This is a genomic window from Flavobacterium tegetincola DSM 22377, assembly GCF_000425485.1.
Lineage (GTDB): Bacteria > Bacteroidota > Bacteroidia > Flavobacteriales > Flavobacteriaceae > Flavobacterium > Flavobacterium tegetincola.
On the sequence record NZ_KE384383.1, the window covers coordinates 124,117 to 327,885 of the forward strand.

173 protein-coding genes and 1 pseudogene are annotated in these 203,769 nt (G+C 34.9%); 86 read left to right on the forward strand and 88 right to left on the reverse strand.

What is annotated here, in order from left to right; translation table 11 throughout:
• Positions 1 to 211 precede the first annotated feature (211 nt).
• Positions 212 to 3,259, forward strand: coding sequence for a DNA polymerase III subunit alpha (locus H602_RS0110225; protein ID WP_026977907.1), 3,048 nt, complete (start codon positions 212 to 214; stop codon positions 3,257 to 3,259).
• A gap of 38 nt (positions 3,260 to 3,297) precedes the next feature.
• On the opposite strand, the gene H602_RS0110230 is transcribed toward H602_RS0110225, so the two are convergent.
• Positions 3,298 to 3,954 (reverse strand): acetyltransferase, encoded by a 657-nt coding sequence (locus H602_RS0110230; RefSeq protein ID WP_035759425.1) that lies wholly within the window; start codon positions 3,952 to 3,954, stop codon positions 3,298 to 3,300.
• A 290-nt stretch (positions 3,955 to 4,244) separates the two neighbouring features.
• Between H602_RS0110230 and H602_RS0110235 the strand changes: the two genes are divergently transcribed.
• The 7 genes from H602_RS0110235 (at position 4,245) to H602_RS18685 (ending at position 9,835) form a co-directional block, all read left to right on the forward strand.
• A complete protein-coding gene (locus tag H602_RS0110235; protein WP_245574939.1) occupies positions 4,245 to 4,487 on the forward strand; it encodes an acyl carrier protein in 243 nt (80 codons plus the stop codon).
• Positions 4,488 to 4,561: 74 nt separating this feature from the next.
• Entirely contained in the window at positions 4,562 to 5,356 is a 795-nt protein-coding gene (locus tag H602_RS0110240) for an enoyl-ACP reductase FabI (protein WP_026977910.1), read from the forward strand.
• A gap of 13 nt (positions 5,357 to 5,369) precedes the next feature.
• Entirely contained in the window at positions 5,370 to 5,819 is a 450-nt protein-coding gene (locus H602_RS0110245) for a 3-hydroxyacyl-ACP dehydratase FabZ family protein (protein WP_026977911.1), read from the forward strand.
• Positions 5,816 to 7,093, forward strand: coding sequence for a beta-ketoacyl-[acyl-carrier-protein] synthase family protein (locus tag H602_RS0110250; RefSeq protein WP_026977912.1), 1,278 nt, complete (start codon positions 5,816 to 5,818; stop codon positions 7,091 to 7,093). The genes H602_RS0110245 and H602_RS0110250 overlap by 4 nt, the downstream gene beginning before the upstream one ends.
• A 25-nt stretch (positions 7,094 to 7,118) precedes the next feature.
• Positions 7,119 to 7,682 (forward strand): 4'-phosphopantetheinyl transferase family protein, encoded by a 564-nt coding sequence (locus H602_RS0110255; protein WP_026977913.1) that lies wholly within the window; start codon positions 7,119 to 7,121, stop codon positions 7,680 to 7,682.
• Between the two features lie 6 nt (positions 7,683 to 7,688).
• On the forward strand, positions 7,689 to 8,288 hold the full coding sequence (locus H602_RS0110260; RefSeq protein WP_026977914.1) for an acyltransferase: 600 nt from the start codon (positions 7,689 to 7,691) through the stop codon (positions 8,286 to 8,288).
• Between the two features lie 251 nt (positions 8,289 to 8,539).
• A complete protein-coding gene (locus H602_RS18685; protein WP_051224374.1) occupies positions 8,540 to 9,835 on the forward strand; it encodes a DEAD/DEAH box helicase in 1,296 nt (431 codons plus the stop codon).
• A gap of 476 nt (positions 9,836 to 10,311) precedes the next feature.
• On the opposite strand, the gene H602_RS0110275 is transcribed toward H602_RS18685, so the two are convergent.
• The gene (locus H602_RS0110275) at positions 10,312 to 12,624 is read right to left on the reverse strand and encodes an SGNH/GDSL hydrolase family protein (RefSeq protein WP_026977915.1); all 2,313 of its coding nucleotides are present in this window, start codon (positions 12,622 to 12,624) and stop codon (positions 10,312 to 10,314) included.
• Positions 12,625 to 13,214: 590 nt separating this feature from the next.
• Complete coding sequence (locus H602_RS0110280; RefSeq protein WP_026977916.1) at positions 13,215 to 14,213, reverse strand: YhdH/YhfP family quinone oxidoreductase; 999 nt, start codon at positions 14,211 to 14,213, stop codon at positions 13,215 to 13,217.
• A 142-nt stretch (positions 14,214 to 14,355) separates the two neighbouring features.
• On the opposite strand from H602_RS0110280, the gene H602_RS0110285 reads away from it, so the two are divergent.
• Positions 14,356 to 14,673 (forward strand): winged helix-turn-helix transcriptional regulator, encoded by a 318-nt coding sequence (locus H602_RS0110285; RefSeq protein WP_026977917.1) that lies wholly within the window; start codon positions 14,356 to 14,358, stop codon positions 14,671 to 14,673.
• A gap of 54 nt (positions 14,674 to 14,727) precedes the next feature.
• Here the strand turns inward: H602_RS0110285 and H602_RS0110290 are convergent, their stop codons facing one another.
• The gene (locus H602_RS0110290) at positions 14,728 to 15,513 is read right to left on the reverse strand and encodes a DUF3050 domain-containing protein (RefSeq protein ID WP_026977918.1); all 786 of its coding nucleotides are present in this window, start codon (positions 15,511 to 15,513) and stop codon (positions 14,728 to 14,730) included.
• Positions 15,514 to 16,032: 519 nt separating this feature from the next.
• Between H602_RS0110290 and H602_RS0110300 the strand changes: the two genes are divergently transcribed.
• Positions 16,033 to 16,839: a T9SS type A sorting domain-containing protein gene (locus tag H602_RS0110300; RefSeq protein ID WP_026977919.1), complete on the forward strand. Its 807-nt coding sequence runs from the start codon at positions 16,033 to 16,035 to the stop codon at positions 16,837 to 16,839.
• 199 nt (positions 16,840 to 17,038) lie between these two features.
• Here the strand turns inward: H602_RS0110300 and H602_RS0110305 are convergent, their stop codons facing one another.
• From H602_RS0110305 to H602_RS0110385, 15 genes are all read right to left on the reverse strand, one after another.
• Positions 17,039 to 18,361 (reverse strand): hypothetical protein, encoded by a 1,323-nt coding sequence (locus tag H602_RS0110305; protein WP_026977920.1) that lies wholly within the window; start codon positions 18,359 to 18,361, stop codon positions 17,039 to 17,041.
• Between the two features lie 411 nt (positions 18,362 to 18,772).
• Positions 18,773 to 19,759, reverse strand: coding sequence for a DUF6624 domain-containing protein (locus tag H602_RS0110315; protein ID WP_026977921.1), 987 nt, complete (start codon positions 19,757 to 19,759; stop codon positions 18,773 to 18,775).
• Positions 19,760 to 19,986: 227 nt separating this feature from the next.
• Positions 19,987 to 21,390 carry a hypothetical protein gene (locus tag H602_RS0110320; RefSeq protein ID WP_157505029.1) on the reverse strand — a complete coding sequence of 468 codons (1,404 nt, stop codon included), beginning with the start codon at positions 21,388 to 21,390 and terminating at the stop codon, positions 19,987 to 19,989.
• Positions 21,391 to 21,780: 390 nt separating this feature from the next.
• Positions 21,781 to 22,335, reverse strand: coding sequence for an LURP-one-related/scramblase family protein (locus H602_RS0110325; RefSeq protein ID WP_026977923.1), 555 nt, complete (start codon positions 22,333 to 22,335; stop codon positions 21,781 to 21,783).
• A gap of 233 nt (positions 22,336 to 22,568) precedes the next feature.
• Complete coding sequence (locus H602_RS0110330; protein ID WP_035759430.1) at positions 22,569 to 23,258, reverse strand: metallophosphoesterase family protein; 690 nt, start codon at positions 23,256 to 23,258, stop codon at positions 22,569 to 22,571.
• A gap of 75 nt (positions 23,259 to 23,333) precedes the next feature.
• On the reverse strand, positions 23,334 to 24,077 hold the full coding sequence (locus H602_RS20220; protein WP_211224080.1) for a hypothetical protein: 744 nt from the start codon (positions 24,075 to 24,077) through the stop codon (positions 23,334 to 23,336).
• A gap of 21 nt (positions 24,078 to 24,098) precedes the next feature.
• Positions 24,099 to 24,674, reverse strand: a complete 576-nt coding sequence (locus H602_RS0110340) for a Crp/Fnr family transcriptional regulator (protein WP_026977925.1) — start codon at positions 24,672 to 24,674, stop codon at positions 24,099 to 24,101.
• Positions 24,675 to 25,337 (reverse strand): 3,4-dihydroxy-2-butanone-4-phosphate synthase, encoded by a 663-nt coding sequence (ribB, locus tag H602_RS0110345; protein ID WP_051224378.1) that lies wholly within the window; start codon positions 25,335 to 25,337, stop codon positions 24,675 to 24,677.
• A 443-nt stretch (positions 25,338 to 25,780) separates the two neighbouring features.
• On the reverse strand, positions 25,781 to 26,002 hold the full coding sequence (locus H602_RS0110350) for a hypothetical protein (RefSeq protein WP_026977927.1): 222 nt from the start codon (positions 26,000 to 26,002) through the stop codon (positions 25,781 to 25,783).
• 491 nt (positions 26,003 to 26,493) lie between these two features.
• Positions 26,494 to 27,129, reverse strand: coding sequence for a hypothetical protein (locus H602_RS0110355; protein ID WP_026977928.1), 636 nt, complete (start codon positions 27,127 to 27,129; stop codon positions 26,494 to 26,496).
• Positions 27,130 to 27,567: 438 nt separating this feature from the next.
• Positions 27,568 to 28,122 (reverse strand): REP-associated tyrosine transposase, encoded by a 555-nt coding sequence (locus H602_RS0110360; RefSeq protein WP_026977929.1) that lies wholly within the window; start codon positions 28,120 to 28,122, stop codon positions 27,568 to 27,570.
• Between the two features lie 364 nt (positions 28,123 to 28,486).
• Positions 28,487 to 28,966, reverse strand: a complete 480-nt coding sequence (locus tag H602_RS0110365; protein ID WP_026977930.1) for a hypothetical protein — start codon at positions 28,964 to 28,966, stop codon at positions 28,487 to 28,489.
• 155 nt (positions 28,967 to 29,121) lie between these two features.
• Entirely contained in the window at positions 29,122 to 29,703 is a 582-nt protein-coding gene (locus H602_RS20225; RefSeq protein ID WP_211224082.1) for a hypothetical protein, read from the reverse strand.
• Between the two features lie 863 nt (positions 29,704 to 30,566).
• Positions 30,567 to 31,070, reverse strand: a complete 504-nt coding sequence (locus H602_RS0110380) for a GreA/GreB family elongation factor (RefSeq protein WP_026977931.1) — start codon at positions 31,068 to 31,070, stop codon at positions 30,567 to 30,569.
• 228 nt (positions 31,071 to 31,298) lie between these two features.
• Complete coding sequence (locus H602_RS0110385) at positions 31,299 to 36,650, reverse strand: T9SS type A sorting domain-containing protein (RefSeq protein ID WP_026977932.1); 5,352 nt, start codon at positions 36,648 to 36,650, stop codon at positions 31,299 to 31,301.
• A 373-nt stretch (positions 36,651 to 37,023) separates the two neighbouring features.
• Between H602_RS0110385 and H602_RS0110390 the strand changes: the two genes are divergently transcribed.
• Complete coding sequence (locus tag H602_RS0110390; protein WP_026977933.1) at positions 37,024 to 38,481, forward strand: glycosyltransferase family 2 protein; 1,458 nt, start codon at positions 37,024 to 37,026, stop codon at positions 38,479 to 38,481.
• 66 nt (positions 38,482 to 38,547) lie between these two features.
• Here the strand turns inward: H602_RS0110390 and H602_RS0110395 are convergent, their stop codons facing one another.
• Positions 38,548 to 39,105 (reverse strand): DUF6642 family protein, encoded by a 558-nt coding sequence (locus H602_RS0110395; RefSeq protein WP_026977934.1) that lies wholly within the window; start codon positions 39,103 to 39,105, stop codon positions 38,548 to 38,550.
• A gap of 92 nt (positions 39,106 to 39,197) precedes the next feature.
• Here H602_RS0110395 and H602_RS0110400 point away from each other — a divergent pair, with 92 nt between their 5' ends.
• Positions 39,198 to 40,934 carry a DUF885 domain-containing protein gene (locus tag H602_RS0110400; protein ID WP_026977935.1) on the forward strand — a complete coding sequence of 579 codons (1,737 nt, stop codon included), beginning with the start codon at positions 39,198 to 39,200 and terminating at the stop codon, positions 40,932 to 40,934.
• A 218-nt stretch (positions 40,935 to 41,152) separates the two neighbouring features.
• Here H602_RS0110400 and H602_RS19920 read toward each other — a convergent pair whose 3' ends face one another.
• The 8 genes from H602_RS19920 to panB form a co-directional block, all read right to left on the reverse strand.
• Positions 41,153 to 41,326 (reverse strand): hypothetical protein, encoded by a 174-nt coding sequence (locus H602_RS19920; protein ID WP_157505031.1) that lies wholly within the window; start codon positions 41,324 to 41,326, stop codon positions 41,153 to 41,155.
• A gap of 107 nt (positions 41,327 to 41,433) precedes the next feature.
• Complete coding sequence (gene ypfJ / locus H602_RS0110410; protein WP_026977936.1) at positions 41,434 to 42,291, reverse strand: KPN_02809 family neutral zinc metallopeptidase; 858 nt, start codon at positions 42,289 to 42,291, stop codon at positions 41,434 to 41,436.
• Between the two features lie 90 nt (positions 42,292 to 42,381).
• On the reverse strand, positions 42,382 to 45,366 hold the full coding sequence (locus H602_RS19380) for a PAS domain S-box protein (RefSeq protein ID WP_051224381.1): 2,985 nt from the start codon (positions 45,364 to 45,366) through the stop codon (positions 42,382 to 42,384).
• A gap of 208 nt (positions 45,367 to 45,574) precedes the next feature.
• On the reverse strand, positions 45,575 to 46,393 hold the full coding sequence (locus tag H602_RS0110420) for a hypothetical protein (RefSeq protein ID WP_026977937.1): 819 nt from the start codon (positions 46,391 to 46,393) through the stop codon (positions 45,575 to 45,577).
• Positions 46,394 to 46,461: 68 nt separating this feature from the next.
• Positions 46,462 to 47,790, reverse strand: coding sequence for an aldehyde dehydrogenase (locus tag H602_RS0110425; RefSeq protein ID WP_026977938.1), 1,329 nt, complete (start codon positions 47,788 to 47,790; stop codon positions 46,462 to 46,464).
• Positions 47,791 to 47,847: 57 nt separating this feature from the next.
• A complete protein-coding gene (locus H602_RS0110430) occupies positions 47,848 to 49,191 on the reverse strand; it encodes a DUF5723 family protein (RefSeq protein ID WP_026977939.1) in 1,344 nt (447 codons plus the stop codon).
• Between the two features lie 85 nt (positions 49,192 to 49,276).
• Positions 49,277 to 49,972, reverse strand: coding sequence for an RluA family pseudouridine synthase (locus H602_RS0110435; protein ID WP_026977940.1), 696 nt, complete (start codon positions 49,970 to 49,972; stop codon positions 49,277 to 49,279).
• A 30-nt stretch (positions 49,973 to 50,002) separates the two neighbouring features.
• Positions 50,003 to 50,821: a 3-methyl-2-oxobutanoate hydroxymethyltransferase gene (gene panB, locus H602_RS0110440; RefSeq protein ID WP_026977941.1), complete on the reverse strand. Its 819-nt coding sequence runs from the start codon at positions 50,819 to 50,821 to the stop codon at positions 50,003 to 50,005.
• Between the two features lie 176 nt (positions 50,822 to 50,997).
• Here panB and H602_RS20425 point away from each other — a divergent pair, with 176 nt between their 5' ends.
• Entirely contained in the window at positions 50,998 to 51,126 is a 129-nt protein-coding gene (locus H602_RS20425; protein WP_281170778.1) for a hypothetical protein, read from the forward strand.
• A 217-nt stretch (positions 51,127 to 51,343) separates the two neighbouring features.
• Here the strand turns inward: H602_RS20425 and H602_RS0110445 are convergent, their stop codons facing one another.
• Positions 51,344 to 52,768 carry an L-serine ammonia-lyase gene (locus H602_RS0110445; protein WP_026977942.1) on the reverse strand — a complete coding sequence of 475 codons (1,425 nt, stop codon included), beginning with the start codon at positions 52,766 to 52,768 and terminating at the stop codon, positions 51,344 to 51,346.
• A gap of 193 nt (positions 52,769 to 52,961) precedes the next feature.
• Here H602_RS0110445 and H602_RS0110450 point away from each other — a divergent pair, with 193 nt between their 5' ends.
• Positions 52,962 to 53,540 carry a hypothetical protein gene (locus H602_RS0110450; protein ID WP_026977943.1) on the forward strand — a complete coding sequence of 193 codons (579 nt, stop codon included), beginning with the start codon at positions 52,962 to 52,964 and terminating at the stop codon, positions 53,538 to 53,540.
• Between the two features lie 163 nt (positions 53,541 to 53,703).
• Here H602_RS0110450 and H602_RS0110455 read toward each other — a convergent pair whose 3' ends face one another.
• Positions 53,704 to 54,792, reverse strand: coding sequence for a M42 family metallopeptidase (locus H602_RS0110455; RefSeq protein WP_026977944.1), 1,089 nt, complete (start codon positions 54,790 to 54,792; stop codon positions 53,704 to 53,706).
• A gap of 89 nt (positions 54,793 to 54,881) precedes the next feature.
• Between H602_RS0110455 and H602_RS0110460 the strand changes: the two genes are divergently transcribed.
• Positions 54,882 to 55,574 carry a DUF4294 domain-containing protein gene (locus tag H602_RS0110460; RefSeq protein ID WP_026977945.1) on the forward strand — a complete coding sequence of 231 codons (693 nt, stop codon included), beginning with the start codon at positions 54,882 to 54,884 and terminating at the stop codon, positions 55,572 to 55,574.
• Positions 55,575 to 55,607: 33 nt separating this feature from the next.
• On the opposite strand, the gene arsB is transcribed toward H602_RS0110460, so the two are convergent.
• The 9 genes from arsB to H602_RS0110505 all read right to left on the reverse strand — a co-directional run bounded on the left by arsB (position 55,608) and on the right by H602_RS0110505 (position 62,639).
• Positions 55,608 to 56,651 carry an ACR3 family arsenite efflux transporter gene (gene arsB / locus H602_RS0110465; protein WP_026977946.1) on the reverse strand — a complete coding sequence of 348 codons (1,044 nt, stop codon included), beginning with the start codon at positions 56,649 to 56,651 and terminating at the stop codon, positions 55,608 to 55,610.
• The gene (locus H602_RS0110470; RefSeq protein WP_026977947.1) at positions 56,623 to 57,282 is read right to left on the reverse strand and encodes a low molecular weight phosphatase family protein; all 660 of its coding nucleotides are present in this window, start codon (positions 57,280 to 57,282) and stop codon (positions 56,623 to 56,625) included. Before H602_RS0110470 ends, arsB begins: the two co-directional genes overlap by 29 nt.
• Positions 57,283 to 57,371: 89 nt before the next feature.
• The gene (locus H602_RS0110475; protein ID WP_026977948.1) at positions 57,372 to 58,208 is read right to left on the reverse strand and encodes a GIN domain-containing protein; all 837 of its coding nucleotides are present in this window, start codon (positions 58,206 to 58,208) and stop codon (positions 57,372 to 57,374) included.
• A gap of 63 nt (positions 58,209 to 58,271) precedes the next feature.
• Positions 58,272 to 58,922 (reverse strand): head GIN domain-containing protein, encoded by a 651-nt coding sequence (locus H602_RS18710; RefSeq protein ID WP_051224384.1) that lies wholly within the window; start codon positions 58,920 to 58,922, stop codon positions 58,272 to 58,274.
• A gap of 177 nt (positions 58,923 to 59,099) precedes the next feature.
• A complete protein-coding gene (locus H602_RS0110485; protein WP_051224385.1) occupies positions 59,100 to 59,837 on the reverse strand; it encodes a GIN domain-containing protein in 738 nt (245 codons plus the stop codon).
• Between the two features lie 2 nt (positions 59,838 to 59,839).
• Entirely contained in the window at positions 59,840 to 61,573 is a 1,734-nt protein-coding gene (locus H602_RS0110490; RefSeq protein ID WP_026977950.1) for a PspC domain-containing protein, read from the reverse strand.
• Positions 61,574 to 61,579: 6 nt separating this feature from the next.
• Positions 61,580 to 61,909 carry a PadR family transcriptional regulator gene (locus H602_RS0110495; RefSeq protein WP_026977951.1) on the reverse strand — a complete coding sequence of 110 codons (330 nt, stop codon included), beginning with the start codon at positions 61,907 to 61,909 and terminating at the stop codon, positions 61,580 to 61,582.
• Between the two features lie 12 nt (positions 61,910 to 61,921).
• The gene (locus H602_RS0110500; RefSeq protein WP_026977952.1) at positions 61,922 to 62,131 is read right to left on the reverse strand and encodes a hypothetical protein; all 210 of its coding nucleotides are present in this window, start codon (positions 62,129 to 62,131) and stop codon (positions 61,922 to 61,924) included.
• Between the two features lie 55 nt (positions 62,132 to 62,186).
• Complete coding sequence (locus H602_RS0110505) at positions 62,187 to 62,639, reverse strand: DUF4870 domain-containing protein (protein WP_026977953.1); 453 nt, start codon at positions 62,637 to 62,639, stop codon at positions 62,187 to 62,189.
• A gap of 141 nt (positions 62,640 to 62,780) precedes the next feature.
• Here H602_RS0110505 and H602_RS0110510 point away from each other — a divergent pair, with 141 nt between their 5' ends.
• Both H602_RS0110510 and H602_RS0110515 read left to right on the forward strand, forming a co-directional pair.
• Positions 62,781 to 63,236, forward strand: a complete 456-nt coding sequence (locus H602_RS0110510) for a DUF4442 domain-containing protein (RefSeq protein WP_026977954.1) — start codon at positions 62,781 to 62,783, stop codon at positions 63,234 to 63,236.
• A gap of 83 nt (positions 63,237 to 63,319) precedes the next feature.
• On the forward strand, positions 63,320 to 64,225 hold the full coding sequence (locus tag H602_RS0110515; protein ID WP_026977955.1) for a TIGR01777 family oxidoreductase: 906 nt from the start codon (positions 63,320 to 63,322) through the stop codon (positions 64,223 to 64,225).
• A gap of 59 nt (positions 64,226 to 64,284) precedes the next feature.
• Here H602_RS0110515 and H602_RS0110520 read toward each other — a convergent pair whose 3' ends face one another.
• Entirely contained in the window at positions 64,285 to 64,950 is a 666-nt protein-coding gene (locus H602_RS0110520) for a YceI family protein (protein WP_026977956.1), read from the reverse strand.
• A gap of 158 nt (positions 64,951 to 65,108) precedes the next feature.
• Here H602_RS0110520 and H602_RS0110525 point away from each other — a divergent pair, with 158 nt between their 5' ends.
• The 9 genes from H602_RS0110525 to H602_RS0110565 all read left to right on the forward strand — a co-directional run bounded on the left by H602_RS0110525 (position 65,109) and on the right by H602_RS0110565 (position 74,149).
• Complete coding sequence (locus tag H602_RS0110525; protein WP_026977957.1) at positions 65,109 to 65,687, forward strand: nucleotide exchange factor GrpE; 579 nt, start codon at positions 65,109 to 65,111, stop codon at positions 65,685 to 65,687.
• Between the two features lie 132 nt (positions 65,688 to 65,819).
• Positions 65,820 to 66,953 carry a molecular chaperone DnaJ gene (gene dnaJ, locus H602_RS0110530; protein WP_026977958.1) on the forward strand — a complete coding sequence of 378 codons (1,134 nt, stop codon included), beginning with the start codon at positions 65,820 to 65,822 and terminating at the stop codon, positions 66,951 to 66,953.
• 159 nt (positions 66,954 to 67,112) lie between these two features.
• Entirely contained in the window at positions 67,113 to 68,033 is a 921-nt protein-coding gene (locus H602_RS0110535) for an ABC transporter ATP-binding protein (RefSeq protein WP_026977959.1), read from the forward strand.
• A gap of 37 nt (positions 68,034 to 68,070) precedes the next feature.
• A complete protein-coding gene (locus tag H602_RS0110540; protein WP_026977960.1) occupies positions 68,071 to 69,366 on the forward strand; it encodes an ABC transporter permease in 1,296 nt (431 codons plus the stop codon).
• Positions 69,367 to 69,379: 13 nt separating this feature from the next.
• Positions 69,380 to 70,255: a mechanosensitive ion channel family protein gene (locus H602_RS18715; RefSeq protein WP_051224425.1), complete on the forward strand. Its 876-nt coding sequence runs from the start codon at positions 69,380 to 69,382 to the stop codon at positions 70,253 to 70,255.
• The gene (locus H602_RS0110550; protein ID WP_026977961.1) at positions 70,255 to 71,418 is read left to right on the forward strand and encodes a sigma-54-dependent transcriptional regulator; all 1,164 of its coding nucleotides are present in this window, start codon (positions 70,255 to 70,257) and stop codon (positions 71,416 to 71,418) included. The genes H602_RS18715 and H602_RS0110550 overlap by 1 nt, the downstream gene beginning before the upstream one ends.
• A gap of 38 nt (positions 71,419 to 71,456) precedes the next feature.
• Positions 71,457 to 72,140, forward strand: a complete 684-nt coding sequence (locus tag H602_RS0110555) for a DEAD/DEAH box helicase (protein ID WP_026977962.1) — start codon at positions 71,457 to 71,459, stop codon at positions 72,138 to 72,140.
• Positions 72,141 to 72,163: 23 nt separating this feature from the next.
• Positions 72,164 to 72,382, forward strand: a complete 219-nt coding sequence (locus tag H602_RS0110560) for a putative signal transducing protein (RefSeq protein WP_026977963.1) — start codon at positions 72,164 to 72,166, stop codon at positions 72,380 to 72,382.
• A 132-nt stretch (positions 72,383 to 72,514) separates the two neighbouring features.
• Entirely contained in the window at positions 72,515 to 74,149 is a 1,635-nt protein-coding gene (locus H602_RS0110565) for an ABC-F family ATP-binding cassette domain-containing protein (RefSeq protein ID WP_026977964.1), read from the forward strand.
• 134 nt (positions 74,150 to 74,283) lie between these two features.
• On the opposite strand, the gene H602_RS0110570 is transcribed toward H602_RS0110565, so the two are convergent.
• The 8 genes from H602_RS0110570 to H602_RS0110605 form a co-directional block, all read right to left on the reverse strand.
• Positions 74,284 to 75,876, reverse strand: a complete 1,593-nt coding sequence (locus tag H602_RS0110570) for a leucyl aminopeptidase family protein (protein ID WP_245574940.1) — start codon at positions 75,874 to 75,876, stop codon at positions 74,284 to 74,286.
• Positions 75,806 to 76,204, reverse strand: coding sequence for an FEKKY domain-containing protein (locus H602_RS0110575; RefSeq protein WP_026977966.1), 399 nt, complete (start codon positions 76,202 to 76,204; stop codon positions 75,806 to 75,808). Before H602_RS0110575 ends, H602_RS0110570 begins: the two co-directional genes overlap by 71 nt.
• A 98-nt stretch (positions 76,205 to 76,302) precedes the next feature.
• Entirely contained in the window at positions 76,303 to 79,014 is a 2,712-nt protein-coding gene (locus H602_RS0110580; RefSeq protein WP_026977967.1) for a vWA domain-containing protein, read from the reverse strand.
• Positions 79,015 to 79,016: 2 nt separating this feature from the next.
• A complete protein-coding gene (locus H602_RS0110585) occupies positions 79,017 to 79,517 on the reverse strand; it encodes an RNA polymerase sigma factor (RefSeq protein ID WP_035759433.1) in 501 nt (166 codons plus the stop codon).
• A gap of 162 nt (positions 79,518 to 79,679) precedes the next feature.
• Positions 79,680 to 80,267, reverse strand: coding sequence for an LURP-one-related family protein (locus tag H602_RS0110590; protein WP_026977969.1), 588 nt, complete (start codon positions 80,265 to 80,267; stop codon positions 79,680 to 79,682).
• A 3-nt stretch (positions 80,268 to 80,270) separates the two neighbouring features.
• The gene (locus tag H602_RS0110595; protein WP_026977970.1) at positions 80,271 to 81,110 is read right to left on the reverse strand and encodes a DUF6929 family protein; all 840 of its coding nucleotides are present in this window, start codon (positions 81,108 to 81,110) and stop codon (positions 80,271 to 80,273) included.
• A gap of 117 nt (positions 81,111 to 81,227) precedes the next feature.
• Positions 81,228 to 82,046 carry a hypothetical protein gene (locus H602_RS18720; protein WP_051224388.1) on the reverse strand — a complete coding sequence of 273 codons (819 nt, stop codon included), beginning with the start codon at positions 82,044 to 82,046 and terminating at the stop codon, positions 81,228 to 81,230.
• A 165-nt stretch (positions 82,047 to 82,211) separates the two neighbouring features.
• Entirely contained in the window at positions 82,212 to 82,700 is a 489-nt protein-coding gene (locus H602_RS0110605; protein WP_026977971.1) for a peptide-methionine (S)-S-oxide reductase, read from the reverse strand.
• A 521-nt stretch (positions 82,701 to 83,221) separates the two neighbouring features.
• On the opposite strand from H602_RS0110605, the gene H602_RS0110615 reads away from it, so the two are divergent.
• Positions 83,222 to 84,106, forward strand: coding sequence for a PPK2 family polyphosphate kinase (locus H602_RS0110615; protein WP_026977972.1), 885 nt, complete (start codon positions 83,222 to 83,224; stop codon positions 84,104 to 84,106).
• 62 nt (positions 84,107 to 84,168) lie between these two features.
• On the opposite strand, the gene H602_RS0110620 is transcribed toward H602_RS0110615, so the two are convergent.
• Complete coding sequence (locus tag H602_RS0110620) at positions 84,169 to 84,693, reverse strand: outer membrane beta-barrel protein (protein ID WP_026977973.1); 525 nt, start codon at positions 84,691 to 84,693, stop codon at positions 84,169 to 84,171.
• A 261-nt stretch (positions 84,694 to 84,954) separates the two neighbouring features.
• Between H602_RS0110620 and H602_RS0110625 the strand changes: the two genes are divergently transcribed.
• From H602_RS0110625 to H602_RS0110640, 4 genes are all read left to right on the forward strand, one after another.
• On the forward strand, positions 84,955 to 85,395 hold the full coding sequence (locus tag H602_RS0110625) for a GNAT family N-acetyltransferase (RefSeq protein ID WP_026977974.1): 441 nt from the start codon (positions 84,955 to 84,957) through the stop codon (positions 85,393 to 85,395).
• A 6-nt stretch (positions 85,396 to 85,401) separates the two neighbouring features.
• Positions 85,402 to 86,475 (forward strand): alanine racemase, encoded by a 1,074-nt coding sequence (locus H602_RS0110630; protein WP_026977975.1) that lies wholly within the window; start codon positions 85,402 to 85,404, stop codon positions 86,473 to 86,475.
• Between the two features lie 182 nt (positions 86,476 to 86,657).
• Positions 86,658 to 88,031: an MATE family efflux transporter gene (locus H602_RS0110635; RefSeq protein WP_026977976.1), complete on the forward strand. Its 1,374-nt coding sequence runs from the start codon at positions 86,658 to 86,660 to the stop codon at positions 88,029 to 88,031.
• A gap of 54 nt (positions 88,032 to 88,085) precedes the next feature.
• Positions 88,086 to 88,313, forward strand: coding sequence for a hypothetical protein (locus tag H602_RS0110640; protein ID WP_026977977.1), 228 nt, complete (start codon positions 88,086 to 88,088; stop codon positions 88,311 to 88,313).
• A 128-nt stretch (positions 88,314 to 88,441) separates the two neighbouring features.
• Here the strand turns inward: H602_RS0110640 and meaB are convergent, their stop codons facing one another.
• Entirely contained in the window at positions 88,442 to 89,530 is a 1,089-nt protein-coding gene (gene meaB / locus H602_RS0110645) for a methylmalonyl Co-A mutase-associated GTPase MeaB (protein ID WP_026977978.1), read from the reverse strand.
• A 147-nt stretch (positions 89,531 to 89,677) separates the two neighbouring features.
• Here meaB and H602_RS0110650 point away from each other — a divergent pair, with 147 nt between their 5' ends.
• The 18 genes and pseudogenes from H602_RS0110650 (at position 89,678) to H602_RS0110745 (ending at position 119,996) form a co-directional block, all read left to right on the forward strand.
• Complete coding sequence (locus H602_RS0110650) at positions 89,678 to 90,589, forward strand: AEC family transporter (RefSeq protein WP_026977979.1); 912 nt, start codon at positions 89,678 to 89,680, stop codon at positions 90,587 to 90,589.
• A 6-nt stretch (positions 90,590 to 90,595) separates the two neighbouring features.
• Entirely contained in the window at positions 90,596 to 91,804 is a 1,209-nt protein-coding gene (locus H602_RS0110655; RefSeq protein ID WP_051224391.1) for an MFS transporter, read from the forward strand.
• A gap of 24 nt (positions 91,805 to 91,828) precedes the next feature.
• The gene (locus H602_RS0110660) at positions 91,829 to 93,241 is read left to right on the forward strand and encodes an FAD-binding oxidoreductase (protein ID WP_026977981.1); all 1,413 of its coding nucleotides are present in this window, start codon (positions 91,829 to 91,831) and stop codon (positions 93,239 to 93,241) included.
• A complete protein-coding gene (locus tag H602_RS0110665) occupies positions 93,235 to 94,209 on the forward strand; it encodes a bile acid:sodium symporter family protein (RefSeq protein ID WP_026977982.1) in 975 nt (324 codons plus the stop codon). The genes H602_RS0110660 and H602_RS0110665 overlap by 7 nt, the downstream gene beginning before the upstream one ends.
• A gap of 124 nt (positions 94,210 to 94,333) precedes the next feature.
• Positions 94,334 to 95,599, forward strand: a complete 1,266-nt coding sequence (locus tag H602_RS0110670) for a DNA cytosine methyltransferase (protein WP_035759436.1) — start codon at positions 94,334 to 94,336, stop codon at positions 95,597 to 95,599.
• The gene (locus H602_RS0110675; protein ID WP_026977984.1) at positions 95,599 to 95,922 is read left to right on the forward strand and encodes a hypothetical protein; all 324 of its coding nucleotides are present in this window, start codon (positions 95,599 to 95,601) and stop codon (positions 95,920 to 95,922) included. The genes H602_RS0110670 and H602_RS0110675 overlap by 1 nt, the downstream gene beginning before the upstream one ends.
• Positions 95,919 to 97,010 (forward strand): HpaII family restriction endonuclease, encoded by a 1,092-nt coding sequence (locus H602_RS0110680; protein ID WP_026977985.1) that lies wholly within the window; start codon positions 95,919 to 95,921, stop codon positions 97,008 to 97,010. Before H602_RS0110675 ends, H602_RS0110680 begins: the two co-directional genes overlap by 4 nt.
• 493 nt (positions 97,011 to 97,503) lie before the next feature.
• A complete protein-coding gene (gene tgt, locus H602_RS0110690; protein ID WP_026977986.1) occupies positions 97,504 to 98,634 on the forward strand; it encodes a tRNA guanosine(34) transglycosylase Tgt in 1,131 nt (376 codons plus the stop codon).
• 22 nt (positions 98,635 to 98,656) lie between these two features.
• On the forward strand, positions 98,657 to 99,742 hold the full coding sequence (locus H602_RS0110695; RefSeq protein ID WP_026977987.1) for an LptF/LptG family permease: 1,086 nt from the start codon (positions 98,657 to 98,659) through the stop codon (positions 99,740 to 99,742).
• A complete protein-coding gene (locus H602_RS0110700) occupies positions 99,729 to 100,619 on the forward strand; it encodes a DMT family transporter (protein ID WP_026977988.1) in 891 nt (296 codons plus the stop codon). Before H602_RS0110695 ends, H602_RS0110700 begins: the two co-directional genes overlap by 14 nt.
• A 465-nt stretch (positions 100,620 to 101,084) precedes the next feature.
• Complete coding sequence (locus tag H602_RS0110710; protein WP_026977989.1) at positions 101,085 to 102,038, forward strand: acetyl-CoA carboxylase carboxyltransferase subunit alpha; 954 nt, start codon at positions 101,085 to 101,087, stop codon at positions 102,036 to 102,038.
• Positions 102,039 to 102,188: 150 nt separating this feature from the next.
• Positions 102,189 to 103,733, forward strand: coding sequence for a replicative DNA helicase (gene dnaB, locus H602_RS0110715; RefSeq protein WP_026977990.1), 1,545 nt, complete (start codon positions 102,189 to 102,191; stop codon positions 103,731 to 103,733).
• A gap of 81 nt (positions 103,734 to 103,814) precedes the next feature.
• Complete coding sequence (locus H602_RS0110720; RefSeq protein ID WP_026977991.1) at positions 103,815 to 105,077, forward strand: hypothetical protein; 1,263 nt, start codon at positions 103,815 to 103,817, stop codon at positions 105,075 to 105,077.
• A gap of 1 nt (position 105,078) precedes the next feature.
• A complete protein-coding gene (locus H602_RS0110725; protein WP_169516033.1) occupies positions 105,079 to 106,767 on the forward strand; it encodes a sensor histidine kinase in 1,689 nt (562 codons plus the stop codon).
• Between the two features lie 11 nt (positions 106,768 to 106,778).
• On the forward strand, positions 106,779 to 107,438 hold the full coding sequence (locus tag H602_RS0110730; RefSeq protein WP_035759439.1) for a LytR/AlgR family response regulator transcription factor: 660 nt from the start codon (positions 106,779 to 106,781) through the stop codon (positions 107,436 to 107,438).
• A 96-nt stretch (positions 107,439 to 107,534) separates the two neighbouring features.
• Complete coding sequence (locus H602_RS0110735) at positions 107,535 to 117,383, forward strand: RCC1 domain-containing protein (protein WP_026977994.1); 9,849 nt, start codon at positions 107,535 to 107,537, stop codon at positions 117,381 to 117,383.
• Positions 117,384 to 118,070: 687 nt separating this feature from the next.
• A pseudogene (locus tag H602_RS20545) lies at positions 118,071 to 118,244 on the forward strand (LytTR family transcriptional regulator DNA-binding domain-containing protein); the annotation flags it as partial.
• Positions 118,245 to 119,081: 837 nt separating this feature from the next.
• Positions 119,082 to 119,996: a T9SS type A sorting domain-containing protein gene (locus H602_RS0110745; protein WP_026977996.1), complete on the forward strand. Its 915-nt coding sequence runs from the start codon at positions 119,082 to 119,084 to the stop codon at positions 119,994 to 119,996.
• Between the two features lie 227 nt (positions 119,997 to 120,223).
• Here H602_RS0110745 and H602_RS0110750 read toward each other — a convergent pair whose 3' ends face one another.
• The 7 genes from H602_RS0110750 to H602_RS0110785 all read right to left on the reverse strand — a co-directional run bounded on the left by H602_RS0110750 (position 120,224) and on the right by H602_RS0110785 (position 134,994).
• Positions 120,224 to 121,045 carry an SDR family oxidoreductase gene (locus H602_RS0110750; protein WP_026977997.1) on the reverse strand — a complete coding sequence of 274 codons (822 nt, stop codon included), beginning with the start codon at positions 121,043 to 121,045 and terminating at the stop codon, positions 120,224 to 120,226.
• Positions 121,046 to 121,367: 322 nt separating this feature from the next.
• Complete coding sequence (locus tag H602_RS0110755; RefSeq protein ID WP_026977998.1) at positions 121,368 to 123,500, reverse strand: S9 family peptidase; 2,133 nt, start codon at positions 123,498 to 123,500, stop codon at positions 121,368 to 121,370.
• A gap of 135 nt (positions 123,501 to 123,635) precedes the next feature.
• Complete coding sequence (locus tag H602_RS18725) at positions 123,636 to 124,706, reverse strand: hypothetical protein (protein WP_051224395.1); 1,071 nt, start codon at positions 124,704 to 124,706, stop codon at positions 123,636 to 123,638.
• Between the two features lie 312 nt (positions 124,707 to 125,018).
• Positions 125,019 to 125,576, reverse strand: coding sequence for a hypothetical protein (locus tag H602_RS0110770; protein ID WP_026977999.1), 558 nt, complete (start codon positions 125,574 to 125,576; stop codon positions 125,019 to 125,021).
• Between the two features lie 9 nt (positions 125,577 to 125,585).
• On the reverse strand, positions 125,586 to 127,865 hold the full coding sequence (tamL, locus tag H602_RS0110775; protein WP_026978000.1) for a translocation and assembly module lipoprotein TamL: 2,280 nt from the start codon (positions 127,863 to 127,865) through the stop codon (positions 125,586 to 125,588).
• Positions 127,865 to 132,946, reverse strand: a complete 5,082-nt coding sequence (locus H602_RS0110780; RefSeq protein WP_051224398.1) for a translocation/assembly module TamB domain-containing protein — start codon at positions 132,944 to 132,946, stop codon at positions 127,865 to 127,867. Before H602_RS0110780 ends, tamL begins: the two co-directional genes overlap by 1 nt.
• A gap of 236 nt (positions 132,947 to 133,182) precedes the next feature.
• Positions 133,183 to 134,994 (reverse strand): hypothetical protein, encoded by a 1,812-nt coding sequence (locus H602_RS0110785; protein ID WP_026978002.1) that lies wholly within the window; start codon positions 134,992 to 134,994, stop codon positions 133,183 to 133,185.
• A gap of 168 nt (positions 134,995 to 135,162) precedes the next feature.
• Between H602_RS0110785 and H602_RS0110790 the strand changes: the two genes are divergently transcribed.
• From H602_RS0110790 to H602_RS0110830, 9 genes are all read left to right on the forward strand, one after another.
• On the forward strand, positions 135,163 to 136,401 hold the full coding sequence (locus tag H602_RS0110790) for an HD domain-containing protein (RefSeq protein ID WP_026978003.1): 1,239 nt from the start codon (positions 135,163 to 135,165) through the stop codon (positions 136,399 to 136,401).
• Between the two features lie 33 nt (positions 136,402 to 136,434).
• The gene (gene lpxD, locus H602_RS0110795) at positions 136,435 to 137,463 is read left to right on the forward strand and encodes a UDP-3-O-(3-hydroxymyristoyl)glucosamine N-acyltransferase (RefSeq protein WP_026978004.1); all 1,029 of its coding nucleotides are present in this window, start codon (positions 136,435 to 136,437) and stop codon (positions 137,461 to 137,463) included.
• A gap of 18 nt (positions 137,464 to 137,481) precedes the next feature.
• Complete coding sequence (locus H602_RS0110800; RefSeq protein WP_026978005.1) at positions 137,482 to 138,870, forward strand: bifunctional UDP-3-O-[3-hydroxymyristoyl] N-acetylglucosamine deacetylase/3-hydroxyacyl-ACP dehydratase; 1,389 nt, start codon at positions 137,482 to 137,484, stop codon at positions 138,868 to 138,870.
• A gap of 137 nt (positions 138,871 to 139,007) precedes the next feature.
• On the forward strand, positions 139,008 to 139,793 hold the full coding sequence (gene lpxA, locus H602_RS0110805) for an acyl-ACP--UDP-N-acetylglucosamine O-acyltransferase (RefSeq protein WP_026978006.1): 786 nt from the start codon (positions 139,008 to 139,010) through the stop codon (positions 139,791 to 139,793).
• A 69-nt stretch (positions 139,794 to 139,862) separates the two neighbouring features.
• Positions 139,863 to 140,429, forward strand: coding sequence for an elongation factor P (efp, locus tag H602_RS0110810; protein ID WP_026978007.1), 567 nt, complete (start codon positions 139,863 to 139,865; stop codon positions 140,427 to 140,429).
• Between the two features lie 86 nt (positions 140,430 to 140,515).
• A complete protein-coding gene (locus H602_RS0110815) occupies positions 140,516 to 141,451 on the forward strand; it encodes a UDP-3-O-(3-hydroxymyristoyl)glucosamine N-acyltransferase (protein ID WP_026978008.1) in 936 nt (311 codons plus the stop codon).
• The gene (locus H602_RS0110820; RefSeq protein WP_026978009.1) at positions 141,448 to 141,810 is read left to right on the forward strand and encodes a hypothetical protein; all 363 of its coding nucleotides are present in this window, start codon (positions 141,448 to 141,450) and stop codon (positions 141,808 to 141,810) included. The genes H602_RS0110815 and H602_RS0110820 overlap by 4 nt, the downstream gene beginning before the upstream one ends.
• A gap of 98 nt (positions 141,811 to 141,908) precedes the next feature.
• Positions 141,909 to 142,784 carry a succinate--CoA ligase subunit alpha gene (gene sucD / locus H602_RS0110825; protein WP_026978010.1) on the forward strand — a complete coding sequence of 292 codons (876 nt, stop codon included), beginning with the start codon at positions 141,909 to 141,911 and terminating at the stop codon, positions 142,782 to 142,784.
• Positions 142,785 to 142,955: 171 nt separating this feature from the next.
• Positions 142,956 to 143,384, forward strand: a complete 429-nt coding sequence (locus tag H602_RS0110830; RefSeq protein WP_026978011.1) for a hypothetical protein — start codon at positions 142,956 to 142,958, stop codon at positions 143,382 to 143,384.
• A 415-nt stretch (positions 143,385 to 143,799) separates the two neighbouring features.
• Here H602_RS0110830 and H602_RS0110835 read toward each other — a convergent pair whose 3' ends face one another.
• The 11 genes from H602_RS0110835 to H602_RS0110885 all read right to left on the reverse strand — a co-directional run bounded on the left by H602_RS0110835 (position 143,800) and on the right by H602_RS0110885 (position 152,615).
• Positions 143,800 to 144,564, reverse strand: coding sequence for a phosphatase PAP2 family protein (locus H602_RS0110835; RefSeq protein WP_026978012.1), 765 nt, complete (start codon positions 144,562 to 144,564; stop codon positions 143,800 to 143,802).
• 191 nt (positions 144,565 to 144,755) lie between these two features.
• Positions 144,756 to 147,029: a CotH kinase family protein gene (locus H602_RS0110840; RefSeq protein ID WP_026978013.1), complete on the reverse strand. Its 2,274-nt coding sequence runs from the start codon at positions 147,027 to 147,029 to the stop codon at positions 144,756 to 144,758.
• A gap of 57 nt (positions 147,030 to 147,086) precedes the next feature.
• A complete protein-coding gene (locus tag H602_RS0110845; protein ID WP_084404246.1) occupies positions 147,087 to 147,743 on the reverse strand; it encodes an SCO family protein in 657 nt (218 codons plus the stop codon).
• A complete protein-coding gene (locus tag H602_RS0110850) occupies positions 147,733 to 148,203 on the reverse strand; it encodes a toxin-antitoxin system YwqK family antitoxin (protein WP_245574941.1) in 471 nt (156 codons plus the stop codon). Before H602_RS0110850 ends, H602_RS0110845 begins: the two co-directional genes overlap by 11 nt.
• 91 nt (positions 148,204 to 148,294) lie before the next feature.
• Complete coding sequence (locus tag H602_RS0110855) at positions 148,295 to 149,140, reverse strand: YHYH protein (protein ID WP_026978016.1); 846 nt, start codon at positions 149,138 to 149,140, stop codon at positions 148,295 to 148,297.
• Between the two features lie 28 nt (positions 149,141 to 149,168).
• Positions 149,169 to 149,492 carry an EF-hand domain-containing protein gene (locus tag H602_RS18730; RefSeq protein WP_035759444.1) on the reverse strand — a complete coding sequence of 108 codons (324 nt, stop codon included), beginning with the start codon at positions 149,490 to 149,492 and terminating at the stop codon, positions 149,169 to 149,171.
• A 68-nt stretch (positions 149,493 to 149,560) separates the two neighbouring features.
• Complete coding sequence (locus H602_RS0110865) at positions 149,561 to 150,580, reverse strand: cytochrome-c peroxidase (RefSeq protein ID WP_035759447.1); 1,020 nt, start codon at positions 150,578 to 150,580, stop codon at positions 149,561 to 149,563.
• Complete coding sequence (locus H602_RS0110870; protein ID WP_157505035.1) at positions 150,577 to 151,281, reverse strand: MbnP family protein; 705 nt, start codon at positions 151,279 to 151,281, stop codon at positions 150,577 to 150,579. The genes H602_RS0110865 and H602_RS0110870 overlap by 4 nt, the downstream gene beginning before the upstream one ends.
• Positions 151,271 to 151,747: a periplasmic heavy metal sensor gene (locus tag H602_RS0110875; protein ID WP_026978019.1), complete on the reverse strand. Its 477-nt coding sequence runs from the start codon at positions 151,745 to 151,747 to the stop codon at positions 151,271 to 151,273. The genes H602_RS0110870 and H602_RS0110875 overlap by 11 nt, the downstream gene beginning before the upstream one ends.
• Positions 151,747 to 152,013 (reverse strand): hypothetical protein, encoded by a 267-nt coding sequence (locus H602_RS0110880; RefSeq protein ID WP_026978020.1) that lies wholly within the window; start codon positions 152,011 to 152,013, stop codon positions 151,747 to 151,749. The genes H602_RS0110875 and H602_RS0110880 overlap by 1 nt, the downstream gene beginning before the upstream one ends.
• Before the next feature lie 53 nt (positions 152,014 to 152,066).
• Complete coding sequence (locus tag H602_RS0110885; protein WP_026978021.1) at positions 152,067 to 152,615, reverse strand: RNA polymerase sigma factor; 549 nt, start codon at positions 152,613 to 152,615, stop codon at positions 152,067 to 152,069.
• 120 nt (positions 152,616 to 152,735) lie between these two features.
• On the opposite strand from H602_RS0110885, the gene fabG reads away from it, so the two are divergent.
• From fabG to H602_RS19385, 11 genes are all read left to right on the forward strand, one after another.
• A complete protein-coding gene (gene fabG / locus H602_RS0110890) occupies positions 152,736 to 153,482 on the forward strand; it encodes a 3-oxoacyl-[acyl-carrier-protein] reductase (protein ID WP_026978022.1) in 747 nt (248 codons plus the stop codon).
• A 123-nt stretch (positions 153,483 to 153,605) separates the two neighbouring features.
• Complete coding sequence (locus H602_RS0110895) at positions 153,606 to 153,974, forward strand: four helix bundle protein (protein WP_026978023.1); 369 nt, start codon at positions 153,606 to 153,608, stop codon at positions 153,972 to 153,974.
• A gap of 88 nt (positions 153,975 to 154,062) precedes the next feature.
• Positions 154,063 to 156,084: a hypothetical protein gene (locus H602_RS0110900; RefSeq protein ID WP_026978024.1), complete on the forward strand. Its 2,022-nt coding sequence runs from the start codon at positions 154,063 to 154,065 to the stop codon at positions 156,082 to 156,084.
• 277 nt (positions 156,085 to 156,361) lie between these two features.
• Positions 156,362 to 158,317: an LTA synthase family protein gene (locus H602_RS0110905; RefSeq protein ID WP_026978025.1), complete on the forward strand. Its 1,956-nt coding sequence runs from the start codon at positions 156,362 to 156,364 to the stop codon at positions 158,315 to 158,317.
• Between the two features lie 195 nt (positions 158,318 to 158,512).
• On the forward strand, positions 158,513 to 159,175 hold the full coding sequence (locus H602_RS0110915) for a response regulator transcription factor (protein ID WP_026978026.1): 663 nt from the start codon (positions 158,513 to 158,515) through the stop codon (positions 159,173 to 159,175).
• 7 nt (positions 159,176 to 159,182) lie between these two features.
• Positions 159,183 to 160,562, forward strand: coding sequence for a sensor histidine kinase (locus H602_RS0110920; RefSeq protein ID WP_026978027.1), 1,380 nt, complete (start codon positions 159,183 to 159,185; stop codon positions 160,560 to 160,562).
• A gap of 11 nt (positions 160,563 to 160,573) precedes the next feature.
• Complete coding sequence (locus H602_RS0110925) at positions 160,574 to 161,548, forward strand: T9SS C-terminal target domain-containing protein (protein ID WP_245574942.1); 975 nt, start codon at positions 160,574 to 160,576, stop codon at positions 161,546 to 161,548.
• A 79-nt stretch (positions 161,549 to 161,627) separates the two neighbouring features.
• Positions 161,628 to 162,146: a hypothetical protein gene (locus H602_RS0110930; protein WP_035759450.1), complete on the forward strand. Its 519-nt coding sequence runs from the start codon at positions 161,628 to 161,630 to the stop codon at positions 162,144 to 162,146.
• 458 nt (positions 162,147 to 162,604) lie between these two features.
• On the forward strand, positions 162,605 to 164,794 hold the full coding sequence (locus H602_RS0110935; RefSeq protein WP_026978030.1) for a glutamine synthetase III family protein: 2,190 nt from the start codon (positions 162,605 to 162,607) through the stop codon (positions 164,792 to 164,794).
• 104 nt (positions 164,795 to 164,898) lie between these two features.
• A complete protein-coding gene (locus H602_RS0110940; RefSeq protein ID WP_035759453.1) occupies positions 164,899 to 165,792 on the forward strand; it encodes an OmpA family protein in 894 nt (297 codons plus the stop codon).
• 38 nt (positions 165,793 to 165,830) lie between these two features.
• Positions 165,831 to 166,625, forward strand: coding sequence for an OmpA family protein (locus H602_RS19385; protein ID WP_051224404.1), 795 nt, complete (start codon positions 165,831 to 165,833; stop codon positions 166,623 to 166,625).
• Between the two features lie 62 nt (positions 166,626 to 166,687).
• On the opposite strand, the gene H602_RS0110950 is transcribed toward H602_RS19385, so the two are convergent.
• Positions 166,688 to 167,119 (reverse strand): DUF1573 domain-containing protein, encoded by a 432-nt coding sequence (locus H602_RS0110950; RefSeq protein ID WP_026978032.1) that lies wholly within the window; start codon positions 167,117 to 167,119, stop codon positions 166,688 to 166,690.
• Between the two features lie 299 nt (positions 167,120 to 167,418).
• Between H602_RS0110950 and H602_RS0110955 the strand changes: the two genes are divergently transcribed.
• On the forward strand, positions 167,419 to 170,052 hold the full coding sequence (locus tag H602_RS0110955; protein ID WP_026978033.1) for a valine--tRNA ligase: 2,634 nt from the start codon (positions 167,419 to 167,421) through the stop codon (positions 170,050 to 170,052).
• Positions 170,053 to 170,107: 55 nt separating this feature from the next.
• Here the strand turns inward: H602_RS0110955 and H602_RS0110960 are convergent, their stop codons facing one another.
• From H602_RS0110960 to rsfS, 7 genes are all read right to left on the reverse strand, one after another.
• Positions 170,108 to 170,899 (reverse strand): superoxide dismutase, encoded by a 792-nt coding sequence (locus H602_RS0110960; protein WP_035759455.1) that lies wholly within the window; start codon positions 170,897 to 170,899, stop codon positions 170,108 to 170,110.
• Positions 170,896 to 171,168 (reverse strand): acyl-CoA-binding protein, encoded by a 273-nt coding sequence (locus H602_RS0110965; RefSeq protein ID WP_026978035.1) that lies wholly within the window; start codon positions 171,166 to 171,168, stop codon positions 170,896 to 170,898. The genes H602_RS0110960 and H602_RS0110965 overlap by 4 nt, the downstream gene beginning before the upstream one ends.
• Positions 171,168 to 171,833 (reverse strand): phosphatidylserine decarboxylase family protein, encoded by a 666-nt coding sequence (locus H602_RS0110970; RefSeq protein WP_026978036.1) that lies wholly within the window; start codon positions 171,831 to 171,833, stop codon positions 171,168 to 171,170. The genes H602_RS0110965 and H602_RS0110970 overlap by 1 nt, the downstream gene beginning before the upstream one ends.
• Before the next feature lie 4 nt (positions 171,834 to 171,837).
• Complete coding sequence (locus H602_RS0110975; RefSeq protein WP_026978037.1) at positions 171,838 to 172,668, reverse strand: phosphatidate cytidylyltransferase; 831 nt, start codon at positions 172,666 to 172,668, stop codon at positions 171,838 to 171,840.
• A 1-nt stretch (position 172,669) separates the two neighbouring features.
• Positions 172,670 to 173,269 (reverse strand): lactate utilization protein B/C, encoded by a 600-nt coding sequence (locus H602_RS0110980; RefSeq protein WP_026978038.1) that lies wholly within the window; start codon positions 173,267 to 173,269, stop codon positions 172,670 to 172,672.
• A gap of 112 nt (positions 173,270 to 173,381) precedes the next feature.
• Positions 173,382 to 175,313 carry an ATP-dependent zinc metalloprotease FtsH gene (ftsH, locus tag H602_RS0110985; protein ID WP_026978039.1) on the reverse strand — a complete coding sequence of 644 codons (1,932 nt, stop codon included), beginning with the start codon at positions 175,311 to 175,313 and terminating at the stop codon, positions 173,382 to 173,384.
• Between the two features lie 3 nt (positions 175,314 to 175,316).
• The gene (rsfS, locus tag H602_RS0110990; protein ID WP_026978040.1) at positions 175,317 to 175,688 is read right to left on the reverse strand and encodes a ribosome silencing factor; all 372 of its coding nucleotides are present in this window, start codon (positions 175,686 to 175,688) and stop codon (positions 175,317 to 175,319) included.
• A gap of 95 nt (positions 175,689 to 175,783) precedes the next feature.
• Between rsfS and H602_RS0110995 the strand changes: the two genes are divergently transcribed.
• A complete protein-coding gene (locus H602_RS0110995; RefSeq protein ID WP_026978041.1) occupies positions 175,784 to 176,515 on the forward strand; it encodes a biotin--[acetyl-CoA-carboxylase] ligase in 732 nt (243 codons plus the stop codon).
• A 37-nt stretch (positions 176,516 to 176,552) separates the two neighbouring features.
• On the opposite strand, the gene H602_RS0111000 is transcribed toward H602_RS0110995, so the two are convergent.
• A complete protein-coding gene (locus tag H602_RS0111000) occupies positions 176,553 to 176,945 on the reverse strand; it encodes an SRPBCC family protein (RefSeq protein WP_026978042.1) in 393 nt (130 codons plus the stop codon).
• Positions 176,946 to 177,004: 59 nt separating this feature from the next.
• Positions 177,005 to 177,661 (reverse strand): orotate phosphoribosyltransferase, encoded by a 657-nt coding sequence (gene pyrE, locus H602_RS0111005; protein WP_026978043.1) that lies wholly within the window; start codon positions 177,659 to 177,661, stop codon positions 177,005 to 177,007.
• Positions 177,662 to 177,668: 7 nt separating this feature from the next.
• On the opposite strand from pyrE, the gene H602_RS0111010 reads away from it, so the two are divergent.
• The 4 genes from H602_RS0111010 to H602_RS0111030 all read left to right on the forward strand — a co-directional run bounded on the left by H602_RS0111010 (position 177,669) and on the right by H602_RS0111030 (position 180,643).
• Positions 177,669 to 178,256: an NUDIX hydrolase gene (locus H602_RS0111010; RefSeq protein ID WP_026978044.1), complete on the forward strand. Its 588-nt coding sequence runs from the start codon at positions 177,669 to 177,671 to the stop codon at positions 178,254 to 178,256.
• A 219-nt stretch (positions 178,257 to 178,475) separates the two neighbouring features.
• Positions 178,476 to 179,825, forward strand: coding sequence for a DEAD/DEAH box helicase (locus H602_RS0111015; RefSeq protein WP_026978045.1), 1,350 nt, complete (start codon positions 178,476 to 178,478; stop codon positions 179,823 to 179,825).
• 258 nt (positions 179,826 to 180,083) lie between these two features.
• Complete coding sequence (locus tag H602_RS0111025; RefSeq protein WP_026978046.1) at positions 180,084 to 180,329, forward strand: AbrB/MazE/SpoVT family DNA-binding domain-containing protein; 246 nt, start codon at positions 180,084 to 180,086, stop codon at positions 180,327 to 180,329.
• Positions 180,320 to 180,643, forward strand: coding sequence for a type II toxin-antitoxin system PemK/MazF family toxin (locus H602_RS0111030; RefSeq protein WP_026978047.1), 324 nt, complete (start codon positions 180,320 to 180,322; stop codon positions 180,641 to 180,643). The genes H602_RS0111025 and H602_RS0111030 overlap by 10 nt, the downstream gene beginning before the upstream one ends.
• Before the next feature lie 113 nt (positions 180,644 to 180,756).
• Here the strand turns inward: H602_RS0111030 and H602_RS0111035 are convergent, their stop codons facing one another.
• The 3 genes from H602_RS0111035 to H602_RS0111045 are packed head-to-tail and all read right to left on the reverse strand — an operon-like array spanning position 180,757 to position 182,784.
• A complete protein-coding gene (locus H602_RS0111035; protein ID WP_026978048.1) occupies positions 180,757 to 181,323 on the reverse strand; it encodes a PhnA domain-containing protein in 567 nt (188 codons plus the stop codon).
• Positions 181,324 to 181,348: 25 nt separating this feature from the next.
• A complete protein-coding gene (coaD, locus tag H602_RS0111040) occupies positions 181,349 to 181,810 on the reverse strand; it encodes a pantetheine-phosphate adenylyltransferase (RefSeq protein WP_026978049.1) in 462 nt (153 codons plus the stop codon).
• The gene (locus tag H602_RS0111045) at positions 181,798 to 182,784 is read right to left on the reverse strand and encodes a D-alanine--D-alanine ligase (protein WP_026978050.1); all 987 of its coding nucleotides are present in this window, start codon (positions 182,782 to 182,784) and stop codon (positions 181,798 to 181,800) included. Before H602_RS0111045 ends, coaD begins: the two co-directional genes overlap by 13 nt.
• Positions 182,785 to 182,878: 94 nt before the next feature.
• Between H602_RS0111045 and H602_RS0111050 the strand changes: the two genes are divergently transcribed.
• Together H602_RS0111050 and H602_RS0111055 are read left to right on the forward strand one after the other, a co-directional pair.
• Complete coding sequence (locus H602_RS0111050; RefSeq protein ID WP_026978051.1) at positions 182,879 to 183,487, forward strand: PASTA domain-containing protein; 609 nt, start codon at positions 182,879 to 182,881, stop codon at positions 183,485 to 183,487.
• 2 nt (positions 183,488 to 183,489) lie between these two features.
• Positions 183,490 to 184,536 carry an RluA family pseudouridine synthase gene (locus H602_RS0111055; protein WP_026978052.1) on the forward strand — a complete coding sequence of 349 codons (1,047 nt, stop codon included), beginning with the start codon at positions 183,490 to 183,492 and terminating at the stop codon, positions 184,534 to 184,536.
• Positions 184,537 to 184,768: 232 nt separating this feature from the next.
• On the opposite strand, the gene H602_RS0111060 is transcribed toward H602_RS0111055, so the two are convergent.
• On the reverse strand, positions 184,769 to 185,803 hold the full coding sequence (locus H602_RS0111060) for an AI-2E family transporter (protein WP_026978053.1): 1,035 nt from the start codon (positions 185,801 to 185,803) through the stop codon (positions 184,769 to 184,771).
• 45 nt (positions 185,804 to 185,848) lie between these two features.
• Entirely contained in the window at positions 185,849 to 186,370 is a 522-nt protein-coding gene (locus tag H602_RS0111065) for a DUF421 domain-containing protein (protein WP_026978054.1), read from the reverse strand.
• A 263-nt stretch (positions 186,371 to 186,633) separates the two neighbouring features.
• On the opposite strand from H602_RS0111065, the gene gntA reads away from it, so the two are divergent.
• Together gntA and H602_RS0111075 are read left to right on the forward strand one after the other, a co-directional pair.
• Positions 186,634 to 187,293 (forward strand): guanitoxin biosynthesis heme-dependent pre-guanitoxin N-hydroxylase GntA, encoded by a 660-nt coding sequence (gntA, locus tag H602_RS0111070; protein WP_026978055.1) that lies wholly within the window; start codon positions 186,634 to 186,636, stop codon positions 187,291 to 187,293.
• Between the two features lie 6 nt (positions 187,294 to 187,299).
• Positions 187,300 to 187,890, forward strand: coding sequence for a DUF1989 domain-containing protein (locus tag H602_RS0111075; RefSeq protein WP_026978056.1), 591 nt, complete (start codon positions 187,300 to 187,302; stop codon positions 187,888 to 187,890).
• A gap of 131 nt (positions 187,891 to 188,021) precedes the next feature.
• Here H602_RS0111075 and H602_RS0111080 read toward each other — a convergent pair whose 3' ends face one another.
• The 3 genes from H602_RS0111080 to H602_RS0111095 all read right to left on the reverse strand — a co-directional run bounded on the left by H602_RS0111080 (position 188,022) and on the right by H602_RS0111095 (position 190,789).
• A complete protein-coding gene (locus tag H602_RS0111080) occupies positions 188,022 to 189,419 on the reverse strand; it encodes an MFS transporter (protein WP_026978057.1) in 1,398 nt (465 codons plus the stop codon).
• Positions 189,420 to 189,603: 184 nt separating this feature from the next.
• A complete protein-coding gene (locus H602_RS0111090; protein ID WP_035759460.1) occupies positions 189,604 to 190,035 on the reverse strand; it encodes a hypothetical protein in 432 nt (143 codons plus the stop codon).
• 172 nt (positions 190,036 to 190,207) lie between these two features.
• Positions 190,208 to 190,789, reverse strand: coding sequence for a hypothetical protein (locus tag H602_RS0111095; RefSeq protein ID WP_026978059.1), 582 nt, complete (start codon positions 190,787 to 190,789; stop codon positions 190,208 to 190,210).
• A 161-nt stretch (positions 190,790 to 190,950) separates the two neighbouring features.
• Here H602_RS0111095 and guaA point away from each other — a divergent pair, with 161 nt between their 5' ends.
• The 7 genes from guaA (at position 190,951) to yidC (ending at position 199,816) form a co-directional block, all read left to right on the forward strand.
• On the forward strand, positions 190,951 to 192,480 hold the full coding sequence (gene guaA, locus H602_RS0111100; RefSeq protein ID WP_026978060.1) for a glutamine-hydrolyzing GMP synthase: 1,530 nt from the start codon (positions 190,951 to 190,953) through the stop codon (positions 192,478 to 192,480).
• 70 nt (positions 192,481 to 192,550) lie between these two features.
• On the forward strand, positions 192,551 to 194,473 hold the full coding sequence (locus H602_RS0111105; protein ID WP_026978061.1) for a LysM peptidoglycan-binding domain-containing protein: 1,923 nt from the start codon (positions 192,551 to 192,553) through the stop codon (positions 194,471 to 194,473).
• A gap of 1 nt (position 194,474) precedes the next feature.
• Positions 194,475 to 194,876, forward strand: coding sequence for an OsmC family protein (locus H602_RS0111110; RefSeq protein WP_026978062.1), 402 nt, complete (start codon positions 194,475 to 194,477; stop codon positions 194,874 to 194,876).
• A gap of 95 nt (positions 194,877 to 194,971) precedes the next feature.
• On the forward strand, positions 194,972 to 195,379 hold the full coding sequence (locus H602_RS18740) for a DUF4190 domain-containing protein (protein ID WP_051224410.1): 408 nt from the start codon (positions 194,972 to 194,974) through the stop codon (positions 195,377 to 195,379).
• Between the two features lie 402 nt (positions 195,380 to 195,781).
• Positions 195,782 to 196,015 carry a DUF3820 family protein gene (locus tag H602_RS0111125; protein ID WP_026978064.1) on the forward strand — a complete coding sequence of 78 codons (234 nt, stop codon included), beginning with the start codon at positions 195,782 to 195,784 and terminating at the stop codon, positions 196,013 to 196,015.
• Between the two features lie 241 nt (positions 196,016 to 196,256).
• On the forward strand, positions 196,257 to 197,870 hold the full coding sequence (locus H602_RS0111130) for a CTP synthase (protein ID WP_026978065.1): 1,614 nt from the start codon (positions 196,257 to 196,259) through the stop codon (positions 197,868 to 197,870).
• Positions 197,871 to 197,914: 44 nt separating this feature from the next.
• Complete coding sequence (gene yidC / locus H602_RS0111135) at positions 197,915 to 199,816, forward strand: membrane protein insertase YidC (RefSeq protein WP_026978066.1); 1,902 nt, start codon at positions 197,915 to 197,917, stop codon at positions 199,814 to 199,816.
• Positions 199,817 to 200,076: 260 nt separating this feature from the next.
• Here the strand turns inward: yidC and H602_RS0111140 are convergent, their stop codons facing one another.
• Positions 200,077 to 201,063, reverse strand: coding sequence for a fasciclin domain-containing protein (locus H602_RS0111140; RefSeq protein WP_026978067.1), 987 nt, complete (start codon positions 201,061 to 201,063; stop codon positions 200,077 to 200,079).
• Positions 201,064 to 203,148: 2,085 nt separating this feature from the next.
• Positions 203,149 to 203,442, reverse strand: coding sequence for a GIY-YIG nuclease family protein (locus H602_RS0111145; RefSeq protein WP_026978068.1), 294 nt, complete (start codon positions 203,440 to 203,442; stop codon positions 203,149 to 203,151).
• Positions 203,443 to 203,769: the final 327 nt, after the last annotated feature.

Sequence of the window (203,769 nt, forward strand, 5' to 3'; positions counted from 1 at the left end):
AAGATTGAAGTATCAAGTATTAAGACTAGAAGTATTAAGATTAAAGTATCAAGTATTAATATCTAAAGTATTCAGTTTTATAGTTTTCAGTGAATAGAATAGTATCAAAATATTTTTTTTAAACAACGACTTAAAAATCCCAAATTCTAACTTTCAAATCTCAACTTCTAACTTCCTACTCATACATCAAAAATCCTAAATCCTAAATCCAATGTATCTCAACTGTCATTCTTATCACTCTTTACGTTACGGCACCATTCCGTTAGAGACACTTGTTGCTCAAGCCGTGCATTATGGCGTTACTGCTATGGCATTGACGGATATCAATACAGTTACCGGAATTTATGATTTTATCACGGCTTGCAAACACGTAAACATAAAACCATTAATTGGAATTGAATTTCGCTGTGGCACTGAATTTCGATATATTGGTTTGGCCAAAAATGCCAACGGCTTGGCAGAAATGAACCGGTTTTTGACAGATCATAATTTTAAAAATATTTCTTTGCCGTTACAAGCGCCCGATTTTGAAAATGTAACTGTTATTTATTCATTTATAAACCCTCCTTCAACATTAAAAGCACACGAATACTTGGGCGTCAGACCCGAAGAAGTGCGAAAGTTATTCAGTTATACCGGAGATTTTTCGAAATTGGTCATTTGGCAACCCGTTACTTTTACGTCGAAAAAAGAATACCAACTCCATAAAATTTTGCGAGCCATAGATCAAAATAGTTTGCTCTCCAAATTGAGTCCTTCTGATGTTGCAACTCCATTTGAAGTCATGGTCAATCAAGAACGTTTATTAAAAGCTTTTGCCGATTATCCACAAATTAGTGCCAACACAAATCAACTCATTTCTGACTGTAATTTTGACTATGAATTTGGCAAACCCAGAAATAAAAAACATTACACAAATAATAGTGAAAGCGACATTGCATTACTCACCACATTGGCACAACAAGGTATGGATTGGCGGTATGGCAAAAATAATCAAGCGGCAAAAAACCGTGTGGCAAAAGAATTAAAAGTCATTCATGAACTTGAATTCAGCGGTTATTTTCTAATCACTTGGGATATCGTTCGGTACAGCAACAGTCGGGGTTTTTTGCACATTGGAAGAGGAAGTGGTGCCAACTCAATCATCGCCTATTGTTTAGGAATTACGGATATTTGTCCGATTGAATTGGACTTGTATTTTGAACGTTTTTTGAATGAAAATCGCAAGAGTCCACCTGATTTTGATATTGATTGGAGTTGGCAAGAACGCGATGTTATTTTAGAATATATTTTCAATCGGTATGGTAGAGAACATGTTGCTTTCTGCGGCACGAATGTCGAATTTAAATACCGTTCTATTTTTAGAGAAGTGGGAAAAGTTTTTGGTTTGCCTAAAGAAGAACTCGACCATCTTGCTAAAAATCCGATGAAACTCCACGAAACCAATAGCGTAGTTCGCGAAGTGCAAGAATACGGCATGTTATTGGAAAAATATCCCAATCAAAGAAGTATGCATTCGTGTGGAATTCTGATTTCGGAAGAACCGATTACAAATTTCACGCCGCTAGAAATGCCGCCAAAAGGATTTCCGATTGTGCTTTTTGACATGCATGTAGCCGAAGCAATTGGTTTTGAAAAGTTTGATATTTTGAGTCAGCGTGGTATTGGAACTATTGATGATACGGTAAAATTGGTTGCTAAAAATCAGGGAATTCAAATAAACATCCGTGATACTTCCATTTCAAAGAACCAAGCAGATGCCAATGTGTTTTTGTCAAAGGGAAAAACAATTGGCTGTTTTTACATTGAAAGTCCTGCAATGCGTGGTTTGTTACGACGATTGAAATGTGATAATTATAAAACATTAGTCGCTGCTTCATCTATCATTCGGCCTGGTGTGGCCAAATCGGGGATGATGAAAGAGTATATTTTTCGGCACAACCATCCGGATAAATTTGAATATTTTCATCCCGTTTTTGAGGAACAATTGGGCGAAACCTACGGTATTATGGTGTATCAAGAAGACGTCATTAAAATTGCTTTGCATTATGGAGGATTACCTGCCGCGGATGGCGATATTTTGCGAAGGGCCATGAGTGGAAAAGGACGTTCATTGAGTGCGTTGCAAAAAGTAAAAGAGCATTTCTTTGAAAGTTGTGCCAATAATGGACATCCTGAAGCATTGAGTCAGGAAATTTATAGGCAAATTGAATCGTTTGCAGGCTACTCGTTTTGCAAAGCCCATTCGGCTTCGTATGCGGTAGAAAGTTACCAAAGTTTGTATTTAAAAGTGCATTTCCCAATTGAATTTATGGTCGCGGTTATCAATAATCAAGGTGGTTTTTACCGTATAGAAGTGTATGTCCATGAAGCAAGAATGGCGGGAGCTGCAATTCATAATCCGTGTGTCAATAAAAGCGAATTTGCCGCTACATTATATGGAGCAGATGTGTATTTGGGATTCATGCATTTGCAAGGTTTGCCTGTAAAATTGGCGGAAGCCATCATAAAAGAACGTTCAATTAAAGGTGAATTTAGTTCATTAGAAGATTTCTGTACGCGTGTCATCATTGGTTTAGAAAGTTTGAAATTATTGATTTTTATTGGTGCTTTCAGAAGTTTGGGCAAGACCAAAAACCAGTTGTTGATTCTTGCCAGTATGCTTTTTCATGCTGTTGCCAAAACGGACCAAGTTCTTTTGCTGCAAGAAGCGGTAAAAGAATACCATTTGCCTCAATTGGAACGATCGCTTTTTGAAGATGCTTTTGATGAAATTGAATTGTTGGGATTTCCCACTTCATTTACGCCTTTTGAATTGTTGCAGACTACTTTTCGGGGCGATGTGATGGCAAATAATTTGGCACAACACCATAAGGAACAAGTTCGGATGCTTGCTTATTTAATTTCCCGCAAACAAGTACCTACGGTTCGTGGGACGATGTATTTTGGGACTTGGATTGATGCAGAAGGCACTTATTTTGATACGGCACATTTTCCCGATAATCTGCAACATTTTCCTTTTCAAGGCGGAGGTTGTTATTTGCTATCGGGTGTTGTGGAAGTCGATTATCATTTTCCAACAGTTACTATTGTGCAAATGTCTAAAATGCCTTTTGTTGCTGATCCAAGATATACTGATTCGAAAGAGCATCAATTCCGAACGCAAGAAAATTTAAAAGAGGATATCAGTGCCACACAACGAGCGCCTTATCCGAGAGAACACGAAATTGGGTTGCCGCGGTTTAAGATGGTTTTGTAGATTGCTATTTGGGTAAGTAAAGGGTTCAATAAACTATTTTATTTTAAATACTTTTTTTCAAATTGATCGGTTGTTATGTTCCGTAATACAGTTGCTTTACCGGCATGATAAATTTGATTGTCTTCGGTATCTTTTTCAATATTGCATCCCATACCGATAATGTTATTCTTACCAATTTTAACATTTTGTTGGATAGCGGCATTCATTCCTATAAAGGAGAAATCGCCGATGTGAACATTGCCACCAAAGGTACAATTGCTCAACATACAGTGTGCTGAAATAGTCACATGATGGCCCATCGCTGTTCCAATTAAAAATGAGTTATCGCCAATAGATACGAAAGGACCGATTTGAGAACCAGCACTTACAAATGTGTTTTCACCATAAGTCAAATCTTTATACGTAATAGCTTTTTGCGAAATATGACTTACCATCTTATATCCTTTGCCTTTTGCTAAATCAAAAATACGCTGTCTCTCTTTGTTTAATCCTAAAGCAATAAACAATTGGTACTCTTCTGGAGGATAACAGGACTCAATCATTTCAAAATCGATTACGGGCAAATTGTTAATTTCTCTCTCAACAATGTATTTGCTTTCGATACAAAATCCGCAAACAGAAAATTGTGTTTCATTAGTAAATTCAAAGTGCATTGCTTCTGCAAATTTTCCTACGCCGTAAATTATAATTTTCATTATTAAAATATTAGAGTTTTTTAGGTGGTAGCCATTTTAGCCATTTCAAAAGTAATAATTTTTAGACAACTACAATTTATAATTTATACATTTCACATATTTTTTTTTTAATCATAAAACTTAGTTTCATACCTAGTAAAGGTACGTTTCATAGTGAAATAACTAGTATTCAACATAAAACAGTTAATTTAACAGTATAAGATTTGCTAAAAACTTTAACATAACGTTAATATGGTTACCTTTGTACACTAATTCATATACACCTAATTATGACAAAAGAAGCCATCCTTATGAAACTTAAAGAAGTTATAAAGCCTTATTCACAAAATCCAGAAGCGCTTGAAAATATTTCAGCAACTACAGATTTCACTAATGATTTAAAGATCAATTCTGCAAATTTAGTGGATGTCTTTTTAGATGTAGAAGAAGCATTTGAGATTGAATTGGAAAATTCAAGTTTGGAAAAGATTGCAAATGTATACGATGCTATTGACGTTATAGAATTAAAATTGCAAGAAAAAAACCAAGCCTAATATTTTTACGTATACTTAATTAATTTTTAATTGCATTTAGGGCTCTAATAAATCAGAAACGCAAAAATTTAATTATGGAAAATCAATTTAGAGATAATAATTATTGGGCTCTTATATTGGGAGGTAGCAGCGGTATTGGTTTAGCATCAGCTTTGAAGCTTTCCAAAGAAGGAATGAACATCATAGTAATTCATAGAAATTCTAGGTCTGAAATGCAAGCTATAAACAATTCCTTTGCCGAAATTATCGATAACAAGGTACAGTTTATATCCTTTAACATTGATGCGGGCAATTCAGAAAAAAGAAAGCAAACCATAGAAGAATTAAAATCTCAGTTCGGTGAAGGTAAATTAAAATGCATGATCCACAGCATTGCGAAAGGAAATCTAAAAGCTATGGTCGATGCCAATGGACCAGAACTTCAGAAGGATGACTTTATGATTACCCTTGAAGCCATGGCCATAAGTTTATATGAATGGACAAAAGATTTATTCAAAGAAAATATGTTTACTAAGGATACGCGAATTTTATCTTTTACAAGTGAAGGAAATACAAAAGCATACAAAAATTATAGTGCAGTTTCTGTTGCTAAAGTTGCACTAGAAGCTATTTCTAGAAATATTGCATTAGAATTTGCGCCTTTTGGAATTCGATCCAATTGCATACAAGCAGGCGTGACCGACACCCGATCTCTAAGAATGATCCCAGGCAGTGAGAAAATGAAAGAAATAGCCATGCATAGAAATCCCTTTGGTAAAATAACTACGGCCGAAGATGTTGCAAATGTGGTTTACTTACTTTGCAAAGACGAAGCTACATGGATTAATGGTGCTATAATTCCTGTTGATGGCGGTGAATCAATAGTTTGATAATAGAAGATAGATGACAACAACAGAAATATTTAAAAAATTACCGTTTTCTGCACCGTATTTATTTGTAGATGAGTTACTTTACGTAAATGAAAAAGGAGCAAGCGGAACATACACTTTTAAGGCAGATTTAGACTTTTTTAAAGGACACTTTAAAGATTTACCTGTTGTTCCAGGTGCTATTTTAATTGAGACAATGGCACAAATTGGTGGTGCAAGCGTAAGTATTTACTTATCATCTTTGGATGAAAACAAAAATGAAAATCAAGTGAGTGTTGCTACCTCTTATAATGTAGAATTCTTTAAACCCGTTTATCCAAATGATAAAATTACGGTTGTTTCTGAAATTGTATATTTTAGATTTGGCAAACTCAAGACCAAAGTTGTAATGACTAATGAAAGAGATGAGAAAGTATGTGAGGGAGTCATTGCAGGAATCTTAGCAAAACAGAGCAATTTATGAAAAATAGAGTTGTAATAACAGGACTTGGTGTAGTATCGCCAAATGGTGTGGGACTTCCTGCATTTAAAGATGCCATTAAAAATGGGGTTTCGGGAATCAGATTAATTGATCGTTTGGTTGAATTAAAATTTGAAGCTCAAATTGGAGGTATACCGGAAATTACGGAAGAACTGAAAGCGCAGTATTTTACGCCCTTAGAATTAATGAAATTTAATGCTAGTGGAATATTGTATGGATTGATTGCAGGAGTTGATGCATGGAATGACGCTGGCTTAAAATTAGGAAATATAGATGAGGAGCCGGATTGGGACAGCGGAATGATTTTTGGAATTGGTTCTATTGCAGCAGATAAACTACGAGATGGTATCGTATTAATTGATAAACTGCAAGTAAAACGGTTAGGAAGTAATTTTGTAATTCAAACTATGCCAAGCGGTATAACTGCTTATCTTGCAGGTAAGCTTGGTGTAGGTAATCAAGCAACTACCAATTCATCCGCTTGCGCAACTGGAACAGAAAGTATTCTAATGGCATACGAACGAATTAAATCGGGAAAAGCAAAACGCATGCTAGCAGGAGGTTGCAATGATAGTAGTCCCTATACCTGGGCAGGATTTGACGCCTTGAGAGTTGCCACTTATAAACACAACCATGAACCCGAAAAAGCTTCGCAACCAATGGGGAGAGATGCTTCGGGGTTTGTAGCAGGAAGCGGTGCAGGAGCACTAGTTTTAGAAACATTGGAAAGTGCATTGGAGAGAGGAGCACATATTTACGCTGAAATTTTAGGGGGAGACATGAATACGGGCGGTCAAAAAGGAGATGGAAGTATGACTTTGCCTAATAGTGTTGGTGTGCAGCGATGCATCAAGGAAGCTATCAAAGACGCGGGTATTCATGCAGATGATATTGACGTCATCAACGGCCATTTAACTTCTACTGGTAAGTGTAATTTGGAAATTAAGAACTGGTCGGAAGCTTTAAACAGAAAAGGTAAAGATTTCCCTTACATCACGGCTCTCAAATCAATGATTGGTCATACGCTCGGAGCTGCCGGTGCAATTGAAAGTATTGCGGCAATTTTACAATTAGAAGAAGGCTTTTTAGTTCCAAATTTAAATTGTAAAAATATTGATCCAGTAATCTTGGATCTGGTTGACGAAGAAAAAATAACAAAGGAATATATAAAGAAAGATTTGAATATTATTGCAAAATCAAGTTTTGGATTTGGTGATGTAAACGCTTGTGTGATCTATAAAAAGTATACAGGATGATAAAAGCAATTTTATTAATTATTTTATGATTGGAAATGATATAGTAGATCTTCTTTGTGCTAGAAAAGAAAGTAATTGGAAACGTAAGGGTTATCTAAATAAGATTTATTCATCTTCTGAACAAAGACTAATTCATTCCACACCCAATGCGGAAATAATGGTTTGGATTTTATGGGTCATGAAAGAAGCTTCCTATAAAGCTAACCATAGAATTACCGGGTTGAGAGAATATGCTCCAATAAATATTAAATGCAGCATTAAATATGTGGAACACAACGTATACTTTGGAACCGCAGTCTACAATGGTTTGGAATACAATACAAAAACAATTGTATATCCGGATTATATTCACAGCATTGCATTGCACAACTCATCTGGTTTTTCTAAAGTCACAGAAATTTTGATTCCAAATTTCCCATCAAATTACCAAGAACTTTTAAAAATAAAAAAGTACTTATTGCCATCGGAATGTATAATCAAAGACGATCTAGGTATTCCCAACATATTTAATAATCTTACTAAAGAAATTATGCCTATTTCCATTAGTCATCATGGAAATTTCTTAATTTTGATCCACATAAAAGAGTAAAAAAACATGGCTTACCTTTCACAAGAAGAATTATCAAAAATTGGTTTTGCGTCATTTGGACAAGAAGTCTATATCTCAGATAAAGTATCGATTTATAATCCATCAAAAATTTCTCTGGGATCTTTTGTTCGCATAGACGACTTTTGTCTACTCTCTGCTGGAGAGAAAGGAATAGAAATTGGAGATTACGTGCATATATCTTGTTACGCATGTTTAATCGGAAATGAGAAAATTACCGTTAGTAATTTCGTGGCCATCAGTATAAAAGCAACAATCTTATCAAGCACGAGTGACTATTCTGGTGACACGCTACCCTCACTAAAAAAATTTGATACCGATAGTGATGTAAGAGAGGGATTAACTTCGGTAATAAGTAAACCAGTAATTCTCGAAACACATACGGGTATCGGGGCTAATACTGTAGTTATGCCTGGAGTAACAGTGGGGAAAGGTTCAGCAATTGGTGCACAATCTGTAGTATATGAAGATGTAAATGAATGGGGTATATACGTCGGAAACCCAGTTCGGTTCGTGAAAAAAAGAAGCCAAGCAGCTTATAATGAAGCTGAAGAGATTCTGCGTAAAAGAAGAGAGAATAATAAGTAATTGGATTTTAAGTTCAACATTTTCTAAGGCATATATTTTATGCATTATGTATAGTCAGATTTCTTTGTAAAAGAATTCGCTAATTTTTCAGCAAACAGAAGTTACTTTCTTGCTATTTAATGGAAGTGAAATTTTAAAATTAATCAGTACTTTATTCTATTGGTCAGAATTCTTTTTTAAAACAAGGTAATTTAATCAAGAGATCCATCCATTCTCAACTTTCTGTGGTTATCTTTGTGAAAAAAATTAGTATGTCTAAGCTTTTATATGATTTAGGAATCAATGCACCACTTCAAAAAACTCTAAATGATTTAGAAATAACTTTTGCTACAGATATTCAGCAGCAAGTAATTCCAATAATTTTACATCAGAAAGAAGATATCGTGGCTCTTGCCAAAACAGGAACTGGGAAAACAGCAGCTTTTGGTTTGCCATTACTGCAATTGGTGGATACTAAAAAAGATTTTTTACAAACGTTAATTTTGGCGCCAACAAGAGAGTTGGCACAACAAATTTATGCCAATTTAGTTGATTTTGCAAAACAGCTACCTGAAGTTTCAATCGTTTTAATTTCCGGTGGAGCACCAATAAAAACGCAGGTTGAAGCTTTAATAAGTACTACTCACGTCATTGTGGCAACACCGGGCCGATTTTTAGATTTACTTGAAAAAAATGCACTTGACGTAAAATCTTTAGAAAATTTAGTTTTAGATGAAGCGGATGAGATGTTTCAAGCTTTGAAAGAGGACTTGATGCCTATTTTAAAAGCTTTGCCTAAAGAGCGTCGGTCACTATTATTTAGCGCCACCATGCCAGGCGAATTAAAGGAAATCGTTCATAATTACATGTCCAAAAATGTAATTTCTATTCATTCAGATACCGCAATTGTTGGAAATACAACAATTGATCATCAATATATGGTGGTAGAACCGATAGAAAAATTAGATGTGCTTTTGCATTTTCTGAATTCGCAAGAAGGAGGAAGAGGAATCATTTTTTGCAAAACAAAAGCAGCTGTAAATAAATTGGCAAAAAATCTTGCGATGCGAAAAATTTCGTCAGGTGCCTTGCACGGTAGTTTAAGCCAAGGTATCCGCGATCGAATTATGGAGCAATTTCGAAATGGATTTATTGATATTCTTGTAGCTACGGATTTAGTAGCTAGAGGAATTGACGTAAAAGAATTGGCTTATGTGGTCAATTATCATTTGCCAGATACACATGAGGCTTATGTTCACCGAAGTGGTAGAACGGGAAGAGCTGGAGCAAAGGGACTTTCGATGACGATTATTCAGCAAGAGGAAGAAGCAGAAATAGCCGATTTTGAAAAAGCACTTGGCATACAATTTAAAACAGTATCTAAAGCAAATGCTGCCGATTTAGAATGGAACAATACGCTGGTCTGGGCAAAGAAGGTTTTCAAAACAAAACCCAATCGCGAAGTTCCGGAGGATGTTAAGCATCAAATAAAAACTATTTTTCACCACTTGACCAAAGAAGAATTAGTAGATAAAGTGTTGGCTAATTATTTGGCTGAAAATAAATAGCAGCCAAAAGATTCTTCAAAAAATATTCTAGTTAACTGTAAAATTCTGCAACGTACTTTTTTGAACGTAAAAAAGTATTTGCTAGAAACGACACGCTGTCGTAGAGTTGTGTCAAAGAATAAATAGTATTTAGATTGGGATGCTGATCAATTAAAAAAAGTACTACTAATTCTCCGTTCAACATTTGGTAAAATTCTTCGTAATTTCAATTCGTTTAAAGCACTTTGTTAGTTTCGAAAGAAAATAAATTATTAGTAAAGATAATTAATTTTAATAACCAAATTGTTTACTTCTATATAATAGGGTACAAAAATAAAGAGGACTATTTGTCCTCTTTATTATTCTGATACAACTTTTATCCGGTCCAATATCAAGATGATTTTTCGAAAAAAACTATCAAAGTATACCGTTATGAATTCAATTCTTATTTTGTAAAAACATAACATTCTTATACACGTTATATGCTATTTGCATTATTAGTTACTTTTTGAAGGTCCGAAAAGGGTAATGTGTAAATCCGAAGACATCTTTAAAATGGCCTGATTCTGAACTGTAATTGTACACGCTTCAAATTCTTCAGTGGTGGTGTAATCTGCTGTAAATATAGCTGAATTACTCTTTTTAGGAAGTGAATTACTCCACGTTGTGCCGTTCCAAGTGGTAATTGCACAAATAGGACTACGCTTAGTAAGCGGATCAGCATCAAGTACTTTATTGGTTAAAATAGCATGGCCTGAGTCGTTTAAATGTACGCCATCGCCTGAGTTCAGATTACTTAGTATTTTTCCATCTGCTGCTGCAATTTCTGTCCAGAAATTAATTGAGCGTTCTGGATAAGCTGTCAAAATTGCATCTCGCACTTCAATTTGACGTTGAATTAAAGTTGTATTGCTAAAATTCCTTGGTTGTGTAGTGGCTACCCAAAGTGGTACATTATTGATAAAAGCTTCATGATGTAGTACATTATAATTGGCAATTTGGTCTGCAACACTGTATCCGTTATTGGTATCGTTAGAAGGCATGTTGACAATTATAGCTATAGGATTGTAGCTCAACGCTTTTGTTATATTCTTGGTAGCATCGATAGTTACTGATACTCCTGATGGTATCGCAGTTCCAGTTGGTAGCACGTGATAGGTAGTGTATCCTCCTCTTCCAAGGTTCACCACATTTAATCGGGTATCCTTGTTATATAGAGATTTTGCGTACAAGCTTACCCAGGACTTAGCCAATTCGGATGCTCCAATACCTTCGGCAGTCGAGGAACCAATTACTACAATTGTGTTCACTGAAGAATCATTTGATATCTCAAAAACACCATCGCTTGAATCTTGAACCGAAGTTGAGGTGGCACGAACCAAACAGTTTGTAGAAATTGTATTGGGAATGATCCAATCGTATGTAGTGTTCGTACTAGGGACTGAATTACTAATTAGGTTCCAACTCTGTCCATTGTTTATTGAATATTCAAGTGTTATTGGATTGGCAAGGCTTGAAGCAGTCCAATTAATTGTAGTGGTTTTACCAACTTGCCAAAATTCATTACCATTTGGATTATTTATGGCAATTGATGGAGTTGCAGCATAATCAATAAGCATGGCGCCTAAGTAGAAAAACCCATTAACATTTGTATTGTTTGGTCCTTTACTCACCGTTATGGTTAAGGTTCCGTCCGCTTTGGGTTTAATTGATTTTGAAACGCTATTGTTAATGTTATTTGCTATATTTAAATATACAGTTTCCGTTGTCAAACCTTCAATTGTATATTTGGTCTGTCTGTTATCAATGTTTACATAATCCATTCTTGATGCATAAAAGGTCAAACTTAAATCAACATTTGGATTAAAATTGCTGTATTTTATAGCACCCGACGGTTCTACTTTACCTTCAAATTCAACAGTATTCCCAAAAAAGCTGTCGGAGGTTGCGGTAGTTGGCAATCCCAAACTTTGACCTGCAGCGGTAGTACCATTATCATTATAGAAATTGAAACTATCAGTAACGGCTAGGTTAATATTGGTTACTGTACCGCCTTTGCTAACCAAATTATTTAAGAAACCCGCTGTTGAGGAAACGGTTAAGTTGTTCCAATTGCCAGCGGTCTGACTTGTATTCGCTCCGAAGTCGATTTGAAGTGCGTTATTGGTATAGGTAGGCGTTGCAGTATCGTATTGTAATTTTATTAACCCAATATAGAAATATCTTGGACTATTATTATTATTATTATTATTTGCAGGACCCTTATCTACTTTTAGCTCTGCTGTACCGTCTGATTTTGGTTGAAACACAATGGTGACAGTTGTACTTGTATTGCCTGTGGGATTCAAATTGACCGTTTGGCTAGAAGCTCCAATGACTGTGTAGGAAGCTTCACGATTATCAATTACACCCATTTTTGAAGCAAAAAAGGTTATGGTGTAGGTTTTTCCTACCACTAAATTGGTAAACAAGAAGGCGCCTCCATCTGTTCCAGAGCCGTAAAAACTATCTCGAGTAGCCGAAGATGGGAAATTTAAACCTGCATCAGGCGCGGTTGTACCATCTGCATTACTTCCTGGAAACGCATCGGTGATCCTCATTCCTATTCCTGTGCTAATGCTGTTGCTATTGGTCAGATTTATAGTTGTGGTTAGATCCGAGTTGCTTAAGGTGCTGTTCCAAGGAGCCGGTGTGAGGCTATTCCCAAAATCAATGTACACGGTTTCGGTTTGTGCAGTAACGATTGTCGAGAAAAGACCTAACAAGAAAATAAGAACTAAATTCAATTTTGAAAGTAAGTTTGAAATCATAGGTTACGATTTTATAAAATAGTATCTGGGGAATTATTGCAAAAATACTAAATTATGTTCAAACATAAAAAGTTGATATTTAAAAGTATAGTTTGGATTTAATTACAAGTTTTTATTTGCAGGTATTATTTGTAAAGTAATTTTCAGAATCAATAGGTTTTAATACAAGAAATAAAAAGTTCACCAAGCATGTTAATTCATTAAAAACAGATATTTAGAATCAGTTTGACAGTTAAATTCAGAAAAAAAATTCTTTTGAAAGAATAACTTCAGCAGTATTTGTTTGTGGAAAACGGATGATAAATAAATGCTTTAACACAAATTGATTTAATCAAAAATGCCAGTTGCTATTTTCATTGTGAAATGAAACCATAGATTTTGAACTTTATTAACCCGTAAAAACTGCGATAATAAATCGCTAAGAATATAAAACTATATTTGAAAGACTCATTCTTAAATTTCTTAGACATTATTATAATCGATCGCTTTAGAATAGCATTCTCTTTGATTTTAAATCCTTTATAATTTATCTCGAGCTTATAGCTTTAATTACATCTCCTTTATTACTTCTTTCGGAGGTATTTTAAACTTTAAAAATCCATCTTAATTATTGTTCGTCCTTTTAATTTGCCATTGAGCATTAGCTCCATTTTTTCGCTTAGTTCGTCCAAATGTATTTCTGTAGCGGCATTCGTCAGTTGGTCGGTTTTCCATTCGTTTGCAAGTTTCTCCCATGCTTTTTCTCTGTAGATCATCGGGTAGTTTTGCGAATCAATACCAATGAGGCTAACTCCTCTTAATATAAACGGAAACACGGTCAAATCTAGTTTAGGCGACGAAACATTACCGCAGGAAGTAATCACACCCATAGGCAGTGTTGATTTTATAATATTTTCAAGAATCACACCACCCACGGTGTCTATACCTCCCGCATAAAGTGGTTTTAACAAGGGTTTGTGCACGATATTTTCAAACTCGTCTCTTAATATAACTTCATCTGCACCTAAATTTTTCAAGAAGGTTACTTCGGTTTCTTTACCGGTAATGGCTGTTATTTTATAGCCCAGCTTGCGCAAAATCCCGATAGTTAATGAACCAACACCTCCCGTAGCACCTGAAACCACAATGGAACCGTCTTCTGGCTTTACAGTTTCAGTCAATCGCAAGACAGACATTCCAGCGGTTAATCCTGCTGTTCCAATAGTCATCGCTTCTCTCATCGAAAGATTTTTAGGTAATGCAACAGCCCAGTCTGCAGGAACTTTAACGAATGCTGCAAAACCACCGTCAGTATTCATTCCTAAATCATAGCTGGTAACGATCACTTCATCGGATACTTTGAATTTAGAGGATTTAGAAGTAACAACAGTTCCCACAGCATCAATACCAGGCGTATGCGGATAATTTCTGGTAACCCCTTTATTTCCCGAAGCAGACAAAGCATCCTTATAATTCAGGGAACTGTAAGCTACTTTAATTAATAATTCCCCTTCGGATACTTCAGAAAAAGGCATGTCTTGGATGGAAGAAGTATAATTGTCGTCGTGCTCTTCTACTCGAAAAGCTTTGAAGGTTGATGCTGTATTCATAGTGGATGTTTTAATAGTTTTACTTAATTTTACATCAAATTTCGGTAAAAATTTGCTGATTTACAAGGGCTTACTATTTGTGCTTCTACGAACATTTAGTACCGCTTTGAATGTTTATACCGCTTTAAAGCAGAAAAGAAATATGAAAAAAAGTTATTGTCCAATAGATACCTTCATCAATACCATTAAAGGAAAAAGAAAAGGAACCATTATACTGCATCTGTTTCAAGGAGATAAAAGATACAGCGAATTGGTAAAACTGATGCCAGACATCAGCGAACGGATGATGACCAAGCAACTCAAAGAACTGGAAACGGACGGGCTCATTACTAGAACAGTGTTTCCCGAAGTTCCGCCACGAGTAGAGTACAGCTTGACAAAACTAGGTCATCAAATTCATCCCGTTTTGAAAGGAATGTATAAAGGAGGATTACTATTTGAAGAAAGTATTGCGGTATAAGTAGATTGCACTGCCTTTTTTAGATAAAAACGCAGTACAAATTACTGCTTTCAATTATGTGGTAAGTGCTGCCTTTTTCACTTGAATCAAGTCAGTGATGGCGTTCCATAAATCAATTCTTTTTTCCAAGGATTGCTTGGCAACGTTAAGTGTTTCGTTCCATTTTAGCTCGTTGTCTTTACACAATTCTGCAATCATCTTGAGCGAAAGAGGACCGTGCTCGTCTCCGTCCAAATCAATATGACGCTGCAGATAATAATTGAGCTTGTTGTACAATTTATTATCGGCATCCGACTTGTTCAGAATTTGAATAAACATGTCAGGAATGACATCCTCTCGACCAAAGGTAAATGCAGAAGCTACAAGGTGGGGTTTATTGGTTTCAATTATTGAAAACGAAAACTGTACAAATGCAGTAACTCGTGGGTCAATATTTATTTGGCTTAACGAGAAATCAACACTCTTGCCGGCTTCAATACCATTGACAAATTTAGTTATTTCAGCAGTACTTGCATCCAGTTGGTGCATGGCATCCAGGTACATTTCAAAATGACTCTTAGGTTCGCCTAACTCGTTGATGTCGCTTTCCTCTCCATGAACAATTTCATTGATAAACCGTGCTAACGTAGCATTTTTAGGAGGTGTCCAAGGTGTTTGAACCGTTGTAAGACTAATTTGCAAACTCTTAAGAAGCGACATGAAATCCCACACGGCAAATACGTGATTTTCCATGAAAATCTTTATGTCCTCAATATTCTTGAGGGAGTTGTATAACTCATGGTTTTTCAATTGATTTCGTAAGTCAGAAATCTCGTGTTCAATGTATGCAATTGTATTCATTTCCTTTTTTTTTGCAAATAACGGAATTTCTGCTAAGATGTATTTAGAACATTTGCTAAAATTAAAATTAAAGTAACTCAAATTATTCTAGAAGACTACTTTCATCTGTACTGTAATTGGTCCTATTAATATGCAATTCAAAAGGCTTATTCAATCCGGTTGATCCGTTTTTAAATATTAAATGTCACTCAATAATAATGCTTGATATTTGGTGTGTTTCGTTCAGCATTAGCTGTTGTGACTGTTCTTTATTTACTGTGAAATTCTAAAAGCAATCGGTATTTGTTAAAACTTAAAGTTACTTTATGAGCTTCATGTTTACGTTCAAAATACTTTGCTAACCCTGTATTTTTAGAATCATTTAATGATATTCTGTCTATTAATTTTAGAGCATCGTTGAGATTGTATTGAGCTTTGTTTTAGTATCAAATAAAGAATCTAAATTGTTAATTAAATTATAAATAGGGCATTTACTTATTTTAAGCGTTATAAATTGTGGAAAATAAAAAATGTATTATTATGAAAAAAATTACTTTACTACTCAGTCTTTTTACATGTGCAGTTAATGCGCAAACTTTTCCCGCACCCTATTGCGATATTACAGATCCAATGGTGACAGTGGAGGAGATCACAACGGTTAATTTTAATAATGTAACCATTACCAATACCAATTTCTCTGATAATCTTGTGGATTATACTGCAAATCAAATACCTGTAGCTCCAGGACAGAGCTACACACTTGAGGTTTTTGGAAACACATACGGCAATTTTGATACCGAGATAGTTGCCTTTATTGACTGGAATAATAACGGTGTCTTGGATGATGCTGGAGAGGTTTATGAGCTGGGAAAACTTACTAATGCAACTGGTTCGAATGGTGTTTCAGTAACTATGTCTGTTCAAGTTCCCGCTACAGCCGCTGCTGGAATGACTCGCGTTAGAATTACAAAAGTATTTACAGATATTGGATCAGAAGCAATAGTTGATCCTTGTGCTATTTCTTTTGACATAGCAGGATTTGGAACATTCGCAAGCTATGGCCAAGCATTAGATTTCAATTTAAATGTTAGTACTTTAAGTAGCGCTACATTTGACAGCGAAGCATTATCTATTTATCCTGTTCCTGCAAAAAACAAGGTAACAATCGCCTACAAGTCAGCGATTGGTAACATGCAAGTGTATAACCAATTGGGACAAGAAGTGTACAGTAGCCGAAACTTAGGTTCTCAGGCAAGCTTGGACGTATCTGGTTTTGCAAATGGTGTTTATTTTATAAAACTTTATAACGAGAAAGAAGCACAAACTTTTAGGATAGTGAAGAATTAAATACAACTTCTAAATTATAAGAAAACCTCCATAAAAGTGAATTACTTTTTTGGAGGTTTTTTGTTATACGCTGGTTTGTCAATCTGTTGGGAAAGTCTTCTAACTTAATAGACTAGTTTTATTATTGGTGAATAATAGCATCTCTTTATAAGTAATGTACAACAGTGATTAGGTACTCTTTTGATTTTATAATCGTGTTTTATTTTACGGGTGTAATAAGGTACAATTGTGTAGCATTGGTAGTAAAAAGTTTAAAATTAAATTTCTCACTAGTATAATAAAAGTAAGGGTAATAGTCTTGTTCCAGTTCGAATTTTAATTTCGCAATTTCGGTACCATTGGCATTATAATATTTGGAAGAGGACCCATTTTTTCCAAACCAAAAGGATTTTTTAAATTTAAGCGTATCTGAATCAACAGCGAGCTGACACAGTAAGTCTCCCTGCCAAGAAGGTTCCTCGCTACTTGGTGAATTTCCACCAATACTGTGCGTTATGTTATCTAATTTTATTCTGTGGAAATAGATTGGAGTAAAAGAACCCCAATCCGGTACATCGCCATAATTTTCTGGAGCATATTTACCAAATACATTCGCCAAGTAGGTTGTTTCGCCTAAGTCATCATTTCTTTCATTCCGATTTGGCAAATACGTATCAATAAATAATTTATACCATTTTCCTTTGGTAAAGTAAATGATTTCTTGTGAGGATTTCATCCCTTGTGATGCATAATTGTGACCTTCTATTTTATAATAGTCTGCAGTATTGTAAGCATCGCCAAAAGCTGCAATTTGTTGCTCTTTGGTCCATTTATAGTCTTTATTGAGAAGTATAATTGGCTTCTTAAGGGTGTCGCCGTCGGTTACCCAAGTTCTAAAATACTCCTTATCAGTATTTACAATGTAGTCATCAAAGAGAATCTCAGTAAAGTTCTCACGTGTTCTTTTAAAGGTATATTGGTCTATAATTGCTCCATCTTTGTTTAATTTGTAGGTTGTAAAGTCCTGATACATTTGAGTTCCTCCGCCGTATCGGTCTTCTTCCACCTCTTTAAAATCTCTGTCTTTGGGAATTATACTTGTAATAACAATCAAATTACCTTGAGAGGAAACAAAATGTTTTATGGGTTCATAACTGCTGAACGACAATTGCATTTTATGTTTGCCAAAGTAAATCGGTTCATCGGTATTTACAGAGACATAGTTTTCATATTCTTTGGGTAATTGGGTACTGTTAAAAGTATTTGCAACATACAAATCCAAGTCACTATTGACAATAATTGTAAAGGTGATGAACAATGCAATTCCGCCGAAAAGCCAACGTAATTTCTGAATTGATTTAAAGAAGATGAACACGAAATAAAAGATAAAACTCCCAATGAATACACCAATGCCGCCAATCAAAATAGCTATTTCGGCATACAATCCGGTAATTATTATAGGTGCAACTATTCCGTAAATAACGGTTAGTACAACTGAAAGCAGTAAACCGTTGAGCCAATTTTTGGATTTTTTCTCGCTCATTTTAAAATGGTTTTAAAGTGTTCATTTGTAAGGATGTTATCGTTGTTCTTCATAATGTTTAAGCGAGTAGCAGACTGCAAAGGCAATTCAATCGTTTTAGCTGCTGCGTATAATTCGTCTAGAAAACCTTTCAAGTTACGAATCAAATTTGGAAGTAAATATAATCCTATTCTTAAACAATAAATGCTGCTTTTAAAAAATGTCTTTCATTTTATATCAAGAAAAAGAGGACTACTAATCCTCTTTCTGTCTTCTATAAAAACCTTACGGGAACTTTAAACTTGTGGATGGCATGTGATTTATTTTCCAAAAAGAATCAGGGCTTAATTGGTGATTTATAACTCGGTTATTTAGGATAAAGACTCGCATCCTGTTGGCCAAATGCAACGAAGATTTGCCCGTTGTTGCATGTTATTTCTTCATCCTGGAAATGCTATTTATCGTTCTTTCTTTGTGCTTATCAAGATTCCACACTATACCAAAACGCTTCAAATATGTTTCTAATGGATCCAGTCCTATTCTGAGTCTTCTTCTATTTACATCTTCTGGATTTTTAATAGGCCAGACATATAGAATTCTATTTTCATCACTCTTTATTTGAGTGCCGTATGTTTGCATTTCATTACTGTACATAGCAATTCGGTCTTCTAAAAGAGCCAAATCAGTAGGGTATTCTTTACCATCGTCAACCGCCTTTTTTATTAAGGGCAAATATTTTTTCTGAATATCAACGTTATTATTATGCTGCACTAACATAAATAGCGTATTCACACCCTCTTCGCCAATTACTTCGGGTCCTGGCCAGCCATGCTTCTCGATAATTACTTCAAATTCAATAAAATTTAAGGAGTCCACCTCATTCACTTTTATTCCATACTTTTTAAATTCGTCTGATTGGTCTCCATATTTTTGAAGTGTTTCTGTAAATTCCTCGCGAACTTTTTGGTCCTTAATGAGAAGTTCTTTGAGAGATTCAATTAATTGCGCATTGATTTTACTTTTTGCTATGCCTTCCTTAATTTTGATTTTCTGAACAAGTCTTTTCCATTTTTTTTCACTGCGTAAACTTTCAAAGCCTTCCTCATTAACTATATTGTCGTAATTTGTATAAGCATCAAATAGACCTTTGTTAGAAATTTTTGATAATTGTTTGTAAGCGGATTTCTTATCATTCGAAAGTGAGAACGCAAGTGCAGCATCAAATCGTACATCGGAAGTTACCACATTTTCGTATACTATTTTAAATGCCTTTTTATAACTCTCACTTGCTTTAGCATACTCTTCTGATTCAAAATATTCTTCAGCTTTTTCAATAGTAGCATCGTAAGAAATTAATTCTTGTGCAACAATGGAATTAAAACTCAAAAATAATAGTGCGATAAATTTTATACTTTTCATTGATTGAGTGTCTATATTTACAGAGACGTAATTTTGAACAATAAGGTTGCTTGGTCCTTCTTGTTTTTTTTGAAGCAGTCAAGGAAGGTAGATAAGTATTAAGTCGCTTTTGCAAAAGTTGAAAGGCTTTAGTATTATTCTAAATTAAATCCTGATGCTAACTTTAATCGCATCGACGGCTTAAAATTCATGTTGAACTAAAATAGTCGGAGTTTTTGAAGTAATTATTATAATGATTTATAAAATGCATTTTCTTTAAATTGTTCTGCATACGATTTTACAAGAGTTTGTAACATTGGAATAAAAAAAGCATCATTCCCTCTAAATGTAAAGGTGTAACTGTAATTTTTGCCTTCTTTAATTGTCTTTAATGCTTTGTCTAAATCTTTCTTAAACTGTTTTTTATCTTCATTTTGTTCTTTAAAATAAGCAGTAATTTCTTTTTGGGGATTTATGTTGCTTTCAAACATCAATGCAATCATGAAGGCATAAGCTTCATCTTTCTTCTTGGCTTTATAGGCATTTTTTGCAAGGTCGAAAATAGTTCTGTCCACATCTTTTATAAAAGTGGTTCCACTTGAAACGATTAATGGGTTGGTAAAAATTGCTCTGGTGTAAAATGTTTTTGCAAGCGCATAATTCCCTTTTGAAAAATAAATATCACCCAAGCCATGAGCGGCTAAATGCGTTATGTTTTCTACTTCATAATCGCCAATTGGATGGTCAGCAAAATGCTCTTTTAAAAACGCTTCAGGGATGGGCAGATCCACCAAATAATTAAGTTCTTTCTCATAATTTCGAATACTGAAGCGGTCCAATTTTTCATTAAACTTTTTAGCGTGACTCATTAGCTCTTTGTTTGATTTATAAGGCTCGTATTTTAATAGTTGTTGCAGACCTACTCTCAAATCATCAATTCTATAATCGTGGTAAAGTGGATAATCCTCTTTGTTTTTCTCGTTAGCAGTCTGTTTGATGTCTCTTCTAGTTTCGGCATCTTGCAGCGAATTGTTCAAGTCAAAAATATCATCTCCTGAAATAGATTTTTTAAAGCAGTACACAATAATCCTTGGATTGGATAAACTTTTATATTCATTATCAATACTTATAATATACATCCAATCGTCGTTTCCTCGTATAAAAGAAAGTGTATTCGGTTCGTTTACAACAGTCTCTGTTTTATTTTCTGTAATTACTCCTTCGGTGGTAATGTTCTTGGAAAGAAGTTTTTGAAATAATGTAGTGCTACCCACGCCTTCAAATTCAGTAAGATATTTATCTACATACTCGGTCATGTAATCCGGTAATTCGCTTGGATTTTGAGGACCAATTCCCGAAATATTTACTTTATCGTCCTCAAAAGTATACTTTGCTGGAGAAATTATTAGATCAGGATTATCTTCCGAAAGCACAATGCAAATGCCCACATTGGTTTTCTGTAACTCCTTTAATGCTATCTTTTCAGATGTATTGAAGTTTGAAATAATAGTATTTAATTGGGTATTTGTTTTTCCGTACTTTGAATAGTCTTTAACAGATGCTTCAACGTATTCTTTGATATTTTGATAGCGCTCTTGAGCGGTTAAATTCAAGGATAAAAACAGTAAGAGCAATAGGTGTTTTAGACGCATTTGAATAGTATTATGAGGATGTAATCCTAGTAGAATTAGATTTTTTGCTAGCTCTTGCAAAGTAGCTTTTCTAACTTTTTTATAACGTAAATGTAAACCAATTTTTTAAAAATAAGGGCTGTGTTTAAGAAATCACTAACATTTAATAATGGAAAATAGGAGAGTGCTGAAATTCCTTTTTACAGTTCACTGTATCGGAATTAGTATAATTATATCAGAAGAAATACTTTTTATATTTTGGAAAAATGGGTGTTCTAGCTCATGCATTTACTTCTGTAATCTTCCAAACTTATAATTTCCAAATGGATTTTTAAAAGTAATCTATTCTGGAAGTATCATCTTTCTGCTTGCAAATTCAACGAAGCTTTTGGAGTTTGCTAGCATTTCTGTTTAGATTTTTGGCTTCCAACTACTATCAAATTTTTTAGCTTCGGGGCCAAATTTCCCTACGTCAAAATTTAGAGCATTCCCATTATTGGTTCCTGGACTGTTATCATTAATTAAGCAAAAAGAAATGACAAGTTCATAGTCACAATCATTATCGGCAATTATTTTGAAGTTACCGGCGTTAAACCATGTTGCATAACTTTTGTCCCAATAGGCAATTTGCAAATTATTTTTAAAGATGGAGTATTTCCTTCCTTTGTGCCCGTAAATTTCATAAAAATCATTTCCAACTTGACATTTATTGTGATTTTTTATCAAGTTGACGGTTCTATATTCAAATGGCTTACTTCCATTTCGGTAGATATCATATTTTGTTTTGAACCAACCAAACCGCTTTTTTAGTGTAAGCTTTGATTTTTTAGCATTGTCTTCAAATAAATTTACTTCTGAAAGAAAAGGGAATGATTGTGTGGAAGCCGAGTGCGTTTGTTTTTCGTTAGTGAAAATTATGTAATTATCACCATTTGAAATTTTATTTTGGTTAATATCAATGATCATAAACTTTGTATTTTACTGCTATTTTCCACATGGCTATCGTCAACAAGCTTAAATAAAGATAGTTGGGTATAGTGCACAATGATTTACACACTATAAACCGATCAGAAAATAGCGTGCGAATTTCTTTTAAAAAAGGTAGCACAAATAATAATTATATGTTTTTTAGCTTTGAACACTTTTAGGATTATAGTCAAATTTTTATCTCCAACTTCTGCGATCTAATTTTATTTATTTTAAGAGATGAACTGCATCTTTTCTAATTTTCCTTGTTCTATCTCTCCTTCATTATTGGCTTTCAAAAACGCGCCCGTTTCAACATTTAAACACGTCAACCACATTCCTCCGTGTGCGAAAGTATCAATACAAATGGTGTGACCAAAATCGGCAATTTGTCCATTTACTCGAGCAGTATGACCGCAAATTACTGTTTTTTCTGCATCATAGATCTGGGCTTCTTCAAATTTCTTGAAAAATAAATGATGCTCATCTTGTTCCTCTAACCTCTTGTTTTCTTCAAGTCCTGCATGAACGAATATATTGGCTCCAATTTCTAAATAAGGCAAGCACGAATCAATAAAATCCCAATGTTCTTGCTCTATTTGATTCATCCAATTTTCGTTATACTCAATTCCATAGGACTTTAAGGTAAGTGAACCTCCATAAGCTCCAAGCCAATAATCAATTATTTCAGGAGAAGTTTTGGCTCGTGTCATCATGATTTCATGATTCCCACGAATAAATTCGAAGTCAAATGTTTTACTTTTTTCTAGTAACCAATCAATAACGCCTTTACTATCAGGTCCTTTATCAACGTAATCTCCAAGAAAAACTACTTTGTCGTCTTCCTTTATTAAGTCTTGCTGAAAAATAGTTTCCAATGCGTTTAAACTGCCATGAATATCTCCAATTGCATAAATTGCCATAATTATTTTTATTTTGATACCGTGTAACTAAAGTCGTAAAGTGAGTGTGTTATACTGTGGATAAGCAATGAAATGCTAGTAATTTACTTTCGACTTATTTTTAAATTTACTTTCTATGAAAGGGTATAAATTGTAAGTGGGATAAATATCTGTTGAAAAAGCCTTCCAAGCCGTTCTTTCAATAGCCAAATTTACCGCAGCTAATTTAGAAGCAGGAAGTTCCAAAACAACCATCTGACCCAGTCCCATAACCACAAACCAATTTACCACAGAAACACCTTCTGGAGGGAGACTTTCGTAAAATCCTTGATTGGTTCTTATCGTTTCAATCTCACTCAAAACTCTACTTTGATCATGCTTAAGAAAGACAGTGACTAGCAACTTGTCATTCGATTTTTCAGCATTAGTTTTGGAATTAAGATCTACTTTTGATTTATTTTTTAACTTATTTTCTATGATAGGATAAAGATTGTAAGTAGTATAAAATTCTGTAGTAAAAGCTTTCCAAGCTGTTTTTTCAAGTGCCACATTCACCGTTCTTAATTTGGAAGCGGGAAGTTCTAATACCACCATTTGACCAATTCCCATTACCACATACCAATCCACAACGGAAACGTCTTCTGGTGGAAAATTTTCATAAAAGCCCTGATCCGTTTTTATTTTTTCAATCTCATCGATGTTTTTACTTTGATCGTGTTTCAAAAAAATCGTCAAAAGCAACTTATCCTCTTTGTTTTCAGGTACTGATTTTCCCACAGTCGTTTGCGAATAAGTGAAACTACTAATTAAGAATAAAGCGAGTAGAAGTATATTTTTCATAGTTTAGGCTTATTTGGATTATTAAATTTTAGACTTTAATCTACTCAAAGTTTCTTGTGATATATTTATGTAAGAAGCTACTATTTTATTGGGCAACCGCTTCACAATATCAGGGTTTATTTGAAACAACTGATTGTATCGTTCTGAAGCATTTAAGGTGGTAAACGACATAAGTCTCTTTGCATTATTCACATAAGCTTTCTCTAAATAGGTACTATAAAAATCCTTCCATACCGGAATAATTGTCATAAGATGCCTAAAATCTTCGTGTGTAATGTACAAAAGTTCACTATCCTCCACAACTTGGATGGTTTCTGTAGCAGGTTCATTGGTTATAAAACTAACAAGTGCTGTAGCAAATTGATTTTCAAATGCAATATAACGCGTAACGTCTTTCAAGTTATCATCAATAAAAAATAACCGTAAGCAACCTTTATTTACAAAATAACTACCCTCACTCACTTTTCCGTGCGGAAGCAAAATTTCATGCTTCTTTTTCTTTATAATTTGAAAGTAGGACAGGATAGTTGTTAAGTCTTCCTCTTCAATATTGATATTCTTTTTGATAAAACAAGTAAGTGCAGCGTAGTTTGTCATTTATATATAGTCTCTCACAAATTTACGGTAATCCATAATATCCTGTATAGAAAGAACCAGCAAATTATGCTCTTTTCCAAATGCTGCAATGGTGTCCGAATTCGCCATTGTTCCGTCATCATTCATTAATTCGCAAAGAACAGCTTCCGGTTCTAAACCTGCTAGTTTCATTAAATCAATACTTCCTTCAGTATGTCCTTTTCTTCCTAAGACGCCATTGTCATTACCTCTCAACGGAAATATATGACCTGGTTTTGCCAAATCAGTACTTTTAGCATTTGCATTACAAGCCGCTTTAATAGTAGTCAATCTATCTTTGGCAGAAACTCCCGTAGTCACCCCTTTTTTTGCTTCTATAGTAATTGTAAAAGGAGTTTGAAAACTACTCGTGTTTTCCTTTACCATATAAGGCAATTCCAATGCATCGGCTTTTTCATTAGTCAAACAAAGGCACACAATACCGCTGCATTTTCTAATCATAAGTGCCATGTGTTCATTGGTCATGTTATGAGCCGAGAAAATTAAATCGCCTTCATTTTCTCTGTTTTTGTCGTCCGTCAAGATAACGCCATTTCCGTTTCGAAGATGAATTAATGCTTGCTCTAATCGTTCTTGACTTTCGGTAGTAGTCATTTGTATCGTATCTAATTCTGCTAGTTCCATTTTAAATAAATTTTAGAAACGCAAAACTAGCATTGTTTCAAGCAAAATTATTTGATGTAAGTCAATAAATGAAGCTGTTTTCAAAAAATGCAAGTTGATTTTTATAGTAATTGGGAGTCAATTATAATGCAACTCCAGTAGAATAGAGTAGGAGTTCCGAATAGCAAAAGCTTCATTGTTAGTTTTAGAAACGCAACGAAGCTTTAACTGTCAATTATATTTTAAATTTTCAATGCTACTTAAATTATAAACATTAGTAACGTTAGGGTATACAATGTAAAGTAGTTCCCCCATTTCACTTTTGGAAGATTTTGAATACCTTAAAAATCGAGCGGTACATTCTATATTATTTCCGTCAACACATTTATAATCAATAAAAGTATTTTGCTAACTGCCACTATATCATCACAGACAAATTGCCGTTGAACTCCAAAATGATAGAACTAATTGGCTTTCTTTTTGAAATTACCAATTTTAAAAAACATATTCAATAGTCCCAGTAGCAACCCAGTGATAATTGCCGTCACGAAAGATTTAAATAACAAATTGATCAATGCTTGATGATCCGAAAAATCAACATCAAACAATCCGTAAAGGAAGATACCTACAAATAGCCCTGCAGTAAGTGATAAAAACGTCACTTTAAAATAAGAAAATCTGTTCATTATATTTTGGTTTTAGATACCAATTTACTTGTTTTCTCTTCTGGTAAAAACGGACCGTTAGCAATTACTTGTTTATGACAAATACCTTCTTTCCTCTTAAACTCACTCCAAGTACTTGTTACTTGACTTCAATAGAATAGGGAAGGAGTTCTGCTCAATTAAGACTTCACAATTTGTACTTCAAACGCAACGTAATCTTGGCTGTTGTTTGCTTTAATAAGACCAAGACGTGTTGATCATATTTTCAATATAATTTCGTAATTTTTAATGATTTTAGGATTGGGCACGGATTGCAAATCCGCGCTATCGGGTTTCATTGTTCGTTCTCCGAACGCAATGAAACCTTAGCTTGTAGGCAGTTATTACTAATAATTCATGTCAATTTCTTCAAAATCTTTAATTTAAAATAATTTTAGCTATTTGCTTGCTTACTTAATTGCAAAAGATGAATTCCTACTCATTTCGTACTTTAAGCGTTTTGGTAGATGCCATTATCGCATTTTTATTGTGATAGAATCATAGCTATCATATTTTGTACCAATTAACCCATAAACAGTTTCACCTTTCAATATAATTTTATTTTGAATATCGAATTGCCTTAATTCATTTTTGAAATTTTTATTAGCAGAATTTGCCACTATAATATTTCCACCAGCTAATCCTGGACCAACAATCAAACCAATTGGAAAGGAGTTTCCTGGTTTAGATTCCGTATAACCATTATTAGTTGTAGTATTCGTTCCAGAAAATATTTGAACAGGGGATAATAATAAATACCATAAATAAGATGTCGGACTTTGTTTAACTGTTTTAAACAGCTTTTCAGTTTCAATCAAAATCACTTCATTTCCGTTTTCATACACAAGTTTAAAATCGCGTCCTAGTAAAATATCTCTATCCGTTTTATTTGTAATTTTAACTGCTACAAGTTTGATATTATTTTTAGTTTCTTTCTTTTTATATTTTTTATCCAACAAATCATATTTGTATTCCAATAAAATATTTTTTTCAATATTTCTTGATGCGTAATTTATTGTATCAGGATTTATTTTTTTGTAACCCGAAGCACAGCTATTTAAAAGTGCTGTTAAAACTAAAAGTGAGCTAATTGTAATAATTCTAGTCATATTTTATTAATAAAGTTTATCTTATTTATAGGTTTTTTTATGGTTTCTGGCAACGTGTTTGTACAGAATTAGTGCCGTGTTTAAAATGCAAATATAGTAAGCAGCCGATTATAAGCAATTACATACACACGTTATTTTACATTGTGCTTTTCAATTTTTACCAAATTACAATAGCACTATATACGCAATCTTTGTAATCATAAAAATATTTTATTTTTTGATATTCAAAAGTTTAAATATTGAATTCCCATATTGCTGGATTTTTAGCCCAAGGGTCAATTAAAACTGCAGCAATTTTAAGGTTTTTTTGTTTGATAGAATGAATCCCTTTCAAATCATTGTTGTCAATTTTCTATCTATACTTGTTTTGAAGTAAATATAACCCAGTTCCCGAACAATAATACCGCTAGCGCGGATTTGCAATCCGTGCCCACAACGTTAAAACAAATCTAATAAAATCACCTCAATTTCATGTTCCAAACCCGCATAATTTCGAGCAGAACTAAAGTAGTAATCTTCAGGTAACGATACACATTTATCCTTCACAGGGTTGTCATGAATGTAGGATACCTTTTGTTTTATAAATGAATTACTATAAATATGTTCGGCATGATAACCATCTTGCCACACCTTATAATGTTGGTCTCTTTTTAAATGTTCACACGATTTTCTAAAATACGCTAGCATCCATTCTCTTCTACTTTCGGGCTCTTCAATAATAGTGTTTATAATCTTTTTTGAAGTAAACTTTTTAAAATCCCTAATAACATCAGACAGTATAAAACTATTAGTGGCTTTGCACAGCAAGTGAATATGACTACTCATTATCACATAAGCATAAATTTCTAAACCTTTATTTTCCTGACAATAACGCAAAGCATTAGTTATAATATATTTCTGATTGAGCCTTGTAAAAACGTCTATCCAACCCACTGTGGTTATTGTAATAAAATAGGCTTCTTCTGTTGTAGTAGCTTTATATTTTGTTGACATATTGCAGAAATTTATTATACTTATGTAAGTGTTTGGTGCTACTTCCTTTAATTATATCACACCGAATTAATTAAAAGCTAAAAATAATTACTTAATTATTAATGACTGTTGGATTGGGCACGGATTGCAAATCCGCGCTATCGGGTACAATAATTCCATCCTTAAAAAAATCACTCACATTGTACTGGACAAAAAAAGAGGATAATCTAATCCTCTCGATATTCTTAAAAACGCTTTACGATAACTCCATATATGTTGATGTCATGTTATCGGTTCTCCAGAAAAAACGGGACAGGTTGTTCAACATAGGTTTCACTGTTCGTTCTCCGAACGCAACGAAAACTTAACTGTTGTGCATCGTTTTTTAATTTTCCCAAACAGAATAATCGATAACCTTCCATTTTCCGTTTTCATTTAATAGCTTTCCATTACAACCTGCACCTTCTATTTTATAATGAAGCTCAAATTCATTTGTGTCTTTTGCAATTACTATCTTGTCAAATACTACATAGTCTTTAATTCCTTCTTTTTCTAATTCTGACATTGATAGTATTCTAACTTTTTGTCCGAACTTATTTAGATTTAAATTTTTCTCAATCAGTTCTGATTCCAACACTTTTACTGGTAATCTTTCTTTTACCTCTGGATGAAAAATCCATTGAAGTTTGGGAAGGTCAAGTATTTTTTGAACAATTAATTCGGTTTGATTGGATTCCGATTTTATTAATTCCGATTGAGTGGTTGAGGTTTCAGAGTAAAGTTGGTTTTCTGCGATGCTTTTCGGTGTATTCTTGCAGGAAATAAACACCAAAAACATTAATAAAATTGCGACTATTTTTTTCATTTCGTGAGTTTTTTCTCAAATTATGCACAACGTTCGTGTTTGTGTATGGTTAGTTGCGTGGTATAAGCGTTAAAGTTAGCAAATAAAAACCGAATAGAAAATCCGCGAGGATTTTCGTAAGTAGTCTTTAACCAAGTAATTAACTATACACGGTGTTACCCAACGTTTTTTATTCCACGTTTTTCTAATTCCGCTTCTAATTCAATTCGTTTTTTCTTATAACTCCTACGAGCTTTATTATACTGAACATTTTTCTCGTCTTCAATTAATTCTGCAATCAAATGTTCAATTTCGTTATCTTTTAATTCGTTTGGTTCTTTGAAATATAATTCTTGTCCAAATTCAGTCGGTTTGAGTGATTTATTTTCAAGTTCATTTATTCTTTCAATTGGCTTTTCAGTTTCCACTTCTGTCAATTCGTAATCGGTTTTTAGTAATTCCGATTTGCCAACTATTTGCAAATACTCACTTAAAATCCGTTTTTCTACAAATATTTTTCCTCCGCCAAATTTGTGTCGGTCAGACATATCTTTTTTAACTCCCGAAATCCAATATTCATCTCCAGTTTCCAAGTCAAAATAATTTCCGCTAATTCCAGTTCCATCGAGACTTTTAAATGCTTTTCCGTCAAAGTAAATTGTTTTTCCGCTTTTTGAGAAGGAAACAAGTCCAATCCAAGCTGGACCATTTCCAGAAAATCCGCTTTTAAGTTCTAAATATTTAATTTCAGTTCGCATTTTTTTTCAAATGTTGGGTAACTACTAAATATTCTAAAGTCTCTACAACTTATTATATCAATCCCAAATATATACAAATTTCCTCCACAAAAAACAATTCCCTCTCAAATACAAATCCAGTCCATCAACTCGCCATCATCTTCCTCGGAACACACACTTTAAAAATTTATCACTGGGAAACCTAAAAAAAACACAAAAGCAAAGAACAAATTAATAAAACAGAAGAATAGTACAGACATTTATCTGTTTTATTTTACCTCGAAGCTTTTGGTACTTTATTGGTTTTTAGGTTGGGAAATTTCGAAGTACAGGGCAGGCCTTCAATTCGACCTGACGAAACTTTTGCTTCGTCCTGACCAGTTCAAAAGTTCGTCAGGACGAATCGGAAACTTGGTCAGGACGAACTGGGATGATTAAAAACATGCTTTTAAATCATTGACTTATAGCGCATTGATTTTTTGCTAAATTCATCAGAAAGTCCTTTTTAGGTGTAAAACTTTTCTTTCATATTTTCACCAAAAGGGACAAAGGCGTCTATTTTTTGGCGTAAGTACACACTTTGATTTTATGAAAAAAAAAGTGCTTATTTTTTACGGCAAAAGCGCACGGGAAAGAGGCTCGCGTTATTTCAAAATACACACTAAAAAAGGTGTATGGTCTATAAATGAAGTTGAAATCTGATGGCAGTTGTAGTAAAAAAAGGTCCGGATGTGCTGTCGTGCTTTTGGCAGTAGTGTAAAAGTTTTAAGTTGAAAAATGCCAGGACACCGGCTGCTGTAATTCTTGTGAAATGAAAAATGTACATTTTGTTTGTACCCGCACTTTACAACTCATATTCCTTGGAGCAGTTGCGTTGGACTTCTTTACTCATACGTAATGGACTGAACCGTGAAGACTCTGCTTCTTGATGCTAATTTTAATACGGCTTCGTCGCCCACTTTTTTGTGAAGAAGCAATTGCGCTATCGGTGAGATGAACGAAATTTTAAGCTGCTTTATGTTGGCTTCATCAACGCCTACAATCTGATAGTGCTGGGGCTGGGTTTGATCATTAACGGCTACCGTAACTGTTGCTCCAAAACGAACTTCATCTTTGGGCTGTTTGGTCAAGTCTACCACTTTTGCGGAAGCAATACGAGCGTTAAGCAAATCCAATTTGGCATGCAAAAAATTAATAGCAATGCGTCGCTCATTTTCATTGATTGCGATAATGTGTTCCAACTGATGAAGCATCGCGGCTCTTTCTGTTAAAAGAGCATCTAGTCCATCTGGAGTAACGTAATTGACCACATTTGCAGGTAAATCTGCTCGTGGGGTTACCATTGGAATTTCTTCTTGGTCATTTTCTTTTACAAATCCTCTGCTCATAAGGTGCTTTTTTTAGCAATTCAACGCTGTGAATTTTGGTTTCCAACATTAAAGTTATTTATTTTAAACGACTTAATAGAATTTGAAATGCTAATTAAAGTTAAAATCAGAAAATTGTAAACAAAATAGTAAGGTGTATTTAAACTGAATTCTGTTATATGGAAAGATGTATAACTAAAAAAGGCTGCTCCAATTGGAGCAGCCTTAATTTTAAATGAAGCGTGATGTTTATTCTTTAATCACTTTCATTGTTTGTACTTTATCACCGCTAGTTACTTTTAATAAGTAAGTTCCCGCTGACAAGTTAGACATGTCTACTTTTCCTTCAGTAGCATTAATGCTTCTTGAGAATAAGTGTTGTCCTAATAAATTAAATACAGCAACATCACTAATGTTTTCGTTGTAACGAATTGTTAATGTGTTTTTTACTGGATTTGGATAAGCTGTAAACGCATTTCCATCAAACGTAGCATTAGAAAGGGCTACATCAATCAAGATGTCGTCTACCAATAGTCCCAATTCATTTTGAGTTGAGTACGCTTGGAATCCAAAAATATAGGTCCCAGAAACCGTTGGCGTGAACGAAACCAGATTAGTTTGTGGTACTCCACCTGATACAGATGGATGGTCTGCTAATACTGTAGTCATCGCTGTACTGATAGCTTCAGTTCCGTAAGCTACTTTTAAACTTTCAACGTAAGTTGATGAGTCATTTCCGTATTTATACGAAATAGTGTACGCTGTACCAGCAACTAAATTAACACTGTTGGTATAAAACCATGTGTTCGCTGCGTTAGAGAAGTCGTAGCTGTATTTCAATACTTTTCCAGTAAAGCCATTGGCTGATGAAGTAGCAGTTATCCAGTCATTTCCTGTCCCTACGTTTTCATTAGAAGTACATAATGGAAGGTTTGGAACTGATACAGCTTCAAAGTCAATGAGGTATGGTAATGTAGTAGTAGCACACAATGTGGTGAATGTAGCAGCTGTAGACCAACCACTAAAATCAGTAGTACTACAACGCGTTCTTACATAAAATTTATAAATGGAAGAACTAGTTAAACCCGTTGCATTAAAAGTAGTAACTCCAGCAGCTACTGTTCCAGTAGGTGTAGTGGTTGCTATAGGTTGAGTTCCGTCAGTTGAATAGAAATAATCGTATCCTTCAGACGCTGTAGTTGAAGCAGCACTCCAACTTAAATTAGCACTGTCAACCGTTACAGATGTAGGGTCTACGCTAACTCCAACAGGTGCAATACAAGTAGGTATAGCCGTTACGTTAATAGTGAATTCTAAGGTTACCCCATAAGAACCGCTGTAACATGGATCAGCAGGTACTTGAACAATATCTGTTGAAACGATTCTCATTCTGTGTAGTCCCAAAGGAGCATCTGCAGGCAATAAGAAACTAGCATCTTGAACAAATGGATTCGTGTTAAGTGATTCGCCAGAAAACAATAGTTCATTTGCCTCAAAAGTAAGGTTGTCATTTAAGTCAATCCAAACATTTGTTCCGTAAGTAAATCCAGTAGCTAAAGTTACTTTCACAGTGTTAGTAATTCCTTGAGAGAAATCAACAGGAGTAGCTGTATGGTCAAAGTAAGTTACATCTCCAGTTGGGAAATTTTGATTTGCCAATTGAACATTAGTAATTCCTGAACCATCATTACTTGTAGGTGCTGAAGTACAAAAGCAACCGTCCGGTGCAGTTACAAAAGTTTGCTCTGTACAACCTGCTGCAGGACCTGCACTGTTGTAAGGAACTATTGAGTAAAAATATGTGGTGTTTACTGCTCCAATAAAGTTGTAACTCGTAACAAGTCCTAAGTCTTGATTATTAGCTACATCTGTACCTCCAGCTGTAGTTCCTACGTTTAAGTAGTAACCATCTGTTTCAGTAGTGGAATTCCATGAAATTGCTGTTGCAAAATTACCACAAGTTGCGTTTGGTGTAGCTACAATATTTGTAGTACATACCGGTACAACAGAAGGTTTCATTTCCCAAATTACATCATCAATATAAACTGTTAGAGATGAACTAGCAGTAGGAAGGGCTCTTATTACTAATTTTGTTATTCCAGCAGGAATAGCATCACTTTCAACGGTGAATATTTGTGCAGTAGACGCGGATGTTCCTGGTAAATTTAATGTTTGTATTGTCACAAAACTAGTTACTTCAGCACTGTTTGTAAAGTAACCTACATCAATACTTTTACCTGTAGCTGAAGCATACGCTGTAAGTTTTAAGCGGTGCGTATCTGCTTGCAAGTTAGAAACAGCAGGCAAAATTGCATAGGATTCAGAAGGTGTAAAAGTGGAAGCAAACATATACAGCCTGTTTGGTGCTGAACCTGGAGTTGCTCCTCCCGTAGTTACATAAGTAGATCCATTACCTGCTTTAGACCAGCAAGTTGGCATAGGACTACTAAAACCAGTAACACTTGAGTCAAAGTTTTGTGAAAATTCAGTTACTGACTCGCAAGCAGTAGTAAACTTAGCTGCAGTAGAAAATGCACCTAAATCAGTACCACATGCAGATCGTACCCAAACCTTATAGGTGGTAGCTGGTAATAAACCTGTAATAGTAGCTTGCGCAAGGTCTGCTACATCAGTGATAGGTGTTAAGGTATTTGGATCAGTTTCTGTTTCCAAACCGTAAACATATTGCCAAGCAGTTTCAGAACCTCCTGGAGTCCAAGAGATCGCAGCTGTAGTACTTGTAGTATTTCCAACAGTCACAACATTTACATCTGGACATAATGGAATTGGTTGCCAAGATACATCATCAATGTATAAAGTAGTTGAAGCAGGCAATCCAGTATTTTTAAATGCGAAAGTAGTAACGCCACTTGGAATAGAAGTAGGAGTATACGTATAGACTGCAGCAGTTGCAGCAGTGGTAGGAACAATGTTAATTGTTTGTAACGCTACATAAGAATTTAAATCATTAGCGTCATTATAGTAGCCAATTTCAACTGTTTTATCCGTAGTACTTGCATACGCTCTAAATTTCAAGCGGTGTGTTCCATCAGCAAGATTGGAAACGCCTGGCATAATAGCTATAGCAGTAGAAGGAACGGTAGCTGTACCACTTGCAAACATATACAATCTGTTTGGAGGCGTTCCTGGAGTAGCTCCACCTGAAGTGATGTAAGTTGATCCATTTCCAGCACGTACCCAGCAATCTGGTAATGGGTTAGAAGAACCTGTTGCAGTATAACTGTCAAAGTCTTCAGAAAATGCCGTAACGGTAGCACATAATGTAGTAAACGTAATTGGGTCAGAGTAAAAACCTAAAGAACCAGTACCACAGTTGGAACGGATCCAAATTTTGTATGATGTATTAGGTGTTAAGTCCGTTAAAGTGATGTAAGGATTATTAGTAACGTCTACAGCAACTAAAGTAGTTGGATCTGTAACTGTACTTGGTCCGTATACATATTTCCATGCTGTTTCAGAACCACCTGGAAACCAAGTAATGTCTGCTGTGTCAGCACCTAAATTAGCGATTTCAATCTCAGAAACATCTGGACAAGAAGGGATTGGTTCCCATACTACGTCATCGATATAGATTGTAGTTGTACCTGTAAAAGCATTTCCGTTTACTCTAAAAGCAAGAGATTCTACACCATCATTCACAAATTGAGGCTCGTAAGTAAATGCTGTAGCACTTGAATTTGCTGTTGAAGGCATTTCAAATGCTTCCAAAACAATAAAGTTAGTTGCGTCTTCTGCATCAAAATAACCAATTTCTAATGATTTATCTGCAGCTGTAGCAAACGCTTTAAATGTCAAACGGTGTGTTTCATCTTGTAAATTAGAAACAGGAGGCAAAACTGCTATTCCGTTTGTTGCACCAGTAGCACTTGCACTTAAATACAATCTGTTTGGAGCAGTAAGTGGCGTTGTACTACCTGAAGTAATATAGCTTGATCCAGTATTTCCAAAACGTGTCCAACAGTCCGGTAAAGGATTAGCAGATCCCGTTGAAGTATACGAGTCAAAATTTTCAATAAATGCTGTCACAGGTGCACAAGACGTTTTAAACGTGTGTGGGTTTTGTGGAAAGTTGCCTAAAGCACCAGCACCACAATCAGAACGAATCCAAACTTTATAAGTTGAATTAGATTGTAATCCTGTTAAAAAAGCTTGTGGATTATTTGAAACGGATACTGGCGTTAGCGTAGTTGGATCTGTAACTGTGCTCAATGCATATACATATTCCCAAGCTGTTTCTGAAGCACCTGGTTCCCAGTTGATGGTAGCAGAGTTGCTGTTAAACGTTTGTGTTTGAACGGTTACTATATCCGCACAAGCAGGTAATTGTTCCCATGCAACATCGTCAATGTAAACGGTTGTTGAACCAGTAGGAGCATTATTTCTAAAGGCCAATTTATTTACGCCTGCAGGAACAGAAGTTGGTGCAACACTAAATTCTTGTGTAGTACTTTGAACAGAACCTGGTAACGTAATTACTTGTACAGTTACGAAAGTACTTAAGTCAGCAATATCTGTAAAGTATCCTATTTCCATTGTTTTACCTGTTGTAGAACAATACGCTTTAAATTTCAAACGGTGTGATTCTGCTTGTAAATTAGATAGTGTAGGTGTAATTGCGAAACCTTGCGTAGGTGTAGTTGCAGTTCCATTAGAAGACATATACAAACGGTTTGCTGGAGAATTTGGCGCTACACTACCAGAAGTGATATATACGCTTGCATTTCCTGCACGTTCCCAACAGTTGGGCATTGGATTTGTAGATCCTGTTACAGAAGTATCAAAATTTTCGAAAAATTCCGTGTTCGGTCCGCAAGTAGTAAAGCTGTATTCTGTACAGTTTGTTGCGTCTCCGTTCGTGTTTGTTCCTACAATTCTAACGTAATACGTTGTAGCAGGAAGTAATGCACCTGCATTATATGTAAGTACATTTCCAACATTAACTGCGTTCAAGATGTCTGTTCCGCCTGCAGTAGTTCCCATTGAGACTTTGTAAGAAGAAGGAGCTCCTGTTGCCGCAGACCAAGTAAGCGTTCCGTTTAAGGGAGCCATCATAGTTCCATTAGTTGGTGATGTTAAAGCAGCATCACAATTTGGTGGACTTGTAATTGGAGTGGCTGTAAAACTTACAACATCAAAATCCAAATTGTCTGGTGTTCCCCATTGTCCTGTTGCAATGTAAACAGTAGTTCCAGCAGCTACTATAGCGCTTACTGTTTTAGTGGTGTTGCCTCCTGTAGTTCCTTGAGCACTTAATTCTCCAGAGAAGGTTGTTCCCGTACAAGTGGAAAAAATACCGATTCCGTTCCAAGAACTTCTTGAAAAGGTGGTCATAGATATTGATTCATCTACGGTTCCAGCTGTATATTGAAACATGTAAACGTCATCATCCCAATACGAAGCAGTAATCGATGTGCCTGTGGGGTTTTCATTCCAGTCTTGGATGCCTCCGTTTCCAGGGGTAGTAATGCCATTCTGGGTGAACCCATTTGTAAGCACTACCGCTGAACCGCAACCAAATTGAGCGTAACTACCAACTGTAAAGAGAGTTAGCAATATACCCAGTAAAGTAAATTTTTTCATGGTAAAGTTTTTAATTAATAATAGTGCAAAATAGTTAAAACTATTCATTAATCAATGGATAATCAAGTATTTAACAAATTAGGGCTGTTTAGTTATGTAGTATTTTTTTATTAAATCGGCAAATAATTTTATAATAAACAGTTATGATTAATTGTTTTTTATTTAAAAAATATAATAATAGATATTTTATTCTGAACTATACTCATCCACTTCTCAATTGTGTAAAACGGGAAGCAATTTAATGAAGTTGTGTAATAATTATACACAAAAAAAAGGTTCGTTTTTGCAAATCGTTGAACAGTAGCAGTTTAAATTTATGGTACAACGCTTGCTTCTCTGTAAAAAACAATACGCAACATTAAATAGAAAAGTTATGAAAACAGCCATCCTATCTTCACCACCTGCATTTCAGGTTGGTTCTAAAGAAAAAGTAACTCCATTACAAAATAAAACAGCACAAGTAAAAGCAACAGCGGCTTTAAATACCGAAGTGATTGACTCAACCGAATCAGGTAGAAACCGCTTGATCATATTAGGAACGTTGCTGTTACTTTTTGGTGGTGCCGCATTGGTTTATTATTTACAAGCCGATTTTCAGGCCTTTAATTCCGAAAGAATCAATTCGCCTATTGGACTTGCTTTCTTAATTGCAACCGTAGCGCTGCTTTTATTTAAAATCAGCTTCTTTGCCTATAACGTGTATTTGTACTTTAAATACAAGCCTATCAAGTCGGTTACAGATGAGGAATTGCCTACATGTACTGTAATTGTTCCGGCCTATAATGAAGGTAAGTTAGTGTGGGACACTTTACGCAGTATAGCCGCCAGTGATTTCCCAAAACATAAATTGCAAATATTGGCCATAGACGACGGTAGTAAAGATGATACATGGTACTGGATGACAAAAGCCAAACAAGAATTGGGCGATCGATTGTTTATCTACCAACAACCACAGAATAAAGGTAAAAGACACGCACTATACCGTGGATTTAATTTAGGAACAGGTGAAATCTTTGTAACTATTGACAGCGACTCCATTATTAAAGGCGATACGTTGAGAAATTTAGTGAGTCCTTTTATTCGTGATGAAAATTGCGGTGCGGTAGCCGGAAACGTGCGAGTGCTGAATCATAAGAAAGGTATTTTGCCTAAAATGCTTAATGTGAGCTTTGTAATGAGCTTCGAATTTGTACGTTCAGTTGAAAGTGCGCTTGGATCTGTATTGTGTACACCAGGTGCTTTGGCAGCCTACAAAAGTGATGCGGTATTTGAATGTCTACCCGAATGGATTGATCAAAAGTTTATGGGTAAAGCGTCTGACATTGGCGAAGACCGTGCGATGACCAATATGATTTTAAGACAAGGAAAGAAAGTGCTTTTTCAACGCAATGCCATTGTATTGACAGACGTGCCTGAACAATATAAAGGATTGTACAAAATGTTCATCCGATGGGGCAGAAGTAACGTACGTGAAAACTTAGTGATGGCCAAGTATGTATTTACTGATTTTAGAAAAGAATCTAAGTTTGGTGCACGACTATTGTTCATCAATCAGTTTTTGACCATCGTGATGACGTACCCATTTCTACTGTTCATGTTATTTTTAATTGCAATGCACCCTATCTTGTTTTTCAGTTCTACGTTATTGGGGATCTTAATTGTGTCAAGTTTTCCAGTTCTGTTTTATGCTAAAAAGTACAGTATTTCAGAATCGTTGTGGGCATATTCATACAGCTTGCTTTACACCTTCGGATTGTTCTGGATTGCACCTTACGCCATTGCTACAGCAGGGAAAAGTGGCTGGTTGACCAGAGAGTTGGTTCCAAAATAAAACAAACACTCCTATATATATAATGCAAGAGCGACTTTTTAAAGTCGCTCTTGCTATTTTTATACGTTAATAATACATCCTAAAATCAAGCGCCTTGCAGGCAATATAGTTTTTTTGATGCAATTGCTCTACGACTTCTACTAAATCATGTTCTTCTTGGCATAAACCGAAAAACAGTTGGTCCAGAGGCAAACTATTTACCGAAACTGAATCCAAGCCATAGCCTGAAATAGCTCGTGCTCCAGAAACATCTAAGAAATACTGGGCTTCGTCTTGTGCTAAATCCAGTGGCTTGGTATTGGCGAAATGAATGATTTTCCCTTTCATTTTTCCTTCAAACAATTCCGCTACTTCTTGCAATGAATAATAGTAGTCATTGAGCTGAATGGTATTTTCAGCACCTTCCATTACGAGGTAGATGATCTCATATTCCTTAAAATGCTTGTCGTCATAAACCAACGCGCCAAGACGTTCTTCCAGTTCTTCAATGCTGTCGCAATAATTGTAAATGCTTTCAATTCCTTGCAAAGCCAATTCTTCAAGGCCTGCAATAACGGGTGTATGTTCAGGTAATTCAGAATCAGAAATGGCTTCAAGGCAAAAGATGAATTTTTCAGTACCCATAGGTGTCAAATAATTTTCCAGTTGGAGTTTTCAAAAATAATTATTTCAGCACCACTTTCACTACCTTTAACGTTCAATTAAAAGTTAAAATAATGAAAAAAACAGTTCTCACACTTTCGCTGGCTTTCCTACTTTTTGCTTGCAATAAGAAAGAGTCAGTTGCTACTTCAACTGATTTGAATGCGAAATTTGATCAATACAAATCGCATTTCGTAGACGAGTTATGGAAAATCAGTCCCGAATGGGCCTCGAGTCAAGGATTTCATAACTACGACAGCATCTTGCTGCTTCCCGATGCAACGAATGAAAAAATGCAACTTCAGTTTGCGCAAAGCCATTTGGATTCATTAAAAAGTTATCCGCTAAATCAACTTTCTGATAATAATAAGACGGATGTTCAAATGATGGAGAATCTAATGAACAGCTTCGTGTTTTCAATCAATGAGCTCAAATCAGGAACGTGGAATCCTTCGCAATACAATGTATGTGGTTCCTTTGCCGAAATCCTGAACGGGAATTATGGCACCGTAGATAGCAGATTGCGTGACTTTGATTTAAAAATGAACAACGTTCCAGCGTATTATCAAGCTGCTGCAAAGAACTTGAAAAATCCTACAGTAGAACATACGCAATTGGCTATTGCTCAAAACCTGGGCGGACTTTCTGTATTCAAAGATGATTTAAAAGCGGCTTTAGCCAAAAGCAGTTGGTCCGACGAGCAGAAAAATAATACGTTAGCAAAAGCAGCGATGGCAATCAAAGCAATTGAAAACTACGCCGATTTTCTAAAGAAGATGGACAATCCTGAGCCACGTTCCTTTCGATTGGGAAAAGAGTTGTATGCCAAGAAATTTGAATTAGACATTCAATCGGGTTTCTCAGCAGAGGAAATTTACCAAAAAGCATTGAGCGAAAAGCAACTTCTCCATGGAAAAATGTTTACCCTTGCTGATAAATTGTGGGAAAAATATTTGCCAAAAGCGCAAAAACCAACTGATAAATTGGATTTAATTCGTCAGGTAATTGACAAAATTTCTTTGCAACATACCACTCCAGAAAAGTTTCAATCGGAAATTGAAAAACAAATTCCTGAATTAGTAGCTTACGTAAAAGAGAAAGATTTGCTTTATATTGATCCGTCAAAACCATTAGTAGTACGGAAAGAACCGGATTATATGGCTGGAGTTGCGGGAGCTTCTATTTCGGCACCTGGACCGTATGACAAAAATGCGAATACCTATTATAATGTAGGAAGTATGTCCGGTTGGTCCAAAGAAGATTCCGAAAGTTATTTGCGGGAATACAACGATTATATTTTGCAAATCTTAAACATTCACGAAGCCATTCCTGGACATTATACCCAATTGGTTTATGCCAATCAATCGCCAAGCATTATCAAATCGATTTTAGGAAATGGAGCAATGATTGAAGGTTGGGCCGTGTATACCGAACGAATGATGCTGGAAAGCGGGTATAAAAATTCGGACGAAATGTGGTTGATGTATTATAAATGGAATTTAAGAACCGTATGCAACACGATTTTGGACAACAGTGTGCAAACTAGAAACATGACCAAGGAGCAAGCGTTAAGCTTATTGACCAAGGAAGCGTTTCAGCAAAATGCCGAAGCAGAAGGGAAGTGGAAGCGAGCAACTTTGTCTCAAGTACAGCTGTGTTCCTACTTTACGGGCTATACTGAAATCTATGCGTTTAGAGAGGAATTGAAAAAGAAAGAGGGAGACCAATTCAACTTGAAAAAGTTTCACGAGAAGTTTTTAAGTTATGGAAGTGCTCCTGTTAAGAACATTAGAGCATTGATGTTGAAATAAGAATACCATTTAAACTAAAAACACCTCTAAAATAATCTATTTTAGAGGTGTTTTTTATTTCATTTCGTTTTTATAAATACCCTAGCAAGTAGAATATAATTATAAATACTACAACAGTTCCCAAGCAGCCGCCGCCTAATTTTTTAGCGCCCCAGCCAGCAATTAATGTTTTGAATAGTCCGTTCATGATGATTTATTTTTAGAGGTTATGGTACGTATTAGTCTTCGTTTAATAAAGCATAATACATTTCATTCGGATCGTAATCAAAGTCAAAATCCATAAGTTCTTCATCCACAATTTCAGATGCGTCCGAGTCGTTTATTGAAATAATATTGATCAAATGCGTATCAAAACTTTCAAATTTTTCTAGTTTAGTAAGTTCGTATTTCATGATATAGCTTTTTTTGTTTGATACAAATTTCACTTAATCACAACGAATTTTGATTACAGCATTTACTTCTTATGTTTCAGAATTTCAATTTAGACCAAAAAAGCAATTTATCGGGCATTGTTGAACGTGTCTCCTTGCTTAATATCACCCGTTTTATATCCTTTCATAAACCAGTACTTCCGTTGTTCAGAACTCCCGTGAGTAAAAGAATCAGGAATTACTTCGCCTTGAACACGCTTTTGAATGGCATCATCTCCCACGGCATTTGCGGCACTCAATGCTTCATCAATATCACCTTCTTCTAAAAATTGATTCATCTCCTGATTATAGTGTGTCCAAACTCCTGCATAGAAATCCGCTTGTAACTCTAAGGCAACCGAAAGTTTGTTGGCTTCTTTCTGGCTCATGCCTTCCTGCATTTGACGTACTTTTGCCGAAGTACCTAAAAGCGTTTGCACATGGTGGCCTACTTCATGAGCCAATACATACGGAATGGAAAAATCACCTTCTTTTGCACCGAATTTAGATTCAAGTTCATCAAAGAATTTTAAATCCATGTACACCTTTTGATCCGCTGGACAATAAAATGGTCCAGAAGCAGAGCTTGCTGCACCACATGCCGTTTGAACACGATCGCTGAATAGTACCATTCCCGCATTTTCGTAAGTCATTCCATTTTCTTGAAATATTTTTGCCCAGACATCTTCTGTGTCTTTAAGAAGTACATTCATCATTTTACCTTGCAGTTGTTCTTCGGGCGTTAAATCGCGTTGCGTGGTTTGCTCGGTCCCATTATTCATTTGTTCTAGAACGGGTGTTAAATTTTGCAAATCGGCTCCGCCAAACATATTAATAAGCAGAATAATTACACCAATAATTCCACCACCAGCTACAACTTTTCCTGAAGAGCCCATTCCGCGACGGTCTTCCACATTGCCGCTTTCTTTTCTACCTTGCCATTTCATGTTTTATTTTTTTAGATTTGCTTTTTAGTATATGGTATTTTAAATCAATGCTCTTGAATTAGTTTCAGGTCGTTAAGAAATGAGCAATTATCAATTGGATTCCACTTGATACCATTTCAAAATAACTTCTTTGATAGTTTCTTTTACAATCGGTTTGGAAACAAAATCATTCATTCCAGAAGCCAGGCACATTTCACGTTCTTCCTTTAAAGTTCCCGCAGTCAATGCTATGATGGGTACGGAAGAATTGGGATCTAAAACCCTGATGCGTTCCGTAGCTTCCAAGCCGTTTAGTAAAGGCATTTGTACGTCCATTAAAATTAAATCGGGCGCTGCACTCACAAACTTTTGAATGGCTTCTTCTCCATTCATACTTTCGATCAATTCAGCCTTAGGAAATATTCCTTTTAATATGGTTTTGATTAACAACATGTTAATGGCATTGTCTTCTGCTATGAGGATTTTCATATCGAGTTGTGTGGTATTTATAGTACTGTGATTTGTAGGAGTTTTTAAAATGGTTATTTCAGAATCGCTACTATGTTTTAAAACAACATCAAAATAGAAAACGCTTCCCTCCATGGGAACACTTTTTACCTTTAGTTTGCTGTCCATTAACTTTAGTAGCTGATTGGTAATGGTTAAACCCAATCCTGTTCCGCCGTATTTCCTCGTGGTAGAATTGTCTTCTTGCGAGAAAGGTTGAAAAATTTTCTTCTGATTTTCAATTCCAATACCAATTCCGGTGTCGGCTACGGAAATGCGAATTTTGTGAGAATTAAAGCCAACGGGTTTTTTGTATTTCAACGTTATTTTGACCTGGCCTTCTACAGTAAATTTAATGGCATTGCTAACCAAATTTAGAAAAATTTGTTTCAAGCGGATCGAATCCAGTATTAGGGTTTTGGGTATTTCAGGATCGACAACGACTTTAAGTTGTAATTTTTTCTGTTCCAAATCAAACCGAATGACCTGACGAATGGATTCTAATAAATTCTGAACACCAGTGGGTTGCAAATCCAGTTCCAGTTTTCCGGCTTCAATTTTGCTAAAATCTAAAATATCGTTTATAATTCCCAGAAGCGTGGTTGCCGAATGATTAACAGTGGTCATGAATCGTTCTTGCTCTGTATTGAGCTCGGTTTTCATCAGTAAATCGGTAAAACCAATGATGCCGTTTAAAGGCGTTTTAATCTCATGACTCATGTTTGCCAGAAATTCGGATTTTGCCTTGTTGGCCGATTCGGCTAATTCCTTTTCAATAATTGCAGATTCAGTACTTTTTCGCTTGGTTATGTCAATAAAAATTCCTTCAATGTAGGCTACTTTTTGATCTTCCTTGATAATATCAGCAAATTCTTCGACCCATTTCACCTCATTTTCTTTGGTGCGGATGCGGTACGTCAAGCGAATTTTTTCACCATCGACTACATTTTTTGCTGCTTTTAAGAGCACATCAACTTTGTCTTCTTCATGAATCAAATCAGAAAAGTTAATCCGACCTTCAATAAAATCGCTTTTATCGTAACCGGTAAGAATTTTAATTTGATCGTTGAGGTATATTTTTGTCCAATGTGCGTCAAATCTAGAAAGATAAACCGTTCCGGGTATGTTATTGGCCAACAGTCGGAAACGCTCTTCGCTTTCATTTTTGAGACGTTCATTGGTACTGATTTGCAAAACAGACGAAATATTATTTGCCATAAGCTGAAAAATATTTATTTCATCTGCTGTCCACACGCGTTCTTCGGTGCACGAATCAAGGCCGATAAATCCTGAGAATTGGTTGTCTAAATAGAGGGGGAATAGCAATATGGATTTAATTTCATTCGCAATTAGCAATTTTTTTATGAGGCTGTTCTCTAAAGTTGATGTAATTGCTATAAAAGGTTTTTTCTGAAGAGCGGCAGTAGTGACTTCTTTAAAATCAATATGAGTGAATGTCCGTAAAGGCGTTATTTGAAGTTGCAAGTTTTCCTTTGCCCACTTATACTTTTGGCTGATGAGATGGGTCTGTAAATTATTTTCATAATAATACATGTGGTCTACATTGGTAACTGCACCTATGGCATTAAAAGTTTCAGAAAACATTTCAAACGGACTTTTGGATTGTAAAAAAAGTTCGGTGCATTTAGAGACAACTGCCCAAATTTGACTGTTGTATTTTAAATTTCGTTCCGTTTCAAGTCTGAGGCGTAGCTCTAAACTTAATGAAATGACATTGGTAATTGTACGGATAAAATTGGTGTCTTCTGAATCCCAAACTCTCTCTTTTTCTCTGTTGAGGAAACATAATACGCCAATGATTTTACCATAATGCAAGACACTTATATTTAGCATTGAATTGTACTGAGGACCCAATTCTTCATGACAATTAAAGAGCGGTGACGGATTTGATTTTAAATCGTCAACAATTATGATTTTTTGTTGCTGTAGTAGCGCTAGACTTCTATTGTCATTTCCCTCCTGGTTGACTACCGTGGAAAACTCAGCATTACTAATTAAGTCGTAGCTTACTTTTGTGCTTTGCTGGTCACTCTCACAATTCCAAAAAGTTATAAAGTCGGTTTTGGTAGCTTTAGCTGTACTTTTTAAAATTTGAGACAATACGGCGTCAAAAGTAGTGTAGTCTGAAAAATTTACGGCAGAAAGTTGATTTATCGTTTTATTGTAGGTTTCAATTTTTTCTAATTGGACCTTTTCTTTTGCTTCTAAGTTTTTAAGAGAAGTAATGTCGCGAAGAATGCCAAAGTAACCCAAGACAGTACCGTGTTGATCCTTATTCACGATTACCTTTTGTGATCCCCAAATGGAACTGCCGTCTTTCTTTAGTACTGGAAACTCAATGGTTGGAAAGTCACGGTCAAGTTCTATTACATTTTGATAAAAGTCCTTCAGCTGTTCTCTAAAGTCATCCCGTACATAATTAAGGAATGGACTTCCTAAAACTTCTGATTCGGTGTAGCCCAAATACTGCAAGGTAAAATCATTAATGAATACAAAATTACCTTTGGCATCTGTTTCAAAAATAACATCTTCTGCATTTTGAATTAATTTTTTAAATTTATTTCCCACTTTTTTTGAGTTGAATAGTGAATTTGAATCCTACTTTTTTACGCATTTCCCTTTTAGTAAAACAATTAAGGTAAACTTGCTATTCGTACTTTTTCTATACCGTTGGTCCGATTAACTAATGTACAAAAATATATTAGTAAAATTAAGAAGGTCTTAATAAAATTATCAATTTTATTAAGACCTAAATTATGTTAGCTACTATAATTTATTAATAAAAATCTTTTCCTATTTCTTCTAATTCGTTATTTTCGTCAATTGGTAGTGCAGCTTTATAGGTAATGTATTGCAAGGAATATAATGCTGGAAGCGTAAACAAGATTCCAATACAGATTGCAAATAAACCCAGCATGATAAAAAAGCCACAAACAATAAGTAATAAGAAAATGGTCCAGAAATTCTTACTTACCAAAGTAATACTTCCTTTAATGGCATCCATAGCGCTTAAGTTTCCAAAGATGATTAAAGGAATTATTAAAAACGTAAAAATTTGCGCAAGCAAAGAGATTATTCCACTTAAAATTACTGCAATATTGATGAGAATAGAGTCAGGATTATGGACATTTAAAACTTGAAATAGTGTACTCAGTCCTGATCCTAGCAAAGTTACGATTGCTGCTGCTAAAAATAGTTCTTTAAAATGAACGGATTTATAGTGCATGAAAGCGGTTCCAAAATCAAAATCTTTTTTTACCGAAGCATTGTGAGCCATCTGAACAAATCCTGCAGCAATTGGAGCAAATAATCCTGCAGCCACAATTGAAGAAACCAAGTTTATAGCAAAACCAGTACCTGATAGCATTCCTTGACTGTACTCTGTAAAAGTTTGAGTTGCAGTGGCAATACCAAATATAATAGTAGCAAGTCCTCCTAGAATAACCACAGCTGCAATAACCACTAATAAAGTAACTGCACCACCTAGAAGTGCAATTTTTTGATAATTTGCAAATGTAGCATTGATGGTTTCTCCCAAATCCAGTTTGTATCCATTTCGCTTAATGTCGGATATACGTTGTAAAGTTGACTTCATAATTGATGTTAATGGTTTTAATATTAGTGTGCGTTTACAGGCTTTTGTTACAAATCAATGTATGAATATTAAAGCCATTTTAATAATTTTTTAAGTCGTTTCAATTTGTTTCCATAAGGTGCGTATCGAAAAGATGGGTCAAGCCAATTTTTCCGTTTTACAACTGCTTTTTGATGTGAAAAGGTAAGGAAACTTCTTTTTCCGCGGTACGCACCCATTCCTGAATTGCCAACACCTCCAAAAGGAAGTCGGTGATTTCCAAAATGGATAATGGTATCATTGATGCAGCCGCCTCCGTAAGGAAACTCTTGTATGCATCGCTCGCTAAAATCGGTGTTTTCTGTAAATACGTAAAGTGAAAGTGGTTTTGGTAAAGGCTTGATGATCTTCTTTAAGTCATCAAAATCATCATAAGATAAAATAGGTAGAATGGGTCCAAAGATTTCCTCTTTCATCAACTCGCTTTCTAAAGAAGGCTGATCCACAAGCGTTGGTGAAAGATAGCAATCAGCTTCGTTTTGATCGCCTCCATGAATTACGTTTTGATTTTGCAAAAGTTCGGTAAGTCGCAACCAATTTTTCTTATTGACAATTCGACAGTAGTCCGCAGAATTTAGTGGGTTTTCTGTGTACGCTTTTTCGATTTCTAACTGAAGGTGCTTTATAAATTCTGCCTTTACATTTGATTTTACCAAAATAAAATCAGGTGCAATGCACGTTTGTCCTGCATTGATGAACTTTCCCCAAACAATTCGTCTTGCTTTTAATTCAATGGATCCTGTGTCATCTACAATGCATGGATTTTTACCTCCTAATTCAAGTGTAACAGGTGTTAAATTTTTGGCAGCAGCTTCATACACTTTTTGACCTACGCCTACACTTCCAGTAAAGAAAATATAGTCCCATTTTTTGGCCAGCAAACTTTTGGCCATTTCAGCATCTCCCAGTACAGCTACTACTTCTTGGACATCAAAAGTCTCTCTAATGATTTTGGAAAGTAGGGCAGAGGTGTTTGGAGTGAGTTCGGAGGGTTTTAGAGTAACTTGATTTCCCGCTGCAAAAGCCGCAATTACCGGTGATAATGCAAGTTGGAACGGATAATTCCATGGTGAAATAATGAGGACTTTGCCGTAGGGCTCATTGTAAATGTAATCGCTTGACGGAAAGCTTAACAAAGAAGGTAGAACCCATTTTGGTTTTGCCCAACTGTTCATGTTTTTCATCGCGTACTTTATATCATCTTTTACAATATTTATTTCTGTGATGTAGGCTTCAAAAGCTGATTTTTTAAAATCTTTGTATAAAGCTTCTGTGATTTCAGACTCGTAAAAGTTGATTTGATTGAGTAATTTGGCAAGCTTTTTTTTTCTATTATCCATCAAATTTGCGTAATCCATCGGAGTTCAATTTACAGTTGTAACGCAATTTAAATTTAAATAATGGATTGGGCAATTTTAATTTTGTTTGAATCCAAAACGGAAACCAAAATACAAATCAGCTTGTTTACTATCACTCGTTAAAGCACTCAAAACGGCATTAGACCCAATAAAAAATCCACCAACTCTAAAACCCAGTCCAATTGTTCCACCTGAAATTTCACTATTTCCAATTGGTATAAATGTCTCAAATGCACCAAAAGTGACACGAGGTGTTATGGTAAACATGTTTTGAGATGTAAGTTGAGCATCTTCTCTTTGGTCGCCTATTTTTTGCTGAACAAAACCTGTAATTGAAAGTCGTTTTACAATGCTGTAATCGGCATAAAAATTTAAGACTGTTGGTAATTTAACTTTAAATTCATCAGTAGAATTGGACATGGTAAAGAAGCCAGTATTGTCTAAAACGGCTTCAATGTCTTCCAATCCATCTACGTCATCAAACACATCTAAAGCGAGACTTTGACCTTGAGGAATAGTCAGGGTATAATTTTCTGATACGTTATCGTCCCCTGAAAATGTCATCGAACCCATATTTCGCAAGGAAGCTCCTACTTTTAGTTTATACGATTTATCTTCGTTCAACAACTGATAGTCGACGCCAAAATCGGTGGCAAAACCGTTAAGTCCTCCAAAAACGGATTTCATGTAATCGTCCGTTTCGCTAAAGCTATTTGCAAAATTTCCAGAATAGGCTAAGTTTAAAGATGTGTTTGTCTCGGTTAAGCTTAGTCCGTTTATGGGATCATTAACTAGTTTTCCTGTAAAATTATTGAGTCCAATATTGGCATAAGAGCCAGGGAACAAAAGCTTTACGGTTACACCAGCATTCAGTTGGTGCTTCTCAGTTTGGTACAGATTTCGGGCTACAGAAATACCTATTTCTCCGTAAGTTGTTGCATTCACGCGCTGATTTTCGGTATTATCAATATTTATAATTTCGGAATCTAATTGATCGTTAGTTAAGGCATTTCCCAAACCAGAATCCAGGTCAATGATACTTGCTTTTACAAAAGCCTTTGTGGCTATACCAAATCCCCACTTTTTATAACGCATACCAAAAGAGGGAAAGTGAACAGCAGTGCTAATATCAAAATTTACATTTCCTTTTCCATCAAATAGTAGACGTTCCAGATCATCACCTTTTGTCAAATCATTAAAACCAACCTTATCATTGGCAACGTTTACACTGATTGAAAAAAGTTCTACTTCGTATTTAGTGGATAAATTGGCGAATTCAGAAGGATTGATTCCTCCATTAAGAATTCCTACACGTTTGGAGGTGGTAATTCCAGAAAAATGTTCTTGCGAATAGGCGTTTAAAGTCAATAGCGCGAACGCCATGAAAGTTATTTTTCTCATAATGAAACATTTAGATTCTAAAGGTAAGAAAAAAAACGCACGTATCTTAAAATTAACATATTATACCTTAAATATGTTGATTATGTTACAATTTTATGTTATTCCAAGTTGATTCAGATGGTAAAGGCGCGACTATTGAAATTGCATCTTTTGAAACGGGATGTATGAAGGCTAGTTTTCTGGCATGTAAATGAATGCCTCCATCGGGATTACTTCTGTTAAAACCATATTTTAGATCGCCTTTTATTGGACAGCCAATGGCAGCCAATTGTGCACGAATCTGATGGTGTCTTCCCGTGTGCAAATTTATTTCTAAAACCGTATAGTTGGTCAGCTGATAAATTACTTTATAATCCAACTTGGCGTGTTTACTCTCAGGAACTTCCTTAGAGTGGGCTTTTGAAGTATTATTTTTAGAATTTCGCTTGAGGAAATGTTCCAAAATGGCTTCTTTTTCTGGAGGAGCATTTTTTACAATTGCCCAATACGTTTTCTGCGTGTCTCTGTTTTTAAACATTTCGTTTAAACGTGTCAATGCTTTTGAAGTTTTGGCAAAGACTACAATTCCAGTTGTAGGTCGGTCCAATCGATGCACAACACCTAAATAGACTTCTCCCGGTTTATTATATTTTACTTTAATGTATTCTTTAACCACATCACTCAGAGGTTGATCTCCAGTTTTATCGCCTTGCACAATATCGCCTACGCGTTTATTAACTACAATGATGTGATTGTCTTCGTGTAAAACTTGTAAGTTATTTTTGTCAGAAAGTATTTTCATATTCGCCCGAATGAGTGGCAATAAATTAAATTAATATTGCTCCTTTTCGTTTGGGAAATCGCTTGATTTTACATCCGTCACATAATTTCCAATTGCAGTAGTCATCTGATCGTATAAATCTAAATAACGTCTTAAAAATCGTGGATTGAATTCGTTATTCATTCCTAACATATCGTGGATTACTAAAACTTGACCGTCAACGCCGCCACCAGCACCAATTCCGATTACTGGAATAGAAATGCTTTGCGCCACTTTTGTAGCTAAATGAGCAGGAATTTTTTCTAATACTAGTGAAAAACAGCCAATACGTTCCAGCATTTTAGCATCTTCAATTAATTTTTCAGCTTCTTCGTCTTCTTTCGCTCGAACGGTGTACGTTCCAAATTTATAAATGGATTGTGGTGTCAAACCAAGGTGTCCCATAACAGGAATTCCAGCGTTTAATATCTTTTTAATCGAATCTTTAATTTCACTTCCACCTTCCATTTTTACAGCGTGCCCGCCACTTTCCTTCATAATTCGGATGGAAGAACGCAATGCTTCTTTAGGGTCAGACTGATAGCTACCAAAAGGTAAATCTACAACAACCAAAGCGCGAGAAGTTCCCCGAACGACACTAGAAGCATGATAAATCATTTGATCCAAAGTGATGGGTAACGTTGTTTCATGTCCTGCCATAACATTAGAAGCCGAATCGCCTACCAAAATGACATCTACTCCAGCCGAATCTACAATATTTGCCATCGTAAAATCGTACGCAGTTAACATTGAAATTTTTTCTCCATTCGCCTTCATTTCAATCAATGACTTGGTCGTAATTCTCTTGTAATCTTTTTTGGCTACTGACATAATTATAATTTAAGACCGTAAAAATACTAAATTACTTTTTGGATACGGCGTTTAATTGAAAGAATGAATTTTATGTTGATTTGGACCTTCATTCTATTTATTATGTTTTAAACCATTTGATAAAAAATCAAATCTTTTAAAGTGTACTAAAAAAGCTAAAAGCAACTTGTTAAATTATGAAAATAGATTTATTTAGAATGTCTTTTTTGTTAAGTACAGTCGTTGGAATTGCTGGAGCACTATTAAAAATTACGCATTTAATGCATGCAGGAATTTTCTTTATAGTGTCGCTTTTACTAACTTAACTTTATGTTTTTGTAGGAATAATTGAAGTTCATCAGTCTGCTATAAGCTTTACAAGCAAGTTTTTCTGGTCTTTGGCATTTATATTTTTCAGCTTCTTTACAGCCATGTTTTGGTTGATGAACGGTAGAAATGGACGACCGATTACGATTTAAATATAAAAGTCTCCTAAAAATAAATTTCAGGAGACTTTTATAAATTTTTGTAGTGAAAGTTAGATTAACAATCTGCCATATTAACACTCACGGCCAAACCTCCTTCAGAAGTTTCTTTGTACTTGGTATTCATGTCCTTAGCAGTAGCCCACATGGTTGCAATTACTTTGTCTAACGGCACTTTTGCATTTTTGGCATCGGTTGATAAAGCAAGTTCTGCGGCATTAATTGCTTTGATCGCTCCCATAGTATTTCGTTCAATGCATGGAATTTGGACCAAACCGCCAATTGGATCACACGTCAGTCCTAAGTGATGTTCCATGGCTATTTCGGCAGCCATAAGTACTTGATCTGGCGTTCCACCCATTAATTCACACAGTGCAGCTGCAGCCATTGCGGAAGAGACACCAATTTCGGCTTGACAGCCACCCATTGCTGCAGAAATAGTAGCTCCTTGTTTGAACAAACTGCCAATTTCTCCGGCAACCAATAAAAATTGCTTGATCTCTTTTTCGCCAGCATCATGGTTTTCAATGGTTAAATAATACATTAGAACCGATGGAATTACTCCAGCGCTTCCATTGGTTGGCGCTGTAACCACACGGCCTAAAGCTGCATTTACTTCATTTACCGAAAGGGCAAAACAACTTACCCATTGCAAAATTTGACGAAATTTAACGGTAGTATTTCTAATAGACTCCAACCATTCTTGAGGATTGCTATAATTGGCAAGACCAATTAAATTTTGATGCATATCAAAAGCACGACGGCGGACATTTAAGCCTCCCGGTAAAATACCTTCCGAGTGACAACCAATGTACATGCATTCTAGCATGGTATGCCAAACGCGCATCAATTCAGAATTGATTTTTTCTTCCGTACGCATTGACTTTTCGTTCTCGTAGACAATTTCAGAAATGTGCTTTTTTTCATCTGTAGCGTACGCCAATAATTGAACGGCATTGTCAATCATAAAAGGAAAAGCACATTTAAACTCCATTTTCTTCTTCGCAGCGGTTCGTTCTTCTTTTACCACAAAGCCACCACCAATGGAGTAGAAGGTGGACTTGTATTCTTGAGTATCTGTGTAAGCCGTAAAACTGAATCCGTTGGAATGAAAGGGCAAAAACTCTTTGTTAAATACAATATCCGTTTTAGGATTGAAGGAAATCAGGTGCTTTTCGCCCAAATTTAATTGATTCGTTTTTTGGATCTTTTGTATAATGGAATCGATGTTCTCAATAGGAATGTATTCAGGATCTTGACCGCTTAAACCCAGCATAACTGCCAAATCAGACGCGTGACCGATTCCTGTTAACGATAATGAGCCGTACAAGTCTACCACTACACGAGTGGTTTTTTTGAGCAATGTCTTTTCTTCAAGTTCTGCTAAAAAACGTTCAGCACCACGCCAAGGTCCAAGCGTATGAGAACTTGATGGGCCTACGCCAATTTTTAGCATGTCGAAAACAGAAATACACTCTTCCATAATTATTTATTTTGTAGGCAAATATATAGGTATAAGTAGGGATATCAAAATATTTAATTTTGTGTCATGTAATCAGAGAGCGTTCGTGTATTTTCTTTAGGGTGTAAAAAAAGGATTGTTTGTAGTTTTTAAGTACATTTACTTTTAGAAGAACTACAAATTTTAATTAATCTTCACAATTGAAAATAAATAAATGAGGTTAGCTAAAAGTGGAATTATTGAAATTGTTTTAGCAGTAGTAATCATTGCTGTTTCGTTCAGTGATGCTTCGTCAGTTCTTCCTTACTATGCATTTTTTTTGCCATTACTTTGGATCTTCTTCATGTTATTTGACATTAATAAAGCAAGAAAAAATTTGAGAAATAAACCTGAAAACGAAATTAGAATAAGTAGTACTAATGATAGTTATTTTAATATCTTACCTTTTATTTTAGGTCCGATACTTTGTGGAGTGTCACTTTTACTATATTTTATAGCTAGTATGAAAAATCCATTAGCGCTTGTATATTCCATTTTGGGTGTAGTGCTTTTTATTCAAGGTTTACAAATAATTCCAACAGTAGTTCTCAGCGTTAAAGAGGGTGTTTTGGACTATCAACAGGGTAAAATTCGGAAAAGTATCCTAATCCATGATTTAAATTCCTATTTAGTAACAGCAGACAAGATAAGGCTCAACAATCACGAGGTTGAGGTCACGGTTTTTCAACATTTAAAACTTACCAGCGCGGAAATTAAATTGACAAATGAATTTTTAGAAAAGTACATCAAATGAGTTGATATTTTAAATTATTCTGCAAAGAAGAACAATTGTCAATTTGATGTAAAGGGCCCATAATTTTATTGAAAGCCAATTCTTAAAATTTGTTCGACAGCATTAATGTAAAGAATGACACAATTAAAAAGGGTACAGCTTTAAAAACTGTACCCTTATAATTTTATTTGAAGTAAGAAAAACTATCCTCGTTTTTCATGTCTAATAAAGTGTGATAAATCAACTGAATCACATTTTCCACATCTTCTCTATGCACCATTTCCACAGTTGTATGCATATAGCGTAAAGGAAGTGAAATTAACGCCGAAGCCACACCACCATTACTATAAGCAAAAGCATCTGTGTCTGTCCCCGTTACTCTTGAGGAAGCATTGCGTTGAAAAGGAATCTTATTCTTTTCTGCGGTGTCAATAATCAATTCCCTTAATTTATTTTGCACCGCTGGAGCATACGTAATTACTGGACCAGCTCCAATTTTAGTTTCGCCTTGGGTTTTCTTATCGATCATTGGCGTTGTAGTATCGTGGCAAACATCAGTTACAATGGCAACATTAGGTTTGATGGTTTGCGTAATCATTTCGGCACCACGAAGACCCACTTCTTCCTGAACAGAATTGGTAATGTAAAGTCCGAATGGTAAAGTTTGTTTGTTTTCGTGCAATAATCGGGCAACTTCTGCAATCATAAAACCACCCATACGGTTGTCAATAGCACGACACACAAATTTATTTTCGTTTAAAATCATGAATTCATCCGGGTACGTAATGACACAACCCACGTGAACGCCTGCTGCTAAAACTTGCTCTTTGTTTTCACAACCGATGTCAATGAATATGTTATCTAGTTTAGCACTTTCTTCTTTTTCTCCTTTACGGGTATGAATTGCTGGCCAACCAAACACACCTTTTACAATTCCTTTCTTAGTATGAATATTCACGCGTTTTGAAGGTGCAATCTGATGATCGGAACCTCCATTTCGGATCACGTAAATCAATCCGTCTTCGGTAATGTAGTTTACATACCAAGAAATTTCGTCTGCATGTCCTTCAATAACCACTTTGTAAGGAGCGTCAGGATTAATAACTCCCACAGCCGTTCCGTATGTATCTGTAATAAAAGTATCCACGTAAGGACGTAAATAATCCATCCAAATTTTTTGTCCTTCTGCCTCAAATCCAGTTGGAGAAGCATTGTTTAAATAGTTCTCTAAAAATGAAAGTGAACTGTCTTTCAATATTGATTTTGTACTCATAATTAAAATTTTTGCTAAAGTATAAATTTGGCATTACAGTTGTATGGTACTTTTGCATAAATTTGGCTCAAACTAAAACGGAAATCAGCATGTTAAGAAAGTATGTACTTTTTATCGGAATCCTTCTTGCGACTTTTACTTCAAAAGCGCAAGTAATTGATCATCGCGACGATTACCTTAAAGAAAAGGATACAGTTTTAGGTGTTGCCATTGAATTGGAAGAAGTAATTATTGACAAAAATCAAATTAAGATCAGCGAGGATGCTCGAAAAAGATTTTTGATTTTACAAAGAAGGGTTTATAAGGTTTATCCTTTTGCCAAAACCGCTTCAGAACGTTTAGTTCTATTAAACAAGGGAATGGAAGGTTTAAAAACCAATCGAGAGAAGAAAAAGTACTTTAAAATTACCGAAGATTATTTGACCAACGAGTTTGAATCGCAACTTAAAAAGCTATCGCGCAAAGACGGACAGATTTTAGTAAAATTAATTCACCGTCAAACAGGAACTACCACTTTTACTTTAATAAAAACATTGAAATCAGGCTGGAAAGCATTCTGGTCCAATTCTACTGCTCGTGTTTTTGACATCAACTTAAAAACAGAATATGATCCGATGACAGTTTATGAAGATTATCTAATTGAAACTATCATTGATAGGGCTTTTAAAAGTCGAAGACTTGTTCCACAAGCTGCTGCAAAACCTATCGACGTGGAGGAAATGTCTGACTTGTGGATTGAAAAAATCATGAAACAAAAAAAGAAAGTCTTAGAAGATAAGTAATCGTAATCAAATTGGTGATCAGAAGATTATGAGCTAGTTTGTAATTGCTGGAAAGTATTTTTTTCGCAGCCAAAAAGAGACTTTTACTAAAAATATCAAAGCAGGAACTTCTACTAAGGGGCCAATTACACCTACAAATGCTTGTCCTGAATTTAAACCAAATACGGCAATAGCAACGGCAATTGCTAACTCAAAGTTGTTTCCCGCTGCCGTAAATGCTACTGAAGCTGTTTTATCGTAAGGGCTTCCTGCCGCTTTGGTCATGAAAAATCCGATGAGAAACATCACTATAAAGTAAATCAGCAGTGGAATTGCAATTAATAAAACATCCATTGGAATGGCTACAATTAAGGCTCCTTTAAGCGAAAACATAACCACAATTGTAAATAAAAGTGCAATTAAAGTCAGAGGCGAAATCATTGGAATGAACTTCGTATTGTACCAATCTAAACCTTTTTGCTGCACTAAAATCCAGCGACTTGCGATTCCCATTACAAACGGAATTCCCAAATATATAGCAACACTTTCCGCAATAGTTTGAATAGAAATGGATACAAGTGCTCCTTCAAATCCAAAATAGGGAGGAAGGACAGTGATGAAAAGCCACGCGTAAAAACTGTAGGCAAAAACTTGAAAAACACTATTTAAAGCAACTAATCCCGCTCCATATTCACTACTTCCTTCGGCTAATTCATTCCAAACCAAAACCATCGCAATGCATCGCGCCAATCCAATTAGGATCAATCCAACCATATATTCAGGGTAATCTCTCAAAAAGGTCAGTGCCAGAACAAACATCAAAACAGGACCAATAATCCAATTTAAAACCAATGAAATTGAAAGTATTTTGGTGTTTTTAAAAACGCTGGGAAGTAAACTGTAATTTACTTTTGCTAATGGTGGGTACATCATTAAAATCAGTCCGATTGCAATGGGAATGTTGGTTGTTCCGCTGCTGAAGCGCTCTATAAAATCAGGCGTATTTGGAAAAAAATATCCAATGCTGACGCCTATCGCCATGGCTGCAAAAATCCATAAAGTCAGGTTTTTATCTAGAAAACTTAGTTGCTTTGTCATGTCTAATCGTTGTAATTTGAGAAAAAACGTATTTCATTTCGGTTGCTATTAGCAAACTTGATTCTTGGTATTTTGCCGATTGAAGAGGTGTGTCGTCAAATGCTTTTGGATCATCATAAGTAATAGGAATTCGAGCGGAAGCGCCACTAATAAAGGGACAACCGCCATCTGCTTGTGAACATGTCATGATTGCAGCAAATTCTGATTTTGGATTAAAAGTGGCATCAAGTTTCTTAGAAAATCCAATAATTGGTTTGGCATTGTTTGCAAATTTTATACTGTAAATTGGATTTTCAGTATTGGCAATTGCAGAGATTTCAAAACCGCTATTTCTTAAAGTTTCAATTATGAGTGGAAATACAGCCGTGGATTCGGTACCTCCAGAGTAAGCGTCGATATTTTTTATTTTAAAATAAAAAGCCATCGTTTGAGCCCAAACCTGAGTAAGGTGACTTCTACGGGAATTATGAGTGCAAATAAAATGCAGTCTATTGTCTTGATTAGTATTTACATTTTGCTGAATGAAAGCAATTAAAGGGGCAAGTAATTTTCTGCGTTCGATGGAAACTGTTTTAACATCAATTGATTCGATGTAATTTTCCAATTTGGAATTTAAAGTAGATAGTGCCATATGTTGTATTTGTATATTGCAATATTACGATAAACTTTTTAAACACAAAGATCTTCTAATATGAAGTTTGTGTTAATTTGCTGAAAGTCTTATTTTACGGTATTCTTCCTTATCATACTTTTCCCTGTAAACTTTTTCAATTGAATGGTTGGTTCGCCAAACAATTCAATTTCGGAATTGGCAAAAGCATTAATTACGCAATTGGTTTCTACAAATAGACTGGTTTCGCTATAACCTTCAGCAAGAATCTCTGCGTTTTTGGTGGTAAGTTTTTTTCCAATTAATCTGGCGTTGTTATCCATGCGTAATTTCAAATCAATCACGTCTCCTTCTAAAGTGGTTTTGCTTTTCTGGTATTGATCTAATTTTAATTCCGTCGTTGCAACTAACGCTTTTAAAGTTGCGTTTTTTGTCAAAATAAAGTGTATTTTCTCCGTTTTAGAATTCAATTCTACTTCGGCATCATCATTCATCTCAATTGAAGCAGTTTTGGATTTTAAATTCAGATATAATTTCGCCTTTTTATTAATTACAAAATTCACGTCTTCCAGAACCATTTCGTCCAAGACCATTAGTTTAGCTTCGTCTGTGGCTTCGATTTTTTTCAGCGCTTCTGTGTAATAAATTTTCACTTCAAATTTTTTGAAACTTTTTAATCTATTGTTCATCGAAATGGTCAAGCGTCCTGAATTGTTGGCCACTTTTAAAGCTTCGTGTAAATTGTCGTCTGCTTCTAATTCAATTCCGGTACTGTCCGCTTTAATTAAGGAAACGGTAATGCCGTCCTGAACTAGCAATGAAGAAAAAACTGCAGTTACTTGTTCTTCGGTGGTAACTACCTTAGAACCTTTTAATTTTTCTGATTTTTGTGCAAATGATAATGAACTGATACATAGGAACACAAGTAGCGTAATAGTCTGCTTCATATTAAAGGGATGTTTATTACAAATATAAAAAAAAATAACGCCTTTTACAGCGCTATTAGTACTTTAATCTCTTTTGACGCTTCCGCCCGAATTTTCTTGTTTGTCAATGCTTTTAGGAACATTTGTATATTTAATGGTGGCTCCGCTTGTTGCTTTTGCTTTAAGATGTTGTACTGGATGAATTGTTGTGGAACTTCCAGAAGTTGCCTGAGCATCTACTACTTCGACGATTAAATTTCGCGCGTCAATAGTGCTTCCACTTGTGGCTGAAGTCACTGCTTTATTCGCTGTACCTGAAACGTGTAAGTCGCTTCCGCTAGTGGATTCCATTCTTACTGTATTCGCATCGACGGAAATTTTAATTGTACTTCCACTCGTAGAACTTAAAGTTAACAATTCGGACTTGAAGGTATTTGCACTTTTAATTGTAGCGCCACTTGTGGACTTCAAACTGCTAATCAACGGTAAACTAACCCTAACTTCCGGATTTTTTGAAGTACGAAATGCACTTGACCGAGTAACCACTAAAACGCCATTTTGTAATTTTGTAGCAATTAAGGATTGGATGTTTTCGTCTGTCTTTACTTCAATTGAATGGTTTTCACTTTGTGAAACAACTAAATCAATACCAGAACTCACTTCAATATTTTCAAATGTTCCTTCAACGGTTCGAGTTTGTGTAGACACAATTCCATTGCCTTGTACGCTTTCCATATTATTTCCGTCACTACCTGGAAGACCGTCGACCCCTTTAGTAACATAGCAAGAAGTAGCAGAAAATAGCGCAATGGCAAAGACAAATAATAGAACTAATCGACTTATTTTTTCATTTTAAATTGTATTTCAGACAAATATAAAAAAAATAGCTCCTTTTACAGAGCTATTAAATTATTATTCTGGGCCAACGCTTCCGCCAGAACTTTCTTCTTTTTCAATCCTTTTTGGAACATTGGTGTACGTTATATCACCACCGCTTGACGCTTTTCCTTTTAAAAGTAAAATAGGATAAACAGTTGTTGAACTTCCTGACGATACCTGTGCATACACTTCATTGGCCATTAAATTTTCTGCATCAATAGCACTTCCGCTGGATGAACTGGTTTCTGCTTTCAATGCTTTTCCCTGCACTTTCATTTCGCTACCACTAGACGATTCCATGCTGATGTAATCGGCTTCCACTTCAATGTTTACTTCACTTCCGCTTGACGAATCAACACTAAGGGAAGTCGATTTTAATACAGTACCGCTCGATAATGTGGAACCACTTGTAGATTTCAATCCGCTTATAATTGGTAAACTAACGCGTATCAAAGGAGTGCTTTTTGTGTCAAATTGTCCGTTGGAACGGATAATTAAAACACCATTTATTACTTCTGTTGTAATTAAAGATTGAATGTTTTCGTCAATTTTTACGGTAACTGATGTGGTTTCTTTTTGCTCTACAATTACTTCAAGACCTGTGTTTACTTCTATCTTTTCGAATTTTTCTGTGATTACACGATTTTGAGTGATCACGTTTCCATTTCCATCTTCTCCACTAAAATCAACGGAATAATTGCATGAGGTAAGCGATAGCACAAAGAGAAAAGCGATTACTGTTTTTCCCAAAAATATATTTTTGATTTTCATAATTAATTGGTTTTGATGATTATTCCGTTTCCGTCAATTTTTAATTCGGTTGTTTTAGAATTTACTTTTTCACTAGTGATGATTTCTTTTCCGTTCACTTTCAAAATAACTTCCCTAATGGTATCCGAGGTTGTCTCGTTATCGTTGTTCAAATCTCCAAATTCACTTCCAGAAATTGTACAATTCAAACAATTTACTTGCGAATTTCCAACTTGGTACACATAATCAGTGGAGTTGGTACGCAAATTAAAGAAATCTTCATCCGAATCATTATATTCTTCTACAGAACGATCTACTTTAAACAACGCGCCTTCCGGCAAATATAAAATAAGTTGCACTTCTTGATCTCTAAATTTATGTTGAAAAGCACTCACGAAATAGTTGTCTAGAATCAACTGGTTGTTTTCAAATTTGAAACCGTATTCAATTTTTTCTGATTTTGATTTTGCAACTCCCAAATCACGTCCTTTTGCTTTTTTCTCGACTTGCAAATACGGTTGTGCTTCATCTGTTTTTACAATTACCAATTCCACATTATTAGAGTACAATACGCGTTGGTCTGCTGCATTTTGAACCACTCTGAAATCGGTTTGGTCGTCTACGGTATTGGCATAAAAATCATTGTGGACGAATTTAATTTGTAACGTGTCTTTTGGATTCATTGTCAATACTTTCTTACTGACTACGCGACCTTGCGTAGAATATTCCATCATTTGATTGACACCAATAGAGATCAACAATCCGATAGAAATGAGCCATAAAGCAAATAACGTATAATTGACCACATTTCCCAAAGATTTCATATTGGTAATCAATAATTTAAAACCTAAAATCATCAAGTAGAAAAAAGGTATTCCTACGGCAAAAAAGATAAGTAATCCAAAAGTCCAAACCGGGAAGTCCGAAAAATTACCGGCTTGAATGAAGTCGCTCCATGGAAATTCAACAAAAGCAGAAGTTCCTAAAGTAAAGATTCCAATAAGCAACATAACTAAAATGGGCAATGCCGAAAGTATGAGGATAACACCAAGAATTTTTGCAAAAACATTAAAGATACTCATGAACACTTTTCCAGCATTGGAAGCAATTCTATCGGCACCCGTTTTTACTTGATTTCCCATTTCATCGTAGTTTACGTTTCTGATTTTCTCCGAAACATTGTCAAACTCTTCTCTGACTTTTTTTTCGATATTGGAAATGTTAACAGGTTCGCCTGTCATTTCTAGTTTCTCAGAAGTTGTAACTGCTTCTGGCATCACAATCCATAAAATAATGTAAGCCAATAATCCAGTACCGTAGAAGAAAAAGAGTACCAAGAACAAAATACGAATCCACACTTTATCAATGCCAAAATAATGACCCAAACCTGCTAAAACACCGCCAATCATTCCGCCGTCTTTATCGCGGTATAATTTTTTAACCGCTCTGTTTTGGTAAGTGTAATTTGCTTTTGGTTCTTCAGCATCATCGTTATCAATGCGGTAATCCTCTGGTTGACCCATAACGGCAATTACTTCGTCCAACTCTCTCAAACTAATCACTTGCTTTCCGTTTGAATGCTTTTCAGCAAATAATTCGGCAATCCGCATTTCAATATCTTTGATAATTTCGTCCTGACCGTTTGAATTGGTCAATGAGCGTTTTATAGCTTCAAAGTAGCGCGACAATTTTTGGTATGCATCTTCGTCAATGTAGAAGAACATTCCGCCTAAATTTATATTTACAGTTTTGTTCATGACTTATTATTTTTGAGTTGTGATTATGGTTACAGCATCTGAAAGTTCCGTCCAAGTGCCATTTAATTCGGTTAAAAAAGTGTGTCCTATTTCAGTCAATCCGTAGTATTTTCTAGGAGGTCCAGAAGTAGATTCTTCCCAACGGTAGTTGAGCAATCCGTCGTTTTTAAGTCGTGTAAGTAAAGGATAAATGGTTCCTTCCACAACTAGCAATTTGGCGTTTTTAAGTGTTTCTAATATTTCAGAAGTATAGGCATCTTTCTCTTTTAAAACCGATAAGATGCAAAACTCCAAAACACCTTTCCGCATTTGGGCTTTTGTGTTTTCTATATTCATGATTGTCTTTTGTTAAATCGTTGCTCTTTCATTTTCAATTTTCATTTTGGCGTCCTTTTGAAACAAATAGGTATTTTGTTTACTATGGAAATTAGTGGTATTAGCTTCCCATTTGGCTTCTAAACAGACTTTTGATTTTGGATAAACTGTCTGGCGTACTTGTGCTGTCGTTGCAAAAATTCCTGTGATGAGTAGGGTTGCTGTGATGATTACTTGTAACATAATTGTTCGGATTTTGATTGATGATTGTTATTGTTAAGCGTGATGCACTCTAATTTTATTTCAAAAATTTAATGGTAAATGGATATTTGAAATGTACTCCTTGTGAAGCTTTTACGGCTCCGTAAATAGTTAAAAAGAATTCCGCTGTTTTTAAAACAATAGCGATAAGAATTGCAATTCCTGCAAATATTATTGCTCCTGAAAATTCTGCAAAATTGAGGCTTTCCATGAATACAGCCGAATTGTGGTTTCCATGAAAACCCACGGCACTAAATACGGTAAAGAGTAAAATAGGAATGGCAATCAGTGCTAACACGATGGTGTAAATAAATAAACTGATCTGAAAGTTGATAACTTCCTTTCCTTGTTCATCTACAAATTCCGATTTGTCTTTCGAAGTTGCCCAAATCACAATTGGAAAGATGAAGTTTCCAAAAGGAATGCAATACTGAAATAAACTGCTTAAATGTATTGCGGCTGCAGTGTTGGTGTGTGTAATTTTTTCCATAATAAAAAGTATATAGTATTTTCTTATGCAAATATATGGTCAAAAGACAGTATCTTGTTTCGCATAGTACTGAATGTTAACAAAAAATTAACATTGTGTAATTTGATAAGAATAGTCTATTTTTACAAAAAATCAATGAAAATGGGACTTACTGCTACAAAACTGAATCGTTTTCTGTTCTTCAAACTTCCCTCTGCATTTATCTGTGGAGTTCGTGTAAAAGAAATTACTACTGAACGTTGTAAGGCTACGGTCAAGCACCGCTGGATCAACCAAAATCCATTCAATTCTATGTATTTTGCCGTCCAAGCGATGGCTGCTGAATTGACCACTGGTGTCCTGGTAATGAATGAAATACAACAAAGTGGAAAGAACGTTTCCATGCTTGTTGCTAATAATAAGAGTAGTTTTTCTAAAAAAGCTACAGGAACTATAACTTTCATTTGTGAAGACGCAAATCTTGTAAGAGAAGGTATGAAAAAGGCATTGGAAACAGGCGATGGACAAACTTTCTGGCTAAAATCAATTGGGTACAATCAAGAAAATATTCAGGTTTCAGAGATGCATTTTGAGTGGACTGTGAAAGTGAAAAAGTAACATTATACGACCGTTAAACATTGTACAATTAACTTTCGTATTTGAGAGATTGATTGTAGTTTTGAAAGAAACAGCAAAAAGGAATGAAAATTTTAATAACAGGTGCAACAGGTTTAATAGGTACTGAACTGGTAGCTCTTTTACTACAAAATGGAGTTACCGTGCATTACTTAACGACTTCCAAAAAAAAGATTGAGAGTAAACCCAATTATCATGGATTTTATTGGAACCCCAATCAAGGCATTATTGATGAAAATGCATTGATGGGTGTGGACTCAATTATTCATTTGGCTGGAGCTACCATTTCTAAAAGATGGACTCCAAAATACAAACAAGAAATTATTGAGAGTCGAATTTTGTCTTCAAATGTTTTGTATAAAGCTTTAAAAGAACACCCACATTCGGTAAAACAGCTTATTTCTGCTTCCGCTATTGGTATTTATCCAGACAGTTTGACAAAAATTTATACGGAAGAAAATAATGAAGTTGACGAAAGTTTTCTCGGAAAAGTAGTGATGAAATGGGAAGAGTCGGTTAATAAATTTAAATCGCTAAACATAAAAGTGGCCAAAATCCGCACTGGTTTGGTGTTAACCAATAATGGAGGTGCTTTGCCAGAAATGGAAAAACCGATAAAGATGGGAATTGGCTCTCCGTTTGGATCGGGAAAGCAAATCCAATCATGGATCCACATTCATGATTTAGTAGAACTGTATTTGTTTGCCGTAGAGCACGAGTTAGAAGGTGCTTACAATGCAGTAGCATCTAATCCGGTAACCAATAAAAAGCTAACGCAGGAAATAGCGGCAGTTTTAAAGAAACCGTTATTCATGCCCAATATTCCAAAATTTCTAATGTCCTTGGTTTTAGGCGAAATGCACACAATATTATTCGCCAGCCAAAATGTAAGTAATAAGAAGATAGAAAGTAAAGGCTTTAAATTTAAATACAATCAAGTAGATAAAGCGTTGATGAACTTATTAGATTAAAAAAAAACTCCGAAAATTATTTTTCGGAGTTTTTTGTAAATAGTAAGATGAATTAATAACTATTTTAAAATTTTCAATTTTACTGTCAGTTCAATAGTGTCGTCTACATATTTATCTTTCAAGTCATCAAAAACAGATTTGGAAGCATAATTTACATTCCATTCTGTTCTGTTAATTTTGAAAGGTTCACTCGTAACGGTCATTACAGCTCCGTCGTTTGAAATCATTGCAGGAACGGTAATACTTTTAGAAATTTCTTTCAAAACCAAGTTTCCTGTAATCATTGACTTTCCGTTTTCTTCAGTAACACTTGTTACTTCAAAACTTCCTTTTGGATATTTTGTAACGTTAAAAAAGTGATCTTCCTTAGCTTTTTCGCCAGTCCCTTTCAAGTGCATTTCTAAATCCTCTTTACCGTCGCCAGCCTTTAAATCCGTAACTGTAATGGAATTCATGTCAAAAGTAAATGTTCCACCTTCTAATTTTTCACCATTTACTAATGCTTCGCCATCCATAAATGCAATGGTTCCTGTATGCTTTCCTGTTGGCTTTGAACCCGTCCACTCTACAACTGAATTTTCTAAGTCTAACTTATATTTCTGGACCTCTGCTGATGGCGCAGTGGTTTCAACGGCCTCTCCTGTTGTCGTACTTGCGTCATCTTTACAAGATACAAATGTTGACATTGATGCTAAAACGAATAAGCTAAAAATTGATTTTTTCATTTTCGGATGTTTTAATTTTAGCAAACATAAAAAATGAAGTATGGGATATTCTTAAATTAATATTAAAATTTTATTTTCTAAAAAAGTCCTGTCGTGATAAGTGACAATTTGACACAGAAAAAATCTTGGCAATGATTTTGACAATAGAAAATGAAAAAATGGATTTAAAAAATATATTCAAAAATAAAGTAAAAATGACTACTGAAAATACAGAAAAAGAGTTTGATTTAACTGATGCACCATTGGAAAACACAACAGACGAAACGCAAACGCCTGTAGCAGAAATTAGTGTTGAGGAACAATTGACGCAAGATTTAGCAGCTGAAAAAGACAAATTTTTACGTCTTTTTGCTGAATTTGAAAATTACAAGAGAAGAACTTCAAAAGAGCGAATGGAGTTATACAAAACCGCTAACCAAGATGTTTTACAATCTATGTTACCTGTTTTAGATGATTTCGATAGAGGAATCGTTGAAATTCGCAAAGCAAAAGACAAATCTTTGACCAAAGGTGTGGAATTGATTCATGAAAAGTTGAGAAGCATTTTAGTTTCTAAAGGTTTGGAAGAAGTGGAAATTAAAAATGGCGACGTATTTAATGCTGATTTTGCAGAAGCTATTACTCAAATTCCTGCTCCAACAGAGAAGTTGAAAGGTAAAATTGTAGATGTAATTGAAAAAGGATACAAATTGGGAGACAAAATCATTCGTTTTCCAAAAGTAGTTACTGGAATGTAAATTTTAATTGAAGTAAGAGGCGAACGTTGATGTTTTTCAATCTTACTTTTTTAAACATTTCCGGCTCAAAAGAGATAGAATGTAAGATTTTAAGTAAAACAAATGTAGTTGCTTAAAGCCAAATCAAAATATATGAAGAAAGATTTTTATGAAATATTAGGCATTACCAAAAGTGCCGATGCAGGTGAAATCAAAAAAGCGTATCGTAAGAAAGCAATTGAGTTTCATCCTGATAAAAACCCAGGAAACCAAGAAGCGGAAGAAAACTTTAAGGCAGCAGCGGAGGCGTATGAAATCTTGGGTGATCCACAGAAAAAAGCCAAATACGACCAATTTGGGCACCAAGCGTTCCAAGGCGGTGGCGGAGGTTACGGTGGCGGACAAGGTGGCATGAATATGGACGATATTTTCAGTCAGTTTGGCGATATTTTCGGAAGTGCTTTTGGAGGCGGAGGCGGAGGATTCTCTGGTTTCGGTGGTGGCGGAGGTCAACGTCGTGTTAAAGGAAGTAATTTGCGCATCAAGGTCAAGTTGACTTTAGAGGAAATTGCAAATGGCGTGGACAAGAAAGTCAAGGTAAAACGTAAAGTGCAAGCCGCTGGCGTATCCTATAAAACGTGTTCTACGTGTCAAGGTCAAGGCCAAGTGATGCGTGTAACTAATACTATTTTAGGTCGTATGCAATCGGCTACTACATGTACAACTTGTGGTGGTTCTGGTCAGATTTTGGACAGTAAACCAGGAAATGCAGATGCACAAGGTTTAATTGTAGAAGACGAAACAGTTTCAATTAAAATTCCTGCTGGTGTGGCCGAAGGAATGCAATTGAAAGTATCCAATAAAGGAAATGAAGCGCCTGGAAGCAATAGCGTTCCCGGTGATTTAATTGTGGTAATTGAAGAAATTGAGCACGAATCCTTGAAACGTGAAGGTGAAAATTTGCATTTAGATTTATACATTAGTTTTTCTGAAGCGGTTTTAGGTGTTTCTCGAGACATTACAGCTGTAAATGGAAAAGTACGTATTAAATTGGAGGAAGGAATTCAGTCCGGTAAAATTTTACGATTAAAAGGAAAAGGAATTCCAAGTATAAATGGATATGGAACGGGCGATTTGCTGGTTCATGTAAATGTTTGGACGCCTAAAACGTTGAACAAAGAGCAAAAACAGTTTTTTGAGAAAAATATGACAGACGAAAATTTCACGCCAAATCCAGAAAAAACAGACAAATCTTTTTTTGAAAAAGTGAAAGATATGTTTTCGTAATATAAAAACATTACTTATATTTGGACTTTACTAGTTTACTAGTGAATTCTTTTTCATAGCAATTTTTCCCATCCTTGTGCAAATAAGGGTGGGTTTTTTTTTGAAAAAGCACGCTATTCGTCCGAATACTATTATATTTACAGTAAATCAATTAAGCACATGAGCAACATTCTTGAAGTACATAAAGTTGTTAAAACATACGGTAATTACACCGCATTAAATGAAGTTTCCTTAACCGTTCCCAAAGGAAGTATTTACGGATTATTAGGTCCAAATGGCGCCGGGAAAACATCGTTAATTCGGATTATAAACCAAATTACATTACCTGACAACGGAACCATTTTGTTAGACGGCGAAAAGTTGCAACCCAAACACATCCAGAGTATTGGATACCTTCCTGAAGAACGAGGTTTGTATAAATCTATGAAAGTAGGCGAACAGTGTTTGTACCTCGCACAAATGAAAGGTCTGTCAAAAGCGGAAGCTAAAAAGCAATTGGAATATTGGTTTGATAAATTGGATATCAAAGGTTGGTGGAATAAAAAAATTGAGGAACTTTCTAAAGGAATGGCACAGAAAATTCAGTTTGTAGTTACGGTGTTGCACCAGCCCAAATTGCTTATTTTTGATGAACCGTTTTCTGGTTTTGACCCTGTGAATGCCAATTTAATTAAAGATGAAATTTTAGAATTGCGTGATAAAGGGGCAACCATTATTTTTTCCACGCATAGAATGGAAAGTGTAGAAGAATTATGTGATCACATCGCTTTAATTCACAAGTCCAATAAATTAATTGAAGGAAAATTAAACGATGTTAAACGAGAATACCGTTCTAATACTTTTGAAATTGGAATTCTCACAGATAACGTAGAAGGTTTAATGTACGATTTGACACAGAAATTTCAAGTAAATCCAGCCCATTTTAAATCGTTGAATAACGAATTGAAACTTGAGATAAATTTAGGAACGGCAACTTCAAATGAGCTGTTGCATGTTTTAACACAACGAGGTCAAGTCACGCACTTTGTAGAAAAAATTCCAAGTGTCAACGACATTTTTATTCAAAGCGTAAGTCAATAAATTTTACAATTTCAAAAAATATAATTTTTACAAGAAAATGAGCATATTAACTTTAATTATAAAAAGAGAATTCATTTCAAAAGTGCGGAATAAATCCTTCATTGTAATGACTTTTTTAAGTCCGTTACTTTTTGTGGCACTTGCCGCCTTTGTAGGTTATTTGAGCACGATGCGTTCTGGAGTAAAGAAAATTCTGATTCACGATGAGTCGGCTTTTTTTACCGATGAATTTAAGCAAACGGATCAATACCATTACCTTAATTTTTCAGATATACCCTTGCAAGCTTTGAAAGACAGTGTGGCGGCGGAAAAATATGAAGGAATTTTGTTCATTCCAAAAAGTGCCGACAATAAATCGTTATCAGAAGACATTCAATACATTTCCAACGAAAGTCCAAGCGCCTCTTTTATTGAAGGTTTGCAAGAGGTTATTGGGAAGAAGTTGACGACTTCTAATTTGCAAAAAGCAGGATTAGACACTTTGGCAATAGCAAATGCTCAAGCAAAAGTCGACATCAATTTGACAAAAGTTTCTGGTGAAGAGACGGTAAAAGGTTTAAACGAAATTAAAGTTATAATTGGTGGTGCTTTTGGGTATTTAATCATGATGTTTATCATCATCTACGGAAACATGGTGATGCGAAGTGTGATTGAAGAAAAGACGAATCGTATTATCGAAATCATCATTTCATCGGTAAAGCCGTTTCAATTGATGATGGGAAAAATTATCGGAACTTCGTTAGCGGGTGTTTTGCAATTTCTAATTTGGGCAATAGTGGGAAGCATTCTATTTGTAATTGCATCCTCATTTTTAGGCATGCAAATGAGCAGTCCAACAGCAGAAATGGCTGCAGCTTCTGGTTCTGATTTTTCAGCAACTGCCCAACTTTATATCCGTGAAATGTCCAATCTTCCGGTGGCAACTTTATTGATTTCTTTCCTGATTTATTTTATGGGAGGTTACTTTTTATACAGTTCTGTTTATGCGGCAATTGGTGCAGCGGTGGACAATGAAACTGATTCACAACAATTTTTATTACCTATAATAATGCCTCTAATTTTAGGAGTGTATATTGGTTTTTTCAGCGTTTTAAGTGAACCACATGGAACTATTGCAACGGTGTTTTCAATGATTCCATTTACCTCGCCAATCGTAATGTTGATGCGAATTCCTTTTGGTGTGCCGTGGTGGCAGATTCTTATTTCTGTAACTTTACTGTTTGCAACGTTCTTTTTAGTAGTATGGTTTGCAGCCAAGATTTACCGCGTGGGAATCTTAATGTATGGTAAAAAACCTACTTGGAAAGAATTGTACAAATGGTTGAAATACTAAAATGAGTATGGAGATGTTTGATAAATTAAGAGAAGTTTTAGGTTTAAGCCTTATAAAAACAGACGACATTAACGTCACAATTGGTGCGTTAATAGCGGTCGTGTTTGCTTTTATTTTGTCAAGTTTTACATTGCGATTAATTAGAAAGTTAATAACCAGAAATTTACCCATAGACGACACAAACAAGTTTATCAGTATTTTTCAGTTCATCAAATACTTGGTTTACATATTTGTAACCATGTTTGCCTTGCGAATTTCTGGAGTTGATATTTCGGTTTTACTAACCGCTTCCGCAGCAATATTTATAGGTTTGGGTTTTGCGTTACAGCAACTTTTTCAAGATTTAATTGCAGGAGTTCTTATCATTTTAGATCAATCTTTAAAGGTTGGCGATATCATAGAAATTGACGGCAAAGTGGGAAGAGTACAACGAATTAGCTTGCGGTCTACAAGAGCTTACACCAGAAACGATCGCGTGATGATCATTCCAAATCACATGTTTATGGATGATTTACTTTTTAATTGGACCCAAAATAATAATTTAGTGCGTGATAGTGTTAGCGTTGGTGTGGCGTACGGCTCGGATACTGCTTTAACAAAAAAGTTGCTTTTAGAATCTTCAGCAGAAGTAGAGGCTATTTTGAAAGAACCACGAGGCGCTGTTTTGTTTGATAATTTCGGCGAGTCTTCACTTGATTTCACCGTAAATTTTTATGTTAATGATGCTTTTGCAGTGCAAAGAATAAAGAGTGATTTACGTTTTGTAATTGACAGAAAGTTTAGAGAACACAACATATCAATACCTTTCCCACAGCGGGATTTACACATTTATCAAGATAAAAATCTAGCCTTTTCAATCAAAGAAAAGCAAAATAATACAGAAGAATAATGTCAAAAATTTTAATAATAGAAGATGAACCGGCAATTAGAAGGGTTTTAACCAAAATTCTTTCTGAAGAAAATGATGCGTACCAGGTGGAAGAAGCCGAAGACGGACTCATCGGCATGGAAAAAATAAAAAATACGGATTACGACTTGATTTTGTGCGACATCAAAATGCCAAAAATGGATGGTGTTGAAGTGTTAGAAGCGACCAAGAAAATAAAGCCAGAAATTCCCATTGTAATGATTTCAGGTCATGGCGATATGGAAACGGCTATAAATACCATGCGTTTGGGCGCGTTTGATTATATTTCTAAACCACCTGATTTGAACCGTTTACTAAATACAGTCCGGAATGCTTTGGACAAAAAACAATTGGTGGTTGAGAATAAAATTCTGAAAAAGAAGGTCAGTAAAAATTATGAAATGATTGGTGATTCTAAAGAAATTCACCACATCAAGGACATGATTGAGAAGGTCGCGTTGACTGACGCACGCGTTTTAATTACAGGTCCAAACGGAACGGGTAAAGAACTGGTTGCGCATCAATTGCATGAAAAAAGTGAACGTGCAGCAGCTCCATTAATTGAAGTAAACTGTGCGGCAATTCCGTCAGAATTAATTGAAAGTGAGTTGTTTGGTCATGTGAAAGGAGCGTTTACTTCTGCAGTAAAAGACAGAGCGGGTAAGTTTGAAGCGGCAGACAAAGGAACGATTTTCTTAGATGAAATTGGCGATATGAGTCTTTCGGCTCAAGCCAAAGTGTTGCGTGCTTTGCAAGAAAGTATGATCACGCGCGTTGGTGCGGATAAAGATATTAAAGTCGACGTTCGGGTTGTGGCGGCAACCAATAAGGATTTGAAAAAAGAGATTGCCGAAGGTCGATTCCGAGAGGATTTATACCATAGATTGGCTGTAATTTTAATCAAAGTTCCCGCATTGAATGACCGTCGAAATGATATACCTTTGCTAATCCAACATTTTTCTAAAAAAATTGCCGACGAACAGGGATCTGTTGCCAAAGAATTTTCTGCTGAAGCATTGAATTTGCTGCAGGAATACGATTGGACGGGGAATATTAGAGAATTGCGTAATGTAGTGGAACGACTCATTATTTTAGGTGGAGCGACCATTTCGGAAGAAGATGTGAGGCTTTTTGCAAGCAAATAACAAAGTCAAAAAGCGGTCAAGATTATAAAAAACACAGCATGAAATTAAAGAAAATAAATTCAAATTTGCAAAAAGCGTTAATTGAAAATGAATTAACTGAAGCAAATGACATCCAGCAAGAAACGTTTTCACTGATTAAAAGTGGCGCAGATTGCATTGTAATTGCCCCTGCAAAATCAGGAAAAACAACTACAATTGTTCTTAATGTAATTCAGCGATTAGAGAAAGAATTTCAAGAGTCGCCAAGAGCTTTGATCATCGTTTCAAACAAAGACAAGCTGATTGAAATGAAGCAAATGTTCGAGAAATTCGGAAATTATACGGATTTAAGGGTATATGGAGTGCATGATAAAGGCGATACTGAATTTGATAAAAACCACATTTCACTAGGAATTGACGTGCTTATTGGAACGCCAAACCGATTGAATGATTTGTTTTCAACAGCCGGTTTTGATGTCAATCAACTTAAAATGTTCATCGTTGAAGATGCAGATGAATTGTTGCGTCAACGCTATGATACTAAAATTTCAAGAATTGGTGAAAACATTAAAACGCAGCGTATTTTCTTTTCAGAAAGCGATTCAGAACGTCTTGAAATTTTTGCAGACCGCGTCATGATTGAACCTACTTGGTTTGACTTTACAGATGATGGCGAAGAAGAAGAATTTGAAGAAGAAGACGGTGACGAGGATGAGGATGAAAATGACGGCGAAGAAGAATAAGATTAATTTAAAAAAGTAGAGATATGGGAATGATAAAAGTATTTTCGGGAAGTCAAATTTTGGCGCAAGCTTTAAATCAAAAAATTGAAGCTGCAGGTGTTCGTACGATTATGAAAGACAATATTCAATCTGCTCGATTGGGTGGATTTGGAACTAGTGATGCTGCAGTTGAAATCTTTATCGAAGAAGTAGATTTTGGAAAAGCTAACGCTATCATCGAAGAATTTAGATTGAGTATTTAATCTATTTACAATAAAATAAGTCAAAAACATCCTTGTAAAATAGGGTGTTTTTTTATGCCAAAATTTTTCACAAACACCTTATCTTTGCACTTTTAAAAATGAACGCATATTGCATTCAATTCAAATAATATTATGATTACAGTTAACGATATCTCCGTTCAATTTGGCGGAACAACACTTTTTAGCGACGTTTCTTTCGCCATCAATGAAAACGATAAAATTGCCCTGATGGGTAAAAATGGTGCAGGAAAATCGACACTATTGAAAATAATTGCTGGACAAAGCAAGCCTTCTACCGGAAATATTTCTGCGCCAAAAGAAGCGGTAGTAGCTTATTTGCCGCAACATTTATTGACGCAAGATGATGCTACAGTGATGGAAGAAGCCTCAAAAGCGTTTGGAGCTATATTTCAAATGAAAGCGGAGATTGATGAAATCAACGAACAATTAACCATTCGGACGGATTATGAATCGGATGCGTATATGAAATTAATTGAACGCGTTTCTGACTTAAGCGAAAAATTCTACGCTATTGAAGAGGTTAACTACGAATCTGAAGTTGAAAAAATATTAGTAGGTTTAGGGTTCAATCGGGAAGATTTTAACCGTCCAACGTCTGAATTTTCAGGAGGATGGAGGATGCGAATCGAATTGGCAAAAATACTTTTGCGTAAGCCTGATTTGATTTTGCTGGATGAGCCTACAAATCATATGGATATTGAAAGTATCCAATGGTTAGAGGATTTCTTAATCAATTCAGCGAAAGCGGTAGTTGTTATTTCGCACGATAGAGCGTTTGTAGATAACATCACCAATCGAACCATTGAAGTTACAATGGGTAGAATTTACGATTACAAAGCAAAATATTCGCACTATCTCGAACTGCGTAAAGACCGAAGAGTACACCAGCAAAAAGCATACGACGAGCAACAGCGAATGATTGCAGACAATCAAACCTTTATAGATCGTTTTAAAGGAACTTTTTCTAAAACGGATGCAGTGCAATCACGTGTAAAAATGTTGGAAAAGTTGGTCATCGTTCAAGTTGATGAAGTGGATAATTCAGCCTTAAAATTGAAATTTCCACCAGCGGTTCGTTCGGGAAATTATCCAGTTATTGTAAAAGATTTAGCCAAATCGTATGGCGAGAATTTAATTTTCAAAGATGCAAATATTGTCATCGAACGCGGTGATAAAGTAGCTTTTGTTGGAAAAAATGGTGAAGGAAAATCAACGATGATCAAAGCTATTATGAATCAACTTGAAATCAATGGAGGAAGTGTAGAAGTGGGTCACAACGCTAAAATTGGTTATTTTGCACAAAATCAAGCGTCATTATTGGACGAGAATGCAACCATTTTTGAAACCATTGATCATATTGCGGTTGGAGATATTCGTACACAAATCAAGAATATTTTGGGTGCTTTTATGTTTCACGGAGATGATATCCAGAAGAAAGTGAAATTCCTTTCTGGTGGAGAAAAAACGCGTTTGGCAATGATAAAGTTATTATTAGAACCCGTTAATTTACTGATTCTAGATGAGCCTTCTAACCACTTGGACATGAAAACCAAAGATATTATTAAAGATGCGTTGCGCGATTTTGAAGGTACTTTAATTTTAGTTTCACACGATAGAGATTTCCTTGATGGTTTGGCTACAAAAGTTTTCGAATTTGGTAACAAACGTGTAAAAGAGCACTTTGAAGACATCAATGGATTTTTGGCACACAAGAAAATGGAGAATATGAGAGAGATTGAGAAGTAAAACTTAATTTCAATTTTAAAAAAATGAAGTTTAAGAATACCGCTTCAGAATTTTATTAGCAGGATAATATAAAAACGAAAACAGCGCATAATCCAAAAGATTTGCGCTGTTTTTTTATGCAATGAAGTGAAAAATTAGTTATTTCCTTTTTCAATCTGTTTTGTAATAAAATCATAAATTAAACGTACGGCAACTCCAGTTCCACCGCTTTGACGGTAGCCGCTTGGTTTGTCCACAAAGGAAGCTCCAGCGATATCCAGGTGAATCCAAGGATAATCCGTAAAATGCTCCAAGAATTTTCCAGCCGTAGTAGCTCCTCCAGTTGGTCCACCAATATTTTTTAAATCGGCAACATCAGACTTCAATAAATCTGCATATTCTTTCCAAAAAGGCAATTGAATCAAACGCTCATAAACGTCTTCTCCGGAAACTTTCAAAGCGTCCATTTGCTCTTGTGTGTTTCCCGCCATCGCAATACCAAATGATCCCGTAATGGCTGCCGAAGCACCAGTTAACGTTGCCATATCAATTACTAAAGCCGGCTCAAAACGTTTGGCATACGTCAAAGCATCGCCTAAAACCAACCTTCCTTCGGCATCCGTATTTAAAACTTCAACGGTAGTTCCGTCCATCATCGTGATCACGTCATCTACTACTAATGCATTTCCAGAAATTTTATTGTCGGTTGCAGGAACCAATCCCACCACATAGTAAGGCAAATTATTTTGTGCAATGGCTGAAATAATTCCCAATACTGCTGCTCCACCTGCCATGTCTGCCTTCATTCCAGGCATTGAACCACCAACTTTTAGCGAATATCCCCCCGTGTCAAACGTTACACCTTTTCCTACCAAAACTAATGGTTTTGGGTTGATCGCGTTGGAAGGTTTGTATTTCATAATGTTGAAAGTAGGAGGTACCGTAGAACCTTGATTCACGGATAAAAGTCCGCCCATTTTCAAATATTCAATTTCTTTTTTGTGCAAAATTTCTGTTTCAAAACCGAAGTTTTTTCCTGCTTCAACCGTGATTTCGCCAAATCTTATTGCGTCTAAAAAGTTAACGGGTTCGTTAACCATTGTTTTGGTTTGCGAAACTGCATGTAACAAATTTGATAAAGCGGATAATTCTTTTGAAGCTAAAGCCGTTTCCGGAACTGAAACCGTAATTAATTCTGCCTTTGCATCTTTTTTATATTTGTTAAAGTTGTAGCTCGTTAATACCAAACCTTCTAAAAAAGCATTTTTCAACTTTGAATCAATTGTATCTAAACCGATTAAATGTGCTTTTTCAACTTTTTCCTCTTTCAATTTTTTGTACAATGTTGCACCCGCCATTCTCCAATCTTCAAGTTCAGTTGAAGCATTTACAACAACAAAATTTTGAATTTCTGTTAAAAAGGCCATCACTGTTGATTTCTTACTTTCTAAAGTTGCTTTTGCTTTTTCAGTAAGTAATTTTTGAGTTGCAAAATGGTGTAGACTTTCTTCAGTTGCACAAACAAATAGGGACGCACCCTGATCTGAAACTGCATCCGCCGAAGAAATTAATGCTATGTTCAAGTAATTTTTAATTTGCATTGAAAATTTATTTTTTAAATTAAGAAATTCAAAAGTACTGCGTTTTGATTCCAAATGCAATTGTTTTAAGATGGTACTACTGGTTTTCTTTCCATTTTTGGAAGCCAAACGCGTTTTGATTTGTTGCAGCAATCCAAATTTTGCCATGCTCTTTTATCAAATGATCAAGAACCAATTCATTGTACCTTTCATATAACTTAAATTGTGCTGGAGGCGTACATCCAAAATCATAGTACTTTACATTATGTCTTTTTTCAAATTCAAAATCCTCACTTTTAATGACAGATACAATTCCGCCGAGAAGAAAAATTTTAAGACTTTCGGCTTTTAAGTCTTGTTCAAATTTGAGTAGTGCATTTTCCGTTGCAGATGCGGTAGGAATTGGTTTCTGATTGGTATTAGTGTCTTTTTGTTGACCGAAAACTGGAAAACTTAGTATTAAAAGTAGGCTGTATAATGGTATAATTGATTGCATTATAATCTTGCATTAAAATTTTTTTGAATGTCAAATTGAAGCTGTTGATTAGAAACAAGAGGTTTTATACTATTGCACAAAACCTCTTTTGTTTCAATTTATTTTGATGTTTCTACGAGTCGGATAAATTCGGCTTTATAACCTTCATCATCGTTTGAAATTCCTTTTTTTGCCAAAGCTTTAATTGCTTCAACATCTTTATTCGGAATGAGTTTTGAATCCCGTAATGTCAAGCCAAACCAAGCAACTGCGGAACAAAATTTGAAATCAGATGAAGTCGCATTTAAGTCAATCGATTTGTTTTCAATAACGTTTACCATTTCAATACTTTTATCGCCGTCGGGTTTTTTGTATCGAAATTTAATCGTGGCAAGTTCATCGTTAAAGACATTAGTTTCCGTTTTATTTTGTGTGTATTTCAACGGAATTTCAGTTTTGTAAAACTCACTTTCTACACCAACAGGAATAATTTCATACAAAGCCGTTACCGTGTGACCGCTTCCTAATTCTCCGGCATCAATGGCGTCATTGGTAAAATCTTCGTCGCGTAATTTACGGTTTTCGTAGCCAATTAATCGGTAGGATTTTACATGTTTCGGATTGAATTCTATCTGAATTTTTACGTCTTTGGCGATAGCAAACATCGAACCTTTGAACTCTTTTCCCAAAAACCGACTGGCTTCTTGAATGTTATCGATATAGGCATAATTACCGTTTCCTTTATCAGATAGAATTTCCATTTTACTGTCTTTGTAATTCCCCATTCCGTAACCCAGGCAAGTTAAAAAAACACCTGATTTTCGTTTTTCTTCAATGAGCGTTTGCATGTCTGAATTGGAAGAACCTCCAACGTTAAAATCGCCATCGGTTGCTAGAATCACACGATTGTTTCCATTTTTGATGAAATGATCTTGTGCGGTTTTGTAAGCCAATTCAATTCCGGCACCACCAGCGGTACTTCCTCCAGCACTTAGTTTTTCGAGTGCGTCAATGATATTTTGTTTTTCAGCACCTGAAGTGGGAGGTAAGACCATTCCGGCAGCTCCTGCATAAACAATGATGGACACTTTATCCTCTTTTCGTAATTCTTTGACTAGAATTTTCATGGATTCTTTGAGTAAAGGCAATTTGTTTTGGTCGTTCATTGAACCTGAAACATCAATCAAAAACACCAAATTTGAAGCTGGAAGTTGGTCGGACGGAATTATTTTTCCTTGCAAACCAATTCGCAGTAATTTATGTTTGGTATTCCATGGAGCAACACTGTATTCTGTAGTAATTGCAAACGGGTCGCTGTTTTTAGGCTGCGGATTATTGTACTTGAAAAAGTTAATAATTTCCTCCACACGAACCGCATCTTTAGGAACTTTCTGTCCGTTATTTATAAAACGACGCACATTAGTATAAGAAGCATTATCGACATCAATGGAAAAGGTAGAAAGTGGTTTGTTCACGGGACTTTCAAAAGCATTTTCTTCAAATGTTTCATAATCTTCTTGTTCTTCCATTTTATGAAATGGGGATGGTTGTACTTTTGAAATTTCTTCTAGCTTCTTTTCCAGTTGTTTAGCAGAAAGTTTTTTCAACTTGCCTTTTTTAGTAGTGATGAAGATAACTCCATTAGCTCCTCTACTTCCATAAATTGAAGTTGCCGAAGCATCTTTTAAGACATTGATATTTTTAATTTCGTCTGGAATTAGGTTTCGAAATTTAGTAGCATGAACAGGAACTCCGTCGATGATGTAAAGTGGTTCATTGCCTACTTTTATAGAAGAAATTCCACGAATTACTACAGAAGTATTGCTTCCTGGCTGACTTTTTCCCTTTGAAATTTCTAATCCTGCTACTTGACCTTTTAGTGAGCTTACAAAACTTGCATTTGGACTTGCTTGAATAGCGACGGCTGTTACTATTTCATTTTTCTTCTTTCTATTATCATCACGGTACTTTTTTTCATCCAAACGTATTTTCTTTTGGCTATGAGCTTCGTAACCCATCACCACAACTTCTTGTAAATTAGACCTGTTTTCTTCCATTGCAATAGCAAAAGACTGTTTTCGAGTAACGGTTACGATACTTTCATTAAAGCCGATATAGCTGAAAACCAATTGGTCACCTAATTTTACTTTCAATGAAAATTTGCCGTCAAAATCAGTTGAAACACCTTTGGTAGTTCCTTTAATAACCACATTTACACCCGGCAAAGGAAGTCCATCATTTTTGGAAATTACGGTACCGTTAATTGAAACTTCGCCAGCTACTTTATCAGTTATTATTTCTGAAGTAACAATGGAACTTTGTGTTTCAATTATATTTTCTTCCAGAACTAAAGGAGAAATTTCAATGACATCTGCTTCTTTAGTGCTGATTTTTGAAACTTTTTTCTCCAATTGATAGGACGACTCTTGAAGTACTACTGCATTTTTTTGTTGCTCTTTTTGTAGAATTTTCGCAGCGTTTACTGCATCAAAGTTTTCAGTTGGAGCAATTGGTTCTTCTGATTTTTCTTCTGTTGTTTTCTCTTTAATTGGAGCAGTTGTTTCTTTTATTTCAGGAGAAAGAACAACGGAATTTTCACTAGGAAGATCTTGCGTATCATTTGTAAATAATTGATATCCTAAAGTAAGAAAGAGTAAAAGCGATGCAGCAACAGCTAATTTTTTCCACCATAATATAGGTTTCTTCTCTTCTTCTTTGTCTAGTTTCTCTTCGACACGTGCCCAAATATTTTCCATTGAAGGAACAGAGCCGATTTCACTATTTCGAGCAGCTTGCTGAAATTGTTGGTCTAATTTATCTTTATTGTCCATGACTATTTTGCTTTTTGGTAATACAATTGGTTGACTAACGCTTGTAATTTGGTTCTCGAAACATTCAATTGTGACTTAGAAGTTCCTTCGCTAATGCCTAAAGTTTGTGCTATTTCTTTGTGAGAGTAACCCTCAATCGCAAAGAGGTTAAAAATAGCTTTACAACCTTCGGGAATTTGCTCTAGGAGTTGCAATAAATCTTCCTCTTCGAGAAAAGTATTTTCTGCAGATTCTAATGAAGGAAGTGTGGTCATGTCGTCCAGATATATGTTGAAGTTGACCTTCTTTTTCAACGTATGTAAACATTGATTGACGGCAATTTTCCTCGCCCAAGCCTCAAAAGCCAAGAGTTCCTTGAGTTGGTCCATTTTAGTAAAAATAGTATAGAACGCATCGGCCATTGCTTCTTCTATTTCTTCTTCTTTTTTCAAGTACCGTTTGCAAGTCTGGTACAACTTTGGAGCGAGAAGCTCATACACTTGCCGCTGAGCGTCTCGGTGCATTTTTTTGCAGTCTATTAATAGTTTTTCGTTTATCACAATTGAAGTGTTTCTTATATAGAGCACTTTTTTATCAAAAAGGTTGGGAGAAGATAGTTCTTTTTTGAAAATAAAAAAACCTATCGGGAAAGATAGGTTTTGAGTTTATAGCTTTTTGAAAAGAAATTATTCCTTAAAAACCATATCAATACACATTACAGCTGCTAAAACTAAAGGTCTCACAGTATCGTTTTGCGGTACATTATCGTGAATTTGCAGTACATAATTATCGGCAGAGGTAAAAAACTCTTTTCCCATTCCTGCCCATTTTTTACTTACGTGAGCCAGTTCAGTATCGCCTTTTTTGAATGAGAAATTCCAACCGGTCCATTTTCCTTGTAAGGTACATAGATCACGACCTTCCTTATCTTGAATATTGAACCTTCCGCCGAAGGAGAAAAATTTTTGTCTGAAAATTCCAACTAACTTTTCGTTTTCATCAAAAATTTCTACGTCTGAACGAAACAGCGTAAATCCTCTTTTTATACTAATTACTTTTTCGCCATTTTTAGTTTTGATTTCAATATGAAATGGAGTCATTCGTTTGAAATCGGTAAAGCGAAACATTTTAGTTAAGAATCCCAAGTTGTCCTCTCTTGTATTTAAAATCAATTGATTGGTTTCGGGATCGTAAATATCAAAATTATTGGCAGCTTTGAAAAAACCAACATGTTCTTTGACTAAAAATAAATTTTTGTTTAAAATGGGATGCATTTATTATTTGTTTAGTGTTAATTTATAAATTTGACTTTCCATAAGATCGTTATCTTGGTCTTCACAAAGTAAAAATTCAATGGATTTATCTAAATTCTTATAGAGTGTAATACCTTCAAACTTATTTTTATTTGAAATAGTAACCGTTTTCTTAAGTTTCATTGTTTCCGCGTTGATCGTTCCAAGGCTGCTTCCTAAAATAGTTCCATCTAAATAGGTGGATTGCGAATCTTCGGCAGTAGCCAGAAAGTAAAAAGTATGATCCACTAAAATGGCATCTGTAAATGTACCTCGAACACCGTTTATTTTTGGCAATTTATATTCATTGTAAAACAGCGAATAACCTTGCGTAAAATATTTATCATTGACTGTAAAAATCCCATTTCGTCCACTTTTGCCATTTCCTCTTTGAAAAAAATACCAAATTTCTCCTGTAAAAATGACGCCTTCAATATTAAAATCTTCGGCAGAAATGCCAGAGAAACTTTGCATGTTCAAGTATAAGTCCGTTAGATCATGGTTCTGAAGTACTGTTTTTGTCGCTTCGCTAATTTGAATCATCTTTTGCCGATTTTCTTTGGAACCAGAACCTACCACAAAAATATCGTCTTCAAATTGAGTAATTGCTTCAAAATCTGCTTTCTGTTTTTTAGGAACATTTTCATTTACTTCTGAATTTTCAATCAAAATATGCTTTTTTAAATCGGCAGTTTCGATGGCGTATTCGTACAAATAATGACTATTGTCTGAAATAACATATAAAATTTCATTGTTATAAATCAGTCCAGAGGCGGAACCAATTCCCATGATTTTGATAAATAAATCTAATTTAAATTTTTTCATTGCAGCAATGTGAGGTTGTTTGATGTACCAAATGTACTAAAAGTCTTACTTCCGATGTGACGATTTGGTTTGGAAATTATTTAAAGCAACCTGGAACCCAGTTTTTGTCAGCGCCAATTATTTATTTTTCAATTCTTTAATACTATTTCGGTTGGTCAAAAGGCTTTGAATTTTTCGATACATTAACAGATAAATGGTAGCTCCTGCAAGCGAAATTAACGTGCCATAATAAATACCATACAGTGGATAAACAATGGAAACGCTTAACGAATAGATAATTAAGGAGAAAATGCCGATAGGAACATTTTTGATAATTGTATGTGCGTGTTCCTTGGAATAGGTAAAATGAATGATTAATAAAAGCGGAAACAAGGTAACTGGAAACGCGGAGAAAAGTCCGGCCCAACTCGGTCCGACGAATTTTGGAACGGTTGTAATGGCCAAGATCAATAACGAAGCAAAAAAGGCACGGATAAAAATTATTTTGTAATTTAATTTGACTTTCTTCTTAATAACATTGTTTTCAATGTCTTTGAAAAGATACAAACATAAAAACGAAAATGCCATGGGAAGTAAAATCGCGATATATTTATTAATTTCAATGAAATGCAACAACCAAACGACTGAAAAATAACCCATTATAGAAAACAACACCGAAAAGAAAATACTGTATTTTATAAAATATCGTGAGGTTAAATAATAGATATAAACTACAGATAACGAGGCAACCAAGCCAATCATGTTATAAACGGCACTTTCTGCAGCAAATTCTGGGCTGACTTCCAAGCCAAAGAAAAACAATGTAATTAAGGTTCCACTGGGATATCCGGATAAAATTCCCGCTACTTTTGGACTTACATTTTCAGCGATAAGCGACAAACCCATAACAAATGCAATGGCAACGAGTAATTTAATTACAAATAGAAATTCAATCATTTTTTATTAGTGCTTTTTTTTGCAAAGGAAGGACTTTAAAAAGGATTAAAAGCGTTTAGAGGTCAGTATAGTTATACTTATGGAATAGGTTTATAGTATTTAAATTTATTTTGCAATTTGAGAAGATAGAAAGCGGTGAAAGTAATTTAGAATCCATTCGTTAGATTAAATTCGCTTGAAATGATCCAAATACTCACTTTCAATCCATTTCAGTTTGGGAGAAATATAGCGTTCACAAAAAGTACCTTCTTTATTCTTTTTATAATAATTTTGCTGCTCTTCACTATTCAGTTTGAATTCCTTAAACAACAATGCTTTTGTAATAATGCGTTCTTCAAAGTCTTTTTGAATTTCTTCAAATAAACTTTCAACCTCTTCAATTTCTTTTTCAAAAACATAAACTGACGAACGGTATTTTTCACGAAAACGATGTTCTTTTGTGGATGAATGCGTATGCAAATGAACCGAAATTAAAATGTGCAACGAAATAATAGTCGGATTGTAATGAACAATAACGGCTTCTGAAAAAGTCTCATGGGGATAAACGGCACTAATCCATCCTTGTTCCACTTTTTCCACACCTTTCAAGGCTTGAAAATAAGCTTCGGTGCACCAATGACATCCGCCTCCGAAAGCAATTTTTTTTAAGGTCATTTTATATATTAAAATTTTAGAGTACGTGCGTTTCTATTTTGAAATTAATTCTTTCTAAATGTAATTAATTTTCATCCTAATAACTTCATCATCCAAGTTAATCAAATCATCAATCACGCTTTTTACCTGATTGATGAAGCTTTTTGCCTCGACTGCCAAGCTTTTAACTTCATCAACGAGGTTATTTAGGTGTTCGTTCAGGTTATTCACCTCGTAGATGAGGCTTTTTGCTTGATGGATGAAGCTAAAAGGGTTATTTTTAAGCTGGAAATTAGTGAATTCAAGTTATTTGCTTGTTATTAATAATGAAAAGGTTTTTTGATTAGCTTATTCTTAATAAATACAATTAAAAACATGGTTTATTTGAATTATTAATAATTCATGTTTGAGTGGAAGTTTTAAATTTTCTTTTTAAGAATGTAATAGGTGGACACAAAATTCGTAAAAATTTGGTTATACAAATAGGCACTAGTTTTTTACTTTCACTATTAATCCATACTTTTATATAAACCAAAAAACCAATGAAAAATTTAAACATAGCAAGTCTTCGTGTAACGGAAACCATAAAACTCTCGGAACTTCCAACAGAAGTCAAAGTCAACAAAGACCATTCGCAACTCAAAAAGAAGCTAAAAAAAATACGCCACGAGTTGAGCGAAATTCAAGACAAGATGTATGCTCATAATAAATATAGTGTTCTGATTTGTTTGCAAGGCATGGATACCGCAGGAAAGGACAGTTTGATACGTGAAGTTTTTAAAGAAATTAATCCGCGTGGTGTTGTGGTGGAAAGTTTTAAAACCCCGACGAATGCCGAATTGGAACACGATTTTTTATGGCGTCATTATAAAGCGTTACCGGAACGTGGAAAAATTGGCGTGTTCAACCGTACGCATTATGAAAATGTTTTGGTCACACGCGTGCATCCCGAATACATCATCAATGAAAATATCCCAACAATACTTAAGGTAGACGACATTCCCGAAGATTTCTGGCAAGAACGCATGAAACAAATGGTAAATTTTGAAAGTCATATTTCCAACAGCGGCACCATTGTACTTAAATTTTTTCTGCATTTAAGCAAAGAAGAACAACGTGAACGCCTTTTGAGACGGTTGGAAGAAGACAAACACAATTGGAAATTTTCGCCGGGTGATTTAGAAGAGCGAAGCCATTGGGACAAGTACCAGGAATGCTATGAGGAAATTTTAAACAGTACTTCTACCGAGAAAGCGCCGTGGTTTGTAGTTCCAGCAGACGATAAGGAATTGTCACGATACATTGTAGGAAAAATAATTTTGACCGAATTACAAAAATACACCGACATTCAAAACCCAGAACTGGACGAAGAAGTGCAAGACGACATCAAAAAATATAAGAAAATTTTAAGCGACAGTAAAGAATAAGGCATAAAAAAACCCTGAAAAATATACTTTTTCAGGGTTTTGAATTTTATAACAAGAAGGTATTACAATTTGAAACCGTAAGCCAAACGCAACGCCAATTGGCCCATTCCTTCGTTACCTTTTGCATTTACAAAGTCATTGTAGTACTCGTAACGCAAACTTAAATCAACATATTTTGTAGCATAACCAATTCCAGGTGCTAAAATTAAAGTGGTTTGGTCGTAATCATTTGTTACAGAAAAACCAGCACCAACTTCTCCAAGTAAGTAAAAACGATCTTCCCAAATAAAACCTTTAAAACCTGCTTTTACAGGAATAAAGCCTAAATCTTTAGTAGCGTCTTCTTTAAATAAATTGGTAAAACCAGTAGTTAAAGTCAATGACGTTTTTTGAGAAAGATCATATTGCAAACGCACATCAGCTCCTAATGCCAAACCAAAAGCATCGTCAAAAACATATCCTGCATTTGCTCCAAAGCCTAATTTAAATTTTTGTTCGTAATTGTCTCCTTTGATATCTTGTGCGTTAACAGTTCCAACGAAACATAGTGCAATAACAGCAATTAGTGATTTTAAATTCTTCTTCATGTTCTTTGTTTTTAATTTAATTATGTAGTCTACTTCTGTTTGTTTTAAAGTAGGACGCAAAGATATACGCGGCATTTTGAATAAAGATTATACCATTTTTTTGATTTATTACAGCATTTGCACATTGTCATACATTGAGATTTCGCAGTGTTCGCCAAGACGATTTTAAAGCCTTCTAAACTAGAGTTAACAAAATTTAACTTCAATCTTTTGGAAAAAGAGACGAAATTGTTAACTTGGGGTATAATTAAAAATAGATACATGATTACAATTCAAAAATTTGATAAAAACCAAAAATTCACAGACGGAAAACAAGCAGATGTAAATGAATTTCTGTTTAAAAGTTTGGAAGAATACGGTGACCCAAAAAGCGATATCAATGACGCGATGGATTATTCGTTAGGATTAGAAAATTCGCCTGGCGGTTTTGTTCTAGTGGCAAATGATGGCGATAAAGTTGTGGGTGCTGTTGTGGTAAACAGAACGGGAATGAAAAAGTACATTCCAGAAAACATCTTGGTTTACATCGCTACCGATCCCGAATATAGAGGAAAAGGCATCGGAAAAAAACTTATGGAAACGGCTATAGAAACAGCTGAAGGAAGTATCGCACTTCACGTAGAACCCAACAATCCTGCAAAAGGCTTGTATGAGAAATTAGGGTTTACCAACAAGTATTTAGAAATGAGATACATCAAATAAAAATATATGGCTTATATAACTTTAGAAACTAAAAAGTTAGCAAATAATTTCAACCACTTAAACGATTTTTTTAAAAGCCACAACATCGATTGGTCTATTGTGACAAAAATTTTGTGTGGTAACAAAAAATACCTCACAGAGTTATTAAATCTAGGGATTAAGCAATATTCGGATTCACGGATTTCTAACCTCAAGATGATTAAAAATCTAGACCCAAATGCTGAAACCATCTACATCAAGCCACCTGCAAAAGGGGTAATTGAAGATGTGGTTACGTATGCAGATATTAGTATGAACACTGATTTTCATACCATTGAAATGCTTTCTGAAGAAGCAGTAAAGCAGGATAAAATTCATAAAATCATTATCATGATCGACCTTGGCGAACTACGCGAAGGGGTTATGCGAGAAGATTTTATTGATTTCTATGCCAAAGTTTTCGAGATGAAAAACATCGAAGTTGTTGGTTTAGGAACAAATCTGGCTTGCCTTTACGGGATTTTACCCAACAATGATAAATTGATTCAATTGTGTTTGTACAAACAACTTATTGAACTTAAGTTTAATGTTAAAATTCCATTTATTTCAGGAGGTTCGTCAGTGACGATTCCTTTGATAAAACAAGGTACTTTACCCAAGGATATTAATCATTTCCGTATTGGCGAAACGCTTTTTATGGGAACAGATGCCTACAATCACGTGCCATTTGAGAACATGGACAATGACATTTTTAAACTCTATGCTGAAATCATCGAATTGTATGAAAAGCCGCTAATTCCAAGTGGTGAACTAGGTTCAAATCTTGAAGGTGATGTGGTTACTTTTGACGATAAAAACATTGGTAAAAGTACCGTTAGAGCCATTATCGACATCGGATTACTTGACATCGACATGAAACACCTGGAAGCTACGAATGAAAACGTCAAACTAGCTGGTGCAACTTCAGATATGGTGGTATTAGATTTAGGCGAAAATTTAGAAAATTTCAAAGTTGGTGACCAAATGGAATTTACCCTAGATTATATGGGAATTGTTCGGATTATGAATTCAAAATATATAGAGAAACGAGTAGTGCATTAATCTACAAGTTTCGATTTCTTGATTTTGTACTGATTGTACGAAGTTGTACTAAAGTAAGTGAAGACTTCCCGCATCTGCGAAAAGAAAATAGCTAGAGTGAGATGTGAAATTATTTAGAGAATAATTTTACATCTCACTTTCTTTACCTTTAAAGATTCTATCTTTGCAAAAAAATTGCAAAAGTGAATTTACAACAATATACTAAAGAATTTTCTTATAACTTTAAGTTGGCTTACCCTATCATTTTAGGTATGGTAGGTCATACTTTGGTGGGAATTGTCGACAATATCATGGTTGGGAAATTAGGTCCAACTGAACTAGCAGCCGTTTCTCTAGGGAACAGTTTTGTTTTTATTGCTATGTCATTGGGAATTGGATTTTCAACGGCAATAACTCCTTTAATTGCCGAAGCAGATGGTGCAAAAGACATCAAAGAAGGCCGAAGCATTTTTCAGCACGGACTTTTGTTGTGTACGGTTTTGGGAATTTCTCTTTTTACAATTATCTTCTTTTCAAAACCAATAATTGGTTATATGAACCAGCCAGCGGATGTGGTTGAAATGGCAAAACCTTATCTTGATATCGTGGCTTTTTCACTGATTCCTTTAATTATGTTTCAGGCTTACAAACAATTTGCCGACGGTAAATCAGAAACAAAGTACTCCATGTGGGCGACCATTATTTCAAATATTGTCAATGTACTTTTAAACTACCTGTTGATTTACGGAATATGGATTTTTCCAGAATTAGGTATTATTGGAGCAGCTGTAGGAACTATTGCTTCTCGAATTGTCATGTTGATTTATATGCATTTGGCGTTGAAAAGTCGTGTGAAATTCCATCCTTATTTTGAAAACTTTAGTTTCAGTGAAATTAAAAAGGTTGCTTTAAAGAAAATCATCAACCTCGGAACGCCTTCTGCAATGCAAATGTTTTTTGAAGTGGCTTTATTTACAGGAGCCATTTGGCTTTCGGGTGCTTTAGGAACCACAAGTCAGGCGGCCAATCAAATTGCATTGAGCTTGGCTTCACTTACCTTTATGTTTGCCATGGGATTAAGTGTTGCGGCAATGATTCGTGTGGGAAACCAAAAAGGATTACGCGATTATCCAAAATTGCAATTGGTAGCACGTTCTATTTTTCTTTTGGCTATTATTTTAGAAATTGTTTTCGCTTTAATATTTGTCATTTTCCACCAATACCTTCCGGAAATGTTTGTCAGTACAGCACATGATATGAATTTTGCAGAAAATCAAGAAGTAATTCGGATTGCAGCCCAACTGCTTTTAGTGGCAGCCATTTTTCAAATTTCAGATGGAATTCAGGTAGTTATGTTAGGAGCTTTACGTGGTTTGCAAGATGTAAAAGTACCGATGTATATGACTTTTGTAGCTTATTGGATTATCGGGTTTCCCATTTCAATCTATTTAGGACTTTATACTGATTTAGCAGCCGCCGGAATTTGGATTGGACTTTTAGCAGGACTTACCGCAGCCGCATTATTTTTGTATCTTCGCTTCGAAAAATTAACAAACAAATTAATCAATACTAATTAAATAATATAGGTAGGAACAAGTCGCGACTTGTATCTACGTGAAAAAACATAAAATATGGACTTACCAAAATTTTTACTAGGAGACAATACTGATTTTCCAGATGATATTTTCATCATTCATTTAGATTACCCACGTTTCATCATCAATTTAAAAGACGATGAGGTAGAGTTTATTGAAGAAGAAGAAGATTTAGACGAGGCTGAATTAAATGCGGAAATGGAGAATCTAATTACTTTAGCGAATGAATTTTACGACCGTGAAATAGCGCTTTATGAGGAATAAAATATAACTTTAGCCACAGATTCAATAGATTAAAATGATTTCTAACATAGTTGTTAAATCTGTGTAAATCTTTTCAATCAGTGGCCAAAAAAATCAGTGAAAATTCGTGCTAATCTGTGTGAAAATTTTTACTTTTTAAAATAATGTTCCAATAAAATACTAGCAGCTGCAAATGGTGATAATTCATTTTTTTGCACTGCTTTTTTATTTTCTAGCAAAAGCTTTTTGATACTAGAATCATTATAGAAGTCATTTTTCAATTGTTCTTCAATGGTTTCCATCATCCAATACTGATTTTGGTCTTGACGTTTTTCTTCAAAATAATGATTGGAAGTAGTCAATTCTAAATAATCTGAAATGGTTTTCCAAACCGATTCAATTCCTTCTTTAGTTATCGAACTACACGTCATCACTTTTGGATTCCAACCCGAACTTTTGGCAGGAAATAAATGCAAAGCCCGATTGAATTCTACTTTTGCCAATTGTGATTTTTTGATATTATCGCCGTCCGCTTTATTGATGACAATTGCATCAGCCATTTCCATAATACCGCGTTTAATTCCTTGCAATTCATCTCCAGCTCCTGAAATTTTTAAAAGCAAGAAAAAATCAACCATACTGTGAACCGCAGTTTCACTTTGACCAACACCAACAGTTTCGATAATGATAATGTCAAATCCATTTGCCTCGCAAAGCGTAATAGTTTCACGGGTTTTTCGCGCCACACCTCCTAAAGTAGCACCAGAAGCTGACGGTCTAATGTAAGCGTTTTTGTCCTTCACCAATTCTTCCATTCGGGTTTTGTCTCCTAAAATACTTCCGTGCGAAATTGTTGAACTTGGGTCAACCGCTAAAACGGCCACTTTTTTACCTAAACTTGTTAGATGAAGTCCGAACGCTTCAATAAATGTACTTTTTCCAACACCTGGAACACCTGTAATTCCTATCCGAACTGATTTTTTTGAGTGTGGCAAACATGCATTGATGATCGTATTGGCTTTGGCCAAATGCTCCATATTGGCACTTTCAACCAAAGTTATCGCCCGACTCAAAGCCGTCATATTTCCGTCTAGAATACCGCTAATCAATTCATCCGCTGAAGGTTGTTTTCTGCGAAAGCTTTGAATAGTAGCAACCGAATTTTTGTTGACAATTTCAGGAGTTGAAACGCCTTGTTTTTCAGATAAAGCAGATGTTTGTGGAGCGTAATTTTTCACATTTTTGTTTTGAAAAGTAAAAGTACTGAAAAGAGCTAAGGTTTCAAAAAGCAATACCGAAATTAGAAGCAAAAGTCAATTTATAAAAATTACTTAAAAATGCGCCATCCAATTTTATAGTAGTATTTTTGCATCCTCATAAACACTATGGAAAATATAATTCTAATCTTTGTTTGCTTAATTATTGGTTTTCTTCTTCAGAAAATCAAGGATTTCCCTTCAAACAGCCATCAGGTTTTAAATCAATTTGTGATTTATATCTCGCTTCCTGCATTGGCTTTATTTTACATTCCAAAGATTCAAATCAGTAGCGATTTACTTTACTCATTGGCGGTTCCATGGGTTGGTTTTGTACTTTCTTTTCTGTTTTTTTCAATATTGGGAAAGAAATTAGGATGGTCAAAAAAACTAATCGGTTGTTTGGTTTTAACTGGAGGTTTAGGAAATACGGCCTTTGTTGGATTTCCTGTAATTGAAGCGTTGTATGGAAAGCAAGGATTGGAAACCGCAATTATTATTGACCAACCTGGAACTTTTGTGGTTTTGGCAACATTAGGTGTTTTGGTCGCTTCGTATTATTCTAGAGGAGAAGCAAGTGCATCAATGATTGTAAAGAAAATTTTGTTGTTTCCGCCATTTATTGGTTTTGTAATTGCGGCATTATTTAATGTGTTTCAATATGACTTTGTAGAAGAGTTACAATCGGTTTTTCAAAAGTTAGGAAGTACGGTTACACCTATTGCGTTAATTGCTGTTGGACTTCAACTTACTTTTGAACGAAAAAGTAAACATTGGGGATTTTTAACATTAGGATTGGCTTTCAAATTATTTTTGACACCTGCTATTTTTTACTTTGTATATATAATTATTTTAGGGAAAACCGGATTAATTATGGATGTTTCGATTATGGAAGCGGCAATGGCTCCAATGATTACGGCATCAATATTAGCGTCCACTTACGGTTTAAAACCAAAATTGAGTAGTATGATGATTGGTTTCGGAATTCCAATTTCTTTTTTGACGTTAGCTTTTTGGTATTGGATTTTACAGACATTTTAAAGATTTATGGAAATAGAAAATAAAACAAGTTCAGGGATACAAAATGAAGTGGTGCAAAAAACCGTTTATCCCATTTTATTTGCAGTTGCCATTGCCCATTTATTCAATGATTTATTGCAAGCCGTTATTCCAGCAGCTTATCCTATTTTAAAGGAAAATTACAATTTATCTTTTACACAGATTGGTTTGATTACTTTGTCGTATCAATTGGCGGCGTCAATTTTGCAGCCAATTGTAGGATTATATACCGATAAACATCCCAAGCCATTTTCGCAGATGTACGGAATGTTATTTACACTTGCTGGAATTATAACTCTGGCATATGCTACAAGTTTTAACATCGTACTTGTAGCGGTGGTATTAGTTGGAATTGGTTCGTCTATTTTTCATCCTGAATCGTCTCGGATTTCCTTCTTAGCTTCGGGTGGCAAAAGAGGTTTAGCACAATCTATTTTTCAACTTGGTGGAAATGCAGGAACGGCAATTGGGCCGCTTTTAGTTGCATTTATCGTTGTTCCAAGGTCGCAACATCACATTGTTTGGTTTGCTATAATTGCTATAATGGCACTTTTTGTATTATATCGAATTGCTTTTTGGTACCAGAATCATTTGATTTTAAAGGCAAAGAAGAAATCAGACATTGTTCTGCCTAATTTGACTAAAAGGCAAGTTACATTTTCTGTAATGATATTACTTGTACTCATATTTTCGAAGTTTTTTTATATGGCAAGTATTTCCAGTTATTTTACTTTTTATTTGATGGATAAATTTCAACTTTCCATTCAAGACGCTCAATTTCATTTGTTTTGGTTTCTTGCAGCTTGTGCCGTTGGAACGTTACTTGGTGGACCTTTGGGTGATAAATTTGGACGTAAATACGTAATTTGGTTTTCTGTTTTGGGAGCCGCTCCATTTACACTACTGTTGCCTTTTGCCGATTTATTTTGGACGGGAATTTTATCAGTCGTAATAGGAATGATTATTTCATCTGCCTTTCCAGCCATTTTGGTTTATGCACAAGAATTATTACCTAAAAAACTGGGAATGGTTTCCGGTTTATTCTATGGTTTTGCCTTTGGAATGGGGGGATTGGGTTCGGCATTATTGGGTAATTTAGCAGATCAAACGAGTATTACTTATATTTATCAACTTTGTGCTTATTTACCTTTAATTGGAATTGTTGCTTTGTTTCTACCAAATTTAAAGAAGAAATAGTATTTTTGATTTAGAACTTAAACTATGAAAAACGGACTTATATCGCCTGAAATTATTGAGAAACTGTCGCAAATTGTCGGGTCTGATTTTATTTTTACCGATGAAGAAACACGGCGAAACTATGGTCACGACGAAACGGAAGATTATAATTTTCCACCATCAGTTTTACTAAAACCTGCCAATACAGCTGAAATTAGTGCTATACTAAAACTGGCTAACGAACATTTGATTCCAGTAACGCCAATTGGTGGTCAAACGGGATTAAGTGGTGGTGCCTTATCCATTCATCAAGGAATTGGTTTGGCAATGGAACGCTTAAATAAAATCATCGAAATCGACGAAAATAATTTACAAATTATCGTTGAACCTGCTGTAATTACTCAAGTTTTGCGTGAAGCTGTTGCCGAGAAAGGTTTGTTTTATCCACCCGACCCAAGTTCGCAAGGAAGTTGCTGGATTGGCGGAAATGTTGCTGAAAATGCTGGTGGAGCAAGAGCTGTAAAATATGGAGTGACCAAAGATTATGTGTTGAACTTGGAAGTGGTTTTGCCATCTGGTGAAATTATTTGGACAGGTGCCAATACCCTAAAAAATTCCACGGGTTATAATCTGACGCAATTGATGGTGGGAAGTGAAGGAACTCTTGGTGTGATTACTAAAATTGTTTTGAAGTTATTGCCTCAAAACCAACATACCATATTAATGTTAGTTCCTTTTTTCAATGCCAATCAGGCTTGTGAGGCTGTTGCCAAAATTTTTCATGCCGGAATTGTTCCAAGTGCATTGGAATTTATGGAACGCGATGCGATTGATTGGACTTTGAGATATATTGACGGTGTAAATGTGGTAATTAAAGATGAAATCCAAGCCCATTTACTGATTGAAGTTGACGGGAATTATCCGGAAATATTATTCAACGAAGCGGAGAAAATAAGCGTGGTTTTAGAGCAATTTGAAATCGATGAAATTCTCTTTGCCGATTCAGAAGAACAAAAAAATGCCTTGTGGAAATTGCGTCGTGCCGTTGGTGAAGCTGTAAAATCAAATTCGATTTATAAAGAAGAAGATACCGTAGTTCCGCGATATGAATTACCTAAATTGCTTTCTGGAATTAAGGCAATTGGTGCTAAATACGGTTTTAAATCAGTTTGTTATGGTCATGCAGGTGATGGGAATTTACATGTGAATATTGTCAAAGAAAATATGAGTGACGAAAATTGGCAGACAGAAATTCCAAAAGGAATCAGAGAAATTTTTGAATTAACGGTTTCTTTAAAAGGGACACTTTCTGGTGAACACGGTATTGGCTACGTTCAGAAAAATTATATGGATATTGCTTTTTCGAAAGTACAAATGGACTTGATGAGAAACATTAAAAACGTTTTCGACCCAAATAAAATATTGAATCCCAGTAAAATTTTCCCTGACTTATGCTAAAAAAAATTAAGATTGAACCGTTTGTATTAGCTATAATATCAACCGTTTTATTAGCTTATTTAATTCCGTTTTTTGGAAATAAAGAAATGGTTAAACCTATTTTATTAGGAGTTAGTGGCGTAGGAATCTCGTTGATTTTCTTTTTTTATGGGTTGAAATTGAATTACACGATCATAAAGGAAGTACTAAAAAACTGGAAAGTCCACTTGATTGTTCAGTCGGCGACATTTATTTTGTTTCCGTTAATTGTACTGCTTTTCTATCCGTTTATAAGGACGGATACCGCACATACTTTATGGTTGGCGGTGTTTTTCCTAGCAGCTTTGCCTTCATCAGTTTCGGCTTCTGTGGTTATGGTTGCCGTGGCAAAAGGAAATGTTCCAGCTGCAATATTTAATGCGAGTCTTTCAGGAATCATTGGTATTTTGATTACACCGATTTGGATGAGTTATTTTATCCAAGTTGAAACTATGGACTTTGATTTTAGCGAAATTTATTTCAATTTGATTACTGAAATTATCGTTCCGCTTATTCTAGGAATTTTATTACAGCGCTTTTTTGGTGGATGGGCCATTCGGCATGCTGCTAAAATAAGTACGTTTGATAAATCCATCATTTTACTAATTGTATTCAAAAGTTTTTCTGAATCGTTCTTAAATGGAATTTTCAGTAGCATTGGTATTGTGGATATGTTATTACTTGCAATGGCTGTGATTTTACTTTTTTGGTTTGTTTATTACACGTTGAAATTTATTTGCTACCGCCTAGATATTAATAGAGAAGATAGTATTGCAATTTTATTTTGCGGCTCTAAAAAATCACTTATACATGCTTCTGTGATGTCGAAAATCATGTTTGCTCATTTGCCATTTGTTGGAATTATGCTTCTTCCTGTGATGTTATTTCACGGCTTTCAAATTGTTTTTGTTAGTTTTATAGCTGCGAAAAAAGCGAAGGAGATTTTGTAAAATTTTGTCTGATACAACTTATAAACTTATAACTTTATTGCTAATATTATAAAACCTAAAACAGCTTAAGTCGTCTGTAATATATTTAGTATTTTAGCAACTTAATAGGCAACGAAAAATAAAAATGAAATTTAAAGAGAAGATATCGCTAGAAAAAGTATTTGAAAAAGACTACAAAATTAAACTTGTCGAATCTGAAAACAACAAAGAAGCGATAATTACTCATTTTTTGCATAACAGCAAAAACGGAATTTCGCAATTTTTTAAAAAAGATGCTATTGAATATTCGAAAGAAATTTTGCAATACAAATATCCGCAAGAAGAAATAACAAATGTTGTTGCCGAAGAAGCATTACAGTATGGTATTTTTAAAACTTTTGAAATTCCTTTTCCACCTGCAGAAAATCCTAAATTTACATTTATAGATCTTTTTGCAGGTATTGGCGGATTTCGTTTGGCACTGCAAAATCTTGGTGGAAAGTGTGTTTTTACAAGTGAATGGGATAAAGAGGCCAAAAGAACTTATAAAGCAAATTTTGGAGAAAGACCATTTGGCGACATTACCAAGGAAGAAACTAAAAAATATATTCCTGATAATTTTGATTTGCTTTGTGCAGGATTTCCTTGCCAAGCATTTTCTATAGCGGGAAAACGTGGCGGTTTTGAAGATACAAGAGGTACATTATTTTTTGACGTGGCAGAAATTATAAAACGTAAACAGCCAAAAGCTTTATTTTTGGAAAATGTAAAAGGTTTAAGAAGTCATGATAAAGGAAAAACGTTAGAAACTATTTTGAATGTTTTACGAAATGATTTAGGTTATTTTATACCAGAGCCGCAAATTGTTAATGCTAAAAATTTTGGTGTTCCTCAAAATCGTGAAAGAATTTATATTGTTGGATTTCATAAAAGTTTAGGAATAGATACATTCAATTATCCAAAACCTTTAGATGTACAAGTAACTTTCGCTGATGTAAAAGAGGAAAATGTGCCACCGACAAAATATTATTTATCAACCCAATATGTTCAAACGTTAGTAAATCATAAAGCTAGACATGCAAGCAAAGGAAATGGTTTTGGTTATAATATTGTTGCAGATGAAGAAATAGCAGGAGCAATAGTTTGTGGAGGTATGGGAAGAGAAAGAAATTTAGTTTTAGATTTTAGAATTACAGATTATACACCAACAACACATATAAAAGGAACTGTGAATCGTGAAGGTATACGTAAAATGACACCGAGAGAATGGGCAAGATTACAAGGTTATCCAGATAATTTTATGATTCCTGTTGCTGATGCTTCTGCGTATAAACAATTTGGTAATTCAGTTGCAGTTCCTGCAATTCAAGCAACTGCGGTTGAAATTTTAAATACTTTAGAAATCAGATAATGAAATCAATAGAAAAATACAATCAGAAATTATTTGTAAGTTTAGGTTCAGAACTTGACTGTGAACGATATTCTCAACTTTCTACTAATGAAAAATTAGAAGAATTGTTGAAGCCTAATGAATTTGTTTATTTTAAAGTAAATAATTTCAAAGAAGCGTGTGATTTATGTCAAAACTTTATAAATCATTTTAACCTTGGAGGTTCAAATTGGATAGGTGGTAGAATTATTAATGAAAGTAATAATTTCATTGCAAGAATTTCATACAATGGCAGAATTTGGGATAATGAAGATTATGAAGTTGCAAAAGAAATTATCTTATGATAACAGGTAATAAAGGTGAATGGAGTGAGTTCTATGTATTTTTAAAATTGCTTGCTGACGGAAAAATTTACGCTGCTGATAAAAATTTAATTAAAAATGAAAACTTATTTTATAAAATATTAAAAATTATTCGCGGAAATGAAAGAGATTATCAATATTTAAGAGAAACTGAAGTAATAATTCTGGATGAAAACGATGAAGTAATTTCGAAAATTTCAATAGAAGAAATAAATCTTATTACAAAAAAATTCTACGAAGGAATAACAAAAGGCAGTACGGGTGAAAGAACATTTAATTTAGATTTTGCTGCAAATGTTTTTCAGCAATTTTACACAAATTCTTTATCTGATGAAAGAAAACAAACAGCAGATATCAGAATTGTTATTCACGACCCGATAACGCAACACGAGCCTTTACTGGGCTTTAGCATTAAGTCATACATTGGAAGTAAACCCACACTTTTTAATGCAAGCAAAAACTCTAACTTTATTTTTCAAGTTATTCCCTCGTTGGATAATGCGGCAAAAGATTATGTAAATAATTTAGATACTTATGGAATTAGAATGAAATGGCTTAATGATAATGGATATCAATTTAAATTCAAAAGAGTTAACGGCGAATTATTTCAATCTAATTTAGAACTTATAGATAGCAAAATGCCAGAAATAATGGCAAGCCTGATATTGAATTCTTATTTGACTGACAAAAATAAATTAGAAGATTTGGTAGAAATTTTAGAGCAAGAAAATCCTTGTGGTTTTAACATTTCTACAAATCAAAATTTCTATAAATATAAAATCAAAAGAATATTAATAGATGCCGCTTTAGGAATGAAAGCAGGAAAAATGTGGGACGGCACTTTTAATGCGAATGGAGGTTATATTATCGTGAAGAAAGATGGCGATATAGTTTGTTTTCATATTTATAACTGGAATGATTTTCAAGATTATCTTTTAACCCATACAAAAATTGATTATCCAGATAGTAAACCAAATCGCTGCGATTTTGGAAGAATTTTAAATGCAGATGAACTTGACGAAAAAGAAGGTAGTTTTATAAAATTAAATTTTCAATTCAGATTTATCTAATTTATTAAATTATTGAGAAGTAATTTTATTTATTGTTTTTTAAAGGTTTAGTTATCGTAAATAATTAATAAATCACTCTTACATAATATCTGACTTTGAAGCTATTGATTTTATTATTAAAATAAAATACTCGATTGTTTGCGCCAAAAGAAATAGCTTCGAGCTTGCATAAATTCGCCAACCAAGTTGAAAATCCCCGATCTGAAGATTTTTTCTGTTTTCCCGCTTTGTTTAAAGAAGCCCAAAAGATCAAAAGAAGCCTAAAGATGGTTTAATTATCCCTGACTGGAAGTGGTATCCTTTTCAGGATGCTTTTTGCAGCCGGAAAAGATATAACGGAAGGCAGGATTATGGAAAAGAAGAAGCCTAAAGCCGTGATCCTAGAAAATAAAAATTTAATTTTCAATGGTGTGGGTAGTTTTATTTAACATCATTTTAAAGTATAAAACACTTATATTTGCCCACTTAAATTCACTGGCAGAAAATAGCATTTATGAAGTTTGACTTATTAGCACAAGATCCGCAGTCCAAAGCACGAGCGGGAAGTATTACGACTGATCACGGGGTTATTGAAACGCCTATTTTTATGCCTGTTGGTACTGTGGCTTCTGTAAAAGGAGTGCACCAACGCGAATTAAAAGAAGAAATCAACCCCGATATTATTCTTGCAAACACGTACCATTTGTATTTACGTCCACAAATGGATATCCTTGAAAAAGCGGGTGGATTGCATAAATTTATGAATTGGGACCGCCCAATTTTAACGGATTCTGGTGGATACCAAGTGTATTCGCTTTCGGCAAATCGGAAGATTAAGGAAGAAGGAGTGAAGTTTAAATCGCATATTGACGGTTCATACCACTTTTTTACACCGGAGAATGTAATGGAAATTCAAAGAACGATTGGAGCTGATATTATCATGGCTTTTGACGAATGTACGCCTTATCCATGTGATTATAAATATGCTCAACGTTCCATGAAAATGACGCATCGTTGGTTGGACCGTTGTATATCACATTTGGAAAAAGTGCCTTACAAATATGGATTTGAACAAACGTTTTTTCCAATTGTTCAAGGAAGTACGTATAAAGATTTACGAAAACAATCGGCAGAATATATTGCCAATTCTAATCAGCAAGCCAACGCTATCGGCGGACTTTCAGTGGGTGAACCTGCCGAAGAAATGTATGCCATGACGGAAGTGGTGTGTGATATTCTTCCGGAAGATAAACCAAGATATCTTATGGGTGTTGGAACACCAATCAATATTTTAGAGAATATTGCGTTAGGTGTAGACATGTTTGACTGTGTAATGCCAACTCGTAATGCCAGAAATGGAATGCTATTTACCGCTCACGGAACCATTAATATTAAAAATAAAAAGTGGGAAGCCGATTTTTCGCCAGTCGATGAAATGGGACATACCTTTGTAGATACCGAATATACTAAAGCGTATTTGCGTCACTTGTTTGCTGCAAATGAGTATTTAGGAAAACAAATTGCTACCATTCACAATCTTGGATTTTACATGTGGCTCGTACGTGAAGCTAGAAAGCACATCATTGCAGGCGATTTTAGAACTTGGAAAGACATGATGGTAAAACAGATGAATCAACGACTTTAATTAGCGACTGAAAACGGAATAGATGCAAATTATAGACAAATATATTTTAAAGCGCTACTTGGCCACTTTTAGTGTCATGCTTTTACTTTTTATTCCAATTGGAATTGTAATTGACGTGTCTGAAAAAGTGAACCGAATGTTGCAAAACAAAGTGCCTTTTAGTCAAATTGCGCTTTACTACTTTGACTTTACCATCTATTTTGCCAATTTGTTGTTTCCTATATTTCTGTTTTTATCGGTAATTTGGTTTACATCCAAACTCGCCAATAATACGGAAATCATTGCTATTTTGAGTTCAGGTATTTCGTTCTCAAGATTTTTAAGACCTTATTTAATTGGGGCTTCGGTTATTTCCTTTTTCTCGCTAATTATGGGTTTTTACCTTGTTCCTTCTGCAAGTGAAGGTTTCAATAATTTCCGTTACATGTACCTCAAAGGAAACGGTAGAAATGAAATGCGTCAAAATGCAGATGTTTTTAGACAATTAGATGCTACCACCTACATTTATGTAGGTAGTTTTAACCAAGACAATGAAACGGCTTTTCAATTTTCTTTGGAAAAATTCAACAAAGACAATACCCTTAATTTTAAAATTGCTAGTACTAGAATCAAGTGGATTGAGAAAGACAGCTCCTATACCATGTTTGGTTATACCAAAAGAACTGTTGGCCTTTTGGATGATAAAATTGAAGTTTTACAGAAAAAGGACACCGTTTTTAACTTTGATTTAGAAGATTTGACGCCTACTGTTTACGTGGCAGAAACCCTGTCTTTGGGCGAACTGACTAAATTTATAGAAAAAGAGCGCTTGCGTGGTTCATCCAACATTAATACGTATTTGGTGGTTTTGTATAAAAAATTTAGTATTCCTATATCGGCTTTTATTTTAACCATTATTGCCGTTGCCGTTTCGTCCATGAAACGTCGTGGTGGAATGGGAATGAACCTTGCCATTGGGATAGGACTTGCTTTTACCTTCATCTTTTTCGATAAGATTTTCGGAGTTCTAGCCGAAAAATCTAGTATTCCACCACTTTTAGCCGTTTGGATTCCAAACATTAGCTTTGGTATTTTAGCCATTTACTTACTCAACAATGCAAGAAAATAATTATTTAAAAAGCTACTTAAACCTCCATTTCATCGTTTTCATCTGGGGTTTTACAGCGGTTTTAGGTGCGTTAATTAAAATTGGCGATGCTTCACTTGTTTGGTACAGAATGGGCTTTGCCGGAATTTTTCTATTGGCTTACTTATTCTATAAAAAACAATCCATCCGCCTTCCTTTAAAGTCGGTAGTAAAACTGGTTTTAGTTGGGTTTTTAATTGCCATTCACTGGATATATTTTTTTAAAGCTATAAAAGTGTCTAATGTAGCCATCACATTGGCCATGTTTTCCATGGGATCTTTTTTTGCTTCCATTTTAGAACCTTTAATCTATAAGCGAAAAGTATTGTGGTATGAAGTACTTTTCGGACTCATAATTGTTGCCGGATTGTTCATCATCATGCAAGTCGAAATCAAGTATTTAGAAGGAATTTTATATGCTTTATTTTCAGTATTTGTCGGAGTATTGTTCACGCTTTTTAATGGAAAATTGATACACCAGCACGATTCAACAGTAATAACTGTATATGAGTTTTTTGCCGGATTTTTATTCGTTTCGGTTTATTTACTAATTGACGATAAGTTTGACGCCGCATTCTTTGATCTTCCCGGAACACAATGGTTGCTGATTTTAGTATTAGCGTCCATTTGTACCGCATATGCATTTACGGCTTCTGTGCAAGTTATGAAACGATTGTCGCCTTACACGGTCATGTTAACGACCAACTTAGAACCCGTTTACGGTATTTTATTAGCGTATTTCATCATTGGCGAAGACGAGAAAATGAGCATGCCGTTTTACATCGGTTCCGTAATCATCTTGGCAACCGTAATCCTCAACGGTGTTATTAAAAACAAGATTAAAGGAAAATTACCTTAAAGTAAGAATCTATTTATAGTATTTTGGGCGTTACTCTCGTACTTCTCGGCAAAAAGAGCCGAGAAGTACGAGAGTCCGGGCTGTCCACTCCCGCTTTTATTGCTTTCTGCAAAGCAATAAAGAGCTCCGCTTCCATCCCTAACGCAAAGAACGGAGACATCATAAATTTTTCTGTCATTACCTTTTTTGATGACGTACTTCTATATAAAATTACTGTTTAATAGGGCTCTTAAATACTATTTGTTACTGGTTATAATGGTATACTATTTGGTTTTAAAAAGTGCTTTTAGCTAACATTAAAAACGTTGTTCTGTATTTAAAAGGTAGCTAGTAGATTAAATAGGTGCAATTCATGACCACCATGGAGCAGGATCTTCCAATTTAATTTTCTAAAAAAAATCTTTCGTTCCTCATTTTATGTTTTATCTTTGTCGTTCTAACAAAACTAAAAAACGCACAAATCCTATGGAATATTTAGATTTTGAGCTTCCTATAAAAGAACTTGAGGATCAATTGGACAAATGTCAAATAATTGGCCAGGAATCCAACGTAGATGTTACCAACACCTGCAAACAAATTGAGAAAAAATTAGAAGAAACCAAGAAGAAAATTTATAAGAATTTGACCGCTTGGCAACGTGTTCAGCTATCTAGACATCCGAATCGTCCTTATACTATGGATCATATTCGTGCTTTGTGTGGCGATACTTTTTTAGAACTTTTTGGAGACAGAGGTTTTAAAGACGACAAAGCAATGGTAGGTGGTTTAGGTAAAATTGGAGGTCAATCGTTTATGATTGTTGGACAACAAAAAGGTTACAATACTAAAACACGCCAGTTTCGTAACTTCGGAATGGCAAATCCAGAAGGATACCGCAAAGCCTTGCGATTGATGAAAATGGCAGAGAAATTCAACATTCCTGTTTTAACTTTAATCGATACTCCGGGAGCTTATCCAGGTTTAGAAGCAGAAGAAAGAGGTCAAGGTGAAGCTATCGCAAGAAACATTTTTGAAATGATGCGACTTAAAACACCTATCGTTACAGTAATTGTTGGTGAAGGTGCTTCAGGTGGTGCATTAGGAATTGGTGTTGGAGACCGCGTTTTAATGATGGAAAATACATGGTATTCAGTAATCTCTCCAGAATCTTGTTCTTCTATTCTTTGGAAGAGTTGGGAATATAAAGAAAAAGCAGCAGAAGCATTAAAATTGACTTCTACTGATATGAAAAAACAAAAATTAGTAGACGAAATTATTCCAGAACCTTTAGGTGGTGCTCATTACGACAGAGAAACGGCATTTAAAAGTGTACAGAAATATGTATTGGAAGCGTTCACTGAATTGAAAGATTTATCAACAGCCGATTTAATCGAGCAAAGAATGGATAAATACAGCAAGATGGGCGAATTTAAGGAGTAAATTCTTACAAGTATATCTTAATCCGTCTCGTTCAGTAACCCACTACGAGACGGATTTTTTTTGGCTTATTAACAATTATTCGCTAGTTATCAACAAATTGGAATGACAACTCATTCCGTTTAATTTTTTATTTTTAGTTACATTCGCAGTATGGAAAATGTCAGAAATATGAGCTCGGTAAAAGTAGATAAAACTACGATTATCAATTTAGAAAAAGGAAAACTCCCGCCACAAGCACTAGATTTAGAGGAAGCGGTTTTGGGAGCCATGATGATTGACAAGAAAGGGGTAGATGAAGTAATTGATATTTTACAAGCAGACGCTTTTTATAAAGACGCTCACAAGCACATTTTTGAAGCTATTGTGCAGTTATTCACAGATACACAACCTATTGACTTATTAACCGTTTCCGCACAGTTAAGAAAGAATGCAAAGTTAGAATTAGCAGGTGGCGATTTTTATCTTATTCAACTGACGCAAAAAATATCCTCTTCGGCACATATTGAGTTCCATTCACGCATAATTTTGCAGAAATTTATCCAAAGGAGTTTGATCAAAATCTCTTCAGAAATTATTGAAGAATCGTATGACGAAAGTACCGATGTTTTTGATTTATTGGACAAAGCCGAATCTAAATTATATGAAGTAACCCAAGGAAACATCAAACGTAGCTCTGAAACAGCTCAAAGTTTGGTTTTTCAAGCCAAAAAAAGAATCGAGGAAATTGCCGGAAAAGAAGGGTTGAGTGGTGTGGCAACTGGTTTTGAAATGTTAGATAAAGTAACATCAGGATGGCAACCGAGTGATTTAATTATTATTGCGGCACGTCCTGGTATGGGAAAAACGGCGTTTGTACTTTCAATGGCTCGAAATATAGCAATTGATTTCGGACATCCCGTGGCACTATTTTCTTTGGAGATGTCATCAGTTCAGTTGATTACGCGTTTGATTTCATCTGAAACAGGTTTGTCTTCGGAAAAATTAAGAACAGGAAAATTAGAAAAGCACGAGTGGGAACAGTTGAGTATCAAAGTAAAAAACCTTGAAAAAGCGCCATTATATATTGATGATACGCCATCACTTTCGATTTTTGATTTACGTGCAAAGTCGAGACGTTTGGCTTCGCAATACGGAATTAAATTAATTGTAGTAGATTATTTACAATTGATGACTGCAGGTGGAAACGGAAAAGGAGGGGGAAACAGAGAGCAAGAGATTTCGACGATTTCGAGAAATTTAAAAGCGTTGGCTAAAGAATTAGCCGTACCTGTAATTGCACTTTCGCAGTTATCGCGTGCCGTGGAAACACGTGGATCGAGTAAAAGGCCTTTGCTTTCCGATCTTCGGGAATCGGGAGCGATTGAGCAAGATGCCGATATTGTATCATTTATTTACCGACCTGAATATTACAAAATTGACGAGTGGGACGATGACGAACATTCGCCAACAGACGGTCAGGCCGAATTTATCATTGCCAAACACCGTAACGGTAGTTTAGAAAACATCCGATTGAAATTTATTGGAAATTTAGGTAAGTTTGACAATCTTGAAAGTTATGGCGAAGGTTATGACGATTTGCCATCTAAAATGAATTTGGATGATCAAAACCCATTTGTTACACCAAGAAGCACGGCAACGCCAAATGAAGCTTTTGGCAGTAGTTCCAATAATTATGAAGACGATGTGCCTTTTTAAATCCATATAAATCCGCTTTAAGCGGATTTTTTTATGACTTATTTCAGGTTAATTCTGCTATCTTTGAAATAAAAATTTAAAATGCCTTTTAAAACTTCATTGTATCTTCTTTTTTTTCTGTTTACAATTTCTGCCAAGGCGGGTTTTATTTTAATTCCAATGGACGAAACTACGCAGCAAAACCACTTGAAAGCCTATGGTATTACCTATTGGGCTTTAGATAAACAATACAAAGTGAGTTGGCTACTCAACTACCGCGGCGGTTCTTTTTTACTTCCGGACGCTGCAGAAATCCGTAAGGAATGTCAGATTCGAGGCGTGAGTTTTGAACCTATTTCGGACGCAGCAACCAATTCAATTTTAGACGAAATAGCAAGTCCATCTCAAAATATGGAAGCTGTGGTTCTTGAACGCACGCCCAAAGTGGCTGTTTATACACCAAAGGGAAAGCAACCGTGGGACGATGCAGTAACGCTGGTTTTGACGTATGCAGAAATCCCGTTTACTCCAATTTACGATGAGGAGGTTCTGGACGATAAGCTGATTCTGTATGATTGGTTGCACTTGCACCACGAAGATTTTACGGGACAATACGGAAAATTTTTTGGTACCTATAAAAATATGCCTTGGTACATTGAACAGAAAAAGGCTGCTGAAGAACTGGCTGCCAAATTGGGTTATAGCAAAGTATCTGAATCTAAATTGGCTGTAGCCAAAAAAGTACGTGACTTTGTTATCGGTGGCGGATTTATGTTTGCCATGTGCTCTGCAACCGACAGCTTTGACATTGCTTTGGCAGCGGACGGAGTCGATATCTGCGAACCTATGTTTGACGGAGATCCAAGTGAAGGCAATTACCAATCTAAAATTGATTACCGCAGAAGTTTTGCATTTAAAGACTATATTTTAGAAAGAAACCCTAATACATATGAGTTTTCCGACATAGACATGACCACAAAACGAAAGATTCCAATGGAAAAAGATTATTTCACGCTAATGGATTTTTCGGCAAAATGGGATTTTGTACCGAGTATGCTGTGCCAAAATCATACGCAATTAGTTAAAGGGTTTATGGGACAAACCACTTCTTTTGATTCTAATTTAGTAAAATCTAATGTGTTGATTATGGGCGAAAGTCAGTACAATGGCGAAGCACGATACATTCACGGTCAAGTAGGTAAAGGATTTTTTACCTATTTCGGAGGACACGATCCAGAAGATTATCAGCATCGAGTAGGAGATGAACCGACCGTTTTAGACTTACATCCCAATTCACCAGGTTACCGTTTAATTTTGAATAATGTGCTATTTCCAGCAGCAAAAAAGAAAAAACAGAAGACGTAATATGAGGAAACTTTTATTGGTAATTCTATTTTGTCAACTTGCGCATGGACAAGTAGATTCTATTGTAGTCGTGGGTCAACGTCTAATATATGAAAATAACGATGCGAAGGCTATTGCTTACTTTAATAAGCATCTAAAAAAACCTGAAAATACTGTTCAGAAAGTTCATTTACTTTTAGGTTTGGCAGAAATTTATAAATTAAATTTGGACTATAACACAGCCAATGCGTACTACATCCAAATTTCTGAAATTTTAAAAAACACTGAAAATTCTCAATTAAAGTTTCTTTATTATGTAAAAATGGCCGAATTTTATAGAAAACGTGGTTTTTACACGCAAGCGATTGAAAAGTTAGATAAGGCCAATATGCTGCGTAAAATTCAAGTAATTGACGATCAGAATCTGGCTAATTTTTACAGCAGAAAAGCGGCAATATTTACGGAGTATTATAGTATCGCCGACTCTACACTTTTCTATGCAGAGAAAGCTTTGACTTATGCTACGAAATCAAAGGATTTAAATACAGTTTTCTATTCAAAAATGGAAATTGCTTGTGTATATGAGCGGCAAAATCAATTTAAAAGAACTATTACAGAATTTGAAGGCCTAATTTCCTATGCAAAAATGAATAATTTGGTGCAGAATGAGGCAGACGTTTACATCAACTATATTAACGTTTTAATTAAGGACAAACAAATCCAAAATGCTCTTGAAGAAGCTATTGTTGCACTTGAATTTGCAAGAAAACAGCAGTTGCTTTACAATGAGAATATGCTTACAATCAAGATATATGAAATTTACAAGTCATTAGAAAATTATGAAGAGGCAAACAAATATTTAGAACTCAGGCTGGAATTAGCAGAGCGGTATGAAAAACTTGAGCATAATAAGTTTTTATTTGAACTTGAAGAAAAGTACAGATTGGCAGAGAAGGAAAGTCAACTTAAAATCAATGCACTTGAACTATTGAATAAGGACAAGCTTTTGTCATCCAATCAAATGCGATTTTATATTACGTTTTTATTTTTCATAATTGCTGTTTTGATCACGATCTTGATTGCTTATTTTTTAAAGAGAACAAATCGGACCAATAAAAAGTTACAATTCTTATCGCAGCAAAATGAATTTTTATTGAGTGAAGCCAATCACCGGATCAACAATAACTTGCAACTCATCATTATTTTAATTACTGGTCAGCTTTCTAAATTGCCTGAAAACGAAACGGTAGCGATAAAGAGCATTCTTGACAAGATCAATTCCATTGCTGTATTGCATCGACACTTGTATCAATCGGATGATAAAAGTAAAGTAAATAGTTATAAATATCTCAGTGATATTTGCAGCAGTTTTACTGATTTGTTTGCAGAGAATAACCTAGAATGCCAGTTTGAAGTTGACGAATTTGAACTGCAGGCAGATGTAGCCATGTACATTGGGTTATTATTTACAGAACTTTGCGTAAATTCAATGAAACATGCATTTCATAATCAAGAGTTGAAAAATATTCAATTTGAGCTAGCTTGTGATGGGGAAGTATTCCATTTCAATTATTCCGATAATGGTTCGACTGATAAAAGTAATATGGAGCCACCTAAGTTGATGAATCAGCTGTGCCGTCAATTGAAAGTAACATACCACTTGAATGTGGAAAACGGGTTTTCAATTTCGTTTGAGAAAGAGTTAAATTAAAAGAAATAAGTATGTCTTTAAGTGCCAAAATATTAATTGTTGAAGATGAGATTTTAATTGCAGATTATATTAAAGAACTGCTGCAGTCAGCCCATTTTACGTCAATAGAAATGGCGCACGATGCGGAAACTGCCTTACAGCAAATTGAAAATTTTGTGCCAGACATCATCTTAATGGATATTAATTTAAAGGGGAAAAATACCGGTATCGATTTGGCAAAAAAGAAAAATAAGGATGCAGCTTTGATATTTTTAACAGGACAAAATGACCCTTCTTTGATGCAAAAAGCTTTGGAATCCAGTCCTGAAGCCTATCTAACTAAACCAGTAAAAAAGAGCGACCTGATCGCAGCCATTCAATTGCAGATTTTTAAACACCAGTTAAATTACGTAACCATAAAAGTGGGTTATGATACGGTAAAAATAAACTTAGAAGAGGTGTTATTTATAAAAAGTGACAGCAATTACCTTGATATTCAGCTGTTAGATAAGAAATATACCATTAGGCAATCCTTGAATACGTTTTTTGGCGAAATTAAATCCAAGGACTTTATACGCATTCATCGCTCTTTTATAGTGAATCAAACAAAAATCACTTCGAAAACGAGTTCATCGGTTTTTATCAGAAACTTTGAAATTCCGTGCTCTAGAAATGTTAATATTACCCTATAAATTACCATTCATATACAAAGTTCTGCCATTCGCACCATTTTTTATATTTTCCACTACTTTCGAAATACTTTTGTAGGGTATATAAAAAATATTGACATGAAAATAAAAAACTACTTATTTTTATTAGTAACCCTTTTTTCAACAGTTACTTCTTTTTCTCAAATGGTGGATCAGGATCATCTTGTTGGTTGGAGTAGTCTTGATGATGCAGTTACTTTTGGTCAATCTTTTACACCGGGACTTTCAGGAAGACTTTCGCAATTTGATTTTGGGTATTATAATGCGGGTGCATATAATTACCACTGTGAATTAAAAATTTACAGTGGTACAGGAACTTCAGGAACACTTTTAAAAACCCAACCATTTCTAATATCACAAAATGTTCCCACTGGTAATGTTGGAATTACGATCAACAACGGTCCTGTTGTCGTTGCGGGTGCTACTTATTCTGCTGTAATAACAGTAATAAGTGGTGGTCCACCAAACGGAAAAATGAGGTACACATTCAAAGAAAATATCCCTCACTATATGACTGGTATTGTTCCAGATTCCTATCTTGGTGGTGAACTTTTATTTAATACGAGTTCGTTGACTAAAGATTTGATATTTAGAACGTATGTAACTCCAACTTCAGCCACGCATTTGAATTTTGATGGGGTTAACGATTACGTTACATTGTCAAATGAATCTAGTTTTGATTTTACCAATCAAATGACGGTAGAGTTTTGGATGAATTCCAATACAACACCTGCACAATGGGATGCCTTAGTTACAAAAGGTGATGACAGTTGGCGAATTGCATTAACAGGTGATGGTAAAATTAACTTTGCGGTTGGTGGTACTTCTTTTGGCTCTGTAACTTCCAATGCGTCAGTAATAGACGGAAATTGGCATCATGTGGCATTTACCTTCAATGGCTCTACTGCAATTATTTATATTGATGGAGTTCAGGATTCGAGTGCTTCAGGTACAGGTAGTATCAATAATTCTGCTTACAATGTTGCTTTAGGAGAAAATTTGCAAGCTACGGGAAGAAACTATACAGGTAGCATGGATGAGGTTCGTATTTGGAACATTGCACGTTCGGCTTCTGAAATAAGTGCTGCAAAAAATTGCGAATTATCAGGATCCGAATCAGGTCTTGTTGCTTATTATAATTTTAATCAAGGTATGGGTTATGTGGATAACACCAGTATTACTTCTTTAATAGATGCTTCTTCTAATAGTAATAACGGGACTTTTAATGGTTTTGCCATGAATGGGTTTACGTCTAACTTTCTCACTACGGATGGAATTTATGCGCCATCACTTCCCACGTTAAGTGCTCCCGTAATTTTTAGTCAAACAAATGCTGCAAGCGTAGTAAGTGCTTCAAGCGGAAGTTTGTTGTGGTACACAACTGCAACAGGAGGAACAAGTTCAACAACGCCACCCACGCTTGACTTTTCTGGAAATGGAAGTGCTTCGTACTGGATTTCAGAAATCAATGGCAGAGGTTGTGAAACAGATCGAATAGAACTTGTTGTAGTAAATGCAGCAGCGATTCCAGCTTCTCCTACGGCTTTAGCTATACAACTTTATAAAGGTGATGGAACTCTTGCTAACTTGACTGCAACGGGAACCAATTTGGAGTGGTTTTCAACAAGTATTGGAGGAACCGCTTTAGATTTGTCGACTGTTTTAGTAGATAACACGACTTATTATGTGAGCCAATCTCCTCAAGGCGTGCGAAGTCCTAGGATTTCTGTCAAAGCAAAAAAAATAAGTGCCTCCACACAGGTGTTTTGTAGTACTACCTCAGTTGCGGATTTGATTGCTACACCTTCTACTAGTGCTACTGCTAAATGGTTTTCGAATACTACCAATAGTACTCCTCTTACAAATTCAGACGCTGTAAATACAGGAAGTCTTTACGTAGAGCAAAGTATAGCTTCAGCTACCACTTCAATAGGGACTGGATTTTTGAAACCAGAAGGTATATTTGTGGATGCTTCTGGAAGTGTATATGTAGCGGATACGAATAATTTTGCGGTTAAAAAAATGGATTCGAATGGAATTGAAACCCTAGTTATAGGCGATATTCGACCACTAGATGTTACTGTAGATGTATTAGGTAATATTTATGTGTTTGATTCTACGTTGAAAGCCATTGTAAAAATGGATAGTCAAGGAAATAATAGAAAATTAATCTATGAATTTGGAGGCGCTCCAATAGAGTCTAATCCATCTTATCCTCGTGTTTTTTCGGATCAATTGGGCAATATTTATTTTTATTATTATTATAACATAAAAAAAATGGATAGTAACGGAGGTAATGTCCAACAAATTCTTTCTACTATTAATGGTATAAGAGCAATGGCTTTAGATCATTTGGGAAATATTTATGTGGTGAGTGGAGATGAATTGCAAAAGGTAAATTTGGCTACCGGTAATGTTTCGGTTTTAGCATCTAATTTTTATGGAGTTAGAAATCTAAGGATTGATCGATTAGGTACTATATATTATACTCACAATGGTAATTTAAAGAGCATAAATAATGACGGAAGTAGTATGCAAGTTGTAGCTACTAATATTGCTGGTAATCCAACTGGACTTTCGATAGATGCATCTGGAAGTATTTATGTGACTACCTATAATACTACTGCAAGTGAAGTAAAAAAGTATAATCCAAATTTCACATCTAATCGCGTAGCAATTGCAATGAGTATAGAATCTGTAGCTGTGCCTACTTTTACCGCTCCTGTATATATTCAAGGAGCTACGGCAACGGCTTTAACTGCAACTTCTACCGGAACAGGCTTGTTGTGGTACACGGTTGCAACTGGCGGAACGGGTAGTACAACAGCACCAACGCCAAGTACAGATACAGTTGGTGTAACTTCTTATTGGGTTTCAAGTACAAGTGTTGGTGGATGTGAAAGTGCACGAGCTGAAATGGTAGTAACCGTAACCTTACCTGCTACTCATTTGAGTTTTGATGGCACAAATGATTTTGTGAATATTGGCAGTGTTATTTCTGCAGGAGCGTCTTATACGAAAGAAGCGATGATAAAGCCAAATGCGATAACTGGTAACTATAATATTTTGTCTTCTGCTGGAGACGTGTTTTGGATTTCAGATAATCAAATACGAGCAGGTCATACGAGTAATTTTTCTCATGTTTTAGCACCTGCAACAGTACTTTTAAATGCTTGGAATCATGTTGCCGTAACGTACGATGCACCTACGACCACGATGAAATTGTATATCAATGGTGCTTTGGTTTCAACCAATACCAATGTGCAAGCCGCTACTGGAAATACGATGCAGATTGGGGCTTATGCTTCGGTAGTGCCTTTTAATGGGAGTATGGATGACGTCCGAATTTGGAATGTGGCACGAACACAAGCACAATTAAATGGTTATAGAGTATGCGAATTACAAGGAAATGAATTCGGTTTAATAGCCTACTATAAATTTAATCAAGGTACTGGTGGTGTTTCAAATACGGGTTTAACTTCCTTAATCAATTCGGTTTCTGGGGGTGCAAATGGTACTTTGCATAACTTTACATTAGATGGAGCTTCCTCCAACTGGTTGGCGGGTTCGCCAATTGTTTCTGGAGTAGTGATTCCTTCTGTACCAACGGTTACGAGTCCTGTAAGTTATTTTCAGAATAATACAGCCTCTGTTTTAACAGCTACTGCGGACGGAACAGGATTATTGTGGTATACAGTTGCAACAGGTGGCACAGGTAGTACAACTGCACCAAAACCAAGTACAGCAACAGTAGGTACTATTTCCTATTGGGTTTCAAGTACCAATGCAAACGGTTGTGAAAGCGAACGTGCTGAAATAATCGTTTCGGTAAACGAATTTACAACTCCAGGCTGTTGGAAACAAATTAGTTTTGGTGCTGAACACACCATTGCAATAGCAGAAAATGGTACTTTATGGGGTTGGGGAAGTAATTCTTATTTTCAGTTTGGCTTAGGAAGTGGATATGGCACCAACTCATCACTACCCGTTCAAATAGGTACCGCTAACAACTGGAAATCGATTTCAGCAAATGAAAATATGACTATGGCTATAACCACGTCGGGTACTTTGTGGACTTTCGGATATAGTTCAGGTAATGGATCGATGGGCAATGGTACGATGACAAATCCGCTTTATCCCATGCAAGTAGGTACGGCCTCAGACTGGGAATCAGTATCGGTTGGTAAAACGCATTGTTTGGGTGTTAAATCTACAGGTACTTTATGGTCTTGGGGTAGCGGTTTTAATGGTGCTTTAGGGCATGGATTAGGATTGACAAGTACACTTAATTATGTACCCACTCAAATTGGTACTGCCACAAACTGGAAAGCGGTTTCAGCTGGAGATAATCTTTCTTTGGCATTGACTACTTCAGGTACCTTATGGGTATGGGGATCTAGTAGTGACGGTCGATTAGGACTAGGTAATTCATCTAATGTAAATGAACCAGTTCAAATTGGAACTGATACCGATTGGAAAACAATTGATGCAGGATCTGATTTCGCATTAGCCGTTAAAACTTCTGGAACTTTATGGGCTTGGGGATCAAACCAGTTCGGGAAATTGGGGTTAGGACACACAAATTCGGTTAATATACCTACTCAAGTGGGTACAGCAACCGATTGGAAAGAGGTTTCGACAGGCTTATTTCATACTATGGCGATTACCAACTCGGGGACTTTATGGTCTTGGGGTTATAATAATTACGGACAGCTCGGTACAGCCAACAGTACCAACCAAAACGCTCCAGTTCAAGTGGGTAACAATACCAATTGGGATTCATTATCTACCAATGTTTTTTCTTCAGGTGCTGTAACTTCCGCTGGAACTTTATTTACCTGGGGCTATAATAGTTCAAGACAGTTGGGACTTGGTAATACTGTCAACAAAAATGTTCCAACAGGTGTCAACTGTCCCACTTGTGCTACAGAAGATGTTGCAACACCAACAATTGTTACACCAGTGATAATTGTGCAAGGTTCAATACCTATTGCATTAACTGCTGTTTCTGGCAGTACAGACTTGTTGTGGTTTACTGACGCAACTGATGGAGCAGGGTCAACAACAGCACCTCTGCCAAGTACAACCAATCCAAATATAACTTCGTATTGGGTAAGTAGTACAAATGCCAGTGGATGTAAAAGTGCAAGAGTTGAAATTCGAGTAGAAGTTACGCCTTCTGTTGAAGCAAATTGTTGGAAACAAATTAGTATGAGTAAAACACATACTTTGGCCATTGCACAAAATGGTACTTTATGGGCTTGGGGTTCTAATAGTTCAGGAAGTTTGGGTATTGGAAATTTAGTGAATAGTGTTATTCCTGTTCAGGTAGGAATTAATAATAACTGGGCGTTTATAAGTGCAGGAAATAATTTTTCCACAGCCATCACTACATCAGGAACGCTTTGGGGCTGGGGTGATAATTCAGATATGCAGCTAGGCTTAGCGGATAGTAATAATAGAAACATTCCAGTTCAAATAGGTTCAGCAACCGATTGGAATTTTATTTCAGCAGGTGGAGAATATTGTATTGCGATTAAAACTTCGGGTACTTTATGGTCTTGGGGTGAGGGAAGTTTTGTTTTAGGTCAAGGGAGTGTCTTTCAGATTAGTACACCCACTCAAATAGGTACTGCGACACATTGGAAAACAGTTTCTGCAAGTCAAGGTCATGTTATGGCTATCACAACTAGCGGTACTTTATGGGCTTGGGGGTATAATGACAATGGATTATATTTAGGTTTAGGAGAATGGATAGATAGTAAAAACATCCCTACCCAAGTAGGTACAGCTTCAAATTGGTCAATGGTTTCTACTGCTGATTCACATACTTTGGCACTTACTACTTCGGGAACTTTATGGGCTTGGGGTAGAAATGCGGATGGAGCTTTAGGAATACCGAGTATATATGAAGCAAAAGTACCTATGCAAGTGGGAACTGAAACCCATTGGCAATCCATAAGTTCAGGGAATGATTTTTCAATAGCAGTTACTACTTCCGGAACTTTATGGACTTGGGGGTATAATTATTTTGGACAATTGGGACAAGGTAATATAAAATCGAAAGTCGAGCCTACTCAAGTAGGTACAGCAACGCATTGGAAGAATATTTATACAGGCTACAGAAGTAGTGCAGCAGTTACAAATGCAGGAACCTTAAATGTTTGGGGTTATAATCAAGATGGAGTTCTCGGTTTAGGAAATACGGTGCAACGAAATGTGCCTAATGGGTTAGACTGCCCATTGGATGCAATAGCTTTACCTCCCACCGCCATTTCATTACAAATCTTTGCTGGCGATGACAAAACTTTAGCGGATTTAGAAGTAGTAGGCGATAATATCAAATTCTATGATACAGCAGCAGCTGGAACTGAGATAGTACTAACCACCTTATTAACAGATGGTGCAACTTATTACGCTTCACAAACACAAGACAATGTAGAAAGTACCGTAAGAGTGGCAATAACGATACATAAAATCAGTGAATCTGCACAAATTTTTTGTGATGCAGCGACGCTAGAATATTTAATAACTACACCAAGTGCTGGAGCTACAGTTAACTGGTTTACAACCGCAACCGGTAGTACGATATTAACAAATACAGATGCTTTGGTAACCGGTACTTATTATGTAGAGCAAAGTGCGCCATTATCCAATAGGGTGGCTGTAAATGTTGTGGTGAACCCACTAACTACGCCAACCTTCGAACCTGTTGTTGCTATTTGTGCTGGCGAAACCCTTGATGCTTTGCCTACTACTTCGGAAGAAGATGTAACGGGAACTTGGTCGCCGGAGTTGGACAATTCCGCAACAACAACCTATACTTTTACTCCAACAGAGGGCCAATGTGCAACAACTACCACTTTAGAAATTGTGGTAAATGAATTACCTGTAATTACAGCAAACGATACAGAAACTAAATGTGCATTTGAAAGCATAGTATTAACACCCCTAATAAACACTTCAAATACTAATGGTTTTGTAGATTATTATGCTGGAGAAAATTGGATTCAAAGCGCTGGTAACTCAAACGGGTCTATTACGTTTAATGATAGTGATCTTACTATGCTTAGCAGTAGCAATTTTAACTACGTACTTTCAAATTCCTCTCCTGGATTTAATTTAGCTAAATTAGCCCTTCCATACAATGCTACTCTTTCTTTTAATTGGAACTACACTACAACTGATGCAGCTAGTACCGCTTACCCCCAATTTTATTTAAATGGTGTGCTTATCAATTTTTCAGGTTATAATTTTAATGACTCAGAACAAAACGGCACCTTTAATATCTCGCTTCAAGCAGGTGACGAGTTTGGACTAAATATGTATACAGTAGATAATCGTGACCAACAAGCAGAAGTAGTAATTTCTAATTTTCAAGTAACACCAGATATACTCTACCAATGGATAGCTAGTAATGGTGGAGAAATCGAAGGAGCATCAGATGAATTGAGCCTTGAGATTGAAATGGACGGAACTTATACCTTAACCGTAATTAACGGTAATGGTTGTTCTGCATCAAAATCCATAGCCGTTACAGTAAATGAAACACCCGTTCCGCTTGCTGAAGCACAAACTTTTTGTGGCAGCACAACAGTAGCACAATTAGAAGCAGTAGGCGAAAATTTAATTTGGTATAATAATGATTTTGATGTTGTAGAAAGCACTTCAACACTTGCAAGTGGTACCTATTTCGTATCACAAACACTCAATGGTTGTAAAAGTGAGCCAAAGGAAGTACTTGTAACAATTAAGGAAATTCCAAGTGCACCTACTGTCCCGAACCAAGTTTATTGTAGTAGCACAGTAGTAGCAAACTTACAAGGTTCAGGTAATATGCTAAAATGGTATTTGGCGCCAACTGGCGGTAATGTTTTAGTTCATACCGCTAACGTTACTTCAAATACATATTATGTTTCGCAAACGGTTAACGGTTGTGAAAGTGAGAGAACAAGTGTCCAGATTTTTGTAGGTAGTGAAGTAATTGTCGAAGTTATTTCACAAACTAATGTTTCTTGTAATGGTTTTAGTAATGGCTCTGCTTCTGTTGAAGTTTCTGGAGGAACGCAACCTTATACCTATGAGTGGAGTGATGGCAGTACTTCAGCAACGTTATCAGGAGTTAGTGCAGGAACCTATACTTTACGAGTTGCCGATGCAAATGGCTGTGGATCAATTGGTTTTTCCTCTTTCAATGCGTCTGTAACTATTACGGAGCCTGCAGTGGTACAAGCTCCAACAGCACAATCGCAAATATTTATTAGTGGCGCTACCGTTGCCGATTTGATGGCCACTGGTGAAAACCTTACATGGTATGATGCTTTAGATACAATGAATTCTTTAGTAACTACTACTGTATTAACGTCTAATACTTATTATGTTTCACAAACTGTCAGCGGTTGTGAAAGCTCAAGAACGGCTGTTACTGTTACAGTTTCTAACGGATCATGCATTACGCCAACTTTAGCAAACGTGACATCTGCAGCAGCTTGTGTCGGAAGTACATTAGAAATTATTTTGTCCGGATTGATTCCAAATGCAAGCGGAACGGCAACATTCAAAGTGGGTAATGCCCAAGCTCAAACGCAGGAGGGAACTTCTGATGCCAATGGAACCTTTAGTTTCTCAGTTCCAGCACTGGCAGAATTTAATGGTCTAGTTGTAGAAATCACTAAACTTTCTAGTTACCAAGGTTGCGAAACCATTTTTACAGATAAAAAAGTAACATTGGTAATTACTCCACAACCTACTTTAACTGCAGTGACTGCAGCGCCAGTATGTGCTGGAAGTAAAACATTTATTGTTTTGTCTGGATTACTACCAAATGCAGCTGGTACTGCTTTTTATAAGATTGGTAACGGACCCATTTTAAACTTCAGCGGCACTACAACTCCACAAGGAACTTTTAGTTTCCAAACTCCTGTTCTTAATCTAGCTGCAAATGGATTGGTTGTAGAGATTACCAAAATGTCAACCGTAAGTGGCTGCGAAACTAACTTTACAAATAAAAAAGTAACATTAGTAGTTACTCCAAAACCTACTTTAACTTCAGTAACTGCAGCGCCAGTATGTGCTGGAAGTACTACAAATATTGTATTATCTGGATTATTACCAAATGCAGCAGGCACTGCTTTTTACAAATTGAATAATGGACCAATTTTAAGTGTTAGCGGAACTGCATCAGCAACAGGTACATTTAATTTTCAAACTCCAATACTTACTGTGGCATCGAATGGCGTAGTAGTTGAGATTACTAAAATCGTAAACAGTAATGGTTGCCAAACTAATTTCATTAATAAAAAAGTGACACTCATTATTAATGCCAAGCCCACGTTGTCTGCCATTACCGCTGCACCTGTTTGTCAAGGAAATGCTACAAATATTGTATTATCAGGTCTGGTTTTAAACGCAAAAAATACTGCGACCTACAAAGTGGGTAACCAACCATTGCAAACACAAGCAGGAATTTCTACTGCTACTGGGATATTTAGTTTTCAAACGCCTGTATTAAATTTATCAAATAACGGATTGGTTGTTGAGATTACTAAAATTGTTAACAGTAATGGTTGTGAAACTAATTTCACTAATAAAAAAGTTACGCTAGTTGTTGAAAAATGTATGATGGCTAGTAATCAATCTTTTGTAGAAAAGAACGACGATGCTGATTCAGGCACTAATTCGATAGAAATCAATGATAGTAGAGTAGTAAATGTAATAACGATATACCCCAATCCTACAAAAGACGTCTTTACCATTATTTCATCACTTGAAGTTAAATCGGTAGAATTATTGAACATGCAAGGGCAAAAAGTTTTATGGTCCACTCAAAATCAAATCAATGTGTCAAGCTTACCAACAGGAACGTACATGATTAGAATTACAGATAGTAAAGACCATGTAACGGTAAAAAAAGTGATTAAAGATTAATAAAATGCGTAATCTACTGTAGTTTGATTTTATATAAATTTTTTTAAATGTAATAAAAACACTTGTTAGAGCAATCTGTCAAGTGTTTTTATATTAACAGGCAGTAGACCAAGTTTTCATTCTTATTTGACAAAAGTTCAAACTACGTATTAACTAAAATTTAGAAGTTGATCATTACTTGAAAATGAAGTTATCATTTTAAATTGGAGTGTTTTACTTGGACATCAACATTGTTTATAAAATTTAAATCAAACAAACTATGATCTATTTTGCAACCGTGTAAATCTTTAAAAAGAGTTCGCATGTCAAAATTAATTATAATATAATTCTTATGAAAAAGCAACGTATTCCTCCACTTTAGATTTTAGTTTTATTTTCAGTGGCATCGCATCTGCGAACAAAGAAAATTAATAAGAAAATTTAGACGAAAGACTATGTGATTGAGGAGTAACAGTTGTAATTAAGGAACAACTTCCAGTATTTATTTTCGGTGCTGCGGCTTTACCAATATTTTTTATAAAAAAAAATAAGGCTGAGAATCGTCTATAAGAAGTAGGTCAAGAAAAAAAAATGATACGCCAAATAAATTGATTCTACTCCCAAAAAGTAAAAGTCTCTCTGGGAGTATTTTCTTCTATTGAACTGGTAGATTTCAAAAATCAGAGTAGATAATTAAATAGGAAAAACACCATTAGGCAATCCTTGAATACGTTTTTTGACGAAATTAAATCCAAGGACTTTATACGCATTCATCGCTCTTTTATAGTGAATCAAACAAAAATCACTTCGAAAACGAGCTCATCGGTTTTTATCAGAAACTTTGAAATTCCGTGCTCTAGAAATACTAACATTACCTTATAAATTACCATTCATATACAAAGTTCTGCCATTCGCACCATTTATTTAGCGATTTCTATTTTATAGTATAGTTTTGTGTAACAATTTTATCTATTTTAATGAAACGCAAAATGTATCTATTATTGACTCAACTCGTTTGGCAGATGATAAGTAAACACAGTACCAATTTAATATTGTGTGTGTTGACTTTTACATCGTTTTGCGGAGTAAATGGTCAATTTGGGGATGATTTTTGTATACCTAGTAAAGTATCTGCAGCTTCAGGAATTCTTGTGCCAATTAAAGATTATATGCCATTACTCTTAATTGCAGCTGTAGCTTTTGGAATTTACTGTATAAAAAAAAATATGATTCATAACAGTTTTTAAGAAGTTGGTTAAAAGCAATAAAAAATAATAAACGCCAAATAGATCTACAATACCTCCTAAAGATGCATTTCTTTCTAGGAGGTATTTTTTTTAAATGATTTTAATTAGGATAGTTAAGGCTGCGAGCTCAAATAAAAAGTGAAATAGAGCTAACAGTAAAGCAGAATAAGGATAGCAAATTTTATTTCTTTAAATTGTATATAATTATTAGTTAGTTATACGTTTTGTTTTGACTTGCAAATGAATTAAGCCTATATTTTATCTATAAAACAAAATATAAATTAATGAAGGTACCGCGAAACTACATCAGTAAAAATCTATTTGCTTAATTTTCAATCCGCTACAGTAAAGTGGGATTGACGCTTTAACCGTGATAAATTCTGAGGTATAAAATTGGCTTTAATTTAATACGCTCTAATTTTTCAGTTCTTATTAGAAGCAGTAGCTTTACGATTAATTTTAAAAAAAAATCATGAAGAAAATTTACATTTTATTGTTGTCAGCCATTTCCTCATTTGGATTTGCGCAAGAGACAATTTCGTTTGAAGCTGCAGAAGGATTTGTATTGGGAAGTATTCACTTACAAAATGGATGGGAGGTTACAGAAGGTAGCACTGGATTTATCCAAAATCAAGTGATTACAAATTCGGAAAGTTCAAACGGATCATTTTCATTTAAGAACGCAAATGAACCTTCATTTGGGGATCAATTTTTCCCGATTTTTGGAGCCGTAAAAACGTTTGCAACTCCACTTGATCATACCAATTTGACATTTTCATATGACGTGAAAGCTTCCGCTAAAAACGGTGCTGATTTTGAACTTGTCCTTTATGCTGTGGATGCAGATGATATATTTGTACCTGTTGCTGGAGTGGGAATTGAAAATAGAGGTTTTATCTATACAATCAAAAATTCGAGTTATGGTTTTGATTATGCTGCAGCAGAATGGACACCAAACGTATGGGTAAATATCAAAATTGAACTTTCTGCTACAGAAATTAAATATTATGTAAATAATGTATTGCAGAACACAGTTGCTAATTATACACAACTTGATGTTTTGGGTTTCAATATGTTGCATAACAATTACGGAAATGATGCTTACTATGACAATTTTGTAATTAGTTCAACTTCTTTAAGTACGACTCCTTTTCAGGAACAAAACGTTTCCGTTTATCCTAATCCAGCACAAAATGTACTATCTGTTTCGGCTCCAAATGAAACGCAGATTACACAGGTTTCAATATACAATGTAACGGGTCAGGAAGTTTTAAAAACAAATCAGACTCAGAACATTAATGTGAGTGCTTTAGCAGCAGGAACTTATTTTATGAAGGTTACAAGTGCAAATGGTAGTACGATGACAAAAAAATTGATTAAGTCGTAAAGTTAAATTAAAATATAGTGATTAAAGCCTCTTACATAGAGGCTTTTTTTAGGCTTATAATTACATTGTTTGCAATTAAAAAGTTGTTGCATTATTTTTAAGTCAAAAATTACGACTGTACTATTAATCGTCAAATCTTAAAAGCGTAGCAATTAAAATTCATATTGCTTAAAATAAAAAGTCCCCATTTCGGCAGAAATGGGGACTTTCTTTATTTATGATCAATCTTATTTCTTAGATTTATCAATTGTATCTGTTTCAATCTCATATTGTCGGTTTTGATAATCTTGACACATTTGGACCATTTTTTCTGGACACACGGTACGGAATTTATGTTCTTTCTGCGGAATTACCTCTACCATTTTGTCAATCATTTCCTGTGGATCAAACTGATTTTCTGCCATCTTTGTAGCCGCTTTTTCCAAGTCTTTTTTGGAAGTGAAATTTTCATCTTCGTCAAACCATTGTTTGTACGTATCATACATACGGTCGTTAAATCCAGTATCAAAAGGTCCAGGATTTATGGTTGCCACAGTTACTCCAAATGGTTGCAACTCGTCACGCAGACATTGTGCAATGGCTTCAAGCGCATGTTTGGAGGCATTATATGGACCCAAGAAAGCACTTGTGGTTACACCTGCAATTGAGGATAGAAAGACTATTTTTCCGCTGCCGCGTTTGACCATTTTTTTAATAAAAGGCTGCGAAAATTCTAGAGTAGAGAAGGCGTTGGTTTCCATTACCTCTCTTAAATAATCTACGGGAATTTCGGCAAGTGGTCCAGTATGGCCAATACCAGCATTATTGACAAGAATGTCGATGTCGTATTTTTGTGCTTTTTCACAATCAATAAAATCCAAAATATCTAATTTTATTAATTCGATATTTTTTTCGTACTCTTTTCCTTTGATGTCTTCTAGAAAGCGTGATTTTTGTTCAAAAGTATGGATTCCTGCAATAACCTTATGGCCTTCTTTGGCTAAGCCAATAGCAGTTCCTTTTGCTAATCCTGATCCTGCTCCTGTTATTAAAATGGTCTGTTTTTTCATGATTTTTTTTTAATTTTTATTGAAATTAAGCATTAAATAGCAGTTGATTTTTACGTTTAAGACGTTTTTAACGCGCTAGGTGTAAATGTTACAATACTAGATTTATGTTTTAATATAAAGCGGAAGATTACAAATAGATCTTATAGAAACCGATCTAACCCTGATAGGAGGGAATCCCGATTTTTCTTCGGGATGGAAGGATAGCAGGAATTGCAGAACCTGATAATGCCCGAGCCATCCGTTCCTGAAAAATGTAATTGCATAAAAAAAGTCCCAATTTCTTTCGAAACTAGGACTTTTGAAAACCATTTAAAAGCAGGTTTTATTTATTATTGTCAATTACATATTGAAGCACTTTTCGCATCAAATGTACGCGGTCTTTTCCGCCTACGTTATGTTTGTGCATTGGATAAGGGAAAAAATCCACTTGCTTTTCGGCTTCGATGAACTTTTTTATTAAAGCCATATTGTGTTGCATAACTACTACATCATCTACTGTTCCGTGAATTAGGAGTAATTTTCCTTCTAGATTTTTTACGTAATTTAGCGTGTTTGCTTCGTCAAAACCTTTCTGATTTTCAGCTGGAGTATCCATGTAGCGTTCGCCATACATTGCTTCATAATATTTCCAATCCGTTACCGGTCCACCTGCAACGCCTGTGGTAAATGTGCCTGGTTTTCTCAACATTAAAGAGGTAGTCATGAAGCCACCATAACTCCATCCGTGCACTGCCAAACGATTTCCGTCTACGTAAGGAAGCGATTTTAAATAATCTACACCTTTAATTTGGTCGTCTATTTCACTTATACCTAGGCGTCCGTGAATGATGCTTTCAAAGGCAAAGCCTCTGTTATCTGAACCGCGGTTATCTACCGTGAAAACTAAATAACCTTGTTCAGCCATCCAGTACATCCATAAACTGGCACCGTCTAAATAAGAATTGGTTATTAATTGAGCATGTGGTCCTCCATAAACATAGACTAAAACTGGGTATTTTTTAGTTGCATCAAAATTGGATGGCTTAATCAAGCGTGTTACTAAATCGGTTGTTCCATCTGCAGATTTAATGGTTTTAATTTCTGCAGTTCCCATTTGGTAGTCTTTGTATTTGTTGCTACTTTCGACTAAAACGGTTTCCTTTAATTTGGCATCTACTAAAAGCGATTTGGAAGGCGTGGTATGATTGGAATATTCATCAAAGAAATAACTTCCATCGTGGTTTACCGCTACAGTATGCGTTCCGTCATTTTTAGTAAGTAATGATTGTTTTCCTTTTAAATCCACTTTGTAGGCTAAACTGTTGGTTCCGTTTGGACCCGTTGCTTGGAAATAAATTTCGGTTCCTTTGGTGTTGGCTCCTAAAATTGCTTGTGTTACAAATTTATTTGAAGTCAATTGTTTCAATAATTTTCCCTCGATAGAGTAGTAGTACAAGTTTTGAAAACCATCTTTTTCACTAAACCACACAAAATTATTTGAAGTTTGACTTGGGAAGAATGCCGGTTTCTCAGGTTCTACCCAACGATCGTTTTTTTCATTCAGCAAAGTGCGGACAAAAGTACCTGTTTTTGCATCGTACAGATTTAAGGACATGTTGTTTTGCTCGCGATTTACTTCGGCTATCAACACATATTTTTCATCTGGAGACCAAGATAAATTGGTTAAATAAGCGTCAACGGCTCCTTTTGGAGTAATAAAAACGGTTTGTTTTGTAGATAAATTATAAATTCCCACTCTTGGTTTTTCACTTTTCTGACCAATCATTGGGTATTTAATATTCATTAATTTTGCAGGAGTTTCCGTAATATCAAGCAGAGGATAATCAGCAACTTCTGTTTCATCTTTTTGGTAAAAAGCCAAATAAGTAGACTTTGGAGACCAGAAAATACCTTGCGTAATTCCGAATTCACTTCGTGCATAGGTTTGACCCGAAACAATTCCAGCATTGGTTTCCGAAGTTACGGCAACTTTAGCATTGTTCTTGTCCATAAAATAAAGGTTATTGGCTTCGGTAAAAGCAACTAAATCCTTTGAGCTATTCAACGTTTGGCCTGCAGCAGCATCAGGAGTTGTAGCAATTAATCCTCCTTTTTTAGTAGAAATAGTATAATTGTAGAAATTTGCACCATCTGATAAAATAAGGGTGGAAGCATCTTTCCATTCGATTCCCCAAAAACTTCTGAACTCTGTTTTTAGAGCAGCATTTAATTCTGAAAGTGAAACCAGTTCGGTTCCTTTGGTATTGGAAGGATCAGCAATCATCAACTTCCGACCTAGTTCTTCGAAGTAGACAAATTTATTAGTTTCTGGAATCCACTGGAATCCCAATACTTGATCGGGGCGAAAAGCGCGGTATTGTTGTAAAACACCGTCTTCTAGCGTAAGTTGTTTTGTTTGTCCAAATGCAGCTACAATGAAAAAGAAGCTTACAAAGGCAATTAGATTTTTATTCATTTTATACGTTTTTGATATAATAGCAAATATAACAAAAAGTGCTTGGTTGTAAACTACTTTTCGGGATTCTTAACAATGAAAGGTTTGGATCCTATTTAAGCTGCAACAGATTCTTTATCATTTGAAAATTCAAGCTTAGGGCTGGATAACAGCTGCTGGTTGTGGAATTAAAATAGGTTCTTCTACCACAATGGATTCAATAGGAATTAAAACTTCGGTTACCCATTTGGATGGACTTTTTTCATCGGAAGCATTTACGGTATAGATATCCATGTATTTTAAAGCGGTATTTCGATCAATTTTATTTTCAGAAATATAGGCAAGAGCTTTCTTCACTGCTTCTGCTCTATGCGAATAATCGCCTTTCAAGACCGTTTTTAATGCTTTGAAGGGTTGTAATTTAGCAATACTTACGTCACTAGGATTAGATACAAAAATTTCTTCCTTCAATGGACCACAAACGGAAAAAGTTATAGTTCCATTGGCATTATCGCTGCTTTCATAAATTACAAATGGCTTACCGTTCATCTGTAAATTTGCATTTTTAAAGAAGGTGCTCATCTTTTGTAGCATAGGCGTGATTTTAGAATTCATGTCGCGCAACTTTACCGTAGCACTTTGTTTGACGTAAAATCCGCCTTCAATAGTTGCAATTCCAATAACTTGGGTAGAAAAACTACTAATTTCCTTGGTTATGATTGCATTTACATTGTTCAAGCTGTTTTGAAACATTTTTGCTTTAAACTGTTCAACACCACCGTTAAATGCGGCTTTGATTTTTGTAGTAAAATCAGCACTACCTGTAACCGTCCAATTTAATTGCGTTCCGCCGATGGAATCTTTTAGAGTTAAAGTAGATTTGGAAACTTGTCCGTCTATACTTAATTTCTGTGCGATACTGTCGTTTTCCTTTACAAAAAGTGATTGAATGGAACCAAAACCATCACTTTTTTTCCAAGATAAAGAACTTCCTTGCCCAACGGTATTATCGGGAAAAGAAAATTTTACGTCTGCTTGGTTTGCTTCTAAATCCATCCATTGGTCCCAATTTCGATAATCGTTAATGTAATTAAATACAACTTCTTTTGGTACTTTAATAAAGGTAGAACGCTTTATGGTATACTCGCCATTTTGAGTGGCTATGTAAACGGAAATTCCTACAAGTGCTAAGAGTAATAAAAGAAATACGTATTTGATAATTTTCATAGTGCAAGCCAATTTATAGTGTAAAGGTAAAAATTTAAATGTTAAGAATACTTACAAATCAAAGCTCAGATTTTTAAAAAGCGCCTGGAATTTTAGAAATAGTAATTAATTTTATAATATAATTGATTTTACACGTAAAAAATCAGTCGCATTGCTGTCGTAAATTTACATTGTAATTAATAAAGGCAGGATTATGGAAAAGATGGATAAAATACAAAAGAAAAATTTTTACATTAACAGGAAAAATATTGACCTAAATAGAAATATTATATCGGTAGTATTATTGATAGGTTACGTAATTTTTGCTGCTATTTATTTAGTATAACTAGGTTTGAGTAGCTGTTGCTTAATTTGTAATAAAGTATAATCTGTACTTATCATCAGCTGAATCACTTTAAATAATAAGGAATCAAAATCTTCCCCTGTATCCCAATATTTCAAGTTTTTGCCGTCAGGCAAAATGTTTCGAATTTCCTTAACTCTCTTTGTTGTATCAACTGCATTTCTCAGAAACCTTCCCTGATTTTTGGATGTGTTTTTGTGGTAATACTGAACTGATTTTTCTGTAAAATCTACTTCAATAAAATATAATTTTTCAATCTCGTTGATAGAGTGAAATTCATCCCAATTGGCATAGCCTACTTTTACTCGAGAAGATTGTTCCAGACCATTACTTTGCAAACGCCACTTGCAATTTGCCGCACGACCCCAATGGTTGGATTTGCGGTAAACGCCTGTGGTGGTAAAGGAATATTCGCTTCCAGATTTGCTGATGTAATTCAACTTTAAAGCAGCTATTTCAGCAATTGAGACCTCTGTAAAAATGCAAAAAGTATATTTATGGAAATTCGTTTTATTGTATATTTTCATCCGTTTAAATTAGAATGGATAACCAATGGCTAAATTGAAAACACCTGATTTTAAATTTACTTTGTCTAAAATCCATCGGTCTGATACATTTCCATAAGGTAAGCGTAAAGGTACTGCAAAATCAGTTCTTAAAATTAAGAATGAAAAGTCAAATCGAAGTCCGAGTCCGGCACCAACAGCGATGTCATCAAAGAATTTACTAGAGAAATTTTTCTGATTTTGTGCATCCTGTGATGCATCGGTAGCATTGATGCTCCAAATATTTCCTGCATCAAAGAAAACTGCTCCGTGAACTACACTGTAGATTTTTGCACGGTATTCAGTACTGAATTCTAATTTGACATCCCCGGATTGATCAGGTAGAAATCCACCTTCATTTACTACGGGAGCAAAGGACCCTGGTCCAATTGAACGTGCCCGAAATGCTCGAATACTATTGGTTCCACCAATAAAAAATTGTTTAATAAACGGAATCGTAGTGGAGTTTCCGTACGCAATTGCACCTCCAGCAACCACACGACTGGCAATCTCGCTGTCCTGTGACAATTTGTGGTAAAATCTAAAGTCAGCTTGCACTTTCACAAATTGGCTAAACGGAACGCCTAAAATTTCTTTCGGATCTTTAGACTTAGCATCCGCTCCAGATACTAATCCTGCTACAGTTCCCGCAATGTCCATTTCGCCTTTGAAATACATGGTATTCTTCTTGCGTTTTTGCATCGTGTTTGTGTAGGTGTACGAATACGTAGGGCCAAAAATCAGTTGCTTTTCAATCACCTTGCCTAATGATTCATTATTTTTGACCTGATTATCGTACAAAGTACTCACATTCATTGGACTTGCGTACGTAATTTCGGTAATTTTTAATTCATGTTCTTTTCTAATGTTTTCTTTCCAAATGTAACCAAAAGAAGCTCGGAAGGTATTTAAAGAGTACAGTTTGGAGCGCTCTTGAAATTCATAGCCAATTAATGCTTTCGTCTTTGGCACAAAACCGCTTCCTGATTTTAATTTAATAGGTGAGATAAATCGAGGCCATATCAAGCTGACTTCGCCACCCACTCGATAAACATTGAAGCCGTTATTTTGTCCCGCTGTTTGCACTTCCAGACCTCCAAATGTAGAAATGCTCAGTAATTCTGCACCTTTAAATGTATTTCTATTGCTCCAATTTACATTAAGTTCCGTCCCCGTGTAATTGGCTGAATTGGTTTTACCTAAAATTTCTATTCTAAAAGATTTTTTTGTCAAAGGCGTTAAATAATAATAAGCGTCTAAATAATTTCCGGTGGTATCGGCAACTTTAAAGGAGTTTTTTACAAATTTAAACGTGCCTAAATTCACCAATCGGTTCAATGATAAGTTGTGATTGGTTCGGTTGTACAAATCGTCTTTATCAAAATACAAAGCACGGTCAAAAACGCGCGAATCAAACGTATTATTTTTATCAATAATGGTAAAGTCTCTGTAGCTCTTTATTTTTCCTTCTTCACCTTTAATGGTGTCCGTGATTTTAAAATTGGGGTAAACAAAAATGTCATTGATCCTAAATTGTTCCTTAGCATTAGCTGTTGTTTCTTCTTTAATTTTTAAAATTAAATCGGCTTCGAACTTGCCAACGGTGCTGTCCACTTGAACCAATATATCATCTGCAGAAAAGTAGTAAAATCCGCGTTCCTTCAAACGAGTATCAATCCTCTGACGTTCTAATTTTATGTTTTCTAAATTATAAGGATCGCCAATTCGTAAGAGTGATCTTTTCTTAAGTTGGTTTATAGAAGTGGATAAAATAGTGGAATCGGTAGGAAAGGTAACCGATTTAATTTTATATTGTTGTCCAGGTGTAACTATGAATTCTGCAGACGCTTTGTCTTTTCGTCTTGTACTATCGGCTTCAATACGTGTTTTAAAATGGCCGTTGTTCTCGCTGTAATTTCTCAAAACATCAGCGTTGTAATCCAAATCAACCGAACTAAATAAGACCGGCGCTTCTCCCAATTTGTATTTAATCCAGTGTTTAAAACCTTTTTGCTTTTTAGGTTCGCTCACTAGATTGTAGAAAAATAATTTAGGTTTCAGTCCTAAAAATGATTTATTGGGTTTTGGTCGCAACATATCTTCCATCACACCTTTCAGTGCTTTCCGCTGTTTTTTGGAAATCAAGGAATCTTCCACTTTTACGCTTCCGCCAGTGTAAAGTAAATCGCCTTCTGGAACGTATTTGGTGCTGTTGCATGCACTTAACAGAAGTAAAAAAATTATGGAAAAGGTAAGTTGTTTAATGTTCATTATTTTTCTTTTTGAGAATCTACTTCTACTTCTTTTTTTGCTTCTTTTTCTTCAAGTTGGTCTTTCGCCTTTTCGCGTAATTTTTGCTCTTTCATTCGCTCTTTAGCCTCTTTTTCTTCTTTACTTCTATGAAATAACTCACGGAATTTATCGTAATCAAAAGTAATTATAAATGCGACGCCAGTTTCCACAACTTGACCTTGGAGCGCTACTTGGTAATCATTTTTGCGGTAAGCTCTAACGCGGTATCTGCCGTCTTTAGTAAGTTGATAGTCTAAAGCTACATCACCAGCAATTTTATTGGTTTCTTGATTGGCTTGTTGAGGACCTTCTAAACCTATTGTACTTCCCACAGTAACTTTCAATCTATCGTTCAACAAACTTTTGGAAACGCCTACATTCAAGTCGGTTTTATTTGCTTTCTCACCTGTGGTATAATCTTCTGTGGATTCTAAGTCAAAATTTAATTCTACACCATCAATCAAGTCGGAAGCTAAATTATTCAATTGTTGCGACAAAATTTTACTAGCACTTTGACGCGCTAATGATCCTGCATCTGCACCGCCAGCTTCACTTGAAAATGGGTTTTCGCCAATAAATCGGTTGAGCAGCAATAACGCAAATACTTGCTTATTGAGTTCAGAAGGTTCTTGTCTGATTTGTTCTAATTTCAGTTTTGTCGCGTTGATTATATCGGTAGAAACCGAGTTGTTTCCGTCTGGTAAAACAATGTCAAATGTGATTTCAGGTTGCAGCAATTCCCCTTTCATAATTAGTTCGGTTTCAAACGGAATTTTTTGCTTGTAGGTATTTCGTATTCCTGCTGTTGAAGTTCCCAATTGATCTTCTACCAAATCAATTGGTGCAGCCTCTGTTTTATAAATTGCGGTAATATTTACGTCTGCATCAGTTGGTTCGCCAGTCCATAAAATGTAACTTCCTTCCTTGATGTCAAATTTTCTCTTGATTACATTAAAAGTCATTTCATAACTTCCTTCCGTAAATTCATATCTACCTGTAAGTGTCGTCTTACCCGATGCATCAATTCCACCTGTCAGTTGCGCTTCTCCTTTTAATTTTAAGAAATCTCCGTTTCCTTTGTCAATCACAATTGAAATCGCAGCTTCTTCCACTATTTCAATATTTGCAGAGGCTATTATTCCTTTTAATTTTGTCTGAGCTAAGGTGTCACTTACCGTTAATTTGTCAAATAAAGGAGGATTGTCTTGGTCAATAAATTCTACAATTCCTTCACGATCAGCAATAGATGGATCCGATTGCGGAAGTACAATGGTGAAATCGGTGTCTTTATTAATCTTGATTGTACCTTCCACAACCGGTTGATTTAAATCACCTTTGACAGAAAGTTTAGTATCCAAAAATAATTTTCCATAATACACATCGTTATCTTGAGGACCTGAATTTACTGCTCTAAAATTATTCGCTTCAATATTTAAATCAAATCCATAATCGCGGAAATTTTGAGTTAAAACAGCTCCTTTTACAAATAATTTATTATCATTTGCATCACTAATTTCAAAATCATTGAACGCAATTCCTTGCTGATCGATGACAATTTTGTCATTAATATCTTTAAAGGTAGAATTCAATTGCTTCACATTAAATCCGACAGCGTTAAAATCCAACGTTCCATTAATAGCTGGTGCTTCTGATGTTCCTTTTACTGTAAATTTACCAGATAAAAAGCCTTCACTTTTCGTAAGATTTCCCATCGTAAAGCCCTGAATACTTTTCATACTCAATTTTTCTAAATCAAGTAGTAGGTCAAAGGTCTTAGAATCGGCTTTATAGGTTCCATTTAAATTTACTTCATTTCCATTTCCAGTAATCGCTACTTTTGCATCGTAATTGTTAGCGACGGTATTATCTACTTTGATACCAATATTTCCAACGGTGTCTTTATTAAATGTAAAATTTTCAATATTCAAATCAGCCGTGAATAATGGATTGTCTTTTAAATTTTTAAGTAAAATTGTTCCGTCCAATACACCGCTAGCATCAAGATTTTCTTTCTTAATAACATTGGTGATTGTGGTAATGTCAAATTTTTCAAAGGCAACTTCAATTGGTGCATTCGGCATTTTACTTTGTGACTGTACTTTTATCGCACTTCCATTATTCTTTAAATTGAAGTTGTCAATCGTCAATCCTTTCTCATTTAATACTACTGAATTATCGTTTGGAATAATCCACTTCTCATAATTCAGTAAAAAATTATCCGAATTTAATTTTACCGTATTATTATTGTCTTTTGTCTCTAAATTTCCTGAAATAGCGTACTGATCTTTGCCTTTAGCATCTTTTAATAATAAATCATAATTCGCAATATTATTGGCAACAGTTCCCGAGATTTTAGTGTACGGCAAGCCAAAAGAGGCCATGCTAATATCGTCTACTACAACGTCATAAACCAACGAATCGCCTTTAGTATTCACGTCAATCACAGCTCCCGAAATTGTATTTCCATTATACACAATTTTAGGTATTTTCCCTTTAATTGCAATTGTATCGTTCACGCTATTGTATCTACCAACGATTTCAACAGGTTGCAAACTGGTTAAATTTGGGATGATTTTCTGTAAAGTTGGGTCGTCTTTAATGTTGATTTTAAACGCCAATTGTTGATCCGTTGTTGCTTTTTTCTTTGCATTAGGATTCGCATCAAAATATTTGGCAATTGAATTTTGCAAAGCAGTTCCAATTTCGCTCAACTTAAATTGTCCGTCAATGTCAGCGTTTGCAAATTGAGATTGTAATGTAATTGTGTTTTTTTCAGCAGTTGCAATCGCCCGAATTTTAATACTGTCTAACGCAACTTGTTCTTTTTCGTTAGCGTAAACCAAGTCGGTTAAATCAATTCGAGCATTCAAGAAATCCAAATCAGCCGTTGGAACATCAGCGACGATATTTCCCTTTATTTTTAAAGGTCCAGCGTGTAAATTCAATTTGTTTAAATCAGCAATATCCAAATTCATCTTCAATTTTACTGCAGGATATTTGTCTTTAAATCCACCACTTGTTGCTAATTTAAACGTCAAATTTGGGTCGTTCATATCGGCTTTTACGTCAAAAGTTCCGTTAGCAATCGAACCGTCAAGATTCAAATTGGTGTAATTATATCTGTTAAATTGAGCTTGTTTCACAGTTCCAGAAATCGTTGCATTTGCTGTTTTCGGATTTAATCCAACTCCTTTTACTTTAGCATTGATAGATATTTTTCCAATAGAATCATTTCGCAACAAACGACCCAAATCAAATCGGTCTAAATTGACAGTTGCATTGTAACGTTCTGCATTTTTTCGAGTTCGGTCAAAAAGCGCTTTAATTGTTGCATTTCCAGAACTTGATTTTAGTTGTAAATCCGTATTAAAATTATTGATTCCACCATTAAATTTCCCACTAACTGAGAAATTTTTTGGCAATTGAATGTTACTTGGAATGGTTCCAGCAGGTAAAAAATCATTCAAGTCTTTCGCTGAAGACTGAAAATTTTTCAAGTCTAATACCAAGTTCATTTTCTCAACATCAGGCAAACCTGTAACCGTTCCGCTTGCTACCACTTTTGTAGTTCCAATACCTGAAAGCTCTAGATTTGGAATCTTAAAGTCATTTACTTTGCCAGAAATCCGGCTGTTTATTTTTAAAATAGCATTTGGATTTGCCTTAAACGGATTGCTTTTCGCCAAATCAGGAGCGAAAAATAAAATGTCTTTAAATCCGATTTGACTTCCTTCTAAAGTTGCATTTAAAGCTAAATCGCCAATGTCATCTCCAATTGTGTTGATGGATTCGTAACCGACGATAATTTCATTTTTAAGTTCCGTTTGAGGTGTTTTTAAATATAATTTCTTCAAATACGAACCTTGATTTCCATAGAAAAAATCAGTTGTCAATGAATCAACTTGAACACCACTTTTATCTGAAAATTTAAAATTATTGATGGTTCCCGAAATCATTTTCTCTGAATAGAAAAAGGTAGTTGCATCTAGTTTCAACCCTTTTAAATCCAAATGTTTATAATCAATTCCTTTTTGGATTGCAACACTATTGTAATCATCAAATTTAAAATCAACACTGTCGATTTTTATGGAATTCAATTTTAATTGCCAATTATTTTGAGTAGTAATTGTATCCGTTTGAACTTCAGTTTTAACTTGGTTTACTTGCTCTTTTTTAGTCATTGCAAGTGAACTTTTTGTATTGGTTAATTTGATTTCTTTAATGTCGACAATTTGCTTTTCAAGGTCAATAGCATTTATCAAAACTTTCAATGAAGCTAAATCTGTCACTGTTTTTATGTTTCCAGATTCGGAAGTATAATCCAAGTAAATTTGAGAAAGGTTAATTTCCTCAACATTTAATTTAAGCGTATTTGTTTCCGCTTGTTCTTTAACGGCGATTTCAGTTTCTTTCGCTACTTTTTCAACGATGCCTTGTTTTAATTTTGCTCTAAAACCGTCAATTGTAATCGTTGGTACATTAAAATCCAGCTTTTGTAAATCAAAGTTTTCTACTTTCGTATCAAAATGATTTAAGCTAATATTCGCAAAGTTCTTCGTAAAATCGTCGTCATAATTTATCCGAATTTTATTTAATTCAATGGTGTTTAAAGAAATTACCATTGGAGCCGAACTGTCCTTCTTTACTTCTTCGGAGGCAAAAGCTTCTGTAATATAATCAAAACTGAAAACGCCTTTATTGTCGCGAGAAATATTGGCAACAACTCCATCAATATCAATATCATTCAGCTGCAACTTATTGTTGATAAGTCCAAAAAGATTAAGGTTTACGGCAATTTTCTTTCCGTATAAAAGTGTGTCTTTCTGCTGATTTTCTAAATAAACGCCTTCTAAAATGAATTTCTTAGGGAAACCCATTTCAAAATTGTCAATCACCACTTTGGTCTTAATTTTTCCTTCTAGGTAGGAAACCGCTTTGTCTTTTGCAAAATTTTGCACAGCAGGGATTTGAATCGCAATAAATAGCACAAGAATTAGTAAAATCAAAATTCCAAAAATCCATGCAATTACACGAAGTGTTTTATAAGTATACTTTTTCAAGCGATTCAGTTTAATTGTTTTAGTGAAATTGCAATGCTATTTTTAGTCGTTTTGACCTTCAAATTTCGTTGTAAGTTGCAATTTGCTACAAAGATGGCAAATCGATGTTGAATAAATTTATATTTTATATAGATATTGTTGTGAAATTTACTCGTATAGTTCGCTTTTAAATAATAAAAAAAGAGAAAACAATCGTAGTGATTATTTTCTCTTTCAAAATATAAATATGATTCTTTTTAAGCCATTTCCAAAACAGGGACTTCAATTAAGGAAATACTTTTCTTCCAAAACTGTAGTTTTTCACGAGTTGTTTCGCTTTTGTCAAATGAATTTTGCTGTGAAAGTAAACCTTCATAATACTCAATTCCTGAAATTAAATTCGCTTTAAAACTGTTCCATTTTTTCAAAACTGCATTGGTGATATTCGTGTGGTCTTCAATTTCTTTTTTCAGATAATCAACATACAGTTCAATTTCCTTTACAAATAAATTCGGACGATTTTCAAAAGGCATTACATTCACACGTCCATAAATATGATTCACCATTTTTTCAAGAGAAATTTCTTCATTGAAATAAGCCATATTTGGTCCAGGACAAATAACAACACCTTGTGATTCACCTTTTATTTTGATGTCGTTGTCAAGGTACGAAGCATTCGCTAAACCTACACAAAGACAGGCTTTTTCCGTAATCGAATCTTTTCTTTTCTGAAAAATAGTATCTGAAATTTCTTCTTTAATCGCATCTAATTCTTCTAATTTTGCGTCTTGGTATTTTTTGGAAGCGGTACAAATTCCGTTGCCTTTACTGTCTTTGCTTAACGCTAAAAACTTTTTAGGACAGGAACTTCCAGCTTTATCTTTGTCAATTCGCTGTTGTTTGAAAAACTCATTTGACGTTCCACGAATGGCATTAAACGGAATTCCCAATGGCGAAATATGACTCAAATACAAATCCTTTTCTTCGGCTTTCGCCAAAAGCGTTCGGGTTTCAGCATCAAGTGTTGTAGCTTCAGGAACCAATAAAAACGGCGAACCCCAACCCACAGAATCCATGTTGTAATTCTCAATCAAAAAATCATGTTCTGCCGAAGTTCCCACACCACCTTGGACGGTTATTTCCATTGGAAACGGTTGTTCAACTGTTGGAAGATTTTTCAATTCCAACGCTTTATTCATTATTTGGAAATTGTTCGCAATTAATTCCTCTTTCTTCTGCTTGAATTCTTCCAAAATCGGACCGAGTAAAATTCCGTCAGTCGCAAAGGCGTGACCTCCACAATTCAATCCCGATTCAATGCGGTATTCAGAAACCCACAAACCTTTCTTAGCGAAGAAACTTCCTTGAATCATTGCCGAACGAAAATCACTCACTTTCAAGATGATTTTCTTTTTAAGTTGGTTGTTTTCGTCTGCAAAGAAGACTGGAAATTGCTCAAAATAACTGTACAATCTCGGATTTAGTCCTGCAGAAAGTACAACAGACGAAGTTAATTTACTATTAGCAAAACCTCGAAGTGCCGCATGAGCATCGTTAAAAATTACAGGCAAAGCTTCGTTTTTATTGAAGTTTTCTTTGTCTACTTTTGTCATAATATTCACGTCAATAGCACCTGGAGAAAGATGACGTTCAATATAATCAGCTACTTTGTTTTTGAGCTCATATCCGTCTTCAATTAAATGCTGCAAACCACTTCTAACATCTGATTGAGTTGGCAACATATTGATGTATTGCTCAAGCGCTTCTTTATTTTCGCACAATTCAACTTTAAAACTTTCAAATTTCTTTTGAACAATATCAGACACCAAATCGAGATACGTCGTAATACGTTTTGCACGATAATCCTCCATTTTCAGGGTAATTTCGTGGTACGGTTTTTCGAATTTTTTGCTGTAAAAAGCAGTCATTTTTTCAATCAAATCATCGTCAACAATAGAAAGTACAGATGAAATGCCATAATGAGCGACTTTTATTGGGCTGTCAATCGTATAAGCCAAACCCATCACCGGAATGTGAAAGGAGTGGAGTTTTTGTTTTTCAAATTTCATAGTTCATATATTATAAGGAACAAATATTAAATTTTTCATTCACTAAAAAAGTGATATTTATCAGTTGAGTGAAAAGATTTCAAACTTAATTTGGTCTTTTTTGTATTAAAATTCAATGCCTTACAACTTGTATTTAATTCGTTATATTTGCAGTCCTAAAAAGGATTTATGTCAACAGAAGTCAACAAGCTTAAAATATTCAACGACCCCATTTATGGGTTTATTTCTTTACCCAATACGTTGATTTATGATTTAGTGCAACATCCTTATTTTCAGCGTTTGCGACGTATTTCTCAAATGGGTTTGTCTTATTTGGTTTATCCAGGAGCTCATCATACGCGGTTTCACCACGCTTTAGGTTGTATGCATATTATGCAAAAAGCCGTTGATGTATTGCGTTTTAAAGGCGTTGAAATTTCAAAAGAGGAAGAGAAAGCACTTTATATTGCGATTTTATTGCACGATATTGGTCACGGACCTTTTTCGCATGCCATGGAACACAGTATTGTTGAAGATGTGAATCACGAGTCGATTTCGTTGCTTTTTATGGACGAATTAAACAAAGAATTCAATGGTGAATTGACTTTGGCTATCCAAATTTTCAAAGAACAATACCATCGGAAATTTATGTTGCAATTGATTTCAAGTCAGCTGGACATGGACCGAATGGATTATTTACGTCGCGACAGTTTTTACACGGGAGTTGCGGAAGGTAATATCAATTCGGAACGCTTGATTCAGATGATGAATGTGGTGGACGATACGTTGGTTATCGAAGAAAAAGGAATTTATTCGGTAGAGAAATTTCTGATGGCAAGACGATTGATGTATTGGCAAGCGTATTTGCATAAAACCAGTTTAGTAGCCGAAGTGATTTTGACGAAAGTCCTAAAAAGAGCCAAGGAATTGACGCAAAGAGGAATCGTTTTACCTTGCAGTCAACCATTGTTGTTTTTTATGCAAAATAAAATTACGCAAGAAGATTTTGATTCAAAAACGTTGAATTTATTTGCACAATTGGACGATTACGATATTATCAGTGCGTTGAAAATGTGGCAATACCACGACGATTATGTGTTGAAAAGTTTGAGTTCCATGATTATCAATCGTGATTTATTGAAGATAAAAATTAGCGATGAAAAATTTACGCAAGAGCAAGTTGATGTATTAATAAACAAATTTATTAAGTTGACAGGTTTGACTTTTCACGATGCAACTTATTTTGTTACCCGTGGAAAAATTAAAAATCAAGCCTACAGTAAAGATTCAGAACCCATCCGAATTTTGAAGAAAGACAAGACAATTGAAGACGTAGTTACGGCATCAGACCAATTAAATTTAAAGGCGTTGACAAAACCGGTAACTAAATACTATATTTGCTTCCCAAAAGTACTTGCTGAAAAGTAAGTTTTAAACCCTATTTTTTATATTTTTGTCAGAATGAAATTTACAGCAGAACAAATAGCGGGCGTTTTAGAAGGTGAAGTCGTGGGAAATCCGCTTGCTGAAGTTTCTACATTATCAAAAATTGAAGAAGGCGTTTACGGTTCGCTTACTTTTTTGAGCAATCCTAAATATGCTCACTTTATCTATTCTACGCAAGCTTCTGTGACTATTGTTAACAAAAATTTTATTCCTGAAGCAGCAATACTTACGACACTTATTAAGGTGGAAGACGCTTATGGCGCTTTTGCTAAAGTATTGACTTTTTATGCTGAAGCTAAAAACAACAGTAAAAAAGGAATTGAGCAGCCCGTTTTTATGGGAGATAACGTTACATATGGTGAAGATTTCTATTTAGGTAGTTTTACATATATAGGTAAAAATGTGACAATGGGTAAAAATGTCAAAATTTATCCCAACTGCTACATTGGTGATAACGTTACTATTGGTGACAATATGTTGATGCATGCTGGAGTTCGAATATATTCGGAAACTATAATCGGAGATAATTGTTGCTTTCATTCAGGTGTAATTATTGGAGCCGATGGATTTGGTTTTGCACCCAATGCGGAAAATTCTTATGATAAAATTCCGCAGATTGGAAATGTTATCATTGAAAATGATGTTGAAATTGGAGCAGGAACTACAATTGATAGGGCAACAATGGGTTCGACAATTATTAGAAACGGTGTGAAATTGGACAATCAAATCCAAATCGCACATAATGTAGAAATTGGAGAAAACACCGTGATAGCAGCTCAAACAGGTGTTGCAGGTTCAACAAAAATTGGTAAACACTGTATTATTGGAGGTCAAGTAGGAATTTCGGGACATATAGTGATTGGTAATAATGTAAGAATTCAAGCACAATCGGGAGTGACTAAGAATATGAAGGACGATGAAATGATTCAAGGTACACCAGCATTTAGTTATAATGATTTTAGTAAATCCTATGTTCATTTTAAGAATTTGCCCAAATTGGTTATAGAATTAAACAAATTAAGAAAAATTAATATAAAAGAATAAAAACCTAAATTTAGTATAATGGTTAAGCAAACTACCATCAAAAGCGAGATTTCTCTTACAGGAGTAGGACTCCACACTGGGAAAGAAGTCAAGATGACTTTTAAACCTGCACCCGTAAATAATGGATACACATTTGTCCGAATGGACTTGGAAGGCCATCCAATTATTGAAGCCGATGCAAATTATGTGGTAAACACCCAACGTGGTACTAATTTAGAAAAATTAGGAGTAAAGATTCAAACTTCAGAACACGTTTTAGCTGCATTTGTAGGGTGTGACGTGGACAATGTTATTATTGAATTAGATGCTTCAGAACCGCCAATCATGGATGGTTCATCAAAATATTTCGTAGAAGCCATTGAAAAAGTCGGTGTTGAAGAACAAAATGCAGAGCGAAATTATTACGTAGTAAAAGAAGTAATTTCTTTTACAGACGAAGCGACTGGAAGCGAAATTTTAGTAATGCCATGTGATGATTATCAAGTTACGGCAATGGTCGATTTTGGCACCAAAGTTTTAGGAACTCAAAATGCTTCTTTAAAAAGCATGAGTGACTTTAAAACTGAAATTGCTGATGCGCGAACCTTTAGTTTCTTACACGAATTAGAATCATTATTAGAAAACGGACTTATTAAAGGAGGTGATTTAAATAATGCAATTGTGTATGTGGATAAAGAAATTTCTGAAAGTACAATGCAACATTTGAAAGTTGCTTTTGGCAAAGATGAAATATCTGTTAAACCAAACGGAATATTAGACAATTTGACGTTGCATTATCCAAATGAAGCAGCGAGACATAAATTATTAGATGTAATTGGTGATTTAGCTTTAATTGGAACACGAATTAAAGGAAAAATCATCGCAAATAAACCGGGTCATTTTGTAAACACACAATTTGCAAAAAAGATGGCAAAACTCATTAAGATTGAAAAGAGGAATTTTGTTCCTTCTTACGATTTGAACTTGCCACCGTTGATGGATATTCATCAAATTATGGATGTTTTACCACACCGTCCACCATTTTTATTCATCGACCGAATCATTGAAATGTCAGAATCGCACGTCGTTGGTTTGAAAAATGTAACGATGAATGAAGGTTTTTTTGTAGGTCACTTTCCAAATGCACCTGTAATGCCAGGAGTTATCATTGTTGAAGCAATGGCACAAACCGGTGGGATTTTAGTCTTGAGTACCGTTCCAGACCCAGAGAATTATTTGACATTCTTCATGAAAATTGATAATGTCAAATTCAAACATAAAGTATTACCAGGTGATACCTTAATTTTTAAGTGTGATTTGATTACACCAATTAGAAGAGGGATATGTCACATGCAAGCGCATGCTTATGCTAATGGAAAATTAGTTGCAGAAGCAGAATTGATGGCTCAAATTGCCAGAAAACAATAAATTACAAAGGTTATAAGTTTAAGAGTTTATCAGTTTAGGAGGTTAATGGTTTAAAAAATTTTGAATGAAGTTTCGGAATTTAGAACCCACAACCCACAACCCAAAACCTTCAACCCATAGCCCATAACTAAAAATATATGAATCAACCATTAGCATATGTGCATCCCGGTGCAAAAATTGCCAGAAATGTAGTTATCGACCCATTTACAACCATTCACAATAATGTAGTTATTGAGGAAGGAACTTGGATTGGCTCAAACGTAACTATAATGGAAGGCGCTCGAATTGGAAAAAATTGTAATATTTTTCCAGGAGCTGTAATTTCGGCTGTTCCACAAGATTTAAAATTTGGAGGCGAGGATTCACTCGTTATTATCGGTGACAATGTGACTATTAGAGAATGTGTTACAATAAATAGAGGAACAATTGCTTCTGGTCAGACGAAAATCGGTAATAATTGTTTAATAATGGCAACGGCTCACATTGCACATGATTGTCATATTGGCGACAATGTGATTATTGTGAATGGCGTACTTTTAGGAGGTCACGTTACCGTTGGAGATTTTGCAATTATTGGTGGATTATCAGCCGTGCATCAATTTATCAACATTGGAGATCATGCTATGATTTCTGGTGGCTCTTTGTTAAGAAAAGACGTTCCTCCTTATACAAAAGCGGCGAAAGAACCACTTTCTTATGTTGGGATAAATTCAGTAGGATTAAGAAGAAGAGGTTTTGAATCTGAGAAGATTAAGGAAATTCAGAATATCTACCGCATTTTATACCAAAAGAATTACAATACATCACAAGCTTTAGCAATCATTGAAGCAGAAATGGAAGCAACGCCAGAACGGGATGAAATTATCTTGTTTATCAGAAACTCTTCTCGTGGAGTGATGAAAGGGTATAGCGGAAGTGTTTAAAATAATAATAATTTACATTAAATAAGATTTTAGAATTATAAAAACTAAGATCATAAATCATAAATAAAAATGGCATCTACATCAGATATTAGAAACGGATTGTGTATCAAGCACAACCACGACATTTATAAAATTGTTGAATTCTTACACGTAAAACCAGGAAAAGGTCCAGCGTTTGTAAGAACGAAGTTAAGAAGTGTAACTAATGGGAGAGTATTAGACAATACGTTTTCGGCAGGACACAAAATTGATATTGTTAGAGTGGAAACGCATACCTACCAATATTTATATGCTGAAGGAGACGACTTTCACTTTATGAACACAGAGTCTTTTGAGCAAATTACTATGAATAAAAATGTGCTTGATAATCCAGGTTTGTTGAAAGAAGGTACTAACGTAATGGTTCAAGTAAATACTGAAACCGATCTTCCTCTTTCTGTTGATATGCCGGCTTCAATTGTTCTAGAAGTTACCTATACCGAGCCAGGATTGAAAGGAAATACAGCTACAAATGCACATAAACCTGCTACGGTTGAAACAGGTGCAACTGTAAATGTTCCTTTGTTTATCAATGAAGGAGATAAAATTAAAATTGATTCTGCTTCTGGGAATTACATGGAGCGAGTTAAAGAATAAAAATTTTTGTTGTCGGTTGTTTAGTTATCAGTTTTAAATTGGTATACAGGCAACCGACAACTTTTTTTCATCATATATCAAAAACAATGAAGTTTCCTAAAGCACATTCACTTAAACAAATTGCCGAATTAATCGATTGTGATTATGTGGGTAACGAAGATTTTCCAGTATTGGGAATGAACGAAATTCACGTAGTAGAATCAGGCGACATTGTTTTTGTAGACCATCCAAAATATTACGATAAAGCATTGCAATCAGCAGCGACGATTGTTTTAATTAACAAAGAAGTAGCTTGTCCTGAAGGCAAAGCATTATTGATTTCTGACGATCCATTTAGAGATTTTAATAAATTAACGCGATATTTTAGACCTTTTCAGGGAACAAATGTTTCCATTTCGTTAAGTGCTGAGATTGGCGAAGATACTTTCATTCAACCCAATTGTTTCATTGGTAATAATGTGAAAATCGGAAAAAACTGTTTGATTCATTCCAACGTTTCTATTTACGACAATACTATAATTGGAGATAATGTGATCATTCATGCAGGTTCGGTTTTAGGAGCGGATGCTTTTTATTACAAAAAAAGAGCGGATGGTTTTGACCAATTGCTTTCTGGTGGACGTGTTGTAATTCAAGACAATGTAGGTATTGGAGCACTTTGTACCATTGATAAAGGAGTGACAGGCGATACCACAATTGGTGAAGGAACAAAATTAGACAATCAAGTTCATGTAGGCCATGATACGGTTATTGGCAAAAGATGTTTAATTGCTTCACAGACTGGAATTGCCGGATGTGTAATTATTGAAGATGAAGTTACTTTGTGGGGACAAGTAGGAACTACTAGCGGAATTACCATTGGAAGTAAAGCTGTGGTAATGGGGCAAACGGGTGTGACAAAATCAATTGAGGGCGGTAAAAGTTATTTTGGAACTCCAATTGAAGAATCGCGTGAAAAATTAAAACAACTGGCTTATATTAAGAAGATTCCAGAATTAATTGAAAAGATTAAGAAACTATGACAGCAAAAAAAATAATTAAAAGTTTTTATAAGTCGGATGCATTTATAAATGTAGCGGAGATGGACTCTTTTTTGCATGAAGAATTTTTGTTGGAATGGCAAAGTAGCAAAGGTCTGGTTAAAATGAACAAGCAAGAAGCCTTAGATTTTACCAGAGAAATGAGTGTTTCATACGTACGGACGAAAGTCAAAATTCATTCGATTGTTAAAGATAAAAATCATGTTGCCATTCGCTTTTCACACTTTGTAAAGACGGTCGAAAATCCGAGGGAAGACATTCTTTTGGCACACTTCTTTGCTATTTTTGAATTAAAAGAGGATAAGTTATTCAACTGTTATCAGATGAGTCAACTTAATTAAATTTTTGTGCGATTAAAGTATTCAAAAAACTTTCCAATTAGGCATCAAAATCGTACTTTTGCCACACTATTTCAAAAAATAATTTAAAAGATATATTTATGAGCGTTTTAGTCAATAAAGATTCTAAAATAATTGTCCAAGGTTTTACAGGAAGCGAAGGAACTTTTCACGCTTCTCAAATGATTGAATACGGAACAAACGTTGTAGGTGGAGTAACGCCAGGAAAAGGTGGTTCTACACATTTAGATCGTCCGGTTTTCAATACAGTTAAAGATGCTGTAGAACTAGCTGGAGCGGATACAACTATTATTTTTGTACCACCTGCTTTTGCAGCAGATGCAATTATGGAAGCGGCTGACGCTGGTATCAAAGTAATTATTGCAATTACTGAAGGTATTCCTGTTGCAGATATGATTAAAGCTTACGCTTATATTCAAAATAAAGACTGTCGTTTAGTGGGTCCAAACTGTCCAGGTGTGATTACTCCAGGTGAGGCTAAGGTTGGTATTATGCCAGGTTTCGTTTTCAAAAAAGGTACAGTTGGAATCGTTTCTAAATCAGGAACGTTAACATACGAAGCAGCAGACCAAGTTGTAAAACAAGGTTTAGGAATTACAACAGCTATCGGAATCGGTGGAGACCCAATCATCGGGACTACTACGAAAGAAGCAGTTGAGTTATTGATGAACGACCCAGAAACTGAAATTATCATCATGATTGGTGAAATTGGTGGTCAACTAGAAGCTGATGCTGCTAAATGGGTTAAAGAAGACGGTAACCGTAAGCCAGTTGTAGGTTTCATCGCAGGTGAAACAGCTCCAAAAGGTAGAACAATGGGTCACGCAGGTGCTATTGTTGGTGGTGAAGATGATACTGCTGAAGCTAAAAAACGCATCATGAGAGAATGTGGTATCCACGTAGTTGACTCTCCAGCTGAAATTGGTTTAAAAGTAAAAGAAGTTTTAGGTTCTTAAGAATTTAGAAAATAGAATATAGAGAATAGAATTGAAACTATTCCTAAAAATACAGAAGACTCCACTTTACGGTGGAGTTTTTTATTACAACAATCACACGGATTACTTTAGCATCTTAGTTCTTCATAAAAAACTTCGTTCCTTTGTGTCTTCGTGGCAAAATAAAATATAATGTACAAAGAATTAAAAAAGTTTAAAACTCAAAATACCTTCACGTTTACACAAGAAGACAGTTTAGAAACAGTTTGCAACGCTCCAGAATCGGGCAGTGGTGTGTTTATGGTATATGCAGTAGATGGTGAAGAGAAGGAACTAATTATGGTAGGTTCTACCGGTACCGTTCAAAACGACGGAACTTTAAAAAACAAAAATGGCGGACTTTACGATAAAATCGTGAATGGACACCAGTTTGCTAAAACAGGAAGAAAGTATTCTTGGCCAGCTCAAATGAAATTAGAAAACATCGAAAGATTAGAGGTTTCATGGTACGAAACGTTCAACGAAAAAAACAAAGCAATTCCAACCGCTGTGGAAGGACAAATGTTGCAAAACTTTATGGATGAAAATGGTAAGTTGCCAAGATGGAATGTAGCGTTCTAGATTTCATATTGAATATATAAATTAAAGTCTTACAGTTTGTGAGGCTTTTTTTGTGGTTTAGAAATTACAATCAAATTAAACATTGCCCGCGTTTTCAATCTTTGTTTTATTATATATGACAACATATTTCAATTCACCACGGTTAAAACCGTGGCCCATATTTTAAAAAATATTGCCCGCGGTTTCAACCGCGGTTTTATTATATAAATATATTCCTCAGTATCCGTCGGCTATAACACGGCCCTTATTCTAATATAATATTTCGGTTTCAACCGCGGGTTTACTATATAATAACTCAATTTCTCTCGGTTTTAACATGGCGCATATTTTGATTAAACATTGATTGCGGTTTCAACAGTGGGTTTATTATATAAACATACCTCATTTACCCTCGGCTTTAACCGAGGGATATTTATCAAAATACCATCACATATCCAATTCCGGTTTGTTTTCCATTATAAAAAGGAACAATCATCGAAGTCGTTTTATCCTCTTTAGTAAAGAGGTGTTTCTTTAAATACGGATACATCCAATAAACTGCTTTAGTGCTCAAAATCCCAATTCCAGCACCCATTGCTACATCAGAGAGCCAGTGCCTACCGTTATAGATTCGGAAAAGACCAGTTCCCGCGGCAACGGCAAAACCCGATATACCGTACCAAATATTTACATCTTTATATTCTTGCCACATAAATTCTGCTCCTGCAAAAGCTGTTGCCGTATGACCAGAAGGAAAGGAATTGTTAGAACTTCCATCTGGACGCTTAATTTTTGTCCAACTTTTAATACCTAAAGTTGTAGCAGACATAATAAGATACGAAGTTCCTAAAATTAGGGAACGGTCTTTTAAATTGTTTTTACCTTCTATACCAATATTGTTAAGTAAATAAACCGAAGCCGCTGGGGCATATTGCGAGAAATCGTCTATCGTGATTCTCTCATCAATACTTTCTTTCAGTTCGTCGCGAAGTTCTACATTAATTAATTTTAGATAATCACTCTCAATAGCCACTACGCCATAGGTCATTAAAACTGCAGGAATAATTAGTTGCTTGGTAGAAAACTTCAATTGTACTGTATCAACTGCTTGTTTGGCAATAAAAACTGAATCGATTTTAGTTTGCGAAAATGTATTTAATGTAAGTAATAGTGCTACTGAAAACCAATTAAGACGAAACATCATAGTAAGTATTTGAAATTAATCTGCAACAAATTAACGTAGAATAAATCTTCAGATTACAGCGATGAAGTCATCTTAAGGGAAACTTAATTTCAAAAGCTTGAAATTAGCTTGGTGAAATAGATTCAAAAAAAAAGGCTTAAACTGAATGAACAGCTTAAACCTTTTGAACAAAAAAAAAACCAACTTACTTATCTTTTTACCACCTTAATAACCGATTGCTTGTTGACTTGAACCAAGTAAATCCCGTTGGCATAATTACTTAAATCGACTGCTACTTTGTTCTCATTTGCATAAGCACTGCTGAATAATGTTTGCCCTTGCATATTGATGACCGAAATGCTTTCGATAGCGAATGCGTCATTGGAGATATTCAAGATATTCGATGTTGGGTTTGGATACAATTTCAAACTTGATTTAAAGCTTTCAAATTGACCTACACTCAAATTACCTTCATTATTTGCATTAAAAGTTGGTGCTTGAATTACAAAACTTCCAGTTCCATTAGGAATTCTTGCATAACCCATATCTGTAGTTTGTGCACCAAAAATGATGTTTTCTATAATGGTTCCGTCAGGGTATGACAAGATACAGTTTTCGCCACCAGCAGAAAATTTAAAATCTGCATGTAAACCAGTTTCTGTAAGATCTTGGTCTGCCCAAACTATTAAGTAGGAGTGAGGAGCAATTGTAGTTCCAGTAGGAAATTGCCATTTCAATAGATTTGTTTGTGAATCTGAAGCATATAAATTATCTAAACTTAATGTAGTGTCGGTGTTATTGTACAATTCAAACCAGTCTTCGTAATCGCCATTGTCATCCATAACTGTTACGCTATTGGAAGCCATAATTTCATTGACTACCAATTGACCTGCTGTAATGGTTGGGTAAGTGGCATTGATCGTATAAAATTCATGTTCGGCTCTTTCTGGAGAAAACTTACCTACGTTCGCATTTTCTGCGTAGATATAGTATTGAATGGCTACATCAGCAACGGTTATTGTTGCACCATATACATTATCATTAGCGGTTCCATCATTGTGAGCTCCATCGTCAAACATTTGTACTTTACTAAAAACGGCATTTTTATTTGAGCGATACCCTAAATAAACAGAAGATGTAGTTGTATTTGTAACCGCAGCTGTTACAGAAACGGTGCCGCCTACTGAAGGACTTGTTGAAGAAGGTGTAACATTTGATATACTCGGCTGTGTATTGGTAAAGTCGGATAAAGCACTTAAGTAGGTGTTCCTTGCAGACATCAAACCGCTCAAACCGGGTTCTGTATTATTTCCTACAGAGACATCCGAAGTTAAATTAGTGGCAATATTTGATTGATAGCTAAATTTATTTACGTCTAAAGAAACAGCGGCACTAATTAAAGTTTGTAATGCTTGAGCATCAGTTAAATAACTTCCATTGGAAACGGCTTCTGCCAAAATAGTTTTGTAATGTGCCAAATATCTTTTCTTATAAGTAGGAACAGCTAATAATTTTTGAACTAAAGGCCATGTGGATTCTGTTGCGTGTAAAGTAGGAGATAAGGTTTTTTTGGTAGCTGTTGACAAATTTCCTCCAGCAGAACCCGTATTTCCAAAAGTACCAAAACACATGTTCAAATCCCAAATAATGGAGTTGAACTGTCCGTTATCTGCTTTATACAAATAATAATTTTGTTTGAACTGTCCAATGTAGCTGTCTAAATTTACAAATACATTATCAAAAGCCAACATCCATAAAGCGCGATCTACATCTAGAACAGCTTCGATATTTGCAGTATTTGCTGAGGTTGTTGTGGACAAAGTACTCGTTAAAGCAATTAAATCATCCCAACCTGTATCTGATTTGATATCATATGCCGCTGCATAACTAGCACTATTGGTTCCTAGATATTGCAAAGTAGGCAAGCTCGTGGATTGAGGTCCTGCACCGGCTGGCGGACTACAATCAAAAAAGGCATTGGTTTTAGAACCAAAACGATTGTCAACAAACTTCTTAGAAATCGATTCTACATTGGTGTATAAACCAATATAAGTTCCATTTACAAATACCTTTGCATAGTTGGCCAAAGGAGTATCCATGTAGTTTCCTAAAATCTTATAGGCTAAAGCTTCTCTCACAAACGAAGGGTCGAAGATGACATTGTTTAACTTAATATCCGTGTAGCCTTGGTAGTTTTGGTCCTCATAAGTATCCAATTCTATGTGCCAAGGGTTCTTCACTTGACTGGCACTGTAAGAACTATTTCCTTTATATTTTGCACCAACATTGTTGAAAATAGTTCCATTAATAGCAACGGATTGTGCAGAAATATATCCGTCTGAAGCTTCAGCAGCATCCAATAAAGCGTCCCAATTGCTTTCCGCAAAAGTGATTTCGATAGTTTGTATTGTATTTAAATCGTAAAAATTTTGTGCAAATGTTCCGTAAGTACAGAATAACAGCAGTAGGGTAATTTTTTTCATGTTTTTGTTTCTTATTCATAGTTTAGACGAAGGTTTTGTTTTTTTCTTGCGCGAAATTTATTCTTTTTTCAAAGTTTTAATATCAGCTATTAATTGCTGCATCGCCGTCTTATTCAAACCATTATAAATTCCTCTAATGTGTCTGTTTTTATCCACTAGGATAAAGTTTTCAGTATGCAGAAATTCATCATCGCTTTTATTGAAGCCTAAATCTTCTTCAACAAAGTAGGACTTTCTTCCCAAGTTGTATATTTCGCTTCTGTCACCTGTAACAAGATGCCATTGACTGGAATTAATACCTCTTTCTGTTGCATATTTTTTTAGTACAGAAGCAGAATCAATATCTGGAGTTACAGAATGTGATAAAAGTTTTATTTCGTTATCATTTTGAAACGCTTCTTGCAAAACATGCATGCTCTTTGTCATTTTTAAACAAATTCCAGGACAAGTGGTAAAGAAGAAATCGGTTACATAAATTTTATTAGTAAACGTTTCATTGGTAATGGTGTCACCTTCTTGATCTACTAATTTGAAGGAAGGAATGGTATGAAAGTTTTTCAAGGAATCGCTATTAGCTGAAAACCATTTGGGGGTAAAGGTGGCTTCACTGTAATAGGGTAAGGCTTCCACACGACTTTCGACGACTTCTTTTTTGTTGTCTTTGCATGCTATAAAAAGCACTGACGCAAGGATTATTAATAAACTATTTTTCATACTGTACAATTTCATCATCCAATTCATAACACAAGTTGGCTCTTTTTAAACCGAAAATACGTCCGTTTTTGGCTTCATAATTATTATAAATCTTACCGTTTTCGCGATAGGCTTTCTGCAAACCTTCTTCTTTTCCATTAACAAGCGTAATTTCTTTAAAAATAGCTCCCGATTTATACCATTGCTTTTGAATACCATCTGAAATGCCGTTTTTAAAATACGATTCAGAACGTTTAATACCGCTTCTCCACCATGTAGCAGAAACACCGTTTAATAAACCATTTGAATAATTGGCTTCATAGCTGATTTTTCCATCGTTATACCATTTTTTAAAAGTGCCATTTCGAAGACCTTCTATGTATTGAATCGATTCGGCTTTTTTATTATTGGGATAATAAGTGGTAGAAAACCCAGTAAAGAGCTCGTTTTTATAATAAACAAGCCCTTTATTTGGGTTCACAACCAAATCAACTTTACGCACTTCGATATTCGGATCTTGAATACCGGAGTTGCAGGAACAGCTAAAAATAATTAGAACTATAACACAACTTTTATTGAATAGAACTTGCCGTACCTTGATAGTTTCCTGGAAATAAGATGTAATATTGATTAAGATATAGTTCATTTTGTATGTGATAATGGTATTCTGCAGTCGTAGTATGTTGCGTTGTAGAAGTGTGTCCGCCTGAAGCATCTAAATCTGTTGGGTATGTTCCTGTTGAGTTGCATTTTCTACCATAAAGGAAAAAACCATCTGCTATAATACCAATTAATTTGTTGTCATTGTTGGACCAACTTTTTGGTTCTAAATGGTAGTGGTAACTTTGAGGACCTGTGTGAGCTCCATCATTGTCCAATGAACCCACTGCGTTATTTAAAGGAATGTTTGGCCCTTCCTCATCGTTATAAATTACAGCACCACTTATCGCAATTCCGATTGCACCTAATCCTGTGGCTGAAGAATTCGTAGCTTTCGTTGGATTAGCCTTAACAATTAAACTATACGACCCATTGAAATCATCGATGTTTCCCGGTGCCATTTGCGAATAATCGTCATTTAATGGCGCAACAAATAAAGGATGATTTACTGCAGCTGCAGGAGTGGTTAATGAATTCCCCATCGGGTCTACAGCACTTCTAGCAGTAGTATTGGACCAATAGGGAGAAGTATGGTTTGGCATTCCGTTGGTTTCAATAACTACGTTTGTGCCATTCAACATTACGGAAACATTATCTGTGTCAAATTCTGCAAATGCTTTGTGCAATTCAGTAGTTTCGTCGATAATCCCACTATCCGTTTTGCTATCGTCGTTGTTGCTACAGGCTAATGTCAAGATTGAAAATAAAGCGATTCCACAAATTGCGCTGTAAAACTTGGTGTTTTTTATAAAATTCATAATGTATTTGATTTAATATTAATTAGTACTATCTTCTTGGTTGGCCACCTTGACCACCACCTGGAGGACCTTGTCTTTCTGGCTTTGGTGCATTTGCCAATTCTTCTTTGGAAATGAAACCGTCCTTATTAGTGTCAATTTTAGTAAAATCATTTTTTAAAGGACCTTGAGCTTCGTCTTTCGAGATTTTACCGTCTTTGTTGGTGTCGAGTTTTGAAAGTACTTCTTCAACGTTAGGTTGTCCTTTCCCGTTTTGACCTGGTCGTTCATCAGATTCAGTAATCGGTTCGTCTGTAGATTTGCATGAAATGGCTATTGCAGCCAAAAGCAGAATTAAATTTATTTTTTTCATAGTATAAATGGGTTTACACTTATTTAGACGAAGCTTTAATTTAATTCTTGCGGTATTTGATAAAAATTTTATCTCGGGAAGGAAAAACGAGGATTAAATAAGAACTCTTTGTCGGTTAAAGTCTTTAAGAAAGCCAAGAGTTCGGTTCGTTCATCATCAGAAAGAAGCATAGGTTGCTGTAGTTTTGGAGATAAAGTAGCACTTTTTTCGATTCCAGAATTGTAATGTTTAATGACTTCATTTAATGTTTCAAAACGTCCGTCGTGCATATAAGGAAAGGTAAATTGAACATTTCGTAAGGTAGGAACTTTAAATTTTTGTCGGTCTGTTTCTTTTTGTGTAATACGCATTCTTCCTACATCATTTAATGTCGTATCTATTGACAATCCATTGTTTTCAAAACCATCATTGGTAAACAAAGGTTCTTGATGGCAAGAAGCACAATTTCGTTTGAAAACAGCATATCCTTTCTGTTCCATATCCGTAAATTGTTCCTCTTTTCGTAAAACTTTATCGTATTTTGAATTGGAAGTTGTAAGCATCACAACGAATTGCGAAATTGCTTTTAAAGTAAGTTGTCCTGTGATTTTTTTTGTTCCAAAAGCATCTTGAAATAAGTGCTGGTATTTTTCCGATCGTTGCAATTTTGAGACTACATTTTCGAGCGTTTCGTCCATTTCCACTTCGCTTGTAATCGGATGAATGGCTTGTACGTCCAGATGATTCACGCCACCGTCCCACATAAAAGTTTTAGACCAAGCAAGATTCATTAAAGTCATTGAATTTCTGGTACCAATTCGTCCTTCAATTCCATGGCTCAAATCGTGGTCTACATGTGTAAAACCAGTTTGTTGTAAATGACAACTTGCACAAGAAATCGTGTTGTCACGAGATAAAATCGGGTCGTAAAATAAGTTGCGTCCCAATTGAAAACCTTCTTCGGTTAATGGATTGTTTTTGAAATCATAAACCGGCTTTGGAAAACCTTTAGGAATTTCAAAATAAAGAGGAGTGAAGTAGATTTGTTTAAATGAAAAGCCTCCAAAAACCAATAAGCTAAGAGTCAGTATAAAAAGTAATTTCTTCATTGAACAGAAAACATGTTTTTGGCTATATCAGCTATTTTCATCGCTTCTTTTCCGGGAATCATAATGGCATTGGTTTCAGATAAACGAATTTCGCTAAATAATTTTGCTAGGTCAACTTGAATCGTAATTTCATTATTTTTAATGCTTTTTTCGTTGAAAATAATACTCATTTCTCTCATGGCATAATAGGGTTCTGAATAGCCTCCTACATGGAATTGGAATTTATTTTTCCGGGTCAAACAGCTGGAACTTTTACCTTCAATTTTAAAATTGATAAAACCACTTTGCCAAGCCCAATACATGCCGTTTGTAGCATCTAAGGCACCTTCCATAGCGCCAGAAACACTAGCTAAACTATCAACACCTATATTGAATTTCAATCCCGTAATTTTTTTTTTAGATGTGTTGTTTATGGAAAACTGTTGACTTTTAGGTTTTTCAATATCAATTAAATGATAGGGATTTTCTTTTTCGTCCATCAAGTCGTTCTTATAAATCAACTGCGGTTTTGACAAATACATTTTTATTTTGTCAAATGTTAACGTGTCATTTTGCTTGGAAATATAAGTGGAGTTCAATTTTAAATTAGCTCCGTCAAATTGAAATTGAACATGAACTAAAAGGCTATCACTTTTGGTTTGAGAGAAAACACTCAAACTAGTCCATAATAATCCAAATAGAAGTAAAGTTTTAAGGTGCACGATTTAGGTCTTGAGGTGGCGGTTGTCGACTAAATATTCTAGATAACTCAGTTGTTAAATTATTGTAATCGTCCATTTGCTCCGGTTTGCACAATTTCTTAATTGCTAAAAAGTGATTAAAGTGAAGTTTTTCGATAGTAGCTTGTGTAGTTGCGATTTCTAAAAATAGTGCATCGTTTTGTTCGCTAGAGTTCGATTGACTCAATTCTTTGTATAAATTGTTTTTAAATGCGTTCATTTGATTGTCTAACTTAGAAATAGCTTGACTATGTTCTTTAATTAAAAGCTCGTATTTCGCAATCTGTTCTGCGTCAAAATTTAATTTATCAATCACAATTTCGCGTGGCATCTTTCTTACTCCAGGTCTGTCATGAGGTTTTTTTGATATAAAAAAAGATAAAGTAATCACATTAATCACAACTAATATAACCACTAAAACCGTTAATAATTTAGTCTTGCTCATCATTAATATAATTGATTGTTTGCAGTGGAAACCAATCCACTTAATTCTTCGGAAGTATTTGATGCAGCACTTGAAGTTGACAAAATACCTGCATTTAAAGAAACCAATAGCACAATTGAAGCAGCAACTAACCAAGTGATATAATTGTCTACCGGCTTTTCTGCTTGAATACGACTTTGTATTTTGCTAAAAACAGCATCACTCGGAGTTACTTGCTGTATCCCATTTGTACTATTTAAAATTTTTTCTATAAATTGATCTTCGTTCATAATTTACTGTATTTATAATTTCGGTGCTTGTACTATATCTTAGACGACAATAATTATTTTTTCTTGCGGTATTCTTGAAATTTAGTTGATAATTTTTCTTGTAGGCTTTTCTTAGCCCTAAAAAGTAGCGATTCTACAGATGAAATACTAAATTCCATAATTTCAGAAACTTCAGGATTAGTAAGTCCATCCACTTTGGAAAGTAGGAAAGCTGTTTTCTGATTATCTGGTAACGTATTGATTACATCAAACAATATTTTAGCATCTTCCTTGTTTTCCATCAATATTCCAGGATGCTCAAATGTACTGATGTTGTTTACTTCAAATTCTGAGTCTGACTTTCTTCCAAAAATAAAAAAACGTTTTTTACTGTTTTTTTGCTTTATAAAATCAAGCGATTGATTGATCGTTATCCTATAAATCCATGTTTTTAAGGTAGAATTGTTTTCAAATTTATCTAAAGATTGATGGACTTTTAAAAATACATCTTGAAGTACTTCTTCTGCATCTTCGGTATTCTGTAAATAGTGAAGCGCCACATTAAATACCAACTGTTTATAATCGTGGTAAATGGAAGTAAATTTTAAATTGTGTTTACTCATTAATATAGCTTAATGCAAAGTATGAAGTGCCAAATATAAATGTTTAAAAATAGATACACTTGTTTTTAAAACCTTAAAATAATACTATATTTGAACTTTATATTTTTAACAAGATTTGATATGAAATTACTAGAAGGAAAAACAGTCATCATCACAGGCGGAAGTCGAGGAATTGGTAAAGGAATTGCAGAAGTTTTTGCAAAAAATGGTGCAAATGTGGCATTTACATATAGTTCATCTGTAGCATCAGCTGAAGAGTTGGAAAAAGAGTTGAACGCCATGGGAGTTCAAGCAAAAGGATACCAATCCAATGCTGCAAAATTTGACGAAGCAGAAACATTTGTTCAAGCCGTTTTGGCTGACTTTGGCAAAGTAGATGTATTAATCAATAATGCAGGAATCACCAAAGATAACTTGTTAATGCGTATGTCCGAAGCCGATTTTGACCAAGTAATTGATGTCAACTTGAAGTCGGTTTTTAACATGACAAAAGCCATCCAAAAGACCTTTCTAAAACAACGTTCGGGTTCTATAATCAATATGAGTTCGGTAGTTGGCGTTAAAGGAAATGCAGGTCAAACCAATTATGCTGCTTCAAAAGCAGGTGTTATTGGTTTCACAAAATCAGTCGCTTTAGAGTTGGGTTCACGAAATATTCGTTGCAACGCCATCGCTCCAGGTTTCATCGAAACAGAAATGACGGCTAAACTAAACGAAGACGTTGTAAAAGGTTGGAGAGAAAGTATTCCTCTAAAACGTGGAGGTAGCACTGACGATGTAGCAAATGCATGTCTGTTTTTTGCCTCTGACATGAGTACTTACGTAACCGGTCAAGTCATGAATGTTTGTGGTGGGATGTTAACTTAGGAGGGTTAAAAGTTTAGGAGGTTAAAAGGTTAGAAGTCTAGATGTTTAGAAGTTTAAATGTGTATCCTTTTCACCTCTCCACCTTTTAAACTTTTAACCTTATAAACTTTTAAACCAATTTTCATGAGAACATTTAGTTTTGAAAAATTAATTGCTTGGCAAAGAAGTAGAGAATTAGCTGTCCTAATTTATAGAGTAACTAAAGCATTTCCTAAAGAGGAACTATTTGGTTTAACAAGTCAAATGAGACGTTGCTCAATTTCGATTGCATCCAATTTAGCTGAAGGCTCAGGTAGAGTTTCATTTAAAGACAAAGCACGTTTTACTGAAATCGCGTACGGTTCTTCATTAGAATTACTAAATCAAGTAATTTTAAGTAATGATTTGGAATACATTAACGAAGAGGAATATATTCAAATTAGGGAAAAAATTTCTGAAGTAAATATGCTTATTGACGGTTTATATAAATCGCAAAAAGCTAATTTTAAATAAAATAGTACAAGTCACTCAACTCTTAACCAATTAATTGCCAATCATACATTTTTTAAACTCATAAACTCATAACCTTTTAACCTAATAAATGAACACATCCACCATCTTATTACTTTTACTTTCAATAGTTATAGCCGGTGGATTGTCTTATTTTCAATATTATTACAAAGCCAAAAACAAATCAAAATTGCATTTGTTTTTGGCTTTATTACGTTTTGCCGTCTACTTCGGAATATTACTTTTACTTATAAATCCAAAGATTACCAATCATTCTTACGAAGTTCAGAAAACGCCATTGGCATTAGTGATAGACAACTCAGCTTCCATAAATTATTTGAAATCGGATGAAACTGCACGACAAGTGTATCAGCAATTAAGTGCCAATAAAGAATTACAAGACAAGTTTGAAATTCAAACCTACCGTTTTGATAGAGAGTTTGAAACGGAATCTGAATTTGATTTCAAAGGAACTCAATCTAGTATTGAAGAAGTTGCCAAAAACTTAAAAAGCATTCATAAGAACAAACGTTTTCCAATCGTTTTATTGACTGATGGAAATCAAACGATGGGTTCGGATTATGTATATGGTTTTCCAAATAAAACGACGGTTTACCCAGTAGTTTTAGGCGATACTACTACATTTATGGATTTGAAAATCAATCAAATCAATGTAAATAAATATGCATTTCACAAAAATAAATTTCCTGTAGAAGTATTCTTAAGTTATTCGGGAACACAGAATATAGAAGCTAATTTCAATATCAAACAAGGAAATTCAAACGTAGTTCAACAAAGCGTTTCTTTTGGTCCAAACAAAAAAACAGCGATTTTAAACTTACTATTACCGGCTAATTCCGTTGGTTTACAAATTTACCAAGCTACAGTTTCTTCTAAACTTCAAGAAAAAAATAGCTATAACAACACTAAAAAGTTTGCCGTTGAGGTTATCGACCAAAAGTCAGAAATCGCAATTATTTCGTCAATTAATCATCCTGATATTAGTGCGTTGAAACGTTCGATTGAACAAAATTTGCAAAGAAATGTAACGCTTTTAAAACCAGAAGCTACTGATTTGACCAAGTACAATGTGTTGATTTTATACCAACCAAACGCCACTTTCAAATCCATTTTTGATACTAATAAAAACCTCCAACTTCCGACGTGGGTAGTCACCGGAACGCAAACCGATTATAATTTTCTAAACCAACAACAAAAAGATTTGGTTTTCAAAATGAGTAACCAATCGGAGGAATTTACAGCTACATTCGATACGAATTTTAATTTATTTTCGATAGATAATATTGGATTCGAAAGTTTTCCACCGTTAAATAATTTATTTGGAAATGTTCAAATCAATGGAGCAATAACTACGTTATTAGGTTCTAAAATCCGTGCAATTGATGCGGGTTTTCCATTATTATCTTTCAATAATCAAAGTCCGCGAACCGCTTATTTAATGGGTGAAAATATTTGGAGATGGCGTATGCAAACCAATATCAAGAAAGAATCGTTTGAACCATTTGATATTTTCGTAGATAAAATCATTCAATATTTAGCTACTACAAGTTCAAGAAAATCTTTAGTCGTAGAGCATGAATCATTTTATAATTCAGGCGATGCGTTAATTATTACAGCTCAATATTTCAATAAAAATTACGAGTTTGATGAAAAAGCACGATTAACAATTGCCGTTAAAAACACCGATACTAATAAAATTAAAAACTACGATTTACTCAAAAGCAGTAATTCATTTTCAGTCGATTTAGAAGGTTTGCCTGCTGGAAAATATAGTTTTGTAGTAAAAGAATTAAATTCCAACACAACTTATTCAAGTACTTTTGAATTATTGGATTTTGATATTGAGCAACAATTTGTAAATCCAAATGTGCCACAATTATCCCAATTGGCAACCCAAACCAATGGACAAGCTTTCATGCCAAACCAGATTGACAATCTAATAGAATTGCTTAAAAAGAATACAGATTATACTGCAGTTGAAAAACAAATCACAACTAAAAAACCATTGATTGATAATGTATTATTGTTGATTTTAATGGCTTTGTTTTTAGCTGTTGAATGGTTTGTTAGAAAGTATAATGGAATGCTATAGTTTGGTTTCAAAATCCTGCAAGGTCTTTTTTTTGACCTTGTAGGTATGAGCTTAAATGTTTTAATACCTACAAGGTTTTGAAAACCTTGCAGGAAAACAGTAAAAATCAGGTAGTTCTTTGTCTCCATAAATCTGTGAAAATTCGAGCATCCCGACAGCTTTCGGGAGCGTAAAAAAGCGTTTATTAATCCAATCTTAAGAAACACTTTAGCAATTCTTAAGCCTTACTAATCTTTAAAAATTGAATTTTGTCTTGTAAACCAATTCAGTTTTTAAAATGCACATTCAACTTCCTAAAAGATTCAAATTACTTTTTGATTTTTCCATTTGGTTCCTATTATTTTCGCTTTTTCTTCGTGTTGTTTTCATTGTATGGCAATTTTCTGAAATCAAGTCTTCTGCTTTGAGTCTGTTGAAAACTGCTTTTTACGGTGTGTTTTTTGATATAGGCGTGCTATCATTTGTTTGGTTTATTAGTAGTCTGTATTTGCTCGTAATGCCGAGAAAATGGATTGGAAGTAAATTGGATAAAGTAGTAGTTTACTTTTTTTTCACGTTGACCGTGCTGATTTTTGTTTTTACTTTCTTTGCAGAAATCACTTTTTGGGATGAATTTAAATGTCGTTTCAACTTCGTAGCTGTCGATTATTTGATTTACACTTTTGAAGTGGTCCATAATATTAATGAATCCTATCCGTTGGTGTTTTTAGTTCCATCTATGCTACTAATTACGTTTGGAATTTTATTTTTATTTAAAAAACGCGGTAGTTTTGCACAGACATTTTCTACAAAAACACCATTCAAAACACGAATTATTCCGTTTTTAATTGCTGTACTGTTTTCAGGGATGTATATTTCATTTGTTAAAAATTCAGATGCCGAATGGTCCGAAAACCGGTATACAAACGAAATTTCAAAAGCCGGAATCTATTCGTTTTTTGCAGAACTGCGAAACAGTAAAATGAATTATGAAACTTTTTATGAAACACTTCCAAACGACGAAGCATTTACTTTAGTTCGAAAAAAATTGAAAGAACCCAATGCCAAATTTGACATCGATTCTATTTCCATAAGAAGAACGATTACTGATTCTGTAGCAAGTGAACAACGTCCAAATGTGGTTTTTGTACTGATGGAAAGTATGAGTGCAAATTTTATGCGTGAATTTGGCAACGATAAAGCCATTACGCCTTTTATGGATAAATTAGCACAAGAGAGTGTACTTTTTAGCAATCTATATGCTACAGGAACGCGTACTGTTCGTGGAATGGAAGCGGTAACGTTATCAATTCCACCAACGCCTGGAAGTAGCATTGTAAAACGCCCGGATAATGCAAATTTATTTACCATTGCTACCGTCTTCAAGCAGAAGAACTACCAATGCAACTTCTTTTACGGTGGCGATGGCTATTTTGACAATATGAATGCTTTTTTTGGCGGAAATGGATTTGATATATATGATCGGGGAAGAGGTAGTATTTTGAGTGACAAAATTACAGCTAAACGCTATAATTTAACTGACGATGAAGTAACCTTTGAAAACGCGTGGGGTGCTTGCGATGAAGATATGTATCAAAAATTAATTGCGGTAGCCGACCAATATCATGCAGCGAAAAAACCGTTTTTGAATTTTATAATGACTACTTCTAATCACAAACCGTACTCTTATCCGGACAAAAAAGTGGCCATTCCTTCGGGAACAGGAAGAAATGGCGCCGTTCAATATGCTGATTTTGCACTGCAACAATTGTTTGAAAAATCAAAGAACAAACCATGGTTTAAGAATACTATTTTTGTAATAGTTGCAGATCATTGTGCAAGTTCTGCCGGAAAAGATGAGATTGATGTGGCCAATTACCACATTCCTGCAATGATTTATGGCGCAAATATTAAACCTGAAAAAATTAGTAAATTGTGTTCACAAATCGACGTTTTCCCAACATTGTTTGGTTTGTTAAGTTGGAAGTACGAATCTAATTTTTACGGACAAAATGTTCGAGATACATCATTTGAACCTCGTGCTTTTCTAGGAACCTACTTGAAATTAGGGTACATGAAAAATAATGAAATCATGATTTTGTCCAATCAAAAGAAAAGCAATTTTTACAAATGGGACAAAGCCACAAACGATTTGAATAAAATACCGATGAATGACCGATTCTTAAAAGAATCCATTTCGTGGTACCAAACCGCAGATTATTTGTTTACCCACCAGAAATTGGTTGAGAAATAAAATTGTATTAATTTTACTAATGCAATGCGAAAATAGACAGATTGTTTTTTATGGTATTTTACTAGAAAAATTTATGTTTTAATTTCGTAAAAACTCTCAAGCAGAACTTTTTTAGTACAAAATTTTGCATCTTTGCGCTCCATTTTTTGAAATTGCGAGACCAATAAAATTAATTTAATTCTTCGAAAAACCGAAATGAAAATAGCCATTATAGAAGATGAAATCGGAATTACCAATTTCTTAAAGCAAGGTTTAGAAGAAGAACATTATGAAGTTGTAACGGCAAATGATGGTGAAAAAGGATGGGAATTAATTCAGCAATCAAAGCCGGATTTGATTCTCCTAGATTGGATGTTGCCAAAAATGTCTGGAATAGAGTTGTGTAAAAAAGTGCGATTAACAGACGCTACAACGCCTATCATTTTCTTAACAGCGAGAGATACGGTCCATGATACCATTGAAGGTTTAAAATCAGGAGCTAATGATTATATTAAAAAACCTTTTAGCTTTGAAGAACTTTTAGCACGAATTTCAATTTATTTTCGTAAAAATACAGAAGCTTCACAATTGACTTTAGGTCCGATTGCAATGAATCGCTTGACGCATCAAGTTTTTGTTTCAGAACGAGAAATATCTTTGACGCAAAGAGAGTTTGAATTGCTCTATTTCTTGATGAAGAATAAAGGAACAGTTTGTACAAGAACACAAATTATTGAGGAGGTTTGGAACATTCACTTTGAATATGATTCGGGAGTAATTGATGTTTTTATGAACAGCATTCGAAAGAAATTAAATATTCCAAAAGAGCAAGAGTTTATTAAAACCATACGAGGAATAGGTTATATTGCAAACGATTAAAATCTTTATGATGCATCTTTCATTTAAAAATCGGATTGCTCGTTATTATATTGTAAGTACGGCTCTACTCATATTTGCTGTGTTTTTTGTGGTTTTTTACAGTGTAAAAGTGAGTGTTTACAACGGAATTGACCGCGATTTGCAAGTTGAAATTGAATCCACGGCAGAACAACTTGTAGTAAATGAGCTCAATTTCAGCATCGCCGATCCTGAGGAATGGAAGGAGAAAGAACATACATCGCTTGGAATTAATCCAGTTTTTGTGCAATTAGTGGATTTTGAAGGGAAAATTCTTGACAAATCACCTAATTTAGACAATCATACGTTAACGCTTAAAAAGGATTTAAAGGATCAAAGTTACTATGATTCGACTTTAAAAAAGATCAACATTCGGCAAGTGCAATTTCCTGTTTTCCATGATAATAAACAAATTGGTTACGTCTTAATTGCCATGTCATTACAAGATGCAAAAGGTGTTTTAGTTACTTTAGGAGAAATTCTTTTTATAGGATATTTCTTTATTTTAATCGCTTTGTATTATATCGCTCGACTAATTGTGGGTAGAAGTATCCAGCCAATTTCATCCATCATTGAAACGGCTGCGCTAATTTCTAAAGACAATTTAAGTACACGAATTCCGCTTCCGGAAAATCACGATGAATTGTATACACTTTCTAAAACCATTAATAATTTACTCGATCGGATTGAAACAGCTATTGAACGAGAAAAACAATTTACTTCTGATGCTTCGCACGAATTAAGAACGCCACTGGCTGTTATAAAAGGAACTTTGGAAGTTTTGTCCCGAAAACCTAGAACTCAAATTGAATACGAGGAGAAAATTAAGTTTTGTGTTCTTGAAGTAGATCGACTGAATTTTTTGGTAGACGAACTATTGCTTTTGGCGCGTTTTGAGAATCAAAAGAAAGATATAAAAGTAGAATCTATCTATTTAAACGCGATGATTCTGGATGTTCTGACACGCAATGCTGAGGCAATTTCTGCGAAAAAAATTCAGATAAGCACTATTCTAGAAACCGATTTTTATTATACAACAGATCCGTATTTATTTTCAATTGTGCTTCATAATTTGGTTTCAAATGCCATCAAATATTCGTATGATGATGGAAAAATTGAAATTAAAATGTGGAGAGAGCTCCATCAAATCATTTTCACGTTAGAAGACAATGGTGTCGGAATTGAAAAAGCTGATATTGATAAAGTTTTTAATCCGTTTTACCGTTCAAATCCTTCGGAACATCCAGAAGTAAAAGGAACAGGTTTGGGTTTATCAATTGTAAATCGGTTAAGTGATTTGTTGCATTTTGATATCAAGATATCTTCAGAAAATGCGGGAACAGTGGTAACCCTAATTTTAAAAGAGTAGAATTAATGAATTTGAAGTGTATATTTTTACTATTACTTATGGTGCCAATGCAAACCTTTTCGCAAATTGAAGGCTGTACTGATAGCGAAGCACGAAATTACAATCCAAAGGCACTTATAAATGATGGGAGTTGTACGTACGTGGCATTAAAAATCCGTCCACAGTTTTCTATTTCAATTAGCGATAGCATTCAAGAAACGTCGGGTTTGCTGATGTGGAACGATAAGTTATGGACAATGAATGACGATGGCGATACCCATTTATATAGTTTAGATACAACGGGAAATGATTTGCAGAAATTTGCATTGCCAAAAGTGAAAAACAAAGATTGGGAAGCGCTTGCACAAGATAGTTTGCACATTTTTATTGGAGATTTCGGAAATAACGTCAGTGGAAACCGGCAAGATTTGCATATTCTCAAAATTGAAAAAAAAGCATTGCTTGAAAATAATATAGTTATAGATACCATCTCTTTTTCTTTTGAAGACCAGACTGACTTTACTCGAAAGAAAGCAAATACAACAAATTGGGATTGTGAAACAATGTTAGTAACGCGCGACAGCTTATATATAGTAACAAAAGAGTGGACGAACAAGAAAACCCGACTTTATGCATTGCCTAAAAATGCAGGAAATTATAGTGCCAGATTTAAAGCATCATTAGATGTAAAAGGATTGATTACTGGCGGGGTTTTATTGGAAGATAAAAAAATAATTGCACTTTGTGGATATTCTAAAAAGTTACAGCCTTTTCTTTACCTATTATATGATTACAAAGGCACTGATTTTTTTTCAGGAAACAAACGAAAGTTAAAAGTGGCATTGCCGTTTCATCAGATAGAAGGAATTGCGAGTAAAGATGGACTGCAGTACTATATGACGAACGAGAAGTTTACGAAAAAACCATTTATAACTACTAAACAGCAACTTCACGCTGTGGATTTGTCCATTTTATTGGAATCATATCTATTAAAAAGCAGTCGCTAACACTAAATTTATCTTAAATGCTTTTTTTGGTTTAGTTTTTGAAATACATTTAACATCACTAATCTTAAAAGACTAAATTATGAAACGTATATTATTACTATTTGCTTTTGTTGGAATTACTACTTTAACAAGTTGTGACGGAGATCAAGGACCACAAGGACCTAGAGGGCCTTCAGGAATTGAAAGTGAGGTTTTTGAGTTGCAAAATGTCAATTTCCAGCTCAATGGAGACAATGAGTACACCATTTTTCGGAATTTGACTCCGTTCATTAACGATGCAGACAACATTCTAATTTATCGTTTAGCAGGAACAATTGATGCACAAACTCCCATCTGGCAACTTATTCCAAGAACTTTATTTTTAGATGAAGGTGAATTGGATTATGATTTTGACTTCAGTCCAATTGATTTTACTATTTATGCCGGAGGAACGTTTAACATTGCAACAACACCTCAATTTATCAATAATCAAACTTTTAGAATTGTAATAATTCCTGGTTATTTTTCAAAAGGTAGTACTTTGGATTACAATGATTATGGTGCAGTAATAAAAGCATTCGATATTAACGATTCGAATATTACAGTTTTGAATAAATAATATCAAAATCTCAGATTTAGAAAGGAGAAATGACATAATTGTTATTTCTCCTTTTTCTTTGTAAAAAATTAAATCTTTATTTTCATAAATAGAAGGGTTTAAAAAGTCAGAGGTCTTTTTTTACGGAAAAGAGCTATAAACTCTAGCTGCAAGAAATAATCGAAGGCTTACAATCCTAAATCATTATTTAATATCTGAAGTTTAAAGAAAATTATAGATCTCATATTACATTAATTTATCATTATTTTAAAACACTGGTAAACGCTACTGTATAAATTTTTACTATGAATTAGCAGGGTTGAAAAATAATAATAGCTCAATACCGCGAATTTTACTGAATAAATGTATGTATTTTTACTTTGACCCCTAAAAAAAATAGGGTAAAATTAAATTCGCATTAAAAAATCAAATATATTTGCACTAGAATTAAAGTTTTAAATTAATTTAATATTCCATTTATGTCAACATTACGTTTCCAAGCATTACATGATGCAACGCACAGAGAACCAAGTAAGTTTGAAGAATCAGGTAAAAAGTCTCTTCTTTTTGGTCAAAATGTCTTTAATCAAGCATCAATGAAGCAGTTTTTGACTTCTGATGCCTACAAAGGAGTGCAAGATGCAATGCAATATGGAAAGAAAATTGATAGAAATTTAGCAGATTACATTGCGATGGGAATGAAAGAATGGGCACTTTCTAAAGGAGTGACACATTATACGCATTGGTTCCAACCATTGACAGGAACAACTGCTGAGAAGCATGATGCGTTTTTTGAAACCTCTTATGATGGTTTAGAATCATTTGAAAAATTTGGTGGAGCACAACTGGTACAACAAGAACCGGATGCTTCTTCTTTTCCGAATGGAGGAATTAGAAATACTTTTGAAGCACGTGGATATACTGCTTGGGATCCTACATCTCCAGCATTTATTTTTGGAACAACATTATGTATTCCAACCGTTTTCATTTCATATACGGGCGAAGCTTTAGATTATAAAACACCATTATTGCGTGCTTTAAGTGCACTTGACGATGCTGCTACTGATGTGTGCAAATATTTTGATAAAAATGTAAAGAAAGTTACGGCAACTTTAGGTTGGGAACAAGAATATTTCTTGATTGATAAAGCATTAGCAAACTCAAGACCCGATATTTTAGTAACAGGTAGAACACTTTTAGGTCATACGTCTGCAAAAGGCCAACAATTGGATGATCACTATTTTGGTTCAATTCCAACAAGAGCACTAAATTATATGCGTGAATTAGAGCAAGAATGTATGCTTCTTGGAATTCCTGTTAAAACACGCCACAATGAAGTTGCCCCAAATCAATTTGAGCTTGCACCAATTTTTGAAGAAACAAATTTAGCGGTAGATCATAATTCATTGCTTATGGATGTGATGCAAAAAATAGCAGAACGCCACCACTTTAAAGTGCTTTTCCATGAAAAACCTTTTAAAGGTGTTAATGGTTCAGGAAAACATAACAACTGGTCATTGGCTACTGATACTGGAGTCAATTTATTAAGTCCAGGTAAAACGCCGATGAGTAACTTGCAATTCTTGTCGTTTTTCATCAACACTATTAAAGCGGTAAATGACAATGAAGCGTTATTAAGAGCAACGATCGCTACAGCAAGTAACGACCACCGTCTTGGAGCAAATGAGGCTCCTCCAGCAATTATTTCCGTTTTTATTGGAGAACAGTTGACTAAGGTCTTGAATAATTTAGAAACCGTATCGGATGGAAAATTATCTCCAGAAGAAAAAACAGATCTAAAATTAAATGTTGTTGGTAAAATTCCAGATGTACTTTTAGATAATACGGACAGAAATAGAACATCTCCTTTTGCCTTTACTGGAAATAAATGGGAGTTTAGAGCGGTAGGTTCAACTGCAAACTGCGCAAACGCGATGACAACTTTAAACGCTATTGTTGCCAAACAATTAAAAGATTTTAAAATTGCTGTAGATGCTTTAATCGATGGTAAAAAATTGAAAAAAGACGAAGCTATTTTTAATGTGTTACGTGAATACATAAAAAGCACAAAATCCATTTTGTTTGAAGGCGACGGATACAGTGATGAATGGGAAGTAGAAGCGATTAAACGAGGACTTAGTAATTCAAAAACTACTCCAACTGCATTAAAAGCTAAAATTGATCCGAGAGTTATTGCACTTTATGGCGAAATGAACATCATGAATCATGTGGAAGTTCATGCACGTTACGAAATTGAGATTGAAGAATATACTAAGAAAATTCAGATTGAAGCACGCGTTCTTGGAGATATTGCTAGAAATCACATCATTCCAACAGCTATAAAATACCAAAATACACTAATTGAAAACGTTAGAGGTTTAAAAGAAATCTTTGGTGATGACTTTGAAAAAACAGCGGCAGAACAAATCATTTTGATCAAGCAAATTTCAAAACATATTGAAGGTATTAACCGTAATGTTGCTGAAATGATTGCTATTCGTAAAGAAGCAAACTTGCTAACCGATGCTCAAAAAATGGCAGAAATGTATTGCGACAAAGTAATACCATTCTTTGACGAAATTAGAAGACACTGCGATAAATTAGAGTTATTAGTAGATGATGAAATCTGGCCGTTGACTAAATACCGCGAATTACTTTTTACGAGATAAAACATAATAAGCTTGAAATAGAAAGACCTGAAAACACATTGTTTTCAGGTCTTTTTTTTTTACTATAATTGTAGTAACTTCGTTTATATCTTATACAATCATTTATGTTTAATAAATTCGCAGCGCTGGCATTTTTAATTTTATTTGCAAATCAAATTGCATACGCACAAGAATTATTCTCAGTCTACTTTGATACCAACAAATCAGAATTGGCTACAGCAGAAATTCGAAACGTTCAAACTTGGATTTCCGCCAACCCAAAAGTCAAGATTGTTGCCATAAATGGATTTACAGATAAAGACGGTTCTTCGGATTTAAACGACACATTGGCACAAAAAAGAGTAAATTACATGTATACTTTTGTTGCCAATAAAATAGCGATTCGCTCTGATTATAAGTCGCGCAGTTTTGGCGAAAATCATCTGCATAAAGAGGATAAGTCAAAAAATAGAAGGGTAGACCTCTTTTATATTCTTGAAAAAGATTTGCCACGTGAAAATGAAATTTTAGGCATCAAAGAAGAAGTCAAAGTTGCACAGCCAAAACCTGAAATTCGATATCCAGATAGTTTTCAAGTGCAGAACCCGAACGGGACTATTTCAGAATTTACGTTGGATAATGACTTTATGCAAAAGGTAACCAAAGCAAAAGCTGGAGAAAAATTGCAGATCGATAACTTAAATTTTCTATTCAATACCTTTGCAGTTACTAATGAATCCAGAGGAAAACTCTATGAATTACTATTAGTGATGCAACAAAATCCAAAGCTTAAAATCGAAATTCAAGGTCATATTTGTTGCAATTCATCTGGAAAAGAAACGCTCTCTACACAACGAGCCAAAGCAATTAAAGGTTTTTTAAAGAGCCAAGGAATTGAAAACAGTCGGGTCACTTATCAAGGATTTGGAAGTACACAACCGCTCTTTCCATTGCCTGAAAAAAACGAGCAAGAACGCGCGGCCAACCGCCGTGTTGAAATTTTGATTGTGGAAAATTGAATTTAATTCAATACATTTAATAAAGTAAAAAGTATTCAATGAAAACACTACTAGTTCTAATTTTTTTCCTTTCTTCCGTGTTTTCTTGCTTTGCCCAAGAAAAGGTAGAAGTTTTTTTCGATTTCAACAAATACAATTTGACACCCGAAGCGGTAACAACTTTGAACGATTGGATTTTAAAGCAGCCCAAAAGTAAAGTGCTTAAAATTTATGGCTTTTGCGATTGGAAAGGAACCAATAGCTATAATGACACACTTTCAATGCAACGGGTTCAAGCTGTTTTTGACTACCTTACAAAAAATAAAATTGAAATCGCTCAGGACTATATTCAAAAAGGACTTGGCGAGAATTTTACCCAAGATAAAAATCAAGCATTAAATCGGAAAGTAGAGATTAGTTATACCATTGAAGTGCCCCAAGTGCATAAAGAAGTTCCAGTAGTTAAGGAAGTAACGCTGTCAGAAAAAGTTAAAAGTGCTAAGAAAGGAGATAAAATCATCCTGAAATATATTAATTTCTACAATAATTCTGCACGAGTAGTACCGGCTTCTAAAAGTGTCCTCTATGACTTGCTTTGCGTCATGCAGGATAATCCAACGCTTAAAATTGAAATTCAAGGACATATTTGTTGTCAACTTGCCAGTAGCATGGATCACATTTCCACCGCACGCGCTCGAGCCATATACAATCACTTGGTTCAAAATAAGATTGCTAGAAACCGATTGACTTATAAAGGCTACGGAACTTCCAACCCACTTTATCCCATACCAGAAAAAAGCGATTTTGAAGAAAATGAGAACCGCCGAGTTGAAATTAAAATCGTAGAAAATTAAGTATAAAAAAAAGCCGTCTCAATTTATGAAACGGCTTCTATTATTATTTTGGTCAGTAGCAATTAGCTTTTTTCCATCATCGATTTTGATTTTTGAAGAGGACTAACTTCTTGTTTAACAACCACGTCACCTTTAATTTTTAGAGGAATTTTACCACCGTCAAAATTAGCAGCATTAGATTCCACCGTAATTGTTTTTCTAATTGGACCTGGCGCCATATTGTATTTTACATCAATTTTTCCTGTTTTCCCAGCAGCAATAGGTTCTTTTGGAAAAGATGGAACAGTACATCCACAAGTAGATTGCACATTTGTTATAATTAACGGTGCATTTCCAGTATTTTTAAACTCAAAAGTCCGCATACCACTATCAGAATCTTTCGAAACGGTACCGTAGTCAATCGTATTGTCTTTCGCTGAAAATTCAATTTTGGCTTGACCAAAACTCAAACTGCTAAAACCTGCAAATGCTACTAAAAGTAATAATTTTCTCATTTTTTCTAATTTAATTGTGTTCGTAAATTTACTTTCTTTTAATCAAAGAACAAATTATTAATTCTTAATTTTTTAAACGCCTTTAATTATTTACTTTTGTACATAATTCAAAAAGAGTGCCAAAATTTTTTGGAGCGAAAGGCTTGCGCTTTTTCAGTCGGCCATAATCCTGCTGTACGCTAAATCTTTTTATTGTGTAAAAACAAAATAAAAAGGATACCGCTTCCATCAGGGCTAAGCTGCTTTCCATTTTTGAGCAACAAATAAATAAAAATAAATCGTCTCAAAAGACTTACAATATGACAATACCAGCACAATTTGACGCTAAATCCATCGAACAGAAATGGTACGATTACTGGATGAAAAACAATTATTTTCATTCCACGCCAGACCACAGAACGCCTTACACCATCGTAATTCCGCCGCCAAACGTAACAGGCCTTTTACACATGGGACACATGTTGAATAATACAATTCAAGATGTTTTAATTCGTCGTGCTCGATTAAAAGGATTTAACGCATGTTGGGTTCCCGGTACAGATCACGCATCCATTGCCACTGAAGCTAAAGTAGTAGCAAAACTAAAGAGTGAAGGAATCAATAAAGCAGATTTGACGCGTGAAGAATTCTTAAAACATGCTTACGATTGGACCGACAAATACGGCGGAACAATCCTGGAGCAATTGAAGCAATTGGGTTGTTCTTGTGATTGGGAGCGTACTAAATTCACGATGGATCCAGACATGTCGGCTTCTGTTATTAAATCATTTGTTGACTTGTACAACAAAGGTATGATTTACCGCGGTTACCGAATGGTAAATTGGGATCCGGAAGCAAAAACAACTTTGTCCGACGAAGAAGTAAACTACGAAGAACAAAACGGAAAGTTATATTTCCTAAAATATAAAATTGAAGGAAGTGAAGACTTTTTAACGATTGCCACCACACGTCCAGAAACCATTTTTGGTGATACTGCTATTTGTATCAATCCAAATGATGAACGTTTTACGCATTTAAGAGGGAAAAAAGCAATCGTGCCAATTGCAGGAAGAGTTATTCCAATTATTGAAGATGAATATGTTGACATTGAGTTTGGAACTGGTTGTTTAAAAGTAACGCCAGCCCACGACATGAATGACAAAATGTTGGGCGACAAACATAATTTAGAAGTAATTGACATTTTCAATGATGATGCTTCTTTAAATAGTTTTGGCTTACATTATCAAGGTCAAGATCGTTTTGCTGTTCGAACTGCTATTGAAAAAGAGTTAGAAGCAAATGGAAGTTTAGTTAAAACTGAAATTCACTTAAATAAAGTAGGAACTTCTGAACGTACCAAAGCAGTAATCGAACCAAGATTATCAGATCAGTGGTTTCTAAAAATGGAAGAGTTGGTAAAACCAGCCATAAAAGCAGTTTTAGAAACGGACGAAATTAAATTATATCCAAAGAAATTTGAAAACACGTATCGTCATTGGTTGGAAAACATCCGCGACTGGAATATTTCACGACAGCTTTGGTGGGGTCAGCAAATTCCTGCTTATTTTTATGGCGATGGAAAAGAAGATTTCGTAGTTGCAGAAAATAGTGAAGATGCTTTGGCTTTAGCTAAAGAGAAAACTGGAAACCCAAACTTGACTTCTGAAAACTTGAAACAAGATGCTGATGCTTTAGATACATGGTTTTCATCATGGTTATGGCCAATGGCTGTTTTTGGTGGAATTTTAGATCCTAAAAACGAAGATTTTAAATACTATTATCCTACAAATGATTTAGTAACCGGTCCAGATATTTTGTTTTTCTGGGTAGCTCGAATGATTATTGCAGGATACGAATATACAGGTGAGAAGCCTTTTAATAATGTCTATTTAACGGGATTGGTACGTGATAAACAACGTCGTAAGATGTCAAAGTCACTTGGAAATTCTCCAGATCCATTGGAATTGATTCAGAAATTTGGAGCAGATGGTGTTCGTGTAGGACTACTTTTGAGCGCTTCTGCTGGAAACGACATTATGTTTGACGAAGAATTGTGCAACCAAGGAAAAGGATTTTCAAATAAAATTTGGAATGCGTTCAAATTAATTAAAGGTTGGGAAGTTTCTGAAACCATTCCTCAACCAGAATCTTCAAAAGTAGCAATTGAATGGTATGAAGCAAAATTGCAGCAAACCTTAGCGGAAATTGAAGATAATTTTGAGAAATACCGAATTTCTGACGCTTTGATGGGAATCTACAAATTAGTTTGGGATGATTTCTGTTCATGGTTTTTGGAAATGATTAAACCGGCTTACCAACAACCAATTGATGCTAAAACGTTTGCAAAAGCAATTGAAATGATGGAGAACAACATGAAACTGTTGCATCCTTTTATGCCGTTTTTGACTGAGGAAATTTGGCACTTAATCGCTGATCGAACTCCAGAAAATGCATTAATTGTTTCGGAATGGCCCGTTTTAAAGTCATTTGATTCTAAAATAATTGCTGATTTTGACAATGCTATTGAAGTAATTTCTGGCGTTAGAACGATTCGTAAGGAAAAGAATATTGCCTTTAAAGATTCGATTGAATTGAAAGCAATTAACAATGATAAAATGAGCGTTCATTTTGATTCGGTTATTACAAAACTTGGAAATATCTCAAATTTTGAATATGTTTCGGATCAAGTGGAAGGTGCTTTGTCTTTTAGAGTACATTCCAATGAGTACTTCATTCCAATGGCTGGAAACATCGATATTGACGCTGAAATCGCAAAACTAACCGAAGAATTAATCTACGTAAAAGGATTTTTGAAGTCAGTAGAAAATAAATTATCTAATGAAAAATTTGTAAATGGTGCTCCTGAGAAAGTCCTAGAAATGGAACGTAAAAAACAAGCGGATTCATTAGCTAAGATTGCTACGATTGAGCTGAGTTTAGCAAGTTTAAAATAATAGTACAGTAGTACAATGCAAAAAAAAATCCCTAAACGGGATTTTTTTTTGTGTCTTATTGAATCGTATTAGGAATCTCTTTAGCAAGTGCATCGTCGTATCGCTTTGCAACTGCGTTCCAATTAATTACCTTAAAGAAGGCTTCAACGTAATTGTTTCGTTTATTTTGGTATTGTAAATAGTATGCGTGTTCCCAAACGTCTAGCGCTAAAATAGGTGTACCACTTACGCCAATATTTGGCATCAAAGGATTGTCTTGATTGGCAGTTCCTACGACGGATAGCTTTCCAGTCTTGTCAATCACTAACCAAGCCCAACCAGATCCAAATTGTTTATTTGCTGTTTCGGTCAACTGATTTTTGAAATCATTATAAGAACCAAAGTGTTTTATTATGGCAGCACTTAATGCTCCTGAAGGTTCGCCGCCGCCTTTTGAACTCATACTCGCCCAAAATAAATTATGGTTGTAATAACCACCGGCATTGTTTCTTAAGGTTTTGTTTTCTAAATCTAACGAAGTTAGAATTTCCTCAATCGTCAACTTTGCCAAAGGTGTTCCTGCAACGGCTGCATTTAATTTATTTGTGTAGCCCAAATGGTGCTTGGAAAAATGAATTTCCATTGTTCTAGCATCAATGTGTGGCTCTAAAGCACCGTATGAATAGGGAAGAGGTATCATTTTAAAAGTACCTTCATTTGCAATAACATCGGAAGGATTTCCCATCTGTACAGAAGTTGCTACGTCTTCTGGAAGCGGCACCTGTACTTCTGTTAGATTTTTATCATTGCACGAAATAAGAAGTGCTCCAACTCCAACGACAATACCTAAATTTGATAAAATTTTCATTTTTTTTGATTTACAATTGTATTAATCATTTCGATATAATTTTCTTTCGCCTCATCGCTCGTTAAGTGACTGATTTGCATCCATGCATTAGTTTTAAATGCATTTCTTAAGTCAAAGTTTGAAGTTTGCGCTTGAACCGTGCCAAAGGTCGCTTGTTTATAATTGGCATAAAGCCGTAACTGCACATCTTGTGGCAAGGAAGATTGCGACATCTCTGCAGCAATAGCAACGGCTGCTTCAAAACGTGTATTTACATCTTTTTCGTTCATTATATTTCTTTTTCAGCTAAGATCGATTGATTTCCCTTAACTTTATCGTTCAACTTTACATTTAAAACGGTTCCGATTGGTAAAAATAAGTCGACTCTTGAGCCAAATTTAATGAAACCAGCGTCATCACCTTGAATTACAGTTTCGCCTACCTTTGCATAATTTACAATTCGTTTTGCTAAAGCGCCTGCAATTTGACGGTATAGTATTTCTCCAAAAATATCGTTTTCAATAACAATAGTAGTACGTTCATTTTCTTCACTTGCTTTTGGATGCCAAGCTACCAGAAATTTACCCGGATGGTATTTACTAAAATTAATTTTACCAGACATAGTGTATCGTGTGACATGAACATTTATAGGCGACATGAAAATAGAAACCTGTAAACGTGGTCCTTTAAAATATTCATTTTCATGTACTTCTTCAATTACTACTACTTTTCCGTCAACCGGTGCTACAAGTGTATGTTCCTTTGGTCGTATAGTCCGATTGGGATTTCTAAAAAATTGCAAAATAATTACTAATAAAAGTAACGCAACTATTTGGACGCTTTTCATAACCCAATAATGCTCTTTTAATAAATAATCAGCAGCAATAATAATTGAAACTGAAACCAGTGATGCTAAAATGATACTTCCGGCTCCTTCTTTATGGAAATGTAACATAAATTTAAAATTTAATAAACGGCAATAATTGATAAAATAAAAATATGAAAGGAGCTACAAATATGACACTGTCTAAACGATCTAAAACGCCTCCATGTCCAGGCATAATTGCTCCACTGTCTTTTACATTAGCAATTCGCTTGAATTTAGATTCAATTAAATCACCGATGGTTCCAAAGATACCTACGATTAAAGCAAATCCCAGCCAAATGAATTGAGCAGTTTGTTTTCCTTCAATGTAGTAAGTTGCAATTAAATAACTGGCAATTACAGCAAATACAATTCCTCCAAAAAATCCTTCAATTGTTTTTTTAGGAGAAATTTTTTCGTATAATTTATGTTTTCCGATAGATTTTCCAACAATGTATGCAAAAGTATCATTGGTCCATATTAAAATAAATATACCGATGATGATCTTAGGATTATAACCTTTAATTCCAAAAGGAATTTTGGTTAAGATTATAAAAGGCAAAATAATGTATCCTAAGAGAAACACATACTTAGATGCGGATTCTATTTTATACTGTTTGTTGTTAAAGAGGAAATAAATACACCGAAACGAGATCAAAAGTGTAGCACCAAGTAGCGTATAATCAAAGTTTTTAGATAAGGGAATTTTCTGACTTTCTAAATAAGTCACACTTCCATAAAGTAAAACAGCTACAAATAGAGGCAGAATCTTATTAATATGTACCAATGAACAAAATTCGTACACGGCAATGATCAGAAAAAGACCAAATAAAACAAAGAAGGTTTCGACAGAGCAAATAATTGAAAAAATTAAAAGCACGATATACACAGCTCCAGAAATTGCTCTTTTTAAAGTTTCATTCATGCTACAGGTCTTCTAAAAGCAATAAGTATAAATTTTTGGCAGCAGTGCCGTAACTTAAAAAGTCTTCCACTTTTGGTTTTTCGAAGTATTTAATCGTTGTAATGTTATTGGGGTAATCTTTGTTGTAATGTTTCGTCACATAACTCATAGCATCACTTTTAGCGGCCTTAATCTGGCTTGTAGTGGCTACAATAATAATATTTGTAGGAAGTTCTTGCGGTTTGTGCTGCTTGATTTGATTGGATGAAAAAAGGATAGAGCCTTCATCAGCGATTAAACTCTCACAGCTTGCCAATAGAAATTTTGGATTTGAAATTCCATTATAACTCAGTTTATTTTCATCCAGTAAGCTGTAAAGCTTGGGTTCAAAACACATAACATTTGTTTCATACCAGTCATTTTCAGCTAAGATGTCTTCAAATAAATTTTTGACTTCCGAAACATTTTCGCAATACAAGAATTTACCTCCATTTTTTTTAAAATTAAGGGTAAACAATTCGTCGATGGGTGTATTCTCTGCCGAAAAAGAATTGTTTTCACTCTCTTTTTCTTCATTAGAAGAATCATTTGCAGAACCAAAAAACTTTTTAAAAAGACTCATATTGTTTTTGAATGCTAGAAATTATTTTCAGAAATCGTTCAAAGATAAAAAAATCTTAACTCAAAAAGATTTTGAGTTAAGATTTTTTCAATAAATTCTTTATTTTAGTGCTTTACAGCGTACTAACTTCTTGCAAATTTGGGTCAAAATTTCTTTTACCGAAAATAGCTTCTAAATCGTCTTTAAAAATCACTTCTTTCTGTACAAGAATATCCGCAAGCTGGTTCAATTTATCTTTGTTTTCTTCCAAGATTTGAATTGCTCTCTGGTACTGACTTTCAATTAAAGCAGAAATTTCTTGGTCAATTACTTTTGCAGTTTCATCAGAATATGGTTTTGTAAATCCGTATTCACTTTGTCCACCTGAATCGTAATACGTAACATTACCAATTTTTTCATTCAATCCATAAACGGTAACCATAGCACGGGCTTGTTTAGTTACTTTTTCTAGATCGCTTAAAGCTCCGGTAGATATTCTGTCAAAAGTTACTTTCTCTGCTGCACGACCGCCCATTGTAGCACACATTTCGTCTAGCATCTGGTCTGTTCGAACAATCAAGCGTTCTTCTGGCAAATACCAAGCTGCTCCTAAACTTTGTCCACGCGGTACTATCGTTACCTTTACAAGTGGCGCTGCATGCTCTAACATCCAACTAACTGTAGCGTGGCCTGCTTCGTGAATTGCGATTGCGCGCTTTTCGTCTGGAGTGACAATTTTATTTTTCTTTTCTAAACCACCGACAATTCGGTCCACAGCATCCAGAAAATCTTGTTTGTCTACAGCGGTTTTATCTTTCCTAGCAGCAACTAGTGCAGCCTCATTACAAACATTAGCAATATCAGCTCCTGAAAAACCAGGTGTCTGTTTTGCTAAAAACTCAGTATCTAAACTTTCAGCTTTCTTTAATGGTTTCAAATGCACTTCAAAGATTTCTCTTCGTTCACGAATGTCTGGAAGATCTACAAAAATTTGTCTATCAAAACGACCCGCTCGCATTAATGCTTTATCCAATACATCCGCTCGATTGGTTGCAGCTAAAACAATTACATTTGAATTAGTTCCAAAACCGTCCATTTCTGTCAATAATTGATTCAGCGTATTCTCGCGTTCGTCATTTCCACCTGACATGTTGTTCTTTCCACGAGCACGTCCTACAGCGTCAATTTCATCAATAAAGATAATAGCCGGCGATTTTTCTTTGGCTTGTTTAAACAAATCCCGTACTCTTGAAGCTCCAACTCCTACAAACATTTCCACAAAGTCAGAACCTGAAAGTGAAAAGAAAGGTACTTGTGCTTCACCAGCAACGGCTTTCGCTAATAACGTTTTTCCGGTTCCTGGAGGTCCTACTAATAAAGCTCCTTTTGGGATTTTACCTCCTAGATTGGTGTATTTTTCAGGATTTTTCAAAAATTCAACAATTTCTTGAATCTCTTCTTTCGCGCCTTCTAAACCGGCAACATCCTTAAAGGTTGTTTTGATATCTGTCTTTTCGTCAAATAATTTGGCTTTCGATTTTCCGATGTTGAACAATTGTCCGCCACCAGCGCCACCAGCACCACCTGACATTCTTCGCATGATGAAAATCCAAAATGCAATGATAATGATAAAAGGCAGTAATAATGAAAAGATATCGCCCCAATCGCTGCGCGACTCAAATTTGAAATCTTTTAATTTATTTTCGGCAACTGCAGTTTCTAGCTTTTTCTGGAAGATCTCATCATTTCCAGGATCAAAAACATAATGCGGACCTTTATTCGGTTGGTCCAAATAATTTTTGGAAACCGCTTTGTGCTCCGCTTGCTTTAACGCTTCAGGCGTTAAAAATACTTCTGCCTCTGTTTTGTTATAAACAACTACTTTTTCAATATCACCTTTTTCCAAAAAGCCATTAAATTTGCTTGATGAAAGGCTTCCTGGCTTTGACATACCACCGTCGCCGCTAAAAAGGCTGAACGCTATGAAAAATATAATTAGTGCACCGGGAATTAACCACGGACCAATTTTAATTTTGGAAGGTGTTGGTTTATTATCTTTTGCCATTATTTAATACGTGTTTTTTATGGAGGTTATTTTCGCATCTCCCCAAAGACTTTCGATGTTATAATATTCGCGGATGTGCGTTTGAAATACATGTACTACGATGTTTACGTAATCCATTAATACCCATTCGGCATTTTCAGATCCTTCTACGTGCCATGGTTTATCTTTCAACTCTTTAGAAACTGTTTTTTGAATTGAGTTTACTATCGCATTAACTTGTGTATTTGAGTTTCCGTTACAAATAACGAAATAATCACAAGCTGAATTATCGATTTCTCTTAAGTCTAAAATATCAATATCGTTCCCTTTTACTTCTTCTATTCCTTTGATGATGTTTGCTAGTAAAGCATCATTATTCACTGATTTTCTTGTCATTTAATTTTTTTTGTCTGATTGGCAAAGTTATCAAAAAATGTCGTTATTTTTGAACCTTAACACAACATTAAATTCTGTTTTTTACTTTTATTTCAATGAAATTAATCAAACTCAATGCCATAGATTCTACAAATGACTTCATGAAGCAGTTATTAACGGCGCAAATTGTGGAAAATTTCACAGTAGTGGCAACTGATTCGCAGTTAAAAGGACGTGGACAAATGGGATCGACCTGGATGGCTGAATCGGGTAAGAACCTGACATTCAGTGTTTATTTGTCAAATGAATTGATAAATTTAGAATCAATTTATAATTTAAATGTAGCCGTAGCCCTTTCAATTCTTGATGTATTAAAAGAGCAGCACATTCCTGAATTAAAAATAAAATGGCCTAACGACATTATGTCAGCAAATAAAAAGATTGGTGGCATTTTAATTGAAAATGCAATTAAACAGAGCAGTGAGGTTCAATCTGTGGTTGGTATTGGATTGAATGTAAACCAACAAAACTATGATGGATTACCGCAAGCGAGCTCATTGTGTTTGACAACGGGTCGCTTTTTTGACTGTGATGAATTACTGACAAAAATTGTAAATCAATTGAAAATCTATGTAAATTTAATAGATGTAAATCAAGGGAACAAGCTGTGGGATAAGTACCATGAGTATCTTTATAAGAAAGATATTCCTTCTGCTTTTGAAAATAAGGACGGGAAGAAATTTATGGGAATCATTAAGCAAGTACTTTTCACAGGCCAGTTAGAGGTGATGATGGAAGACGATTCCATGCAGTATTTCAATATTAAAGAATTGAAAATGTTATTCTAAAAATAAAGCCTGATACATAGGTATCAGGCTTTAAAATTTATAATTTATGCATGTTGTTTGCAAAGGATTCAATTAATTTACTAATGGGTCCTTTTATCATCATTGCCATCATAGCATTAAATTCGCCATCAAAATGCAAATAAACTTCGGTAGAATTTTCGGTCAAGGCGTTCAATTCTGAAGTTAAGGTAAAAGGTAGTTTATCTGAAGCCGCACCCAAAATCACTTTTGAATATGCTACTTGATCTTTCATGCGCAATTTAATTTCAGGCAATCCTTTCAAGCCGAAATTAAAGGTCTTGTCATCCAGAACTTCAAACTTTACCACGGTTTCCGGCATTAACTTTTCAAAATTGTCCACGTGTAATAATGCATTGAATAAGTATTCAGCAGATTGATCAACGGTTACTTTATGGCTTTCTAATTTCATAGGTAAATAATATTTTTAGTTTTGAAAGAGGTACATTGCAAATTTCAAATGGTATTATCTTATAAAGATTCTTTTTCTACTCCCCAAGTTGACGGACTAACACGCCATTCTTGCAAGGTTTTTTCTTCTTCTTCGGTAATGTATTTTTTGGCTACAGCCAAAGTTAGCAAATTTTCATAGTTGCTTAACGTAAATAAATCTACATCTGCCTTTTTAAAATTTTCAGTCGCGATTTCGAAGCCGTAACTAAAAATGGCAGCCATACCTTTAACATTTGCACCTGCAGCTTTTAATGCTTCAACTGCCATCAAACTACTATTTCCGGTACTAATTAAGTCCTCAATTACCACTACATTTTGTCCTTTTTGCAAAAAACCTTCTATTTGGTTTAGTCTTCCATGCTTTTTAGCTTCTGGTCGAACGTATACAAATGGCAGTGCCAAAGCTTCTGCAACAAGTATTCCGATACCGATGGCACCCGTGGCAACTCCTGCAATTACATCTGGTTTTCCAAATTTTTTCTCAATATTTTTCGCAAATTCATCTTTCAGATAATTTCTGATTGGTGGAAATGAGAGTGTTATCCTATTGTCACAATAAATAGGCGATTTCCATCCGGAAGCCCACGTAAAAGGATTTCCTGGATTTAATTTAATTGCGTTTATTTGTAAAAGCAATTCGGCTGTTTTGCTGGCTGTATCTTTATTAAAAATCATACTACAAATGTATAAAGTTTTTGTGAACGACAAACCACTTTTTTTAACTGATGAAATCGTTAAAGAAACCGATTTTCAGCTTTTCTTACTTGAAAGTGCTGATATTAAGCAGGTTATTGTAAAAATATTTCAAAATAAAATTCAGAAAGCGTATCTCTATCATCCTGATGAGAAGGAGATTATGAAAACGTTAAAAACGAAAATTCCTGTTCAGAAGGCTGGAGGTGGACTCGTTTACAACGCTAAAAATGAAGTTTTGTTTATTTTTCGAAATGGAAAATGGGATTTACCGAAAGGAGGAACCGAGAAAGGAGAAGCCATCGAAGACACTGCAATGCGGGAAGTAGAGGAGGAAACTGGGGTAGGAAATTTAGAAATTGTTGAAAAACTTCAGAAAACCTATCACATCTTTAAAAGGAACGGAACGTTGAAATTGAAAATAACGCATTGGTTTGAAATGCGGACTAATTTTGATGGAATTCCAGAGGGACAAGCCGAAGAAGGTATCGAAAAAGTCGCTTGGTTGAATCCTGAAGAAATTCAAGAAGCGTTGAAAAATTCGTATGAAAATATTAAATTATTATTCGAGGAATAAGTAAATCGAGCGTAAATTAGGTTTTACATACGCTTTATGTTGAATAGTAAATTGCTAATTTTTATTTCGACGGAAGATAAATCTCTGCAAAATCTCCAAACTTTATTAGATTCTTAATTCGTGAGAATGATAAAATAATACAAATGTTTATATGAATTTTAAAGAGTGTTAAAATTATAATTCATCATTCATAACTCATAATTCCCTTACCTTTGCCGCATGAATAAAAATGTACCTTCTAACAATTTGCTTTTAAATTTAGGATTTGACCAATTTAATGAAATGCAAATTGCCGCTCAAGAAGCAATACTTGAGGAAAACAATGTGTTGCTATTATCGCCTACAGGTTCTGGAAAGACAGTAGCTTTTTTAGTGCCAATATTTGAAATGTTGTTGCCCGAAATCCAATCGGTTCAGTGTTTGATTATTGTTCCTTCAAGAGAATTAGGCTTACAAATTGAGCAAGTTTGGAAAAAAATGGGAACCAATTACAAAGTAAATATTTGTTATGGTGGTCATTCTATTGATACAGAAATTAAAAATTTAAGTTCACCTCCTGCGGTTTTAATTGGAACGCCAGGACGAATTGCAGATCATATTGAACGCGGAACTTTCAGATTAGACAAAATTCAAACCTTGATTTTAGATGAATTTGATAAATCGCTTCAATTGGGATTTCACGATGAAATGTCTTTCATTATTGGAAAACTTACTAACTTAAATAAGCGGATTTTAGTTTCGGCAACAGCTGATATTGAGATTCCACGCTATACAAGAGTGGTAAATCCTACGGTTTTGGACTTTATTAAACCGGAAGATAACGAGTCTAATTTGAGTGTTAAATTAGTTCAATCGACAGAAAAAGATAAAGTGAATACTTTATTTCAATTGATTTGTGGATTAAAATCGGAAGCTGCTTTGGTTTTTTGCAACCACAGAGATGCTGCAGAACGTATTTCGGAAACTCTGAATAAACGAGGCATTTACGCTACTTATTATCATGGTGGAATGGACCAAGAGGAACGTGAACGTGCTTTAATTCAATTTAGAAATGGAAGTATCAATTATTTAATCACAACCGATTTAGCAGCTCGTGGATTGGATATTCCTGAAATGAAACACGTCATTCATTATCATTTGCCCTTAAAAGAAGACGAATTTACCCACAGAAACGGTCGAACGGCTCGTATGTTAGCTTCTGGAACGGCTTATGTGCTTTTTCACGAAAGTGACAAACAAATGGATTTTATTGATTATAAAATGCCTGTTTTGAATGTAAAAGAGAATAAAAGTTTGCCACAACCACCAAAATTTCAAACGGTTTATATTTCTGGTGGAAAGAAAACGAAGTTGAATAAATTTGACATCGTTGGTTTTTTCTCCCAAAAAGGAAAATTAGAAAAAGAAGATTTAGGTTTGATTGAAGTCAAAGATTTTGTGTCTTTTGCAGCAGTGAAATTTTCAAAAGTAAAAGACCTTTTGAACAATATCAAGGATGAGAAAATGAAAGGGAAGAAGTTTAAGATTGAAATTGCTAGAAATGTGATTAAGAAAGAAGAGGAGAAGTAGGATTTTTAAGTTTAAAATGAAAAACCATTAGATGGTGAAAAAGAAATATTTAATTGTTTTTTTACTACTTTTTATAGCAAAGAGCTATGCTTGTTCTTGTGAACCGACACCAACTTTGGAAAAAAGTTTTACTGAAGCTGAAACAATAAGTTATGTTTCTACAACTGACAACTGTTAACCGACAACTGATATTTTTTATAAGATTGGTATAAATTCGTAAAAAAGTAATAACTTTGTAATTACTAAAATTAAATAATTATGGATGTTTCTGTTATACCTATTGGAAATTCAAAAGGAATTCGACTTTCAAAAACGATACTTGAGAAGTATAATATTACGGACAAAGTAGAATTGATTTTGGAGAAGGGATTTATTATTCTAAAGTCAAAAGCTGAACCTAGACAAGGTTGGGAAGCTGCATTTAAGAAAATGAGCGAAAATGGAGATGATAAATTGCTAATAGAAGATGTGTTTGAGGATGAAAATCTTGAAGAATGGAACTAAAACAATATCAAATCGTTCTAGTAAATCTTGACCCGACTGTTGGTAGTGAAATGAAAAAAACGCGTCCTTGTGTCATTATTTCGCCAAACGAGATGAATAAATATCTTCAAACGATTGTAGTTGCACCAATGACAAGTAGTTCAAAATCTTATCCGACAAGAGTAAAAATAATTCTTGACAACAAAAAAGGATGGATTGTACTAGACCAAATCAGAGCTATTGATAAAAATCGAGTAATTAAATTTTTAGGAAGTTTAACTGTAAAAGAAATAGAACAAGTAAAAGATATTATCCGCGAAACTTACGTTGAGTAAGATTTGGGATATTTTATAAAAGATAAAACCCATTGAATTTCAATGGGTTTTATCTTTTATAAACATTTTCAATTGCAGTACTTTTCAAAAGTTACGAGCTCAAAACGTATAACCTACAACTTCTTAACGTAAGCCGTAATAATCACAATTTGTTGTCCGTCCACTCTTCCTTCAATATATGTTTCATTTTCGTGGTCTAAACGGATGTTTCTTACAGCAGTTCCTTGTTTGGCCACCATACTTGAACCTTTTACTTTCAAATCTTTAATCAAAACTACAGAATCTCCAGTATTTAAAATCACACCGTTACTGTCTCGGTGAATTATTTTATTTTCGTCATCATCGGCTTCACCTGTTGCTTTTGCCCATTCTAAGGTGTCTTCGTCCAGGTACATTTGCTCTACCAATTCATGGTTTTTCAAACGATTTAGCATTCGCCACGAAACCACTTGTACCGGAATATGTTCGCTCCACATACTGTCATTCAATAAACGCCAGTGGTTTGCGTCCATGTTATCTGGATTTTCTATTTGGTCGATACACGTTGCACAAGCATAAATACTTTCGTCCATGTCGCCCTTTCTTGTCGGCAAAACGTCAAATTGTTTTAAGTTCTCAGTTGCACCACAAAGTTCGCAAGTTCCGTTGCTTCTTTTGTTTAATTCTCTTTCTAAATTCATTTTTATTGGGTGATATTAAGTTTATTTATTTTTTTACTCGGACGGCAGGGGGAACTAAAAGTTCATATTCACCACCGTTTCGCAATACATCACGTACGATACTTGAACTGATGTAAGATGTTCTTGCCGCAGTTAATAAAAATACGGTTTCTATTTTAGATAACTTTCTATTGGTGTGTGCGATTGCTTTTTCAAATTCAAAATCAGCGGGATTTCGCAAACCCCTTAGGATGAATTTCGCATTCATTTTTTCACACAGATCAATTGTCAAACCTTCGTAAACGACTACTGAAATGGAAGGTTCATCAGCGAAAGATTCTTCAATAAAACGCTTTCGGTCTTCTAAAGAAAACATGTATTTTTTATCAGCATTGACACCAATGGCAACAATAATTTTGTCAAAAAGCGGGATACTTCTTTTGATAATGTCATAATGACCCAACGTAATTGGGTCAAATGAACCTGGGAATACTGCTATTTTTTCCATAATGGTTTGCGTTTTAGTGCCAAATTAATTTCGTTATCAAATAATTCGCTCAATTTTAATTGAGCATATTCGGCTTGTTGTGGGAAAATACTTTGCGGTGAAAGTCCTGGATTGGTATTGATTTCTATAAAATGTGGAATGCCATCCATGATGATAAATTCACTTCTGGAAAAGCCCAACATGCCTAAAGCATCGTACACTTTTTTGGCCATCACAACTACTTTTTCAGTTGTTTCTGCATCTAATCGTGCGGGTGTAATTTCTTGTGACTTGCCCAAATACTTCGCTTCGTAGTCAAAGAAATCGTTCTCTGAAACAATTTCGGTTAATCCTAAAACGGTGGTTTTTCCATTAAAATTCAAAACGCCTACAGAAACTTCAGTTCCTTTTAAATACGATTCAATTAAAATATCGCTGTCTTCGGCAAATGCAAATTCCAATGCTTTTTCAAAATCTTCTAGGTTGTTCACTTTAGAAACACCTAAACTACTTCCGGATTGATTGGGTTTTACAAAAAAAGGCAAGCCTAATTCTGCTACAACATCATCTGCTGAAATGGACATTCCTTTAGTTAAATAGATGGATTTTGCCTTTGGAATATTGAACTTTGAAAGTACAGATAAAGTGTCTCTTTTATTAAATGTCAAGGCCGATTGATAAAAATTACAACCTGTATACGGAATTTCTAACAATTCCCAATACGCTTGCAAGTGGCCGTCTTCGCCTGGAGTTCCATGAACCGTGTTAATTATTGTGTCAAATGTGGTCTTGTGTCCCTCTTTGGTAAATGAGAAATCCGACTTGTCAATGTTGTGTTTTTTGTTATTTACAACAGCAAACCAACCTTCTGGCAAGACCTGAACTTCATACGTTTTGTATTTGGAAGTATCCAAATTTTGTAAAATCAATTGACCACTTCGAAGCGAAATTACAGATTCGTCCGAATATCCACCCATTACAACGGCTATGTTCATAGTTTTAAGTACATTTTATGGGACAAAAATATCATTAATTATTGAAACCGAAAACCTTTAGTATTTTTATATCTTTGCAACAAATAAAATAAATATGAGTTTAAGAAAATTTCTGACGAGCAAAACGTTTTTTATTCAACTTGCGATTGCCATTGGAATAATTATAGTCTTGGTTTTTGCAATGATGAAGTGGTTGAGTGTAACTACCAATCATGGCGAAGAAATCACGGTGCCAAATTTGAGCAAACTTTCAGTGGAGCTTGCTGAAGAGAAATTAGCAGCCCTGGATTTAGAATATGTCCTACTTGATACCACCGAATATCAGAATGAATTTCCAAAATTTTCTGTGGTAAAGCAAGATCCAATTGCCGGTTCCAAAGTAAAGCAAGGACGAAAAATCTACATAAATATCAATTCAGATTCGTACAGAGATATTGTTATGCCTGATTTAATTGAGCAGACTTTGCGTCAAGCAGAACCCACTTTACGCGCTTTAGGTTTAGAATTAGGTTCTAAAACATATAAGCCGTATTTGGGAAAAGATATGGTTTTAGAAATGCGCTATAAAGGCAAGCTACTTAAAGCTGGAGATAAAATTCCTAAAGCTTCCAAAATTGATTTGGTTTTAGGAGATGGAAAAGTAGGATTTGAAGAAGAACAAGAGGAAGTTATTCCTACAGATAATTTGGACGAAGAATTTTAATGATGACAGAAGAACATACACCCGAAGTAGAATTAGACGACGATTTATTTGAACATTTTAGATTTGAAATTCCCAAAGGCCAAGAGTTTTTGAGAATTGACAAATATTTGATGCACATGTTGCCCAATTCCACAAGAAATAAAATTCAGAATGCAGCGACTAATGGAAATATTTATGTGAATGATGTTCCCGTAAAATCCAATTATAAAGTAAAACCCTTTGATGTGGTTCGGATTTTATTGTCGCATCCGCCTTTTGAAAATAGAGTTGACCCAGAAAATATCCCTATAAATATTGTTTATGAAGACGATACTTTATTGTTGGTCAACAAAGAGCCTGGAATGGTTGTACATCCTGGACATGGAAATTACACTGGAACTTTAGTAAATGCATTGGCATATCATTTTGAAAATTTGCCATTGAACAGCAGCGAACGTCCTGGACTCGTGCATCGCATTGATAAAGATACTTCCGGACTTTTGGTGATTGCCAAAACTGAAGCGGCAATGACGCATTTGGCAAAACAATTTGAAGCCAAAACTTCGGAAAGAGAATATATTGCTTTGGTTTGGGGAAATGTCAAGGAAGACGAAGGAACGATTGAAGGAAACATTGCTCGACACGTCAAAGACCGTATGCAAATGGCGGTTTTTGCGGATGATGAAATTGGAAAACCAGCCGTGACACATTATAAAGTATTGGAACGTTTTGGCTATGTGACGTTGATTTCGTGCCAATTAGAAACCGGTAGAACCCACCAAATTCGGGTACATTTAAAACACATTGGTCACACGTTATTTAACGACGAACGTTATGGTGGTCATTTGATTTTAAAAGGAACCACGTTTACAAAGTACAAACAGTTTATTGACAATTGTTTCAAAACGTTGCCAAGGCAAGCGCTTCATGCGAAAACACTTGGTGTAGTTCATCCTACCACAGGCGAATTGATGCGCTTTGACACCGATTTACCACAAGATATGCAAGATGTCATTGAAAAATGGCGCAATTACTCCAAGTCGCACAATAATGATGAAGACGAAGATTAAATGTAAAATGCCTTAATGAAAATTAAGGCATTTTTTTTAGCAGTTTTCCATCATTGAATTCCAGTTTTAGACCGTAATATAAGCGCTAATTTCGTAAACCTAATTATTTTAAGGATCCACTTTTCTTACTTGTAATTTTAGAAAGTTTGGCGCAAAATAAAACTGTTTTGCATGCTTATGGAGAATTTGAATTTGGATCTAAAATTCGTTATCAAGAAAGTTACATTCTAATTTACGGTTCTAGTTCCACTGTATCTTCTTTTATATACAACTGCTGAATTAAAATAATAACAATTACCGCTATAGGCGTGGCAAGTATCAATCCCCAACCACCTGTGAGCGACCCCATCAATAACTGAACGGTTAAAATCATAGCAGGAGGAAGGTTGATCATCTTTTGTTGTACTAAAGGCGTTATAAAATTGCTTTCCAAAAACTGAATTAATACGTACAATCCGACTACCATAAGCGCTTTGTCAGGTCCGTCAAGTAAGGCAATTAAAACTGCAGGAATCAAGGCAATGACAGGTCCGAAGTTAGGAATAAAACTAATCAATCCTGCTAAAATTGCCAGCACCAACCACAACTTAATGCCCAAAAGTGCCAATCCGATGGCTGTTAAAACGCTTACTACAAGCATGGAAAATAACTTTCCTTTCATCCAATTCTTTAAGTTTGAACCCATTTTATTAATGAGTTCCAATCCTTTGGCCTGACCCGATTTTGGAATAAGTAACACAACACCTTCCTTATAGGTTTGACGGGAAATGGCTAGAAAAATCCCAATAAATAAAATAACGTACACATCACCTAAAATCCCAAAAGTTGAAGTGAAAAATTGTTGTCCAAATTCCTTTAATTTCGATACAGTTGCATCAGATGTGGATTGATTGAGTATCATATTTCCAACATCAGATTTGCTCAATTGGTTTTTTGCAGCTTCTATAGTGGAAGGAATTGTCTCCACTAATTCTGCAGTTTGCGACTGAATTTTAGCCCCAATTAAGAAAAATAAACCAATCGTGATCAGAAAAGTGAGGAGGATCGACATTCCGATGGACCATTTTTCAGACATTTTGAGGTATTTTCGACCTAAACCTGCTAATCCTTGTAGAAATACTGCAAGCAATATTCCCGCAAAAACCAACAACAGCACGCTGAACGTTATTTTAATCATCCAAATAACAAGGACAAACAGGGTGAGAATAGAAATTGTAATCCAAACTTTCTTTTGAAAATCGGTTATTGAAGTAGATTTATTTTCCATAGGTGTTTTTTTGAAGTTTAAAGAATTGTAACTCGTGCCAATTGATTATTTTTTTTCAACGTCCTCTAGGAGCCATTGATCTATAGCTTCTGCATTTTCTGAATGTAAAACAGACAAATCCCCAGTCCGCTCTAACACTACCGCCTTTACATGTGCAATTTGCTTTACATTAGCTTCCCGAAGTTTTGCTCTTAAATCCCGTTCGGTAACGTGTGCCTTTTTTAAATTTTCGTGTAAAATAATCGCGCCATCCATCAAAAGTAACGGTTGATTGTCGACCAATTTTTGAAAATTAGCATACCGCATGAGGTAAGCAACCAAACTCTGCAGTGCAAAAATACAAATCAAAGCAACCAACGTTTTGATCAGTGTGATATCCTTGAGTAAAATACCACTTGCAATGATAGATCCGATGGCAATGGTAGATGCAAAGTCAAAACTAGACATTTTACTAAAACTTCTTTTGCCACTTATTCTAACAAGAATAATAATGCTGATAAATAAAACGAATGTACTAATTGCAATTGCAAAGAGCGCTTCCCAAGTACTTCCAAAATAGTTTTCCATAGCCGTTTTGATATTTGATAATTTTAAAATTACCAAAAAAAATACTCTTTTAAAAATGAAAACGGATGGATTAACAAAAAAATAGGGTTCAGATTGATTATTATTAAATCTAGCAAACATTTTTAAAAATTACGTAAAACGTACTAAATCAGTATTTTTTAGTTTTACACAAATGAAATCGAGTTACTCACATTTTGAAAAAGGTGACTTTCGAGGACTAACTAAAATACCTGATTTTAACGATTTAACTTAAAACAAATGCTATGAAAGAGGTTAAAATAAATACCGTTGAAAGTGATTTTAAACATTTTATAATAGGTGAAAATCATCCTTGTGTGATGGCCAGTACCATTTTTAAAATGGAAAATTACCATCTTAAACTGTATGATGATATGCTTTCAAAAGACGCAGTGCAGCCCATTTTAAATGATATTCAAAATTACATCGACCATTATGATTTTGATTCCAATCAGTTTGAATCGCTGATCATGTGCTTTAAAAACAATGAATTTGAAACTGAATTGGAATTTGAAAAAGCGCTGTGGACATTTTTGCAACGATTGCACGATCATGATAATGCCAATTGGGATCCAACGGTGAGTGACGATCCAAATAATCCCGACTTCAGTTTTAGCATTAACGGTAAAGCATTTTTTATCATCGGCATGCATCCTAAAAGTTCAAGAATGTCAAGGCAAGCTCCTTATTGCACGGTAGTATTTAATTTGCATTGGCAGTTTGAGAAATTGCGTACCATGGGCGTTTACGACAAGGTAAAAAAGAGAATTCGCAAACGAGACAAGGAACTTCAAGGTACGATTAATCCCGTGCTTCGCGATTTTGGAACCGATAGCGAAACCAAACAATACAGCGGAAGAGCAGTGGAAAGCAACTGGAAATGTCCGTTTCATACTCAAAATTAATAAAAAATGATTCAGAAAATTACGATTAATCCCCAAAGTGGAAAAGCATTTACATTAAAAAAAGGAGCTATTTTAACGGTAATTGATCCCAAAGGTCAGCAAGTGAGCGATATGGTTTTGTTCAATGCACACGATACTCATGAAAAAATTTCGTCGGGTAAGACCTTGGATTTTGAAGAATCGATTTTGATTACCAAAGGAAATTTTCTGTGGAGCAATCGTTCGCAGAAGATGATGGAAATTCTAGAAGACACCAACGGCAGAAATGATTTTCTTCTAGCACCCTGCAGTCCTGAAACGTTTCAAATTATGTACAATAATCATGAGGAACACCCGAGTTGTTTGAATAATTTGCAGACCAATCTAGCGCCATTTGGCATTCATCCTGATGAAGTTCCTACGGCTTTCAATATTTTTATGAACGTACAATTTGACCCAAAAGGCAAAATAAGTGTACTACCTCCAACGAGCAAAAGTGGCGATTATGTTCAATTTAAAGCCGAAATGGATTTGATCGTTTGCCTTACCGCTTGCTCTGCAGAAGACAGCAATGGTGGGACTTTTAAACCTATTGAATACCATATTTCCGAAGCGTAATTGTGTTCCTAAATTTATAACAATTAGATCTGCTTTGGTACTTTTATGACGATCATAGCAATCATCTAAGGTCAAAAACTGAAACTAAACAAGACTAAAAATGAATGCCTAGATGAGAATCGAGGCACTTTTTATTTAGATCTTAAATTTAAACCGTCAGAAACATGCAGTCGTCTGAAGATAAATCCTGATAAAATGGTAAGAATTCCAACGGTAAGAAAGGTAAGGCGAAAAGCGTTATGTGTCTCATTTTGAATAAGTGCTGTATTATTTTCAAATAATTTTAAAACAATAAGTCCAAAAGCAATTCCAAAACCGATGGCCAACTGTTGATTAACCGAAACTAATGAATTCCCGCTGCTGGTTTGAAAATTTCTTAAATCGGCTATCGAAATGGCATTCATTGAAGTAAATTGAATCGAATTAAAAAAGCCCAAAGTAGCAATTATAGGTATAAACCAAAGTAGCGACGTGTGAATGTCAGGTATTGCAAGGCAGCAAATTAAAGTTCCGATGATAAAGGTGTTTACCATCAATGTTTTTTTGTAGCCAAATTTATTCAAAATCTTAATCACGTAGGATTTTGCAAACATTGCCGTAAGTGCCATCGGAGCGATCATCCATCCTGAAATTACTGCAGATTGTTTAAATGCAATCTGGATCATCAAGGGCAATAATAACGGAACGGCGCTTATTCCTAATCTTGTGGCTAGGTTGCCCAAAACGCCTACTCGAAAGGTTCTTACTTGAAATAAATTCAAAGGGAATAGAGGATTTTTGCCTTTTCTGGCGTGTCTGTAGTAATAATATAAAAATAGAAACCCTAAAATAAAAATGATCAAGACGGGTGTGATATTCTTTGTGTTTCCAAAAAGTTCTAAAGCGATCGAAAGTAAAAGCGAAGCCGATGCAAAAATGATAAACCCTTTCAAGTCGAAATCCACGATTTTGGATGTATAATTAGGCATGTATTTTATACCTAGAATAATTCCTACAATCCCAATGGGAATATTGATCAGAAAAATCCAATGCCAAGATAAATAATCTACCAAATAACCGCCCACTAACGGACCTAAAACAGGACCAATTAATGCAGGTATTATGGCAAAATTCATGGCTTTTACTAATTCGTTTCTGTCGTATGTTTTTAATAATGCCAATTTTCCAACAGGCGTCATCATACTTCCTCCAATGCCCTGAATCACTCTTGAAATTACCAACTGCGTAAGGTCTTGAGAAGCTGCACAAAATAAAGACCCTAAACTAAAGAGCACAATCGCGATTAGAAATATTTTTTTTGTTCCAAATCGATCGGCTAAAAATCCACTGGCAGGCATAAACACAGCTAAAGTTAAAACATAGCTGATAATGGCATTTTGCATGTTGAGTGGCGACTCATTTAAATCTCGGGCGATGGATGGTAAGGAGGTGTTTAATATGGTAGAATCCAGCATCTGCATGAAAATGGCAGTGGCTAAAATTAAGGGCAACACTTTTTTTGTGGTTTCTAAAGTATGTGTTTTTGACATTGGATAAAATTAAAAAAAAGTCTTCCAAAATTTTTGAATTTTATAAAAAAAATAACGGCTGTTTTTTAAATTGGATGATTGTTTCAGGTATTATAAAGATGTTTCAAAGCAAATGAAATTTGTGATTCAAACTTTGAGGTGAGGTTGTTTGAGGGGGGTGGTAAACTCGATTAGGAGCTGTTTTTTATTTATTAATTATTTCAATCCACTTTTTTTTGTTGTCCGATAATGTTTTTTCGTCCGCAATCATAATTCCATCTTTTTCGTAAAAAGGAAGTCTGTTATAATTGTATTCCACAATCTCTTTTTCTTCAAAGTTTTCAAATGATGTAGTTATACTAATTTCCTTAATCCAAATTCTAGATAAAACACAGTGAATAATTATTCCCTTGTCGGAACTGTCAAGAAAAGGAATTAATCTATTAGAAACACTTTTTCCAATATTTACTAAGGAGTCGGCTGATGAACTGTCCATTTTTAAGACCCAAACATAATTACAAGTTCCATACAACTGATTGTTGTTCAATTCCTCTATAAATTTGTCAATATTGTCAGTTTGAGCATTTACTGCAAAACTAAAAGTTATTGTCAATATGAAGGTTATTAATTTTTTCACTATGCTGTTTTGTTGTTGTTGTTGTTGTTGTTGTTGTTAACGTTTAAGAATTAGGCAAGTTACGTGTTTATCTGCAAGGGTTTTCTGATGGGAAATTAGGCGTTAGAAATCGCAACTCCCTTCGATTAATCGCTATAAAGCAATTGTTTTTTTAAGGTATTTTATTTAGGTTTTATTTACAGTAATCTTTAAATTCCATTGTTTTCAGCGCTTGAAAAAATTCCACTTGAGTAGATTCAGATAAATCATTTCCATAAAAGCTCATTGATGTTTTATCATAAGTTTTTCTACTACCTTTTAAACTGTCTATATAAATTCCGCTCGCGCCAAAACCCTTATTTGTCGGTTCAATAAATTTCGCTGAAAAGCAAGCAATGGTGCCTTTTGTGAATTTATACTTTAGATATTCTTTTGCGTCATATTCTGCGGTAAATTTATCATCGACTACTAAATATTTAACCTTTTCTAATCGATTCCTTTGCTTTTTAGAGAATTCAGAATATTCAGTTTCACTAAAGACAAGTATTTCAATATTATTTGTCAAATCTCCAGAATACCAACCCAAATCAAAAATCAAAGTGTCTTGTTCATTTGTAACCAATCCACCAACATAACTGTCAGTTCCTTTGACTTCGTATTCTTCCCAATTTTGAGGTACAGTTAATTCAAATGACCCAAAATCAATGTTTTTATAGTCGGACTTTTTACAAGATAAAATAAAAAGTAAAATTAGTGTAGATACGGTTCTTTTCATGATGTTTACAACTAGTAAATATCCACAAGTTTAATCAACTTTCCTCAACCCTCAAAACTTTCAACAACAAGCTTTCAATCCCGTCCAAAACCATTATAAACTTTCTCTCAAAACTTTCAAAAACCAATTTCACATCTCAATTATAAAAGTTATTTTTGCACATGCAACACAACGTACTTATTTTAGATTTCGGCTCGCAATACACACAACTTATTGCCCGACGCGTTCGCGAATTAAATATATTCTGCGAAATTTTTCCTTACAATAATTTTCCAACAGACTTATCAAGTTACAAAGCAGTGATTTTGTCGGGTAGTCCCTTTTCGGTTCGTGCCGAAGACGCTCCGCATCCTGATTTGTCGCAAATTCGTGGTAAAATGCCACTTCTGGCTGTTTGTTATGGTGCTCAATATTTGGCACATTTCAGCGGCGGACTGGTAGCTCCATCGGATACCAGAGAATACGGAAGAGCCAATTTGTCTTTCATTAAAGAAGGAGAAGTGTTCTTTGACGGCGTTTCTGAAAACTCACAAGTATGGATGAGTCACTCGGATACGGTGAAAACACTTCCTACAAACGGAGTGAAATTAGCCAGTACACATGACGTGGAAAATGCGGCTTACAAGATTGAAGGCGAAACTACTTATGCGATTCAATTTCACCCAGAAGTGTACCATTCAACAGATGGAAAACAAATTTTAGAAAACTTCTTAGTGAAGATTGCTGATGTTCCTCAAAACTTTACACCAAATGCCTTCGTGGAAGAAATGGTAGCAGAGTTGAAAGAAAAAGTAGGTAACGATAAGGTAGTTTTAGGACTTTCAGGAGGTGTAGATTCTACAGTTGCCGCAGTTTTATTACACCAAGCTATCGGACCGAACTTGCATTGTATCTTTGTAAACAACGGACTTTTGCGTAAAAACGAATACGAAAGTGTTTTAGAACAATACAAAGGAATGGGCTTGAATGTAAAAGGAGTCGATGCTTCGGCACGTTTCTTGGATGCCTTGGCGGGAATCAGCGACCCTGAAACCAAACGTAAAACTATTGGTCGTGTATTTATTGAAGTTTTTGACGACGAGTCAAAAATCAGTGACGAAGTAAAATGGTTGGCTCAAGGAACGATTTACCCAGATGTAATTGAGTCGGTTTCTGTAAAAGGACCATCGGCAACGATTAAATCGCACCATAATGTGGGAGGTTTACCGGATTACATGAAATTGAAAATCGTTGAACCGCTTCGCATGTTGTTTAAAGATGAAGTGAGAAGAGTAGGAGCGACATTAGGAATTGACGCGGCATTATTAGGTCGTCATCCATTTCCTGGACCGGGATTATCGATTCGTATTTTAGGAGACATCACACCAGAGAAAGTACAGATTTTACAAGATGTAGATGCTGTTTTCATTGACGGATTGCGTTCTTGGGGATTGTATGATAAAGTTTGGCAAGCAGGAGCGATTTTGCTTCCTGTAAATAGTGTAGGAGTAATGGGTGACGAACGTACGTACGAAAAAGTAGTAGCGTTAAGAGCTGTAGAATCTACCGACGGAATGACGGCGGATTGGGTACATTTACCTTACGATTTCTTGATGAAAGTGTCGAATGATATTATCAATAAAGTAAAAGGAGTGAATAGAGTTGTTTACGACATTAGCTCAAAACCGCCTGCTACAATTGAGTGGGAATAAATAATTGTTTTTAGCGTTTCTGTTTTTAATAAATTAGGGACGCTAAATTTTTTTAATAAAAAGATTGAATATGAAGAAGTTATTGATGTGTTTTGCATTCATAGGAATGAGTTTCGGCGCTTTTGCTCAACAAAATTTTATCAAACATAAAGTCCAAAGTGGCGATACGGTAACTAAAATTGCACAGCAGTATTTGGTGACTCCTGCTAACATATTCACGTTAAATCCTGATGCTCAAAACGGATTGAAACCCGACATGATATTGCTAATACCAAAAGGAAATGGCGTTATTATTCGAAAAACTGATAAAGTTGCGACGGATGTAAAAACGCACCTTGTATCTGCAAAGGAAACGGTGTACGGTCTTACAAAATTATATAATGTAACGGAAGAAGATTTACAGAAAGCGAATCCAGAACTTGCAGCAAACGGCCTTAAAATTGGAGAAGAACTGATTATTCCAACTAAAAAGGCGATTGTAATTTCTGCTAAACCAGTAAATTCATCCAACAAGAAATACAGAGAACACATCGTTGAAGCGAAAGAAACGCTGTACTCAATTTCTAAATTGTATACTGTTACTGTTGAAGAGTTAGAGAAAATAAATCCTGAAGCCAAAGATGGTTTGCCTATTGGTTTTGCTTTAAAAATTCCGATGGAAAAAGTGGTTAAATCTAATCTTGATGAGGTTAAACCAAATGAGGCGATTATTAAACTGCCAGTAAAACCCAATATGATTTCGTATGAAGTTCAACCTAAAGAAACATTATACGGAATTGCAGCAAAGACGGGATATACACAAGAGGAGTTGATGGCTTTAAATCCATCATTAAAAGAAGGTGTAAGAGAAGGAATGGTATTGTACTTTCCTGTTATTAAAAACCCGCTTGTAGGACCAAAAAAGTCAGGTGATTTATTACAAACCCTAAAAAACACTCGAAATAAAAAGTTAGTTTTATTATTACCATTTAATATTTCAAAGATTGAAAGCGATACCAGTTCTGTGAGAAGCCGTATCAGATCGGATAAATTCTTGAGTATGACACTCGACTTTTATTCGGGTGCATTGATGGCCATTGATTCTGCTAAAACGTTGGGATTGAATGTAGACGTTAAAATTTTTGATACTCAAGAAACGAAGAATTCCTCAAATGTAGCGTCTATTTTTAGGCAAAATAATTTCTCGGGAACCGATTTGGTAATTGGACCTTTTTATCAAAATAACGTGGAGAATGCCGCTGAACTACTAATGAAAGACAGTATCAGTATTATTTCCCCTTTGTCAAAAGAAACTACAGCTAGTTTGCCCAATGTAATCCAGACGATTCCTTCAGATAATTTTATGAAGGATAAAATGTTTCAATTTATGCGTACGGATACGACTACTATAATCGGCGTGATTGATACTAAAAAATTATCGACTCGAAAATATTTTTCTGAATTCCAGCCTAATGTAAAGTTGGTCAATTTTGAAACGATAGAATCTACTAATAATGGCATAAAATCGTCATTGGTACGAGGAAAGAAAAATTACATTGTAATGGATACTGAAAATACGTACCGTATTAAAATGATCATCAGTTATTTAGTCTCAATGCAGCCTGAATATGATATTCAATTGGTTATTTTAGATCCAAATCCTAAATTAGATTCAGATGAAATTAGAATTGAAAATTTGGCGCAGCTTAAGTTGATGTTTCCATCTTTAGGCAAACAGATTACGGCAAATGAAAAATCATATTTTACACAAAAATACCGTCAGTTAAATAATATTGCACCAAGTCCGTATGCGGTTCGCGGTTTTGATATTGTTTTCGATGCTTTATTACGTTTATCTCAAGAAAAAGAATTTAAAGAAACGCTTCTTTCCGTAGCAACAGAGCAGTTTGAGAATAAATTTGCTTTTGCAAAAAGACCAGACAAAGGCTACAGAAACACAGGTTTCTATATTTTATATTACGACACGGATTTATCCATTAAAACAGCCAATTAAAATGACTTCAAAAGTAACCTACTTGGGCGAATTAAGAACTTCGTCTGTTCATATTCAATCCGGATCAGAAATTGTAACCGATGCACCAACCGACAACAATGGTAAAGGCGAAGCTTTTTCGCCTACAGATATTGTGGCAAACGGATTAGCGAGCTGCATGATGACGGTAATGGGAATTAAAGCTCGGGATTTAGATATAGATTTAACCCAATCCACTGCAGAAGTGACTAAAGTTATGGGCACCGAACCGCGAAGAATAACTGAAATTCATGTCAAATTTGATATGGCAGTTGCAGCAGATCAGCGAACCAAACTTATTTTAGAACGAACTGCAATGACATGCCCAGTACATTATAGCTTGCATCCAGAAATAAAGAAAAATATAACATTTAACTGGAAATAATATACAGATTGATTGTTAATAACTTTAGAATTTTGCCAGATTGAAAGTGCAGCATTTTCCTATTTTTGTGTTTAACAAATTTCAAAAAATTATATATGGAAAATGAATTACGTTCTTCTAATGCGGGACAAGGAATGGGAATTGCCGCATTGGTATTGGGGATTTTAGCTGTAATTGCTTCATTTATACCTTGCTTTGGTCTATTTGCAATATTATTTGGAGTACTTGCCATCATTTTTGGTGCAGTGGGACTTTCGCAAGCTAAAAAAGGAAATGCTTCTGTAACAATGCCAAAGACCGGATTGATTTTAGGAATTGTAGCTACAGCCTTCGTGATTGTTTGGATGATAGTTGTTGTTGGTGCATTTGGAGCTGCAGCATATTCGGCAGCTGATGAAATCAAGGACTCCATTGAAAATGATATGCAAAACATTTCAAATGATTCTATTCCAGATGAAAATCTAGACTTTGAAATGGTTGATACGCTTGATACGTCAAATTAATTTTGAACAAAAGCACAACAATTTATAGCATTGACTCTTACAAAAAGATAAACATAATTTTTAGTATACTAATTATGTTTATTTTTTTTTACAGCTATGCAGCTCATTTTATCAATTTTAATATACAGTCATCTTGTGAAGGTTTACCTCTAGTTTATTGCAGAAGTAGAGGATTAACTAGAGCATTTTACCAAATTATAAATGTACGTTTTCAGGCAGCATTAGCGCTTAATCCTTACAGCATAAAGATTTTTCTGTTTTTTCTGATTCAGCTATTTGCACGTATCAGTATAAATAAAGTGCTAAATATCAATAATTTTAATCGAATGTTAACAATTGATAGTACTGTTAGTATACTATTTTTTGCATTCGCATTTTACAATTTAATAATTATATAAGAAATTGAACAACGACAGCCAGCAACTCATTAAACTCGCACACACTAAAATGCCCTTCGGAAAATACGAGGGGCGTTTTCTTATTGACCTACCCGAGTATTACGTAGTTTGGTACAGCAATAAAGGTTTTCCAAAAGGAGAATTGGGCTTGCAACTGCAACTTATTTACGAATTGAAATTGAACGGTTTAGAGGATTTAATTCGAAATATCAAAAGGAAGTATCCAAAACCAATTTAAATCTAGGAATTGCGAAAGGAGAAAATTTTGTCAGTAAGTCTCTAATTAGTAAATAAATGTAGTTTCTAAAATATGGAATAATAGTTTTTTAAATTTTCTAATCCCCTGTTTTAGCATTGTCGACTGACCTATTTCACAAATTATCAAATTATCAAATTGACAAATTCTCTATTTGACTAATTAAATTCGTACTTTTGCCACGTTTTTTTACACAACTACAACTACAAACAACAACTACACAATGAATCAAGTAAAATATATCTTTGTAACCGGTGGGGTAACCTCTTCGTTAGGAAAAGGAATTATTGCTGCATCACTTGCAAAATTATTACAAGCGAGAGGATATAGAACAACTATTCAAAAATTTGATCCCTACATTAATGTAGACCCTGGAACTTTAAATCCATACGAGCACGGAGAATGCTTTGTAACGGATGATGGTGCAGAAACAGATTTGGATTTAGGACACTACGAACGTTTCTTGAATTTTCCAACTTCGCAAGCCAATAATGTTACCACAGGTAGAGTCTACCTTTCTGTAATTGAAAAGGAACGACGAGGAGAATTTTTAGGAAAAACAGTTCAAGTTGTACCTCATATTACCAATGAAATTAAAGAACGCATGCAATTATTGGGTAATACCGGTAATTATGACATTGTAATCACAGAAATTGGTGGAACTGTAGGAGATATTGAAAGTTTACCTTACATCGAATCGGTTCGTCAATTAGTGTGGGAATTAGGTGAAAACAATGGAATTGTAATTCATTTAACTTTAGTGCCGTATTTGGCTGCTGCAGGCGAATTGAAAACAAAACCAACCCAACACTCTGTTAAAACTTTAATGGAAAGCGGTATAAAAGCCGACATATTGGTTTGCCGTACCGAACATGAAATTTCAGATGAGTTACGCAATAAATTAGCTTTGTTTTGCAATGTAAAACGTGAAGCCGTAATTCAGTCGATTGATGCTTCTACAATATACGAAGTGCCTAATTTGATGTTGGAAGAAGGTTTGGACGTAGTGGCGTTGAAAAAATTAGATTTACCTAAAAAGTCGGCTCCAGATTTAAAAAATTGGAACGTATTTTTACACCGATTAAAAAATCCAAAACACGTTGTGAACATTGGATTAATTGGAAAATATGTAGAACTACAAGATTCGTATAAGTCGATTTTGGAAGCGTTTATTCACGCTGGAGCGGCAAATGAAACTAAAGTGAATGTGGTTTCTGTTCATTCAGAATACATTGATGCGTCTAATGTTGCTGATAAATTTAGAGATTTAGACGGAATTTTAGTAGCACCTGGTTTTGGTGAACGCGGAATTGAAGGAAAAATTGAAGCGGTACGTTACGCTCGTGAAAATAATATTCCGTTTTTAGGAATCTGTTTGGGTATGCAAATGGCAGTGATAGAATATGCTAGAAATGTTTTGGGATACAAAGACGCCAATTCAACAGAAATGAACGGCGGGACTTCACATCCAGTTATCGACTTGATGGAGGAGCAAAAAAGCATTACTGACAAAGGTGGAACAATGCGTTTGGGAGCTTGGAAGTGCGACCTTAAAGACAATACGTTAGCACAGAAAGTGTACAATACCAATAGTATTTTAGAGCGTCACCGTCACCGTTATGAATTTAATGGCGATTATCTAGAAGAATTGGAAAAAGCAGGATTGAAGGCTTCTGGTACCAATCCAGATACCGGATTAGTTGAGATTGTGGAAATTGAAAAACACCCATTTTTTATTGGTGTGCAATACCATCCAGAATATAAAAGTACCGTGGCCAATCCACATCCTTTATTTGTAAATTTTGTAGCGGCAACAGTTAAAGCAAAACAAAAATAATTAAATTAGAATAATTGATAGCACGCCTATCGTAAAGCAGAACAATGGAAGAAAAAAAATTTGATCTCAATTCCATCATCGGGTTTGCCCTGATTTTTGGAATTTTAATGTGGATTATGTATCAGAATCAGCCTACTGAACAAGAGTTGGCTGCGGAAAAAGCAAAGAAAGAACAAGTAGATAAAAAAGCTGCGGAAGTAAATACAGCAACTGCACCTATTGAAACTTCAGTTGCCGATTCTACAAAAACCGATTCTACTCAATTGGCTCAATTGAAAGGATCATTGGGAAATTTTGCTTATTCTGCAACACTTCCTTCTGCAAAAAACGATTTCACTACTATTGAAAATGAGTTGCTATCGCTTAAAATTGCCAATAAAGGTGGATACATTGTAGATGCTACTTTAAAGAATTTTGAACAATTTGAAAAAGGTTCTGGCAGTTTAGTTAAAATTGTTAAGGAGAATAACGCGAGTTTAAACTTAAAGTTACAAACCAAAGACAACCGCTCTTTAGATACAAAAAACATGTTTTTTGAGCCTACTTTAACCAAAGAAGGTGAAGATCAAGTTTTAACCATGCGTCTTAAAACGGCCGTAAATTCCTACATGGAATACCGTTATGTTTTGAAACCAAAGGAGTATATGTTGGATTTTTCAATTCGTTCTCAAGGAATGAACAGTGTATTAAATTCTAGTGCACCACTTGATTTGGAATGGGATTTAAAAACGTACCGTAATGAAAAGAGTGTAACCTATGAAAATCGTTATGCTGAAATTGTATACGAGTATGAAGATGGAAAGGATTCTTACACTTCACAAAGTGGATTGACTACTGATGATGCCAAAGATGTAACCTATATTGCATACAAGCAGCACTTTTTTACGTCCATTTTATTAACAGACAAAGCATTTGCAACAGCAAAAATGACGTCTGAAAATTTGGTAAAAAACGAAGAAGTGGATACTACCTTTACTAAAAGTTTTAAATCTGTAATTCCTTTGGCCTTTACAGGTGGTGAGGTAGATTATAAAATGAATTGGTATTACGGTCCAACGGATTACCGAATTTTAAATAGTTATGAGCGTAATTTAGATGAAATTGTACCATTAGGTTGGGGTATTTTTGGATGGATCAATCGATTTATATTCATTCCTACTTATGACTTCCTAACGATGTTTTTCCCTTACGGAATTGCTATTATCGTCTTTACTATTTTAGTTCGTTTGGTAATGTCGCCTATTACATACAAATCATATTTGTCTCAAGCAAAAATGAAAGTACTACGACCAGAAATTGCAGAACTGGGCGAAAAGTACAAGAACGATGCAATGAAGAAACAGCAAGAAACCATGAAATTATATGGCAAAGCAGGAGTAAACCCAATGGCAGGATGCATTCCAGCTGTGTTGCAAATTCCAGTGTTCTACGCATTGTTTCAATTTTTCCCTTCGGCAATTGACTTACGTCAAAAAAGTTTCCTTTGGGCAGACGATTTATCCTCGTTTGATGCGGTAATTCACTTGCCATTTTACATTCCTTTTTACGGAAATCACGTGAGTTTGTTCCCAATTTTAGCATCCGTAGCGATTTTCTTTTACATGAGAATGACAACGGGCGACCAACAAATGGCGCCACCACAAGAAGGTATGCCTGACATGGGAAAAATCATGAAAATCATGCTTTATATTTCGCCACTAATGATGTTGTTTTTCTTTAATAATTACGCTTCAGGATTGAGTTTATATTATTTTGTATCAAACACAATTACAATCGGAATTATGCTAGTAATCAAGAATTATATTGTGGACAACGATAAAATTCATGCTAAAATTCAAGAGAACAAAGCCAAGCCTAAATCAGAAAGTAAATTCCAAAAGAAAATGCGTGAGATGATGGAGCAAGCTGAAGAGCAAAAAGCACTTAAAAATAAAGGAAAAAAATAATTTAATTTATTTCATTTCTTAACGATAAAAAGCGGAAATCCCAGTAGGAGATTTCCGCTTTTTTTGCTTTAACAATTTGCAAAACTATTATAGCCTATTTTAATTTGGGTAGATACTGATCAGCAGCTGCATTTTATGAAATAGATGAAAAAGCAGGTATTTTGTACCAATTAAACTATGAAGCGTTGAAAGGTGTAGTTATAAAAAAAGAGAGGAATATACCATAGAATATTCCTCTCCCTTAAAAATGCAATTGTTATTTATTCTGCAGTAGCTAAATCGGCCAACAACACTTTATCAACAGCGTGGATTACTCCGTTTGAAGCTTGCACATCTGTAGCTATAATAGTTGAAACACGTCCTGCTTGATCTGTAATTTTAGCACCTCCAACTGTATTGATCGTAAAATTACCACCTGCTAAAGGGGTTACACTCATTCCATCAACAAGATTTGCGGCCAAGACATTTGCTGAACCAACTACATGATATTGCAACACAGTGGTCAATTGACCTGCGGTTGGACTTAAACCTAAACCAGTTAATTCTGTAGCGAAATCAGCAAAAGCATCGTTTGTAGGGGCAAAGACAGTAAAAGGTCCTGTTCCAGAAAGAATACCTACAAAATCAGGTTGTCCTTCGCCTGTTAAAGCACCAACTAAGGAACTAAAATTCGGATTTGCAATTGCATGATTTACCACATTTGGAAGTCTAATCACGTGGTCTACTATATGAATAATTCCATTTGATGCTTCAATATTAGCACCCGACAGAACAACATTTGCCCCAGCATTTGTAGGTCCTCCATTGATTGTTACGCCAGAACTTAAGTTAATAAACATACTTAAAGTGTTTGTGGCAGAAGCGTTTCCTTTTGCTAATGTGCTGTAATAACCGGTAGTCAACTCATTACTTTTAAGACCTTCTGCAAGAACATGATTCTTTAATACTTCTGTCAAAAGCGGAAGAGGTACTTGGTCCAATGACGTAAATCCATTGTCTGTCAAAAACGATTGAAATGCTGCATTTGTCGGTGCAAAAACAGTGTAATCTCCTGCAGCATTAAAAGTTGGCACTAAGCCAGCACGGTCTAAAGCTTGTACCAGAATACTCAAGTCTGGAGTTTCAGTTGCCAATGTGGCAATTGTCTTTGTTTGAGTAGTGCCATCAGTGTTGTTGTCATCGTCGCTGCAGCTTGTTAAAGCCATTACAAAAGCAACCATCGCGAAAGTTTTGAATACGTTTTTCATCTTTTTTTGTTGTTTAAATTTATAGTATTTGTTTAATGATTAATTCAAAATTATAAACAAAAAGCATAATAAAAAAGAGTTGACATTGTAAATTGGTCTGTTTTATTATATAATTAACACTCTTGACGTTAATATCATTTACATTTTTACTACTTATTTTACGCTCAGAAATAAGTGTAAGTTCTTGAAATATAGCATTCTAATTAAGTGGTTGCTATCTATATCAATAGTAAATTGTGCAACATTCACACTTATATTCCTTTTAGAACTGTATTTGCATTTCTTTAACAACTTGATCTACAGGTACATTTTTATTTTCTTCAAATGAGGTTATGGCATTGCGTTCTAACTTTTTATATAAAATACTCTTTGCAATTACGTACCATTACTGCACTATTGGAGATGCAATTGAGGTTTACTAATTGCGATGTAAAATAATTTCAGCATACTTTTATCGGATTGTTCCAGAACAGTCAATTTAAATATAAATCAATGCGTTTACTATGCTTGTATCTCTGACAATCGCTACAATTCAATATAAGGAAGGCCTTAAAATTATAGTAAGTTTCACGCTGTTCAAGTTTTAATAAATTTATTCGGATAGGGATTTAGTTTGATAGTTTTTGAACAATACATTTAATTTTAGGTCACGTTGATAGTGTATTTTACTTGCGTTTTCTAATCATCCCAAAACATATTCTTATTAATTTGTCATTCCATAGGAATTTACTATTATGAGAACATTGTATTAGACTCCTACGGGGTGACAAAATTGTAGCAAATTTCTCCTCCAATATCATCCCAAAACATACTCTCATTAATTTGTCACTCCGCAGGAATCTACTATTATGATCAACTTTACTTTAGACTCCTACGGAGTGACAAACATGTTGTGAATTTCCCTTAAAATATCATCGCAAAACACATTCTCATTAATTTGTCATTCCGTAGGAATCTACTATTATGAGCAACATTGTATTAGACTCCTACGGAGTGACAAACGTGAGGGTGAATTTCCCTTATAATATTATTCCAAAGCACATTCTTATTAATTTGTCATTCCGCAGGAATCTACTACCACGAGCAACATTGCTTTAGACTCCTACGGAGTGAAAAATGTGGGGTGAATTTCCCTTAAAATATCATCCCAAATCATATTCTCATTAATTTGTCATTCCGTAGGAATCTACTACCACGAGCAACATTGCATTAGACTCCTACGGAGTGACAGACATGCGACAAATTTCGTTTATAATATCATCCCAAAACACCTACATATTAATTTGTCATTCCGTAGGAATCTACTATTATGATCAACATTGCTTTAGACTCCTACGGAGTGACAAACGTGGAGGTGAATTTCCCCTATAATATTATCCCAAAACATACTCTCATTAATTTGTCATTCCGTAGGAATCTACTATTATGATCAACATTGCTTTAGACTCCTACGGAGTGACAAACGTGGAGGTGAATTTCCCCTATAATATTATCCCAAAACATACTCTCATTAATTTGTCATTCCGTAGGAATCTACTATTATGAGAACATTATACTAGACTCCTACGGAGTGATAAACATGGTGTGAATTTCCTTTATAATATTATCCCAAAACACCTACATATTTATTTGTCATTCCGCAGGAATCTACTATTATGAGCAACATTGCATTAGACTCCTGCGGAGTGACAAACGTGGGGTGAATTCCCTTATAATATCATCATCAAACAATATTCCTATTAATTTGTCATTCCGTAGGAATCTGCTACTACGAGAGCCATTGCATTAGACTCCTACGGAGTGACAAACTTGTAGCAAATTTCTCCTACAATATCATCCCAAAACATATTCTCATTAATTTGTCATTCCGCAGGAATCTACTATTATGACCAACATCGCATTAGACTCCTACGGAGTGACAAAAAAGGGGGTTAATTTTTAATATATAATCATTCCAAAACATATGCCCATTAATTTGTCATTCCGAAGGAATCTACTATTATGAGCAACATTGTATTAGGCTCCTACGGAGTGACAAACTTGCAGATCCATTATAAGAGTACAATTAATCTTCAAAATAATGATTCAAAAACTATGTTTTGGATTAAATTCCAAAATCAAATTATCTTTTTTAGAGCGTGGCCAATTTTTAATGTCCTTTTCTCTTTCAATGGCTTGTTGTATCCAAGTAAATTTCTCGAAATAAACTAAATAATAAACATTGTAGCGAGAAGTAAAACTGGAAGGATTTAAGTGCGATTTATGCTCTTTTAATCGTCTCTTCAAATCATTTGTAACACCCGTGTATAAAACGTTTTTCTTAATATTAGTTAATATATAAACGTAAAAAGTGTAAATACCTTCTGTATGTTCTATCATAATGCCTTGAAATTTAATGAATTGAAAATAAAGATACAGCAAAAAGGATTCTACTTGATAAATACCTACATATTAATTTGTCATTCCGTAGGAAGCTACTATTATGAGTAACATCGCTTTAGACTCCTACTGAGTGACAAACATGGGCTGAATTTCCCTTATAATATTATCACTAAACATATTCTTATTAATTTGTCATTCCGCAGGAATCTACTACTACGAGAACCATTGTATTAGACTCCTACGGAGTGACAAACGTGGGTGAATTTCCCTTAAAATATCATCCCAAAACATATTCTCATTAATTTGTCATTCCGTAGGAATCTA

Excerpts from the sequence above, each read along its gene's own strand:
- H602_RS0110510 (WP_026977954.1), top strand. The coding sequence starts at position 62,781 with ATGGGACTTACTGCTACAAAACTGAATCGTTTTCTGTTCTTCAAACTT.
- H602_RS0111030 (WP_026978047.1), top strand. The coding sequence starts at position 180,320 with ATGGAACTAAAACAATATCAAATCGTTCTAGTAAATCTTGACCCGACT.
- H602_RS0110425 (WP_026977938.1), bottom strand. The coding sequence starts at position 47,790 with ATGGATTACGCAAATTTGATGGATAATAGAAAAAAAAAGCTTGCCAAA.
- ribB (WP_051224378.1), bottom strand. The coding sequence starts at position 25,337 with ATGGAACTAGCAGAATTAGATACGATACAAATGACTACTACCGAAAGT.
- H602_RS0110865 (WP_035759447.1), bottom strand. The coding sequence starts at position 150,580 with ATGAAGAAATTACTTTTTATACTGACTCTTAGCTTATTGGTTTTTGGA.
- panB (WP_026977941.1), bottom strand. The coding sequence starts at position 50,821 with ATGTCAGTAGCCAAAAAAGATTACAAGAGAATTACGACCAAGTCATTG.
- H602_RS0110800 (WP_026978005.1), top strand. The coding sequence starts at position 137,482 with ATGGTTAAGCAAACTACCATCAAAAGCGAGATTTCTCTTACAGGAGTA.
- H602_RS0110920 (WP_026978027.1), top strand. The coding sequence starts at position 159,183 with ATGATGCATCTTTCATTTAAAAATCGGATTGCTCGTTATTATATTGTA.
- H602_RS0110520 (WP_026977956.1), bottom strand. The coding sequence starts at position 64,950 with ATGAAAAAATCAATTTTTAGCTTATTCGTTTTAGCATCAATGTCAACA.
- H602_RS0110500 (WP_026977952.1), bottom strand. The coding sequence starts at position 62,131 with ATGTTACAAGTAATCATCACAGCAACCCTACTCATCACAGGAATTTTT.
- H602_RS0111105 (WP_026978061.1), top strand. The coding sequence starts at position 192,551 with ATGAAGAAGTTATTGATGTGTTTTGCATTCATAGGAATGAGTTTCGGC.
- H602_RS0110960 (WP_035759455.1), bottom strand. The coding sequence starts at position 170,899 with ATGAAAATTTTATCAAATTTAGGTATTGTCGTTGGAGTTGGAGCACTT.
- H602_RS0110880 (WP_026978020.1), bottom strand. The coding sequence starts at position 152,013 with ATGAACGAAGATCAATTTATAGAAAAAATTTTAAATAGTACAAATGGG.
- H602_RS0110240 (WP_026977910.1), top strand. The coding sequence starts at position 4,562 with ATGGAAAATCAATTTAGAGATAATAATTATTGGGCTCTTATATTGGGA.
- H602_RS0110875 (WP_026978019.1), bottom strand. The coding sequence starts at position 151,747 with ATGATGAGCAAGACTAAATTATTAACGGTTTTAGTGGTTATATTAGTT.
- H602_RS0110445 (WP_026977942.1), bottom strand. The coding sequence starts at position 52,768 with ATGGAAGAGTGTATTTCTGTTTTCGACATGCTAAAAATTGGCGTAGGC.
- H602_RS0110550 (WP_026977961.1), top strand. The coding sequence starts at position 70,255 with ATGTCAAAAATTTTAATAATAGAAGATGAACCGGCAATTAGAAGGGTT.
- H602_RS0110855 (WP_026978016.1), bottom strand. The coding sequence starts at position 149,140 with ATGAATTTTATAAAAAACACCAAGTTTTACAGCGCAATTTGTGGAATC.
- H602_RS0110605 (WP_026977971.1), bottom strand. The coding sequence starts at position 82,700 with ATGACCTTAAAAAAAATTGCTTTCGGAGGCGGATGTCATTGGTGCACC.
- tamL (WP_026978000.1), bottom strand. The coding sequence starts at position 127,865 with ATGAACATTAAACAACTTACCTTTTCCATAATTTTTTTACTTCTGTTA.
- H602_RS0110995 (WP_026978041.1), top strand. The coding sequence starts at position 175,784 with ATGAAATTAATCAAACTCAATGCCATAGATTCTACAAATGACTTCATG.
- H602_RS0110470 (WP_026977947.1), bottom strand. The coding sequence starts at position 57,282 with ATGGCACTATCTACTTTAAATTCCAAATTGGAAAATTACATCGAATCA.
- H602_RS0110255 (WP_026977913.1), top strand. The coding sequence starts at position 7,119 with ATGATTGGAAATGATATAGTAGATCTTCTTTGTGCTAGAAAAGAAAGT.
- H602_RS0110285 (WP_026977917.1), top strand. The coding sequence starts at position 14,356 with ATGAAAAAAAGTTATTGTCCAATAGATACCTTCATCAATACCATTAAA.
- H602_RS0111000 (WP_026978042.1), bottom strand. The coding sequence starts at position 176,945 with ATGAAATTAGAAAGCCATAAAGTAACCGTTGATCAATCTGCTGAATAC.
- H602_RS0110725 (WP_169516033.1), top strand. The coding sequence starts at position 105,079 with ATGAGGAAACTTTTATTGGTAATTCTATTTTGTCAACTTGCGCATGGA.
- H602_RS0110640 (WP_026977977.1), top strand. The coding sequence starts at position 88,086 with ATGGACTTACCAAAATTTTTACTAGGAGACAATACTGATTTTCCAGAT.
- H602_RS0111035 (WP_026978048.1), bottom strand. The coding sequence starts at position 181,323 with ATGAATTTAGAAAGAGAATTAAACAAAAGAAGCAACGGAACTTGCGAA.
- H602_RS0110450 (WP_026977943.1), top strand. The coding sequence starts at position 52,962 with ATGAGGTTAGCTAAAAGTGGAATTATTGAAATTGTTTTAGCAGTAGTA.
- H602_RS0110245 (WP_026977911.1), top strand. The coding sequence starts at position 5,370 with ATGACAACAACAGAAATATTTAAAAAATTACCGTTTTCTGCACCGTAT.
- H602_RS0110565 (WP_026977964.1), top strand. The coding sequence starts at position 72,515 with ATGATTACAGTTAACGATATCTCCGTTCAATTTGGCGGAACAACACTT.
- H602_RS0110655 (WP_051224391.1), top strand. The coding sequence starts at position 90,596 with ATGGAAATAGAAAATAAAACAAGTTCAGGGATACAAAATGAAGTGGTG.
- H602_RS0110535 (WP_026977959.1), top strand. The coding sequence starts at position 67,113 with ATGAGCAACATTCTTGAAGTACATAAAGTTGTTAAAACATACGGTAAT.
- tgt (WP_026977986.1), top strand. The coding sequence starts at position 97,504 with ATGAAGTTTGACTTATTAGCACAAGATCCGCAGTCCAAAGCACGAGCG.
- H602_RS0110580 (WP_026977967.1), bottom strand. The coding sequence starts at position 79,014 with ATGGACAATAAAGATAAATTAGACCAACAATTTCAGCAAGCTGCTCGA.
- H602_RS0110940 (WP_035759453.1), top strand. The coding sequence starts at position 164,899 with ATGTTTAATAAATTCGCAGCGCTGGCATTTTTAATTTTATTTGCAAAT.
- H602_RS0110845 (WP_084404246.1), bottom strand. The coding sequence starts at position 147,743 with ATGAAAAATAGTTTATTAATAATCCTTGCGTCAGTGCTTTTTATAGCA.
- H602_RS0110720 (WP_026977991.1), top strand. The coding sequence starts at position 103,815 with ATGCCTTTTAAAACTTCATTGTATCTTCTTTTTTTTCTGTTTACAATT.
- H602_RS0111045 (WP_026978050.1), bottom strand. The coding sequence starts at position 182,784 with ATGAACATAGCCGTTGTAATGGGTGGATATTCGGACGAATCTGTAATT.
- H602_RS0110680 (WP_026977985.1), top strand. The coding sequence starts at position 95,919 with ATGATAACAGGTAATAAAGGTGAATGGAGTGAGTTCTATGTATTTTTA.
- H602_RS0111130 (WP_026978065.1), top strand. The coding sequence starts at position 196,257 with ATGAATCAAGTAAAATATATCTTTGTAACCGGTGGGGTAACCTCTTCG.
- H602_RS0110540 (WP_026977960.1), top strand. The coding sequence starts at position 68,071 with ATGAGCATATTAACTTTAATTATAAAAAGAGAATTCATTTCAAAAGTG.
- pyrE (WP_026978043.1), bottom strand. The coding sequence starts at position 177,661 with ATGATTTTTAATAAAGATACAGCCAGCAAAACAGCCGAATTGCTTTTA.
- H602_RS18685 (WP_051224374.1), top strand. The coding sequence starts at position 8,540 with ATGTCTAAGCTTTTATATGATTTAGGAATCAATGCACCACTTCAAAAA.
- H602_RS18720 (WP_051224388.1), bottom strand. The coding sequence starts at position 82,046 with ATGATTGAATTTCTATTTGTAATTAAATTACTCGTTGCCATTGCATTT.
- efp (WP_026978007.1), top strand. The coding sequence starts at position 139,863 with ATGGCATCTACATCAGATATTAGAAACGGATTGTGTATCAAGCACAAC.
- H602_RS19385 (WP_051224404.1), top strand. The coding sequence starts at position 165,831 with ATGAAAACACTACTAGTTCTAATTTTTTTCCTTTCTTCCGTGTTTTCT.
- H602_RS0110620 (WP_026977973.1), bottom strand. The coding sequence starts at position 84,693 with ATGAAGAAGAATTTAAAATCACTAATTGCTGTTATTGCACTATGTTTC.
- H602_RS0110475 (WP_026977948.1), bottom strand. The coding sequence starts at position 58,208 with ATGAAGCAGACTATTACGCTACTTGTGTTCCTATGTATCAGTTCATTA.
- H602_RS0110420 (WP_026977937.1), bottom strand. The coding sequence starts at position 46,393 with ATGAAGTCAACTTTACAACGTATATCCGACATTAAGCGAAATGGATAC.
- H602_RS0111065 (WP_026978054.1), bottom strand. The coding sequence starts at position 186,370 with ATGGAAAACTATTTTGGAAGTACTTGGGAAGCGCTCTTTGCAATTGCA.
- H602_RS0110495 (WP_026977951.1), bottom strand. The coding sequence starts at position 61,909 with ATGAATATAGAAAACACAAAAGCCCAAATGCGGAAAGGTGTTTTGGAG.
- H602_RS0110395 (WP_026977934.1), bottom strand. The coding sequence starts at position 39,105 with ATGGGTACTGAAAAATTCATCTTTTGCCTTGAAGCCATTTCTGATTCT.
- H602_RS0110885 (WP_026978021.1), bottom strand. The coding sequence starts at position 152,615 with ATGAGTAAACACAATTTAAAATTTACTTCCATTTACCACGATTATAAA.
- H602_RS0110770 (WP_026977999.1), bottom strand. The coding sequence starts at position 125,576 with ATGAAAATATACAATAAAACGAATTTCCATAAATATACTTTTTGCATT.
- H602_RS0110820 (WP_026978009.1), top strand. The coding sequence starts at position 141,448 with ATGACAGCAAAAAAAATAATTAAAAGTTTTTATAAGTCGGATGCATTT.
- H602_RS0110315 (WP_026977921.1), bottom strand. The coding sequence starts at position 19,759 with ATGAAAAGTATAAAATTTATCGCACTATTATTTTTGAGTTTTAATTCC.
- H602_RS0110430 (WP_026977939.1), bottom strand. The coding sequence starts at position 49,191 with ATGAGAAAAATAACTTTCATGGCGTTCGCGCTATTGACTTTAAACGCC.
- H602_RS18740 (WP_051224410.1), top strand. The coding sequence starts at position 194,972 with ATGGAAAATGAATTACGTTCTTCTAATGCGGGACAAGGAATGGGAATT.
- H602_RS0110830 (WP_026978011.1), top strand. The coding sequence starts at position 142,956 with ATGTACAAAGAATTAAAAAAGTTTAAAACTCAAAATACCTTCACGTTT.
- H602_RS0110525 (WP_026977957.1), top strand. The coding sequence starts at position 65,109 with ATGGATTTAAAAAATATATTCAAAAATAAAGTAAAAATGACTACTGAA.
- H602_RS0110675 (WP_026977984.1), top strand. The coding sequence starts at position 95,599 with ATGAAATCAATAGAAAAATACAATCAGAAATTATTTGTAAGTTTAGGT.
- H602_RS0110630 (WP_026977975.1), top strand. The coding sequence starts at position 85,402 with ATGGCTTATATAACTTTAGAAACTAAAAAGTTAGCAAATAATTTCAAC.
- H602_RS18725 (WP_051224395.1), bottom strand. The coding sequence starts at position 124,706 with ATGAAAATTATCAAATACGTATTTCTTTTATTACTCTTAGCACTTGTA.
- H602_RS0110230 (WP_035759425.1), bottom strand. The coding sequence starts at position 3,954 with ATGAAAATTATAATTTACGGCGTAGGAAAATTTGCAGAAGCAATGCAC.
- H602_RS0110930 (WP_035759450.1), top strand. The coding sequence starts at position 161,628 with ATGAAACGTATATTATTACTATTTGCTTTTGTTGGAATTACTACTTTA.
- H602_RS0110330 (WP_035759430.1), bottom strand. The coding sequence starts at position 23,258 with ATGGCAATTTATGCAATTGGAGATATTCATGGCAGTTTAAACGCATTG.
- H602_RS0110915 (WP_026978026.1), top strand. The coding sequence starts at position 158,513 with ATGAAAATAGCCATTATAGAAGATGAAATCGGAATTACCAATTTCTTA.
- H602_RS0110325 (WP_026977923.1), bottom strand. The coding sequence starts at position 22,335 with ATGATCATTGATATTAACCAAAATAAAATTTCAAATGGTGATAATTAC.
- H602_RS0111140 (WP_026978067.1), bottom strand. The coding sequence starts at position 201,063 with ATGAAAAACGTATTCAAAACTTTCGCGATGGTTGCTTTTGTAATGGCT.
- H602_RS0110590 (WP_026977969.1), bottom strand. The coding sequence starts at position 80,267 with ATGCATCCCATTTTAAACAAAAATTTATTTTTAGTCAAAGAACATGTT.
- H602_RS0110900 (WP_026978024.1), top strand. The coding sequence starts at position 154,063 with ATGAACACATCCACCATCTTATTACTTTTACTTTCAATAGTTATAGCC.
- H602_RS0111015 (WP_026978045.1), top strand. The coding sequence starts at position 178,476 with ATGAATAAAAATGTACCTTCTAACAATTTGCTTTTAAATTTAGGATTT.
- H602_RS0110575 (WP_026977966.1), bottom strand. The coding sequence starts at position 76,204 with ATGCAATCAATTATACCATTATACAGCCTACTTTTAATACTAAGTTTT.
- H602_RS0110380 (WP_026977931.1), bottom strand. The coding sequence starts at position 31,070 with ATGAGCAGAGGATTTGTAAAAGAAAATGACCAAGAAGAAATTCCAATG.
- H602_RS0110745 (WP_026977996.1), top strand. The coding sequence starts at position 119,082 with ATGAAGAAAATTTACATTTTATTGTTGTCAGCCATTTCCTCATTTGGA.
- ypfJ (WP_026977936.1), bottom strand. The coding sequence starts at position 42,291 with ATGAAATGGCAAGGTAGAAAAGAAAGCGGCAATGTGGAAGACCGTCGC.
- H602_RS0110615 (WP_026977972.1), top strand. The coding sequence starts at position 83,222 with ATGAAAAATTTAAACATAGCAAGTCTTCGTGTAACGGAAACCATAAAA.
- rsfS (WP_026978040.1), bottom strand. The coding sequence starts at position 175,688 with ATGACAAGAAAATCAGTGAATAATGATGCTTTACTAGCAAACATCATC.
- H602_RS0111080 (WP_026978057.1), bottom strand. The coding sequence starts at position 189,419 with ATGTCAAAAACACATACTTTAGAAACCACAAAAAAAGTGTTGCCCTTA.
- H602_RS0110595 (WP_026977970.1), bottom strand. The coding sequence starts at position 81,110 with ATGAAAAAATTTAAATTAGATTTATTTATCAAAATCATGGGAATTGGT.
- H602_RS0110905 (WP_026978025.1), top strand. The coding sequence starts at position 156,362 with ATGCACATTCAACTTCCTAAAAGATTCAAATTACTTTTTGATTTTTCC.
- H602_RS0110490 (WP_026977950.1), bottom strand. The coding sequence starts at position 61,573 with ATGAACAAAACTGTAAATATAAATTTAGGCGGAATGTTCTTCTACATT.
- H602_RS0110355 (WP_026977928.1), bottom strand. The coding sequence starts at position 27,129 with ATGACTAGAATTATTACAATTAGCTCACTTTTAGTTTTAACAGCACTT.
- H602_RS19920 (WP_157505031.1), bottom strand. The coding sequence starts at position 41,326 with ATGAAATACGAACTTACTAAACTAGAAAAATTTGAAAGTTTTGATACG.
- H602_RS0110570 (WP_245574940.1), bottom strand. The coding sequence starts at position 75,876 with ATGGCAAAATTTGGATTGCTGCAACAAATCAAAACGCGTTTGGCTTCC.
- H602_RS20225 (WP_211224082.1), bottom strand. The coding sequence starts at position 29,703 with ATGCGAACTGAAATTAAATATTTAGAACTTAAAAGCGGATTTTCTGGA.
- H602_RS0110400 (WP_026977935.1), top strand. The coding sequence starts at position 39,198 with ATGAAAAAAACAGTTCTCACACTTTCGCTGGCTTTCCTACTTTTTGCT.
- H602_RS0111075 (WP_026978056.1), top strand. The coding sequence starts at position 187,300 with ATGATTCAGAAAATTACGATTAATCCCCAAAGTGGAAAAGCATTTACA.
- H602_RS0110385 (WP_026977932.1), bottom strand. The coding sequence starts at position 36,650 with ATGAAAAAATTTACTTTACTGGGTATATTGCTAACTCTCTTTACAGTT.
- H602_RS0110730 (WP_035759439.1), top strand. The coding sequence starts at position 106,779 with ATGTCTTTAAGTGCCAAAATATTAATTGTTGAAGATGAGATTTTAATT.
- H602_RS0111145 (WP_026978068.1), bottom strand. The coding sequence starts at position 203,442 with ATGATAGAACATACAGAAGGTATTTACACTTTTTACGTTTATATATTA.
- H602_RS0110835 (WP_026978012.1), bottom strand. The coding sequence starts at position 144,564 with ATGTTTCGTCTTAATTGGTTTTCAGTAGCACTATTACTTACATTAAAT.
- H602_RS0110840 (WP_026978013.1), bottom strand. The coding sequence starts at position 147,029 with ATGAAAAAAATTACCCTACTGCTGTTATTCTGTACTTACGGAACATTT.
- H602_RS0110435 (WP_026977940.1), bottom strand. The coding sequence starts at position 49,972 with ATGAAAATACTTTCTGACAAAAATAACTTACAAGTTTTACACGAAGAC.
- H602_RS0110350 (WP_026977927.1), bottom strand. The coding sequence starts at position 26,002 with ATGAACAGATTTTCTTATTTTAAAGTGACGTTTTTATCACTTACTGCA.
- H602_RS0111025 (WP_026978046.1), top strand. The coding sequence starts at position 180,084 with ATGGATGTTTCTGTTATACCTATTGGAAATTCAAAAGGAATTCGACTT.
- H602_RS0110260 (WP_026977914.1), top strand. The coding sequence starts at position 7,689 with ATGGCTTACCTTTCACAAGAAGAATTATCAAAAATTGGTTTTGCGTCA.
- H602_RS0111060 (WP_026978053.1), bottom strand. The coding sequence starts at position 185,803 with ATGGAAAATAAATCTACTTCAATAACCGATTTTCAAAAGAAAGTTTGG.
- lpxD (WP_026978004.1), top strand. The coding sequence starts at position 136,435 with ATGAAATTTACAGCAGAACAAATAGCGGGCGTTTTAGAAGGTGAAGTC.
- ftsH (WP_026978039.1), bottom strand. The coding sequence starts at position 175,313 with ATGGCAAAAGATAATAAACCAACACCTTCCAAAATTAAAATTGGTCCG.
- H602_RS0110660 (WP_026977981.1), top strand. The coding sequence starts at position 91,829 with ATGAAAAACGGACTTATATCGCCTGAAATTATTGAGAAACTGTCGCAA.
- H602_RS0110485 (WP_051224385.1), bottom strand. The coding sequence starts at position 59,837 with ATGAAAATCAAAAATATATTTTTGGGAAAAACAGTAATCGCTTTTCTC.
- sucD (WP_026978010.1), top strand. The coding sequence starts at position 141,909 with ATGAGCGTTTTAGTCAATAAAGATTCTAAAATAATTGTCCAAGGTTTT.
- H602_RS0110280 (WP_026977916.1), bottom strand. The coding sequence starts at position 14,213 with ATGAATACAGCATCAACCTTCAAAGCTTTTCGAGTAGAAGAGCACGAC.
- H602_RS0110970 (WP_026978036.1), bottom strand. The coding sequence starts at position 171,833 with ATGTTACATTTCCATAAAGAAGGAGCCGGAAGTATCATTTTAGCATCA.
- H602_RS0110935 (WP_026978030.1), top strand. The coding sequence starts at position 162,605 with ATGTCAACATTACGTTTCCAAGCATTACATGATGCAACGCACAGAGAA.
- H602_RS0110320 (WP_157505029.1), bottom strand. The coding sequence starts at position 21,390 with ATGCGTCTAAAACACCTATTGCTCTTACTGTTTTTATCCTTGAATTTA.
- H602_RS0110670 (WP_035759436.1), top strand. The coding sequence starts at position 94,334 with ATGAAATTTAAAGAGAAGATATCGCTAGAAAAAGTATTTGAAAAAGAC.
- H602_RS0111010 (WP_026978044.1), top strand. The coding sequence starts at position 177,669 with ATGTATAAAGTTTTTGTGAACGACAAACCACTTTTTTTAACTGATGAA.
- H602_RS0110895 (WP_026978023.1), top strand. The coding sequence starts at position 153,606 with ATGAGAACATTTAGTTTTGAAAAATTAATTGCTTGGCAAAGAAGTAGA.
- H602_RS0110950 (WP_026978032.1), bottom strand. The coding sequence starts at position 167,119 with ATGAGAAAATTATTACTTTTAGTAGCATTTGCAGGTTTTAGCAGTTTG.
- H602_RS20425 (WP_281170778.1), top strand. The coding sequence starts at position 50,998 with ATGAAAATAGATTTATTTAGAATGTCTTTTTTGTTAAGTACAGTCGTT.
- H602_RS0110340 (WP_026977925.1), bottom strand. The coding sequence starts at position 24,674 with ATGACAAACTACGCTGCACTTACTTGTTTTATCAAAAAGAATATCAAT.
- H602_RS0110300 (WP_026977919.1), top strand. The coding sequence starts at position 16,033 with ATGAAAAAAATTACTTTACTACTCAGTCTTTTTACATGTGCAGTTAAT.
- H602_RS0110560 (WP_026977963.1), top strand. The coding sequence starts at position 72,164 with ATGGGAATGATAAAAGTATTTTCGGGAAGTCAAATTTTGGCGCAAGCT.
- H602_RS0110965 (WP_026978035.1), bottom strand. The coding sequence starts at position 171,168 with ATGAACGAAAAAGATGTAAATACACGTTTTGAAGCAGCCGTTGCTATT.
- H602_RS0110955 (WP_026978033.1), top strand. The coding sequence starts at position 167,419 with ATGACAATACCAGCACAATTTGACGCTAAATCCATCGAACAGAAATGG.
- lpxA (WP_026978006.1), top strand. The coding sequence starts at position 139,008 with ATGAATCAACCATTAGCATATGTGCATCCCGGTGCAAAAATTGCCAGA.
- gntA (WP_026978055.1), top strand. The coding sequence starts at position 186,634 with ATGAAAGAGGTTAAAATAAATACCGTTGAAAGTGATTTTAAACATTTT.
- H602_RS0111110 (WP_026978062.1), top strand. The coding sequence starts at position 194,475 with ATGACTTCAAAAGTAACCTACTTGGGCGAATTAAGAACTTCGTCTGTT.
- H602_RS0110785 (WP_026978002.1), bottom strand. The coding sequence starts at position 134,994 with ATGAAATTTGAAAAACAAAAACTCCACTCCTTTCACATTCCGGTGATG.
- H602_RS0110235 (WP_245574939.1), top strand. The coding sequence starts at position 4,245 with ATGAAACTTAAAGAAGTTATAAAGCCTTATTCACAAAATCCAGAAGCG.
- H602_RS0110790 (WP_026978003.1), top strand. The coding sequence starts at position 135,163 with ATGTCAACAGAAGTCAACAAGCTTAAAATATTCAACGACCCCATTTAT.
- H602_RS0111095 (WP_026978059.1), bottom strand. The coding sequence starts at position 190,789 with ATGAAAAGAACCGTATCTACACTAATTTTACTTTTTATTTTATCTTGT.
- H602_RS0110515 (WP_026977955.1), top strand. The coding sequence starts at position 63,320 with ATGAAAATTTTAATAACAGGTGCAACAGGTTTAATAGGTACTGAACTG.
- dnaB (WP_026977990.1), top strand. The coding sequence starts at position 102,189 with ATGGAAAATGTCAGAAATATGAGCTCGGTAAAAGTAGATAAAACTACG.
- H602_RS18730 (WP_035759444.1), bottom strand. The coding sequence starts at position 149,492 with ATGAAAAAAATAAATTTAATTCTGCTTTTGGCTGCAATAGCCATTTCA.
- H602_RS0110975 (WP_026978037.1), bottom strand. The coding sequence starts at position 172,668 with ATGAATGAAACTTTAAAAAGAGCAATTTCTGGAGCTGTGTATATCGTG.
- H602_RS0110735 (WP_026977994.1), top strand. The coding sequence starts at position 107,535 with ATGAAAATAAAAAACTACTTATTTTTATTAGTAACCCTTTTTTCAACA.
- H602_RS0110390 (WP_026977933.1), top strand. The coding sequence starts at position 37,024 with ATGAAAACAGCCATCCTATCTTCACCACCTGCATTTCAGGTTGGTTCT.
- H602_RS0110360 (WP_026977929.1), bottom strand. The coding sequence starts at position 28,122 with ATGTCAACAAAATATAAAGCTACTACAACAGAAGAAGCCTATTTTATT.
- guaA (WP_026978060.1), top strand. The coding sequence starts at position 190,951 with ATGCAACACAACGTACTTATTTTAGATTTCGGCTCGCAATACACACAA.
- coaD (WP_026978049.1), bottom strand. The coding sequence starts at position 181,810 with ATGGAAAAAATAGCAGTATTCCCAGGTTCATTTGACCCAATTACGTTG.
- H602_RS20220 (WP_211224080.1), bottom strand. The coding sequence starts at position 24,077 with ATGAAAAATATACTTCTACTCGCTTTATTCTTAATTAGTAGTTTCACT.
- H602_RS0110695 (WP_026977987.1), top strand. The coding sequence starts at position 98,657 with ATGCAAATTATAGACAAATATATTTTAAAGCGCTACTTGGCCACTTTT.
- H602_RS0110225 (WP_026977907.1), top strand. The coding sequence starts at position 212 with ATGTATCTCAACTGTCATTCTTATCACTCTTTACGTTACGGCACCATT.
- H602_RS0110505 (WP_026977953.1), bottom strand. The coding sequence starts at position 62,639 with ATGGAAAAAATTACACACACCAACACTGCAGCCGCAATACATTTAAGC.
- H602_RS0110250 (WP_026977912.1), top strand. The coding sequence starts at position 5,816 with ATGAAAAATAGAGTTGTAATAACAGGACTTGGTGTAGTATCGCCAAAT.
- H602_RS0110665 (WP_026977982.1), top strand. The coding sequence starts at position 93,235 with ATGCTAAAAAAAATTAAGATTGAACCGTTTGTATTAGCTATAATATCA.
- H602_RS0110750 (WP_026977997.1), bottom strand. The coding sequence starts at position 121,045 with ATGAAAAAACAGACCATTTTAATAACAGGAGCAGGATCAGGATTAGCA.
- H602_RS0110290 (WP_026977918.1), bottom strand. The coding sequence starts at position 15,513 with ATGAATACAATTGCATACATTGAACACGAGATTTCTGACTTACGAAAT.
- dnaJ (WP_026977958.1), top strand. The coding sequence starts at position 65,820 with ATGAAGAAAGATTTTTATGAAATATTAGGCATTACCAAAAGTGCCGAT.
- arsB (WP_026977946.1), bottom strand. The coding sequence starts at position 56,651 with ATGACAAAGCAACTAAGTTTTCTAGATAAAAACCTGACTTTATGGATT.
- H602_RS0110710 (WP_026977989.1), top strand. The coding sequence starts at position 101,085 with ATGGAATATTTAGATTTTGAGCTTCCTATAAAAGAACTTGAGGATCAA.
- H602_RS0110305 (WP_026977920.1), bottom strand. The coding sequence starts at position 18,361 with ATGAGCGAGAAAAAATCCAAAAATTGGCTCAACGGTTTACTGCTTTCA.
- yidC (WP_026978066.1), top strand. The coding sequence starts at position 197,915 with ATGGAAGAAAAAAAATTTGATCTCAATTCCATCATCGGGTTTGCCCTG.
- H602_RS18710 (WP_051224384.1), bottom strand. The coding sequence starts at position 58,922 with ATGGAAAGCGTACAAGGCAATGGAATTGTGTCTACACAAACTCGAACC.
- H602_RS0110980 (WP_026978038.1), bottom strand. The coding sequence starts at position 173,269 with ATGAGTCTTTTTAAAAAGTTTTTTGGTTCTGCAAATGATTCTTCTAAT.
- H602_RS0110275 (WP_026977915.1), bottom strand. The coding sequence starts at position 12,624 with ATGATTTCAAACTTACTTTCAAAATTGAATTTAGTTCTTATTTTCTTG.
- H602_RS0110455 (WP_026977944.1), bottom strand. The coding sequence starts at position 54,792 with ATGAGTACAAAATCAATATTGAAAGACAGTTCACTTTCATTTTTAGAG.
- H602_RS0110650 (WP_026977979.1), top strand. The coding sequence starts at position 89,678 with ATGGAAAATATAATTCTAATCTTTGTTTGCTTAATTATTGGTTTTCTT.
- H602_RS0111050 (WP_026978051.1), top strand. The coding sequence starts at position 182,879 with ATGAGTTTAAGAAAATTTCTGACGAGCAAAACGTTTTTTATTCAACTT.
- H602_RS0110365 (WP_026977930.1), bottom strand. The coding sequence starts at position 28,966 with ATGAAAAAAATAGTCGCAATTTTATTAATGTTTTTGGTGTTTATTTCC.
- H602_RS0110625 (WP_026977974.1), top strand. The coding sequence starts at position 84,955 with ATGATTACAATTCAAAAATTTGATAAAAACCAAAAATTCACAGACGGA.
- H602_RS0110815 (WP_026978008.1), top strand. The coding sequence starts at position 140,516 with ATGAAGTTTCCTAAAGCACATTCACTTAAACAAATTGCCGAATTAATC.
- H602_RS0110585 (WP_035759433.1), bottom strand. The coding sequence starts at position 79,517 with ATGCACCGAGACGCTCAGCGGCAAGTGTATGAGCTTCTCGCTCCAAAG.
- H602_RS18715 (WP_051224425.1), top strand. The coding sequence starts at position 69,380 with ATGTTTGATAAATTAAGAGAAGTTTTAGGTTTAAGCCTTATAAAAACA.
- H602_RS0110755 (WP_026977998.1), bottom strand. The coding sequence starts at position 123,500 with ATGAATAAAAATCTAATTGCCTTTGTAAGCTTCTTTTTCATTGTAGCT.
- H602_RS0110700 (WP_026977988.1), top strand. The coding sequence starts at position 99,729 with ATGCAAGAAAATAATTATTTAAAAAGCTACTTAAACCTCCATTTCATC.
- H602_RS0111055 (WP_026978052.1), top strand. The coding sequence starts at position 183,490 with ATGACAGAAGAACATACACCCGAAGTAGAATTAGACGACGATTTATTT.
- H602_RS0110460 (WP_026977945.1), top strand. The coding sequence starts at position 54,882 with ATGTTAAGAAAGTATGTACTTTTTATCGGAATCCTTCTTGCGACTTTT.
- fabG (WP_026978022.1), top strand. The coding sequence starts at position 152,736 with ATGAAATTACTAGAAGGAAAAACAGTCATCATCACAGGCGGAAGTCGA.
- H602_RS0110555 (WP_026977962.1), top strand. The coding sequence starts at position 71,457 with ATGAAATTAAAGAAAATAAATTCAAATTTGCAAAAAGCGTTAATTGAA.